219 protein-coding genes and 1 tRNA gene (2 of these 220 only partly in view) are annotated in these 224002 nt (G+C 69.8%); 127 read left to right on the top strand and 93 right to left on the bottom strand.

From position 1 onward, the window contains the following. A protein-coding gene (locus tag OK345_RS07370; protein WP_265127273.1) for a winged helix-turn-helix domain-containing protein crosses the window boundary here: on the bottom strand, window positions 1-1026 show its start. It extends 1107 nt beyond the left edge of the window; only the first 1026 of its 2133 coding nucleotides appear in the window; it begins with the start codon at window positions 1024-1026; its stop codon lies beyond the left edge, outside the window. 150 nt (window positions 1027-1176) lie between these two features. Between OK345_RS07370 and OK345_RS07365 the strand changes: the two genes are divergently transcribed. From OK345_RS07365 to OK345_RS07345, 5 genes are all read left to right on the top strand, one after another. Continuing rightward, a complete protein-coding gene (locus OK345_RS07365; RefSeq protein WP_265127272.1) occupies window positions 1177-1815 on the top strand; it encodes a hypothetical protein in 639 nt (212 codons plus the stop codon). A gap of 41 nt (window positions 1816-1856) precedes the next feature. Further along, complete coding sequence (locus tag OK345_RS07360) at window positions 1857-2237, top strand: hypothetical protein (RefSeq protein WP_265127271.1); 381 nt, start codon at window positions 1857-1859, stop codon at window positions 2235-2237. Between the two features lie 129 nt (window positions 2238-2366). Next, window positions 2367-5945, top strand: coding sequence for a DNA polymerase III subunit alpha (dnaE, locus tag OK345_RS07355; RefSeq protein ID WP_265127270.1), 3579 nt, complete (start codon window positions 2367-2369; stop codon window positions 5943-5945). A 226-nt stretch (window positions 5946-6171) separates the two neighbouring features. Beyond that, window positions 6172-7131: an acetyl-CoA carboxylase carboxyltransferase subunit alpha gene (locus OK345_RS07350; RefSeq protein WP_265127269.1), complete on the top strand. Its 960-nt coding sequence runs from the start codon at window positions 6172-6174 to the stop codon at window positions 7129-7131. A gap of 29 nt (window positions 7132-7160) precedes the next feature. Beyond that, on the top strand, window positions 7161-7346 hold the full coding sequence (locus tag OK345_RS07345; protein WP_265127268.1) for a hypothetical protein: 186 nt from the start codon (window positions 7161-7163) through the stop codon (window positions 7344-7346). 345 nt (window positions 7347-7691) lie between these two features. Here OK345_RS07345 and OK345_RS07340 read toward each other — a convergent pair whose 3' ends face one another. Beyond that, entirely contained in the window at window positions 7692-8144 is a 453-nt protein-coding gene (locus tag OK345_RS07340; protein ID WP_265127267.1) for a CopD family protein, read from the bottom strand. 64 nt (window positions 8145-8208) lie between these two features. On the opposite strand from OK345_RS07340, the gene OK345_RS07335 reads away from it, so the two are divergent. Further along, entirely contained in the window at window positions 8209-8802 is a 594-nt protein-coding gene (locus OK345_RS07335) for a class I SAM-dependent DNA methyltransferase (protein WP_265127266.1), read from the top strand. Between the two features lie 171 nt (window positions 8803-8973). Then, window positions 8974-10290, top strand: a complete 1317-nt coding sequence (locus OK345_RS07330; RefSeq protein ID WP_265127265.1) for a polyhydroxyalkanoate depolymerase — start codon at window positions 8974-8976, stop codon at window positions 10288-10290. Between the two features lie 424 nt (window positions 10291-10714). On the opposite strand, the gene OK345_RS07325 is transcribed toward OK345_RS07330, so the two are convergent. After that, window positions 10715-11704, bottom strand: coding sequence for a sensor domain-containing protein (locus OK345_RS07325; protein ID WP_265127264.1), 990 nt, complete (start codon window positions 11702-11704; stop codon window positions 10715-10717). Further along, window positions 11701-12066 carry a PadR family transcriptional regulator gene (locus tag OK345_RS07320; protein ID WP_265127263.1) on the bottom strand — a complete coding sequence of 122 codons (366 nt, stop codon included), beginning with the start codon at window positions 12064-12066 and terminating at the stop codon, window positions 11701-11703. Before OK345_RS07320 ends, OK345_RS07325 begins: the two co-directional genes overlap by 4 nt. A gap of 176 nt (window positions 12067-12242) precedes the next feature. Here OK345_RS07320 and OK345_RS07315 point away from each other — a divergent pair, with 176 nt between their 5' ends. Further along, window positions 12243-13160 (top strand): peptidylprolyl isomerase, encoded by a 918-nt coding sequence (locus tag OK345_RS07315; RefSeq protein WP_265127262.1) that lies wholly within the window; start codon window positions 12243-12245, stop codon window positions 13158-13160. Between the two features lie 55 nt (window positions 13161-13215). On the opposite strand, the gene OK345_RS07310 is transcribed toward OK345_RS07315, so the two are convergent. Together OK345_RS07310 and OK345_RS07305 are read right to left on the bottom strand one after the other, a co-directional pair. Further along, window positions 13216-14106, bottom strand: coding sequence for a DMT family transporter (locus OK345_RS07310; RefSeq protein ID WP_265127261.1), 891 nt, complete (start codon window positions 14104-14106; stop codon window positions 13216-13218). Then, a complete protein-coding gene (locus tag OK345_RS07305) occupies window positions 14103-14363 on the bottom strand; it encodes a cyclase (protein WP_265127260.1) in 261 nt (86 codons plus the stop codon). The genes OK345_RS07310 and OK345_RS07305 overlap by 4 nt, the downstream gene beginning before the upstream one ends. A gap of 105 nt (window positions 14364-14468) precedes the next feature. On the opposite strand from OK345_RS07305, the gene OK345_RS07300 reads away from it, so the two are divergent. The 4 genes from OK345_RS07300 (at window position 14469) to OK345_RS07285 (ending at window position 17689) form a co-directional block, all read left to right on the top strand. Further along, on the top strand, window positions 14469-15437 hold the full coding sequence (locus OK345_RS07300) for a LysR substrate-binding domain-containing protein (RefSeq protein WP_265127259.1): 969 nt from the start codon (window positions 14469-14471) through the stop codon (window positions 15435-15437). A 140-nt stretch (window positions 15438-15577) separates the two neighbouring features. Continuing rightward, complete coding sequence (locus OK345_RS07295) at window positions 15578-15895, top strand: metalloregulator ArsR/SmtB family transcription factor (RefSeq protein WP_265127258.1); 318 nt, start codon at window positions 15578-15580, stop codon at window positions 15893-15895. 109 nt (window positions 15896-16004) lie between these two features. After that, window positions 16005-17321, top strand: coding sequence for a DUF2867 domain-containing protein (locus OK345_RS07290; RefSeq protein WP_306332091.1), 1317 nt, complete (start codon window positions 16005-16007; stop codon window positions 17319-17321). Between the two features lie 74 nt (window positions 17322-17395). Further along, on the top strand, window positions 17396-17689 hold the full coding sequence (locus OK345_RS07285; RefSeq protein ID WP_265127256.1) for a hypothetical protein: 294 nt from the start codon (window positions 17396-17398) through the stop codon (window positions 17687-17689). A 46-nt stretch (window positions 17690-17735) separates the two neighbouring features. Here OK345_RS07285 and OK345_RS07280 read toward each other — a convergent pair whose 3' ends face one another. Beyond that, entirely contained in the window at window positions 17736-18536 is an 801-nt protein-coding gene (locus OK345_RS07280) for a DUF4349 domain-containing protein (RefSeq protein ID WP_265127255.1), read from the bottom strand. Beyond that, complete coding sequence (locus OK345_RS07275; protein WP_265127254.1) at window positions 18536-18892, bottom strand: GFA family protein; 357 nt, start codon at window positions 18890-18892, stop codon at window positions 18536-18538. The genes OK345_RS07280 and OK345_RS07275 overlap by 1 nt, the downstream gene beginning before the upstream one ends. Window positions 18893-19005: 113 nt before the next feature. On the opposite strand from OK345_RS07275, the gene OK345_RS07270 reads away from it, so the two are divergent. From OK345_RS07270 to OK345_RS07245, 6 genes are all read left to right on the top strand, one after another. Then, a complete protein-coding gene (locus OK345_RS07270; protein ID WP_265127253.1) occupies window positions 19006-20808 on the top strand; it encodes a DUF885 domain-containing protein in 1803 nt (600 codons plus the stop codon). Window positions 20809-21541: 733 nt separating this feature from the next. Further along, window positions 21542-22405, top strand: a complete 864-nt coding sequence (locus tag OK345_RS07265; protein ID WP_265127252.1) for a S1 family peptidase — start codon at window positions 21542-21544, stop codon at window positions 22403-22405. A 158-nt stretch (window positions 22406-22563) separates the two neighbouring features. Continuing rightward, a complete protein-coding gene (locus tag OK345_RS07260) occupies window positions 22564-23589 on the top strand; it encodes a hypothetical protein (protein WP_265127251.1) in 1026 nt (341 codons plus the stop codon). A 122-nt stretch (window positions 23590-23711) separates the two neighbouring features. Beyond that, window positions 23712-24146: a hypothetical protein gene (locus OK345_RS07255; RefSeq protein WP_265127250.1), complete on the top strand. Its 435-nt coding sequence runs from the start codon at window positions 23712-23714 to the stop codon at window positions 24144-24146. A 107-nt stretch (window positions 24147-24253) separates the two neighbouring features. Further along, on the top strand, window positions 24254-24883 hold the full coding sequence (locus OK345_RS07250; RefSeq protein WP_265127249.1) for an SMI1/KNR4 family protein: 630 nt from the start codon (window positions 24254-24256) through the stop codon (window positions 24881-24883). Between the two features lie 43 nt (window positions 24884-24926). After that, a complete protein-coding gene (locus OK345_RS07245; RefSeq protein ID WP_265127248.1) occupies window positions 24927-25316 on the top strand; it encodes a DUF4260 domain-containing protein in 390 nt (129 codons plus the stop codon). 27 nt (window positions 25317-25343) lie between these two features. On the opposite strand, the gene OK345_RS07240 is transcribed toward OK345_RS07245, so the two are convergent. Both OK345_RS07240 and OK345_RS07235 read right to left on the bottom strand, forming a co-directional pair. Continuing rightward, window positions 25344-27176: an ABC transporter ATP-binding protein gene (locus OK345_RS07240; RefSeq protein WP_265127247.1), complete on the bottom strand. Its 1833-nt coding sequence runs from the start codon at window positions 27174-27176 to the stop codon at window positions 25344-25346. Between the two features lie 199 nt (window positions 27177-27375). Next, complete coding sequence (locus OK345_RS07235) at window positions 27376-28947, bottom strand: serine hydrolase (protein ID WP_265127246.1); 1572 nt, start codon at window positions 28945-28947, stop codon at window positions 27376-27378. Between the two features lie 108 nt (window positions 28948-29055). Between OK345_RS07235 and OK345_RS07230 the strand changes: the two genes are divergently transcribed. The 4 genes from OK345_RS07230 (at window position 29056) to OK345_RS07215 (ending at window position 32048) form a co-directional block, all read left to right on the top strand. Continuing rightward, on the top strand, window positions 29056-29484 hold the full coding sequence (locus OK345_RS07230; protein ID WP_265127245.1) for a VOC family protein: 429 nt from the start codon (window positions 29056-29058) through the stop codon (window positions 29482-29484). Window positions 29485-29545: 61 nt separating this feature from the next. Next, a complete protein-coding gene (locus OK345_RS07225; RefSeq protein ID WP_265127244.1) occupies window positions 29546-30379 on the top strand; it encodes a DUF72 domain-containing protein in 834 nt (277 codons plus the stop codon). Between the two features lie 40 nt (window positions 30380-30419). Continuing rightward, window positions 30420-31073, top strand: coding sequence for a DUF2238 domain-containing protein (locus OK345_RS07220; RefSeq protein WP_265127243.1), 654 nt, complete (start codon window positions 30420-30422; stop codon window positions 31071-31073). Between the two features lie 27 nt (window positions 31074-31100). Continuing rightward, window positions 31101-32048, top strand: a complete 948-nt coding sequence (locus OK345_RS07215; RefSeq protein ID WP_265127242.1) for a DMT family transporter — start codon at window positions 31101-31103, stop codon at window positions 32046-32048. Window positions 32049-32177: 129 nt separating this feature from the next. Here OK345_RS07215 and OK345_RS07210 read toward each other — a convergent pair whose 3' ends face one another. The 4 genes from OK345_RS07210 to OK345_RS07195 form a co-directional block, all read right to left on the bottom strand. Then, complete coding sequence (locus OK345_RS07210; RefSeq protein ID WP_265127241.1) at window positions 32178-32900, bottom strand: pseudouridine synthase; 723 nt, start codon at window positions 32898-32900, stop codon at window positions 32178-32180. Window positions 32901-32963: 63 nt separating this feature from the next. Further along, window positions 32964-34595: a sensor domain-containing diguanylate cyclase gene (locus tag OK345_RS07205; protein ID WP_265127240.1), complete on the bottom strand. Its 1632-nt coding sequence runs from the start codon at window positions 34593-34595 to the stop codon at window positions 32964-32966. 143 nt (window positions 34596-34738) lie between these two features. Further along, window positions 34739-37057, bottom strand: coding sequence for a putative bifunctional diguanylate cyclase/phosphodiesterase (locus OK345_RS07200; protein ID WP_265127239.1), 2319 nt, complete (start codon window positions 37055-37057; stop codon window positions 34739-34741). Window positions 37058-37312: 255 nt separating this feature from the next. Beyond that, window positions 37313-39223 carry a DEAD/DEAH box helicase gene (locus OK345_RS07195; protein WP_265127238.1) on the bottom strand — a complete coding sequence of 637 codons (1911 nt, stop codon included), beginning with the start codon at window positions 39221-39223 and terminating at the stop codon, window positions 37313-37315. Between the two features lie 249 nt (window positions 39224-39472). Here OK345_RS07195 and OK345_RS07190 point away from each other — a divergent pair, with 249 nt between their 5' ends. Next, complete coding sequence (locus OK345_RS07190; protein ID WP_265127237.1) at window positions 39473-39694, top strand: RNA-binding S4 domain-containing protein; 222 nt, start codon at window positions 39473-39475, stop codon at window positions 39692-39694. 175 nt (window positions 39695-39869) lie between these two features. Here OK345_RS07190 and ubiM read toward each other — a convergent pair whose 3' ends face one another. The 4 genes from ubiM to OK345_RS07170 all read right to left on the bottom strand — a co-directional run bounded on the left by ubiM (window position 39870) and on the right by OK345_RS07170 (window position 43250). Continuing rightward, window positions 39870-41051, bottom strand: a complete 1182-nt coding sequence (ubiM, locus tag OK345_RS07185; protein WP_265127236.1) for a 5-demethoxyubiquinol-8 5-hydroxylase UbiM — start codon at window positions 41049-41051, stop codon at window positions 39870-39872. A 69-nt stretch (window positions 41052-41120) separates the two neighbouring features. Beyond that, complete coding sequence (locus OK345_RS07180) at window positions 41121-41513, bottom strand: MAPEG family protein (protein ID WP_265127235.1); 393 nt, start codon at window positions 41511-41513, stop codon at window positions 41121-41123. A gap of 54 nt (window positions 41514-41567) precedes the next feature. After that, complete coding sequence (locus OK345_RS07175) at window positions 41568-42086, bottom strand: DUF4019 domain-containing protein (RefSeq protein WP_265154760.1); 519 nt, start codon at window positions 42084-42086, stop codon at window positions 41568-41570. 72 nt (window positions 42087-42158) lie between these two features. Continuing rightward, window positions 42159-43250, bottom strand: a complete 1092-nt coding sequence (locus tag OK345_RS07170) for a COG3904 family protein (RefSeq protein WP_425510956.1) — start codon at window positions 43248-43250, stop codon at window positions 42159-42161. Between the two features lie 168 nt (window positions 43251-43418). On the opposite strand from OK345_RS07170, the gene OK345_RS07165 reads away from it, so the two are divergent. The 3 genes from OK345_RS07165 to OK345_RS07155 are packed head-to-tail and all read left to right on the top strand — an operon-like array spanning window position 43419 to window position 46704. Next, the gene (locus OK345_RS07165) at window positions 43419-44888 is read left to right on the top strand and encodes an AlkA N-terminal domain-containing protein (RefSeq protein ID WP_265154762.1); all 1470 of its coding nucleotides are present in this window, start codon (window positions 43419-43421) and stop codon (window positions 44886-44888) included. Then, window positions 44885-45400: a methylated-DNA--[protein]-cysteine S-methyltransferase gene (locus OK345_RS07160; RefSeq protein ID WP_265127234.1), complete on the top strand. Its 516-nt coding sequence runs from the start codon at window positions 44885-44887 to the stop codon at window positions 45398-45400. The genes OK345_RS07165 and OK345_RS07160 overlap by 4 nt, the downstream gene beginning before the upstream one ends. Before the next feature lie 59 nt (window positions 45401-45459). Further along, window positions 45460-46704 carry an alkaline phosphatase family protein gene (locus tag OK345_RS07155; protein ID WP_265127233.1) on the top strand — a complete coding sequence of 415 codons (1245 nt, stop codon included), beginning with the start codon at window positions 45460-45462 and terminating at the stop codon, window positions 46702-46704. A 21-nt stretch (window positions 46705-46725) separates the two neighbouring features. Here the strand turns inward: OK345_RS07155 and OK345_RS07150 are convergent, their stop codons facing one another. From OK345_RS07150 to OK345_RS07130, 5 genes are all read right to left on the bottom strand, one after another. Beyond that, window positions 46726-47502: a LytR/AlgR family response regulator transcription factor gene (locus OK345_RS07150; RefSeq protein ID WP_265127232.1), complete on the bottom strand. Its 777-nt coding sequence runs from the start codon at window positions 47500-47502 to the stop codon at window positions 46726-46728. Further along, on the bottom strand, window positions 47499-48722 hold the full coding sequence (locus tag OK345_RS07145; protein WP_265127231.1) for a sensor histidine kinase: 1224 nt from the start codon (window positions 48720-48722) through the stop codon (window positions 47499-47501). Before OK345_RS07145 ends, OK345_RS07150 begins: the two co-directional genes overlap by 4 nt. A 34-nt stretch (window positions 48723-48756) precedes the next feature. After that, complete coding sequence (locus OK345_RS07140; protein ID WP_265127230.1) at window positions 48757-50397, bottom strand: serine hydrolase; 1641 nt, start codon at window positions 50395-50397, stop codon at window positions 48757-48759. Between the two features lie 388 nt (window positions 50398-50785). After that, window positions 50786-50968 (bottom strand): 30S ribosomal protein THX, encoded by a 183-nt coding sequence (locus tag OK345_RS07135; RefSeq protein ID WP_265127229.1) that lies wholly within the window; start codon window positions 50966-50968, stop codon window positions 50786-50788. A gap of 106 nt (window positions 50969-51074) precedes the next feature. Continuing rightward, window positions 51075-51488 (bottom strand): MerC domain-containing protein, encoded by a 414-nt coding sequence (locus OK345_RS07130; RefSeq protein ID WP_265127228.1) that lies wholly within the window; start codon window positions 51486-51488, stop codon window positions 51075-51077. Window positions 51489-51626: 138 nt separating this feature from the next. Between OK345_RS07130 and OK345_RS07125 the strand changes: the two genes are divergently transcribed. From OK345_RS07125 to OK345_RS07085, 9 genes are all read left to right on the top strand, one after another. Then, on the top strand, window positions 51627-53858 hold the full coding sequence (locus tag OK345_RS07125; protein ID WP_265127227.1) for a TonB-dependent receptor: 2232 nt from the start codon (window positions 51627-51629) through the stop codon (window positions 53856-53858). A 94-nt stretch (window positions 53859-53952) separates the two neighbouring features. Beyond that, window positions 53953-54384 (top strand): MarR family winged helix-turn-helix transcriptional regulator, encoded by a 432-nt coding sequence (locus tag OK345_RS07120; protein WP_265127226.1) that lies wholly within the window; start codon window positions 53953-53955, stop codon window positions 54382-54384. Continuing rightward, window positions 54381-55589: an MFS transporter gene (locus tag OK345_RS07115; protein WP_265127225.1), complete on the top strand. Its 1209-nt coding sequence runs from the start codon at window positions 54381-54383 to the stop codon at window positions 55587-55589. Before OK345_RS07120 ends, OK345_RS07115 begins: the two co-directional genes overlap by 4 nt. 76 nt (window positions 55590-55665) lie before the next feature. Continuing rightward, on the top strand, window positions 55666-56232 hold the full coding sequence (locus tag OK345_RS07110) for a TetR/AcrR family transcriptional regulator (RefSeq protein WP_265127224.1): 567 nt from the start codon (window positions 55666-55668) through the stop codon (window positions 56230-56232). Further along, window positions 56232-57917 carry an MFS transporter gene (locus tag OK345_RS07105; protein WP_265127223.1) on the top strand — a complete coding sequence of 562 codons (1686 nt, stop codon included), beginning with the start codon at window positions 56232-56234 and terminating at the stop codon, window positions 57915-57917. Before OK345_RS07110 ends, OK345_RS07105 begins: the two co-directional genes overlap by 1 nt. Window positions 57918-57924: 7 nt before the next feature. Next, a complete protein-coding gene (locus OK345_RS07100; RefSeq protein ID WP_265127222.1) occupies window positions 57925-58125 on the top strand; it encodes a hypothetical protein in 201 nt (66 codons plus the stop codon). 3 nt (window positions 58126-58128) lie between these two features. Further along, window positions 58129-59097, top strand: coding sequence for an HlyD family secretion protein (locus OK345_RS07095; protein WP_265127319.1), 969 nt, complete (start codon window positions 58129-58131; stop codon window positions 59095-59097). Window positions 59098-59256: 159 nt separating this feature from the next. Next, a complete protein-coding gene (locus OK345_RS07090) occupies window positions 59257-59787 on the top strand; it encodes a DUF1697 domain-containing protein (RefSeq protein WP_265127221.1) in 531 nt (176 codons plus the stop codon). Window positions 59788-60053: 266 nt separating this feature from the next. Next, window positions 60054-61175, top strand: coding sequence for an alpha/beta fold hydrolase (locus OK345_RS07085; RefSeq protein ID WP_265127220.1), 1122 nt, complete (start codon window positions 60054-60056; stop codon window positions 61173-61175). 45 nt (window positions 61176-61220) lie between these two features. On the opposite strand, the gene OK345_RS07080 is transcribed toward OK345_RS07085, so the two are convergent. The 8 genes from OK345_RS07080 to creB all read right to left on the bottom strand — a co-directional run bounded on the left by OK345_RS07080 (window position 61221) and on the right by creB (window position 70240). Next, a complete protein-coding gene (locus OK345_RS07080) occupies window positions 61221-61706 on the bottom strand; it encodes a Fur family transcriptional regulator (protein ID WP_265127219.1) in 486 nt (161 codons plus the stop codon). Window positions 61707-61748: 42 nt separating this feature from the next. Beyond that, complete coding sequence (locus OK345_RS07075; protein ID WP_265127218.1) at window positions 61749-62417, bottom strand: hypothetical protein; 669 nt, start codon at window positions 62415-62417, stop codon at window positions 61749-61751. Window positions 62418-62434: 17 nt separating this feature from the next. Beyond that, window positions 62435-63838, bottom strand: coding sequence for a glutamate--tRNA ligase (gene gltX, locus OK345_RS07070; RefSeq protein WP_265127217.1), 1404 nt, complete (start codon window positions 63836-63838; stop codon window positions 62435-62437). Window positions 63839-63989: 151 nt separating this feature from the next. Further along, window positions 63990-65585: a M28 family metallopeptidase gene (locus OK345_RS07065; RefSeq protein ID WP_265127216.1), complete on the bottom strand. Its 1596-nt coding sequence runs from the start codon at window positions 65583-65585 to the stop codon at window positions 63990-63992. Window positions 65586-66145: 560 nt separating this feature from the next. Next, on the bottom strand, window positions 66146-66556 hold the full coding sequence (locus OK345_RS07060) for a hypothetical protein (RefSeq protein ID WP_265127215.1): 411 nt from the start codon (window positions 66554-66556) through the stop codon (window positions 66146-66148). A 9-nt stretch (window positions 66557-66565) separates the two neighbouring features. Continuing rightward, the gene (gene creD / locus OK345_RS07055; RefSeq protein WP_265127214.1) at window positions 66566-67894 is read right to left on the bottom strand and encodes a cell envelope integrity protein CreD; all 1329 of its coding nucleotides are present in this window, start codon (window positions 67892-67894) and stop codon (window positions 66566-66568) included. A gap of 94 nt (window positions 67895-67988) precedes the next feature. Further along, the gene (gene creC, locus OK345_RS07050) at window positions 67989-69428 is read right to left on the bottom strand and encodes a two-component system sensor histidine kinase CreC (protein WP_265127213.1); all 1440 of its coding nucleotides are present in this window, start codon (window positions 69426-69428) and stop codon (window positions 67989-67991) included. 128 nt (window positions 69429-69556) lie between these two features. Further along, the gene (gene creB / locus OK345_RS07045; RefSeq protein WP_265127318.1) at window positions 69557-70240 is read right to left on the bottom strand and encodes a two-component system response regulator CreB; all 684 of its coding nucleotides are present in this window, start codon (window positions 70238-70240) and stop codon (window positions 69557-69559) included. 200 nt (window positions 70241-70440) lie between these two features. Between creB and OK345_RS07040 the strand changes: the two genes are divergently transcribed. Together OK345_RS07040 and OK345_RS07035 are read left to right on the top strand one after the other, a co-directional pair. Beyond that, window positions 70441-71298 carry a 23S rRNA (adenine(2030)-N(6))-methyltransferase RlmJ gene (locus OK345_RS07040; protein ID WP_265127212.1) on the top strand — a complete coding sequence of 286 codons (858 nt, stop codon included), beginning with the start codon at window positions 70441-70443 and terminating at the stop codon, window positions 71296-71298. Between the two features lie 96 nt (window positions 71299-71394). After that, entirely contained in the window at window positions 71395-71940 is a 546-nt protein-coding gene (locus tag OK345_RS07035) for a GNAT family N-acetyltransferase (RefSeq protein WP_265127211.1), read from the top strand. Window positions 71941-72056: 116 nt separating this feature from the next. On the opposite strand, the gene OK345_RS07030 is transcribed toward OK345_RS07035, so the two are convergent. After that, window positions 72057-72470 (bottom strand): DUF2798 domain-containing protein, encoded by a 414-nt coding sequence (locus OK345_RS07030; protein WP_265127210.1) that lies wholly within the window; start codon window positions 72468-72470, stop codon window positions 72057-72059. A 202-nt stretch (window positions 72471-72672) separates the two neighbouring features. Here OK345_RS07030 and mfd point away from each other — a divergent pair, with 202 nt between their 5' ends. From mfd to map, 4 genes are all read left to right on the top strand, one after another. Next, window positions 72673-76143, top strand: coding sequence for a transcription-repair coupling factor (gene mfd / locus OK345_RS07025; protein WP_265127209.1), 3471 nt, complete (start codon window positions 72673-72675; stop codon window positions 76141-76143). Window positions 76144-76150: 7 nt separating this feature from the next. Beyond that, window positions 76151-76762, top strand: a complete 612-nt coding sequence (locus OK345_RS07020; RefSeq protein WP_265127208.1) for an HD-GYP domain-containing protein — start codon at window positions 76151-76153, stop codon at window positions 76760-76762. 468 nt (window positions 76763-77230) lie between these two features. Then, entirely contained in the window at window positions 77231-77443 is a 213-nt protein-coding gene (locus tag OK345_RS07015; protein WP_265127207.1) for a ParD-like family protein, read from the top strand. Further along, window positions 77440-78216, top strand: coding sequence for a type I methionyl aminopeptidase (map, locus tag OK345_RS07010; RefSeq protein WP_265127206.1), 777 nt, complete (start codon window positions 77440-77442; stop codon window positions 78214-78216). Before OK345_RS07015 ends, map begins: the two co-directional genes overlap by 4 nt. 192 nt (window positions 78217-78408) lie before the next feature. On the opposite strand, the gene OK345_RS07005 is transcribed toward map, so the two are convergent. Beyond that, window positions 78409-80496, bottom strand: coding sequence for a M13 family metallopeptidase (locus OK345_RS07005; protein ID WP_265127205.1), 2088 nt, complete (start codon window positions 80494-80496; stop codon window positions 78409-78411). 167 nt (window positions 80497-80663) lie between these two features. After that, complete coding sequence (locus tag OK345_RS07000) at window positions 80664-81893, bottom strand: HNH endonuclease (protein ID WP_265127204.1); 1230 nt, start codon at window positions 81891-81893, stop codon at window positions 80664-80666. A 256-nt stretch (window positions 81894-82149) separates the two neighbouring features. Between OK345_RS07000 and OK345_RS06995 the strand changes: the two genes are divergently transcribed. Continuing rightward, window positions 82150-82362 carry a hypothetical protein gene (locus OK345_RS06995; protein WP_265127203.1) on the top strand — a complete coding sequence of 71 codons (213 nt, stop codon included), beginning with the start codon at window positions 82150-82152 and terminating at the stop codon, window positions 82360-82362. Between the two features lie 265 nt (window positions 82363-82627). Here OK345_RS06995 and gpmA read toward each other — a convergent pair whose 3' ends face one another. Beyond that, on the bottom strand, window positions 82628-83377 hold the full coding sequence (gene gpmA, locus OK345_RS06990; protein WP_306332089.1) for a 2,3-diphosphoglycerate-dependent phosphoglycerate mutase: 750 nt from the start codon (window positions 83375-83377) through the stop codon (window positions 82628-82630). A 106-nt stretch (window positions 83378-83483) separates the two neighbouring features. Between gpmA and nfi the strand changes: the two genes are divergently transcribed. From nfi to OK345_RS06965, 5 genes are all read left to right on the top strand, one after another. Then, complete coding sequence (gene nfi / locus OK345_RS06985; protein WP_265127317.1) at window positions 83484-84197, top strand: deoxyribonuclease V; 714 nt, start codon at window positions 83484-83486, stop codon at window positions 84195-84197. Between the two features lie 112 nt (window positions 84198-84309). Then, window positions 84310-85077 carry an Sbal_3080 family lipoprotein gene (locus OK345_RS06980; protein ID WP_265127201.1) on the top strand — a complete coding sequence of 256 codons (768 nt, stop codon included), beginning with the start codon at window positions 84310-84312 and terminating at the stop codon, window positions 85075-85077. A 102-nt stretch (window positions 85078-85179) separates the two neighbouring features. Next, entirely contained in the window at window positions 85180-86040 is an 861-nt protein-coding gene (locus OK345_RS06975) for a pirin family protein (RefSeq protein ID WP_265127200.1), read from the top strand. Between the two features lie 231 nt (window positions 86041-86271). Then, window positions 86272-86994: an aquaporin Z gene (gene aqpZ, locus OK345_RS06970; RefSeq protein ID WP_265127199.1), complete on the top strand. Its 723-nt coding sequence runs from the start codon at window positions 86272-86274 to the stop codon at window positions 86992-86994. Window positions 86995-87260: 266 nt separating this feature from the next. Beyond that, window positions 87261-87722, top strand: coding sequence for a hypothetical protein (locus tag OK345_RS06965; RefSeq protein ID WP_265127198.1), 462 nt, complete (start codon window positions 87261-87263; stop codon window positions 87720-87722). Window positions 87723-87771: 49 nt separating this feature from the next. On the opposite strand, the gene OK345_RS06960 is transcribed toward OK345_RS06965, so the two are convergent. After that, window positions 87772-88623, bottom strand: a complete 852-nt coding sequence (locus OK345_RS06960; RefSeq protein ID WP_265127197.1) for a pirin family protein — start codon at window positions 88621-88623, stop codon at window positions 87772-87774. A gap of 217 nt (window positions 88624-88840) precedes the next feature. Here OK345_RS06960 and OK345_RS06955 point away from each other — a divergent pair, with 217 nt between their 5' ends. From OK345_RS06955 to OK345_RS06940, 4 genes are all read left to right on the top strand, one after another. Continuing rightward, entirely contained in the window at window positions 88841-90910 is a 2070-nt protein-coding gene (locus tag OK345_RS06955; protein ID WP_265127196.1) for a carbon starvation CstA family protein, read from the top strand. Then, entirely contained in the window at window positions 90910-91134 is a 225-nt protein-coding gene (locus OK345_RS06950) for a YbdD/YjiX family protein (RefSeq protein ID WP_265127195.1), read from the top strand. The genes OK345_RS06955 and OK345_RS06950 overlap by 1 nt, the downstream gene beginning before the upstream one ends. A 333-nt stretch (window positions 91135-91467) precedes the next feature. Further along, the gene (locus OK345_RS06945) at window positions 91468-92214 is read left to right on the top strand and encodes an ankyrin repeat domain-containing protein (RefSeq protein WP_265127194.1); all 747 of its coding nucleotides are present in this window, start codon (window positions 91468-91470) and stop codon (window positions 92212-92214) included. A 22-nt stretch (window positions 92215-92236) separates the two neighbouring features. After that, window positions 92237-93439 carry a Tle-like phospholipase domain-containing protein gene (locus tag OK345_RS06940; protein ID WP_265127193.1) on the top strand — a complete coding sequence of 401 codons (1203 nt, stop codon included), beginning with the start codon at window positions 92237-92239 and terminating at the stop codon, window positions 93437-93439. Between the two features lie 217 nt (window positions 93440-93656). On the opposite strand, the gene OK345_RS06935 is transcribed toward OK345_RS06940, so the two are convergent. Further along, complete coding sequence (locus OK345_RS06935; RefSeq protein WP_265127192.1) at window positions 93657-94922, bottom strand: DUF819 family protein; 1266 nt, start codon at window positions 94920-94922, stop codon at window positions 93657-93659. Between the two features lie 74 nt (window positions 94923-94996). Then, window positions 94997-97105 (bottom strand): S9 family peptidase, encoded by a 2109-nt coding sequence (locus OK345_RS06930; protein WP_265127191.1) that lies wholly within the window; start codon window positions 97103-97105, stop codon window positions 94997-94999. Window positions 97106-97237: 132 nt separating this feature from the next. Between OK345_RS06930 and OK345_RS06925 the strand changes: the two genes are divergently transcribed. Further along, entirely contained in the window at window positions 97238-98815 is a 1578-nt protein-coding gene (locus OK345_RS06925) for a peptide MFS transporter (protein ID WP_265127190.1), read from the top strand. 223 nt (window positions 98816-99038) lie between these two features. On the opposite strand, the gene OK345_RS06920 is transcribed toward OK345_RS06925, so the two are convergent. From OK345_RS06920 to OK345_RS06905, 4 genes are all read right to left on the bottom strand, one after another. After that, entirely contained in the window at window positions 99039-100661 is a 1623-nt protein-coding gene (locus tag OK345_RS06920) for an ABC-F family ATP-binding cassette domain-containing protein (protein WP_265127189.1), read from the bottom strand. A 227-nt stretch (window positions 100662-100888) separates the two neighbouring features. Then, window positions 100889-101926, bottom strand: a complete 1038-nt coding sequence (gene arsB, locus OK345_RS06915) for an ACR3 family arsenite efflux transporter (RefSeq protein WP_265127316.1) — start codon at window positions 101924-101926, stop codon at window positions 100889-100891. Between the two features lie 13 nt (window positions 101927-101939). Further along, entirely contained in the window at window positions 101940-102452 is a 513-nt protein-coding gene (locus OK345_RS06910; RefSeq protein ID WP_265127187.1) for an arsenate reductase ArsC, read from the bottom strand. Window positions 102453-102495: 43 nt separating this feature from the next. Continuing rightward, window positions 102496-102828, bottom strand: a complete 333-nt coding sequence (locus OK345_RS06905) for an ArsR/SmtB family transcription factor (protein ID WP_265127186.1) — start codon at window positions 102826-102828, stop codon at window positions 102496-102498. Window positions 102829-102845: 17 nt separating this feature from the next. Here OK345_RS06905 and arsH point away from each other — a divergent pair, with 17 nt between their 5' ends. Next, window positions 102846-103580: an arsenical resistance protein ArsH gene (arsH, locus tag OK345_RS06900; RefSeq protein ID WP_425510955.1), complete on the top strand. Its 735-nt coding sequence runs from the start codon at window positions 102846-102848 to the stop codon at window positions 103578-103580. A 134-nt stretch (window positions 103581-103714) separates the two neighbouring features. Here arsH and OK345_RS06895 read toward each other — a convergent pair whose 3' ends face one another. Then, window positions 103715-104218 carry a single-stranded DNA-binding protein gene (locus OK345_RS06895; RefSeq protein WP_265127184.1) on the bottom strand — a complete coding sequence of 168 codons (504 nt, stop codon included), beginning with the start codon at window positions 104216-104218 and terminating at the stop codon, window positions 103715-103717. Between the two features lie 175 nt (window positions 104219-104393). Between OK345_RS06895 and OK345_RS06890 the strand changes: the two genes are divergently transcribed. Further along, a complete protein-coding gene (locus OK345_RS06890; RefSeq protein WP_265127183.1) occupies window positions 104394-105392 on the top strand; it encodes a polyprenyl synthetase family protein in 999 nt (332 codons plus the stop codon). 443 nt (window positions 105393-105835) lie between these two features. Here OK345_RS06890 and OK345_RS06885 read toward each other — a convergent pair whose 3' ends face one another. Next, entirely contained in the window at window positions 105836-106624 is a 789-nt protein-coding gene (locus OK345_RS06885) for a dienelactone hydrolase family protein (protein ID WP_265127182.1), read from the bottom strand. Between the two features lie 135 nt (window positions 106625-106759). Here OK345_RS06885 and OK345_RS06880 point away from each other — a divergent pair, with 135 nt between their 5' ends. Beyond that, the gene (locus OK345_RS06880; RefSeq protein ID WP_265127181.1) at window positions 106760-107347 is read left to right on the top strand and encodes an SMI1/KNR4 family protein; all 588 of its coding nucleotides are present in this window, start codon (window positions 106760-106762) and stop codon (window positions 107345-107347) included. A 178-nt stretch (window positions 107348-107525) separates the two neighbouring features. Here OK345_RS06880 and murD read toward each other — a convergent pair whose 3' ends face one another. From murD to OK345_RS06860, 4 genes are all read right to left on the bottom strand, one after another. Next, on the bottom strand, window positions 107526-108932 hold the full coding sequence (murD, locus tag OK345_RS06875) for a UDP-N-acetylmuramoyl-L-alanine--D-glutamate ligase (RefSeq protein WP_265127180.1): 1407 nt from the start codon (window positions 108930-108932) through the stop codon (window positions 107526-107528). Next, window positions 108913-110262, bottom strand: coding sequence for a UDP-N-acetyl-alpha-D-muramoyl-L-alanyl-L-glutamate epimerase (gene murL / locus OK345_RS06870; protein WP_265127179.1), 1350 nt, complete (start codon window positions 110260-110262; stop codon window positions 108913-108915). Before murL ends, murD begins: the two co-directional genes overlap by 20 nt. A gap of 69 nt (window positions 110263-110331) precedes the next feature. Further along, the gene (locus OK345_RS06865; RefSeq protein WP_265127178.1) at window positions 110332-110769 is read right to left on the bottom strand and encodes a hypothetical protein; all 438 of its coding nucleotides are present in this window, start codon (window positions 110767-110769) and stop codon (window positions 110332-110334) included. Beyond that, the gene (locus OK345_RS06860) at window positions 110766-113363 is read right to left on the bottom strand and encodes a bifunctional aspartate kinase/diaminopimelate decarboxylase (protein ID WP_265127177.1); all 2598 of its coding nucleotides are present in this window, start codon (window positions 113361-113363) and stop codon (window positions 110766-110768) included. Before OK345_RS06860 ends, OK345_RS06865 begins: the two co-directional genes overlap by 4 nt. A gap of 185 nt (window positions 113364-113548) precedes the next feature. Between OK345_RS06860 and OK345_RS06855 the strand changes: the two genes are divergently transcribed. Continuing rightward, window positions 113549-114409: a PhzF family phenazine biosynthesis protein gene (locus tag OK345_RS06855; protein WP_265127176.1), complete on the top strand. Its 861-nt coding sequence runs from the start codon at window positions 113549-113551 to the stop codon at window positions 114407-114409. Window positions 114410-114443: 34 nt separating this feature from the next. Then, complete coding sequence (locus OK345_RS06850) at window positions 114444-115322, top strand: PhzF family phenazine biosynthesis protein (RefSeq protein WP_265127175.1); 879 nt, start codon at window positions 114444-114446, stop codon at window positions 115320-115322. Between the two features lie 110 nt (window positions 115323-115432). Here the strand turns inward: OK345_RS06850 and OK345_RS06845 are convergent, their stop codons facing one another. Beyond that, window positions 115433-116050 (bottom strand): glutathione S-transferase family protein, encoded by a 618-nt coding sequence (locus OK345_RS06845; RefSeq protein ID WP_265127174.1) that lies wholly within the window; start codon window positions 116048-116050, stop codon window positions 115433-115435. Next, complete coding sequence (locus OK345_RS06840; protein ID WP_265127173.1) at window positions 116047-117513, bottom strand: M20/M25/M40 family metallo-hydrolase; 1467 nt, start codon at window positions 117511-117513, stop codon at window positions 116047-116049. Before OK345_RS06840 ends, OK345_RS06845 begins: the two co-directional genes overlap by 4 nt. 118 nt (window positions 117514-117631) lie before the next feature. Here OK345_RS06840 and OK345_RS06835 point away from each other — a divergent pair, with 118 nt between their 5' ends. The 4 genes from OK345_RS06835 (at window position 117632) to OK345_RS06820 (ending at window position 121245) form a co-directional block, all read left to right on the top strand. After that, window positions 117632-118108 (top strand): Lrp/AsnC family transcriptional regulator, encoded by a 477-nt coding sequence (locus tag OK345_RS06835; protein WP_265127172.1) that lies wholly within the window; start codon window positions 117632-117634, stop codon window positions 118106-118108. An 81-nt stretch (window positions 118109-118189) separates the two neighbouring features. Then, on the top strand, window positions 118190-119224 hold the full coding sequence (locus OK345_RS06830) for a pyridoxal-phosphate dependent enzyme (protein ID WP_265127171.1): 1035 nt from the start codon (window positions 118190-118192) through the stop codon (window positions 119222-119224). Window positions 119225-119445: 221 nt separating this feature from the next. After that, window positions 119446-120522: a pepsin/retropepsin-like aspartic protease family protein gene (locus OK345_RS06825; protein WP_265127170.1), complete on the top strand. Its 1077-nt coding sequence runs from the start codon at window positions 119446-119448 to the stop codon at window positions 120520-120522. A 105-nt stretch (window positions 120523-120627) separates the two neighbouring features. Next, window positions 120628-121245, top strand: a complete 618-nt coding sequence (locus OK345_RS06820) for a hypothetical protein (protein ID WP_265127169.1) — start codon at window positions 120628-120630, stop codon at window positions 121243-121245. A 183-nt stretch (window positions 121246-121428) separates the two neighbouring features. Here the strand turns inward: OK345_RS06820 and OK345_RS06815 are convergent, their stop codons facing one another. Together OK345_RS06815 and OK345_RS06810 are read right to left on the bottom strand one after the other, a co-directional pair. Continuing rightward, a complete protein-coding gene (locus tag OK345_RS06815) occupies window positions 121429-123123 on the bottom strand; it encodes an amidohydrolase (protein WP_265127168.1) in 1695 nt (564 codons plus the stop codon). A 76-nt stretch (window positions 123124-123199) separates the two neighbouring features. Then, window positions 123200-123634, bottom strand: coding sequence for an OsmC family protein (locus OK345_RS06810; protein ID WP_265127167.1), 435 nt, complete (start codon window positions 123632-123634; stop codon window positions 123200-123202). Window positions 123635-123837: 203 nt separating this feature from the next. Here OK345_RS06810 and fusA point away from each other — a divergent pair, with 203 nt between their 5' ends. The 5 genes from fusA (at window position 123838) to OK345_RS06785 (ending at window position 128620) form a co-directional block, all read left to right on the top strand. Next, a complete protein-coding gene (gene fusA, locus OK345_RS06805; RefSeq protein ID WP_265127166.1) occupies window positions 123838-125883 on the top strand; it encodes an elongation factor G in 2046 nt (681 codons plus the stop codon). 167 nt (window positions 125884-126050) lie between these two features. Further along, entirely contained in the window at window positions 126051-126449 is a 399-nt protein-coding gene (locus tag OK345_RS06800; protein WP_265127165.1) for an HU family DNA-binding protein, read from the top strand. A gap of 282 nt (window positions 126450-126731) precedes the next feature. Next, complete coding sequence (locus tag OK345_RS06795; RefSeq protein ID WP_265127315.1) at window positions 126732-127034, top strand: DUF3861 family protein; 303 nt, start codon at window positions 126732-126734, stop codon at window positions 127032-127034. A gap of 70 nt (window positions 127035-127104) precedes the next feature. Then, entirely contained in the window at window positions 127105-127638 is a 534-nt protein-coding gene (locus OK345_RS06790; protein ID WP_265127164.1) for a hypothetical protein, read from the top strand. A gap of 394 nt (window positions 127639-128032) precedes the next feature. After that, a complete protein-coding gene (locus OK345_RS06785; protein ID WP_265127163.1) occupies window positions 128033-128620 on the top strand; it encodes a YceB family lipoprotein in 588 nt (195 codons plus the stop codon). Between the two features lie 12 nt (window positions 128621-128632). On the opposite strand, the gene OK345_RS06780 is transcribed toward OK345_RS06785, so the two are convergent. Then, on the bottom strand, window positions 128633-129175 hold the full coding sequence (locus tag OK345_RS06780; RefSeq protein WP_265127162.1) for a type 1 glutamine amidotransferase domain-containing protein: 543 nt from the start codon (window positions 129173-129175) through the stop codon (window positions 128633-128635). Between the two features lie 144 nt (window positions 129176-129319). Next, complete coding sequence (locus OK345_RS06775; RefSeq protein ID WP_265127161.1) at window positions 129320-129787, bottom strand: SET domain-containing protein; 468 nt, start codon at window positions 129785-129787, stop codon at window positions 129320-129322. A gap of 390 nt (window positions 129788-130177) precedes the next feature. On the opposite strand from OK345_RS06775, the gene OK345_RS06770 reads away from it, so the two are divergent. The 19 genes from OK345_RS06770 to OK345_RS06680 all read left to right on the top strand — a co-directional run bounded on the left by OK345_RS06770 (window position 130178) and on the right by OK345_RS06680 (window position 149776). After that, window positions 130178-130627: an SUF system Fe-S cluster assembly regulator gene (locus tag OK345_RS06770; protein WP_265127160.1), complete on the top strand. Its 450-nt coding sequence runs from the start codon at window positions 130178-130180 to the stop codon at window positions 130625-130627. 17 nt (window positions 130628-130644) lie between these two features. Then, a complete protein-coding gene (sufB, locus tag OK345_RS06765) occupies window positions 130645-132120 on the top strand; it encodes a Fe-S cluster assembly protein SufB (protein WP_265127159.1) in 1476 nt (491 codons plus the stop codon). After that, window positions 132117-132536, top strand: a complete 420-nt coding sequence (locus OK345_RS06760) for a lysozyme inhibitor LprI family protein (RefSeq protein WP_265127158.1) — start codon at window positions 132117-132119, stop codon at window positions 132534-132536. The genes sufB and OK345_RS06760 overlap by 4 nt, the downstream gene beginning before the upstream one ends. Before the next feature lie 41 nt (window positions 132537-132577). Then, window positions 132578-133342, top strand: coding sequence for a Fe-S cluster assembly ATPase SufC (sufC, locus tag OK345_RS06755; RefSeq protein ID WP_265127157.1), 765 nt, complete (start codon window positions 132578-132580; stop codon window positions 133340-133342). Beyond that, window positions 133342-134604 carry a Fe-S cluster assembly protein SufD gene (gene sufD / locus OK345_RS06750; protein WP_265127156.1) on the top strand — a complete coding sequence of 421 codons (1263 nt, stop codon included), beginning with the start codon at window positions 133342-133344 and terminating at the stop codon, window positions 134602-134604. Before sufC ends, sufD begins: the two co-directional genes overlap by 1 nt. Further along, a complete protein-coding gene (locus OK345_RS06745) occupies window positions 134601-135857 on the top strand; it encodes a cysteine desulfurase (RefSeq protein WP_265127155.1) in 1257 nt (418 codons plus the stop codon). The genes sufD and OK345_RS06745 overlap by 4 nt, the downstream gene beginning before the upstream one ends. 143 nt (window positions 135858-136000) lie before the next feature. After that, entirely contained in the window at window positions 136001-136537 is a 537-nt protein-coding gene (locus tag OK345_RS06740; protein WP_265127154.1) for a GNAT family N-acetyltransferase, read from the top strand. Continuing rightward, on the top strand, window positions 136534-136866 hold the full coding sequence (locus OK345_RS06735) for a non-heme iron oxygenase ferredoxin subunit (protein WP_265127153.1): 333 nt from the start codon (window positions 136534-136536) through the stop codon (window positions 136864-136866). The genes OK345_RS06740 and OK345_RS06735 overlap by 4 nt, the downstream gene beginning before the upstream one ends. A 204-nt stretch (window positions 136867-137070) precedes the next feature. Next, complete coding sequence (locus tag OK345_RS06730; protein WP_265127152.1) at window positions 137071-137412, top strand: hypothetical protein; 342 nt, start codon at window positions 137071-137073, stop codon at window positions 137410-137412. Between the two features lie 147 nt (window positions 137413-137559). Next, window positions 137560-139890, top strand: a complete 2331-nt coding sequence (locus OK345_RS06725) for a catecholate siderophore receptor Fiu (protein ID WP_265127151.1) — start codon at window positions 137560-137562, stop codon at window positions 139888-139890. 56 nt (window positions 139891-139946) lie between these two features. Continuing rightward, on the top strand, window positions 139947-140633 hold the full coding sequence (locus OK345_RS06720; protein ID WP_265127150.1) for a Fe2+-dependent dioxygenase: 687 nt from the start codon (window positions 139947-139949) through the stop codon (window positions 140631-140633). A 210-nt stretch (window positions 140634-140843) separates the two neighbouring features. Beyond that, window positions 140844-141260 (top strand): hypothetical protein, encoded by a 417-nt coding sequence (locus OK345_RS06715; RefSeq protein ID WP_265127149.1) that lies wholly within the window; start codon window positions 140844-140846, stop codon window positions 141258-141260. A 158-nt stretch (window positions 141261-141418) separates the two neighbouring features. Further along, on the top strand, window positions 141419-143794 hold the full coding sequence (locus OK345_RS06710) for a TonB-dependent receptor domain-containing protein (protein ID WP_265127148.1): 2376 nt from the start codon (window positions 141419-141421) through the stop codon (window positions 143792-143794). A 136-nt stretch (window positions 143795-143930) separates the two neighbouring features. Then, complete coding sequence (locus tag OK345_RS06705; RefSeq protein ID WP_265127147.1) at window positions 143931-145007, top strand: acyltransferase family protein; 1077 nt, start codon at window positions 143931-143933, stop codon at window positions 145005-145007. 94 nt (window positions 145008-145101) lie between these two features. Beyond that, window positions 145102-145746: a PepSY-associated TM helix domain-containing protein gene (locus OK345_RS06700; RefSeq protein WP_265127146.1), complete on the top strand. Its 645-nt coding sequence runs from the start codon at window positions 145102-145104 to the stop codon at window positions 145744-145746. A 26-nt stretch (window positions 145747-145772) separates the two neighbouring features. Then, window positions 145773-146291: a DUF2271 domain-containing protein gene (locus OK345_RS06695; protein WP_265127145.1), complete on the top strand. Its 519-nt coding sequence runs from the start codon at window positions 145773-145775 to the stop codon at window positions 146289-146291. 34 nt (window positions 146292-146325) lie between these two features. Next, window positions 146326-147135, top strand: coding sequence for a DUF4198 domain-containing protein (locus OK345_RS06690; RefSeq protein WP_265127144.1), 810 nt, complete (start codon window positions 146326-146328; stop codon window positions 147133-147135). A gap of 53 nt (window positions 147136-147188) precedes the next feature. Next, complete coding sequence (locus OK345_RS06685; protein WP_265127143.1) at window positions 147189-148166, top strand: FAD:protein FMN transferase; 978 nt, start codon at window positions 147189-147191, stop codon at window positions 148164-148166. Beyond that, window positions 148163-149776 carry a sulfite reductase subunit alpha gene (locus OK345_RS06680; RefSeq protein ID WP_265127142.1) on the top strand — a complete coding sequence of 538 codons (1614 nt, stop codon included), beginning with the start codon at window positions 148163-148165 and terminating at the stop codon, window positions 149774-149776. The genes OK345_RS06685 and OK345_RS06680 overlap by 4 nt, the downstream gene beginning before the upstream one ends. Before the next feature lie 10 nt (window positions 149777-149786). On the opposite strand, the gene OK345_RS06675 is transcribed toward OK345_RS06680, so the two are convergent. The 3 genes from OK345_RS06675 to OK345_RS06665 all read right to left on the bottom strand — a co-directional run bounded on the left by OK345_RS06675 (window position 149787) and on the right by OK345_RS06665 (window position 153149). After that, entirely contained in the window at window positions 149787-150245 is a 459-nt protein-coding gene (locus OK345_RS06675) for a GNAT family N-acetyltransferase (protein ID WP_265127141.1), read from the bottom strand. Further along, window positions 150245-150862, bottom strand: a complete 618-nt coding sequence (locus tag OK345_RS06670; RefSeq protein WP_265127140.1) for a HutD/Ves family protein — start codon at window positions 150860-150862, stop codon at window positions 150245-150247. Before OK345_RS06670 ends, OK345_RS06675 begins: the two co-directional genes overlap by 1 nt. 550 nt (window positions 150863-151412) lie before the next feature. Continuing rightward, complete coding sequence (locus OK345_RS06665; protein ID WP_265127139.1) at window positions 151413-153149, bottom strand: 3-hydroxybutyrate oligomer hydrolase family protein; 1737 nt, start codon at window positions 153147-153149, stop codon at window positions 151413-151415. Between the two features lie 210 nt (window positions 153150-153359). On the opposite strand from OK345_RS06665, the gene OK345_RS06660 reads away from it, so the two are divergent. After that, the gene (locus OK345_RS06660) at window positions 153360-154157 is read left to right on the top strand and encodes a 3-hydroxybutyrate dehydrogenase (RefSeq protein ID WP_265127138.1); all 798 of its coding nucleotides are present in this window, start codon (window positions 153360-153362) and stop codon (window positions 154155-154157) included. 12 nt (window positions 154158-154169) lie between these two features. Then, on the top strand, window positions 154170-154835 hold the full coding sequence (locus tag OK345_RS06655) for a response regulator (protein WP_265127137.1): 666 nt from the start codon (window positions 154170-154172) through the stop codon (window positions 154833-154835). Between the two features lie 57 nt (window positions 154836-154892). On the opposite strand, the gene OK345_RS06650 is transcribed toward OK345_RS06655, so the two are convergent. From OK345_RS06650 to OK345_RS06635, 4 genes are all read right to left on the bottom strand, one after another. Then, window positions 154893-155327 carry a hypothetical protein gene (locus tag OK345_RS06650; RefSeq protein ID WP_265127136.1) on the bottom strand — a complete coding sequence of 145 codons (435 nt, stop codon included), beginning with the start codon at window positions 155325-155327 and terminating at the stop codon, window positions 154893-154895. A 195-nt stretch (window positions 155328-155522) separates the two neighbouring features. Next, on the bottom strand, window positions 155523-155969 hold the full coding sequence (locus OK345_RS06645; RefSeq protein ID WP_265127135.1) for a hypothetical protein: 447 nt from the start codon (window positions 155967-155969) through the stop codon (window positions 155523-155525). A gap of 227 nt (window positions 155970-156196) precedes the next feature. Further along, window positions 156197-159577: a hybrid sensor histidine kinase/response regulator gene (locus OK345_RS06640; protein WP_265127134.1), complete on the bottom strand. Its 3381-nt coding sequence runs from the start codon at window positions 159575-159577 to the stop codon at window positions 156197-156199. Window positions 159578-159729: 152 nt separating this feature from the next. Next, complete coding sequence (locus OK345_RS06635; protein ID WP_265127133.1) at window positions 159730-161973, bottom strand: TonB-dependent receptor; 2244 nt, start codon at window positions 161971-161973, stop codon at window positions 159730-159732. Window positions 161974-162136: 163 nt separating this feature from the next. Here OK345_RS06635 and OK345_RS06630 point away from each other — a divergent pair, with 163 nt between their 5' ends. Next, a complete protein-coding gene (locus tag OK345_RS06630; RefSeq protein WP_265154782.1) occupies window positions 162137-163540 on the top strand; it encodes a GntP family permease in 1404 nt (467 codons plus the stop codon). A gap of 330 nt (window positions 163541-163870) precedes the next feature. On the opposite strand, the gene OK345_RS06625 is transcribed toward OK345_RS06630, so the two are convergent. The 3 genes from OK345_RS06625 to OK345_RS06615 form a co-directional block, all read right to left on the bottom strand. Beyond that, complete coding sequence (locus tag OK345_RS06625; protein ID WP_265127314.1) at window positions 163871-164593, bottom strand: murein L,D-transpeptidase catalytic domain family protein; 723 nt, start codon at window positions 164591-164593, stop codon at window positions 163871-163873. Window positions 164594-164651: 58 nt separating this feature from the next. Then, window positions 164652-165683 (bottom strand): L,D-transpeptidase, encoded by a 1032-nt coding sequence (locus OK345_RS06620; protein WP_265127131.1) that lies wholly within the window; start codon window positions 165681-165683, stop codon window positions 164652-164654. 428 nt (window positions 165684-166111) lie between these two features. Beyond that, on the bottom strand, window positions 166112-166444 hold the full coding sequence (locus OK345_RS06615) for a ComEA family DNA-binding protein (RefSeq protein ID WP_265127130.1): 333 nt from the start codon (window positions 166442-166444) through the stop codon (window positions 166112-166114). Between the two features lie 202 nt (window positions 166445-166646). Here OK345_RS06615 and OK345_RS06610 point away from each other — a divergent pair, with 202 nt between their 5' ends. From OK345_RS06610 to murU, 5 genes are all read left to right on the top strand, one after another. Next, the gene (locus OK345_RS06610) at window positions 166647-168140 is read left to right on the top strand and encodes a M20 family metallopeptidase (RefSeq protein ID WP_265127129.1); all 1494 of its coding nucleotides are present in this window, start codon (window positions 166647-166649) and stop codon (window positions 168138-168140) included. A gap of 26 nt (window positions 168141-168166) precedes the next feature. Next, window positions 168167-168382, top strand: a complete 216-nt coding sequence (locus OK345_RS06605; RefSeq protein ID WP_265127128.1) for a DUF4287 domain-containing protein — start codon at window positions 168167-168169, stop codon at window positions 168380-168382. A gap of 67 nt (window positions 168383-168449) precedes the next feature. Then, on the top strand, window positions 168450-168722 hold the full coding sequence (locus tag OK345_RS06600; RefSeq protein WP_265127127.1) for a GlsB/YeaQ/YmgE family stress response membrane protein: 273 nt from the start codon (window positions 168450-168452) through the stop codon (window positions 168720-168722). Window positions 168723-168780: 58 nt separating this feature from the next. Next, window positions 168781-169803: an aminoglycoside phosphotransferase family protein gene (locus OK345_RS06595; protein ID WP_265127126.1), complete on the top strand. Its 1023-nt coding sequence runs from the start codon at window positions 168781-168783 to the stop codon at window positions 169801-169803. Continuing rightward, a complete protein-coding gene (gene murU, locus OK345_RS06590; protein WP_265127125.1) occupies window positions 169800-170516 on the top strand; it encodes an N-acetylmuramate alpha-1-phosphate uridylyltransferase MurU in 717 nt (238 codons plus the stop codon). The genes OK345_RS06595 and murU overlap by 4 nt, the downstream gene beginning before the upstream one ends. A 155-nt stretch (window positions 170517-170671) precedes the next feature. Here murU and hda read toward each other — a convergent pair whose 3' ends face one another. The 3 genes from hda to OK345_RS06575 are packed head-to-tail and all read right to left on the bottom strand — an operon-like array spanning window position 170672 to window position 173663. Further along, entirely contained in the window at window positions 170672-171367 is a 696-nt protein-coding gene (hda, locus tag OK345_RS06585; protein WP_265127124.1) for a DnaA regulatory inactivator Hda, read from the bottom strand. Beyond that, a complete protein-coding gene (locus OK345_RS06580; protein WP_265127123.1) occupies window positions 171364-172533 on the bottom strand; it encodes an AI-2E family transporter in 1170 nt (389 codons plus the stop codon). The genes hda and OK345_RS06580 overlap by 4 nt, the downstream gene beginning before the upstream one ends. Next, complete coding sequence (locus OK345_RS06575) at window positions 172530-173663, bottom strand: DUF2066 domain-containing protein (RefSeq protein ID WP_265127122.1); 1134 nt, start codon at window positions 173661-173663, stop codon at window positions 172530-172532. The genes OK345_RS06580 and OK345_RS06575 overlap by 4 nt, the downstream gene beginning before the upstream one ends. Before the next feature lie 97 nt (window positions 173664-173760). On the opposite strand from OK345_RS06575, the gene purM reads away from it, so the two are divergent. The 6 genes from purM to OK345_RS06545 all read left to right on the top strand — a co-directional run bounded on the left by purM (window position 173761) and on the right by OK345_RS06545 (window position 177919). Continuing rightward, entirely contained in the window at window positions 173761-174819 is a 1059-nt protein-coding gene (gene purM, locus OK345_RS06570; RefSeq protein ID WP_265154789.1) for a phosphoribosylformylglycinamidine cyclo-ligase, read from the top strand. Between the two features lie 13 nt (window positions 174820-174832). Continuing rightward, window positions 174833-175279, top strand: a complete 447-nt coding sequence (locus OK345_RS06565; RefSeq protein WP_265127120.1) for a hypothetical protein — start codon at window positions 174833-174835, stop codon at window positions 175277-175279. Between the two features lie 60 nt (window positions 175280-175339). Next, window positions 175340-175726, top strand: a complete 387-nt coding sequence (locus OK345_RS06560; RefSeq protein WP_265127119.1) for a hypothetical protein — start codon at window positions 175340-175342, stop codon at window positions 175724-175726. Further along, complete coding sequence (gene purN, locus OK345_RS06555) at window positions 175723-176376, top strand: phosphoribosylglycinamide formyltransferase (RefSeq protein ID WP_265127118.1); 654 nt, start codon at window positions 175723-175725, stop codon at window positions 176374-176376. Before OK345_RS06560 ends, purN begins: the two co-directional genes overlap by 4 nt. 64 nt (window positions 176377-176440) lie before the next feature. Then, complete coding sequence (locus OK345_RS06550; RefSeq protein ID WP_265127117.1) at window positions 176441-177235, top strand: DUF3108 domain-containing protein; 795 nt, start codon at window positions 176441-176443, stop codon at window positions 177233-177235. Between the two features lie 3 nt (window positions 177236-177238). Next, on the top strand, window positions 177239-177919 hold the full coding sequence (locus OK345_RS06545) for a DUF3108 domain-containing protein (RefSeq protein WP_265127116.1): 681 nt from the start codon (window positions 177239-177241) through the stop codon (window positions 177917-177919). 71 nt (window positions 177920-177990) lie between these two features. Here the strand turns inward: OK345_RS06545 and OK345_RS06540 are convergent, their stop codons facing one another. Genes OK345_RS06540 through OK345_RS06530 form a run of 3 tightly spaced genes read right to left on the bottom strand, consistent with a single transcriptional unit; the run spans window position 177991 to window position 179836 of the window. Beyond that, window positions 177991-178299 (bottom strand): EF-hand domain-containing protein, encoded by a 309-nt coding sequence (locus OK345_RS06540; protein ID WP_265127115.1) that lies wholly within the window; start codon window positions 178297-178299, stop codon window positions 177991-177993. Next, window positions 178296-179567, bottom strand: a complete 1272-nt coding sequence (murA, locus tag OK345_RS06535; RefSeq protein ID WP_265127114.1) for a UDP-N-acetylglucosamine 1-carboxyvinyltransferase — start codon at window positions 179565-179567, stop codon at window positions 178296-178298. The genes OK345_RS06540 and murA overlap by 4 nt, the downstream gene beginning before the upstream one ends. 38 nt (window positions 179568-179605) lie before the next feature. After that, complete coding sequence (locus OK345_RS06530) at window positions 179606-179836, bottom strand: BolA family protein (protein WP_265127113.1); 231 nt, start codon at window positions 179834-179836, stop codon at window positions 179606-179608. A gap of 52 nt (window positions 179837-179888) precedes the next feature. Between OK345_RS06530 and OK345_RS06525 the strand changes: the two genes are divergently transcribed. From OK345_RS06525 to OK345_RS06425, 21 genes are all read left to right on the top strand, one after another. Next, entirely contained in the window at window positions 179889-180890 is a 1002-nt protein-coding gene (locus tag OK345_RS06525; protein WP_265127112.1) for a KpsF/GutQ family sugar-phosphate isomerase, read from the top strand. A 44-nt stretch (window positions 180891-180934) separates the two neighbouring features. Next, complete coding sequence (locus OK345_RS06520; protein ID WP_265127111.1) at window positions 180935-181483, top strand: KdsC family phosphatase; 549 nt, start codon at window positions 180935-180937, stop codon at window positions 181481-181483. After that, window positions 181480-182046 carry an LPS export ABC transporter periplasmic protein LptC gene (gene lptC, locus OK345_RS06515; protein ID WP_265127110.1) on the top strand — a complete coding sequence of 189 codons (567 nt, stop codon included), beginning with the start codon at window positions 181480-181482 and terminating at the stop codon, window positions 182044-182046. Before OK345_RS06520 ends, lptC begins: the two co-directional genes overlap by 4 nt. Further along, window positions 182024-182560: a lipopolysaccharide transport periplasmic protein LptA gene (gene lptA / locus OK345_RS06510; protein ID WP_265127109.1), complete on the top strand. Its 537-nt coding sequence runs from the start codon at window positions 182024-182026 to the stop codon at window positions 182558-182560. Before lptC ends, lptA begins: the two co-directional genes overlap by 23 nt. Continuing rightward, window positions 182560-183279, top strand: a complete 720-nt coding sequence (gene lptB / locus OK345_RS06505) for an LPS export ABC transporter ATP-binding protein (protein WP_265127108.1) — start codon at window positions 182560-182562, stop codon at window positions 183277-183279. Before lptA ends, lptB begins: the two co-directional genes overlap by 1 nt. A gap of 44 nt (window positions 183280-183323) precedes the next feature. Further along, window positions 183324-184748 (top strand): RNA polymerase factor sigma-54, encoded by a 1425-nt coding sequence (locus tag OK345_RS06500; RefSeq protein WP_265127107.1) that lies wholly within the window; start codon window positions 183324-183326, stop codon window positions 184746-184748. A gap of 54 nt (window positions 184749-184802) precedes the next feature. Next, window positions 184803-185120, top strand: a complete 318-nt coding sequence (gene hpf, locus OK345_RS06495) for a ribosome hibernation-promoting factor, HPF/YfiA family (protein ID WP_265127106.1) — start codon at window positions 184803-184805, stop codon at window positions 185118-185120. 21 nt (window positions 185121-185141) lie between these two features. Beyond that, on the top strand, window positions 185142-185594 hold the full coding sequence (locus tag OK345_RS06490; protein WP_265127105.1) for a PTS sugar transporter subunit IIA: 453 nt from the start codon (window positions 185142-185144) through the stop codon (window positions 185592-185594). Beyond that, entirely contained in the window at window positions 185591-186541 is a 951-nt protein-coding gene (gene hprK, locus OK345_RS06485) for an HPr(Ser) kinase/phosphatase (RefSeq protein ID WP_265127104.1), read from the top strand. The genes OK345_RS06490 and hprK overlap by 4 nt, the downstream gene beginning before the upstream one ends. Further along, complete coding sequence (gene rapZ / locus OK345_RS06480) at window positions 186538-187416, top strand: RNase adapter RapZ (protein WP_265127103.1); 879 nt, start codon at window positions 186538-186540, stop codon at window positions 187414-187416. The genes hprK and rapZ overlap by 4 nt, the downstream gene beginning before the upstream one ends. Before the next feature lie 293 nt (window positions 187417-187709). Then, entirely contained in the window at window positions 187710-188102 is a 393-nt protein-coding gene (locus tag OK345_RS06475) for a PTS sugar transporter subunit IIA (RefSeq protein ID WP_265127102.1), read from the top strand. Next, on the top strand, window positions 188095-188364 hold the full coding sequence (locus OK345_RS06470; RefSeq protein WP_265127101.1) for an HPr family phosphocarrier protein: 270 nt from the start codon (window positions 188095-188097) through the stop codon (window positions 188362-188364). Before OK345_RS06475 ends, OK345_RS06470 begins: the two co-directional genes overlap by 8 nt. Before the next feature lie 55 nt (window positions 188365-188419). Next, window positions 188420-190141 (top strand): phosphoenolpyruvate--protein phosphotransferase, encoded by a 1722-nt coding sequence (gene ptsP, locus OK345_RS06465; RefSeq protein WP_265127100.1) that lies wholly within the window; start codon window positions 188420-188422, stop codon window positions 190139-190141. A gap of 139 nt (window positions 190142-190280) precedes the next feature. Continuing rightward, window positions 190281-191642: a magnesium transporter gene (mgtE, locus tag OK345_RS06460; protein WP_265127099.1), complete on the top strand. Its 1362-nt coding sequence runs from the start codon at window positions 190281-190283 to the stop codon at window positions 191640-191642. Between the two features lie 145 nt (window positions 191643-191787). Next, on the top strand, window positions 191788-193104 hold the full coding sequence (locus OK345_RS06455; protein WP_265127098.1) for an oxygen-independent coproporphyrinogen III oxidase: 1317 nt from the start codon (window positions 191788-191790) through the stop codon (window positions 193102-193104). 19 nt (window positions 193105-193123) lie between these two features. Beyond that, on the top strand, window positions 193124-193879 hold the full coding sequence (locus tag OK345_RS06450) for a helix-turn-helix domain-containing protein (RefSeq protein ID WP_265127097.1): 756 nt from the start codon (window positions 193124-193126) through the stop codon (window positions 193877-193879). Window positions 193880-194137: 258 nt separating this feature from the next. Further along, a complete protein-coding gene (locus OK345_RS06445; protein WP_265127096.1) occupies window positions 194138-195370 on the top strand; it encodes an NnrS family protein in 1233 nt (410 codons plus the stop codon). Between the two features lie 87 nt (window positions 195371-195457). After that, the gene (locus OK345_RS06440; RefSeq protein WP_265127095.1) at window positions 195458-195832 is read left to right on the top strand and encodes a DUF2249 domain-containing protein; all 375 of its coding nucleotides are present in this window, start codon (window positions 195458-195460) and stop codon (window positions 195830-195832) included. Then, window positions 195829-197088 carry a hypothetical protein gene (locus OK345_RS06435; protein ID WP_265127094.1) on the top strand — a complete coding sequence of 420 codons (1260 nt, stop codon included), beginning with the start codon at window positions 195829-195831 and terminating at the stop codon, window positions 197086-197088. Before OK345_RS06440 ends, OK345_RS06435 begins: the two co-directional genes overlap by 4 nt. Then, a complete protein-coding gene (locus OK345_RS06430; RefSeq protein WP_265127093.1) occupies window positions 197085-197480 on the top strand; it encodes a putative zinc-binding protein in 396 nt (131 codons plus the stop codon). Before OK345_RS06435 ends, OK345_RS06430 begins: the two co-directional genes overlap by 4 nt. 166 nt (window positions 197481-197646) lie before the next feature. Next, on the top strand, window positions 197647-197913 hold the full coding sequence (locus OK345_RS06425) for a hypothetical protein (RefSeq protein WP_265127092.1): 267 nt from the start codon (window positions 197647-197649) through the stop codon (window positions 197911-197913). Window positions 197914-197960: 47 nt separating this feature from the next. Here the strand turns inward: OK345_RS06425 and OK345_RS06420 are convergent, their stop codons facing one another. Genes OK345_RS06420 through OK345_RS06410 form a run of 3 tightly spaced genes read right to left on the bottom strand, consistent with a single transcriptional unit; the run spans window position 197961 to window position 199950 of the window. Continuing rightward, the gene (locus OK345_RS06420; protein ID WP_265127091.1) at window positions 197961-198908 is read right to left on the bottom strand and encodes an aspartate carbamoyltransferase catalytic subunit; all 948 of its coding nucleotides are present in this window, start codon (window positions 198906-198908) and stop codon (window positions 197961-197963) included. An 18-nt stretch (window positions 198909-198926) separates the two neighbouring features. Continuing rightward, the gene (gene ruvX / locus OK345_RS06415; protein WP_265127090.1) at window positions 198927-199391 is read right to left on the bottom strand and encodes a Holliday junction resolvase RuvX; all 465 of its coding nucleotides are present in this window, start codon (window positions 199389-199391) and stop codon (window positions 198927-198929) included. Continuing rightward, a complete protein-coding gene (locus OK345_RS06410; protein WP_265127088.1) occupies window positions 199384-199950 on the bottom strand; it encodes a YqgE/AlgH family protein in 567 nt (188 codons plus the stop codon). The genes ruvX and OK345_RS06410 overlap by 8 nt, the downstream gene beginning before the upstream one ends. Window positions 199951-200067: 117 nt before the next feature. Between OK345_RS06410 and OK345_RS06405 the strand changes: the two genes are divergently transcribed. Beyond that, the gene (locus tag OK345_RS06405) at window positions 200068-200604 is read left to right on the top strand and encodes a DNA-3-methyladenine glycosylase I (protein WP_265127087.1); all 537 of its coding nucleotides are present in this window, start codon (window positions 200068-200070) and stop codon (window positions 200602-200604) included. 23 nt (window positions 200605-200627) lie between these two features. Beyond that, window positions 200628-201743: a hypothetical protein gene (locus OK345_RS06400; RefSeq protein ID WP_265127086.1), complete on the top strand. Its 1116-nt coding sequence runs from the start codon at window positions 200628-200630 to the stop codon at window positions 201741-201743. A gap of 24 nt (window positions 201744-201767) precedes the next feature. On the opposite strand, the gene OK345_RS06395 is transcribed toward OK345_RS06400, so the two are convergent. The 3 genes from OK345_RS06395 to OK345_RS06385 all read right to left on the bottom strand — a co-directional run bounded on the left by OK345_RS06395 (window position 201768) and on the right by OK345_RS06385 (window position 205162). After that, window positions 201768-202478, bottom strand: a complete 711-nt coding sequence (locus OK345_RS06395) for a YitT family protein (RefSeq protein ID WP_265127085.1) — start codon at window positions 202476-202478, stop codon at window positions 201768-201770. Window positions 202479-202884: 406 nt separating this feature from the next. Beyond that, window positions 202885-204015, bottom strand: coding sequence for a PilT/PilU family type 4a pilus ATPase (locus tag OK345_RS06390; protein ID WP_265127084.1), 1131 nt, complete (start codon window positions 204013-204015; stop codon window positions 202885-202887). Between the two features lie 109 nt (window positions 204016-204124). Continuing rightward, entirely contained in the window at window positions 204125-205162 is a 1038-nt protein-coding gene (locus tag OK345_RS06385) for a type IV pilus twitching motility protein PilT (protein ID WP_265127083.1), read from the bottom strand. Between the two features lie 84 nt (window positions 205163-205246). Here OK345_RS06385 and OK345_RS06380 point away from each other — a divergent pair, with 84 nt between their 5' ends. The 3 genes from OK345_RS06380 to OK345_RS06370 are packed head-to-tail and all read left to right on the top strand — an operon-like array spanning window position 205247 to window position 207281. Next, complete coding sequence (locus OK345_RS06380; RefSeq protein ID WP_265127313.1) at window positions 205247-205924, top strand: YggS family pyridoxal phosphate-dependent enzyme; 678 nt, start codon at window positions 205247-205249, stop codon at window positions 205922-205924. Window positions 205925-205966: 42 nt separating this feature from the next. Beyond that, window positions 205967-206806 (top strand): pyrroline-5-carboxylate reductase, encoded by an 840-nt coding sequence (proC, locus tag OK345_RS06375; RefSeq protein WP_265127082.1) that lies wholly within the window; start codon window positions 205967-205969, stop codon window positions 206804-206806. Window positions 206807-206813: 7 nt separating this feature from the next. Continuing rightward, on the top strand, window positions 206814-207281 hold the full coding sequence (locus OK345_RS06370; RefSeq protein ID WP_265127081.1) for a DUF4426 domain-containing protein: 468 nt from the start codon (window positions 206814-206816) through the stop codon (window positions 207279-207281). Window positions 207282-207615: 334 nt separating this feature from the next. Here OK345_RS06370 and soxR read toward each other — a convergent pair whose 3' ends face one another. Then, complete coding sequence (gene soxR, locus OK345_RS06365) at window positions 207616-208050, bottom strand: redox-sensitive transcriptional activator SoxR (RefSeq protein ID WP_265127080.1); 435 nt, start codon at window positions 208048-208050, stop codon at window positions 207616-207618. Between the two features lie 107 nt (window positions 208051-208157). On the opposite strand from soxR, the gene OK345_RS06360 reads away from it, so the two are divergent. Continuing rightward, window positions 208158-209522, top strand: a complete 1365-nt coding sequence (locus OK345_RS06360; RefSeq protein ID WP_265127079.1) for an MFS transporter — start codon at window positions 208158-208160, stop codon at window positions 209520-209522. A gap of 10 nt (window positions 209523-209532) precedes the next feature. On the opposite strand, the gene OK345_RS06355 is transcribed toward OK345_RS06360, so the two are convergent. The 15 genes from OK345_RS06355 to OK345_RS06285 form a co-directional block, all read right to left on the bottom strand. After that, window positions 209533-211488: an esterase/lipase family protein gene (locus tag OK345_RS06355; protein ID WP_265127078.1), complete on the bottom strand. Its 1956-nt coding sequence runs from the start codon at window positions 211486-211488 to the stop codon at window positions 209533-209535. Then, the gene (locus tag OK345_RS06350) at window positions 211485-212537 is read right to left on the bottom strand and encodes an Lnb N-terminal periplasmic domain-containing protein (RefSeq protein ID WP_265127312.1); all 1053 of its coding nucleotides are present in this window, start codon (window positions 212535-212537) and stop codon (window positions 211485-211487) included. The genes OK345_RS06355 and OK345_RS06350 overlap by 4 nt, the downstream gene beginning before the upstream one ends. A 215-nt stretch (window positions 212538-212752) precedes the next feature. After that, window positions 212753-212827: transfer RNA gene (locus OK345_RS06345), tRNA-Val, on the bottom strand. 64 nt (window positions 212828-212891) lie between these two features. After that, on the bottom strand, window positions 212892-213245 hold the full coding sequence (locus OK345_RS06340; protein WP_265127077.1) for a PilZ domain-containing protein: 354 nt from the start codon (window positions 213243-213245) through the stop codon (window positions 212892-212894). After that, window positions 213242-214204: a DNA polymerase III subunit delta' gene (locus OK345_RS06335; protein ID WP_265127076.1), complete on the bottom strand. Its 963-nt coding sequence runs from the start codon at window positions 214202-214204 to the stop codon at window positions 213242-213244. The genes OK345_RS06340 and OK345_RS06335 overlap by 4 nt, the downstream gene beginning before the upstream one ends. Next, a complete protein-coding gene (mltG, locus tag OK345_RS06330) occupies window positions 214201-215259 on the bottom strand; it encodes an endolytic transglycosylase MltG (protein WP_265127075.1) in 1059 nt (352 codons plus the stop codon). Before mltG ends, OK345_RS06335 begins: the two co-directional genes overlap by 4 nt. 69 nt (window positions 215260-215328) lie before the next feature. Beyond that, entirely contained in the window at window positions 215329-216690 is a 1362-nt protein-coding gene (locus OK345_RS06325; protein ID WP_265127074.1) for an aminodeoxychorismate synthase component I, read from the bottom strand. A gap of 218 nt (window positions 216691-216908) precedes the next feature. Next, window positions 216909-218168, bottom strand: coding sequence for a beta-ketoacyl-ACP synthase II (fabF, locus tag OK345_RS06320; RefSeq protein WP_265127073.1), 1260 nt, complete (start codon window positions 218166-218168; stop codon window positions 216909-216911). Between the two features lie 122 nt (window positions 218169-218290). Then, window positions 218291-218530, bottom strand: a complete 240-nt coding sequence (gene acpP, locus OK345_RS06315; protein ID WP_225764514.1) for an acyl carrier protein — start codon at window positions 218528-218530, stop codon at window positions 218291-218293. Between the two features lie 152 nt (window positions 218531-218682). Further along, window positions 218683-219426: a 3-oxoacyl-ACP reductase FabG gene (gene fabG, locus OK345_RS06310; protein WP_265127072.1), complete on the bottom strand. Its 744-nt coding sequence runs from the start codon at window positions 219424-219426 to the stop codon at window positions 218683-218685. An 81-nt stretch (window positions 219427-219507) separates the two neighbouring features. Continuing rightward, a complete protein-coding gene (fabD, locus tag OK345_RS06305; protein ID WP_265127071.1) occupies window positions 219508-220452 on the bottom strand; it encodes an ACP S-malonyltransferase in 945 nt (314 codons plus the stop codon). A gap of 103 nt (window positions 220453-220555) precedes the next feature. Next, entirely contained in the window at window positions 220556-221338 is a 783-nt protein-coding gene (locus OK345_RS06300; protein ID WP_265127070.1) for a BUD32 family EKC/KEOPS complex subunit, read from the bottom strand. Window positions 221339-221414: 76 nt separating this feature from the next. Then, on the bottom strand, window positions 221415-222392 hold the full coding sequence (locus OK345_RS06295) for a beta-ketoacyl-ACP synthase III (RefSeq protein ID WP_265127069.1): 978 nt from the start codon (window positions 222390-222392) through the stop codon (window positions 221415-221417). 89 nt (window positions 222393-222481) lie between these two features. Further along, the gene (gene rpmF, locus OK345_RS06290) at window positions 222482-222676 is read right to left on the bottom strand and encodes a 50S ribosomal protein L32 (protein WP_265127068.1); all 195 of its coding nucleotides are present in this window, start codon (window positions 222674-222676) and stop codon (window positions 222482-222484) included. Window positions 222677-222784: 108 nt separating this feature from the next. Further along, the gene (locus OK345_RS06285) at window positions 222785-223294 is read right to left on the bottom strand and encodes a YceD family protein (RefSeq protein WP_265127067.1); all 510 of its coding nucleotides are present in this window, start codon (window positions 223292-223294) and stop codon (window positions 222785-222787) included. Window positions 223295-223410: 116 nt separating this feature from the next. Here OK345_RS06285 and OK345_RS06280 point away from each other — a divergent pair, with 116 nt between their 5' ends. Further along, window positions 223411-223983, top strand: a complete 573-nt coding sequence (locus OK345_RS06280) for a Maf family protein (RefSeq protein WP_265127066.1) — start codon at window positions 223411-223413, stop codon at window positions 223981-223983. Between the two features lie 13 nt (window positions 223984-223996). On the opposite strand, the gene OK345_RS06275 is transcribed toward OK345_RS06280, so the two are convergent. Beyond that, window positions 223997-224002, bottom strand: partial view of a hypothetical protein gene (locus OK345_RS06275; RefSeq protein ID WP_265127065.1) — the end only. The gene runs 1851 nt beyond the window's last position; only the last 6 of its 1857 coding nucleotides appear in the window; its start codon lies beyond the right edge, outside the window; it ends in the stop codon at window positions 223997-223999.

Here is a 224002-nt window from a genome sequence, read left to right as displayed (position 1 = left end):
CAGCAGTTCGTCCAGGCCGTGCAGGTAGTTGTCGTAGGCATCCAGGTCCCGGGTCGGCGCCAGCCGCTGCTGCAGCCGCTGGTGGTCGCCCGGCAGGCGGCCCAGCAGTTCCTTCACCACCTCGGCGGCGATCTCGCCCTGCAGCGCGAACAGGTCGGCGATCTGGCGGTCGTAGCTGCCGCTCCACAGGGTCGCGCCCGATTGCGTATCGCTGAGCCGGGCATCGACCCGCAGGTGGCCGTCGATCCGTTGCACGCGCGCCTCCAGCACCGTGGCCACGCCCAGGATCCGGCCGATGCGGCGGGGGTCGCGGCCCTCGCGGTCGGCAAGGCCGCCGTACTGCCGCGCGGCCACCTTCAGGCCGGGCACCCCGGCCAGCGCATCGTGCATTTCCATCGCCAGGCCGACGGCGAAATAGCGCTCGTCGGCGGCATCGCCGGGGCTGGTGAACGGCATCACCGCGATCGAGGCCTCGTCCACCGCAGGTGCCGGCGGCCGCAGCCACCACCCGAGCCCCCCCGCGACCAGCAGCGCCAGCACGGCCAGCAGCGCGATCCGCCACCACCGGCCGCGCAGCCGCCGGGCGAGCCCGGCCGACCAGGCCGCCAGCACCATCCGTGCCGGCGGTACCGGCACCGGCCCGTCCGCGGGTTCCGCAGAAGCCGGGGCCGGGGGCGCCGCTTCGGCCGCGGCCGCTTGCGCCGGCTGCAGGTGGCCGATGAAGCGGTAGCCCAGCGCGTGCTGGGTCTGGATATAGCGCGGCTGCTGCGAATCGTCGTCCAGCGCCGCGCGCAGCTGGGCGATGACCCGGGTCAGTACCCCGGGGGTGACGTGGCGATGGCCCCAGACCGCATCCAGCAGCTGGTCGCGCGGAACCAGCTCGCCGGCATGGCGCAGCAACAGCAGCAGCACCGCGAAGGCCTTCGGCTCGACGGAAAGCAGCTGCCCGTCGCGGTGCAGCGTATGGGCGATGGCATCCACCGCGACACCGTCGAACCGGTACCGCTCGGATGGCTGAACAGGCATGTCCGGATCGTCCATCGGCCGGCCCTCATGAAAACCTCATAAAACAGACCAATCACTGCCTGAAGGCTCCGCCCGCCGTCATGACACATCCTACGCCCACGCCGATGCTGGTGGCGCGCCGGGATTGCCGGCGTCCCCCAGGAGACCGCCATGTACGCCACCGCCGAAAACTTCCCCCTGCCGCCGGTGCTGGACCAGGCCCCCAGCCCGCTGCACCGCCGCCGCCATATCGGCCCGTTCGAACCATCCGCCGGCGACATCGACCGCTTCAACCGGCTGCTGGCCCGGCTGGGCCGCACCCGGGCGCCGCTGCAGTGCGACCAGCTGGTCACTGCCGCCCGCACCCTGGCCGCCCACGACCCCGGCCAGCCCCCGGCCTGCATCCGCCAGCGCCTGCAGCGCGCCGAACTGATCGAACAGCTGCTCGACGACCGCGACTGGCAGCCGGCCGAGAACGTGGTGCCCATCGCCACCGATGTCGTCCGCTACCTGCACGGCCCCTGGCACCTGCTGCCGGTGGAACTGCCGCTGGCCGCGCATCTGGACGATGCCATCGCCATCGATACCGCATGGCCGCGGCTGGTTCCGGAACTGTCCGACTACCGCGACTTCCGGCGCCTGCGGCGGATCGAGGCCGAGCTGCGCGGCTGCCGCAGCGAGGACCTGCCGTTCGACCGTGCGGCCTGGCTGCAGGCACGCCAGGCCGAGGCCGAGCTGCTGGCGCACCGGCGCCGGGTACGCGAGAGCAGCTATGCCCCGGAAGCGCCGGCCCGGTTCCGCGTGCACTGACGCCGGCCCGCGCCGCCCTTTCCATCACCGCGAGGTGCGCGATGTTCTCCAGCCATCGCTCCGATCCGGCCACCCCGTCGCCCCGGGTGGCCGATACCGGCATCCCGTCCCAGGACATCGACCGGGCGTTCCTGCTGCGCAGCATGCTGACCGACCTGGGCTGGTGCGGCGATCCGCGACTGCGCCAGCGGTTGCAACAAGCGCTGTGCATGGAACTGGCCGGGGAATGCGCGCCGGCCTCCGCCGACGCGCGGGTATCCGACCACGAGATCGCCCGCTACGTGGAATACCGGCGCTGGTGCCGGCTGCAGGCACTGCTGAACGACTGGCCGGATACCGCCGGGCATGGCTCGCGCGAGGAGTTCGAAGCCGCCCGGCTGGCCGAAAGCGGCGCGGCCATGGCCCCCGGCCGGCCGCGCTGAGCCGGCGGCGGCGCACGCCCGGCCAGCCCCCTGACCGGTGCCGCCTCGCCGGCCGCTACGCGGGCGCTGTCAAGCCTTGTCCGCTCCCCGTGCCGCCGCTACCCTGCCCGGGCATCATTCTGGTCCGGCATGTCCACTTCCCGTTTCGTCCATCTCCACGTCCACACCGAGTTTTCGCTGGCGGATTCGACCATCCGTGTCCCGGCGAAACCGGATCAGGCCGACCCCAAGAAGGCCAAACAGGCCAACCTGCTCAGCCGCGCGGTCGAACTCGGGCTGCCGGCGCTGGCGGTCACCGACCTCAACAACCTGTTCGCGCTGGTCAAGTTCTACAAGGCGGCCGAGACCGTCGGCATCAAGCCGATCGCCGGCGCCGACCTGGTGATCGCCGAAGAGGGCCAGAGTCCCTGGCGGATGACCCTGCTGTGCCGCGACCGCGAGGGCTACCTGAGCCTGTCGCGGCTGCTCACCCGCGCCTGGATGGAGGGCCACCGCAACGAAGGCGGCGTGGCCGTGCATCCGCAGTGGCTCAAGGACAGCTGCCACAACCTGTTCGCGCTGGCCGGCCGCGACAGCCTGGCCGGGCGCCTGGCCGGCGAAGGCCGCCACGACCTGGCCGAACAGCAGCTGGCCGACTGGCAGCGCGTGTTCGGCGACGGCCTGCACCTGGAGTTGACCCGCACCGGCCGCGACGGCGAGGAGGCCTTCAACCAGTTCGCGCTGATGGCCGCCGGCCAGCGCGGCCTGCCGGTGATCGCCAGCAACGACGTGCGTTTCCTGTCGCCGGACGACTTCCCCGCGCACGAGGCGCGCGTGTGCATCTCCTCCGGCCGCGTGCTGGACGACCCCAAGCGCCCGCGCGACTACAGCGAGCAGCAGTACCTCAAGTCGGCCGAGGAGATGTGCGCGCTGTTCGCCGACATCCCCGACGCCATCGACAACACGCTGGCGCTGGCGCAGCGCTGCAACATCGAGATGCGGCTGGGCACCTACTTCCTGCCCAACTATCCGGTGCCCGACGACGAGACCCTGGACAGCTGGATCCGCAGCGAGGCGCGCAGGGGCCTGGAAGCGCGGCTGGAGAAGAACCCGCTGGCCGAGGGCAAGACCCGCCAGGACTACTTCGACCGGCTCGAGTTCGAGCTGGACACCATCATCAAGATGGGTTTCCCCGGCTACTTCCTGATCGTGGCCGACTTCATCCAGTGGGGAAAGAACCAGGGCATCCCGATCGGCCCGGGCCGCGGTTCCGGCGCCGGCTCGCTGGTGGCCTGGGCGCTGCAGATCACCGACCTGGACCCGCTGCCGTACAACCTGCTGTTCGAGCGCTTCCTCAACCCCGAACGCGTGTCGATGCCCGACTTCGACATCGACTTCTGCATGGACCGCCGCGACGAGGTGATCGACTACGTCGCGCGCAAGTACGGGCGCGAGCGGGTCAGCCAGATCATCACCTACGGCACCATGGCGGCCAAGGCGGTGGTGCGCGACTCCGGGCGCGTGCTCGGCTTCCCGTACGGCCTGGTCGACGGCGTGGCCAAGCTGATCCCGAACATCCTGGGCATCTCGCTCAAGGACGCGATGGGCGAAGGCAAGGATTCGGAGATGGCCTCGCCGGAGCTGATCCAGCGCTACCAGTCCGAAGACGACGTGCGCGACCTGATCGACCTGGCGCGGCAGCTGGAGGACCTGACCCGCAACGCCGGCAAGCACGCCGGCGGCGTGGTGATCGCGCCCGAGCCGCTGAGCGAATTCTGCCCGCTGTTCGCCGAACACGACGAAGGCGGCCGCGGCAAGAACCCGGTCACCCAGTTCGACAAGAACGACGTGGAAGAAGTCGGCCTGGTGAAGTTCGACTTCCTCGGCCTGCGCACGCTGACCATCATCGACTGGGCGGTGAAGGCGATCAACAAGCGCCATGCGCGCGCCGGCATCCCGCCGGTGGACATCGCCGCGATCCCGCTGGACGACGCGCCCACCTACAAGGACATCTTCGCCAACGGCAACACCGGCGCGGTGTTCCAGTTCGAATCCTCGGGCATGCGCCGGCTGCTGAAGGATGCGCGGCCGGACCGTTTCGAGGACCTGATCGCGCTGGTGTCGCTGTACCGCCCCGGGCCGATGGACCTGATCCCGGACTTCAACGCGCGCAAGCACGGCCAGCAGGAGATCGTCTATCCCGATCCGCGCACCGAAGCCATCCTGAAGGACACCTACGGCATCATGGTGTACCAGGAGCAGGTGATGCAGATGGCGCAGATCGTCGGCGGCTACTCGCTGGGCGGCGCCGACCTGCTGCGCCGCGCGATGGGCAAGAAGGTGCCGGCGGAAATGGCCAAGCACCGCGAGATCTTCCGCGAGGGCGCGGCCAAGGGCGGCGTCGACGGCCCCAAGGCCGACGAGATCTTCGACCTGATGGAGAAGTTCGCCGGCTACGGCTTCAACAAGTCGCACGCCGCCGCGTACGCGCTGGTCAGCTACCAGACCGCCTGGCTCAAGCGCCACTACCCGGCCGAGTTCATGGCCGCCACGCTGTCCTCGGACATGGACAACACCGACAAGGTGGTGGGCTTCCTCGACGAAGTGCGCAACCTCGGCCTCAAGGTGCTGCCGCCGCGGGTCAACGACTCGGCCTACATGTTCGAGGCCGCCACCCCGGACACCATCCAGTACGGCCTGGGCGCGATCAAGGGCGTCGGCCAGGGCGCCTGCGAGGCGGTGGTGGAGGAACGGCTGCGCAACGGCGCGTACACCAGCCTGCTGGATTTCTGCACGCGCATCGAGTCGGGCAAGCTCAACCGGCGCACCCTCGAGGCGATGATCAACTGCGGCGCGCTCGACGGCCTGGGCAAGAACCGCGCCTCGCTGATGCTGCAGCTGCCGGAGGTGATCAAGGCCACCGAGCAGATGGCGCGCGAGAAGGCATCGGGCCAGAACTCGCTGTTCGGCGCGCCGGACCCGGCCAACACCGCGCTGCAGCTGGACCTGCCGGAAAGCAAGGAATGGCCGCTGGGCCAGTTGCTGGAGGGCGAGCGCGAAACGCTGGGCTTCTACCTGAGCGGACACCCGTTCGATCCCTACGCCGGCGACGTCAAGGAACTGGTCGGCACCGACCTGGGCATGCTCGAAAAGCTGATCCCGCCGGCCCGCCCCGGCAAGGATGGCGAGAAGCGCGCCTGGCGCCAGGAAACCCCGGTGATCCTGGCCGGCCTGGTCATCGGCGTGCGCCGCAAGGGCGACAGCCAGGTGTTCATGCAACTGGAGGACGGCAAGGGCCGGGTCGAGTGCAGCGCATTCTCCGATGCGATGGCCGAGTTCGGCCACCTGCTCACCCGCGACCGCGTCCTGATCGTCAAGGGCGGCCTGCGCGAGGACGAATTCAACGGCGGCTACGCCCTGCGCATCCGCCAGTGCTGGGATTACGAGCAGGTCTGCGCCGACTACGCGCTGCGCATGTCCATGCGCGTGGACCTGCGCCAGCGCGACGCCTGGAAGCGCATCGATGCGCTGCTGGCCGCGCACCGCCCCGGTCGCACCCCGCTGCGGCTGGACGTGCTGCTGTCCTCGCCGCAGGGCGGCGTGGCCGGCATGCTCGACCTGGGCGGCGGCAATGCGGTGCGCGTCGATCCGCAGCTGCTGGAAACCCTGCGCGCCGACCCGGCGGTACGCACGCTCAAGGTCAAGTACAGTCCGCCCTGGGCCAACTGACCATTGCCCGGAAGCGCCATGGAACGACTCCTCGTGCCCGTCCCGCTCGCCCCCGCTCCCGGCGGCTGCAGCCAGGACCGGTCGCCGGCATTCCCGGTCGACAACCCGGCCGGTGCCGCGCCCGCCCGGCGCGTCGGCGGCAAGGACCGACATTCCAGACCCCGGCGTACGGGACCGGAACACGCGTTCGGCTACACTTTCCCCCTTTACTCTGCGACGGCTGCCGATGAATCCGAATTACCTTGACTTCGAGCAACCCATTGCCGATCTGGAAGCCAAGATCCAGGAACTGCGCAATGCCAGCACAGGCCCTGCAGTCAATGTCGAGGCCGAAGTCAACGCCCTGCGCGACAAGCTGCGCGTGCGCACCGCGCAGATCTTCCGCGACCTGTCCTCGTGGCAGATCTCGCAGCTGGCCCGGCACCCGGCCCGGCCCTACACGCTGGACTACATCAAGGTCTTCTGCGACGAATTCCAGGAACTGGCCGGCGACCGCGCCTATGCCGACGACAAGGCCATCGTCGGCGGCCTGGGCCGCATCGCCGGTCGTCCGGTGATGATCATCGGCCAGCAGAAGGGCCGCGACACCAAGAGCAAGATCGCCCGCAACTTCGGCATGCCGCGCCCGGAGGGCTACCGCAAGGCGCTGCGCCTGATGAAGATGGCCGAGCGCTTCAAGCTGCCGCTGCTGACCTTCATCGACACCCCCGGCGCCTATCCCGGCATCGGCGCCGAGGAACGCGGCCAGTCCGAGGCCATCGCCCGCAACCTGATGGAGATGGCCGAACTGAAGGTGCCGGTGATCTGCACCGTGATCGGCGAAGGCGGTTCCGGCGGCGCGCTGGCCATCGGCGTCGGCGACCGCACGCTGATGCTCGAGTACGGCACCTACTCGGTGATCTCGCCCGAAGGCTGCGCCTCGATCCTGTGGAAGGACGCCGGCAAGGCCAAGGACGCGGCCGAGCAGCTCGGCCTGACCGCCAAGCGCCTGAAGGCGCTGGGGCTGGTGGACAAGGTGGTGCGCGAGCCGATCGGCGGCGCCCACCGCAACCCGACGCAGATGGCCAGGCGCCTGAAGGCGGTGCTGCTCAACGAGCTGGACGCATTGGAACAGCTGCCGATCGAGCAGTTGCTGCAGAAGCGCTACGAGCGCCTGCGCGGCTACGGCGCCTACGAGGCGGCATAATCCTTCCGGTCCCCCAGGAGCGGAACGCCATGAACTTCGAGAGCCACCTGTGGCTGTGGGCGTTGTTGCTGTTCGTGGTGCCGCCGTTGCTGGTGGCCGCGGTCAACCGGCTGGTGCGCAAGCGCCGCGTGTTCGACGTCAACCTGCTGCTGGCCTGGTTCGTGGCGGTGTGCTGGCTGTTCGCGATCGGCGTGATCCTGCTGGCGGTGCTCTGACGCGCCCGCCAGGCACCAGCGGAAAACCGGCCCGAGGGCCGGTTTTTTCGTTCCTGACCCGACGGAGAGGATCGTGGCGCCCCCGTGTCGCGACTCACGTCGCTCCTACAAATAGCGGGAATACCTTGTGGGAGCGACGTGAGTCGCGAGCTTTTCGGGCAACCGACAAGGCAACCGGAGAGTCCCCCCGACTTTCCGGCTCTTGTCCTCCGGAGAAGGCAGCCGATGCTCCTCTGTCGCGACTGACGTCGCTCCTACAAAGAGCGGAGAGACGTTGTAGGAGCGACGTCAGCCGCGAGCTTTTCGAGCGGCTGTTGCCTCGCCGGCCTGCCCGACGCCCCCGCCTCAGAACGGCTTGGCGATCACCAGCCACACCACCGGCACGAACAGCAGCAGCGGCAGTTCGTTGAACCAGCGCAGCGCGCGCGAGGACGGCAGCGCACGGCCCTTGAGCGTGGCCTTGAGCCAGCGGCCGCTGAAGATGAAATAGGCCAGCAGCAACACCACCAGCCCCAGCTTGGCATGCAGCCAGCCGGCGCCCGCCCCCACCATCGTCGGGAACGCGGGGAAAACCTTGTAACCCAGCCACAACACCAACCCGAGGAGGAAGGCCAGGCCGAACATGTGGTGGCCGAAGCGGTACAGGCGCTGGCCCATCAGCTGCAGCCGCTCCACCACCTGCGGCTGCCCGGCCGCCTCGCTCAGGTTCACCAAAATCCGCGGCAGATAGAACACCGAGGCCATCCACGCCACCACGAACACCAGATGGAAGGACTTGATCCAGAAGTAGGCCTGCATGCGCGCGCTCCAGGTGGCTGGCGTAGGATGTGCGGCATTTTCGCCGATACGGCAACGGGCGTACATGGACAAGCACTACGATCAGGCCTATTTCCAGCGCTGGTACCGGCGCGACGACATCGGTGGCGGCGCACGGTTGGCACGCAAGGTGGCACTGGCCGTTTCGCTGGCCGAGTACTACCTGGAGCGCCCGCTCCGCAGCGTGCTCGACATCGGCTGCGGCGAGGGCGCCTGGCGCGCACCGCTGCTCAAGCTGCGCCCGCGCGCGCAGTACATGGGCTTCGACAGCAGCGACTACGCGGTGCGCCGCTACGGCCGCACCCGCAACCTGCACCCGGCGCGTTTCGGCGATTTCGCCTGGCTGCGGCCCTGCGCGCCGGTGGACCTGCTGGTGTGCTCGGACGTGCTGCACTACGTTCCCAGCCGCGAACTGCGCCAGGGCCTGCCCGGACTGGCCGAACTGTGCGGCGGTGTGGCGTTCCTTGAAACCTTCGCCGCCGAGGACGAGTTCGATGGCGACCACGAGGGTTTCCAGTCGCGGCCGGCCAGCTGGTACCGGCGCCAGTTCGCCGGCGTCGGCTTCACCGCGGCGGGCTCCCACTGCTGGCTGGCACCGGCCCTGGAAGGACACTCGGCGGCGCTGGAACGGGGCCGCTGAGCGATCCCGCGTCCTGGCGAAAGGTGGTCCGCTGGCTCGCCCGCATTGCCGGAATGCGCCCCCTTGCCGCGCAGGCTCCCCGGGAGCGACGCCGGTCCCGGCGTTAACGCGGGTCCGGCACGATTGCGCTATGCTGCGCGGCAACATATGAATGTACATATTTGATCCGGCATGCTCTATCAACTCCATGAGTTGACCCGCAACCTGCTCGCCCCCTGGGTGCATCAGGCACAGGCCAACGCCACGTTCTTCGCCAATCCCGGTCACTGGTGGTCGTCGCTGCCCGGCGCCGAGCGCCTGGCCGCGGTCAACGAGCTGTTCCACCGCATCGGCAAGGACTACGAAAAGCCCGAGTGGGGCATCCACGAGATCGAGCTCGACGGCGACATCGTGCCCGTCGCGCAGCTGACCGAGCTGGAAAAGCCCTTCTGCAAGCTGCTGCGCTTCAAGCGCCACAGCAACGAGACGCCGAAGGTGGAAGCGATGCTGCAGCAGCCGGCCGTGCTGGTGGTGGCGCCGCTGTCCGGGCACCACGCCACGCTGCTGCGCGACACCGTGCGCACGCTGCTGCGCGACCACCGCGTCTACGTCACCGACTGGATCGACGCGCGCATGGTGCCGGCCAGCGAAGGCGAGTTCGGCCTGGACGACTACATCGACTACGTGCAGGAATTCATCCGCCACCTCGGCGCCGACAAGCTGCACGTGGTCAGCGTGTGCCAGCCGACGGTGCCGGTGCTGGGCGCGGTGTCGCTGATGGCCAGCCGCGGCGAGCCCACCCCGCGCTCGCTGGTGATGATGGGCGGGCCGATCGACGCCCGCTGCAGCCCCACCGCGGTCAACAACCTGGCCACGCGCAACCCGCTGTCGTGGTTCGAGAACAACGTCATCCACACCGTGCCGGCGCCCTACCCGGGCCAGGGCCGGCGCGTGTACCCGGGCTTCCTGCAGCACGCCGGCTTCATGTCGATGAACCCCAGCCGCCACCTGATGTCGCACTGGGACTTCTACACCGACCTGGTCAAGGGCGACATGGACGACGCCGACGCCCACCGCCGCTTCTACGACGAGTACAACGCGGTGCTGGACATGCCAGCCAAGTACTACCTGGACACCATCCGCGTGGTGTTCCAGGAATTCCTGCTGCCGCGCGGCGAATGGTACGTGCGCGGCGAGCACGTCGACCCGTCGGCGATCCGCGACACCGCGCTGCTGAGCGTCGAGGGCGAGCTGGACGACATCGCCGGCCTCGGCCAGACCGAGGCGGCGCAGGCGCTGTGCACCGGCATCCCGGCCGAGCGCCGCAGCCACTTCATCGTCGAAGGCGCCGGCCACTACGGCATCTTCAGCGGCCGCCGCTGGCGCGAAGTGGTCTACCCGCAGCTGCGCGACTTCTTCGCCGCGCATTCGCAGCCGCCGGCCGCCGCCAAGCCGCGCCGGAAGGCCGTGAGCAACGTCACCCCGCTGCGCCGCCGCGCGCAGGGCTGAGCGGCAAGCGGAAGGTTTTCTCCCCATTCCAGGGGAGAAGCACGCTCCCCGTTGCCGTTCGGAAAGCTCGCGACTGACGTCGCTCCTACAACAGCCTGGGGACCTTGCAGGAGCGACGTCAGTCGCGACAACCAGCAGGACGAGCAGCCGCCGGCCACCAAGCTACGCCGGAAGGCCGTCAGCAACGTCACTCCGCTGCGTCGCCGCGCGCAGGGCTGAGCGGCAGACGGAAGGTTCTTCTCCCCATTCCAGGGGAGAAGCACGTACCCCGTTGCCGCTCGGAAAGCTCGCGACTGACGTCGCTCCTACAACAGCCAGGAGACCTTGTAGGAGCGACGTCAGTCGCGACAGCCGGCAGGACCAAACGAAAAGGGCGGGATGCGCGATGCATCCCGCCCTTCTTCATTTCCGCTCCGGCGATGCCTCAGAGCCGCACCAGCAGGTGCTTGGCCATCATCCCGTGCAGCCGGCCGATGCCGCGGGCCAGGTGCAGGGTGACGAACAGCAGGATCACCCCGAGCACCGCCATCACCGGCGTCAGCCACATCGGCAGCATCTGCTGGCCGTTGATGTAGATGCCCGGATGGACGCCGGTGAACAACGCCGCGATCGGCGACCAGATGAGTCCCAGCGACAGCGACAACAGCGTGGTGGCGATGGTGAAGTAGAGGATGCCCAGCGGCAGCATCAGCACGAAGTACAGCAGGGTCAGCCAGGTACGGCCATCGGTGAACATGGCGCCGATGCGTTGCAGCCAACCCTGGCTGCGGTCGGCATAGGGGGGCCGGCGCGGCATGCGCTCGCCCAGCAGCGCCTCCACCAGCCGCCCCTCCAGCAACGACAGGCCGCGTACCGAGCCGAAGAACAGCACCGCCACCGGAATGCCGATGATCAGGACCATCAGGCCCAGCGACAGCGACAGGCCGGTCACCACCCAGGTGAAGAAGAAGGTGCCGGTGGCCAGCGACAGCAGCATGTAGAACAGCGCGCCGTAGGTACGCGGCTCCAGCGCCACGCCGAAGAAGCGCCCCGGCAACGAGCGCGATCCGGCCGACGGCATCTGCGGCGGAACCGCCCTGGCACCGGCCGCGGCCGCTGTCGCCGCCATGGTGCCAACGGCGGGAGCCGCCCCGGCACTGGGGGTGCGCAGCGCGCGACTGACCGTGATCTCGGTTTCGCGATAGATCTCGGCCACCTCTTCCGGCGCGCCGTAGCTGCCCGCCACCCCGGCGATCACCTCGGCCTCGCTCTTGCCGGCCTGTTCGGCCAGTTCCGAGCGCAGATATTCCTCGGCGTCGTAGAGCGCGTCCTGGATCATCGCCGGGTCGGCCCCGGCCAGGGCCGCGCGCAGCTGCGCCAGGTATTCGGGAATGGTGGTCGGCAACGGCCGGCCGCCTTCGGTCTCTCGGTTCATTCGGTCATCCCTCCCAGCACTGAATCCACGGAATCACGGGTGGCGCACCAGGCCGCGGCCCATTGCCGCAGCGCTGCCCAACCGTCGTCGTTGATGCGGTAGTAGCGCCGCGGCGGTCCGGAGACCGACGGCTCCACATGGCTTTCCAGCAGCCCGGCTCCTTCCAGGTTGCGCAATACCGGATACAGCGCGCTCTGCTTGCCGCTGAGCACTCCGCTGCCGACGCGTTCCAGCTCCTTGGCGATCAGGTAGCCGTACATCGGCTCCTGCGCCTTGGCCAGTACCGCCAGCAGCGCCAGCGATACCGTACCGGCGCTGAGTTCCTTCTGGAATTTCTTCAGATGGGCTTCGGTGTCGCTCATCGCCCGGCTCCTGGCTGGCTAGCTTGAAGCAAACACTACTATTCACTTCGGTATAGCGAATGTGCTGTTAGTAACGCCCCCTTCCGACAGGAGCACCCCGTGACGCCGGCGGCTGGCCGCGGCCGGGGCGGATCGCGCAGAATCGGCGGCACTGCCGACAGCGGATGCCCCGAACCATGACCTGCCGCCCCACCCTGATCGCCTGCGCGCTGGCGCTGGCCGCGTTTGCTTCCACCACCGGCGCCACGGAGAAATACCGCAGCGCCCAGGAGATCCTGGACGCCTCGCCGGCCAGCGACTGGCGCACGCTCGACCCGGCCAACACCCTGTACATGGACGTGGAAGGCGGGCGCGTGGTGATCGAACTGGCGCCGGCCTTCGCCCCGGAACACGTGGCCAACATCCGCACCCTGGCCCGCGGGCACTTCTGGGACGGGCTGAGCATCTACCGCTCGCAGGACAACTTCGTGGTCCAGTTCGGCGATCCCGATGCCGACGAGGCCGGCAAGGCGCGTTCGCTGGGCTCGGCGAAAACCCGGCTGCCGGCCGAGTTCGAGCGCCCCTCGCAGGGCCTGGCCTTCGACGCCCTGCCCGACACCGACGGCTGGGCCGACCGGGTCGGCTTCGTCGACGGCCTTCCCGCGGCGCAGGACGACCAGGACGGCACCACCTGGCTGGCCCACTGCTACGGCGCGCTGGGCGCCGGCCGCAACATGGAGGCCGACAGCAGCGTCGGCGCCGAGCTGTACGTGGTCACCGGGCAGTCGCCGCGCCAGCTCGACCGCAACATCACCCTGGTCGGGCGCGTGGTGAAGGGCATGGAACTGCTCAGCGCCATCCCGCGCGGCCCCGAGCCGATGGGCTTCTACGAGGATGCGGAGCAGCGCGCGCCGATCCGCGCGATCCGCCTGGCCAGCGAACTGCCGCCGGCCGAGCGCCTGCCGCTGCAGCTGCTGCGCACCGACTCGACGACCTTCGCCGAGGCCACCGAAGCGCGCCGCAACCGCCGCGACGATTTCTACAAGCGCCCGGCCGGCCATATCGACCTGTGCAACGTGCCGCTGCCGGTACGGCTGGCGCCGGCGACCGAGTGACGCATGGGACGCCGGGGCCGGACCGGCACTCCGCCGGACCGGCCCTGCCGCATCGTCAGCGCTTGCGCGGGGCGTACTGGCTGACCGCCACGCTGCCCAGGATCAGCAGTCCCGCCGCGAGCATCGCCAGCGTCACCGGCTCGCCCAGGAACAGCCAGGCCAGCAGCACGCCGAACAACGGGACCAGGTAGGTGACGGTGGACGCACGCGCCGCACCCACGCGGTGGATCAGCCGGTAGAAGATCAGGAACGCCAGGCCGGTGCACAGCACGCCCAACGCCAACGCGGCGGCCCAGGCCAATGGCGGGATCGGAGCGCTGGGCCATTGCAATACCGCCGGCACCAGCAGCAGCAGCGCGCTGCAACTCAGGGTGGCCGCGGCCGATGCCGCCGGCGGCAAGCCCGCCATGTAGCGCTTGACCAGGTTCACGCCGACGCCATACAGCAACGCCGCCAGTGCGCCGGCGAACACCGCGGTGGTCACGCTCAGGCCCGACACCTTGGCGGTCGCCAGCACCACCACCCCGGCGAACCCGACCAGCAGCGCCAGCGCCCGGCGCACGCCGATCTTCTCGCCGAAGAACACGAACGCCACCAGCGCCGCGAACAGCACCGTCATCGCGTTGCAGATCGCGCCGATCGCCGCCGGCGCGCGTTGCGCCGCCCAGGCGAACAGCACGAAGGGAATGGCCGAGTTGATCAGCCCGATCAGCGCCAGTCGCGGCCACAGCCGCAACGGGAACTGCGCCCGCGCCTGCCACAGGAACGGCATCAGCACCAGCGCACCGGCCGCCAGCCGCAGTTCCACCAGCGCGGTCGCGCCGAACGGCGTGGCGGCGATGCGCATGAACAGGAACGAGCCGCCCCAGATCGCGCCCAGCAGCAGCAGTTCCAGCGGCGTGCGCCAGTCGCGGCTGGCCGTCGCCTCGGCCGGGAGCGCGCTCATGCCGTCGCCTCCACGCCGCGCTTGTGCGCCTCGGCGATCACCCGCCGGCGCAGGATCCGCACCTGCCCGACCATCAGCAGCCGCAGGTCGCGCACCAGCCGTTCGGCCAGCGCGGCATCGTCGATGTCGTCGCCGGCGATGTCCAGGCGGAAGTCCTGGCCCTGCAGGCCGCCGCCGTTGCTGAAGTCGATCTCGAAATCGAACACCGCGCGGTACTCGCGGCCGCCCGTCGCGGCGGAGGATGGAGTGACGCTCATTGCAGTATCGGCACCGGGGGAAAGGGCGATCAGGATCGGCCGCCGCCGGCGCCCGGACAAGCGCGTAGTATCGCGCCAAGCCACAAATCTGATGCGTGCCTGGACGTGAACCTCCGCCCTTCCCTGCTGCCCGCACTCGGTGTCTTCGCCGTCGCCGCGCGCCACCAGAACTTTGCCCACGCGGCCGAGGAACTGCACCTGACCGCCAGCGCGGTGAGCCACCACGTGCGCAAGCTGGAAGCGCTGCTGGGCACCGTGCTGTTCCAGCGCCACGCCCGCGGCGTCACCCTCACCGCCGAAGGCCGCCAGCTGGCCGATGCCGCCGGCGCGGCCCTGGCCGACATCGCCACCGTCGCCGGCAACCTGCACCCGCAGGCCGGCAGCGTGCCGCTGCGGCTGACCACGCTGCGCTCGCTGTCGTACTGCTGGCTGCTGCCGCGGCTGTCGCGGTTCTGCGCGGCGTATCCGCAGGTGCGGCTGGAGATCCAGACCGGCAGCACCCTGGCCCGGTTCGACGAGGGCGGCCCGGACCTGGGCATCCGCTACGGGCCGGGGCATTGGCCGGGGCTGAGCGCGCACCTGCTGATGGAAGACGAACTGTTCCCGGTGGCCTCGCCGGCCTTGCCGCAACTGGCCGGCGTGCAACAGCCCGGCGACATCGCGCGGCTGCCGCTGCTCACCGACATGTCGCCGCAGGGCTGGCGCGACTGGTTCCGTGCCGCCGGCGTGCATGGCGTGCACCTGCCGCCGATGCACACCTTCAGCGACAGCACCGACGCGATGCGCGCGGCCGTCTACGGCATCGGCGCGGTACTGGCGCGCAAGCACATCGCCCAGCCCTACCTGCAGCGCTACGAACTGGTGCGGCTGCCGGGGCCGCCGTTGAAGCCGCGCTACGCCTACTACGTGGTCCATCCCGGCCACCGGCCGCCGAGCCCGGCGGCGCAGCTGATGATCGACTGGCTCAAGCGCGAGGCGCTGGACGAGCGCACGCCGACCCCGGCGCTGCCGGCCGAGCTGGTCGGCCTGCCGCCAGCCGGCAAGCGCCGTGCGAGGCGGCCGCGCACGGGCTGATTCCGGCCGCGCACGCCTTCGGCGGCGGCAGGCTCTCCGCTCCCTCTCCGCTCCGGGCAGCCTGCCCGCCCGCACGAAGCGCTTGACATTGCCGCCTCTAATTAGTTAATTAGCAAATTAGTTAATTAATGATTCCAACAATGTCCGTCGACCGCATCTTCGAAGCCCTCGCCTCGCGCCCGCGCCGCGAGATCCTGGCCTACCTCTCGGCGCAGGAACTGACCGCCGGCGAGATCGGCCAGCGCTTCGAGATGAGCGCGCCGGCCATCTCCCGCCATTTGTCGGTGCTGGCCGCGGCGGGGCTGGTGACCAGCGAGCGACGTGGCCAGTTCGTCTACTACCGGCTCACCCCGGACAGCCTGGTCAACACCCTGAGCGGCTTCGCCTTCGAAGTCTGCCCCACCGCCGGCCCGCTGCAGCGCGAATCGCGCCGCCTGGCCAGGAACAAGGGCCGCTGAGACGCGGCCATCACCGGGAAGCGCCATGGAACGCAATCGCATCGCCAACGACGACAGCTTCCCCCGCGTCTCGCTGCCCTCCCACGCCGGAGGGCGCCCGGTCGAGGTGCTGCTGATCGCGCAGCTGGACCCCGGCGCCGGCGATGCGCTGGCCGCCCAGGCCGGAGAGCGGCAGCGGCGGCACCCGGCCTACCGCGACGCGCTGGACGAGCCTTCCGCACTGCTGTCGGCGCCCGACTTCGGCCACGGCGATCCGGCCTCGCTGTTCTCGTTCGCGGTCGGCCCGCAGGGACATCCGTTCCATCGCCACGCCGGCAACCGCATGTTCACCGCCATCGCCGGCAGCAGCGGCGCGCGGCTGCGCTTCTCCACCGCATCGCCGGCGCAGGTCGAAGCTGATCCGCAGGCGTTCGTGCAGGCGCTGCATCAGGTCGAAGTCCCGGCCGACAGCCTGTTCTCGGTGCGCTTCGGCGGCGGCACCTGGCACCAGTTCCTGCCGCTGGACGAGCGCCATCCGGCGTTCTTCGCGCTGTCCTGCCATCCCGACGAAGCGGGCGGCCCGCTGCCGGCGGAACTGCACCGCCAGGTGCTGGCCGGCGAGGCGACCCTGGCCGACCTGACCGAACTGCTGCCCGAACCGGTGCAGGCGTTGCTGCGATCCGGCACCGCGGCCGGCGTGCAGGTGCCCACCACCGTGCTGTCCTTCGGACCCGGGCACTGGCGGCAGCGGTTGCGGGCACGCCTGCGGCGTTGCAGCGGCCGCCTGCGCCAGGGTTGCGCGCGATCCTCGACGTCGGCGGCCAACGCCGCCTCGCATCCGCGACTGCGGCCGCAGGCCTCGCGCACGCTGCCACCGGGCTCGCTGCTGCACGACCAGTTGCAGGACCGCCACCACTACCAGGACACGGTACGGCTGCGCCTGGACCCATGGCAGTTCGGCCACCGTGCACCGGCGGCGCTGCTCGCCGAACTGCTGCAGGCCTTCGTCGAGCAGCCGGCGGCCACGGTCACCGGGCTGATGCGGCTGCGCAACCTGCTGGTCGCGCCATTGGGATTGCGTACCTCGCGACTGGGCTGCCCGGTGTCCTCGCTGCTCGCCGAGTCGCCCACGCAGCGCTTCGCCAACCGCTTCCCGGTGATCGACCAGCGGATCGAACCGCAGCGGGCGCAGGTCGTGCTCGGCGCCGACGACCGCCACCTGCGTTTCCGCTCCTGCGTCGAAGTGCGTCAGGACGGGGAATGGCTGGAGATCTCGCTTTCCACCCGCGTGGCCTGCCGCAACGGCTTCGGCCGCTGCTACATGGCGGTGGTCGATCCGCTCCACCACCGCTACATCGCACCGGCGATGCTCGCCACCGCGGCGACGCAGCTGCTCGAGCGGGCCGCGGCAACGATGCCCGCCGGCATCGGCCAGGCCAGCCGCTGAGGCGCGCCGCGCTTCACCTGGCCTTTCCCGAGCCCCGCCTAGGCTGGCCTTCCCGAACCGGAAGGTCCGCCCCCATGCCCATCCTGCGTATCCGCATCACCGGCAGCGAGGACGATGCCCGCGCCATCGGCAACCTGCTGCAGAGCCTGGACGGCATCGAGCACGTCGAGGAAACCGACGACCTGATGATGCACATGGACGACGAGGACTCCAGCTCGGCCGGGCTGTCCGACGACGAAGGCCCCGGCATCCACGAACTGGAAGTGGAGGTCGGCAACGCCGCCACCGCGCAGAAGGTGCGCCAGGCGGTGGAAACGTTGGCACGGGAGCTGGACGTGTTCGTCGAATACGAGCACGACGAAGGCTGAGCCGCGCCATCGCCGGCACGGCGACGACGCGGCTCCCCCGGCAGGCTCAGCCGCCGGCCGCCCTGCGCGCACGCCGTCGGCGCCACAGCTTGAGCGCGCCCCACAGCACCGCGCCACCCACGATCGCGGCCGGCAGCAGGCCGGCGAAGATGCGGATCAGGAACGCCAGGCTGGTGGCGAAGATGCTGCCGAACTCGGAGAACGCGCGGCCGATCTCGCTGCGGTTGCGCTGGCTGCTGGTCGAGTCCAGCCGCATCGTCACCAGTTGCGTATCGATGCGGCGGCGCTGCTGCGCGGCATCGCGGTTGGCCTGCTCCAGCCCGGCCTCGATCTCGGCCAGCCGGGCGGAGATCGTCAGCAGGTCGGCCACCGACAGGTCCTTGCGCTGCTGGTACTGCAGCAGGCGCTCGTGCTCGTTCTTCAAGCGCTCCTGGGTCAGGCGGGTGTCGGCCACCTGCTGGGCCAGGTCCTCGGCCTCGGTGTCGCGCGCGGTGATCTCGCCCTGTTCGCCGGCCAGCGCGATGATCGGCTCCACGCCCTGCGGCGCGATCCGCACCTTGATCGTGCCCGACGGCGTCCCGCCGCCGCTCTGCGACACCTGCAGCACCGCGCAGTCGCCGAACCGGCTGCCCTGGCACGCCTCCGTGATCGCCTTCAGCCGCGGCGCGATCTGCGCCCCGGGCAGTCGCAGCTGCACCGTATGCTCATAGGCCAGGAACGCGCCTTCCGGCGAGGACACCGCCCCGCCCGCATCGGCCGCCGCCGCCCATTCGCGGGACTGCTGCGCGCAACCGGCCAGCAACGCCAAAGCCAGCACCCCCGCCCACCGCACATGGAGCACCCGCATCACAGGCTGGCCCCGTCGATGGCGGTGATCTTCAGCGTGCCCAGGTCCAGGTCCGGCAGGCAGCGGACGTTGACCGCGACCATGCGCTGGCCGTTCGCCGGATGGGTGCCCTCGCTGAACGGCGCGATGCCGCATGTTGGACAGTGATGGTGGTCGATGTGCTGCTTGTTGAAGCGGTAGGTCGCCATGTCGGACTCGGCCGTATCCAGCTTCAGCACCGAATGCGGCGCGAACCACAGCAGCCCGCCGCGGCGGCGGCACATCGAGCAGTTGCAGTCGAACACCTCGCCGATGCCGTCGCCGGCGTCCACGCGGAAGGCGATGCGCCCGCAATGACAGCTTCCCTGATAGTTCATGTCTCCTGCTCCCTCGTGAAAATACCGGTGCAGGGTAAGCCAACCAACGGCAGGTGCGCGCACTCCGGGCGCGACCTATGCTGGGACTTTCCGCCCTCCTCCAGGATCCAACGATGCGCCAGCACCTGCTTGCCGCCGCCCTGCTCGCCGCCCTGGCCGGCTGCCAGAACGGCCAGGCCCCCACCGCCACCACGCCGACCGCCGCCGAGGCCGGCCAGAGCCAGGCCGACGCCCGCTTCGCCGAGCTGTCGCAGAAGGCGCTGGACACCTGGATGCAGCTGTCGCCGGTCAGCGCCACCCAGATCGGCGAACACCGCTACGACAGCGAGATCGACGACGTCTCCGCCGCCGGCCAGCAGAAGAGCCTGGAAGCCGGCAAGGCCCTGCTGGCCGAGCTGGACCGGATCGACGTCGCCCAGCTCTCGCGCGAGAACCAGGTCGATGCCGCGATCCTGCGCAACCAGCTGCAATCGGACATCTGGAACAACGAAACCCTGCAGGCATGGAAGTGGGACCCGCAGGTCTACAACGGCCTGGCCGGCAGCGCCATCTACGGCCTGATGGCGCGCGAGTTCGCGCCGCTGCCCGAGCGCCTGAAATCGGCCACCGCGCGCATCGAGAAGATCCCGGGGATCTTCAAGGCCGCACGCAGCAACCTCGACCCGGACCGGGTGCCGAAGATCCACGCCGAGACCGTGGCCAAGCAGAACAAGGGCATCCTCAGCCTGGTCGACGCCTTCATCGTGCCGCACATCGGCGAACTGCCGCAGGACGAGCAGCAGCGCCTGCAGGCCGCCATCGACGGCCTCAAGACCGCCGTGGCCGAGCAACAGGACTGGCTGGACAAGACCCTGGTGCCCAACGCCAGGGGCGAGTTCCGCATCGGCGCCGAGCGCTACGACCAGAAGCTGACGTTCTCGCTCAACTCCTCGCTGTCGCGGCAGGAGATCGGCGAGCGCGCCCGCGCCGAACTCGAGCGCGTGCGCCAGGACATGTACGGCATCGCCCAGGAGGTGCTGAAGGACCGGCCCGGCGCCCCGGCGCTGCCGGCCAACCCGAGCGACGAGCAACAGCAGAAGGCCATCGAGGCCGCGCTGGAACTGGCCTATGCCGACAAGCCCGCACGCGACAAGGTGGTCGACGACGCCAAGGCCGCGCTCGACCATTCCACCGAGTTCGTGCGCAAGCACGACCTGATGACCCTGCCCGACGCGCCGGTGGACATCATCCTGATGCCCGAGTTCCAGCGCGGCGTGGCCGTGGCCTACTGCGACTCGCCCGGCCCGCTCGACAAGAACCTCAAGACCTTCTACGCGGTCTCGCCGATTCCCGACGACTGGGACGACAAGCAGGTCGATTCGTTCCTGCGCGAATACAACAGCCGCATGATCCACCTGCTGTCCATCCACGAGGGCACCCCGGGCCATTACCTGGAAGGCTGGCACTCGGGCAAGTTCCCCTCCACCCTGCGCGCGGTGCTGCGCTCGGGCCTGTTCGCCGAAGGCTGGGCCGTCTATACCGAACGGATGATGCAGGAGCAGGGCTACCTGGACAGCGACCCGCTGTTCCACCTGGTGCAGCTCAAGTTCTACCTGCGCACCATCGCCAACGCCATCCTCGACCAGGGCGTGCACGTGGACAACTGGACCCGCGAGCAGGCCATGCACCTGATGACCCACGACGCCTTCCAGCAGGAAAGCGAAGCCGCCGGCAAATGGGTACGCGCCCAGCTCACCTCGGCCCAGCTGCCGACCTACTTCGTCGGCGCGCAGGAGCACTTCGACACCCGCAAGGCGGTGCAGGAAAAGCAGGGTGCGGACTTCGACCTCAAGGCCTACCACGACCGGATGCTCTCCTATGGCGCCCCGCCGGTGCGCTTCGCGCGGCAGCTGATGCTGGATCAGCCGATCGAATAACCCGCCGCTTCGATCGTTGGGTATGACAAAGGCCCGGAATTTCCGGGCCTTTGTCGTTGTGGCGCTCAGGCCGCGAATTTGCGGGTACCAACCGTTATGACCGCTTCGTTGCAGTGTTTCACTGGACACCTGCCCTGGCGCTTTTGTGCCCAAGCAATTAATCCGGCGAGCACATTCACGCCTTCACATGCAGCGCGAGAAGCACGATACTCCGGCTCATGTTGCCATTAGGCGATCCAATCAAGAGCAGGGCAACCGTGGAAGCATCCTCTTCCATCGTTTTAATTCAGACGCTAGGTGCGCATGGTCACTATCCCGCAGCATGGCAGCAACGGCGAGCTGTTTGACATACCTGCATTTCTCCCACACATCGACAGTTTCGCCCGACCGGACACTTGGCTTATTAAAATCGAGCAGTGCCTGGGAGACAGAGCTGACGAGATAGAGCAGCTTTCCCTATCCGGCTTTTCGTTGCCCGATAGCACTTTCCGCCTTCTATACCATGGCATTTATCAAACAATCGACGGCCACTTTATAGGCCTGTCCGACGGCGAACCCGTGTTTGAGTTGTTGGCCGTCGACTCCTCATACTGGGAGGTGACTGGCCCTCAACTTTTTGAATCACATATGCTGGCCACTTATGGGACACGACAATACGCCTAACAATTCATTCAAGTCGACGCTGCTTCGCGGCGTGACTTAATTCAGGCGTCAGCCCCTTGAGGAATCACATGTGACCCGATTTTTGCTGCTCATGCTCCTTGCGGCATCACCGACCGCCAGCGCCATCGTCATTCGCGACGACGTCGACGACTCGAAGTACCGGATTCCGGCATCCGAGTTCCCCGCCCTCGTCGACATGCCCGGCGAGGGGCATGGCGTACTGGTTTCTCCGCAGTGGGTGATCACTGCCGCCCATGTGATCCCGTGGCATTCCGAGCTCGAGCAGGTCGTCATCGGCGGAATACCCAGGGACGTCGAGCGCGTCGTCGTGCATCCCGGGTACACGAGGCCGCCACAGGCGCTGATAGATCAGGCCCTGTCCACCGGCGAGTGGATACTGGCGGTGGTGCAGATGGCCTCGTCCGACGACATTGCACTGGTCAGGTTGACGCAGCCGGTGACGGATGTCGTCCCTGCCGCAATCCACAAGGACGGCGACGAGCTCGGCCAGGTCGTCCAGATCATGGGGAAAGGCGCTACGGGAACGGGAGCGAGCGGGCACGACCCCGCGGGCCCCAACCGCACGGAGCTTCGCCGCGCGTTCAACACGATCACCAGCGCGCATGACCGCTGGTTCTGCTACGTGTTCGACGAGCCGGCATCGGCCCTGCCCCTCGAAGGCAAGACGGGGAGCGGAGACAGCGGCGGCCCTGCGCTCATCCGGGTCGATGACCAATGGACACTGGCCGGACTGGCCGCCTGGGGATTCATCCACGGCGACGTCAGGACCGTCCGACCCGGGCTCTACGGCCAACTCACCTGCAATGTCCGCCTGAGCCACTACATCGAATGGATCGAAAGCGCGGTCTCCGGACAGCCGCAGGCAGGAACCGACAAACCATCCAAGCCGATGCCGCCACGCGGCGCGGCTTGACCCGGGCATCAGACAACCCCGGCCCCGGACCGGGTTCAAGGGCGCACATGCATCGCACTTCCGCATCGATGAGATCACGCCTCCTGGCAGCCGGGATGGCCTGCCTTTGCTCGCTGCTGTCTTCCGCCCGAGCGGACAACGCGGAGACCACGGGTCGATTGCAGCCCGCCATCCGGGATCTTCCCGCCGGCAGGGCCGACGTCCTCTCTTTCGCCGAAGGCAGTGGTGTCGACAGGCAACCAACGTTGACGACGCTGCCGGACGGCGGTTTCGTGCTGGTCCATTCCCGATACGAACGGGGCGACATGGATTCGTCCGGCCTGCGGGTGGTGACCTCCACGGACGGGAACGCCATTTCGGGCGCCGACGAGCTGGCCTTCGGGGGCGAGGTCGAGGACGCTCCATCGTTCGTCACCACGCCAGGCAGCACCTGGTTGTATTTCGCCAGCGGCGACGCCGACCTCGGGAACGCCACGCTGTGGCGATCGCGGCTGGCCGGCGACGGCTCTTTCTCTCCTCCGGAAGGGTTGGCCGATGTCCCGGGCCTTCGCCGGCTGACCCAGTGGCCGCGCTGGGTGGACACCGGCCCGGACCTGTTCCTGACATTCAGGGGTGAGCGCTCCAGACCCTATTGGCTTCGTCTGGCGGATGGACAGGCGCAGGGCGCGCCGCTGCCCCTTGCCCCGTTCGGCGTGGCCTATCCGCGCGTCGTGCCGATGGCCGACAACGGGTGCTTCTTCAGCTACCAGAGACCGCCGGACGGCGGATACATGGCGACCTACTTCAGCGTCAGTCCCGATTGCTCCCGGTGGTCGCCGCCTGCCGCCCTGTCCTGGCCCGCTCCGCCCGGCAAGCCGGATGTCCATGATGCCTATGCACTGGCGAGACTGGATGGCGGAGTGGATGTCTATTACGTGTATCCCTCGCGCAAGGGACCTGGGGCCAGGTTCCAGGTCGGGTTCGATCTGTACCGGCGCGCCGTGATGCCGGACGGCAGCCTGGGGGTGGAAGAACGCCTGACCGCAAGGGACGAGTTCAACCCGTTCGCGCCTTCCGCGCACCGCTTCCCGGACGGAACGATCCTCGTGACCTTCTCGGATATCCTCGCGAATGGAGACAACGGCGTTTCGTCCGCCCGCCTGGCATTGTTCAAGTTGGCGCATGATGCCCCCGCGCCGGATTGAGCGCGCGGCATCGGCAGCCACGGCGGGCATCCCCGTCGGACGCCGCCGCTCGACACCCCATTCGGGCCGACAGCGCTTCGCGCTGCGGCTCGATCCGATCACCAGACCTCCCGGAAATACGCATGACATCGCCGATCAGGACCCTGGTGTCCATCCGCTACTGCCGGGATGGGAGACCCTGGGACTCGGAAGTGGTCGCCACCCCATCCTGGAAGCAGGTCGAGGAGGCGATCATGCGCATGGACGACCACTGCTTCCCGATCGTGGTGCAGAGCGCGCTGGAATGCGGATCCGGCGCGGAAGCCTTCGAGGACGACGACAGCTTCCACGTAATCGGCGGCAACGGGCGCTTTGCCCTGTTCCAGAACGCCGGTTCCTGGCAATACCGGAATCCGCAGGGCAGCAACGCCGAGGCCAGGCTCTGGCAAAGCGACCAGGGTTACTTCTGCACGGAAAGCAATCTGGCGAACCTTGATCTTGCGCTACGCATGGCCAGGGCATTCCACGAAACCGCGAGCTTCGATGCCGCGGAGTCGGCTTCCCGACCGGCGGCCTGACGACTCGCTCAGCATGGCACCGCTCCATGACGCGACCGGGCTCGAGCGCCGGCCTGTCGCATCATGGACTCGATCATCAAGACAAAAGGAAACAAGGGTGACGGATCGTGACTAGCGCCTGGGAAAAAATCGTCGACGCCCTGGAACAGGAACGTCTCCTGGCAGCCTGCATGCTTAACCCTGGGGCCACTCCGGCAGAAATCTCGGACCTGGAGCTGCATCTGGGCATCGAATTGCCGCCTGGACTCAAGGCGTTCCTGTCGGAGCACAACGGCCAGTCGGACAAGGCCCGGGTAGGGATCTACCAGGGCAGCCAGCTCCTCTCCACCCATGGAATCCGTGCGAGATGGGACTCATGGCGAGCGATCGACGAGGCCGACATGAATGCCGATTGCGCGGAGTTCATGTCATCGAAACCGGAGGGCGTCATCAAGCCGATGTACACCAATCCCCGCTGGATTCCCCTGACCCACGATTACGGTGGAAATCACATCGGCCTGGACTACGACCCGGATACCAAGGGCACCACGGCGCAAGTCATCGCCTTCGGCAGGGATGAGGACCAGAAGGTCCTTGTTGCCGACTCGTTCGATGAGTTCCTGACCGGCTTCGTTGCGGAACTGCACGACACCGACTGGACGATGTTCCCGGAGGAAGAGCGCGAGCCACGGACGCCTCCCCGAATCCAGGAGAACGCCCCGACGGCGCCACGAAGATCGTGGTGGAAGTCATGGTGATTGCCGGCATGCCCCACCCCATTCCCCGCACAGGGAGAACCCCATGAGCGGAGCGGTATCCGGCGGGGCAAGAACCGTCCTGCGGCTCGAGGGACTCTGCGTCCTTGTCGCCTGCCTGCTGGCGTATCCGGCGGCCGGAAGCGGCTGGCCGCTGTTCGCCCTGCTCTTCCTGGCGCCGGACCTGTCGTTTGCCGGCTACCTGGCCGGCCCGCGCGTGGGCGCGGCGTTCTACAACGCGGCGCACTCCTACATCGGCGCGCTGGCGTTGCTGTGCACCGGCGCCTTGCTGGCGTTGCCGCTCGCGACCGCCGTCGGCCTCGTATGGGCGGCGCACATCGGGTTCGACCGTGCGCTGGGCTACGGTCTCAAGTACCCGCGGGGTTTCGGCTTCACCCACCTGGGCGCCATCGGGCGCGGGCGCGGCGACGGCTGACCTTCCATTCCTCCACCGGCACGCGCCTCAGGCATCGGCCGCCACGAAACCGCCGGTCTGCCGTGCCCACAGGCGCGCGTACAGGCCGCCGGCGGCCACCAGTTCGGCATGGCTGCCGCTCTCGACGATGCGGCCCTGGTCCATCACCACCAGCCGGTCCATGCGCGCGATGGTGGACAGGCGGTGGGCGATGGCGATGACGGTCTTGCCGGCCATCAGCTCGTCCAGGCTTTCCTGGATCGCCGCTTCCACTTCCGAATCCAGCGCCGAAGTGGCCTCGTCCAGCAGCAGGATCGGCGCGTCCTTGAGCAGCACGCGGGCGATGGCGATGCGCTGGCGCTGGCCGCCCGACAGCTTCACCCCGCGCTCGCCCACGTGCGCGTCGTAGCCGCTGCGGCCCTCGCCGTCGCGCAGGTGGTCGATGAAGCCGTCGGCGCGGGCCTTGGCCACGGCGGCGCGCAGCTGTTCCCCGGTGGCATCGGGGCGGCCGTACAGCAGGTTGTCGCGGATCGAGCGGTGCAGCAGCGAGGTGTCCTGGGTGACCACGCCGATCTGCCGGCGCAGGCTTTCCTGGGTCACCGCGGCGATGTCCTGGCCGTCGACCAGGATGCGCCCGCTCTCCAGGTCGTACAGCCGCAGCAGCACGTTGACCAAGGTGGACTTGCCGGCGCCGGAGGGGCCGACCAGGCCGATCTTCTCGCCCGGCCGCACCACCAGGTCCAGCCCGGCCATCACCCCGCCGCGCTTGCCGTAGTGGAAATGGATGTCCTCGAAGCGCACCCCGCCCTCGCTCACCCGCAGCGGCACCGCATCGGGCCGGTCCTGCACGGTCAGCGGCCGGGCGATGGTCTCCATGCCGTCCTGCACGGTGCCGATGTCCTCGAAGATGCCGTTGACCGTCCACATGATCCAGCCGGACATGTTGTGGATGCGGATCACCAGCCCGGTGGCCAGGGTGATCGCGCCGACGCTGATGCTGCCGCGGCTCCACAGCCACAGCGCCAGCCCGCAGGTGCCGACGATCAGGAAGCCGTTGACGATGGCGATGGTCAGGTCCATGCCGGTGGTGATGCGGGTCTGGCGGCGATGCTTGACCGCCAGTTCCCGGATCGCGTCGGCCACGTAGGCCTGCTCGCGGCCGGCGTGGGCGAACAGCTTGAGCGTGGCGATGTTGGTGTAGCCGTCGACGATGCGCCCCATCGCCTTGGAGCGCGCCTCCGATGCGATCCATGCGCGCTGCTTCATGCGCGGCACGAAGAACAGCATGATCGCCAGGTAGGCCAGCAGCCACGCGACCAGCGGCAGCATCAGCCGCGCGTCGGCCTGCGCGAACAGCCACAGCGCGCTGCCGGTGTAGACCACGATGTACCAGAGCGCATCGACCATCTGCACCGCCGACTCGCGCAGCGAGGTGCCGGTCTGCATCACCCGGTTGGCGATGCGGCCGGCGAAGTCGTTCTGGAAGAACGACAGGCTCTGCCGCACCACGTGGTTGTGCATCAGCCAGCGCGAGCGGTTGCTCAGCCCCGGCACGATGGCCTGGTTGACCAGCAGGTTGTGCAGCGCCACCAGCAGCGGCCGCGCGAGCAGGGTGATGCCGGCCATCCACAGCAGCTCGTCGGCATGGCGGCGGAAGAAGCCGGCGTCCGGCTGCCCGGCCACCAGGTCGACGATGCGGCCGAGGAAGCCGAACATCGCCACCTCCACCAGCGCCAGCAGCAGCCCGGCGAACAGCGTGGCCAGCAGCACCGGCCAGACCGGCCACAGATAGTGCAGGTAGAAGCGCACCACGCCGTGCGGCGGCGTGCGCGCGTCGGCGGGCGGGAAGATCGGCACCAGCGATTCGAACCAGCGGAACATCGGGGACCACCACAAGCAGGACAGGCCGCGATTGTCCCATCGCGGCCTGTCGGCCGTATTCACTCGTCGCCTTGGGGAGCGATTCGATGGTGCGGGATACCTGCCCTGTAGGAGCGACGTCAGTCGCGACCGCTCTGCGGTGGGCCAATCTTCGAAAAGCGGTCGCGACTGACGTCGCTCCTACATCAGGGCACTTGGATCATCGGGTATCGGCGACCGGGCGCAGCAACAGGTCCTGGAAATCGAAGCTGAAGTCGGTCAGCGAGGAGATCGCCTGCATGCGCACCTCGCGCACCTTGCCGTCGGGGTCTAGGCTGAAGTTGACGAAGGCGTCGGCGTTGAGCGAGCGGTCGTCCCAGCGGACGATGAAGGTGTCGTGCTGCCAGTGTTCCAGCGTGCCGAGCAGCTGCGCGGTCTGGCCGAAGCGCAGCCGCAGCGTCTTGCCCTGCTGCTCGACGAACACGTCGCCATACCACGCATCGCGGTAGCCGCCGGCATAGCCGGATGGCGGCAACGACGGCTTCGTCCGGGCATTGCGCGCGGCCACGTGCTTCTGCCAGCCCTCGTCGGCGTTCTGCTGCGCCTTGGCCACGGCGGCGGCGTAGGCGGCCACCCAGTCGGTCTGCGGCGCGTCCAGGTAGGCGTCGAGCACGCTCAGGGTGATGGCGTTGAACGCGGCCCCCACTTCCTGATTGGTCAGCACCACCACGCCCAGGTTCTTGCCCGGCACCAGCGTCAGCCGCGACACCTGCCCCGGCCAACCGCCGGTGTGCCAGACCAGTTTCTGCCCGCGGTAGTCGCTCAGGCTCCAGCCCTCGCCGTAGCCGGCGAAGTTGGGCCGGGCCGCTTCCAGCTCGGGCACCGATGGCTTGGGCACCACCTGCGGGGTGATGACCTGCCACATCTGCTGCTGGGTCTTTTCGGCGAACAGCGGCGTGCCGTCGACGAGCTTGCCGCCGGCCAGCTGCACGTTCATCCACCTGGCCATGTCGTGCACGCTGGAATAGAGGCCGCCGGCGCCGGCGTTGTTGGACCAGGTCAGCGGCGCGACGGTGCGCAGCTCGCTGAAGTCGTACCTGGCGTGGCCGACCGCGGCCTTGTCGCCGGGCCTGAGATGGTCGGCGTTGTAGCGGGTGCCGGCCATGCCGACCGTGTCGAAGATGCGCTGCTGCAGGAACTCGGCGAACGACTGCCCGGAAACGTTCTCGATCACCTGCTGGGCCACGGCGTAGAGGATGTTGTCGTAGGCGTAGCGGTCGCGGAAGCCGCCCTTGAGCGGCACCTGCGCCAGCCGTTGCACCACCTCGGCGTTGCTGTAGCCGGTGGCGGGCCAGAACAGCAGGTCGCCGGCGCCCAGGCTCAGGCCGCTGCGGTGCGAGAGCAGGTCGCGGATGCGCATCTCGCCGGTGACGTAGGGGTCGGACATGCGGAACGACGGCAGGTGCTCGATCACCCGGTCGTCCATCTTCAGCTTGCCGTCCTCGGCCAGCAGGTTCAGCGCGGTGGCGGTGAAGGCCTTGGTGTTGGAGGCGATGGCGAACAGCGTATCGGCCTGCACCGGATCGGGCTTGCCGATCTCGCGCACGCCCCAGCCGCGCTCCAGCACCACTTCGCCGTCCTTGACGATGGCGACCGCCACGCCGGGCACGTCGAACTGTTCGCGCACCCGCTCGACGGTGGCATCGAGCTGCTGCAATCCGGCCGGCGCTTCGGCCGCCGCCAACGGTGCGCATGCCAGCAGCAGCGCGCTTCCCAACCACGTCTTGTTCAATCCGTTTCTCCGGTTCGTGCGGGGCGTCGGCCACGTCCCGCCTGCATTCGCACGATGGTAACGCGACGGCGGCCAACCTCGTCCGACCCGTCCGCCCAGGAGCCCGTCATGTCCCGGCCAGCCGACACCACCTGCACCGTCATCCCCTGCCTGCGCTACCGCGACGCCCCGGCCGCCATCGACTGGCTGTGCCGCGCCTTCGGCTTCGAGCGCCATGCCGTCTACCAGGACGGCGACATCGTCCACCATGCGCAACTGAGCTTCGGCAACGGCATGGTCATGCTCGGCTCGGTCGCGACCGACAGCGAATGGAGCGGCCACATCGTGCAGCCCGACGAGATCGGCGGGCGCGAAACCCAGAGCGCCTGCGTGATCGTCGCCGATGCCGATGCGCACTACGCGCAGGCCAAGGCCGCCGGCGCCAAGATCGTGATCGACATCGGCAGCCAGGACTACGGCGGCCGCGGCTATGCCTGCCGCGACCCGGAAGGCCATCTGTGGTGGTTCGGCAGCTACGACCCGTGGCAGCCGGCCTGAGCGGTCGCGCGCGTGCCGCGGCGGCAGGCACAATGCCCGTCCCGCCGCCGCGACCCTCACCATGACCGACCTGTTCGCCACCGCGCCTGCCGCGCCCGCCGCCGCGGGCATCCACATCGGCATCGGCGGCTGGACCTACGCGCCCTGGCGCGGCGGCATGTTCTACCCGGTCGGGCTGGTGCAGCGGCGCGAGCTCGAATACGCCAGCCGCCAGCTGACCGCCATCGAGATCAACGGCACCTACTACGGCACGCAGAAGCCGGCGGTCTACGCGAAATGGCGCGAGCAGACGCCGCCGGGCTTCGTGTTCTCGGCCAAGGCCCCCAAGCGCATCACCGGCGCGCGCCGGCTGGCCGCCACCGGCGCGCAGGTCGACGACTTCGTCGGCGGCATCGCCGAGCTCGGCGACCGCCTCGGCCCGCTGGTCTGGCAGTTCGCCGAAGGCTATGCGATGCAGCGCGACGACTTCGCCGCGTTCCTGCAGCGGCTGCCGCGCCAGGCCGGCGGACGCCGGCTGCGGCACGCGGTGGAGATCCGCGATCCGGGCTTCCTCGACCCGGCATCGCTGGCGCTGCTGCGCCAGCATGGCGTGGCGCTGGTGTTCACCGACTCCACGCACTACCCCTCCTGCGCCGACCTCACCGCCGATTTCGCCTACGCCCGGCTGATGCGCAGCCAGCCGGAGATCGACACCGGCTACCCCGCCGACGCGCTGGCGCAATGGGCCGGGCGGCTGAGCGCCTGGCGCCGCGGCGAAGACCCGGCCGCGCTGCCGCACATCGAGCCGCCCCGCTCCGCCGCCCCGCCGCGCGAGGTGTTCGCCTACTTCATCGGCGCGGCCAAGCACCGCAACCCGGCGGCGGCCATGCAGCTGCAGCGCCTGCTGCAACGCTGAGCCGCTCGCCGCGGCGCCCGTGCGCTGCGATGATGCCGCCATGTCCCCTTCCCGCCCGGTACGCACGCCCGCATCCGGCCGCTTCGCCGCGGTGCTGCTGGCGCTGTTCCTGCTGGCGTGGGCGGCGCTGGCCGTCGCGCCGCTGAACCGCCAGGACTGGGCGCTGGAGAACGTGCTGGTGCTGGTCGCGCTGCCGGTGCTGTACCTGGGCTGGCGGCAGGCGCCGTTCACCCGGCTCAGCTACGCGGCGCTGTTCGCATTCCTGCTGCTGCACGAGATCGGCGCCCACTACACCTACGCCGAAGTCCCGTACGACGCCGCGTGCCGGCGCTGGCTGGGGTTCTCGCCCGACGCGCTGCTGGGCTTCGAGCGCAACCAGTTCGACCGCGCGGTGCACTTCCTCTACGGCGTGCTGGTCCTGCCGGCCAGCGTCGAACTGCTGGACCGGGTGTCGCCGCCGCGCGGGTTCTGGCGCTACCTGCTGCCGGTGACCTTCATCATGTCGCACTCGATGCTGTTCGAGCTGTTCGAATGGATCGCCGCCGAACTGTTCGGCGGCGACCTGGGCCAGGCCTACCTCGGCACCCAGGGCGATGTCTGGGACGCGCACAAGGACATGGCGCTGGCCACGCTCGGCAGCGTGCTCGCCGTGGCCTGGCTGGGCTGGCGCGGTTGGCTCGCGCCACGCCACTGAAGCGCCGCGAACGGCGATAATGCGCCGATGCCGATGACCGACACCCGCAAAGCGCTGCTGCAAATCCATTTCTGCGTCCTGCTGTGGGGCGTCACCGCCATCCTCGGCAAGCTCATCACCCTGCCGGCGCTGCCACTGGTGTGGTGGCGCATGCTGCTGGTGGTGGCGATGCTGGCGCTGATCCCGCGGGTATGGCGCGGGCTGTCCGCGCTCACCCCGAAGCTGGCGCTGGCCTACTGCGGCATCGGCGCGCTGGTCGCGCTGCACTGGCTCACCTTCTACGGCGCGGTGAAGCTGGCCAACGCCTCGGTGGCGGCCACCTGCATCGCGCTGGCGCCGGTGTTCACCGCCATCATCGAGCCGTGGGTGGCCAAGCGGCCGTTCCAGCTGCGCGAACTGGCGTTCGGCCTGGCGGTGCTGCCGGGCGTGGCGCTGGTGGTCGGCGGGGTACCGGACGGGATGCGCCTGGGCGTGGCCATCGGCGCGCTGTCGGCGCTGCTGGTGGCGGTGTTCGGCTCGTTCAACAAGCGGCTGGTCGCGCACGCCGACCCGCTGACCGTGACCGCACTGGAGCTGGGCGCCGGCACCCTCACCCTGACCCTGCTGGCGCCGGCGCTGCCGTTCCTGCTGCCGGCGCTGGCCAGCGACCTGTGGGTATTGCCCGACCTGCACGACGGCGTGCTGCTGGTCGTCCTGGCGGGCCTGTGCACGCTGCTGCCGTTCGCGCTGGCGCTGGTGGCGCTGCGCCACCTCAGCGCCTACACCGTGCAGTTGGTGACCAACCTGGAGCCGGTCTACGCCATCGTGCTGGCGATGCTGCTGCTGAGCGAACAGCGCGAACTGACGCCGCTGTTCTACCTGGGCGTGGCGATCATCATCGGCGCGGTGTTCCTGCACCCGCTGCTCAACCGCCGCAAGCCGCTGCAACACCCGGAGATCCTCGGCACCGCCGAGGCCCGCAACATCGCCGACTGACCGGCGCGGCGGCCGGCGCCAGGCCGGCAGCACCGGGTTCTTCGCAGGTCGGGGCGATGCCGGACTGGCCGGGTCGCACAGCGGCCACCCTGCGGGCAGCCATGCCGCAGGGCGATGTGCGGGCCGGGCTTACCAGTCCTGGTGCTGCGGCAGCAGGCCGCGCAGTTCCTGTTCGGTGAGGTTGCGCCACTGCCCGGGCTTGAGCGCGCCCAGCTTGATGTTGTCGATGCGCACGCGGCGCAGCTGGGTGACGCGGTAGCCGAAGGCGGCGGCCATCAGCCGGATCTGCCGGTTCAGGCCCTGCTGCAGCACGATGCGGAAACCGAACTTGGCGATCTTCGCGGTGCGGCACGGCAGCGTGGTCTGGTCGTGGATGCGCACGCCGCGGGCCATGCCGCGCAGGAATTCGTCGGTGACCGGCTTGTTCACCGCCACCAGGTACTCCTTCTGGTGGCCGTTCTCGGCGCGCAGGATCTGGTTGACGATGTCGCCGTTGCTGGTCATCAGGATCAGCCCTTCGGAATCCTTGTCCAGCCGCCCGATCGGGAAGATGCGCTGCTCGTGGCCGACGAACTCGACGATGTTGCCCTTCACCGAGCTCTCGGTGGTGCAGGTGATGCCCACCGGCTTGTTGAGGGCGATGTAGACATGGCGGCGGCTGCCGCCCTTCTTCGCCGCGCGCGCGCGCAGCGGCTGGCCGTCGACCAGCACCTCGTCGCCCTCGCCCACCACCGCGCCGGTGCCGGCGGCGATGCCGTTGACGGTGACGCGGCGTTCGCCGATCAGGCGGTCGGCCTCGCGCCGGGAACAGAAGCCGGTTTCGGCGATGTGCTTGTTGAGTCGGGTCGTCATCGCGCGATTATCCGCGATCGCCGTGCCGTGCGCGCGTGGCGGACAGGCCGCCGGCGGCGACATTCAGGCAGGCAGGGAGCGGCCGCCGGCGTCGAACACCCGGTTCCTGCCGGAGCGCTTGGCGCTGTACATGGCATTGTCGGCCCGGCGCAGCAGGCTCGAGACGTCGTCGCCGGCGCCGTCCAGTTCGGCCATGCCGATGCTCGCCGTCACCACCAGGCCCGGCTGGTCGAGGCCGGCGGCCGCCTGCGCCACCTGCAGCCGCAGCTGCTCCAGCCGCGCCAGCGCCGCCGCGCCGGCGACGCCCGGCAGCAACAGCAGGAACTCCTCGCCGCCCATGCGGATCACGTCCTCGCGGTTGCGTACCCCGGCAACCAGGACTGCGGCCACCGCCACCAGCACCCGGTCGCCGACTTCGTGGCCATGGCGGTCGTTGATCTGCTTGAACAGGTCGATGTCGAGGAAGCCGATGGTCAACGGCTGGCCGCTGCCGCGGGCGCTGCCGACGCAGGCGCCGAGCCGGTGCAGGCCGGCGCGCCGGTTCGGCAGGCCGGTCAGCGCATCGGTATCGGCCAGCCGCTGCATCTCGTCGCGCTGGCGACGCAGTTGCCCCAGGCGCTGGTTGAGCGCATAGGCGGCCATCATCAGGAACCAGGTCGCCGACAGCTGGATCGCCTCGACCCGGTATTCGCGCAGCAGCGTGCTGCCGCACAGGTCGGTCGCGATCATCAGCAGGAACGGCGCCACCGCTCCCATCCCGGCCAGCGCGGTGTAGTCGCGGCGCAGCAACGACGCGGCGGCGGCCGCCAGCACGGCAAGGCAGCCGATCGCCAGCAGCGTGTCCAACGCCGCCGCCACCGGCACCAGCAGCGCCCACGGCAGCAGCGGCGTGACCAGCCCCAGCAGCATCAGCAGCCAGCCCAGGCGCTGCACCCAGCGCCACGATCCGGGCAGCACCCGGTTGCCGCCGCACAGCCGCCACAGCACCGACAACAACACCGCGATGCTGAAGAAGGACAGCGCCACCAGCCACCAGGCCGCGTACTCGCGCACCGGCAACCACGGCTCGGGATAACCGCTCAGGCCGCTGAGCACCGCCTGCCACACCACGAACAGCCCGCATACCGCCGCATAGAACAGGAACGCGCGGTCGCGGGCGCTGGCGAAGCCCATCAGCGCCGACAGCGCCAGCGCGATGGCGATCGCGATGCAGGCGGTGCGCACCAGCAGGCGCGCGGTATCGGCCTGCTGCAGCGGGCTGGGCGCGCCCAGCCGCACGGTCGGGATCCAGCGCGGCTTCAGCGGCTGCGCCCAGGCGACCTGGATCGGCTCCAGGTCGCCGCGCGCCGGCACCACCACCATGCCCACGCCCGCACGGAACCGGGAGTCGCGGGTGCGCGCATCGTGCATGCGGCCGCAGATCCGGCGCTCGCCGTGGCCGATCATCACCTCGCCGGCGAACACGTTGAACACGTCCACCGCCTGCGGCGCACCGGACCAGCCGCCGGCCGGCGCCGGGATCTCGATCCGTTGCCGCAGTCCGGCCAGCACCTCGGGGCTGCAACCGCGTTGCGGTGCCTGCTGGTCGGTCGCCGCGCCCACCAGCAGGTAGTCGTGGTCCGGCTGCGGCATCCGTGCCGACGCCAACGCCGGCCACCACAGCCACACCAGCAGCAACAGCATCCCCGTGGCCATCGCGGCCCCACCGCCCTTCACCATTGCCCTGCCATCGGCTGCATCACTGTCTCATGGCGCACCTGGCGCCCCCTGTCGCGACAATTATCGCAACAACCCCGCCCGCCTTCGGCGGACCACCCTGACCGGCCCCTGCGCATCCGCTACGGCTCCGGCAACGCTGCCGGCGCTTCCTGCCGCTGCCCGACCAGTTCGGCCAGCGGACATGGCCGGTGGATCGCGTAGCCCTGCAATCCGTCGATCCCGATCGCGTCGAGCTGGCCGATCAACTCGGGCCGTTCCACCCACTCGGCCACCACCCGCATCCGCAGGGCGCGGCCGATCTCCGCGATGGCGCGCACCGCGGCATGGCTGATCGCGTCCACGTCCAGGTCGCACACGAAAGCGCCGTCGATCTTGAGTATGTCCGCCGGCAGCTGCCGCAGGTAGCCCAGCGAGGACAGCCCGCTGCCGAAATCGTCCAGCGCGATCCGGCACCCCAGCGCCCGCACCGCATCGATGAAACGCCGCGCCTGCGCCAGGTTGTCGATGGCCGCGGTTTCGGTGATCTCGAAGCAGATGCGTTGCGCCAGCGCCTGCTCGTGGCGGAGCCGGTCGACGACGAATTCCAGGAATTCCGGCTGCGCGATCGACTGCGCCGACAGGTTGACGTTGCACAGGTGCAGGCGCGCCACGTGCTGCGGCACCGCGCGCAGCTGTCGCAGCAGGCAGTCCAGCACGTGCCGGTCCAGCGCCATGCCCATCCCGTAGCGCTCGACCGCGGGCATGAACTCGGCCGGGGAACTCAGCCGGCCGTCGTTGCCGCGCAGGCGCAGCAGGACTTCGTAGCAGAGCACGTCCGGCTCGCGCAGGCACAGGATCTTCTGCGCGAACAGCACCAGCCGGTCCTCGACGATGGCGCGGCGCACGCCGTCCAGCCACAGCCCCTCGCGGCGGCGCTGCTCCAGGGCCCGGCCGTCCTCGCCGAAATGGTGCACACGGTTGCGTCCGGCCTGCTTGGCGGCATAACAGGCGCTGTCGCCGGCGCGCATCAGCCAGTTCACGTCGGGCACGTCGGCATCTATCGCGACCACGCCGATGCTGCAGCCGACGCCGGGAGCGCTTCCCGCATCGCCGAACTGGCCCTGGCGCAGCGCCCGCCCGATCCGCTCCAGCACCGGCTGCGCCTGTTCCGGCGAGGTGTCGGGCAACAGCAGCAGGAACTCGTCGCCGCCGTGGCGGCCGAGCCAGTCGCCCTCGCGCAGCTGCGCCTGCACCGTGGCCGCGAACCGGCACAGGAAGGTGTCGCCGGCGGCATGGCCGAAGGTGTCGTTGACCAGCTTGAAATGGTCCAGGTCCAGCAGGCACAGCACATGCCGGGTGCCGGTCCGGCGCGCTTGTACCAGCGCCTGCTGCAGGCGCTGTTCGATCTCGCGACGGTTGATCAATCCGGTCAATGCGTCGTGGCTGGCCTGGTGGGCGACTTCCTCGGCCAGCGCCCGCGCCTGCGAGACGTCCTCCACGATCGCCAGTACCCCAAGACGGCTCTCGCCGACCCGTACCGCCGAAGCGCTCCAGCGTCCCCACAGGGTGCTGCCGTCGGCCCGCCGGAAGCGGCGTTCGCCGGCCTGCAGCTGGCGCGGCCAGTCGATGCCCCCGCCATCGTGCGACAGGTCCCCCGGATGCAGCAGGTCGCACAGCGACAGCCGCCGCAGCGCCGGCAGCGGATGGCCCAGGATGGTCGCCAGCGCCTGGTTGGCCTCCAGCACGCGGCCGTCGTGGGACAGTTTCATCATGCCCACCGCCGCCTGATGGAACGCGGCGCGGAAGCGGCTTTCGTTGAGCGCCAGGTGGTTGCGGATGCGCCGCATCAGCAGCACCGCGACCAGCGTCAGCGCCAGCAGCGACAGCGCGCTGAGCGCCAGCGTGGCCATGCGCGCGGCCTCGGCGCCTTCGAGCAGCGATTGCGAGAAGGCCAGCTCCAGCATCCGGAGTTCGCCATCCAGCTGCTGCAGCCGCTGCTGGTAGCCGGCGACCTGCGCCGGCGACAGCCCGGCGCGCGCATGCGCGGCCTCCAGCTCCGCCGCCATGTCCTGCAACTGCAGGATGCCGGCATCGGCCTCGCGCCACAGCCGCACCGAATCGCGGAAGAACGGCCCTTCGCGACCGAAACGGTAGGAAAAGATCAGCCGCGGGATGTTCTCCGGCGCATTGCCTCCCTGCAGGAAGCCGCGCCGGGCCGCCTCCAGGTCGGGCACCGGCTGTTCCAGCGCCAGCCGCGCGGCGCGATCGCCCAGCGGCACCTCCAGCGCACGGCGTGCGGCGGCCAGGTCGGCGGCATGGCCCTGCTGCGCATAGCGGTACAGCGCGTGCACCGCGTGCTGCTGGCCCTTCGACCACGCCCCTTCGCCCGCGATCCAGGCGGTGGAGCCGGCCTGCAGTTCCAGCATCAGCGCCGACAGCACGCCCAGCCCCACTGCCATTGCGATCAGCAGCAGGAAGCGGCGGGTCAGCCAGCCCGACGACGGACCGGTGGCCGGAACCTCCCCCGCATACCGATGTTGCCGTCCTGCATCGCGCCCCCTCGTGCCCATGCGTGCCCGCTCCCCGGCCCGATGCGGGGCCTTCCGGCACATCGGGGATATCGGCTCACGCCCGGCCGGGCTTGAGCCGTGGGCATCCCCGAAACGCGACAGCCCCGGCAGGGGCCGGGGCTGTCGGTGTGCGCGACGCGGGGTTCAGAACCCGCGCGGGCCCTTGGGCTTGAAGCCGTCGCGGCGCGGCGGACGGGCGCCGCCCGGGCCACCGGCACGGCCGCCGGGCTTGCCACCCGGCTTGCCCTGGCCGAACTTGGGCTTGAACGGGCGTGCCGGCGCCTGCGTCTCGCCGGCCTCGACCCGCCGCATCTGCAGTTGCTGGCCGGACACCCACACCTTCTTCAGGTGCTGCAGCAGGTCGCTGGGCATTTCCGCCGGCAGGTCGAGCACGGAATAGTCGTCGTGGATGTCGATGCGGCCGATGTAGCGGCTTTCCAGCCCGGCCTCGTTGGCGATCGCGCCGACGATGTTGGCCGGCTTCACGCCGTGCACGTGGCCGACCTCGATCCGGTAGGTCTCCATGCCGAACTCCGGCTCGCCGCGCGGTGCGATCTCGCGGCGCGGACGGGCCTCGAACTCGGCTTCGCCGCGCGCCGCGCGCGGCGCGCGCTCGCCTTCCTCGCGGCGCGGGCCACGCTCGAAGCGCGGCTCGAACCGGGCCGGGCGCTCGCCGGCGCCGGGACGCTCGCCGCGTGGCGCGCGCTCCTCGCGCGGGCCGCGCACCGGCGGGCTCAGCAGGAACGGGGTGTCGCCCTGCAGCAGCTTGGCCAGCGCCGCGGCAATGTCGATCGCCGGCACGTTGTTCTCGCCTTCGTAGCGCTGCAGCAGATCGCGGTAGAAATCGATCTCGCCGCCTTCCAGGGTCTCGCTGATGCGGTCCATGAACTTGGACACGCGATGGTCGTTGACCGCGTCCACCGTCGGCAGCTGCATCTCCTCGATCGGCTGGCGGGTGGCGCGCTCGATCGCGCGCAGCATGCCCTTCTCGCGCGGGGTGACGAACAGGATCGCCTCGCCGCTGCGGCCGGCGCGGCCGGTACGGCCGATGCGGTGCACGTAGCTTTCGGTGTCGTAGGGGATGTCGTAGTTCAGCACGTGGCTGATGCGTTCCACGTCCAGGCCGCGCGCGGCCACGTCGGTGGCCACCAGGATGTCGAGCTTGGCGTCCTTGAGCTGCTGGATGGTGCGCTCGCGCTGCGCCTGCTGCATGTCGCCGTTGATCGCCGCGGCGGCCAGGCCGCGCGCCTGCAGCTTCTCGGCCAGCTCCTCGGTGGCGGCCTTGGTGCGCGCGAACACGATCATCGCGTCGAACGGCTCCACTTCCAGGATGCGGGTCAGCGCATCGAGCTTGTGCAGCCCGCTCACCCACCAGTAGCGCTGGCGGATGTTGGCCGAGGTGGTGGTCTTGGCGGCGATGGTGACTTCGGCCGGGTCGCGCAGGTAGGTCTGGGCGATGCGCCGGATCGCCGGCGGCATGGTCGCCGAGAACAGCGCCACCTGGCGCTGCTCGGGCAGCTTCTTCAGCACCGCCTCGACGTCGTCGATGAAGCCCATGCGCAGCATCTCGTCGGCCTCGTCCAGCACCAGCGTCTTCAGCTCGGACAGGTCCAGGGTGCCGCGGTCCAGATGGTCGATCACGCGGCCGGGCGTCCCCACCACCACGTGCACGCCACGCTTGAGCGAGGCCAGCTGCTGGCCGTAGGGCTGGCCGCCGTACACCGGCAGCACGCGGAAGCCGGGGGTGGCGACCGAATAGGTCTGGAACGCCTCGGCGACCTGGATCGCCAGCTCGCGGGTCGGCGCCAGCACCAGCGCCTGCGGCTTGGTCGGGGCCAGGTCGATGTTGGACAGGATCGGCAACGCGAACGCGGCGGTCTTGCCGGTGCCGGTCTGGGCGGTGCCCAGCACGTCGCGGCCGGCCAGCAGCGCCGGGATGGTGGCGGCCTGGATCGGCGAAGGGGTCTCGTAGCCGACAGCGGCTACCGCCTTCATCACAGCCTCTGACAGGCCGAGATCTGCGAACAGCAGCGGCGCGGGGGTTTCTTGGGACATGGGGAACTCCGGGGGCACCGCCGCGAACGGGCGGGCGAAAAGGCGCATATTGTGCGCCCTCGGGCCCTGCCCTGTCGCGTGCGGTCGAAGTGGACCGTTCAGCTGCCACCTTACACCCGCAGGCCGGTGCGGCCTTTCACGCCCTCTTCGGCCCTCCCCGGCCCTCCCCGACCCTCGCCACGGTGGCCGGCCCGGTGCCGGCGGGCCGCCGATGACCGACAATGGCAACCGTTTCCCCACGTGACCGCCATGCAGACCATCGATTTCGAGCTGGACCGCGACTATGTCGAACTCAAGCAGCTGCTCAAGCTGACCGACCTCGCCGGCAGCGGCGGCGAGGCCAAGACGATCATCGGCGAGGGCCACGTGCGGGTGGACGGCGTGGTGGAACTGCGCAAGGCCTGCAAGATCCGCGCGGGCCAGCAGGTGGAGCTGGGCGACGTGCGCATCCGGGTACTGGCGGCGGGCTGACGCGCGGGCGTCCAGCACCGGCGATTTCCGTAGGAGCGACGTGAGTCGCGACAGGCGCTTTTCCCATTGAACGACCCGTCCATGGATGCGTGGGCCGTTGCGGTTGCAGAGGTATCTGCATCAAAGCCCCGTCGCGACTCACGTCGCTCCTACAAGAGCGGCGGCACCGCCCGGCTCAGGCCGCGGCGCTCTGGGTCAGGTGGGCGGCGATCAGCTGCCGGAACGGCGCCACGCCATTGGCCACCCGCAGCGCGGCATTGCGCAGCACCCGTGCCGGCAGGCGATCGTCGTTGTACAGCGCGGCGATGGCGTTGGTCGCCTCGTACAGCGGGCGCGTGGCCAGCCGGTGGCGGCGCTCGTAGCCGGCCAGCAGCGCCGGTGCGCCGATGTCCTTGCCTGCGGCGGCAGCCGCGCACACCGCGGTGGCCAGCCGCTGCTGGCTCTGCAGGCCGAAATTGAAACCGTGCGCGGTCACCGGATGCATGCCCACCGCGGCGTCGCCCACCAGCGCATAGCGCTGGCCGACGAAACGCCGGGCATAGACCCCGACCAGCGGATAGGCGTGGCGGGTGGCCACCGGGTGCATCGCGCCCAGGCGATGCTCGAACAGCGCGGACACCTCGGCGCCGAACCCGGCATCGTCCATCTCCATCAGCGCCTGGATCCGGCGCGGCGGCAGGGTGATCACCGCCGAGGCGCAGTCGCCGTTGAGCGGCAGCAACGCCAGGGTGCGGCCGTAGCCGAACCATTCCCAGGCGGCATGCTGGTGCGGCAGCTCGTGGCGCAGCCGGCACACCAGCATCGACTTGCCGAAGTCGCGCATCTGCGCGCCGATGCCCATCATCCGCCGCGTCGCCGAGAAGCGGCTGTCGGCAGCCGCCACCAGCCGCGCCGACAGCTGGCGCCCGCACGACAGGGTCAGCACGTTGCGATCGTCGCCGGCATCGATCGCGGTGACGCTGCTGCCGTCCAGCAGTTCCAGCCCGACCTGCTCCTGCACCGCTTCCCAGGCCGCACGCCGGATCAGGTGGTTGGGCACCAGCCAGCCCAGGTCGCGCGCCTGCCCGCGGCCGGCGACGAAACTGAGTGCGAACGGCGAGGAGCCATTCATCACCTTGGCGCTGCGCAGCGGCGAGATCTGGTCGGCGTCGATCCGCTGCCACAGGCCCAGGTTTTCCATGATCTGCCGCGAGGCATGGGTCAGCGCGATCTCGCGGCCGTCGAACGCGGCCTGCGCCAGCGCCTGGCGCGGCTGCGGCTCCACCAGCGCCACCGACAGCCCACTGCCGGCCAGCGACCGGGCCAGGCACAACCCGGCCGGGCCGGCTCCCACGATGGCGACGTCCACTGCCTGCATGTCCCGCTCCCGATCGTTGAAAACGCGATACAGCCTATCCGCGCACCCGCACCGCCACCTTGATCTGGATCACGCCAGCAGCGTCCACAGCAGCAGCGCGATGCCCGCCACCGACACGCCCCAGACCAGGCTACGCAGGTAGGGAATGCCGGCCGCGTACAGCGGCACGTAGACCAGCCGCGCCCAGAAATACAGCTGCACCGCCAGTTCGCTCTGTCCGCCCTGGCGCTGCGTGGCCACCACCGCCAGCACCGCGGCGGCGAAGAACGGAAACGTCTCCAGGTAGTTGAGCCATGCCCGCTGCAGGCGCGCGGCCACGCCGGTCAGCGGTTTCGGCTCGCCGTCGCGCGCCGAGGCGTTCCACTTCAGGCCGCGCTGGCTGCTGCCGGCGCTCGCGGCAACCAGCAATTGCGCGATGCCCAGCAGCATCGCCCAGCCCAGCATCCAGATCTCGATGTCCATCGACGGCTCCTCCTGGTGCGGGAAAGGCAGGCCGCGCGGCGGCCCGCCGGGAATTCAATGAGTCGCCGCGCGCACGCTGTAGCCGGACACCCGCCATACCCGGTCCTCGTCCAGGCGGAACGAGACCAGCTCGCGCACCGGCTGCGGATCGTTGGCGAAGCGGGTCGGGAAACTGACGTTGATGTACAGCCCTTCGGGTACCGGCGCGCCGGCCGGGTACTGCACCCGGGTGACCGAGGCCTGCCCGCGCGAGACCAGCGCGCCGAGGCGGCCGCGGTCGGCGGCGACATGGCTGGCGAAGGCATCGCGCGCCACCGCCTTGCGCGCCACCGCGGAGGCGCCGTCCCACACTTCCGCGGTGCGATTGCCGTCCACCATCTCGGCGACCTTCAGCGCAGCCTGGCTCATGTCGGCGTCCTGCTTGGCCTGCTGCGCCTGCTGGGCCGGCGTAAGCGCCGGTGCCCTGGCCGCCTCCGCCTGCGGAGTGGCCGGCGCCGGGGCCGGGACTTGCGCCATCAGCGCGCCGGCCGGCAGGGACAGGGACAACAGCAGCAACAGGGGGCTTGACCGCATGGCACTCTCCGTAGCGTTTTGGGGACAAGCCCTGGAGTCTACGGCAGCGCCTGCATCGGTGGCGTCACGGCCTCAACCGCCGCGTGCCGCCACCACCGCCGGCGGTGCCGGCGCGGGCGCCAGCAGCGCGGTATCGATCTCCGACAGCGGGCTTTCCTCGGGGCAGGTTTCGTCGGGAAAGCCGAAACGCTCCTTCAATGCGTGGCCACAGGCGTTCACCGTCTCCAGCTCGGCCCCGGCCAGCTTGCACTCCTGGTCGAAGGCGACCAGGAAGGCATCCTTGCGGCGCACGAAATCGTCGCCGCACTTGCGCATCTGCTTGATCCGTTCCAGGTCGTCCTGCACGGCGTTGGTGCCGTCCAGCCCGAACTGCTTGAGCTCGGCGCCGGTGAGCAGGCGCAGGCTGCGGTTGGGCACGGTCATCATCAGGTCGGCCACGCCCACGGCCACGCCGTTGCGCTGCAGGTAGTCCTTGACGTTGTCGTAGACCTCGTGCAGTTCGCGGTTGAGCTCGGCGCGCGAGGTGGCCTTGGAACTGATGCGCATCATCCGGTGGATGCCGACCTTGCCGGAGATCAGCCGGTTGTCGCCGGCGGCCAGCACGAACACGCAGGCGCTGTGGCAGATCGAGCCTTCGCGCACCCAGATGGTCCAGTTCGATTCGCCGATGCTGTCGCCGGCGAGGATCGCCGCCTCGACCTGGCCGCCGCTGGAATCCAGGTCGAGGATGCGCCGGCGGATCTTCTGCGCATCGGCCACCGCCGCCAGCCGCCACATCAGTTCGGCGAAGGACGGGTTGACCTTGCCGACGTAGCGCACCCGCAGCAGCCCGCGCTCCTGGCACGGCGCCAGCGCCGCTTCCATGGTCGGCTGGTCCAGTCCCTGCAGCGGTTCGCCGTCGCCGGTCTCGCCGAGGTAGTCGGTATCGCAACTGATCCAGGCCTTGCCCGCTTCCAGCTCGGCGGCCGGCCACTCCTTGGTGCGCTTGGCCGGCGGCGGTGCCGGGATGTCGGCGGCGTTGATCGAGACCATGTGGTCGCCATCGGCGTTCTGCGGCGTCGCTTCCGGCGCCTGCGAGGCGGTGGCGACGTGCCCCGCTTTCTCCGGCTGCGAACAGGCCAGCAATCCCAGGCACAGCAACGGCGACCACCACGACTTGGGCAACATAGACAACGATTGGCATCCGGAAAGGGGCGCGCGGCGCCGGTCGGATGCCAGTCTAGTGCCGAATCCGGCGTTCACCGCAACGTGTCCTAAACCGGCGCGCGGCGCCGGCGCATTGGTGTCCGAAAACGGCCAGTCAATCCGCTTGGGCGCGACTAGACTGCGCCCATGCACATCGCCTCGATGCCCACCCACGAACTCTGCGAACAGGCCCGCCTGGCGCGCGATGCGCGCTTCGACGGGGTGTTCTTCACCGCCGTGCGCAGCACCGGCATCTATTGCCGCCCGGTGTGCCCGGCGCCGCCGCCGCGGCGCCACAACGTCGACTACTACCCGACCGCCGCCGCCGCGGCCGCGGCCGGCTTCCGCCCCTGCCTGCGCTGCCGCCCGGAACTGGCGCCGGAAGCGCAGCAGCATCTGCAGGACGAGACCATGCGCCGGGCGCTCGGGCTGATCGCCGAAGGCCTGCTGCAGGAACAACCGGTGACCGCATTGGCGACCCGGCTGGGGTTGAGTTCGCGCCAGCTGCAGCGGTTGTTCGTGGCCCGGCTCGGCGCCACCCCGGCGCAGATCCACGGCACCCGCCGCCTGCTGCTGGCCAAGCAGTTGCTGACCGAGACCGCGCTGCCGGTCACCGACGTAGCGATGGCCGCCGGCTTCAACAGCCTGCGCCGCTTCAACGCGGCGTTCCTGCAGGGCTGCGGCATGGCCCCCACCGCGATCCGCCGCCAGCGCGACACGGTGCCCGGCGGCGAGCTGACGCTGCGCCTGGGCTACCGCCCGCCGCTGGACTTCGCGGCGATGCTCGGTTTCCTGCGCCGCCGCGCGATCCCCGGCATCGAGCGGATCGACGCGGACAGCTACCAGCGCGTGATCGGCCCGGCGCAGCGCCCGAGCCTGATCCGGGTGAGCGCCGACGCGAAGCGGCCGGAACTGCTGCTGCAACTGGGCGACGTCGATCCGCGCGCCATTCCCGGCATCGTCCGCCGCGTGCGCCGCCTGTTCGACCTGGATGCCGACCTGCAGACGGTGCACGCGACCCTGGCCCGCGACCCGCTGCTGGCGCGCGCGATCGCGCAGCGCCCGGGCCTGCGCGTGCCCGGCGGCTGGGACGGCTTCGAGATCGCGGTGCGCGCGGTGCTGGGCCAGCAGGTCAGCGTCGCCGCGGCGGCCACCCTGGCCCGGCGCGTGGTGGAACGTTTCGGCGAACCGCTGGCGAACATGCCCGAAGGACTGGACCGCCAGTTCCCGTCGCCCGCCGCCCTGGCCGAGGCGCCGCTGGAGAGCATCGGCCTGCCGCGCAGCCGTGCCGCCACGGTGCGCGCGGTGGCCTCCGCCTGCGCCGACGGCCGGCTCGATTTCGGCGCCGGCCAGAGCCTGGACGGCTTCGTGCGGCGCTGCGTGGCGTTGCCCGGCATCGGCCCGTGGACCGCGCAGTACATGGCCTTGCGCGCGCTTTCCCTGCCCGACGCCTTCCCCGCCGGCGATCTGGTGCTGCAGCAGGTCCTCGGCGACGGCGGACGCCTGGGCGAACGCCAGACCGAAGCCCGCTCGCAGGCGTGGCGCCCGTGGCGCGCTTATGCGGTCCTGCATCTGTGGCACCTGGCTGCGGCCCCTTCCTCGGGAGACACCCCATGACCCTGCACTACGACCTCTTCGACAGCCCGATCGGCCCGCTCACCGTCGCCGGCGACGACCAGGGCATCCGCCACATCCTGTTCCCGCGCAACCGCCACGACGCCAAGGGCCGCGACGGCTGGCGCCACGACCCGCGCGTGCCCGTGCTGCGCGAGGCGCGCGAGCAGCTGCTGCAGTACCTGCACGGCGAACGCGATACGTTCGAACTGCCGCTGGCGCCCGTCGGCACGCCGTTCCAGCTGCAGGTGTGGCAGGCGCTGGCGGAGATCCCGTTCGGCCGCACCTGGAGCTACGTCGAGCTGGCCCGGCACATCGGCCGCCCCACCGCCAGCCGCGCCGTGGGCGCCGCCAACGGCCGCAACCCGCTGCCGATCGTGCTGCCCTGCCACCGCGTCATCGGCAGCAGCGGCGCGCTGACCGGCTTCGGTGGCGGCCTGGAAACCAAGGCTTTCCTGCTGAAGCTGGAGCACGCGCCGGTCGCCGCCGGCGCCTCGGCCGACCTGTTCGGCTGACGCGCCGGTCCGGCCATGGTTGTATCCGCCATGTCATGCCGGCGGTCTATCATGGCGCAATGATTTCGATCCGCCTTCCGCTGGCGCTCGCCGCCGCCACGCTGCTCGCCTCCTGCGCCTCGACGCCGTCCTCTCCCACCGCCCGCGACGCGACGCCGCCGGCCGTATTGCTGGTATCGATCGACGGCCTGCGCGCCGACATGCTCGACCGCGGCATCAGCCCCAACCTGTCGCGCCTGGCCCGCGAGGGCGTGCGCGCCGAAGGCATGACGCCGTCGTATCCGTCGCTGACCTTCCCCAACCACTACACGCTGGTCACCGGCCTGCGCCCCGACCACCACGGCATCGTCCACAACAGCATGTACGAGGACGACCTGGGCAGCTTCCGCCTCGACGACCGCAGCGCGGTCACCAACCCGGACTGGTGGGGCGGCGAACCGGTCTGGGTGGGCGCCGAGAAGGCCGGCGTGCGCACCGCCACCTGGTCGTGGCCGGGCAGCGAGGCCGCCATCCAGGGCATCCGCCCCAGCCGCTGGCAGGTGTACGACGAAAGCGTGCCGCTGGACGCCCGTGCCGACCAGGTGCTGGGCTGGCTCGGCGACGACGGCCCGCAGCGACCGCGGCTGGTGACGCTGTACATGGAGCACGTCGACAAGGCCGGGCACAACCACGGCCCGGAGTCGCCGGAATACGCCGCGGCGCTGCAGCGCGCCGACGCCGTGGTCGGGCGGCTGCTGGACGGCATGCGCCGGCAGGGCCTGCTGGAACGCACCGACCTGATCGTCGTCTCCGACCACGGCATGGCCACGGTCAAGGACGGCCACGTCGTCGCCACCGAGGACATGGTGCCGGCGGACATCGCCACCGCGGTATCGGTCGGGCAGTCGGTCGGCTTCGCCGCCGCGCCCGGCCGCGAACGGGACGCCGAGCGCCATCTGCTCGGTGCCCACCCGCATTACGACTGCTGGAAGCGCGAGCAGCTGCCGCCGCGCTGGCACTACGGCAGCAACCCGCGGGTGCCGCCGATCGTGTGCCAGATGCACGAAGGCTGGGATGCGCTGACCCGCGCGATGATCGAAAAACGCCGGCCCGGCGACCGCGGCTCGCACGGTTTCGATCCGGCACTGCCATCGATGCAGGCGGTGTTCGTGGCGCGCGGGCCGTCGTTCCGCCAGGGCATGACGCTGCCGGTGTTCGACAACGTCGACGTCTACCCGCTGCTGACGCGGCTGCTCGGCATCGAAGCCGCGCCCAACGACGGCAATCCGCAGACGCTGCTGCCGGCACTGCGCGACACGCCCTGAGCGCGGACCGGCGGCAGCGGCCTACATGCCGCGGAAGCGGTGCGCGAAGGCGGCGCTGACCGGCAGCGCCTCCTGGCGCTGCTTCAGGCGGATCGCCAGCCGCCCCAGTTCGTCCTTGCGCATGCGCTCGATCGCCGACACCCGCACCACCACCCCGCGGTGCACCTGCCAGAACTCGTCCGGGTCCAGCCCCGCCAGCAGCTCCTTGAGCGGGGTCCGGATCAAGGCCTCGGCGCTCGCCGTGACCACCCGCACGTACTTGTCCTGGGCCTGGAAATACAGCACCTCGTCGATGCCGATCATGCTGACGCTGTCGCCGATGCTGGCGCTGATCCAGCGGATCAGGCGCTCGCCCTGCGGCCGCAGGCGCGATTCCAGGTCGTCGATCAACGCCTGCAGGCCGGGCGCGCGCGCCTCGGCCAGGCGTTCGCGCAGGCGCGCCACCGCCTGCTCCAGCCGCGCCGGCTGCACCGGCTTGAGCAGGTAGTCGGCGGCGCCGGCCTCGAACGCGCGCACCGCATAGTCGTCGTAGGCGGTGGTGAACACCACCAGACCTCCCTGCGCGACCACCGCGCGGGCCACGTCCAGGCCGTTGACGCCGGGCATGCGGATATCGAGGAAGGCGACGCCGGGCCGGTGCCGCTCGACCGCTTCCAGCGCCGACACGCCGTCCTCGCATACCGCCACCAGCTCCAGTTCCGGCCAGACCCGCCGCAACTGTTCATGCAGCGCGCGCCGCTGCGGCGCCTCGTCCTCGGCGATCAGCCCGGTGGTCCGCACTGCGGCGCCCTGCTTCATGCTGCGCCCTCCCACGGCACCTCGATCTCGGCGACGACGCCGTGCCCCTCGCGCGGTTGCAGGCGCAGGCCGGCGCGGTCGCCGAAGCGCTGCGCCAGTTGCTCGCGCACGTTGGCCAGGCCCATGCCGCTGCCCAGTCCCGGCTTGAGTCCGGCACCGTCGTCGGCCACCCGGACCCGCAGCCGCCCGTCCTGCACCGTCGCCACGATGTCGACGCGGCCGGCACCGGGCCGGGGCTCGATGCCGTGCTTGATCGCGTTCTCCACCAGCGTGATCAACAGTGCCGGCGGGAACGGATGCGCGCGCTGGCCGGCATCGGCCTGCACGTCGTACCGCAGCCGGCCGCCCATGCGCACCTGCATCAACGCCAGGTAGGTGGCGCAGATGTCCAGTTGCTGGCCCAGGGTGGAATGCAGCGCGGCCTCGCCGTCGCGCAGCCGGGGGATGGTGGCGCGCAGGAAATCGGCCAGCGCGTCCAGCGTGGCTTCGGCCTGCGCCGGGTCATGCCGTACCAGCGCGCGCACCGAGGCCAGGGTGTTGAACAGGAAATGCGGTTCCACCTGCGCCTGCAGCACCCCCAGGCGCAGGTCGGCGTCGCGCGCCTGCTGCCTGGCGCCGTCCAGCTCCCGCCGGTGCCGGTGCGCCTGCCAGCGCGCGCGCTCGCTGAAGTACGCGCGCAGCGCCAGTCCACCGCCGAACAGGCCGTAGATGATCACCAGGCCGACCACGTTGATCGCGAGGATGAGGCCCGTGACCACCGGCCCCATGGCCGGCTGCGTCGTCGCCATGCCCAGTTTGGCCAGGCCGGGGGTGATCAGGCTGGCGACATAGGCCGAGGCGAACCGGTCGACCAGGAAACTCAGCAGCATGCCGATCAGCACCGCCACCACGACCGCCTTGCGTTCGTACGGTTCGGACCAGCGCCGGTAGCGCACCGCGGTAGCCAGCGCCGGCCCCAGCGTGGCCATCAGGCTGAAGGCCGCGAACTGGGTCAGCCCGGCCTTCAGCGCCACCATCGGATCCTGCACCGTCAGGCCGGTGGCCGCGCCGATGAAGGCCGCGCATACCGCGATCACGCTGCAGAACACCAGGCTGCGCCCGCCCAGCCAGCGCAGGCTGAACACCGGGTATTGCCGGTAGCGGCTCCAGATCATGCCGCCGCCGAGCAGTACCTCGGGGGGCAATACCTGGCGCAGGGGATAGTCGGTCTTCATGGTCATGGATGTTCCCCACCATACAACGCGGACGCAGCGCTCATTGCTTCGGCCCGCGCAGCACCTGCCCTCCCTGGTGCAGTTCCAGCGAGGCGACCTCGCCGTCTTCGCCGCGCAGGAAGCGGATCTCGATGCCATAGGCCGGCGCTTCGAAGGCATCGGCCGCGGCGGCATCCAGTGCGAACTCTCCCTGCCCGGTGGCCTGCGCATGCAGCCGCCCGCCGCGCTCGCGCACCTGCAGCGCGAACGACGGCATCAGCGGGTAGCTGCCGGCATACGCCCGCAACGCTTCCGGCGACAGCGCCGGGGGCGGCGTCCGTTCCGTATCGATGCGGGTGGCCGCCACCACGCCGCCCATCTGCGACCAGGTGAAACCGTAGCCGCCGTCGGCCCTGCGCTGCGGATGCAGAATCGCGTCCACCTCCAGCGGGTAGAAGTCGCCGGCGTCGTCGTAGCCCATCGCCCGCTCGTCCTGCCCTTCGGCCTGGACATGCAACCGGCCGTCGCGCAGGCGCAGCGTCATCTTCATCGCTCCCTGCAACCGGTACTCGCCGGCCAGCGCCTCCAGCAGCGCCGGCTCGGGCGCGACGGCCTTGCGCGGCTTGCCCAGCGGGAACGCCTCGTCGACCAGGTGCAGCCCCAGGCTGCCGAGACTGCCGATCGAGTTCCAGCTGGTGTCGGACAGGATCACCACGCCGCGCTGGCGTTGCGGATCCACCGACACGAACGAGGAGAAGCCGCCGGTGCCGCCTTCGTGCATCAGCACGGTGCGGCCGTTCACCGGCACCCGCATCCAGTTCATGCCCATCGCCGGCTGCTCCGACAGCTGTGCGTGCGTCGCCTCCAGCGCAGGACGGATCGGCGCGTCGATCCAGCCCAGGTTGCCCTGCACGTAGCGGACCATGTCGTCCAGGGTGGCGCGCACGCCGCCGACACCGGCCAGGTCGACGGCAAAGCGCCAGGCTGGCGCCGTGCGGGTGTTGGGCGTATGCCCGGCCACGGCGCGCACGCCTTCCGGCTTGTCGTCGACGTAGGCTCCTTCCATGCCCAGCGGCGTGAACAGGCGCTGCCGCAGCAGGCTCTCCAGGTCGGTGCCGGCGCGGCGCGCGACCGCGTACGAAAGCAGCATCGAGGCAAAGTTGGAGTATTCGAAACGGCTGCCCGGTGCGGCCGCCAGTTCCGCATCGCCCAGCGAGGCCAGCAGCGCGGCCTCGTCCAGGTTCGCATAGGGGACGGCCATGTCCGTGGCACCCAGCCGCGACGGCAACGCCGGCAGGCCGGAGGTGTGCGTCACCACGTGCCGCAGCAGGACCGGCTGGCCCTGGTAGTCCGGCACCACGGTGCCTTCGGGCAGCCACGAGGCCAGCGTGTCGTCCAGCGAGCCCTTGCCCTGGCCGATCAGGTCGGCCAGCAGCGTCGCGGTCATGGTCTTGCTGACCGAGCCGATCTCGAACGCGGCATCCGGACCGATGCGGGCGAGATCCTTGTCGTCGGCGCACTGGAAGCTACGCGCGACGCGGTCGCGCTCCACCACCGCCACCGCCATGCAGGCGCCGGTGCGGTCGCCGTGCAGGCGCTGGCCCACCAGGCGGGCCAGCTCGGCGTCTTCGAGTGCGTGGGCCGGGGCCGCCAGCAGCGCGGCCAGCGGAACGGATGCAATCAGGGCAAGGGTGCGGCGCATGTTCGTCTCCTTCGATGGACCGCCGGCATGATGCCCAAGCGGTCCTTCCCGCGGGGAGGATGCGACGAACGCCGGCTCCGCGGCGACGAAGCCGGCCGTCGCAGGAGCGAACTCCCCGGCGGCGGGGAAGTTCCGGCATCGCGCCGGCGGCGGCCAGGAGCGGCCGGAGGCCCGGGAAGCCGGGGTTTCATCGGGGCGATCGGTGCTTCCGGCGGTCGCGACTCACGTCGCTCCTACAAGGGGTTCCTGCCGTTGCAGGAGCGACGTGAGTCGCGATTCCTTCCGGGCGGCAACAAGGCAACCCGGAGATGCGAGCTTCCCTGCGGCTGGGAACATCCAAAAAAAACGCGGCGCAAGCGCCGCGTTCTTCGTTGCACCCGGGCGGCGATCAGCCGGCCTTGGCGACGGTCTTCTTGGCCACGGCCTTCTTCGCCGGCGCCTTGGCGACGGTCTTCTTGGCGACCGGCGCAGCTGCGCCCACGGCCACCTTGCTCACCACGTGCTTGCGCGCATTGCCGTAGCTGGCGTTGTAGCGCTTGCCCTTGGCGGTTTTGCGGTCACCCTTACCCATGTCGTCAACTCCTTAGTCTGAAATCAAGTTACCCCGCACTGACACGGGTTCGGCGAGGCCGCCAGCGGCGCCCTCGCGCAAGATCGGGAAGCCTAACATGCGCGCCCTAGTGCGCGCAGCTGGCGTCGTGTACGTGGCCGTGGTTGAGGCGCAGGTTCAGCAGGTGCGCCATCCCCACCAGTAGGCCGCCAGTGGTCATCACCACCGCGTGCGGCACCGCCGAATGGTGCAGCGGCTCGTACAGCAGTCCGGCCCACAGCGCCGCCAGGCCCGGCACCAGCAGCCCCAGCGCGCGCATCGCACGATGGCGGCGATAGCCCCAGACCAGGCTCAACAGGCCCAGCAGGCTGGCGAAAACCACCAGGGCCTGTTCCAGGCTGTCGCCCAGCCACACCGAGAGCCCCAGCGACGGGGCCGCCGCCAGCAGTACCGGAATCAACGCGCAATGGACGGCGCACAGCAGCGAGCCGGTGGCGCCGAAGCGGTCGAGCAGGTGGCGGAGGGACGGGATCCGGGGCATGACTTCCAGCAGGGTCGGCAAATCGATATGGAATAATATAACATCATTCCCGTACCCCACCCATACCCCCGCTTCCCGGCGGGGTTCGTGCGCTCTTCTGTTGATACACAGTAACAATTCATGCCCAGGACCCTCCCCATGCCTCTTTCCCGCTCCACTCCCCTGCAACGCCACGCCCTGTTCCTCGCCCTGACGGCAGCATGCTCACCGTTGGCCATGGCAGCCGGTGCCGATGGCGAAGCCACCGAGACCGGTTCCCGGCATGAGCGGCACATGACCGAACTGGCCGCCGTGCAGGTGACCGCCACGCCGCTGGCGGGCACCGCCGAATCGCTGGCCCGGCCGGTGGAAGTGCTCAGCGGCGATGCGCTGGACCGGCAGAAGGGCGCCACGCTCGGCGATACCGTCAGCAAGCTGGCCGGGGTGCAGAGCACCTACTTCGGCCCCGGCGTCGGCCGCCCGATCATCCGCGGCCAGGAGGGGCCGCGCGTGCAGGTGCTGTCCAACGGCGTCGGCAACATGGACGCCTCCACCGTCAGCGCCGACCACGCCACCAGCATCGAGCCGTTCCTCGCCGACCAGATCGAGGTGCTGAAGGGGCCGGCCACGCTGCTGTTCGGCAGCGGCGCGATCGGTGGCGCGGTCAACGTGGTCGATGGCCGCATCGCCAGCGACCTGCCCGACGCACCGCTCAGCGGCCGCGCCGAAATCCGCGGCAATACCGTCAACCACGAGCGCAGCGGCATGTTCCGGCTCGATGGCGTCAACGGCAACTGGGTGCTGCACGTGGACGGCCTGGTGCGCAACGGCGACGACTACCGGATTCCCGGCTACGCCATCGCCGAAGCCGGCGACGACCACGATCATGATCATGACGATGACCATGACGACCACGACGACCACGACGAAGAAGCGCAGACCCGCGGCCGCCTGGACAACAGTTCCACCCGTACCCGCGCCGGCGGCATCGGCGCCACCTGGTTGGGCGAAGGCGGCTTCTTCGGCCTGTCGGCGAGCACCTACCGCAGCAACTACGGCATTCCCAACGGCGCCCATGTGCATGGCGACGACGATCACGATCACGACGACCATGACCACGACGAAGAGGAAGGCGATGAGCACGACGTGCGCATCGACATGACCCAGAACCGCTTCGACCTCAAGGCCGGGCTCTACGACCCGCTGTCGTTCCTGAAGAGCATCAACCTGCGCGCGGGCTACACCGACTACGAGCACGTCGAACTGGAAGCGGGCACGCCTTCCACCCGCTTCACCAACCGCGGCATCGAGGGCCGGCTGGAAGCGGTGCAGCAGGAAATCGGCGGCTGGAACGGCGCCTTCGGCCTGCAGTTCGGCAACAGCGATTTCGGCGCGCAGGGCGAAGAAGCATTCGTGCCGGATACCGGCACCGAGTCGCTGGGCCTGTTCGTGCTGCAGGAAAAGCAGTTCGGTCCGCTCAAGCTGGAACTGGGCGGCCGCTACGACCGCGTCAAGCTGAACCCGGAAGGCGACCACCGGCGCCGCGACTTCAACGCCACCAACCTGTCGGCCGCCGGCATCTGGGCGCTCAACGACACCGTGGACCTGCGCTTCGGCGTGGACAGCTCCGAGCGCGCACCGACCAACGAGGAGCTGTATGCCGCCGGCGCGCACATCGCCACCCGTTCGATGGAGATCGGCGACGCCAACCTGAAGACCGAGCGCGGCCAGCGCGTCGAGCTGGGCGTGCATACGCACAGCGACCGCATCGACTTCCAGGCGTCGATCTACCAGACCAGGTTCAAGGATTTCATCTACCTGGCCGACACCGGCGTGGTCGAGCACGACCTGCCGGTGCGCACCTGGACCCAGCAGGACGCCACCTTCAAGGGCGCCGAGGCCGAGGTGCTGCTGCACCTGTCCGAAGGCAGCGCCAGCGGCGACTGGGACCTGCGCGTGTTCGGCGACTACGTCAAGGCCGAACTGGACGGCAGCGGCAGCCGCACGGTCGCCATCGCCGTGCCGCACGGCGACCACGACCACAACTACACGGTGGAACTGGCCAACGGCGGCTACCTGCCGCGCATCGCCCCGGCCCGCGTCGGCGCCGACCTGCGCTGGTCGCGCGACGGCTGGCGCGCCTCCGTCGGCGCCGTGCGCTACGGCGAGCAGAAGGACGTGGCGCAGAACGAGGAACCCAGCCGCGGCTACACCCTGGTCGATGCGCACCTGGCCTACCGCTGGGACCGCAGCCTGGACAACAGCATCGAGGTGTTCCTGGACGGCAGCAACCTGACCAACCGCGAGGTCCGCCCGCACACCTCGCTGCTGCGCGACTACGCGCCGCTGCCCGGCCGCGGCCTGGCCTTCGGCATCCGCGCCTGGTTCTGACCTCGCCGCCCCCGGGGAGCGCCGGCTCCCCGGGGGGATTCCAAATAGGTGCATATACACATAAGCTGCGATCCATCGTTCTCCGGCGACCGCGATGGACACCCCCGCCAGCCCCTGCACCTGTTTCCAGCTGCGCCGTGCCGCCCGCCGGGTGTCGCAGCTCTACGACCGCCACCTGGCCGCAGCCGGCCTCAGCCTCAACGCCTATTCCATCCTGCGCCGGGCCCGCCAGGCCCGTCCGCTGGGCGAGCTGGCCGATGCCCTGGGCATGGACCGCACCACGCTCAGCCGCAACCTCAAGCCGCTGGTCAATGCCGGGTTGCTGGCAATGGAAGCCGGCCGGGATTCGCGCCAGCGCCAGGTGCGCCTCACGGCGCAGGGCGAGCAACGCCTGCAGCAGGCGCAACTGCCGTGGCGCCAGGCCCAGGATGAAATCGAGTCGCTCTTCGGCAGCGCCGCCATCGCCGGGCTGAACCGGCAACTGGAGGCCCTGCACCGGGCATTGGAGCCGGAGGATCCGGCATGAATCCCCCCGCCTCGCGCATTCCCTGGGGGGTACTGCTGGCCGCCTCCACCGTCCTGATGGTGACGATGGGCGTGCGCCAGACCAGCGGCCTGCTGGTCGACCCCATCCATGCCTCGACCGGCTTGGGCATCGCCCAGATCAGCTTCTCGCTGGCCATCGGCCAGTTCGTCTGGGGCGCGGTGCAGCCGCTGTTCGGTGCGATGGCCGACCAGCGCGGCCCGCTGCCGGTGCTGGCCGGCGGCGGCATCCTGCTGGCCGCCGGCCTGCTGCTGGCGACCGCGATGCCCAGCACCTGGGGGCTGAACCTGGGTTTCGGGCTGCTGCTGGCCGCCGGCGCCGGTGCCGGCAGTTTCTCGGTGCTGATCGGCGCCACCAGCTGGCGGATACCGCCGCAGCGACGCTCGATGGCCGCGGGCATCATCAATGCCGGCGGCTCGCTGGGGCAGTTCCTGTTCGCCCCGCTGGTGCAACTGCTGCTCGGCGCCTTCGGCTGGATCCGCACCCTGCATGCGCTGGCCGCCATCGTGCTGTTGTCGCTGCCGCTGGCATGGCCACTGCGCAGGCGCGCGCCGCGCACCACGGGCGATGCCGGCGGCGAAGGCCTGCGCCCGCAACTGCAGCGCGCCCTGCGCGACCGCAGCTACTGGTGCCTGCACCTGGGTTTCTTCACCTGCGGCGTGCACATCGCCTTCCTGGTGACCCACCTGCCCGGCGAGATCGCCCTGTGCGGCCTGTCGCCCCCGGTTTCCTCCGTCTCGATCGCCCTGATCGGCCTGTTCAACGTCGCCGGCAGCCTGGTCGTCGGCGCGCTCGGCGAACGCTTCCGGATGAAGTGGCTGCTGTTCTGGATGTACCTGAGCCGGGCCGCGCTGATCGCCGTGTACCTGGCATCGCCGCCCACGCCCGCCACCTTCTACCTGTTCTCCGCCGCGCTCGGCTTCACCTGGCTGGCCACCGTGCCACCCACCGCCGGGCTGGTGGGCAAGCTGTTCGGCCCGCGCCACATGGGCACGCTGTTCGGGCTGACCCTGCTGTCGCACCAGATCGGCGGGTTCTTCGGCGCCTGGCTGGGCGGCGTGGCGCTGGAGCACGGCGGCGACTACAGCTGGATGTGGTACGCGGACATGGCCCTGGCCGCCGTGGCCGCGCTGGCGAACCTGCCCATCCGCGAAGCGCCGATGCGGCTGGCGCCGGCCGCACCCTGAACGGAACGCAAGCGCGCATCCGCGGATTCCCCCACATCGGTTGAAACCGGACAATTTTGTCCGGATCATGTACGGCATGACCTCGATCCGTTCCGACGCCGCCATCCGCCGCGCCCAGATCCTGGACGCGGCCGATGCCGTGTTCGGCGAACATGGCGTGACCGCGCCGCTGGACCTGGTGGTCGAACGCGCCGCCGTCGGCCGCGCCACCCTGTACCGCAATTTCCCCGACCGCGCCGCGCTGATCGAGGCGCTGCTGCAGCGCACGCTGCAACGCATCCGCGAACACGTGCAGGCATTGGGCGAGCGCGACGATGCGCTGTTCGAGCTGCTCGACGGCATGGCCGGGCGCATCGTGCAATCGCCCGCCCTGTCCGACTACTGGCGCGCGGTCGACCGCAACGATCCCAGCATCCGTGCCGCACGCGGGCAGATACTGGAACTGCTGCGGCTGCCGCTGCAACGCGCCATCGCCGCCGGCCTGTGCCGGCCTGACCTGCAGCTGGAGGACATCTCGCTGGTCTCCGGCATGCTCGGCGCGGCCCTGCGCGGCAAGACCCGCAACGAGCGCGCGGTGTTGGCCGCGCGCGCGATGCAGCTGCTGTACGCCGGCCTGCAGGGCCCCGCCGCCGGACCACGCTGATGTCCCCGCAGTACCTCAAGCCCGTGCCCGACTGGGAGGAGCACGAGAAACCGGCGATCCCCGGCTCCGCCTCGATGCCCTGGCACCCGCCGCACCGGCGCGCCGCCTATGCACTGGTGGCGCTGCTGGCCGGCATCAGCGGCGGCCTGGGCAACGCCATGGTCGGCGCCAACCTGCCCTACCTGCAGGGCCAGCTCGGCCTGACCCCACTGCAGGGCAGCTGGCTGGTGGCGGCCTACGCGATGGTCAACATCACCACCAGCCTGCTGGCCTTCAAGTTCCGCCAGCAGTACGGCATCCGCCTGTTCGCCGAACTCGGGCTCGGCGCCTATGCCGCGCTGACCGTGCTGCACCTGTTCATCGGCGATTTCCAGAGCCTGGTGATCCTGCGCGCGGCCAGCGGCTTCGCCGGCGCCGCCTGCAGCACCATGTGCACGCTGTACATGCTGCAGGCGCTGCCGCGCAGGTACGTCGGCAACCTGCTGGTGGTGGGCATGGGCGTGGCGCAGCTGGCGACGCCGCTGGCCTGGCTGATCTCGCCGGGGCTGATCGACACCGGGCAGTGGCACAACCTCTACCTGTTCGAGGCCGGCCTGGCGCTGTGTGCGTTCGCCGCGGTGGTGGTGCTGAAGCTGCCGCCGGGCGTGCAGTTCAAGGCGTTCGAGAAGCTGGACTTCGTGACCTTCGCGCTGATGGCGCCGGGCATGGGCCTGATCGTGGTGGTGCTGGCGCAGGGCTACCTGCGCTGGTGGACGGACACGCCGGCGCTGGGCTGGATGCTGGCGGCGGCGGTGCTGCTGCTGACCGCCGCCTTCATCGTCGAACACCATCGCCGCAACCCGCTGCTGCAGACCCGCTGGCTGGCCACGCCGGCGATCGTCCAGTTCATCGTCGGCGCGTTCCTGATCCGCTTCCTCACCACCGAGCAGTCCTATGGCGTGATCAACATGATGCGCACGCTGGACATGGGCCCGGAGCAGATGCGGCCGCTGTTCGGGGTGATCCTGTCCGGCACCGTGGTCGGCATCGCCGCCACCGCGATCACCTTCGGCCCCAGGCGCCTGATCGCGCAGTTGCTGCTGGCGATCCTGCTACTGGGCAGCGCCGCCTTCCTCGACCAGGGCCGCACCAGCCTGGACTGTCCCCACGATTTCTACGCCAGCCAGTTCCTGGCCTCGGTCGGGGCCGGCATGTTCATGGGGCCGCTGATCATGCTCGGCTTCTCGCAGGCGCTGCGCGCCGGCATCGACCACGTGGTGACCTTCATCGTGGTGCTGTCGATCACCCAGACGCTCGGCGGCCTGGCCGGTTCGGCGGTGCTGGGCAGCTACCAGCTGCATCGCGAGCACGTGCATTCGGCGGTGCTGACCGCTGCCGTCGATCCCACCGACGCGGCGACCGCGCAGCGCCTGGAACAGCAGCGGCAGCGCTATGCCCCGCTGATCGCCGACCCGATGCTGCGCGCCGCCCAGGGCACCGCGCAACTGGCGCAGAGCGCCCGCCGCGAAGCCAACGTGCGTGCCTTCAACAACGTGTTCTCGCTCAGCGGCTGGCTGGCCACCGGCTTCCTGTCGTGGCTGCTGCTGCAGGCGATACGCACGGCGCTGGCGAAGCAGATCCGCAAGCGCCGTTCCCCGGTTCCAGAACCGCCGTCCTCCGCGCCGCAGCGCGCGACGGCCAAGTGAGTCCCCCATGAGCCAGAATCTTCCGTCCCCCACGGCGCGCACCGCTTCCGCAGCGGAGAGCGTCGCCCCGCCTTCCGCCCCGGCCAGCGACCCGGCCACCGCTCCGGCACCGGCTGCGCCGCCGAAGTACCTCAAGCCCAGCCGCCGCAGCGTGGTGCTGATGGTGTTCGTGGCGCTGGTCGGCATCGCCCTGATCCTGCGCGCCTGACAGCTGTGGCCGTTCGCCGGCACGGTGATGGCCACCGACAACGCCTACGTGCGCGGGCAGGTCACCGTGCTCGCCCCGCAGGTCAGCGGCTACGTCACCGAGGTGCCGGTGCAGGACTTCCAGCAGGTGAAGGCCGGCGATCCGCTGGTGCGCATCGACGACCGCATCTACCGGGAAAAGGTGGCGCAGGCGCAGGCCGACCTGGACGCCGCGCGTGCGGCGCTGGCCAATTCCGACCAGGCCCAGGCGCAGAACCGCGCGCAGATCGCCTCGGCACGCGCCAATCTTTCCGCCGGGCGGGCCGAACTGGCGCGCTCGCGCAACGAACTGGCGCGCTACGAGGAACTGGCCGCGCAGCAGCTCGTCGCCCTGAACGAGCGCGACAAGTTCCGCACCGGCGCGCAGGCCGCCGGCGCCAGCGTCGAGCAGGCCGATGCCGCCATCCGCATCGCCGAGCAGTCGCTGACCTCCACCCAGGTGGCGCGCAAGGGGCTGGAAGCGCGCGTGGCGCAGGCGCAGGCGCAGCTGGAACTGGCCCGGATCGACCTGGCCAACACCGTGGTCCATGCCCCGCGCGACGGCCAGATCGGCGAAGCCTCGGTGCGGCCCGGCCAATACGTCACCGCCGGCTCGCAGCTGCTGTTCCTGGTGCCGGACACGCTGTGGGTGGTGGCCAACTTCAAGGAAGGCCAGACCTGGAAGATGCGCATCGGCCAGCCGGTCGACTTCTCGGTGGATGCCTTCGACGGCGAGATCCTGCACGGGCGGATCGAACAGATCGCCCCGGCCACCGGCTCGGAATTCAGCGTGCTGCGTCCGGACAACGCCAGCGGCAACTTCACCAAGGTGGTGCAGCGGCTGCCCATCCGCATCGCCATCGACCCCGACCAGCCGTTGGCGCAGCGGCTGCGCCCCGGCATGTCGGTGGAGGTGAAGGTGGATACCGCCGCCGGCACCCGGCGCCACGGCTGAGCTCCCGCACCCGCGGCAGGCATCCTGCGCCCGCCCCGCGCGCGTGACGGCGCCGGGACCGAGTGCGTCCGCCTGCGCGCACATGCGCCATGCGGGGGATATCCGCAACGATGCTTCCACGGCAGACTGCACGCCATCGCTGCCCGCCGCCGGATGTCCATGCGTTTCGCCGCGTTCTTCCGCAACCTGAATCTCGGACGCCCGCGCTGTCCCAGCCGCACGCAGTTCGAAGCGGCCTTCATCGCCGCCGGCGCCGGCAGCGCCGCTTCGTTCCTCACCAACGGCACGCTCGTGTTCGAGACCGGCTCGCCCGGGGATGCGCGCAGGATCCTGGCCGCGGCTCGCGCCGACATGGCCGGCGCCTGCGGGCTCCGGGAACCGGCCTTCCTGCGCGAGCTGGAATACCTGCGCACGCGGGTGGCGGCCGATCCCTTCGGCGGTATCGATCGCCGCGAGACGCACGACTACTGCGTCACCTTCCTGCCCGACGCAGTGGCGATCCCCGGCGACCTGCCGCCCGTCTCGCCCCGCGGCGACGTGGAAATCGTGCGGATGACCGGGCGCGAGGCCCTGTGCATCGCGCTTGCCCGGAAGGGCAGCCCCAACCTGTTCCTGGAGCGCCGGCTGGCCGTCCCCACCACCACCCGGGTGTGGAACACCGTTGTCCGCCTGGTGGCGAAACATGCCTGAGCATGCCTGCCGGGATGGCGGGCATGCGCGTCCTGCCGCCACCTGACCACGTCGTCGCTCCGGCGCGATGGCGGCGATCCGCGGCAACAGCGCCATGCCCGGGCGGAAGGCACGCTGACGATCGGCACATCCGGCCGGCCCCGCCCGCCCCTACCTTGGAGCTGCGCCGGGACTCCGCTTCCCGCCACCGCCGCAACCGGCCGTCCCTGGTCGCGGACGCGGCGCCGCCGTTCGATGCACGTACCTGTAGCTGCCGGAGACTGCCGATGAAGAACATCCTGCCTGCCGTGCTGATGCTGGCCGCCACGATCGCTTCCGCCCATGCCGCCGAGTGCCCCGACCGCAGCGCCTATGCGCCGGCCCGCGAGATCGTCGCCGAGCTCAACCGCATCGTCGCGCCATCGGGCGTGCAGGACAGCTACAAGACCCGCATCGGCGGCATCGAGCAATGGCTCAACGTGCGCGGGCAGGACAAGGCCAACCCGCTGGTGCTGTTCGTGCATGGCGGCCCCGCCGCCCCGATCACGCCCAGCATGTGGCAGTTCCAGCGACCGCTGGAGGAATACTTCACCATCGCCAACTGGGACCAGCGCGGCGCCGGCAGGAGCTACGGCGAGGCGAGCGAGGCGCAGGTGGCCGACAGCATCCATATCGAGCAGTACGTCGCCGACGCCATCGAGGTGGCCGAGCACCTGCGCCAGCGCTACGGCAAACAGAAGCTCATCCTGATGGGACACAGCTGGGGCACCGTCGTCGGCATGCATGCCGCACTGCGGCGGCCCGACCTGTTCCATGCCTACGTGGGCATCGGCCAGTTCATCGATTCCCGCGAGAACGAGCGCATCAGCTTCGAGTACGGACTGCAGCAGGCCCGCGCCCACGGCAACGCCAAGGCCATCGCGGAACTCGAATCCATCGCCCCGTATCCCGGGGACCAGCCGATCACCCGCGAGCGCATCATCGTCGCCCGCACCTGGCCGCAGTACTACGGCGGGCTGAGCGCGTTCCGCGACAACTCGGACTACTACTATCGCGCGCCGCGGCTGTCGCCCGACTACACCGATGCCGACCGCTGCGCCATCAACGACGGCAACGTGCTCACGCTGGGCCGGTTGTTGCCGGAGCTGCTGGAAGTGGACTTCAGCGGCGTCACCGCCTTTCCCGTCCCGGTGGTGATGCTGCTGGGGCGGCACGACTACACCACGCCCAGCGCACCGGTCGCCGCGTGGCTGGAACAGGTCGAGGCGCCCTACAAGCAGGCGGTGTGGTTCGAACGCTCGGCGCACATGATGCCGTGGGAGGAACCCGGCAAGACGCTGGTGAGCCTGCTGCAGCACGTGCGCCCGCTGGCGATCGACGGGGAAACCCAGGCTCCCGGCGGCGGATGAGACCGGGCCGCGCCGCCCGGCGGCGACGCGGAAAAGCCTGAAAGCCTAGCCCGCGCAGCGCGCGCACAGGCCATGCACTTCCAGGGTCTGCGCCTGCGGCTGGAAGCCCAGCGCCTTGGCGCGGGCCTCCAGCTGCCGGACGATGTCGCGGTCTTCCAGCTCCACCGCGCTGTGGCAGCGGTTGCAGATCAGGAACGGCACCGAGTGCTGGCTGCTGCTGGGATGGTGGCAGGCCACGAACGAGTTGACCGATTCCAGCTTGTGCACGAAGCCGTTGGCCATCAGGAAGTCCAGCGCCCGGTACACGGTCGGCGGCGCATCGGCGCCGACGCTCTTGCCGGCGCGCACCCATTCCAGCAGCTCGTAGGCCTTGACCGGCTTGCCGGCCTCGGCGATCAGCCGCAGCACGTTGGCGCGGATCGGCGTCAGCCGCAGCCCGCGCTCGCCGCAGACGCGCTCCACCACGCGCACGAACGCCGCGGCGTCGTCGACATGGTGGTGCGGGGCGGTGCAGGTATGTGGTTCGGTCATGGTTGCTCTCCTGGCCCAGTCAGCCCTCGATCCCACCAAAGGCTAGGCGGGTAATGGAAACGACTGGCGCGAGCCCAGTCGCTTCTTGATTGCCTTGATTGCGATTTTCCCGGCGTCTTCATGCGGAGGCTGGAACCGCGGCTGCCTGCCGATGAAGTCGATGGATTGCGCGTCGCCGACGCCCCGCAATGCGTAAACGGCCATCGCCTTGTGTACCTGATCTTCGGCGTGCCCGCAAAAGGACACCAGAAAATCCCGCAGCCGTTGCGCCTGCCCGTCCGTCACCACCGGGCTGTGCCGGAAGGAGAACAGCCTGTTGCACGTGGCCGCCACAGCATGCGCGATCTCCATGTCGCCGGCCGGGTCGGCGATGACGTCCTGGAAGAAGTCCAGCAGCGCATGCACCGCGTCCGCGTTCCCGACCTCCTCGATGAGCGCCAATACGTAACCGGCGTCCTGCCTGTGGCCGGCCAGCGGCGCCAAACCCGCAAAGCCATGCTCTGCGTAGCATCCCGCGAGCTCCGCCCATTTCGCCAGCGGAACGACGTGGACGCCCGGTCGCGGATGACGGGTCGCGGACCACTGCAGCTCCTGCGACAGCTGCTGCAACTCCTGTCGAAGCCCCGGCGTCCGCGCTTTGGCCGCCTTCAGCAAATGCTCGACTTCAAGCGTATTGCGCTTGGCCATGCTCCTGACGGCAGACAGCTTCATGCGCCCTGTCCCGGCCGTCAGCCTCTGGGAACCTTGATGAGTGCTGCATCGATGCGTTTCAAGGCCTCGTCGCGGCCGGCCAGGTACACGGTCTGGGAAATGTCCGGGCTGACCTGGGTGCCGGTGATCGCCACGCGCAGCGGCTGGGCGACCTTGCCCATGCCGATTTCCAGCGCCGCGGCGGTGTCGTGCAGGGCCACGCCCACCGCCTCGGCGGTCCAGGCCGGCAATGCCGCCAGCAGCTCGCGGGCCTTGCCCAGCGCCAGTTCGGCGCCCGGCTTGAGGTGCTTGGCGACGGCGGCCTCGTCGTAGACCTCGAGCGGCCGGTACCAGACCACCGCCTTCTCGGCCATCTCCTTCAGGGTCTGCACGCGCTCGCGCAGCGCGACCACCACGTCGGCCGGGGCCGGGCCGGCGGCCAGGTCCACGCCCAGCTTCTCCAGCTGGTAGACCAGCTGCGGGGCGATGGCGGCCGGGTCGTCGGTCTTGAGGTAGTGCTGGTTGACCCAGCCCAGCTTGGCCATGTCCAGCCGCGCGGCCTTGGAGTTGACGTCCTTCACGTCGAACAGGTCGATCAGCTCCTGGCGGCTGAACAGCTCCTGGTCGCCGTGCGACCAGCCCAGCCGCGCCAGGTAGTTGATCAGCGCGTGCGGCAGGTAGCCGGCGTCCTTGTACTGCATGACGTCGGCCGCGCCGGTGCGCTTGGACAGCTTGGCGCCCTGCTCGTCCAGGATCATCGGCATGTGCGCGAACTTCGGCACCGGCGCACCCAGCGCCTCATAGATGTTGATCTGGCGCGGGGTGTTGTTGATGTGGTCGTCGCCGCGGATCACCTCGGTGATGCCCATGTCCCAGTCGTCCACCACCACCGCGAAGTTGTAGGTGGGGTAGCCGTCGGGGCGGAAGATCACCATGTCGTCCAGCTCGCTGTTGGCGATCTCGATGCGGCCCTTGATCAGGTCGTCGAACACCACGCTGCCGTCGAGCGGATTCTTGAAGCGGATCACCCGGTTCGGGTCGTCGCGGTACGGCAGGTTGGCCTCGCGCGCGGCGCCGTTGTAGCGCGGCTTCTCCTGCCGCGCCATCGCCGCCTCGCGCATGGCGTCGAGCTCCTCGCGGGTCTCGTAGGCGTAGTAGGCCTTGCCGGCGGCGAGCAGCTGCTCGGCCACTTCCCGGTAGCGCTCGATGCGCCGGGTCTGGTAAACCGGGCCTTCGTCGTAGTCCAGCCCCAGCCAGTCCATCGCCTCCAGGATCGCGTCGATCGCCGCCTGGGTGCTGCGCTCGCGGTCGGTGTCCTCGATCCGCAGCACGAATTCGCCGCCGCGGTGGCGCGCCTCCAGCCAGCAGTACAGCGCGGTGCGGGCGCCGCCGATGTGCAGGTAACCGGTGGGACTGGGGGCGAAACGGGTGCGGCAGGTCATGGAACGCTCGGATGGCGGAAATATCCGGCGATTTTACCCCGTTCCCCGCCCCGCGGCCGGCCGGATTCCCTGTAGGAGCGACTCAGTCGCGACCGGGCTTCACCGGGAAAGCCCGGTCGCGACTGACGTCGCTCCTACGGTTCAGGTGCGCCTACGGCGCCAGCAGCGGCTTGCGCGGCATCTTCTCCTCGCGCATCGCGGCGTGGTAGACGAAGCTGGCGACGATGGCCGCGGCCTGCTTGAGGTCTTCCGGTTCGGCGTGGTCCCAGGTGTCCAGGTGGCTGTGGTGGACGTTGCTGAAGTAGTCCAGCCGGTCCTGGATGAACTGGAAGCCCGGCAGGCCGACGCGGTCGAAGCTGATGTGGTCGGTGCTGCCGGTATTGCGGGTGGCCACGGTGGTGGCGCCGACGTCGTGGAACGGCTTGAGCCAGGCCTCGAAGATCGGCATCGCCGCCAGGTTCTCCTGCGCATAGATGCCGCGGAAGCGGCCCGAACCGTTGTCCATGTTGAAGTAGACCGAGAAGCGGTCGTAGTCGCGCAGCTTGCGCAGCGGCCCGGTCGGTTCGCGCAGCGAGGCCGGCAGCGCCTTCTGCGCCGGGTCGGTCGGCTCGGGATAGTGGGCGAAGTGGCTGGCCACGTATGCCTGCGAGCCGATCAGCCCCTGCTCCTCGCCGCTCCACAGCGCCACGCGGATGGTCCGCTTCGGCTTGGCGCCCACCGCCTTGAGGATGCGCATGGCCTCCATCATCACCGCCACCCCGGCGGCGTTGTCGGCCGCGCCGGTGCCGGTGTGCCAGGAATCCAGGTGCGCGCCGAGCATCACGATCTCGCCGGCCTTGCTGCCGCTGCCGGGGATCTCGGCCAGGGTGTTGTAGCCCGGCCGGTCGCTCTCGTCGGTGAAGCGCGCGGCCACGTTCACCCGCAGGCGCACGCTCTGCTTGTTGTCCAGCGCGCGTACCAGCGGGTTGAAGTGCTCGGCGATCATCGCCAGCTCGGGGACGCCGACCGGCTCGCCGGCCTTGCGCGAACCGCCGCCGGCCACGCGGATGATGCCGTTGTCCCAACCGCTGATGCTGATCGCCGCCAGCGCGCCCTCTTCGGCGAAGAAGGTATTGACCGCCTTGGCCAGCTCCTGGCGCTCGGTGTATTCCTTGACGCGCTTGGCGCGCTCGCCGGCGCTGCCCTTGGGCACGGTGAACTCCTGCAGCCCCTCCAGCGAGGTCGCGTCGTGGCGGTGCGAATCCGGCTCGGTGCCGCGCTTGTATTCGCGCGCCTCGCCCAGCAGCAGGATCTTGCCGGCCAGCTTGCCGCGGTACTTGTCGATGTCGGCCGGCTTCTTGATCTCCACCCGCACCAGTTCGCCCTCCACCGGGCCGTCGGTGCCCGGGGTCCAGGCCTTGGGCAGCGCGTGCAGCGGCTGCACCCGCTCGCCCAGCATCTCGACGCTGGCCGAGGTGAACTCCCAGCCGCGGCCGAAATCGTCGAAGGCTTCATCGTGCGCGTTGGCCAGGCCCCATTCGCCGAACTTGCCGCGGGTCCAGGCGTTGGCCTGGGCCATCTGCGGCGAGTTGGTCAGGCGCGGGCCGATGACCTCGGTGAGGTGGCTGAAATGGTCCATCACCTGCGAACGGTGGAACGCCTCCTGGCGGATGCGGCTGACCATGTCCAGATCCACCGGCTCGCTGGCCAGCGCCGGCGCCAGGCCGGACAGGCCCAGGCAGGCCGCCAACACACATTGCTTGATCACGCGTCGTTCTCCCCGGGGCGTTCCCCACATGCCAGCGCCCGAGTCTAGCCAGCGCCCGCGGGGCGCTCGCCCCCCATCGGTCATGGTCGGGCGCAACGCCTGTCGCTTCGGCGGCGGGCCAGCCTGCGAGCGGCCACCACCGCCGCGCCAGCCGCACGTACGGCCACCGGCGGGACGCCCCGGGAGAGCAGCAGCGATGCCACACGCCCAGGGCAATACCGGATCGCATGCATACGGTGTTTCAGTCGTCGCTCCCGCGCAGAGCCCGCCCCCGCGAAGGCGGGGCCGGAGCCCGGCGACTTGCACGGAGATCCAGCCGGAAGCCACCGGGCGAGCAGCGCTTTGCGTGTCGTGAAGCTGCTTGCACCTGCGCAGGAGCCGCGATGGGCGTCGATCCAGGGAAGCAATGCCCTGCTCCCTCGCCCCGTCATGGCCTGTCGTACCGAGGCACGGCGATGCCGCGGACAGGCTGCGGGGCATACGGACCGCCGCGGGATCCCCGCCGCCAGCGCATGGACGCAGAACGCGGCGGCGAACCGTCCGGGGACGAAGCATTCCATTCACACCTCCCCATCGCCGCGCCGATGGTCGTTCCAGGCATAGACCGCCAGCCGCCGCGCCGGGATCACGCACAGCGCGGCGCGGCCGTCGCGGCTGCGGCTGACGAAGCGGCGCGCGCCCGCGGTTCCGTGCGTCTGCCAGGGGCCGTAGGCCAGCCGGCCACGGCGACCGCCCAGCCCTTCCCGGGCCTCGACCGCGCCGCGCAGGTAGGCCAGCGGCGCCGTCGCCAGCGCCGCCAGGCTCTCCGGCGCCAAGCGGAACCTCAGGCTGCCGCGGCGGACATGCCGCAGCGGCAACAGCAGCGAGGCGATCCGCGCCGGCGTGGCCTCGTGCAGGACGAGGCCACAGGTGCGCAGGCATTCGGGCAGTACCCGGCAGGCACGCCGGTGCAGGGCCGGAAGATCCAGCATCGCCATGGCTCAGCGCAGGCTCGAACCGAGCTCGTACCAGTCCACCTTGCGGGTGACCCACATGATCGCGGCGAGGATGCCGAACAGCATCAGCGAGCCCATCAGCAGCGCGTTGTTCTCCGACACCAGCAGCCCGTACAGCACGCCGTACAGCGCGGTGAGCATGGCGGCGAAACCGCCGGCGCGCTTCCAGCTGTGCAGCACCCCGGACAGGTAGAACGCCTGCAGGCCGATGCATGCCAGCGCCGAGACCGCGTACGCCTGCCAGAAGGCGATGTGCTCGGACAGGCTGAGCAGCAGCAGGAAGAAGATCGCCAGCGCCAGGCCGACCAGCAGGTACTGCAGCGGGTGGATCCTCAGCCGCTTGATCAGCTCGAACAGCACGAAGCCGACGAAGGTGAGCAGCACGAACAGGATGCCGTACTTGCTGGCGCGATCGGTCTGGGTGTAGACGTCCACCGGGTCCACCAGCGCCACGTTCAGCGACTCGACCATGGCATCGCCGATCAGGTCATGGCGCAGCTGCGTCTGCGCGGCCGAGGCCAGCGACGATATCGCCCACTCGGCCTTGAAGCCGTTGTCGTCCACCACCCGCTCGTAGGGCAGGAAGCTGCCGCCGAACAGCGGGTGCGGCCACGGCGAATCGATCGTCACCCGGGTGTCGTCGCCCAGCGGCACCACCGACAGCGAACGGGTGCCGTCGAGCACGAACTCCAGTTCCACCTTGCGGCCGTCGTCGATCCTGCCCTGCGTGCTGTCGGCCAGCGGCCGCAACGGTGCGTGCAGGCCCTTGGACGAGGCTTCCAGCGCGCCGGACCCGGCCTGCAGGTTCAACGCGCGCCCGTCCACCCGCAGGTTGGGAGTGCCGACCAGTCCGCGCACGTCGGCGATGCCCAGCGCCAGGTACGGCTGGCCGTAGCTGCGCCCCTCCACCGCCGGATATTCGCTGTCGTCGAACTCGGCCAGCACCTGCGCGTGCCAGCTGTAGACCGGCACCCGGAACAGGCCGATGCGGCGCTCGTCCGGGCGCATCTTCCCGTCCACCTTCAGCCGGCGCGGCATCTGCAGCTCGTAGCCGCGTTCGGTCTGCAGCTCGGTCTTGCGCAGGCCGCGCGCGTCGGTGACCTCCACCTCGCGCTGCTGCGTCCACGGCAGCACCCGCACCGGGCCGATCAGCGACTGCTCCCCGGCCCGGCTCTGCGACACCCGGTGCATGGCCTGGTCGCGATAGCGCTCGCGCTCCTGGATGGTGCCGCGGATCATCGTCAACGGGATCAGCAGCAGCAGGATCAGCCCGCCCACGGTGGCGAAGCGCAACAGCAGTTTCAGCGATTTCATCGGCAATCCTCGAATGGGAGGACGCCAGCCTCGCCGACCACGGTGGGCGGGGTTTGAGGCGAATTTGAAGCGAATGTGAAGTCGTTGCCGCGACTCAACCGGCCGGCAGCGACAGCACCGCCCGCGCGCCGCCTTCGGCACGGTTGCACAGGCGGGCGCTGCCACCGTGCAGGCGCGCCACCTCGCGCACGAACGGCAGGCCCAGCCCGGAACTGCGCTGGCCGCCGTCCGGCCGCGCCAGCGAGTAGAAGCGCTCGAACACCCGCGGCAGCGCATAGTCCGGCACGCCCGGGCCGGCATCGGTCACCGCGATCTCGACCGTGCCGTTCCCGGCCTCCACCGCCAGGCCGATGCCGCCGCCCGGCGGGGAAAAGGCGATGGCGTTGTCCAGCAGGTTGGACAGCGCCTGCCGCAGCAGCCAGGCATCGCCCTGGACGCGGACCGCGGCGGCCGGCAGCGACAGCTGCAGCCGCAATCCCGCCGCCTGCAGCCGCGGCCCCAGCGATTCGGCCAGTTGCCGGCACAGCGCCGCCGGGTCCAGCGGCTCGCGCTTCTGCAGCCAGCCGTGCTGCTCGACCTCGGCCAGCCGCAGCAACTGGTCGATGGTCTCGGTCAGGCGCTGCTCCTGCTGCGCGATGTTGCGCGCGAAGCGCTGCCGCTCGGCCTCCGGCAGCGGCTCCTGCAGCAGTTCGGCGGCGCCGCGGATCGCCGCCAGCGGGCTCTTCATCTCGTGCGTCAGCGACTGCACGTACTGCTCGACGTAGGCCTTGCCCTCGAGCTTGCGGCGCATCGTCTCCAGCGCCTGGCCGAGATCGCCGATCTCGTCGCGCCGCGGTTTCGGCGGCGAGGCCGGCTCGCCGGCGCTGACCGCCTGCGCATAGCGGTTGAGCCTGCCGATGCCGCGCATCAGCCACCAGGTCATCAGCACCCCGATCAGCGCCGACAACCCGATCAGCCAGGCGCCGCGCCGGACGATGGCGCGCTGGCTGGCGGCGATGAACGGGTCGATGGTGTGGTTGGGCTGGGACAGGGTCAGCACCCCGATCAGGGTGCGGCCGTCGGCCGGGTCGAACACCGGCGCGGCCACGTGCATCACCGTGCGGCTGTCGTCGCCGGGAACTTCCGGGCTGGAGCGGGCGCCGTATTCGCCGCGCAGGGTGCGGTAGACGTCGTTCCAGCGCGAGTTGTCGCGGCCCACGTCCTGCCCGCGCGAGTCGTAGACCACGATGCCCCGCGCATCGGTGACGGTCACCCGGTAGTCGATGCTGCGCTTGGGGAAGCGCCACACCATCGCCCGCGGATCGCGCTGCTGCGCCTGCGCCAGCCGGCCGGCGAACTCGCCGCCGGCGATGCGGCCGTCCTTCAGGTCGGTCGCGGCCATCACCGCCAGCACGTTGGCCGCGTCCACCAGCGTGGCCTCCATCGCCTGCCGCACCCCGGGCTTCACTTCGTTGACGAATACCCGCATCACGAAGAACGCGGCGATGCCGACGATCAGGAAGAACCCCAGGAACAGTTTCAGCCCCAGCCGCATGTCAGCGCCGCGCCCGGCCGGAAGCAAGCCGCCGGCCATGCCCGGCCGCGCCGCCGCGCGTCGACGGCATGCCCGCATCGGCGGCGATGCCCTGCAATCGTTCCCGGTTCCCCGTCATGCGCATTCCCTCACGCTTCCAGCGCATAGCCCAGGCCGCGGTGGGTGCGGATCGGGTCGTCCGTCGCCCCGGCCGCGCGCAGCTTGGCGCGCAGGGTCTTGATATGGGTGTCGACGGTGCGGTCGGCGCTGTCGGCGGCGCTGTCCCAGCCGCGGTCCATCAGCTGCGCGCGACTGAGGATGGCGCCGGGCCGCTGCAGCAGCGCCGCCAGCAGGGCGTATTCGTAGCGGGTCAGCTCCAGCGGCACGTCGCGGTAGCGGATGCGCCGCCCCTCGCGATCGAGGGCGAAGGCGCCCTGCCGCTGCCAGCCGGCATCGTCGCCCGCGGCCGCCACCGCCGGGCGCCGCAGCCGCGCCCGCACCCGCGCCACCAGCTCGCGCGGCGAGAACGGCTTGGCCATGTAGTCGTCGGCGCCCAACTCCAGCCCCAGCACCCGGTCGATCTCGTCGTTGCGCGCGGTCAGGAAGATCACCGGCGCATCGCTGAAACCGCGCAGCTCGCGGCAGACGTCGAAGCCGCTGACGTCCGGCAGCCCCACGTCCAGCACCACCAGGTCCACCCCGCCGGCACGCAGCCGCGGCACCACCTCGCGCCCCAGCAGGCAGTGCTCGGCCTGCATGCCCTCGCTGCGCAGCGCATACAGCACCGTGTCGGCAATGGCGGGTTCGTCTTCGGCGATCAGGATGGTCGGCATGGCCGGCAGGATAGCGACAACCGCGCCGGCGCCGGTAGCGACGACCGGCCCGCGCTCGCGCCACCGCGGCAGTCGTCGCATCCGCCGGTTCGTCGGGCAGCTGATCCACTCCGGCTTCGCCCCGCCGCAGCGGGGCGGCCAAGCGGCCGCGACCACGCATCGGACCGCCGGGGCGGGCGGCAACCACGTAAACTGGCGCCATGAACTACCGCCACGCCTTCCATGCCGGCAACCATGCCGACGTGCTCAAGCACATCGCCCTGCTGGCGCTGATGGACTCGCTCAAGCGCAAGGACGCCCCGTTCTTCGTGCTCGACACCCACGCCGGCCGCGGCCGCTACCTGCTCGGCGGCGAGGAGAGCCGCAAGACCAGCGAGGCCGAGGACGGGGTGATGCGGCTGATGTCCGAGCCGAAGCTGCCGGAAGTGGTGGAGCGCTACCTGCGCGCGGTACAGGCCGACAACCCGGTCGGCGCGCTGATCGCCTACCCCGGCTCGCCGCTGCTGGCGGCGCAGGCGCTGCGCGCGCAGGACCGGCTGGCCGCCTGCGAACTGCAGCCGGAGGAAGCGGCCGAGCTCAAGGCGCTGTTCGCGCGCGACAGCCGGGTCACGGTCCATGCCGGCAACGGCTACGAACTGGTCCGCGCCCTGCTGCCGCCCAGGGCCGGCACCACCAAGATCGGCCGTGCGCTGGTGCTGATCGATCCGCCCTACGAGGCCCAGGATGCCGAGTACCCGCAGATCATCGCCGCGCTGCGCGAGACGCTGACGCGGCTGCCGCAGGCGATCTGCGCGGTGTGGTACCCGATCAAGCAGCGGCGCAGCCTGCAGCCGTTCTTCCGCAAGGCAGCGGCGCTGCCGGCCAAGTCGGCGCTGCTGGCCGAACTGCTGGTACGCCCGGACGAATCGCCGCTGCGGCTGAACGGCAGCGGCATGCTGATCCTCAACCCGCCCTGGCAGTTCGACCAGGCGCTGGCTCCGGCGCTGCCGGCGCTCAAGCAGCACCTGGGCGAGGCCGGCGCCTCCACCCGGCTGGAATGGCTCAAGAACGGGGCCTGAGCCCCCGCCGGCGCGCTTGACTGCGGCATAACTGGCGTTCACGGCAAACTCGCGGTTGGATGACAGAATCTGCGGACTTCCGAGGAGTCGTCGGTCATGGCCACCCGCAACCGCATGCCGCCGTGGCATGAAAACTTCAAAGCGCCCAGCGGCCGCGAGCTGCTGATCCGCCCCATCCGTCCCGAGGACGGCGCGCCGCTGCAGGGCGCCTTCAGCCTGTTCGGCCCGGAAGAGGTGCGCGACCGCTTCCTGCAGTCGGTCACCGAGCTGTCCCCCGAGACCACCCAGCGCCTGACCCACCCCAATCCCAAGACCGAGATCTCGCTGGTGGCCGCCGAGCCGCTGCCGCCGGGCGAGGCGGTGGTCGGCGCCGTCGCGCGGGCCTCGATCATCCCCGGCACCCGCGAGGCGGAGTACGCGATCCTGGTCAGCCACTTCCTCGCCGGCCAGGGCTTGGGCCGGCAACTGATGCGCAAGCTGGTGAAATGGGCACGCGGCAAGTACCTGGACCGGCTGTACGGCGACGTCGCCCAGGACAACGAGCCGATGCTGCAGCTGGCCGCCTCGCTCGGCTTCAAGCCGGTCCCGCACCCCGGCGGCGCCCCCGGGCTGGTGCGCATGGTGCTGGAACTGGAAGGCTGATCGTCGCCCGCCGGCGCCAGCCCTGCGCCGCGCCGGCTTCCCGCAGGCGCCTGCGCCCAGGCCACGCCTGAAGCGAGCCGACGCCGCGCAACGCAGCGCCGGCCCGAACGCACCTGTCAGGTTGCCCGCACGAGCACCGCCGTGGTCTTGCGCACGACGGGCAGCACCAGCAGCAACACCGGAAATGCAACGAGCCACGAGATGCCCCACGCTCCCAGCCATTGGGATACGAACTGCGGGGACATGCCGAGGCTCCTGAGCGTGCTGATCAGCGACACGATGCAGGTCATGAGGATGGACAGCAGCAATGGCGTGACCAGCGCGCCATAGCGCGCAGGAAGTTGGGGGATGCCGAAGCGGGTGGTGGATTTGTTTGAAGCGTTCATGATGATCTCCAGGATCCGGTCAAGCGAAGGCGCCTTTCGCCCGGACATCGGGCGAACAGCCCCGGCGATGGCCGGAGGTGATGGCGCGTTGATTGACGTTGAACGCTTACGATCGACCGCGTGAGCCGCGGCGACGGGCGCCATGTTAGTGGTGCCCGCCCCGGCTCGACAAGGGCAGCCCGACGCCTGCCGGGCGGCCAGGTGCCGGACCTGCGCCCCGTGGCCGCGCGATGCCGGACCGCCACCACAGCACCCCGGACACAGCCGCGACCCGCCGCGCTCCGCAAACGCCGTGGGCCCGGCGCATTACCCCTGCCTGCTCCGGGCGCGGTAAAATTCGTGGTTCATGTCGTCTTCCACCTTTCCCTCTCCGCCGCTGCCCCGTTCCGGGCAGCTTCGCGCCTGGTGGCGCGCCCCCGCATCGACGACGGCACTGGCCTGGTATATCGCCCGCGCCGCCGAGGCGCATGCCGGGCCGTTGCTGGTGGTTGCCCGCGACAACCAGAGCGCGCACCAGCTCGACGCCGACCTGCACACGCTGCTGGGCGACGACAACCGGCTGCCGGTGGTGCCGTTCCCGGACTGGGAAACCCTGCCCTACGACCAGTTCAGCCCGCATCCGGACATCGTTTCCCAGCGCCTGGCCGCGCTGCACCGCCTGCCCACGCTCAAGCGCGGGATCGTGGTGGTGCCGGTGCAGACGCTGCTGCAGCGGCTGGCGCCGCTGAAGTACATCGTCGGCGGCAGTTTCGACCTGCGCGTCGGCCAGCGCCTGGACATGGACGCGGAGAAGCGGCGGCTGGAAAGCGCCGGCTACCGCAACGTCCCGCAGGTGATGGACCCGGGCGACTTCGCCGTGCGCGGCGGGCTGCTCGACGTCTACCCGATGGGCGCCGCCGCGCCGCTGCGGATCGAGCTGCTGGACGAGGACATCGACTCGATCCGCGAGTTCGATCCCGAATCGCAGCGCTCGCTGGACCGGGTGGAGGCGGTGAAGATGCTGCCCGGCCGCGAGGTGCCGATGGACGACGCCAGCGTCGAGCGCGTGCTGGCCACGCTGCGCGAGCGCTTCGACGTCGACACCCGCCGCAGCGCGCTGTACCAGGACCTCAAGTCCGGCCTGGCGCCGTCGGGCATCGAATACTTCCTGCCGCTGTTCTTCGCGCAGACCGCCACCCTGTTCGACTATCTCGAACCCGGGTTCCTGACCCTGGTCGCGCCGGGCGTGTCCAACGCCGCCGACGCGTTCTGGACCCAGACCCAGAGCCGCTACGAACAGCGCCGGCACGACGTCGAGCGGCCGCTGCTGCCGCCCGAGGAGCTGTACCAGTCGCCCGATGCGCTGCGCGAGCAGTTCAACCAGGTGCCGCGGATCGAGGTGTGGCCGCCCGAGCACGCCCGCATCCAGGAGGCGCAGGCGCTGGGCGACCAGCCGTTGCCGCCGTTGCCGGTGGCGGCCCGGGATGCCCCGGCCGGCGAGGCGCTGAAGTCCTTCCTCGGCCACTACCCCGGCCGGGTGCTGATCGCCGCCGACTCCCCCGGCCGCCGCGAGGCGTTGCTGGAAGTGCTGCAGGCCGCGGAGCTGAAACCGCCGGTGCTGGCCGGCCTGCCGGCGTTCCTCGCCGACGCCGCGGCGAAGTTCGCCATCACCGTGGCGCCGCTGGACGACGGATTCGCCCTGGATGCGCCGCAGATCGCGGTGCTGACCGAACGCCAGCTGTTCCCCGAACGCGCCGGCCAGCCGCGCCGCGTGCGCCGCGCCGGACGCGAGCCCGAAGCGATCATCCGCGACCTGGGCGAGCTGACCGAAGGCGCGCCCATCGTCCACGAGGACCACGGCGTCGGCCGCTACCGCGGCCTGATCGTGCTCGAGGCCGGCGGCACCCCGGGCGAATACCTGGAGATCGAATACGCCAAGGGCGACCGCCTGTACGTGCCGGTCGCGCAACTGCACCTGATCAGCCGCTATTCCGGCGCCTCGCCGGAGACCGCGCCGCTGCATTCGCTGGGCGGCGAGCAGTGGACCAAGGCCAAGCGCAAGGCCGCCGAGAAGGTGCGCGACGTCGCCGCCGAGCTGCTGGAGATCCAGGCCCGGCGCCGCGCCCGCGCCGGCCTGGCGCTGCACGTGGACCGGGCGATGTACGAGCCGTTCGCCGCCGGCTTCCCGTTCGAGGAAACCCCCGACCAGCTGGCCGCGATCGAGGCCACCCTGCGCGACCTGGCCAGCAGCCAGCCGATGGACCGCGTGGTCTGCGGCGATGTCGGCTTCGGCAAGACCGAGGTCGCGGTGCGCGCCGCGTTCGCCGCCGCCAGCGCCGGCAAGCAGGTCGCGGTGCTGGTGCCGACCACGCTGCTGGCCGAGCAGCACTACCGCAACTTCCGCGACCGCTTCGCCGACTGGCCGCTCAAGGTGGAGGTGTTGTCGCGCTTCAAGAGCAGCAAGGAAATCAAGGCCGAGCTGGAGAAGGTCGCCGAAGGCACCATCGACGTCATCATCGGCACCCACCGGCTGCTGCAGCCGGACGTGAAGTTCAAGGACCTGGGCCTGGTCATCGTCGACGAGGAACAGCGTTTCGGCGTGCGCCAGAAGGAAGCGCTGAAGGCGCTGCGGGCCAACGTGCACCTGCTCACGCTCACCGCCACGCCGATCCCGCGCACGCTCAACATGGCCATGGCCGGGCTGCGCGACCTGTCGATCATCGCCACCCCGCCGCCGAACCGGCTGGCGGTGCAGACCTTCATCACCCCGTGGGACCCGGCGCTGCTGCGCGAGGCGTTCCAGCGCGAACTGGCGCGCGGCGGCCAGCTGTACTTCCTGCACAACGACGTGGAAAGCATGGGCCGGATGCAGCGCGAGCTGTCCGAGCTGGTGCCGGAAGCGCGCATCGGCATCGCCCACGGGCAGATGCCCGAGCGCGAGCTGGAGAAGGTGATGCTGGATTTCCAGAAGCAGCGCTTCAACGTGCTGCTGGCCAGCACCATCATCGAATCGGGCATCGACATCCCCAACGCCAACACCATCGTCATCAACCGCGCCGACAAGTTCGGCCTGGCGCAGCTGCACCAGCTGCGCGGCCGCGTCGGCCGCTCGCACCACCGCGCCTATGCCTACCTGGTGATCCCGCCGGACAAGCGCTCGATCACCGCCGACGCGCACAAGCGGCTGGAGGCGATCGCCTCGATGGACGAGCTGGGCGCCGGCTTCACCCTGGCCACCCACGACCTGGAGATCCGCGGCGCCGGCGAGCTGCTGGGCGAGGACCAGAGCGGGCAGATGGCCGAGGTCGGCTTCAGCCTCTACACCGAACTGCTCGAGCGCGCGGTGCGCAGCATCAAGCAGGGCAAGCTGCCGGACGTGGATGCCGGCGAGGAAGCGCGCGGCGCCGAAGTCGAGCTGCATGTCCCGGCGCTGATCCCCGAGGATTACCTGCCCGACGTGCACACCCGCCTGACCCTGTACAAGCGCATCTCCAGCGCACGCGACAGCGCCGAGCTGCGCGAGCTGCAGGTGGAGATGATCGACCGTTTCGGCCTGCTGCCCGATGCGGTGAAGCACCTGTTCGGCATCGCCGAGCTGAAGCTGCAGGCCAACGCGCTGGGCATCCGCAAGCTGGAGCTGGGCGAGAACGGCGGCCGCATCGTGTTCGCCGCCAAGCCCGACATCGACCCGATGGCGGTGATCCAGCTGATCCAGAAGCAGCCCAAGCTGTACCAGATGGAAGGCCCGGACAAGCTGCGCATCCGGCACCCGCTGCCCGAGGGCGTGGACCGTTTCAATGCCGCCAAGGCGCTGTTGGCCACCCTGTCGCCACGCTGAGTCCACGATGCCCAAGATGCTGCTCGATGCGCCCGACCCACTGCTTGCGCACGACGACACCTCCAGCTCCATCCAGGTACTGTCGGCGGCGCTGGACGAGCGCGATTCCTATACCGACGGCCATTGCGACCGGGTCTCGCGCCTGGCCCAGCGCCTGGGCGACCGTTGCGGCCTCGACGCCCGCCGACAGGCCAACCTGTCGCTGGCGGCGCGCTTCCACGATGTCGGCAAGATCGGCATTCCCGACAACGTGCTGCTGCACCCCGGGCGCCTGGGCGACGAGCAGATGGACGTGATGCGCACCCACCCCGAACGCGGCGAGCGCCTGTTCGCCGCCACCGGCCGCGCCGACGCGGCCGAGGTGGCGCTGCTGATCCGCCATCACCACGAGGCGTTCGATGGCAGCGGCTATCCCGACGGCCTGGCCGGCGAACGGATTCCGCTCGAAGCCTGCATCCTGACCATCGTCGACGGCTACGACGCGCTGACCTCCCAACGCCCCTACCGCGGACCGATGCCGCACCGGCAGGCGCTGCGCCTCCTCGCCGCGGAACAGGGCCGGCTGATCGATCCGCACGTGTTCCGCGCGTTCGTGGAATTGGTCGAACGCGGACGGTAATCGCGACTGACGTCGCTCCTACAACAGCGGAATTCAACTGTAGGAGCGACGCCAGTCGCGAGCCTTTCGAGCAGACCTCCGCCACCGGGCATCCGCGTGCCCCGGCATCGATGGCAGAAGAACCCGGACCAAGGCCGGCGATGCCGGGTCTTCATGTTCCACCGCAAACGCAGGCAGCCTGCCAGATCGCCCTGCCGCCCTCTTCGACGCGCGTATCGCCGGCCCCGCATCCGGAGGCGGCGACGGGCAAGAGCAGGTTCGTCGGCCCATCAATCGACCGGAGCATCCGGACCGACACCTGGTCGCACGCGCAGCTCGCCACCGGCGAGGTTGCGGCACCGCACGGTGGCGAAGCTCCGGCCCCTCTGCCGCCCACCGCCGGGCCGGGCCGGCCGATCCAACCATACCCGCCCGCCCCGGAATATATGATTCGTATATGATTCGCATATCCACAGCATCAGGTGACCCATGGGCATCGTGAACATCGACGACGAACTGCACGACAACATCCGCAGGGCCAGCTCCGTCTCCGGCCGCTCCATCAACGCCCAGGCCGGGTTCTGGATCAGGATCGGCATGCTGTGCGAACTGAACCCGCAGTCGAGCTACCAGGAAATCGTCGCCCGCGAACTGAGCGCCGCAGGCGTACGCCCGCTCACGCTGCTGGCGGCGGAATCGTGATCAAGCAACCGGAAGAACTGGCGCTCATGGCCGAATCCGGCCGGCTGCTTGCCTCCGTGTTCGAGGCGCTGGACCAGCTGCGGCTCGAAGGCATGACCACCCTGCAGGTCAACGACTGGGTCGAGCGCTTCATCGTCCACGACCTGAAGGCGCGCCCGGCCAGCAAGGGCCAGTACGGCTTCGCCTACGTGCTCAACAGCTCCATCGACAACGTGGTCTGCCACGGCGTTCCCTCCGCATCCGACGTCCTGCGCAGCGGCAGCATCGTCAACCTGGACATCACCCTGGAGAAGAACGGCTACATCGCCGATTCCAGCAAGATGTACCTGATCGGCGACGTCGGCCACCCGGCCAGGCGGCTGGTGCGCGCCACCAGCGAAGCGATGTGGAAAGGCATCGCCGCGGTGCGCCCGGGCGCGACGCTGGGCGACATCGGCTTCGCCATCCAGCGCCACGCCAAGGCCGCCGGCTACACGGTGGTCAAGGAATATTGCGGCCACGGCATCGGCCGCGAGATGCACGAGGAACCGCAGGTACTGCACTACGGCAGGCGCGGCACCGGACTGGTGCTGCAGCCGGGCATGACCTTCACCATCGAACCGATGATCAACCAGGGACGGGCCGCCATCGACAGCAGCGACGACGGCTGGACCGTCACCACCCGCGACGGCAAGCTGTCCGCGCAGTGCGAGCACACGGTCGAGGTGACCGAGCGCGGCGTGAAGGTGTTGACGCTGCGCCAGGAGGAACAGGCGATGGCGGCGGCGCTGTAAGCCGGAAAATCGCGCGAAAAGCTCGCGACTCACGTCGCTCCTACAACAGCCCGCCGTTGTAGGAGCGACGTGAGTCGCGACAGAAGGCGCCGACCGCCCCCTCCGACTCTGGATGAAGAACAAAAAAAAGAAGGCCCGGCATCCGCCGGGCCTTCTGCCTTGCTTCACGTCATCAAACCGACGCAGCAGGCATCACCAGATCACCACCCGGTCCTTCTCCGCGCGCACCATCGGATCGCCGGCCTTGCACTCGAACGCGGCGGCGAACGAGGGCATGTTCGACGGCGCGCCGTTGGCGCGGAAGTTGGCCGGGGCGTGCGGGTCGGTGTTCAGCCGCACGCGCAGCTCGCCGTCGGTGAAGTTGCGGCGCCACACCGTGGCCCAGTTCATGAAGAAGCGCTGGTCCTGGGTGTGGCCGTCGACCTCGACGTTGGCGTCGGGGTTCTCCTTGAGCGCCACCTGCAGCGCGTCGTAGGCCACGGTCAGGCCGCCGAGGTCGCCGATGTTCTCGCCCAGGGTCAGCCGGCCCTTGACGTTGACGCCCGGCAGCGCCTCGTAGCCGTCGAACTGCGCCACCAGCTGGTCGGTGCGCTGGTTGAAGGCGCTGCGGTCGGCGTCGGTCCACCAGTTGTCGAAGTTGCCGTTGGCGGCGAACTGGCTGCCCGAGTCGTCGTAGCCGTGCATCATCTCGTGGCCGATCACCGCGCCGATGCCGCCGTAGTTCAGCGCCGGGTCGGCCTTGGCGTCGAAGAACGGCGGCTGCAGGATGGCGGCCGGGAACACGATCTCGTTCTTGGTGGCGTTGTAGTAGGCGTTGACCGTCTGCGGGCTCATGCCCCACTCGGTGCGGTCCACCGGCTTGCCGATCTTGTCGAGCATGTAGCGGTAGTTGAACGCGCGCGCGGCCTGCATGTTGGCCAGATAGCTGTCGCCGTTGGTCTGCAGGCCCGCCCAGTCGCGCCACTTGTCCGGATAGCCGATCTTCGGCGTGAAGCTGGCCCACTTCTCCAGCGCCTTCCTGCGGGTCTCCTCGCCCATCCACTCCAGCTTTTCCAGGCGCGCCTTCAGCGCCACCGACAGGTTGTCGACCAGGTGCTGCATCTGCTCCTTGGACTCGGCCGGGAACACCGCCTCCACGTACAGCTGGCCCAGCGCCTCGCCCATCGAACCGTTGACCGCGTCGAGCACCCGCTTCCAGCGCGGCTGCATTTCCTGCTGGCCGCGCAGGGTCTTGCCGTAGAAATCGAAGCTGGCCTGCTCGAACGCGCTGCTCAGGTACGGCGCGGCGTTGTCGATCATGTGGAAGCGCAGGTAGGCCTGCCAGGTGGCGGCCGGCACCTCGGCCAGCATCTTGTCCACTTCGGCGAAGAAGCCCGGCTGCGCCAGCGAGAACTTGTCCTTGGCCGGCACGTCCAGCGTGTCGAAGAAGCTCGTCCAGCTGAAGTTCGGGGTGAGCTTGTCGGCCTCGGCGGCGCTGACCGGGTTGTAGCGCTTGGCCGGGTCGCGCAGCTCGATGCGCGACAGCGAGGCCTTGGCCAGGCGGGTCTCGAAGTCCATTACCGCCCTGGCCTGCTGCTTCGCCTGCGCGGCGTCCACGCCGGACAAGGTCAGCAGTTGTTCGATGTAGGCCACGTAGGCCTCGCGGATCCCGGCCTGCGCATCGTCGAAGTAGTAGCCCTTCTCCGGCAGCCCCAGGCCTCCCTGGCCGGCATAGGCGATGACCGTGCCCGAATCCTTGTAGTCGGCATTGGCGAACAGCGAGAACAGGAAGCCCTGGCCCTGCGCGTAGCTGTCGCGCAGGTAGCCGGCGATGGCGGCGGTGTCGGCCAGCGCGGCGATCTTGTCCAGCTGCGGCTGCAGTGGCGCGATGCCGGCCGCCTCGATGGCCGCCTCGTCCGAACCGGTCTTCCAGATGTCGCCGATCTTGGCCTCGATCGTGCCCGCCGCGGCGGTGCCCTCGGCGGCCTGCTTCACCAGTGCGTGCTGCACTTCCAGCGAGCGCTCGCGCAGGATCTCGAAACTGCCCCAGGTGGTCTGGTCCGCCGGCACCGGGTTGGCGGCCAGCCACTTGCCGTTGACGTAGCCGTTGAGGTCGGTGCACGCGGAAATGGCCGCGTCCAGGTCGCCGGCGTGCAGCGAGATCAGCGGAGTCTCGATCTGCGACAGGTCGAACGCCGGCTTGGCGTCCGCAGCTGGCGAGGTATCGGACTTGCCGCAGGCGGACAGCGACGCGGCGATGGCCACCGCCAGGGACAACGGGGCGAGTTTGGAAAAGGTCATGCGGGTTCTCCGGCCTTGCAGGAATGCCGCGCGGAAGGTGCGGCGCAACCTGCGAGCGTAGGCGATCCAGCACCCTGACCTATAGGCCAAAGGTCACGTGCCTTGGTAGCTATGCCCGCTTCCGGCCAAAGGCGGACATCGGCCAACGACTGAATTAAGCCACGCCCCTAGCCCAGCTTCTCCTGCGCCACACCCGCATGCTGGGCCAAGTGCGCGGGGTTTGGGTGATGTTCGGCCCGTTCGGGCAAACGCAGTGCTTGACCGTTCAGTGCCTCGTAGTCGGTGCCCTCCAATGACGGGGCAATCGCCACCTGCTGCTCGGGCGTGATCCACAACAACCCCAGGTCGAACAGGGTGTGGAGGTCGGATCGCAACAGCAGACCGTTATCCACGCGGTGCGTGTGTTCACCCCGGTAAGGAAGGATGTGCGCTGCTTCCAACACCGCTACGGCGTTGCAGCCAGAGATAGCGCAGCGCTGTCCGTAGGCTTCCAGGATCTTGGCGCGGAACGTCCCCTGACCCTGCCGCTGCGCGATGGCCGTCATGGCCCATACGCGCGCGTCATGGTCACTGTCCAAGGGCGGCAAGTGGTCGAATGCCTGGTCCTGGGCTTGGGCTTCCGCGCTTCCCAGCACGGTGGAAGGGAGAGGAACCGCCTCCCATTTCCCGTCAGCGTTGGGCTGCAGATCCCAATGACCGTGGATGGTGGGTCGGAACAGCTCGTAGGTCGTTGCCCGCTGGCGTCCTTGGCGGAAGAGTCGATCGCGTGGGTGGCCACCATCGCTACGCCAGTTCTTGCGAGAGCGATCGTAGTGCCGACGGTTGGCGTCGTTCACGGTGAGGAATGCCAGATTGGCCCCTAAGTCCGAATGGTCCTCATGCGAGTAGTGCTGGGCCAGCCAGGCGGCAATCTCACCCGTGCGAACGGGCTTTCCCAAAGCTTCCACCGCCTCAGCTACGTGCCAATACTTCACGCCACTGCGGGTCCTCTCAACAATCACAGCTTCGGGCGATGAACCGATCCGCTCGAACGCCAATTCCAGTTCGTTGTCTTCCAACCTTACAACCCGACCCACCAGTTCGAAGTCTGGCTCGAAATCGTTCTCGGTCTGGGTGGCATTGCCCGCCACAATTTCGTCGGGATCGTCCGTGGACGCCACGATTACGCGCAAGGGCAGGCCTTCATCCATGGCCCGACGAAGATGACGGTGGAAGATCGCCTTGCCCGCGCCCTTCCAGCCGGCCGTCCCGGTCTCGTACCGGGTCATGTCCTCATTGAAACTGTGTTTCCACAGCGACAGGATCACCTGCGGGGGGTTCTCCGACACCGCCGAACTGGTAAATAGTGGGTTGGTCAACTCGACGCCATAGCGTCGGAAGGCTTCTGTCAGGCGCATGACTCCCCCTTGATCCCATTGCCGCTCAGGCAAGGAGCAGGGTACATGTAACGGTCGCGGGAGCGGTGGGCCATAACTTTGGCCACGTCGCCAGGTAGTCGGTCCTAGCGTTCTGTTCCACACGACATTCCGGATATTGAAACAAGATCGATCTTTCCTGGCTCACACGTTCGCGACTTCCTAAATAAAAGGCGTGGACCATCCCTTCGATGGGCGGCAATGGTGCCGAAGTCCACGCACTTCAAACAGGAAAACCATGAATATTGATATCTACAGTCACACCCGCAAGCGCTACATCGCGGTTCCAAAGGGGTACGTCATTCCCGAGTCCTGGGCAGGCGCCAAGTTCTTCAAGACCATCGAACTACGCCCCGGTGAAGTCAGGATTGGACTTGGCAACGCCGATGACATCCGGGCGGCAATCGAGAAGGATGGCTATGCCGACCTGGGAGCATTCGGGGGCGCATAGCCCCCATTGCTACTTGCAACGCCCACGACTTCGATGAGCCAGGATGAAGAGCTAAGGCGCTGCGACACTGAGGAGCTATCGGGCGCGCATGTGCCGAACTCTCTGCGCCTAAGCTTAGGGGGAAGTCCAACACTAGGGGTGTTGGCCAATGTCCGCTTCGGGTCGAAAGCAGCCCTAGAAATTCCCAACCACCTCATTAGCGTTACGCATCTCAAGCAAAACCCGGCATTCGCCGGGTTTTGCTTTCCATCCCACCACAGCAGACTTACTTAGCCCTGCCCTGATTAGCCACCGCCTCGGCCGCCTTCTTCGCCGCCTCCGGGTCGCCCAGGTAGCGGAACGACTGCACCGTCAGGTCGTCGTTCAATTCGAACAGCAGCGGGATGCCGGTGGGGATGTTGAGCTCGAGGATTTCTTCCTTGCTCACGTCGTTGAGGTACTTGTACAGCGCGCGCAGCGAGTTGCCGTGCGCGGTCACCAGCACGGTCTTGCCGTCCTTGAGCTGCGGGGCGATGGCGTCGTGCCAGTACGGCAGCACGCGGTCCAGCGTGGTCGCCAGCGATTCGGTGGCCGGCAGCGCGTTGCGGTCCAGGCCGGCGTAGCGGCGGTCGTGGCTCGGGTGGCCCGGGTCTTCAAGGGCCATCGGCGGCGGCGGGATGTCGTAGGAGCGGCGCCAGATCTTGACCTGCTCCTCGCCGTGCCTGGCCGCGGTCTCGGCCTTGTCCAGGCCCTGCAGACCGCCGTAATGGCGCTCGTTGAGGCGCCAGCTCTTGTGCACCGGCAGCCAGTCCTGGTCCATCTCGGCCAGCGCGCCCTGCAGGGTGTGGATCGCGCGCTTGAGCACCGAGGTGTGGGCGACGTCGAACTGCAGGCCCTCCTCGCGCATCAGCCGGCCCGCGGCGGCGGCCTCGCGGCGGCCCTGCTCGGTCAGGTCCACGTCCACCCAGCCGGTGAAGCGGTTGTCCAGGTTCCACTGGCTCTGGCCGTGGCGCAACAGTACGAGTCTACGGGTCACTGCGGGGTCTCCGGATGGGGGCGAAACGGGTCTCGATTGTAGCCGCATCGCCATGCCGGGCCGTCGCGCACGACGGCCCCACGCCGCTTGCGGCATGCTGCGGATCATGCAGAACGAGACTTCCGCGGTATTCGGCGACTGGGACGGCAGCCCGGCGCAGGCGCGCCTGCTGCAGGCGCAGCTGGCCAAACAGGTGCGGCTGGACGAGGAGGTGCCGGCACAGCCTTCGCTGATCGCCGGTTTCGATGTCGGCTTCGAGGACGGCGGCCTGGTCACCCGCGCCGCGGCGGTGCTGCTCGACGCCCGCACCCTGCAGCCGCTGGAGACGCACGTCGCACGCCTGCCGACGTCGATGCCGTACGTGCCGGGGCTGCTCAGCTTCCGCGAACTGCCGGCGCTGGTGCTGGCGTTGTCGCAGCTGTCGCGCCGGCCCGGGCTGGTATTCGTCGATGGCCACGGCATCGCCCACCCGCGCCGGCTCGGCATCGCCGCGCACTTCGGCGTGGCCACCGGGTTGCCCAGCATCGGCGTGGCCAAGAAACGGCTGGTCGGCGATGGCGACGAACCGGGACCGGACCGCGGCGACCGCACCCGGCTTACCCACCGCGGCGAGACCATCGGCTGGATGCTGCGCAGCAAGCCGCGCTGCAAGCCGCTGTTCGTATCCCCCGGCCACCGGGTCTCGCTGGAGAGCTGCGCCGACTGGGTGATGCGCTACGTCACCCGCTACCGCTTGCCGGAACCGACCCGGCTGGCCGATCGCCTGGCCTCGCGGCGCGGTGACGTGGCGGCTGCCGCGACGGGCGACCTCGCTCTCTGAGGCTGCGTCGGCAACGGCGCCTGCGGGTTTCGGGCCACGCGCCCGCTCGGGCAAAATGGCGGCTTCCGGCGCCGACGATCGCGCGCCGGGTATTTCGACAGGGGACAATCCAATGAATCCGCAACGCGTCCTGGGCGGCAGCGCCCTGCTGGCGGCGCTGGCGCTGGCCGGCTGCACCTCGGTGAACGTCAAACCGGCCACTGCCGCCGATGCTTTCCAGCACCTGTGCATCCACGAGAACCCGCAGGTGATCGTGCCCGATTTCGTGGCGATCCTGCAGCGCGGGCTGGATCGCCATGGCGTTTCCTCGGAACTGTTCAGCGGCGCCAGACCGGCGCACTGCGACTACGTGCTGACCTACACCGCGCGTCGCAGCTGGGACTTCGCCACCTACCTGACCCATGCCGAGCTGCGCATCGACCGCCAGGGCCGCCATGTCGCCTCGGCGCAGTACCACCTGCGCGGCAAGGGCGGGCTGTCGCTGACCAAGTGGAAGAGCACCGAGGCGAAGATGACCCCGGTCATCGACCAGTTGCTGGCCAACCACGCCCCCGGTGCCGCCGTGCGCCCGGCGGCACCGGCAGCGGCCACCCTGCCCGCGGCCGCAGCGACGACAGCGACAGCAGCGACCGGCACGGAGACGCCGCCAGCCGCGGCCCCGGAACGGCCGGCCGCGGCAACCGGCACCGCGTCGGTACGCATGGATGCCTACAGCCGCCCCGAACAGGCGGCGCAGGCGCTGGCACAGATGCGCAACTGCAACGGCCCGCTGCGCACGGTCAGCGTCGAGGACGGCCGGCAGGTGTACTCGGCCGGCTGCTGGGGCGGCAGGAAACTGCTGGTGGACTGCAGCCAGGACGCGTGCCGCGAACTGCAGTGATCCCGCACCGCCACGGCGGCAACGATCCGTTGCCGCCGTGGACATTCCGTTATCGCCGGGCCATGCGATGCTGGGCTCCCCTTCCATCGGGCAGCCGCCGCCATGACCCTGATCATCCCTCCGCGCGTCCACGACATCGGTGGACTGGAAGTTCGCCGCGCCGTTCCTTCGCTGCAGGCCCGCAGCGTCGGCCCGTTCGTGTTCGTCGACCACATGGGCCCGGCGATCTTCGAGCCCGGCCGCGGCATCGACGTGCGCCCGCACCCGCACATCGGCCTGGCCACGGTGACCTTCCTGTGGTCCGGCGCCATCGGCCACCGCGATACGCTCGGCTCGGACCAGGTGATCCGCCCCGGCGACGTCAACTGGATGACCGCCGGCCGCGGCATCGCCCACTCCGAGCGCACGCCCCCGGCCGAGCGCGAGCACGACCATCCGCTGCACGGCATGCAGACCTGGGTGGCCTTGCCGAAGGCGCACGAGGAGACCGAGCCGGCCTTCTACCATCACACCGCCGACAGCCTGCCGCAGCAGCGCCGCGGCGGCGCCTGGCTGCGGGTGATCGCCGGCCGCGCCTACGGCGAGGAATCGCCGGTGAAGGTGTTCGCCGACACCCTCAACGTCGCCATCGACCTGGACGCCGACGCCGAGATCGACCTGGATGCCGGCCACGTCCAGCGTGCGCTCTACATCCTGGAGGGACAGGCGCAACTGGACGGCGTCGACATTCCGGTGCAGCACCTGGTGCTGCCCGAAGCCGGCGCGCGTGGCCGGCTGCGCGCCAAGACGCCGCTGAAGGCGATGCTGATGGGCGGCGAGCCGCTGGATGGGCCGCGCCACCTGTGGTGGAACTTCGTCTCCAGCTCCAAGGAGCGCATCGAACAGGCCAAGCAGGACTGGCAGCAGGGCCGCTTCGGCACCATTCCCGGCGACGACAAGGAGTTCATCCCGCTGCCGCAGTAGGCGCGCCCGGCATAGCCCGCCGCGCCTTGTCTTTCCCGGACGGAAGCTGCCGGGCGACCGGCCTGGCGGCCGTCGCAGGGCGCCTCCCGCCTGCACGGGGACGACGGCTACGGTTGCGTCTGTTGGCCGCGGCAAGGGACCGGCGGGCCGCATTAACGATTTGAAAACGCGGCCGGTGCCGCCTTTCGCTATGTTTCCCGCACCCGTTCCGGGTCATCCAGGGGAAACATCATGAACATGGGCAAGCGTCTGGCGGCCGAGTTCCTTGGTACTTTCTGGCTGGTGTTCGGGGGCTGCGGCAGCGCGGTACTGGCCGCCAAGTTCGGCGGCGACGGCAATCCACTGGGCATCGGCTTCATGGGCGTGGCGCTGGCCTTCGGCCTGACCGTGCTCACTGGCGCGTACGCGTTCGGCCACATTTCCGGCGCGCATTTCAATCCGGCGGTCAGCTTCGGGCTGTGGGCCGGCGGCCGCTTCGACGGCAAGGACCTGCTGCCGTACATCGTCGCGCAGGTGCTGGGCGGCATCGCCGCCGGCTTCATCCTGCTGCAGATCGCCAAGGGCGGCGGCGGGTTCCAGATCGACGGCAGCCAGGCCGGGGCGTTCGCCAGCAACGGCTACGACGCGCTGTCGCCGGGCGGCTACACGGTGGCGGCGGCGTTCCTGTGCGAAGTCGTGCTGACCGCGTTCTTCCTGATCGTGATCATGGGCGCCACCCACGGCCGTGCCCCGGCCGGCTTCGCGCCGCTGGCGATCGGCCTGGCGCTGACCCTGATCCACCTGATCAGCATCCCGGTGACCAATACCTCGGTGAACCCGGCCCGCTCCACCGCGGTGGCGGTGTTCGCCGGCAGCGGCGCGGTCTCGCAGCTGTGGCTGTTCTGGGTGGCGCCGATCCTGGGCGGCCTGATCGGCGGCATCGCCTACAAGTGGATCGGCAGCGACGAGCGTTGAGCAACCGGCAGTGCACGATGCCCCGCAAGGGACATCGTGCACTGCAATATAAAATTTGCAACGAGCGTCACAGTTCCAAAACCAACAACGCCTGTAATAAGGTCTAGACGCCTGTCACACATTTCGTGGGGCGGACACCGCGGCAAGCGCATGGGGATGCGCGGAACACGGCCAGGGGATATGGATGGCCACCGCCGGTGGTGCGGTCACCTTCAGACACACTCAGCCAGCCGGCCGATGGCCGACGCTTACGGGGGATGTAGCGCGTGAAGACTGCCAGTATCGTTTCCAGCCTTTTTCTGTTGTGCGCCAGCGCACCTGCCCTGGCGCAGGCCACGGCCGACTGCCCGTCGCTGCCCGGCAGTGCCGGCCTGCAATGGGAACGCCAGGTCCAGAACGATTTCATCCTGTGCAAGGCCAGCACCGAGGACGGGCGCCATGTCCTCAACATGATGCTGACCTCGCGCGACCCGGCGCTGCCGCTCAACCGTTCGCTGCGCCAGGAAAAGGGCAGCTTTGCCGGCGAATCGCTGTACTGGTACACCCCGGACATGGGCGGACGCGACCTGCCGGGGCTGGAAGCGCGGCGCATCACCGTGGTCAAGCTGGCCAAGAACCGCTACGCGCAGATCTGGATCGACGCCGGCGATACCCGGGAACTGTCCTCGCTGCAGTCGCTGACCCAGGGCATGAACCTCAATCCGACCGCCCTGGCCGGCGGCAACTGAGCGAACACCCCGGACGGCGGGCAACGCCCGTCCGGGATCCGCACCGGATTCAGAACCGGCCTTCCTGGTAGTCGACGAACGCCTGCATCAACTGCTCGCGGGTGTTCATCACGAACGGGCCATGGCGCGCCACCGGCTCGCGCAGCGGCCGGCCGGCGACCAGGATCAGCCGCGCCCCGCTGGCGCCGGCTTCCAGCTGCAGCGATTCGCCGCCGCCCAGCACCGCCAATTCGTGCTGCGCCACCGTCCGCGCATCCGCACCTTCGCCGAGGTTGGCCTCGCCTTCGAACACGTAGGCGAACGCGTTGTGCCCGTCGGGCAGCGGATACTGCCAGCGGCTGCCCGGCTGCAGCGTCACATCCAGGTACAGCGGATCGGTGGCCGGCTGCACGATGGGACCGAGCACCTCGTCCACCCGGCCGGCGATCACCTTGATGCTGACGCCCTCGGCCGGCGTCGCCACCGGGATGCGCTCCGGCGCGAACTCCTGGTACTTCGGCTCCACCATCTTGTCGCGCGCAGGCAGGTTCACCCACAGCTGGAAGCCGCGCATGCGCCCGGACTCCTGCTCGGGCATCTCCGAGTGCACCAGGCCGCGACCGGCGGTCATCCACTGCACGCTGCCCGGCGTCAACAGGCCCTCGTTGCCGTGGTTGTCCTTGTGCCGCATGCGCCCGTCGAGCATGTAGGTGACGGTCTCGAAGCCGCGATGGGGATGGCTGGGAAAGCCGGCGATGTAGTCCTCGGCGCGGTCGGTGCCGAACTCGTCCAGCATCAGGAACGGGTCCAGGTCCGGCAGCGACGGGGTACCGATCACCCGGGTCAGGCGCACGCCGGCGCCGTCGGAGGTCGGCATGCCACGGATCGTGCGCAGCACGCGGGTCGGGCTTGAATGGCTCATGGCGTAACTCCGTTGGAATCCACCCTAGATGGACGTCGCCGGCCGAAACCCCAACCGGCACCGGCGCAACCCATTGTTCCAGCGCGGCCGCGAAAACGCCCCGGCGGCGTTGCGCGTTGCAGCATACGACCAAAGTCGCATCCGCTTCATGCGGGATACACATTGACCCTCCCCCTGCATGGGAGGACCCTAGGCCGGTCTTAGGGCGAGGTGTCTCATGAAAGGTTTCTCCAAGCTGGGCTGGGCGGCGTTGTCGCTCCTCGGTGCGTTCTGTCTGGGCGTGGTGGCACTGCGCCGTGGCGAGCACATCAACGCGCTGTGGATCGTCATAGCCGCGGTCTCGATCTACCTGGTGGCCTTCCGCTACTACGGTCTGTTCATTGCCAACAAGGTGCTGGGCGTGGACCGTACCCGCGCCACCCCGGCCTACGTCAACAACGACGGCCTGGACTACGTACCAACGAACAAGCATGTCCTGTTCGGCCACCACTTCGCCGCCATCGCCGGCGCCGGCCCGCTGGTCGGCCCGGTGCTGGCCGCGCAGATGGGCTACCTGCCCGGCACGCTGTGGCTGATCGCCGGCGTGGTGCTGGCCGGCGCGGTGCAGGATTTCATGATCCTGTTCATCTCCAGCCGCCGCAACGGCCGCTCGCTCGGCGACCTGGTGCGCGAGGAGATGGGGCCGATACCCGGCACCATCGCCCTGTTCGGCGTGTTCATGATCATGATCATCATCCTCGCGGTGCTGGCGATGATCGTGGTCAAGGCGCTGGCCGACAGCCCGTGGGGCATGTTCACCGTCATCGCGACGATGCCCATCGCCATCTTCATGGGCCTGTACATGCGCTACATCCGCCCCGGCAAGATCGGCGAGATCTCGGTCGTGGGCCTGGTGCTGCTGCTGGCGGCGATCTGGTTCGGCGGCAAGGTCGCGGCCGACCCGGTCTGGGGCCCGGCGTTCACCTTCACCGGCGTGCAGATCACCTGGATGCTGATCGGCTACGGCTTCGTTGCCGCGGTGCTGCCGGTGTGGCTGCTGCTGGCGCCGCGCGACTACCTGTCCACCTTCCTCAAGATCGGCACCATCGTCGGCCTGGCGATCGGCATCCTGATCGTGATGCCGGAACTGAAGATGCCGGCGCTGACCCAGTTCACCGACGGCACCGGCCCGGTGTGGAAGGGCAGCATGTTCCCGTTCCTGTTCATCACCATCGCCTGCGGCGCGGTGTCCGGCTTCCACGCGCTGATCAGCTCGGGCACCACGCCCAAGCTGCTGGCCAACGAAGGCCACGCCGCCTACATCGGCTACGGCGGCATGCTGATGGAATCGTTCGTGGCGATCATGGCGATGGTGGCGGCCTCGATCATCGAGCCGGGCATCTACTTCGCGATGAACAGCCCGGCCGCGGTGATCGGCACCGACGTGGTGACCGCCGCGGCGCACATCACCAACGAATGGGGCTTTGCCATCAGCCCCGAGGTGCTGACGGCCACGGCCGCCGAGATCGGCGAATCCACCATCCTGTCGCGTGCCGGCGGCGCGCCGACGCTGGCGGTGGGCATCGCCCAGATCCTGCACGCGGTACTGCCGGGCGAAGGGATGATGGCGTTCTGGTACCACTTCGCGATCCTGTTCGAAGCGCTGTTCATCCTGACCGCGGTCGATGCCGGCACCCGTTCGGGCCGCTTCATGCTGCAGGACCTGCTGGGCAACTTCATCCCGGCGCTGCGCAAGACCGACGCCTGGGGCCCGAACATCATCGCCACCGCCGGCTGCGTGGCGCTGTGGGGCTACTTCCTGTATCAGGGCGTGACCGACCCGCTGGGCGGCATCAACATGCTGTGGCCGCTGTTCGGCATCGCCAACCAGATGCTGGCCGGCGTGGCGCTGCTGCTGTGCACCGTGGTGCTGTTCAAGCTGAAGAAGGACCGCTACGCCTGGGTCCCGGCGCTTCCGGCCGTGTGGCTGCTGATCTGCACCACCTCCGCCGGCTTCATCAAGATCTTCTCCAACGACCCGGCCGTGGGTTTCCTGGCACAGGCGCACAAGTACCGCGACGCCATCGCTGCCGGCAACCTGCTGCCGCCGTCCAAGGACTTCGGGCAGATGCAGCAGGTGATGATCAACAACTACATCAACACCGGGCTGACCGTGCTGTTCCTGTTCGTGGTGTTCGCGGTGCTGGTGTATTCGATCAAGACCATCATCGCGGCCCGCCGCTCGTCGGTGCGCACCGACCATGAAACGCCGTACATCGCGTTGAAGCCGCACGAGATGGACGTGTGATGAGCACTTCGCTCGTTCCCGTCGGCCAGCACCAGGCGTTCCGCCGCACATGGCGGCGCCTGGTGCAGACCGCACGGCTGTGCTGCGGCGTGCCGGACTACGACAACTATGTCCGGCACATGCGCGAGAAGCACCCCGACCGCGAGGTGATGGACTACCCCACCTTCTTCCGCGAACGCCAGGAAGCGCGGTTCGGCGGCAAGGGCGGATTCCGCTGCTGCTGACCCGGACCGGCCGCTGGCCGGCCATCGGCAACACCGCGAAGGGCGGAGCTCAGGCTCCGCCCTTCGCTTTTCGGCCCCCAAACCGCGATCGTCCCGCGCAGGCTCCGCCCATGCCGATGCGCCCCCGCCCCCACCGCCGGCATGCGGCGCCACACCGGGGCAATACCGGCGAATCCGCCGCGAACGGCGAAGATGAACCGCGATTTCGCGAAGTTAGTCACGGAACCCGGCCTGCAGCATGCATGCCCAGCTGCTAGGATCGGCCTGACCGCGTCGGCAATGGACGCGGTCATCGCAGGAAATCGCAGGAACACGACCAGGAAGGAGTCCACGATGCGCGAGCAGCTCCCTGCCGCGGTCCTAGCGACCTCGCTGTTGATGGTTTCATGCGCCGCCGCCCCGGTCGGCGCCAAGGAGCGGCCCGCCATGTCAGAAGCAGCAAAGCAACAGATTGTCTTTCCCGATCCGGCCGTCGCCCCGCTGGCCGATGCGGTGGCCGCCGGCGACGAATCGCGCATCCGCCAGCTGGCCGCGCAGACCGACCTCTCCGCCCGCGGCGACCAGGGTGTCACCCTGCTGGAATGGGCCATCTGGAACCAGCAGCCGCGCGCACTGGCCGCCCTGCTCGACGCCGGCGCCGATCCGTCCCAGGCCGGCATGGACGGGGAAACCGTGGTGCACATGGCCGCCATGGTCGACGACCCCAGCTACCTGAAAGTGCTGCTCGAGCACCAGGCCCCGGCCGACGTGGCCAGCGAGCGCAACGGCTGGACGCCGCTGTTCCGGGCGGTGCTGCACAAGCGCGCCACCCAGCGCGACATGCTCATCGCCGCCGGTGCCGACATCCACCATCGCGACAGTTCCGGCCACAGCCTGCTGCACATCCCGGTCAACGACCCGGGTACGGTGCTGAAGCTGCTCGAGCTGGGCGTGGACCCCACCGTCCGCGACAACACCGGCGCCACCTTCCAGAAAGGATTCTTCATGACCTCGGAAAGGATCCTCAACAAGGAATCCCGGGCCGGACGCGAACAGGTGCGTACCTGGCTGAAGACCCACGGCATCAGCCCCGAAGGCTGAGCCCCCGAGCAGGGAAGCGACGATGGAACAGACGACCACCACCGGCAACGGTACCGCCCCGGCAATGTCGGGAACGACTCCCCAGCCCGCGGACCTTGAATTTCCCGCCGTCCTGAAGGATCTCTACCAGCTCTCGGCCGCCCGCCGCGATGGCCAGGAACACACCGCGACCGCACTGCCGGGCGGCTGGACACGGCTGGAGGATGCCGAGCTGCGCGCCGCGGGCATCGACCCTTCCGCATTGCGCGATGCGCGCTCCGGCTTCGACGCCGCCTTCTACCGCGCGCCCGACGGCAAGGTGGCGCTGGCGCTGTGCGGCACCGACCAGCTGCGCGACTGGCCGCAGAACATCGGCCAGGGCCTGGGCCTGGAAACGGCGCAGTTCGAGAACGCCATCCACCTGGCGCGCAGCGCCCGCAATGCCTTCGGCAACGACCTGGTGCTGACCGGGCATTCGCTCGGCGGCGGCCTGGCCTCGGCCGCGGCGCTGGTCACCGACACCCCGGCCATCACCTACAACGCCTCGGGCGTGCACAACAACACGCTGGAGCGGGAAGGACTGGACCCGGCGGCGGCCAAGGAATACGCCGCCGAAGGCCTGATCCGCAGCTACCACGTCAAGAACGAGCTGCTCACCCACCTGCAGGAAAAGAGCCTGCCGCTGCGCTGGGTGATGCCCGACGCCATCGGCCACCGCATCGAACTGCCCGACCCGGAGCCGCTGTCCTTCGGCAAGCGGCTGATCCCGGGCGCGATGCTCAAGCACCGGCTGGACCTGCACGGCATCGACGCGGTGATGGACGCCCAGGACCTGCAGCAACTGCGCGCGCGCGAGACCGCACAGCAGAACGGCATCGTGCTCCCGGCAACCACGCTGAGTACCGGCGGCCAGCTGTTCAACGATGCCGTGGACAAGCTGGAACCACAGCGGCAGCGGCTGGGCCTGGAGGGCGACAGCGCCTTCTTCAATACCGCCGGCAGCATCGCCGCGCAGTCCGGCGGCGACGGCCTGACCCGGATCGACCACCTGCTGCCCGGCGAGGGCCGGGTATTCGCGGTACAGGGCGAGCTGGCCGACCCGGCCCACCGCCGCAGCCACATCGATCTCGCCCCGGCGATGGAAACGCCGTTGCAGCAGAACCTGGCGCTGCTGCAGCAACAGGACGCGCATCAGCAGACGGTGGTCCAGCAGGAGACCCAGCGGCGCCAGCTGGCCATGGGGTGAGTCGGGTCGGAAACGGGTTCCAGGGCCGGCGGCAGGCCGGGGCAATCGTCGCCCCGGCGGTCGCGACTGACGTCGCTCCTACAACGCCTCTCCGCACTGCGGGAGCGACGTCAGTCGCGACCTTCTCGAACGACGACAAGGCACCCTCGGGAGGCACCGCTCTCTCCGGATTGGATGAGGAAACGGGCCGCGTCAGCGGCCCGTTCGCCCTTCCCGCTCAGCCTTCGACGCCGGCCATCATCCGCAGGATCTGGCCGACGCCATAGGCGATGACCGTACCGGTGGCGTAGCCGACCGTACCCAGCAGCACCCCGACCGGCGCCAGGGTCGGATGGAACGCGGCGGCCACCACCGGTGCCGATGCCGCCGCGCCGATGTTGCCCTGCGAACCGATGGCGAAATAGAACAGCGGCGCGCGCACCAGCTTGGCCGCCAGCCACAGCACCAGGATGTGGGTCAGCATCCAGATCACGCCGATGGCGACCAGTTCCGGGCGGTTGGCCAGCTTCATGAAGTCCATCTGCATGCCGATGCAGGCGATCAGGAAATACAGGAACACCGTACCGAGCTTGGATGCGCCGGCATTCTCCAGGCGCCGCACCCGGGTGAAGCTCAGCCCCAGGCCGCCCAGCGTGGACAGCACCACGATCCAGACGAACGGCGCGTCCAGGCTGAACTGCCCGGCCCAGGCCACATTGGCCTTGAACCAGCCGGCCGCCGGGTCGGAGACCGCATGCGCCAGGCCGACGATGCCGAAGGCGATGGCGACGATCACCATCAGGTCGGCCAGGGTCGGGATGCGCGCATTGGCCGCCTCGTAGGCGGAGATGCGCTCCTTCATCTCGTCGATGGCGCGGGTGTCGGCCCCGGTGCGCGCGTCGATCTGCGTCGCGCGGTTGGCCAGGAACAGCAGCGTGGCCATCCACAGGCTGGCGATGGCCACGTCGACCACCGCGAACTGGCCGAACAGGGTGGCATCGACGCCGTAGATCTCGCGGATCGCCACCATGTTGGCGCCGCCGCCGATCCAGCTGCCGGCCAGCGCCGCCATGCCCATCCAGGTGTCGCCGGCCACCGCCGGCGGGTACACCCATGCCATCACCTGGAACGACACGATCGCGCCCAGCACGATGCCCAGGGTGCCGGCACAGAATACGAACAGCAGTTTCGGCCCCAGCTTGAGGATGCCCTTCAGGTCGATCGACAGGGTCAGCAGCACCAGCGCGGCCGGCAACAGCACGCGGCTGGCGACCGGGTTGTACAGGTTGCTGCCCTCGCCGTCGATCAGGCCGACGGTGTTGTAGAACGCCGGGACGAAGTAGCACAGCAACAACGCCGGCACCCAGGCGAAGAATGTCTTCCAGAACGGCGTCGGCCCGCTGGCCAGCCAGAAGATCAGGCCCAGCGTGGCGGCGATCAGGCCGAACTGGACGATGTCGTTGGTAATCAATGCGGTGGACGCTTCGGTCGATTCGATCGCCATCTGCGGTGTTCTCCCCTCTACTGCGGACGAAAAAGAAACGGCCGGCACGGTGCCGGCCGTTCTCCGGATTCCCGTTACTGGCCGATGTGCTGCTTCAGCCAGCCGTTGACGGTGTCGTGCCACAGGATGCTGTTGTCGGGCTTGAGCACCCAGTGGTTCTCGTCGGGGAAGTACAGCAGCTTGGACTCGATGCCCTTGCGCTGCAACGCGGTGAACGAGGACAGGCTCTGGTCGAGCGGCACCCGGAAGTCGTTCTGGCCGGCGACCACCAGGGTGGGCACGCGCCACTTGTCGATGTGCCGGGCCGGGTTGAACTTCTCGTAGCCGGCCGGGTTGTCGGCCACCGTGCCGCCGAACTCCCATTCGGTGAACCACAGCTCCTCGGTCACCACGCCCATCGAGCGGGTGTCGAACACGCCGTTGTGGTTGACCAGGCACTTCCACGGCTCGTTCCAGTTGCCGGCGATCCAGTTGACCATGTAGCCGCCGTAGCTGGCGCCCAGCGCGCAGGCCTTGTCGCCGTCGAGGAACGGATACTGTTCCTGCGCCGCGGCCCAGCCCTTCTGCAGGTCTTCCAGCGGGCGGTCGCCCCAGTGCTGGCTGATCGCGTCGGTGAATTCCTGGCCATAGCCGGTGGAACCGTGGAAGTCGATCATCACCACGGCATAGCCCTGGCCGGCATAGGTCTGCGGGTTCCAGCGGTAGCTCCAGCCGTTGCCGAAGCTGCCCTGCGGACCGCCGTGGATCAGGAACGCGACCGGATACTTCCTGCCTTCCTCGTAGTTCCACGGCTTGACCACGTAACCGTGCACGGTGGCGTCGTTCCAGCCCTTGAAGCTGAACTGCTCGAACTCGCCCATGCGCACGTCCTTGAGCTGCTCGGTCGCCGCCGGGGTGATCACGCGATACGGACCGGCCACGTGCTGGCCATCGGCGCGCTGGCGCTGGAACTCGTCGATCTGCGACAACGAGGCGACCACCAATTGGTCGTTGGTCTGCAGCGTGTTCTGGGTGAAGGCCAGCGTATCGCCCGCCACTTCGAATGCGGAGATGCTGCCGATGCCGGCCACCTTCTTCACCTGGCCGTCGGCGATGTCGACCGCGAACAGCGGATGCTCGCCCATGTCCTGCGCGGTGGTGTACAGGGTCTTGCCATCGGCGGACAGCGCCACGCCATCGGCCGAGCGGTCCCACTGCGGCGCGATCTCGCGCGTCTTGCCGCTGGCCAGGTCCAGTGCCATCAGCCCGAAACGGTCGGCCTCGAAACCCGGGCGCTTCATCGCGCGGTAGTACAGGGTCTTGCCATCGGCGCTGAACACCGGGCCGGCATCCCAGGCCGGGTTGCCGGCGGTCAGGTTGACCGGCGCCCGCCGGCCGTCGGCATCGAGCTTGTACAGGTCGAAATTGGTCGACCACGGTTCCTGCTTGCCGGCCACGCGGATGCTGGCCACCACGCTGCGTCCGTCCGGCGACCAGGCGTAGTCGTCGTTGCCGCCGAACGGCTTGGACGGGGCGTCGCCGTCCAGGGTCGCGCTGATGGCCGAGGCGCCCTTCACCGGCGCGCCGTCGGCGGCCGGCAGCGGCGCCACGAACAGGGTGTTGCGGCGGCCGTCGCTCCAGGTATCCCAATGGCGCACGAACAGGCCGTCGAACACCTTGCCGCTGTGCTTGGCCGACTTGGCCTCCTCCAGCCGCTTGGCGGTGCAGCCCAGGTCCGAGCCGCAGTCCTGGAATGCCGCGGTGCTGAAGGCCACGCGGTCGCCCTTCGGCGAGACGCGGAAACTTTCGACGTCCAGCGCCAGGTCGGTCAGCTGCTGCGGCGTGCCGCCGGCCAGCGGGATCGAATACAGCTGCTGGCTGCCGTTCTTGGCGCTGAGGAAGTACACGCTGCGGCCGTCGGCCGACATCGCCGCGGAATTGACGTTCCAGCCTTCCGGCGTCAGCGCTTTCGGCGGCGCCAGGTCGCGCGTGAGCAGGTTGCGCACCCACAGCCCGGTACTGGCCTTGCCATCCTCGCCCACCACCCGCTTGGCGAACACCACGGTGCCGCCGTTGGCGTCGAGCAGCGGCGCCGAGACCCGGTCCAGCGCCAGCATGTCGCGGACATCGAGACCGCGCGGGGCGGCCAGCGACGGCATCGCGGTCAGCAGGCACAGCGGCAACAGGGCGTAACGAAGCTTCATCGGGCATCTCCCAGGCACGAAAGGAGCCGATGGTAGGCGCCCCGCCGGGGCGGCGCAAAGGTCCGAAGTCATGCCGCGCCCGGCGCGGGGGCGGCCGCTATACTGCCCCGTCTTTTCACGAGGGGGCATCCGGTGTCCGCATCCCATCCGGCCGCGGTCGCGGCCAGTGGCCAGTTCCTGGGCCATCCCAAGGGCCTGTACGTCTGTTTCCTTACCGAGATGTGGGAGCGCTTCGCCTTCTACGGCATGAAGGCGCTGCTGCTGCTGTACCTCACCAAGCACCACCTGTTCAGCGACACCGACGGCTACCTGCTGCTGGGCACCTACGCCGGCCTGGCCTACGCGTTGCCGCTGCTGGGCGGGTTGCTGGCCGACCGCTACCTGGGCATGCGCAAGGCGGTGGTGTTCGGCGGCATCCTGCTGGTGCTCGGCCAGTTGGGCATGGCTTATACCGGGCACGCCGCCGCCGGCGTGCAGGGCGCCGGCCAGCAGGACGCCTTCGCCGTGCAGGTGATGTACTTCTCGCTGGCGCTGATCGGCGTGGGCGTGGGTTTCCTCAAGCCCAACATCTCCACCATCGTCGGCCGCCTGTATCCGGACAACGACCCGCGCCGCGATTCGGGCTTCACCATCTTCTACATGGGCATCAACGTCGGTGCGTTCCTGTCGTCGCTGATCGTGGCCTACATCGGCGAGAAGATCGGCTGGGGCTACGGTTTCGCACTGGCCGGGGTGATGATGGCGCTGGGCCTGGTGCAGTTCCTGCTGGGTCGCCGCCACCTGCTCGGCCAGGCCGAACCCGCCGATCCGGTGCTGCTGCGCACGCCCGCGTTCGCCGGCCTGTCGCGCGAGATGCTGATCTACCTGGGCGGCCTGCTGCTGACCGTGGTGGTGTGGCAGGTGCTGCAGACCCGCATCAACTTCGGCCCGCTGTCGGCGCTGTTCGGCGGCCACGAGGTCACCCTGACCGAGGTGGTGGCGGTGGTGCTGGGCCTGGGCCTGTATGCCTGGTTCGTCCGCCTGCTGTTCTCCGGCATCAGCCGCGCCGAGAAGGGACGGATGATCATGCTGATGGTGCTGATCACGGTCAGCGCGCTGTTCTGGGGCCTGTACGAGCAGACCTACGGACCGTGGGTGGCGATGGCCGACCGCGCCATGGACCGCACCACCTTCGGCATCCAGTGGACCGCCGGCCAGACCACCGCCATCGGCGCGCTGGCGGTGATCGCGCTCAGCCCGGTATTCGCCTGGATCTGGCCGCGGCTGGACCGGCTGGGGCTGAATCCCAGCTACCCGGCCAAGTTCGCCTGGGGCCTGGTGTTCTGCGGCCTGGCCTTCGGCGTGCTGGCGTTCGCCGCCGCCAATCCCGGCGACGACATGCTGGTCAGCCTGTGGTGGATGATCCTGGCCTACTTCGTGCTGGTGCTGGGCGAGATGGTGCTCTCGCCGGTGGGCCTGGCCGCGGTGACCTCGCTGTCGATCCCGCGTGCGGTGGGCATGATGATGGGCGCCTGGTTCCTGTTCTCGGCCTTCGGCGAGATCATCGCCGGCCGCCTCGGCACCTGGGCGGCGATCCCGCACGACGCCAGCCGCGAGCTGGCGCTGTCCGTCTATGCCGGCGTCTTCACCAAGATGATGTGGATCGGGCTGGTGGCCGGCGCACTGCTGTTCCTGGCGACCCCGCTGCTCAAGCGCCTGACCCGCGACTGACATCGCCGACACCCGGCACGACAACGGCGCCTCGCGGCGCCGTTGTCGTTTCCCGCTGCGTTGCCACCCTGCTCAGGGTTGCGCGGTGCCCTGCGCCGGCGCGCCGCCCAGATGCTGCGACAGGAAGCCCAGCAACCTGGTGTAGTACTCGCGCTGGTGCGGCTCGGTGTAGAAGCCGTGGCCCTCGGTGCCGCGCTAGCTGGCAAAGCAACCACAGCCGATGTCAGCCGACCTGGCGCATTCCGTCGGCGGTCAGTTCCAGCCGGCGGGTCACGCCGATCGCGTCGAGGAACGCCGCATCGTGGCTGACCACCACCAGTGCTCCCTGGTAGGCACGCAGGGCCTGCTCCAGTTGCGCGACCGTGGCCAGGTCGAGGTTGTTGCTCGGCTCGTCCAGCAGCAGCAACTGCGGCGCCGGTTCGGCATGCAGCACACAGGCCAGCACCGCGCGCAGGCGTTCGCCGCCGGACAGCGCCGCGACCGGCAGATCCATCCGCGCGCCCCGGAACTGCAGGCGTGCGAGCAGATTGGCGCGCTCGGGCGCCGGCATGCCCGGCGCGAAATCGGCGAAGTTTTCCGCCACGCTGCGCGCCGGGTCGAGCAGGTCCAGCCGCTGCGACAGATGGGCGATCCGCCCCGCTCCCCGGCGGACGCTGCCTTCGTCCGGCGCCAGTTCCCCGGCCAGCACCTGCAGCAGCGTGGACTTGCCGACACCGTTCGCGCCCAGCAGCGCGATCCGTTCCGGTCCACGGATCGTCAGCGAAATGCCATGCCCGCCGAACAGCCAGTGCCCATCCCGCTGCACGCGCAGGTTCTCTGCGGCGAACAGCACGCGTTCGGCCGGCACCCGCGTGGCCGGCAGCGCGAGATCGAGGGACGCGCTTTCCTGCAGCGAACGCGCCGCTTCCTGCAAGCGCGCCCGTACCTGGGTCAGGCGGTCGGCGTGGACCTCGTCCGCCTTGCCCGCGGACACCTGCGCCGCGCGCTTGAGTTTCCCGGCCACGATCCGCGGCAGGCCGGCGTCGGCGAGGTTGCGCGAGGCGTTGCCGGCCCGCCGTTGCGCGCGTTCGCGCGACTGCTGCATCTCGCGCTTCTCGCGCCGGACCTCGCCGCGCAGGTTGCGCACCTGCTGTTCGACGGCCTGCTGTTCGGCCTCCACCGCCTGGTGATAGAAGCCGAAACCACCTCCATACAGTTTCAGCCTGGAAGGCTCGAGCTCGGCGATCTGTTGCATGCCCTCGAGCAGCTCACGGTCATGGCTGGCAACCAGCAGGCAGCCCGGCCATTCCGCCAGCACCCGGTGCAGGTGCCGGCGCGCGGCACGATCGAGATGGTTGCTGGGTTCGTCCAGCAGCAGTACGTCGGGGCGCCGCAGCAGCCGTGCGGCCAGCCCCAGCGACATCGCTTCGCCGCCACTGAAGGTCGACAGTTTTCGCTGCAGCGGCACCTCGCCCAGGCCGAGCCGCGCCAGGGTCGCGGCTGCGCGCTCGCGCAGGTCCCAGTCGCCGTCCAGGATGTCGAAACTGGCCGGATCCGCATCGCCGGCCAGGATGGCCTCCAGCGCGGCGAGCCGGTCCGCGATGCCCAGCACCTCGGCCACGGTCGCTTCCGCATCCAGCGGCAGATGCTGCGGCAGGTAGGCAAGCGTGCCCTGCATCTCGACCTGCCCGGCCAGTGGCCGCAGTTCGCCGGCGAGCAGCCGCAGCAGGGTGCTCTTGCCAGCCCCGTTCGGCGCCACCAGGCCGGTGCGCACGGGACCGAGGGCGAACGAGAGGTCGTCCAGTACGGGGGTACCGTCCGGCCAGGAAAAACCGAGGTGGGAAACGCGGATGCGCGCGTCGGACATGTGGATTCTCCGTTGTCGGCCGCGCAGGCAGCCGCGCGGCGGTGGACCAGTCGGACTGCCGGCCGCCCACCTCGTCGGTGGTGGTGCCCTGCGGCCCGTGATGGGTCTACGAAGGAATCGCCTTGCTCACATGTCCGTTGGTTCTCCGCTCAAGCCGCGCATTCTACGATGCTGCACCGCGGACCACGTGGATGGCACCTGAGCGGCGCGGCAATGGCGGCTTCCGGTCATGGATCGCTCGCGCCGTGCCGCTCGTACCAGCCTTTGGAGCGATTGACGATGCGGACCACCGACAGCATCACCGGCACTTCGATCAGCACGCCTACGACCGTTGCCAGTGCCGCGCCGGAGTGGACCCCGAACATGCTCACTGCCGTCGCCACCGCCAGTTCGAAGAAGTTGCTGGCGCCAATCAGCGCGGAAGGCCCGGCCACGCGGTGGGCCACCCCCAGCCTGCGGTTCAGCAGATAGGCCAGGCCCGAGTTGAAATAGACCTGGATGAGGATGGGCACCGCCAGCATGGCAATGACCAGCGGCTGCGCCAGGATCTGTCCACCCTGGAAACCGAACAGCAGCACCAGCATCAGCAGCAGGGCCGCCAATGACAGCGGCCCCAGCATGGCCAACCAGGCGTCGAGCCGGGCCTGCCCGCCGTTGCGCATCACCCAGGCACGCAGCCCTGTGGCGATGACCACCGGCACCACGATGTAGAGCCCCACCGAGATGGCCAGCGTGGCCCACGGCACCGCGATCGACGAAATGCCGAGCAACAGCGCGACCAGCGGCGCGAACGCCACCACCATGATGGCGTCGTTCAAGGCCACCTGGCTCAGGGTGAAGGCGGCATCGCCGCGGCACAGGTTGCTCCACACGAACACCATCGCGGTGCAGGGCGCGGCCGCCAGCAGGATGAGGCCGGCGATGTAGGAGTCCACCTGGTCGGCAGGCAGCCACGGCCCGAAGACGTGGCGCAGGAAGAACCAGCCGAGCAAGGCCATCGAGAAGGGCTTCACCGCCCAGTTGATGAACAACGTGGTGCCGATGCCGCGCCAATGCTGGCCGACCTGACGCAACGCGCCGAAATCGACCTTCAACAGCATGGGCACGATCATCACCCAGATGAGCAGGGCCACGGGCAGGTTCACCTGCGCCCATTCGATGCTTCCCAGACGGACGAAGACGGACGGCCACTGGTGGCCCAACAGCGTGCCCGCCACGATGCAGAGCGCCACCCACAGGGTCAGGTAGCGCTCGAACACCCCCATGCGTGGCGGCGTATCACTCATCGCCGGCGTCCGCCGGTTCGACAAAGCCGATCCTGTCCAGGGCCACCTTGAGTTCTGCGCGGTCTTCCCAAACCGCAGCCGGGAGCGCCAGGAAGGCCATCAGCCGGGCCTGGATGACGCGGTGGGCGTGCTTGAACGCTGCGCGCTTGTCGTCATCGCTGCCGTCGGCTGCGGCCGGGTCAGGCAAGCCCCAATGGGTCCGAAGGAAATCCCCGAACACCACCGGGCAGGTTTCCGCCGCCGCGGCATCGCATACGGTCACCACCAGGTCCATGCGCGGCGCCTCCGGCGTGGTGAATTCGTCCCAGGACTTGCTCCGCAGCCCGGCCGTGGACACGCCCTCGGCCGCCAGTTGCGCCAAGGCAAAGGGGTTCACCGTGCCAGTGGGCTGGCTGCCGGCGCTGAAGACCTTGAAGCGATGGCCGGCCCATGCGCGCAGCGTGGCCTCGGCCAGGACGCTGCGGGCGCTGTTGCCGGTGCACAGGAAAAGAACGTTGTGGGTCATGCCGATGCCGTCGTGGGAGGAAAGAGGTGTTTTTGCCGGTCGCTCAGCAGCCGCACGCCGCGTCGCTTGCCGGCGCGCATGCCGCGCTGGAAGAGCCTGCGCAGCAGTTGTGGGTGAGATATTCGACCAGGCCGTTCATCGCCTGGAAGTTGGCGCGGTAGCAGACATGGCGCCCCTGGCTCTCGCTCTCCACCAGCCCGGCGTGCAGCAGCTCCTTGAGGTGGAAGGAGAGCGTGGCTCCGGGCACGCCGAGGGCTTCTCCGATGTCGCCCGCCACGCGGCCGGCGGGGCCTGCTTCGACCAGCAGACGGAAAGCGGCCAATCGGGTCGCATGACCCAGGGCGGTGAGCGCGGCGATTGCATGTTTTGTTTCCATGTTTCTAGAATAATCGAATGAACATGACCGAACAATCCCCCTCCCTCCTTCCCCTCCACCTGGATACGGACCTGCTGCCGCGACCCGAGCACGAGACGCTGGGCGCCGACAGCGCGGGCCACCGCCCCCGCATCCTCATCCTCTACGGCTCCCTGCGGCCCCAGTCCTTCAGCCGGAAACTGGCGCTGGAAGCCGAGCGCATCCTGCGCCACCTGGGCGCCGAAACCCGCGTGTTCGACCCGCACGACCTGCCCATGCTCGACAGCGTGGACAAGAGCCATCCGAAGGTGCAGCAGCTGCGGGCGTGGTCGCAGTGGTCGGAGGGCCAGGTGTGGGTGTCGCCCGAACGCCACGGCACCCTCACCGGCGTGTTCAAGAACCAGATCGACTGGTTGCCGCTGGAAGACGGCAGCGTGCGGCCCACGCAGGGCAGGACCCTGGCGGTGATGCAGGTCTGTGGCGGTTCGCAATCCTTCAACGTGGTCAACACGCTGCGGGTCCTGGGGCGCTGGATGCGGATGGTCACCATCCCCAACCAATCGTCCGTTGCCAAGGCGTGGCAGGAGTTCGACGACAACGGCCGCATGAAGCCGTCGTCCTACTACGACCGCGTGGTGGACGTCATGGAAGAACTGATGAAATTCACCTTGCTGGTGCGCGGCCGCAGCGACTATCTGGTGGACCGCTACAGCGAGCGCAAAGGCGCCGAAGAGGCGGTGCGCGTATCGACGGCGGCCAAAGTGGTGGGGTGATATCCGTTCACGCCTTCCACGGGTGGAAGGCCGGCCGGAGAACAGCGCAGGCCGCGGCAGCGACTGCCAACAAAAAACCCCAGAAGGCACAGGGCCTTGCCGGGGTTTTGCTGGCGAACCAGTTCCGTTCCGGATCAGAACGGAATGTCGTCGTCGGCGAAATCGTCCATCGGCGGCGCGGCCGGCTGCTGTGCCGGGGCCTGGCGCTGCGGGCGCTGTCCCTGGTCCTGGCCGCCGTAGTTCTGGCGCGGTGCCGCCTGCCGCTGCGGACGCTCGCCGCCGCCCATGCCGCCACCGCCCTCGCCGCGGCCGCCGAGCATCTGCATCTCGTCGGCGACGATGTCGGTGGAGTACTTCTCCACGCCGTCCTGGCCGGTGTACTTGTCGTAGCGCAGCGAGCCTTCCACGTAGACCTGGCTGCCCTTGCGCAGGTACTCGCCGGCGATCTCGCCGAGCTTGCCGAAGAACACCACGCGGTGCCATTCGGTGCGCTCCTGCTGGTTGCCGTCGCGGTCCTTGCGCACGCTGGTGGTGGCCAGGCTGATGCGGGTCACGGCCATGCCGCTCTGGGTGTACTTGGTGTCCGGATCGTTGCCGAGGTTGCCGACCAGGATGACTTTGTTGATGCCGCGGGCCATAGGTTCCTTCTTCCGTTGGGATGTACCCGCCGGATGCGGGCATAGCGAGTGAATTATAGCGGTCCTGCCGCGGGTATCGGAGAACGCCGCGAACCGCGGTGGGACTAGCCCTCCCGGGCGGGCCGTCCCCGGCCGCAACCCCTATAATTCCCGGCACGCCCCCAGTCCCGACCGCATGACCATCATCGAAGACACCCGCCCCGCGCTGGCCCTGCCCCAGATCCAGTCGCTCGCCGCGCCCGACATGGCGGCGGTGGATGCGCTGATCCGACGCCGCCTTTCCTCGGACGTGGTGCTGATCAACCAGATCGCCGACCACATCATCTCCGCCGGCGGCAAGCGCCTGCGGCCGATGCTGGTGATGCTGGCCGGGCACGCGGTGGGCGCCGCCGGCGCCGACCACCACCAGCTGGCGGCGATCATCGAGTTCATCCACACCTCGACCCTGCTGCACGACGACGTGGTGGACGAATCGGACCTGCGCCGCGGCCGCAGCACCGCCAACGCGCTGTGGGGCAACGCCCCGAGCGTGCTGGTCGGCGACTTCCTGTATTCGCGCAGCTTCCAGCTGATGGTGGAACTGGACCGGATGGAGGTGATGCAGATCCTGGCCGACACCACCAACCGCATCGCCGAGGGCGAAGTGCTGCAGTTGCTGCACGTGCACAATCCGGACACCGACGAGGCCGCCTACCTGCGGGTGATCGAGCGCAAGACCGCGGTGCTGTTCGCCGCCGGCACCCGTCTCGGCGCGCTGGCGGCCGGTGCCGATGCCGGGCTGCAGCAGCGGCTGTACGACTACGGCATGCACCTGGGCTATGCCTTCCAGATCGCCGACGACGTGCTCGACTACTCGGCCAACGCCGAGGAGCTGGGCAAGAACCTGGGCGACGACCTGGCCGAGGGCAAAGCCACGCTGCCGCTGATCCATGCGATGGCGCATTCGGACGCGGCCATCCGGCAGCGCCTGCGCCAGATCGTGCAGGAAGGCGACGCCGGCGCGATGCCGGAAGTGCTGGCCGCCATCCAGGCCACCGGCGGCCTGGACTACAGCCGCGCCCGCGCCGCCGAATACGCCGAAGCCGCCGAACGCGCGCTCGACGGGATCGGCGAGAACGACGCCGTGGCCGCCCTGCGCGGCCTGGCCCGCTATGCGGTCGAGCGCACCCACTGACGCCGATCCGCGGCGCGGTTTCGACGAGCGCGCCGCATTGCTGCAGGTGAAGGGCGTCGGTGCGACCGTGGTCGCGCGACTGGAGCAGTTGGGCTTCGAATCGCGGCGGCAGCTGGCCGCGGCCGATCCAACACGGATACTGGCCCGGGCCTCGACGAGGCTGGACAGCCCCTGCTGGCGCAACAGCCCGCAGGCCCGGGCGGCGATTGCCGGGGCTGTCGCCGCCGCGAAGGCCTGCGGCGATGGAGTGCCGTCTCCGCTCCAGGGCGGCTGGTACGGAACCTTCCGTCGTCCACGCGCAGGCGGAGAACGCTCTTCAACAGCCGGCAGGCCGGTCAACCAGTACCGATGCGTTTCCGGGACGAAAGCCGCTGGGCGACCAGCGCATCGGTGATCCAGGAACTTCCCGCCCGCACGGAACGACGGGGGCGGCCGGGCGGCGCTCAATCGCCGAACCGCTCCTCGAAGAAGTCGTCCATCATCCGGAATGCACGCCTGGCCGAACGCTCGTGGTAGACGCAGCCCGGCGGATTGGCGGCGTCGGCCTCGGCGAAGCAGTGCACCGCCCCGCTGAAGTTGACGAACTGCCAGTCGGCCCCGGCCGCATTCATTTCCTGCTCGAAGCCGGCGATGTCCTCCCGGGTGACGCCCTGGTCGTCGGCACCGTTGAGGACCAGCAGCGGCACACCGAGTTCGCCCTTCGCCGGCAATGGCGTGGCGAGACCGCCATGCAGGCTCACCACGCCGGCCAGCGGCGCACCCGCACGCGCCATCTCCAGCACGGTGGTGCCGCCGAAACAGAAACCGACCGCGCCGATGCGCGCGCTGTCCAGCGGCGCCTTGCCGGCCTGCGCCTTGAGCACCTCGAGCGCCTTGAGCGCGCGCGCGCGCAGCAGCGGGCGGTCGTCGCGCAATGCCTTGGCCACCGGGCCGGCTTCGGCATCGTTCTTCGGGCGCACGTCCTTGCCGTAGACGTCGGCCACCAGCACCACGTAGTCGTCGCCGGCGATCGCCTTGGCCTTCTCCACCGCCGAGTCGTTGACGCCCTTCCAGTTGGGCACCATCACCAGTCCGGGGCGCTTGTCGCTGTCGCCATCGTCATAGACCAGCACCCCGCTGAAGGGGGTGCCGTCGTGTTCCCATTCCACCGGCTCGACCTGCATCGCCGCCAGCGCCGGAAAGCCCGCCAGCCCCATCAGTCCCGCCATGCCCCATGTCCAAAGCCTGCCCATCGCGCTCGCTCCACCGGGAAAGGACGGCCAGTGTAGGCGCGACGGCGTGGAGGGATGTCGATGCCGCGGGCTTCCTGCATGCTCCCGGGCCTGTCACCATTCCAGAGCGACCTCACCACGAAAGGAATCCGGGCCATGACCCTGGTGGACACCTACCTGGCCGGCCTGCGGGCCGCCCTGAACGAAGACGACCTCGCCGAACTGGCGCTCGCCCGCGGCGCCGCGGCGGACACGCTGCAGCGGCTGCTGGAACGCTACCCGCTGTGCCCGGCCAGCCTGCTCGAGCTGCTGGGAAAGATCGGCGGCACCCACTTCCAGGACTATCCGGACGGCACGGTGACGGTGCTGGTGCTGGGCTCGGACGTGTTCGAATATCCGTACTACCTGCGTTCGGTCGAGCAGATCCTGGAGGACGCGCGGGAGTACCGCGACAGCATCCGCGGCATCTACGGGAAGTACCTGGACGAGGATGCGGAGCTGCTCGGAGCCGGCATCGACCCGGACCTGGAGATGGGCGAACGGCTGTGCTTCTCGCACTGCATGAACAACGGCGGCACCTCGCAGCTGTACATCGACTTCCATCCGACCGCCGCCGGCAAGGTCGGCCAGGTGGTGCGCTACCTGCACGACCCGGACAGCTACCGGGTGATCGCCGACAGTTTCGACGACTACCTGCGGATGTTGATCGACGGGGAGTTCGCCTTCGTCGACGCGTACGAATGAGAAGCACCGCCACCGATCGCTCGCGCGGCTGCGCCAGTGCGCTCCGGCTCGTCCCGCATCGATTCCCGCGCCGCGGCCACGGGCGGGCATCGCAACCGCCACGCAATCCAGTGGATCCGCCTCCGTCCATGCATGCCACCGGCCCGGCCCGACGCCGGGCCGCATGGCCAGGCGCGCGTCAGGCGATGCCGATCCCGGGAATGGCGCTGATCGCATCCGGGTCGAAGCCGGCCAGCTCGGCGAAGTGGCGGCCGCGCGCGACATAGTCGCGGTAGGCGCCGTAACTCGGGGCGCCGGGCGACAGCAGCACCACCCCGCCCTGCACGCCCAGCGCGGCACGGGCCATCCGCACCGCCTCGGCCAGGTCGGTGGCGGCATGCAGGCCGAAGCGCCCCTCCTCGGCCAGCGGTTGCAGCAGCGCGTGGATGCGCGGCCCGTTGGCGCCCAGGGTGACGATTTCCACCGGTACCCGCTCGCGCATGTGCGCGGCGAAGTCGTGCCAGTCCAGGCCGCGGTCGTGGCCGCCGAGCAGCAGCGCGATGCGGCGGCCGGCGAAGCACTCCAGCGCGGCCAGGCTGGCATGGGGCGTGGTGCTGATCGAATCGTTGACGAACGTGATGCCGTCGCGCGTGCCGAGGGTCTGCAGCCGGTTGGGCAATGGGCGGAAATCCTGCACCGCCGGCGCCAGCGCCACCGCGTCCAGCCCCAGCGCCTCGATCGCGGCCAGCACCGCGCACAGGTTGCCGCGGTTGTGGCGGCCCGGCAGCGGCGTGTTGGCGGTGTCGAACACGGCCTGACCGGCGCGGTAGACCACCTCGCCGCGCATGTGCCAGCCGTCGGCGCGATTGAACCAGCGCACCTCGCTGTGCGGCAGCGACAACGCGGCAAGGTGCGGGTCGTCGGCGTTGAGCACGGCGATGCGCGGGGCCGCGGCGGTGACCAGCGCCAGCTTGTCCTCGATGTAGCGCGCCTCGCCGCCGTGCCAGTCCAGGTGTTCCGGGAACAGGTTCAGTACCAGTGCCACCTGCGGGTGCGCACCGCTGCGCGCGACCTCGCCGGTCTGGTAGCTGGACAGTTCCACCGCCCAGTAGTCGGGTGCCGGCTGCGGGTCCAGCACCTCCAGCAGCGGCAGCCCGATGTTGCCGGCCAGGCCGGCCCGCGCACCGGAGGCGCGCAGCAGGTGCGCCAGCAGCGCGGTGGTGGTGCTCTTGCCCTTGGTGCCGGTCACGCACACGGTGTCGCGCACCACGCCGTCGCTGTCGGCGTGTTCGCTGAACCACAGCGAGGTGCCGCCGACGAACTGCGTGCCCTGCGCGGCGGCGTGGCGCGCGGCCTCGCCATAGGGACTGATGCCGGGCGACTTGATGACGATCTCGAACGCCGCCAACGCTTGTCCGTCGACGTCCGAGCGGACCGTCAGCGCGCCGGCGGTTTCCGCGCGCGCCGCATCGGCTTCGCCTTCCGGGCAGAACAGCGTCAGCGGCAGCGAGGGCAGCCGCTGGCGCAGGACGCGGAACGCCGCGCGTCCCTCGCGTCCCCAGCCCCACAGCGCGACGCGCTTGCCGTCAAGCTGCGAAATTCGCACGCAGGCGCTCCCAGACCGCCGGCGGGATGCGGTGCTCGCCCTCTTCCGGCACCAGCAGCGGCTCGATCCGCAGTTCGGAGGCCTCCAGCTGCGGCTGGATCTCGTCGATGAAGCGTTTCACCAGCACGTCTTCCTTCCACTCCGGGCGCGCGCCCAGGGCCGCCATCGCCGCGCGCGATTCGCGGCCTTCGCCGACGCATTCGAACGGCTTGTGGTCCTGGAATTCCAGCAGCGCGTCGAAGCCGCCGGCCTGTTCGGCGTCGTCCAGCAGGTTGCGGCCGAAGATCCGCACCAGCCGCGTCTTGGGCATGAACGGCGCCAGCGCCAGGAACACGAAATGGCACTTCGGGCACACGCCGCACCAGCGGTTGACCGGGCGCTCGCCGAGGATGTGGAAGTTGCGGTTGCAGCTGGAGAAATGCGCGTCGTAGAAATCGCTCCGGGCGAACTGGCGCGCCACCGCCAGTTCCGACAGCGGCCGCAGCAACGAGTAGTAGTGCAGGTCCGCGGCCACGTGCCGCTGCACGTGCCCGCCGAACGCCTGCTCGAACGCCCAGCCCTTGGACCACTGGTGGTTGACCTCGCCGGTGCCGGGGATCTGGCTGCCGTAGCTGGCCGAGCGTTCGTTGGAGAACACCACCTGGCCGGCGCCGGTCACCAGCGCCGCGAACACCATGATCGCCGAGTTCACCGCGGTGACCGGGATGTGGCCGTTCCAGGCGCCCTGGCGGTTGAGCTCGAACAGCTCCGGCGCCAGCGCGCGGCCGATGTTGAGCATCGGCAGGCCGGTGCGCTCGGCGCAGGCGCGGATCAGCTGCGAGCCACCGATCCAGGTGACGGTCTGCTCGATGCCCAGCGCGCGCAGCGCCTCGATGCTGACCAGCGAATCCTTGCCGCCGCCGATCGCCACCAGCGCGTGTTCGCGCAGGCCCAGCGACGGCGCTTGCGCCGCCTGCGCGGCCACCGGCAGGCGGAAACGCCCGTGCAGGTCCAGGCCGTTGCGGTAGGCGAATTCGCCCAGGCCGTGCAGGTAGATGCTCTCCACCAGCGCCGCGGTACCGGCATCGATGGCGTAGCCGTCGATCGCCACCTGCGCCGGCACCGCCGCCTTGTAGTAGCTGACGCCGGCGATCAGGTGCAGCAGCTGCAGGGCGCGCTGCGCCGCGGCGGCGCGTTCGCCTTCCAGCACGAACGGCGCGCCGGGGATGGTCACCGTCTCGACCAGCTCGGGGCCGTCGTCGAAGGCGTAGACCAGACGCGCCACACCGGTGTCGGCGGCGAACTCGCAGCGGACGAAGCGGAACACGGCGATGGAATCACGATCAAACATGCTGCTCAGGTCTCCACCCGGGTCGGAACGCGCCGCGCACGATAGCGGCAGCGAAAAAAATTGCCAGTCTCATGCCACCGCCCGGCGCTCGCGGCGGCGCAGGAAACGCCAGGCCAGCGGCGTGGTGAACAGCATCGCCGGCAGCGTGCCGAGGTAGGCGGCGAACACGACGAACACCGCGGCCATCTCGGCCTGCTGCAGCAAGGCGAATCCCGTGGAATCGAGGATGGCCAGCAGCCCCATGCACAACGGGAAGAACAGCGCCATCGCCACCAGCACGGTGAAGAACACCATGCCCAGCAGCCGCCAGCCCCTGCGCCGGGCATCGACCAGCCAGCGCCAACCGCCGACCCAGGCCGCCGACAAGAGCGCGGCGACACCGGCCATCGCGCCCAACTGCCAGAGGAAGTCGTTCTTCATCCGGAAATCGAGCAGGAGTCCGGCCGCCACGGCCAGCGTAAACGCCAGCGCACCGGCCAACAGCGCGTATTCCAGCCGGGGGTTCATTCGATCACGTCCTCGCGCGGCAGCTCGCGCTGGTTGTAGGTATTGGCCATCACATAGCCGTAGGCCCCGGCGTCGGCGACCAGCACCACGTCGTCGGGCGCGGTGGACAGCGGCAGGCGCCGGCGCTTGCCGAACACGTCGGACGACTCGCAGATCGGGCCGACCACGTCGAACATGCCGTCGGCGACCGCATCGAGGCGGCTGAGGTTCTCGATGTCGTGCCAGGCGTCGTACAGCGCCGGGCGCATCAGCGCGTTCATGCCCGCGTCCAGGCCGACCCGGTGGATGCCCTCCTTCTCGATCACCTGGGTGACGTGGCTCAGCAGCACGCCGGACTCGGCCACCAGGTAGCGGCCCGGCTCGATCGCCAGCCGGAAGGCCGGATGCACCGCCTTCACCTCGGCCAGGCCGGCCGCCCACGACGCCAGGTCGAACGGCTCGTCCTCGGCGCTGTAGGGAATCGGCAGGCCGCCGCCGATGTCGATGGTCTCCACGCTGCCGATGCGGCGCGCGAAGCCGGCCAGTTCGTCGCACATCAGCCGCCAGTGCTGCGCCGTCTCCACGCCGCTGCCCAGGTGCGCGTGCAGGCCGACCACGCGGCTGCCCAGCTCGGTGGCGGCATCGACGAACTCGTCCACGCGCGCGACCGGCAGCCCGAACTTGGAGTCCTTGCCGCCGGTGCGGACCTTGGCGTGGTGGCCCTCGCCGCGGCCCAGGTCCACCCGCAGCCACAGCTCGCGGTTGCGGAACAGCGCCGGCCAGCGCCGCAGTGCTTCCACGTTGTCGACGGTGACGGTCACGCCCAGCGCGAACGCGGCCTCGTACTCGGCCTTCGGCGCGAAGCTGGGGGTGAACAGCACCCGTCGCGGCGACAGTTCCGGCAACACGTTGAAGACGTGCTTCAGCTCGCCGTGCGACACGCATTCCAGGCCGAAGCCTTCCTGCACCAGCGCCTCGAGGATGGCCGGATGCGAGTTGGCCTTGATCGCGTAGTAGCGCTGGTCGATGGCCGGGATCGCCGCCAGCGCGCGGGCGCGGGCGCGCACCGTCGGCAGGTGGTAGACGTAGCGCGGCGTGCCGGCGGCGGCCAGCCGCAGCAGGTGCTCGCGCTGGCCGCGCCACCACGGGGTCTCGCGCGGGCGCACGCTGCCGATGATCTCGCGCCAGCGCGGGCCGAACACCTCGCCCTCCTCGACCGGCATCGCGCCGCTGTCGATCAGTTCGGCGTGCAGGATCGGCAGCAGGCCATCGGCGTCGGCCTCGTCGATCACGAAGGTCAGGTTCAGGTCGTTGGACGACTGCGAGATCATGTGCACGCGCTCGCGCCCGAACGTGGCCCACACGTCGGACAGCTTGTGCAGCAGCGAGCGCATGCCGCGGCCGACCAGGGTGATGGCCGCGCACGGCACGATCACCTTGACCTTGCAGATCCGCGAAAGGTCCGCCGACAGCGCCGCCAGCACGTCGGTGTTGACCAGGTTCTCGGACGGGTCCAGCGACACGGTGACGTTGGTCTCGGCCGAACCGATCAGGTCCACCGACAGCCCGTGCTTCTTGAACAGGTTGAACACGTCGGCCAGGAAGCCGACCTGCTGCCACATGCCGATGCCTTCCATCGACACCAGCACGATGCCGTTGCGGCGGCTGATCGCCTTGACCCCCGGCACCGGCGCCGCGGTGCCGTCGATGCTGGTGCCCGGCATGTGCGGGCGCTCGGTGTCCAGGATCGCCATCGGCACGCCGGCGTCGCGGCACGGCTTGATCGAGCGCGGATGCAGCACCTTGGCGCCGGTGGTGGCGATTTCCTGCGCCTCGTAGTAGTCCAGCCGGGTCAGCAGGCGCGCATCGGGCACGTCGCGCGGATTGGCGCTGAACATGCCCGGCACGTCGGTCCAGATCTCCACCCGGCTGGCGCCGAGCAGCGCGCCGAAGTACGCCGCCGAGGTGTCCGAGCCACCGCGGCCGAGGATGGCGGTGCCGCCGTCGGCATGGCGGGCGATGAAGCCCTGGGTGATCAGCATGCGCGTGGGCTGCGCGCCGAAGCGGCCGCGCAGGTCGTCCCCGGCCTGCCATTGGCAGTTCACCGACAGCCGCTGCGACCATTCGCTCTGGTTGGGCTGCGGCGGCAGCGCGTCGAGCCACTCGCGCGCGTCCATCCAGCCGAAATCCAGGCCGCTGGCGTGCAGGTAGGCCGCGCCCAGGGTGGAGGACAGCAGTTCGCCCTGCCCCAGCACCTCGGCCTGCCAGTCCAGCGGACGCGAGGCCGCGCGCGGGTCGTCCAGCAGCGCCTGCAGCGCGGCCAGGCGTTCGCCCAGCACCGCTTCCGCATCCAGTTCCAGTTCGGCCAGAAACTCGTGGTGGCGCGCGACCAGCGCCGCCACCCGCTCGCGGCTGTCGGCGGCGCCATCGGCGATGGCGGTCAGCTCGTTGGTCACGCCGGACAGCGCCGATACCACCACCAGCACGCGGCCCCCGGTCTCTTCCGCGCGTTTTTTTGCCAGCTTGCCGATCGTGTCCCAGCGATGACGACGCGACACCGAGGTGCCGCCGAACTTGAGTACGACCCAACGGTCGCCGATTGGGGAAGCAGGCATTGGTCTAGGGGGTTCGAGGGTGGGGAAAGACCCGGCGCACCGGGCGGAACCCCCGATTCTATGCCAACCCCGGCGTTCCATGACCGCCAGGGTCGGCACCGGGAAGGTTGCCGCCGGAACCATCCCCGTCCGCCGCGGCGGTTGTTAAGCTGCGCGCCCCTCTTCCACGACGCACACGGACCGCCATGGCTTCCCGCCGCTTCCTGCAACTGGATGTCTTCGCCCCCCGCCCCGGCACCGGCAACCCGCTGGCCGTGGTGGTCGACGCCGACGGCCTGGACGACGCTGCGATGCAGGCCATCGCGGCGTGGCTGAACCTGTCCGAGACGGTGTTCTTCCTGCCGCCGGACGCGGGCGCCGACTACCGCATCCGCATCTTCACCCCCAAGTCGGAACTGCCGTTCGCCGGCCATCCCAGCGTGGGCGCGGCCTGGGCCGCGGTCGAACTGGGACTGGCCACGCCGGACGAAGAAGGCCGGCTCACCCAGCAATGCGCCGCGGGCCTGCTGCCGGTGCGCGTGCAGGGCGGCCGCTGGTTCCGGCAGCTGCACGTGCGCAGCCCGCAGGCGACCCGGCGCGAGTGCGCGCTCGGCGAGCTCCCGCCCGGCCTGGCCGCACTGGCCCATCCCGGGCAGGCGCCCGCGCTGTGGAACAACGGCCCGGACTGGTGCCTGCTCGAAGCCCGCAGCGAAGCCGAGCTGCGCCGCTACCGGCCCGAACCGGCCGCCATCGCCGCGTTACCCGGCAGCGGCAAGCTCGCCGTGTTCGCCCCGGCCGACCGTCCCGACGTCGGCTACCAGTACGTGGTGCGCGCCTTCGCCCCGGGCGTGGGCATCGACGAGGATCCGGTGACCGGCAGTGCCAACGCCCTGGTCGCAGCGCACCTCCTGCAACAGGGGCGGCTGAAGCGCGGCCAGCAGTACCTCGCCAGCCAGGGCCGCGAACGCGGCCGCAACGGCGAGGTGCACGTGCAGGTCGACGACGATGGCCAGGTGTGGATCGGCGGCAGCGTGCAGCCGGTCATCGACGGCCGGATCGAGTGGTGAGCCCCCGCCCCTGTTTTCCCTACGGACCGCATCGATGACCGCCCGCCGCTTCCTGCAACTGGATGTATTCGCTCCCCGCCCCGGCACCGGCAACCCGCTGGCCGTGGTGCTCGACGCCGACGGCCTGGACGATGCCGCGATGCAGGCCATCGCCCGCTGGACCCGGCTGCCGGAAACCACGTTCCTGTTCGCCCCGACCACCCCGGAAGCCAGCTACCGCATCCGCATGTTCAGCCCGCAGAAGGAAGTGCCGTTCGCCGGCCACCCCAGCGTCGGCAGCGCCCACGCCGTGCTGGAGGCCGGGCTGGCGCTGCCGCGCGACGGCGTGCTGGTGCAGGAAGGCGTGGCTGGCCTGCTGCCGCTGCGCGTGGACGAGCGCGAGGGCGTGCGCAGCATCGCCATCCGCACCCCGCGCGCCTCCGTGGCCGAAGTGGTCGCCGCCGATGACGCCCGCCTGCAACCGGCCATCGCCGGCTGGCCGCTCGGCACGCTGCCGCCGGCGCTGATGGACGGCGGCCGCCGCTGGTGGGTGCTGGAACTGGCCGACGAAGCCGCGCTGCGCGGCCTCTCTCCCGACTGGGACGCCATCGCCGCGCTGGCCGAAGGCACCGGCAGCATGGGCGTGTTCGCCCATGCCCGCGCCGCGGCCGGGCAACCGCACGACCTGGCGGTGCGCGCCTTCGTCGGCAACGGCCGCCGCTTCGAGGATGCGGCCTCCGGCGCCGCCAACGCGGTGCTGGCGGCCTGGCTGGACAGCCGCGACGCCCTGCCCGGCCGCGACCGCCGCTACGTCGTCAGCCAGGGCCGCGAAGTCGGCCACGACGCGCAGCTGGCACTGCGCATCGACGGGAACGGCGACGTCTGGTCCGGAGGCCAGGTGCAGACGGTGATCCGCGGGACGATCGACTGGTAGGCGTCACCGGGCCGCCCGGATCGGGCGACCACCCCGCCGCGACTGCGCCTGCCCGGCGTGTCGCACGGACGTGTACGCCCCCACGGGCGGACCCGATCCGCGAACGCCGGTCAGTCGTGGGTATCCCCTGCCAGCCCGGTTGCGCGCATGGACGGCCGCTCCCCGAACGCATCGAACCAGCGGGCCAGCCGCGGGTGCTCGTGGCGAAAATCCGGAAGCGCCCGGAATTCGATCCAGCTCAACGCTGTCGCAACCGCGATGTGGCCGACATCCATCGCGCCATCCACGTCCATTTCGCGCTCGAGCCAGTCGTAGCTTGCGGCCAGCTTGTCGATGTAGCCATCGCGCAGCGCCGGATAACGGAGCGCCTCCGGCCGCCGCACCGTCTCCCAGCGCACGGCGATCCCGGCATCGGCAATGCCCTGCGCCACGGCCTGCACCTGCAGCGTCTTCCACCTCGCCTCCCCGGCCGGCGGGATGAGCGGCCGGCCGCCATGCAACGTGTCCAGACAGGCGCAGATGACGTCGGACTCGAAGATCGGCGGCAACCCGTCACGCAACAGGACCGGAACCTTGCCGAGCGGATTCCGGGAGAAGACATCCTCGTTGCGCAGCGTCGGGCTGGTTTCGTGATGAATGACTTCGATCCGGTCCGCCAGCCCGGTTTCGTGGGCGAAGACCAGCACCTTGCGGGCGTAGGGCGAATGCGTCTGGTAGAGCAGTCTCATGGAACCATTCCATCGGGGTGGGAAGTCGGGGCAACCGGATCGAGACCGCCGTCGGGCGTCCGTTCCAGGTCGTGCAACAGCAACGCCAGCGCCACCGTCAGTCGCCGCGCGGTGGGCAGATGCAGGAATTCATCGGGCCCATGCGCGTTCGACAGCGGGCCGAGCACGCCGGTCACGACGAACTGCGCATCGGGGATCTGCCGGCCCAGCATCGACAGGAACGGGATGCCGCCGCCGCCACCGATGGCCGCACCGGGCCGGCCGAAGGCCTGTTGCGATGCGTTGTCCAGGCTGCGCTGCAACCACGCCGGCGTGGCGGGCGCATTCCAGCCGGGCGATACCATGTCCAGCGAAAAACCGACGCGGCAGGCATAGGGCGGCGCATCCTCCAGGATCGCCTTGAGGCGTTGCGAAGCCGCTTCCGCATCAAGGGTCGGTGGCAGCCGCAGGCTGACTTTCAGTCGCGTGGCCGGCTGCATCACCGCCGCGGCGTGCGCGGTGCCGGGCAGGCCGTCGAGCCCGGTCACGGCCAGTTGCGGGCGCCAACTGCGGTTGAGCACGACTTCGGGAGGCTCGGGGTGGACCGGGCGCAAGCCGGCGATGATGGGCAATGCGGTGTCGAGCCTGCCGCCCAGCGAACCGGCGGCGGCGCATGCTTCCCGCCGCCTCGCTTCCGGGATCCCGACATGGAAGGCCGGCACCACCTCGCCGGTCTGCGGATCCTCGATCCGGGAGAGAAGATGCCGCGCGATCCGGAAACTGGACGCCACCACGCCGGAGGCATCGCCGGAGTGCACGCCCGACTCCAGCGTCCGTACTTCCAGCGTCCCGGCCACCTGGCCGCGCAGCGACGTCGTGGTCCAGAGCTGATCGTAGTTGCCGCAGCTGCCGTCCAGCGCGACGACCAGCGAAACGGCCGCCAATCGCGGGGCGAGCAAATCCAGATAGGCCGGCAGATCGGGACTGCCCGATTCTTCGCTGGCCTCGATCAGGATCAGGCAGCGGGGCCGCTCCCCGCCATGTTCGTGCAGCGCCTTGATCGCCGCCACGGCCGAGAAGAGCGCGTAGCCGTCGTCGGCTCCGCCGCGGCCATAGAGGCGGTCGCCCTCCAGCCGGGGACTCCAGGCGCTGCGGCCGTTCGTCCAGCCATCCATGGCCGGCTGCTTGTCCAGGTGGCCATAGATCAGCGCCGTGGAATCGCCGCTGCCCGGAATATCGACCAGCAGCACCGGCGTCCTGCCGGGCAGGCGCAGCGCTTCGATCGAGACACCGGGCATGTCGGCCAACTGCCCGCGTGCCCAACCCGCCAGCAGCTCCAGGGCGCGCTGCATGTGGCCCGCGCTGGCCCACTGGGCGTCGAACGCCGGCGACAGGCAGGGAATGGCGATGTAGTCGAGCAGGGTCGGCAGGATGCTCCTGTCCCAGGCGGTGTCGATGTTCTTCTGTAGGTCCGGCAGCTTCATCAGTAGGTCGTGCAGGTTCGGCGGGGAGCACATCTTGGCTGCACCTTGCTGCCGCCACGCCGCAATCTGCGGCCCTTTGTTGCCGTTTCCGCGCACGCGCCTGGCGTAAAGTGGCCGCATGGAACTGGACCGCTACGACCGACAGCTGCTGCGCCTTGTGCAGGACGATATCGGTGCCTCCGCCGAGCAGCTCGCCGCGCAGGTTCCCTTGTCGCCCTCGTCGATCCAGCGTCGCCTTCGACGGATGCGCGAGGCCGGCGTCATCGAACGCGAGGTCGCCGTGGTCGATCCCGCCGCGCTGGGGCGCCCCACCTTCTTCATCGTGTCGCTGCAGGTCGAGCGCGAACGGCCCGAGCTGCTGAACCAGCTCCGCCGCTGGCTGGCCGCGCAGGAGCACATACAGCAGGCGTTCTATGTCACCGGCGAGAGCGATTTCGTGCTGGTGGTCGCCGCGCCGGACACCGAGTCCTACGACACGCTGATGGGACGGCTGGTGAGCGAGAACCCCAATGTGTCCCGCTTCACGACCAACGTCGCCCTGAGCGTGGTCAAGCGCGGACTGTCCATTCCCATTCCGGCGCTGCCGGCGGATTGAGCCTGCAAGACGCCGCCAAACCGCACGGAACCGGTGTAATCCGCGGCCTGGCGGCATGAGGGTGCGTGCAGAGTAGGCGGCATGGACACTCGACTCTCTACCCTGGACTTCCACCCGCAGGCCCTGTGGCCGGCATACCGCCCGACCGACCTGATCGAATTGCCGGCGTTGGCCGATCGTGCCGGCGTCGGCCGCGTGCTGGTCAAGCTGGAGAACCAACGGCCCTTGGGCAACTTCAAATCGCTCGGTGGCTTCTGTGCGGGCCTTCGCGCCCTGGCCCGCCACGCCGGCCTGCGGTCGCTGGACCAGGTGCGTTGCCAACAGGACCTGCCGCCGCTGTTGTGCGCCAGCGAAGGCAATCATGGGCTCGCGGTCGCCGCGGCCGCGCACCACGCCGGAACCCGGGCCTGCGTATACCTGCCCATCCAGGTGTCGGACCGACGCGCCGCACGCATCGAGGGCCTGGGTTCCCGGGTCATCCGGGTCGATGGCACCTACGACGATGCGGTGCAGATGGCCAGGCGCGCCGAAGCCGCCGGCATGGGGCTGCTGATACCGGATACGTCCGGCGATCCGTCCGATATCGTCGTGGCCGATGTCATGGACGGCTACGCGGTGATCGCCCGCGAACTGGCGGCGCAGTTCCGGGAAGACATCGGCGGCAAGCCCTCGCATTGCTTCGTGCAGGCCGGCGTGGGCGGCCTGGCCGCGGCGGTGGCGCGCGGCCTGGCCAAGCATTGGCGCTGGCGGGGGCGACTGCTGACGGTGGAACCCGAGCGTGCGTCGTGCGTGGCCGCCGCGCTCGAGTACGGGCATCCCCGGCTTGTCGGTGGCGACCTGCGGACCACGGCCACCATGCTGGCCTGCGGCCTGGCATCGGCTCCGGCCGTGCAGACACTGCGCCGTCATGGGGTGCGCGGGATGAGCGTATCCGATGCCGAACTGGAGGCCGCTGTCCATGTGCTCGCCCGGGATGGCGGCCCGGCAACGACAACTTCCGGGGCCGCGGGCGTTGCCGGCCTGCTGCGGATGGCGGGCAATCCCGGCATGCGGTTGGTGCACATGCTGGACGACGAGAGTTGCGTACTGCTGCTCGTCACCGAGGCGGCGCCATAGGCGGGCCGGCGCGTCCCGGGCGTCGACGTCCACGCCTGGCCGCCGGCAGGCACCGTTCCGTCCCCTGTCCATGCGCCCGGCGGCGGTAATCGATTCCGGCCGGACCGGGCGGAACCACCCCCATTCGGCCGCACCGTTGCGGACAAGCGCCCTGCGCCCCTTGCCACGGAGGCCCGCCACCGCTGCATCGCCATGACCATCGACACAATGACTTGGAGCCGATGACGCTCGCCGGCGCACGCATCAACATCGGACCAAGCCACCAGGAGACGGACATGCCATTGCATTTCCCCCGCGCCCTCTTCGCCATCGTCGCTGCCTGCACGTTTGCGACTGCCGCCGCTGCCGAGCTGCCGGCCCGCTTCGAATCCGGTCTCGTCTACCTGCAGGTGCCGGGCGAAGCCGGCGACCTCCTGCTCTACACCGATACCGGAGGCGGCATGTTCCTGCGGCAAGCCGCCGTCGAGCGGTTGCGGTTGCACACCGACGACGCACCGGCCGGGCTCGTCGAGGAGCTCGGGCCGGATACGCGGACAACGCCGTGGCCGGAACTGCTCACGGCCGCCGGCATCCCGGCGCCGTTGCAGGCGGACACGTCGTTGCTGGTGATGCCGACCGGCGCGGCCGGTGAGCTGCCGGGTACCCGCGACGACGACGGCATGCTGGGACAGGCCTGGTTCGGGAGCCGGGTGTGGACCTGGGACTATCCCGGGAAGCGGTTGCGGCTCGAACCGGCCGGCTGGCAGGCGCCCGCGGACGCGGTCCGGGTGCCGCTGCAGTTCAGGACCGACGCCAGGGGTGCGCGGGAAAACAGCTTTCCCCGCATCACCGCGACGATCGACGGCCATCCCGTGCCGCTGCTGCTGGATACCGGCGCGATGACCGTGCTGGCGCCGGCGGCGCTGGCAGCGCTGGATGACGGGCTGCCGGCGCAACGCGCCACCAGCATGATCTCCGACGCGCTGTTCCGCGCCTGGCGCCAGGCGCATCCGGAGTGGCGGGTGATCGAGAAGGCGCAGGCGGGAACCGGCTCGGCGATGATCGAAGTGCCGTCGCTCGAACTGGCGGGCCAGCGCATCGGGCCGGTGTGGTTCACCCATCGCCCCGACGCCAACTTCCACCGGTTCATGTCGGGGATGATGGCCGCGCGGGTGGAAGGCGCGCTCGGCGGCAATGCCCTGGGGCACTTCGTGATGACGGTCGACTACCCGGCGGCGGCGGCCTGGTTCCGCTGCGTGGCGCAATGCGTGGACGCGCCGGCTTCGGCCGACGCGAGCCGGTCCGGGCGGGATCGATAGCCGCGGCTGGCCGGCTTGCCGCCGCGCCTCCCGGCCATCGGGACTGGCCGGCCAGGGCATTGCCATCGGACAATCGCCAGCACAGGAACGACACGGGGATCGGGCATGAAGTTGACGGAACTGGAACTCGCCATCGCTGCCCATTCCGGCGAATTCCTGTGCGAGGAAATCTCCGATCCGGCATCCAGGAAGTCCATCGCGTTCCGCCACCGGATCGAACCGCCGCAGGCGGGCCGCACCGTGCCTCCCCTGCCCGGCCTGCAGGATTTCTACGACACATTCGGCAGCGTGCTGTTCTACGCCGACGCCCACAGCGGCGAGGCCGCCATTCTTGTCGCCGCGCCCGGGCAATGGGACACGCTGCATGCGCACTTCAGCGCATGGACCGGGCACCTGGACGACCGCGAGCGGGAAGAGTACCTGCCGGACTGGGTGGACGAAGCGCTGGTGGTGGGCGAAGAGCCCCATACCGGCAACTACCTGTTGATACCCACCGCCGGGGAGAACGCCGGGCACGTGGTCCTGTTCGACCACGACGGGTTCGATTTCCTGGACCTGGCGCCCGACCTCCCCACCTACGCCAAGCGACTGCTGGCGCCCGACGATGCCGCATTGACCATGATGGCGACGCACATGCGGTTCATCGAGGACGGCTCATCGGCGCAATGGTGGATCCGCGAGATGCACGACAACCTCGGCAATTCGGCCCGCACATCGGAATAAGCCGCGGCCCCACCCGACGCGATGCGCGGAAGCAGGCAGCCGCGCCGGCTGGAACGTCTGCCATGGCCGCTCCACGGCTGGCGTCGTGGCAGGCGGAGCCGGTCCGCTCAAGAACAAGCCGGGCATCCCGGCAACGGAACCGCCGGAGGGCGGTCCGTGGTGGCCGATCCGCCGGTTGCGGCCTCAATCTTCCGGGAGGGCCGGCGAGGCCGTGTATACCGGCTCGCCGTCGATCCAGGTGGACAGCACCTTCATGTCATCCAGCTGCGCGGCCGGCACCGCCAGCGGGTCGCGGTCCAGGATCACGAAATCCGCGCGCAGGCCCGGCGCCAGCCGTCCCACCTGCTGCTCGTCATGACCGGCCCAGGCGGCATCGGCGGTGAAGCCGCGCAGCGCCTCGGCGGCGCTCAGCCGCTGCTCCGGTTGCCAGCCGCCCGGTGGCCGGCCGTCGCGGTCCTGCCGGGTCACCGCGGCGTACAGGCCCAGCCGCGGGTCCACCGATTCGACCGGGAAATCCGAACCCAGCGCCAGCCGTGCGCCGGACTGCAGCAGGCGCTGCCAGGCATAGGCGCCCTGCACCCGCTCGGCGCCGACGCGCTGCTGCGCCCAGCCCATGTCCGAGGTGGCATGCGTGGGCTGCATCGAGGCGATCACCCCCAGCGGCGCGAAACGGGGAATGTCGTCCAGCGACACCACCTGCGCATGCTCGACGCGCCAGCGGTGGTCGCTGTCCCTGCGCTCGCCCAGCACCTTTTCGTAGGTATCGAGCACGATGCGGTTGCCGCGGTCGCCGATGGCATGGGTGGCCACCTGCGCGCCGCAGCCGTCGGCCTTGCGCACGGCGGTCTCGAAGTCCTCCGGCGAGGTCACCAGCAGGCCGTGGTTGCGCGGGTCGTCGCTGTAGGCCTCCAGCAGCGCGGCGCCGCGGCTGCCCAGCGCGCCGTCCATGAACAGCTTCACGCCCTGCATTTCCAGCCGGCCGCCGGCATGGCGATAGAGTCCGTCGCGACACAGGTCGTCCAGCGCGTCGCCGTTGCCGTCGGCATAGGCGTCGATGCGCAGCGGCAGCCGGCCTTCGTCGGCGAAGCGCTTCATCAGCGCCAGGTCCGCGCGCGATACGCCCATGTCGTGCACGCCGGTCAGGCCGTTGCTTACCGCCTTGTACAGCGCCCGCTCCAGCGCGCGTTCGCGGCTGGCTTCGTCCAGTGGCGGAATCGCGTCGGCCACCAGCGCCATCGCCGCGTCCACGAACACGCCGCTGGGCTGGCCATTGCCGTCGCGCTCGATGCGGCCGCCGTCCGGTTGCCAGTCGCCGGCCAGCGCACGCGCGCCCTGCTTCGCCGCCACCGCGCGCAGTGCCGCGCTGTTGGCCCAGCCGGCGTGGCCATCGACGCGGTCCAGCCATACCGGCCGCTCGGGAAACGCCGCGTCGAGGTCGGCCGCGGTGGGAAAGGTCTTGTCCGGCCACAGGTTCTGGTCCCAGCCGTTGCCGCGCAGCCACTCGCCCTCGGGCAGGGTGTCGGCGAACGCGCGCAGGCGGGCGACCACCTCGTCCTTGCTGCGCGCTCCGACCAGGTCGGCCTGCATCAGGGCGTATCCCAGGTACATCAGGTGCGCATGCGCGTCGATCAGCCCGGGTACCAGCACCGCCTGGCCGACGTCGGTATGCCTCGCCTGCGGGTACAGCTCCAGCAGCGCGCGGCGCTCGCCCACCGCCAGCACGCGACCGTCGTCGCTGTCCCATGCCAGCGCGGTGGCCGGCGGCTGCGCCGGATCGCCGGTATGGATCGCCGCGGCGGTGACCACCTGCACCTCGGCAGCGGCGGTCGACGACAGCAGGCAGGGCGCGAGCAGGGCAAGACAGGCGAGGCGGCGCATGCGATGGCTCCAGGGAAACAGGCCACGACTATGCCGCCACCGGTCCGCCATCACAATGCGCGCTTCCCCGCCCGGCTCAGCCGGACAGCTCGGCCTCCAGGCTGATCGGCACCGCGCTCAACGCCTTGGACACCGGACAGTTCTGCTTGGCGTCGTCGGCCACGGCGCGGAACTTGGCCGCGTCGATGCCCGGCACCACCGCCTTCACCTTGAGCCGGATCTGCGAAAGCTGCGGCCCGCCCTCCATCGACAGGTCGACGTCGGCACGGCTGTCCAGCGAGGTCGGCGGGAACCCGGCTTCGGTCAGCTTGGCCGACAGCGCCATGGTGAAGCAGCCGGCATGCGCGGCGGCGATCAGTTCCTCGGGATTGGTGCCCTTCTCGTCGCCGAAGCGGCTGCTGAAGGCATAGCGGGTGTTTTCCAGCAGTCCGCTCTGCGGAGTGCTGAGCTGGCCCTTGCCGCTCTTGAGGTCGCCTTCCCAATGCGCGGTGGCATAACGCGAAATGCCCATGCGGTGTCTCCTCGGTGTGAATGACCGGGCCACCATAGCGTGGCGCGCGTTACGGCCTTGTGCGTCGCAACGTGCGATGGACGCCGCCCGCGCTACATTGCCGTTTCCGCCATGACCGCCCTGCGAGCCGCATGCTCCAGGCCGCTCCGCATGGACAGCCATGACGCCCTTTCGACCCAGCATCGCTACTGGAGGAACGGCTCATGTCCTACAGCACACGGCAAATCCGCAACGTGGCCCTGGCAGGCCACCCAGGCGCCGGCAAAACCACCCTGTTCGAAGCCCTGCTGCATGCCGGCGGCACCCTGCAGACGGCGGGCAGCATCGAACGCGGCACCACCGTGTCCGACCACGATCCCCTGGAGAAACAGCGCGGGCATTCGATCGACAGCGCCATCGCCGGCATCGACCGGCCCGACCTGCACCTGAACCTGATCGACACCCCCGGCTATCCGGAATTCCGCGGCGCCGCGCTGTCGGCGCTGGCGGTGGTGGAGACGGCGCTGATCGTGGTCGATGCCGGCCGCGGCATCGAGTACGGCACCCGGCGGCTGATGCAGCGCGCGCGCGAACGCCAGCTGTGCCGCGTCATCGTGGTCAACAAGATCGACCAGGAAGGCACCGACTGCGCCGCGCTGCTGGAGGCGCTGCGCGCCGAGTTCGGCCCGCAGGTGCTGCCGCTGAACCTGCCCACCGGCGGCGGCAGCGATGTGGTCGACTGCTTCGGCCAGGACAGCGGCGACAGCGATGCCGGCCCGGTGTCGGCCTGGCACCAGCGCATCCTGGACCAGGTGGTGGAGATCAACGAAACGGTGATGGAGCACTACCTGGACGCCGGCGAGGACGGCCTGTCCGGAATGGAACTGCACGATGCCTTCGAGCAGTGCCTGCGCGAAGGCCACCTGGTGCCGGTGTGCTTCGTCTCGGCCCGCAGCGGCGCCGGCATCGAGGCATTGCTGCAGATCGCGCACGACCTGCTGCCCGACCCCGGCGAGGGCAACCCGCCGCTGTTCGTCGCCAGCGACGGCGACGGCAGCGAGCCGGTGGAGGTGCGCGCCGATCCGCAGGCGCCGGTGGTCGCCGACGTGTTCCGCATCATCAACGATCCCTTCGTCGGCAAGATCGGCGTATTCCGCCTGTACCAGGGCACGATGCACCGCGACATGACCCTGCTGGTGGACGACAACCGCAAGCCGGTGAAGGCCGCGCACCTGTTCCGGCTGATGGGCAAGGAACACCTGCCGGTGGACATGGTGGTGGCCGGCGACATCGCCGCGCTGGCCAAGGTGGACGAGATCCACTACGACGCGGTGCTGCACGACCGCCACGAGCAGGACCACCTGCACCTGGCGCCGATCGCCTTCCCCAAACCGATGTTCGGCCTGGCCATCGCCCCGGCCAGCCGCGGCCAGGAGCAGAAGCTGGCCGCCGCGCTGGAACGCCTGGCCCAGGAGGACCCGGCGCTGAACATCGAGCAGCAGGACGATACCCACGAGACCGTGATCCGCGGCCTGTCCGACCTGCACCTGCGGATCGTGCTCGAACGCCTGACCGGCCGCCATGGCGTGGAGGTGGTGACGCACACGCCGCGCATCGCCTACCGCGAGACCATCGCCGCCGCGGCCGAAGGCCACCACCGCCACAAGAAGCAGACTGGCGGCGCCGGCCAGTTCGGCGAGGTGTTCCTGCGGGTGGCGCCGCTGCCGCGCGGCGCCGGCTTCGAGTTCGTCGACGAGGTCAAGGGCGGCACCATTCCCGGCCAGTTCATGCCGGCGGTGGAGAAAGGCGTGCGCCAGGTGCTCGAATCCGGCGCGGTGGCCGGGTTCCCGCTGCAGGACATCCGCGTCACCGTGCACGACGGCCGCCACCACCCGGTCGACAGCAAGGAGGTGGCCTTCGTCACCGCCGCGCGCAAGGCCTTCCTCGACGCCATCGCCAAGGCCACCCCGCAGGTGCTGGAGCCGGTGGTCTCGCTGCAGGTGACCGCGCCGGAAACCCAGGCCGGCGACATCACCGGCGGGCTGGCGGCCAAGCGCGCGCGCATCAACGGCACCGATTCGATGCCCGGCGAGATCGTCATCCACGCCCAGGTGCCGCTGTCCGAACTGGACGGCTATGCCGCCGAACTGAAGTCCGTCACCGCCGGACGCGGCCGCTATTCGCTGGATTTCAGCCACTACGAACCGGTGCCGGTACCGGTGCAGCAGCGGCTGGTGGCCGCCCACCAGCCGCATCCGGACGAGGACTGAAACGGCACCACGGGGGCATCACCACGTCGGGAAATCGCGTCCGCCACGATTTTTATGCGGTTTTTCGTCGATTCCCTATTGGCGCCGCAGGATTCATGCCCTACATTTCGCATGCCGACGGGGTTCGGCGCGATCAAAACAACCAACCGTTCACGGAACAGGAAATCATGGCAAAGACCGCTAAGAAGGCTGCCCCGAAGAAGGCAGTGAAGAAAGTCGCTACGAAGGCAGCCGCCAAGCCGGCCGCTCCCAAGCCGATCAAGGAAGCCCTGACCAAGTCGGGTCTGGTTGCCCACATCGCCGAAGCTACCAGCGTCGCCGCCAAGGACGTGCGCGCCGTGCTCGCCTCGCTGGAAAGCGCGGTCGCCGCCTCGGTGCACAAGAAGGGCGCGGGCAGCTTCACCCTGCCGGGCCTGCTGAAGATCACCACCGTCAGCGTGCCGGCCAAGCCGAAGCGCAAGGGCATCAACCCGTTCACCAAGGAAGAGCAGTGGTTCGCCGCCAAGCCGGCCACCACCAAGCTCAAGGTGCGTCCGCTCAAGAAGCTCAAGGACGCCGCGCTCTGATCAGCGCGCGTCATGCGGTCAACGGACGGGACGGCGCAATGCCGTCCCGTCCGCTTTTGCAGGCAGCGCAACCGCGCACGCTCGCCTGCCGCCCCCTCGCCGGCTGCCCGACCACGGGTCCGCAACGCTGAATTCCGGAAACCGCCGACCGGGCGCAGCGCCCGCCGGCAGCGCGACGACCGCCGCCTCCGGCATGGGTTGGAACACAGCGTCATGGCCCGGCTCCTCGTCGCTGCCGCCGCACCGGCCTATGGTGGCCACACCGCCCCACCGGTCGTCCCCATGTCCAGCCAGACCCATCGCTACCGCATCACCGTCACGCCGATCGAGAAGGACGGCCTGCAATGCAGCGGGCGTTGCACGATCGAATTCGAACAGCGCAGCCCGCAGGACTGGATGCGCCTGCTCGAGGCCGCACAGCGGCAACGCAGCCTGTCCGCCGACGAACACGCCGCCCTGCTCGTCGCCAGCCAGTTGCTGGACGGCCTGGCGCGCTCGCACGCGCAGCAGCCGGACCACCCGCTGGCGGTGCTGAAGCCGCAGATCGACCGCGTGACCGGGCAACTGCAACCGTCCGGCGGCTGACGCCGGCCAGCGCACCGGTTCCGGCGCGGCGATGCGCTTACACTGCGCGCATCTTCCGCGGAGACCTGCAATGCGTGCCTGGCCGATGCTGATTGCGATGCTGCTGTGCGCCGGCTGTTCCTGCCAGCGGTCTTCCACCGCAACCGAAGGCAGCGACAGCGATCGCGATACCACGGCAGCAGCGGACGCCATCGCCGCCGTTCCCGCATCCGACCCGGATGGCGCCGCCGAGGCGGATGCCACCCCTTCCGCATCGAACCCACGCACCGTCGCGGCCAGCACCGTGCACGGCTATTTGCATGCACTGCTGGAGAGCGACCGCAGCCGTTCCGACGCGTTCTGGGCCGGCGGCAAGCCGCCGCCGCAACCGGACGACGCCGTGCTGCGTTCGCTCGAAGGCATCCGCAGCCTGCGCGTGAACAACGACGCCGGCATCGCCCTGGACCAGGAGCGACCGACACGCGCGCTGGAGATCCCGGTGCGCCTGCGCGTGAGCACCGACGACGGCGTGCGCCAGTTGCGCGGCTGGTACCGGGTGCGCCAGCGCGTGGACGGCAGCGGCTGGGAAATCACCTCGGCCTCGCTGCAACCGGTGCTGGACTGAAGCCGGCGCGCGCCGGAGGTTCGTCGCCTCCCCCTTGTTCCCTGCAATGCCGCGGGTGATGCGGGAACGTAATGTCCCGTTCGGTTTCCGCCGCCGTCGTCCAGGCGGCCTCCCCGCCGATGTCCGGCACCCGCCCGAACAGCGGCCACGGCAGGTGGCGGACCAGGATGCCGCGGCGAGCTCCGTCGACGGCGACCACGTTCGACCCGCGAATCCGGCACCCGCGCCGGCGGCCGTTGGAGAGGCCGCGGCGCAACGGGCCGGCAACGCCCCGCACCAACCTGCGCGGATGCGCAGCGGCGGGACCGGACGGCAGCGGCGACGGCACCCGCACCGCTAACCGCCGGCTCACCCGCCCCGCTTATCGTGGACGCCTCTGTCCGGTGGACCACCCATGAACGTACGCGCCCTGCTCATCGCCGCCCTGCTCGCCGCCTTCACCGTCCTCCCGGCCCAGGCCGCGCCCCGCATCGATGGGCAGCGCCTCGCGATCGCGGCCGACGACGTGCAGCAGTATCTCGACGGCAGCTTTCCGCGCACCCAGGACGCGCTGGGCGGATTGCTGGAATTGACCGTCAGCCATCCGCAGCTGGCGCTGCCGGCCGGCAGCCGTCTCGACCTCGGATTCGACCTGGCCATGGCCACCGCCGGCGGCAGCGCGGTGCCGGTGGGCAACATCAAGCTCAGCAGCGGCCTGCGCTACGACGCGCAGACCCAGGGCTTCCATCTGGAGCAGCCGACCATCGACGGATTCCGCCCGGCCAGCGCCGGCGGCGAACTGGATTCGCGCACCCGTGGCCTGCTCAACCTGTGGCTGGCCGACTATGCGCGGCGCGAGCCGATCTATCGGCTCGACCCGGCCATCGCCAACCTGCTCGGCACGCTGCAGGTGCGCTCGGCCAGCATCGAGAACGGCCGGATCATGGTCGACTTCAACCAGAACCTGGAGCAGCTGATACCGGCCGGCCTGCTCGGCAGGTAACCGGCACGCCACTCAGGCCGCCAGCGCCCTGGCCACGGCCTCGGTGAAGGCGGGGATGTCGTCCGGCTTGCGGCTGGTGATGAGCGCGCCGTCGACCACCACCTCGGCATCGGTCCAGTGCGCGCCGGCATTGCCCAGGTCGGATTTCAGCGACGGCCACGAGGTCACCTTGCGCCCCTTGGCCAGGCCCGACTCGATCAGCAGCCATGGTCCATGGCAGATCGCCGCCACCGGCTTGCCGGCCCGGGCCACGTCGCGGATGAAGGACACCGCCTGGTCGTCGATGCGCAGCGCATCGGGATTGATGACCCCACCCGGCAGCACCAGCGCGTCGTACTTGCCGGGATCGGCGCCGTCCAGCGGCTGGTCGACCGCCACCGTTCCGCCCCAGTCCTTGCCTTTCCAGCCGCGGATGCTGTCGCCCTGCCCCGGCGCGATCACGCTGACGGTGGCTCCCCAGGATTCGAGCAGGCGCTTGGGCTCCTGCAGCTCGGATTGCTCGAAGCCGTCGGTGGCGAGGATGGCGACGTGTTTGCCGTTCAGTGCGTGTGCCATGGAGACTCCTGCATCGAAGTGAGGAGTCAGCATGGCCGCGACGGCATTGGCCGGCGGTGACCGGCATGTGCACGGCGCGTGGGTTCGGCGGATCGGCACCGCACCGGGGCGTGGATGCCAGCGGGCCTTCCGCGGCGGGACGGCTCAGCGCTTGGGCTGCAGCATGGTGCCGGTGCAGTTCTTCGCGCCGCAACGGCATTCCCAGATCTTCTTCAGGCGCGGGGTGTGGCGCTCGGCCAGGGTGATGCCGTAGTTGTAGGTCAGCTCCTCGCCCGGCTTGATGTTGCGGATCGCCTCGATGAACACCTTGTCGGCGGTACGGTCGTCGCCCTCGGCCTCCTCGATCAGCGCCTCGCAGTTCGGATCGCAGCTGTGGTTGATCCAGCGCGCGTCGTTGCCCTGGTGGTTGGCGTCGATGACGTAGTCGTCGTTGAGCGTGAACAGGAAGGTGTGGCCGCTTTCCACGTCGCCGGTGTCGTCCGCATCCACTTCGGCGTGGGTGCGGCGCTTGCCCTTGTACTCGATCACCCGCTCGCCCTTCTTGATCGCCGCCAGCGCGAACACGCCGTTGCCGTGGATGGAGGACTTGCGGGCTTGGATCTTCTTGGGCATGTGCATGGCCGTGTCGATGGAAGCGGGGATTCTCGCTCATGCCGGCCGATCGCCCAACTGCCATCGCGACATGGAAGGACGGCAGCGGCGTCACGGTGGCGTCATCGCGCGGTGGCCGGCCGGCTCGTGGATGCGCCGCCGGGGTCCGGGCCGGTGCCGGGCGGAGAGGCGGAAACCACAGCGACCGTGCTCGAGCTGCGGCAACGGCAGCCCTTGTGCGTTGCAGCCGACGGTTGCCGCAGGAATCCGCCGCTGCGCATACCCGTCCCCACCCGGGCATCGCCGACATGCCCGGGCACCACGCCGGAGAACCGAAGCTGAACAGAGGGACTTGGAGCCCGATCACACAAAGCGTACAATTTTGGTCCGCTTTGAGGTCCACCACACCCCATGCTCCGCGTCACCAAGCTCACCGACTACGCCACCGTTGTCCTGACCGTGCTCGCGTCACGGCCGGGCGAGGTGCTGAGCGCGACCGAGCTGGCTGAATACGCCAGCCTGGAGCCGCCCACCGTCAGCAAGCTGCTCAAGCCGCTGGCCCAGGCCGGGCTGGTGGAAGGCCTGCGCGGCGTGCGCGGCGGCTACCGCCTGACCCGCGACGCCGGCGACATCACCCTGATCGAGATCGTCGAGGCGATGGAAGGCCCGCTGGCGATCACCGAATGCAGCCACGACCACAGCCAGTGCGGCATCGCCGAACAGTGCGGCGTGCGTGCGAACTGGCGCCTGATCAACGACGTGGTCGCCGAGGCGCTGCGCGGGGTCACCCTGGCGCAGATGCTGCACCCCCTTCCCCTTGCCGACCGACGACGCTCCATCGCCGTCGCCGTCGTCTCCTGAAACCGTAGGCAGCCCCCATGGCCACCGAAACCATCGAAACCGTCGCCCCCGCCGACACTCCGAACCGCGAGATCCACGAACAGCTCGGCCGCAAGTACGCGGCCGGCTTCGTCACCGACATCGAGTCCGACTCGCTGCCGCCGGGCCTGAGCGAGGACATCATCCGCGCGCTTTCGGCCAAGAAGGAAGAACCGGAGTGGATGACGCAGTGGCGCCTGGACGCCTACCGCCACTTCCTGACCATGCCGATGCCCGAGTGGGCCAAGCTGCAGATCGCGCCGATCGACCTGCAGGCGCTGAGCTACTACTCCGCGCCCAAGGGCCCGAAGTACAAGTCGCTGGACGAAGTGCCGCAGGAGCTGCTCGACACCTACGACAAGCTCGGCGTGCCGCTGCACGAGCGCGCCAAGCTGGCCGGCGTGGCGGTCGACGCGGTGTTCGACTCGGTCTCGGTCGGCACCACCTTCCGCAAGGAACTGGCCGAGAAGGGCGTGATCTTCTGCTCGATGTCCGAGGCCATCAAGGAACACCCGGAACTGGTGAAGCAGTACCTGGGCACCGTGGTGCCGGTGGGCGACAACTACTTCGCCGCGCTGAACTCGGCGGTGTTCTCCGACGGCAGCTTCGTGTTCATTCCCAGGGGCGTGCGTTGCCCGATGGAGCTGAGCACCTACTTCCGCATCAACGCCGGCCACACCGGCCAGTTCGAGCGCACCCTGATCGTGTGCGAGGACAAGGCCTACGTGTCCTACCTGGAAGGCTGCACCGCGCCGATGCGCGACGAGAACCAGCTGCACGCCGCGGTGGTCGAGCTGGTGGCGCTGGAAGACGCCGAGATCAAGTATTCCACCGTGCAGAACTGGTACCCGGGCGACGAGAACGGCGTCGGCGGCATCTACAACTTCGTCACCAAGCGCGCCGAATGCCGCGGTGCGCGCAGCAAGGTCACCTGGACCCAGGTCGAGACCGGCTCGGCGATCACCTGGAAGTACCCGTCCTGCGTGCTGCTGGGCGACGACTCGGTGGGCGAGTTCCACTCGGTGGCGCTCACCCACCACCGCCAGCAGGCCGACACCGGCACCAAGATGATCCACGTCGGCAAGCGCACCAAGAGCAAGATCGTCAGCAAGGGCATCAGCGCCGGCCGCGGCCAGAACACCTACCGCGGGCTGGTCAAGGTGGCGCCCGGCGCCGAGGGCGCGCGCAACTACACCCAGTGCGACTCGCTGCTGATAGGCAAGAAGTGCGGCGCCCACACCTTCCCCTACATCGAGGTGCGCAACCCCAGCGCCACCGTCGAGCACGAGGCCACCACCTCCAAGATCTCCGACGACCAGCTGTTCTATTGCCGCGCCCGCGGCATCGACCAGGAGAACGCGGTGTCGATGATCGTCGACGGCTTCTGCAAGCAGGTGTTCCGCGAGCTGCCGATGGAGTTCGCGGTCGAGGCCAAGAAGCTGTTGGAAGTGAGCCTGGAAGGATCGGTCGGATGATCCGCCCCTTCCTTCTCGCGCTGCTGCTCGCCGCCGGCGTGCCGGCCCTGGCCGGCGCACGCGACGGCGCCGGCCAGCTGCCCTGCAACCCGGAAGGCTCGCAGGTCGAGCTCAACGCCTGCGCGGCCAATGAACTGGCCGCCGCCGATGCCGAGTTGAACGCCACCTGGCGCGAGGTGCTCAAGCGCCTGGGTGACGATGCCGTTGCCGTGGACCGGCTGAAGACCGCGCAGCGGCTGTGGATCCAGCTGCGCGATGCCGACCTGGAAGCGCAGTTCCCGCTGGCCGAGGGCCAGGACCCGCGCATGCAGTACGGCTCGATGTACCCGATGAGCTTCGCCTCCGCCAAGGCCGAGCTGACCCGCCAGCGCACCGGCTACCTGCGCGCGCAGTTCCTCGCGGACGTTCCCTACTGAACCGCGTGCCCGCCCCCATACGAAACAAGACGATTACCCATATGTTGAAGATCGAAAACCTCCACGCCAGCATCGCCGGCAAGGAAATCCTCAAGGGCCTGTCGCTGGAAGTGAAGCCCGGGCAGGTGCACGCCATCATGGGCCCCAACGGCGCCGGCAAGTCCACCCTGGGCAACGTGCTGGCCGGCCGCGAGGGCTACGAAGTCGGCCAGGGCAGCGTGCGTTTCGAAGACGCCGACCTGCTGCAGCTGGAACCGGAAGAGCGCGCCGCCGCCGGCCTGTTCCTGGCGTTCCAGTACCCGGTGGAAATCCCCGGCGTCAACAACACCTATTTCCTGCGCACCGCGCTCAACGCCCAGCGCAAGGCGCGCGGCGAGGAGGAACTGGACTCGATGCAGTTCCTCAAGCTGGTACGGCAGAAGCTGGCGGTGCTGCACCTGAAGGACGAGCTGCTGCACCGCGGCGTCAACGAGGGTTTCTCCGGCGGCGAGAAGAAGCGCAACGAGATCTTCCAGCTGGCGGTACTGGAACCGAAGCTGGCGATCCTGGACGAGACCGACTCCGGCCTGGACATCGACGCGCTCAAGAGCGTGGCCGACGGCGTCAACGCGCTGCGCTCGCCGGAGCGCTCGTTCATCGTCATCACCCACTACCAGCGCCTGCTCGACTACATCAAGCCGGACGTGGTGCACGTGCTGGCCGAGGGCCGCATCGTCAAGAGCGGCGGCCCGGAACTGGCGCTGGAGCTGGAAGCCCACGGCTACGATTTCCTGAAGAGCCGCGTGGTGCCGGAGGCCGCCGTCTGATGAGCGCCCTGCTCGACTCCCTGGCCAGCGCCTTCTGCGGCAGCGACGAGCGCCGCGCACAGCTGGACGCCGCCCTGCGCGACGGCCTGCCCGCCGCCCGCAACGAAGCCTGGAAGTACACCTCGCTGCGCGCGCTGGAGCGGCGCAGCTTCGCGCCCGCGCCGCTGCAACCGGCGGCCATCGACCCGGCGCTGCTGGCGCACGTTCCCGCGCCGCGGCTGGTGTTCGTCAACGGCCGCCCGGCGCCGGCGCTCAGCGACCTGGCCGGACTGCCGCAGGGCGTGCAGCTGCAGCCGCTGTCCGCCGCATTGGCCGCGGGCGAGGAAGCGGCCCGCTTCCTGGAGCGGCGCTTCGAGCGCAGCGAGGAAGTGTTCGCCCGGCTCAACGCCGCGCTCGCCGACGAAGGCGTGCTGCTGCGCGTGGACGAGGGCGTGCAGGTCGACGCGCCGCTGCAGCTGGTGTTCGTCGGCGCCGCCGCCGATGCCGACCTGGCCTGGCACCACCGCCACCTGATCGAACTGCGCGCCGGCGCCTCGCTGCACCTGGTCGAGCATCACCTGCACGCCGGCGACGCGGCGCACTTCGGCAATACCCTGGTGCACGTCCACCTGGCCCGCCAGGCGCAGCTGTCGCACGCGCGGGTGCAGGCCGAGGGCGGACGCGCCACCTCGCTGCTGCGCACCGACGCGGTGCTGGCGCGCGACGCGCAGTACCGCCGCGTCGACCTGGAGCTGGGCGCGGCGCTGACCCGCCACGAACTCAACGTGCGGCTGGAAGGCGACAACGCCCGGTTGACCGCCAACGGCGTGCTGCTGGGCAACGGCCGCCGCCATGTCGACACCCGCCTGGGAATCGAGCACATCGCCCGCGATACCGCCGCCGAGATGCTGTGGCGCGGCGTGGCCGCCAACCGCAGCCGGGTGGTGTTCCACGGCGGCATCCACATCCGCGAAGGCGCCGACGGCACCGACGCCAACCTGTCCAACAAGAACCTGCTGCTGTCGGCCGACGCCGAGATCGACACCCAGCCGACGCTGGTGATCGACGCCGACGAGGTCAAGGCCGCGCACGGCGCCACCGTGGGCCAGCTCGACGCCAATGCGCTGTTCTACCTGCGCACGCGCGGGCTGCCGCAACAGCAGGCGCAGCAGCTGCTCAGCGCCGCGTTCTGCCACGAGCCGCTGCGCGCGCTCGACGGCGCCCTCGCCGCCGCGCTCGCGCAGCAGCTGGACCGGGCGCTGGCGCAGGCGGGCGTGGCATGAACCTGTCCACCCCGCGCCCGACGACCGATACCGCCCTGATCCCGGACTGGGACCGGGTACGTCTGGATTTCCCGCTGCTGATGCGGCAGGTGCACGGCAAGCCGCTGGTGTACTTCGACAACGCCAACACCGGGCAGAAGCCGCTGCAGGTGATCGCCGCGCTGGACGAGTTCTACCGCCGCTACAACGCCAACGTCAGCCGTGCGGTGCATGCGCTCGGCACCGAGGCCACCGATGCCTACGAAGGCGCGCGCGGCAAGCTGGCGCGCTTCCTCAACGTGCGCGCCGACGAGCTGGTGTTGTGCAGCGGCACCACCTTCGCCATCAACCTGGTGGCGTATTCGTGGGCGCTGCCGCGGCTGAAGGCCGGCGACGTGATCCTGGTCTCGCGCATGGAGCACCATGCCAACATCGTGCCGTGGCAGCTGGTGGCGCAGCGCACCGGGGCGACGATCAAGGTCGCCGAGATCCTGCCCGACGGCAGCCTCGACCTGGACGCGCTGTACCGGGCGATGACCCCGGAGGTGAAGCTGCTGGCGGTGGCGCACGTATCCAACGTGCTGGGCACGGTCAACCCGGTGCGCGAGATCTGCCGCGAGGCGCGCAAGCGCGGCATCGTCACCGTGGTCGACGGCTCGCAGGCGGCGCCGCACCGGCGGATCGACGTGCCGGCGATCGGCTGCGACTTCTACGCCATCACCGGCCACAAGATGTGCGGCCCCACCGGCACCGGCGCGCTGTGGGCGCGGCGCGAGCACCTGCAGGCGATGCCGCCGTTCCTCGGCGGCGGCGAGATGATCAAGGAAGTCAGCTTCGACGGCACCGTGTTCAACGATCCGCCGCACCGCTTCGAGGCCGGCACCCCGAACATCGCCGGCTTCGTCGGCCTCGGCGTGGCGGTCGACTACCTGGAGGCGCTGGGGCTGGAGCACATCGAGGCGCACGAGGCCGAACTGCTGGCACACCTGACCGAGGAGCTGCAGCGCATCGACGGCCTGCGCATCTTCGGCACCGCGCCCGGCAAGGCGGCGGTGGTCTCGTTCCTGGTCGAGGGCGCGCACGCCCACGACCTGGCCACCCTGCTCGACCTGGAAGGCGTCGCGGTGCGCTCGGGCCAGCACTGCGCGCACCCGCTGCTGCAGTACTACGGCGTGGCCGCCACCTGCCGCGCCTCGCTGGCGTTCTACAACACCCACGAGGAGATCGAGCGCTTCATCGCCGCCCTCAACAAGGTGCGCAAGCTGCTGGGCTGAGCGGAAAGCTCGCGACTGACGTCGCTCCTACAACAGCGGGGGATGTTGTAGGAGCGACGTCAGTCGCGACACCCCTCCGGGCGCGACCGGCTGGCAGCGCCATCCCTCCCCCGGATCCGCGCGAAGCACCTAGAATGCGCGGCATGAACGACCCGACCTTCCGCGCCGCCACCCCGGCCGACATCCCCGCCCTCATCGAACTGGTCACGTCCGCCTACCGCGGCGATGCCAGCCGCGCCGGCTGGACCACCGAAGCCGACCTGCTCGACGGCCAGCGCATCGACGCCGAAGGCCTGGCCGCCGACCTGGGCCGCGCGCGCAGCGAAATCCTGGTCGCCGAGCGCGATGGCCGCCTGCTGGCCTGCGCCCACATCGCCGACGAGGACGGCGCCGGCTACTTCGGCATGTTCGCCGTCGCCCCCGGCGAACAGGGTTCCGGGCTGGGCAAGCGGATGATGGCCGAGGCCGAACGCCTGGCCGCCGAGCGGTGGCAGCTGCCGTGGATGCGCATGACCGTGATCGACGTGCGCGATGAGCTGATCGCCTTCTACGAACGCCGCGGCTACCGCCGCACCGGCATCAAGAAGCCGTTCCCCTACGGCGACGAGCGCTTCGGCATCCCCAAGCGCGACGACCTGCGCTTCGAAGTGCTGGAGAAGCCGCTGGCGGTGCCGGCATGAGCGGGACCTGGACCTTCGTCTGCGCCAGCGAAGAGCTGCTGCCCGGCGAAATGAAGACCGCCTGGGACGAGGTCACCGGCGTGCCGATCGTGGTGTTCAACCTCGACGGCGAGCTGTATGCGCTGGAAGACCAGTGCACGCACGAGGAATTCGAGCTGTCCTCGGGCACCTTCGACCCGGCCGCGGGCACCATCGAGTGCGTGCTGCACGGGGCCAGGTTCGACGTCCGCGACGGCCGTGCCCTGTGCGCGCCGGCCTATACCCCCGCGCCCCGGTTCCCGGTCAAGCGCGAACACGGCGGCATCTGGGCCCGCGACGACCGCGACTGAGTCCGGTCGCGACGCCACCACCGTCCATCGCCTGCCCTCGGCTTGCCCCTGGTGCGCCGACGACTGTTCATGCGAATCATTATCGTTTACATTATCTAAATGTATCCGTGTGTATCGCCGACCTGAATGCGTCTCCGGCCTGCCGCCGACCGACCGCCCTGCGCCTCGTCGCGGAGCGTGCTGTCCGCCTGGCTGGTGGGTCTGTTGCTGCTGGTCGGCAGCCTGGTTGCGCTGCTTGCCGCCAGCACCACGGCGCCTGACATCCGCCTGCCCGGCCTGCAGCCCGTCGCCGCCCTGGCGGCGATGCACGGCCTGCCGTCGCATCCGGGCGAGCGGCCGCTGCATGCGGTCGCCACGACCGGTTCCGATGGCGAAGCCGGCCGTATCTTGCGGCTGCCTCCGCCGCTGCCGCCGGGCAGCTGGCCGGCGCGCCACCAGCGCCGCGCCGTCGCCGCGGCGCTGCCGCTGACCGTCGTCGCGCGGCCCGCCGCCAAGGCGCAACGATCGCCTCCCGCACAGGCCCCACCCGGCCGCTTCCGCTGCTGAGTTCCCGCTGCTGATCCTCCACCACCGGCTGCCTGCGCAGTCGCCGGCGGCTTCCACCGCTTCCCTTCCGAACCCGCAGGTGCCAGGGCCACGTCCCGGTGCCCGGGTGTCGTTTCCGTGTCCCTTCCTTTTCCGGACCTTCACTCCATGAGCCATATCAAGAGCCGCAAGCACGCTTCCCCGACACGCACCGCCGGTACCCTGGCCACCGCCAGCCTGGTCACCGGGCTGGGCCTGGTCGTCCTGCCCTCCCTCGTCCAGGCGCAGTCGAGCGGCACCGACCCGCAGACGCTGGACGAAGTCCAGGTCCATGCGGTCCGCGGCTACAAGGCCGACAAATCCGCCTCGCCCAAGTTCACCCAGTCGCTGCAGGACACCCCGCAGACCATCCAGGTCATCACCAGCGACCTGTTCAACCAGCAGGGCGCCACCACCCTGACCGAAGCGCTGCGCAACAGTCCCGGCGTGGGCACGTTCTTCGCCGGCGAGAACGGCAACACCAACACCGGCGACACCGTCTACATGCGCGGCTTCGACACCTCCAGCAACATCTTCGTCGACGGCGTGCGCGACCTCGGCTCGATCTCGCGCGACGTGTTCAACACCGAGCAGGTGGAAGTGGTGAAGGGCCCGGCCGGCACCGACAACGGCCGCAGCGCGCCGACCGGCGCGATCAACATGGTCAGCAAGCAGGCCACGCTGCAGGACGCCACCTCCGCCACCGTCTCGGCCGGCAGCGACGGCCAGAAGCGCGCCACCGCCGACTGGAACCAGACCCTGGGCGGCAGCGCCGCGTTGCGCCTCAACGCGCTGTGGCAGGACAGCGACGTCGCCGGCCGCGACCACGTCAACAACAAGCGCTGGGGCATCGCCCCCTCGCTCGGCTTCGGCCTGGGTACCGACACCCGCTACCACCTCAACCTGCTGTACGTGAAGCAGGACAACATCCCCGATGGCTTCGTGCCGACCATCGGCCTGCCGGGCTGGACGCCGCAGCCGGGCCTGCAGCAACTGGCCGGGCATCCGATCGATCCGGAGAACTTCTACGGCACCCGCGACGACCACGACGACGTCACCGCGAAGATGGCCACGTTCCGCTTCGAGCACGACTTCTCCGACAGCCTGAAGCTGACCAACGTCGCACGCTGGGGACAGACCGAGCAGGACTACCTGCTGACCGCCTTCATGTCCACCGGCGGCACCGCCGACGATCCGCAGGCCGGCAACATCAAGTGGACCGACATCGACGACCTGTCCAGCTACACGCTCGCCCGCAGCAACACCACCTTCAAGGTCCAGGAGAACAGGATCCTGACCGACCAGCTCAACCTGCGCGCCGACTTCGCCACCGGCAGCGTGCAGCACAACCTGAGCACCGGCCTGGAACTGACCCGCGAGGAACAGCAGACCCGCGGCATCGCCAGCACCGGCGCGCGCCCCCCGGCCAGCCTGTATGCCCCGGACTGGAACGATACCGGCGACCTGGCCTGGGCCCGCAGCGGCGCCGGCAGCCATGGCCGGACCGACACCGCTTCGCTGTATGCATTCGACACGTTGACCTTCGGCGACAGCTTCCTGCTGACGGCGGGCCTTCGCGTCGACCGCTACAAGACCGAGTACCGCAGCACCGCCGTATGCGGCGGCACCGGCCGCGGCGCCGTGGACTGCGCCGGGCAACCGACCGGCAGCATCGTCGAGACCGCCAACACCGAGGCCAGGGACACCCTGCTCAACTGGAAACTGGGCGCGGTCTACAAGGCCAACGACGCGGTCAGCCTGTATGCCAACTACGCCCTGTCGCAGCAGCCGCCGGGCGGCGCCAACTTCCAGCTCAGCGACGCCGCCGGCGGCGCCAACAGCGTCAACGCCGATCCGCAGAAGGCCCGCACCGTCGAGGTCGGCAGCAAGTGGAGCTTCCTGGACGACGCCCTGGCGCTGAACCTGGCCCTGTTCCGTACCGACGTGACCAACGAGATCAACAGCCAGGTGCTCGACGACAACGGCAACCCGACCCAGACCGGCGAGAAGAAGGTCCAGGGCGTGGAGCTGTCGGCCGTTGGCCGGATCACCGAGAACTGGTCCGTCTCCGCCGGCTATACCCACATGGACACCGAGGTCGTGGAGGGTCCGAACGTGGCCAGCGACGGTACGCCCAACCTGACCTACACCCCCGACGAAGCCTTCACCGGCTGGACCAGCTACACCCTGCCGTTCGGCCTCACCGTCGGCGGCGGCGTGCGCTATTCCGGCAGGATGCACCGCGGCACCGACGGCGCGGTGGGCACGCCGGCCTTCACCAAGTCCTATACCGTCTACGACGCCGTGGCCTCGTACGCGGTCAACGAGCACCTGGTGCTGCGCCTGAACGCCTACAACCTGTTCGACAAGCAGTACGTGGCCGCCATCAACAAGAGCGGCTACCGCTACACGCCGGGCGTTCCGCGCACCTTCCTGTTCAGTGCGGACTTCCGCTTCTGAACCTGCAACGGGCACGGGGAGGTCAGCCTCCCCGTGCCACCAACGGACCCATCGCCATGCTGCTGCATATCCCCGACGTGCTGACCGCCCAGGAACTGGCCGCACTGCGCCAGGCCCTGGACAACGCCGACTGGACCGACGGCCGCGAGACCGTCGGCCCGCAGGGCGCGCAGGTGAAGCGCAACGAACAACTCCCGGACAGTTCGCCGCTGAAGGCGGAACTGGGCCGGATCGTGCTGGCGGCGCTGGAGCGCCACCCGCTGTTCTTCTCCGCCGCATTGCCGCTGCGCATCCTGCCGCCGCGCTTCAACCGCTACCAGGGCGGCGGCGAATACGGTTTCCATGTCGATGGCTCGGTGATGGCCATCGGCCACGGCGAGCAGCGCAGCCACATCCGGTCGGACGTGTCGTGCACGCTGTTCCTGTGCGGGCCGGACGAGTACGACGGCGGCGAACTGGTGATCACCGACACCTACGGCGAGCACGAAGTGAAGCTGCCGGCCGGCGACATGGTCGTCTATCCCTCCAGCAGCCTGCACAAGGTACAGGCGGTCACCCGCGGCGCCCGGCTGGCATCGTTCTTCTGGGTACAGAGCATGGTGCGCGACGAAGCCTCGCGGCGGTTGCTGCTGGAGATGGACACCGCCATCGGCAAGCTGCGTGGCGACCAGGCCGACCCCGGCGCGGTGCTGCAGCTGACCGGCGTGTACCACAACCTGCTGCGGCAGTGGGCCGACGTCTGATTCCACCGGATGCGCGGCCGTCCCCGCATCCGGCCTGACGGCGCGCCACGCCGGCCATGCTCCCGCGCCCTTCCGCCGGGCAGGGCCGCACGCCCGCAGGCGCGCCCTTGTTATCAAGATTGATTCCTATTTACAAAGGCAAGGGAATCTCATTACAATTCCGCCGCCCGCCGCCTGCAATCCCGCCAGGCCGGGCCTCGGGGAATCCTTTTGCATCAGCCGTCGCACATCCATACGACGTTGCAGGTCCGGCGCACGCGCCGGGGCGGCAGCCTGTCGTGGATCGTGCTGGCCCTGCTCGCGCTGCTGCTGTGCGTGCAGGGTACGGTCCCCGGCTTCGGCGGCGATGCCGCCTACCAGGCCACCCCGGCCGCCGGGGAACTGCCCGGCGGCGGTGATTCCACGCTGCAGGAAGAATCCCCCGCCAAGCTGCGCCGCACCGCGCCACTGAGCGCATCGGCCATCCGCCGCGATCCGGCCGACACCCTGCCGCCGGTCATGGCCTGGTTGCAGGCCGCCATCGACACGCCCATCCGCGCGCCGGCTCCCGCATCCGCTCCGGACACCACCATCCCGATCCCGCCCGGGCTGCAGCAGCAGCGCGGACAGGCGCCCCCGCGCGCCTGATCCGGGCTGCACGCGCCGGCCCCGGCGCGCGCCTGTTCCCGCACGCGATCCTCCGCCGGGCCGCCCGTGCGGAGAGGCTTTCGTCCCCGTCATCCGCCATCCCCGCGCCCTTGCGGCGGCATGGCTTCCGTTCTGTACTTCCATCCAAGAGGTCCATCATGGCCGCGCGCCATTCCCGTACGTCGCTGTCCCGTCGCTCGCTCAGCGTTGCCCTGCTCGCCGCACTGTCCTCCCCGGCCTTCGCCTCCGGCGCGCCGGCCGGCCAGCCGTCCACGCTCGACACGGTGGTGGTCACCGCCTCGGGCTTCGAGCAGAAGATCACCGACGCCCCGGCCAGCATCTCGGTCATCACCAAGGAAGACCTGGCCAAGCGCCCGTACATGACCCTGCTCGACGCCGTGCGCGACCTGGAAGGCGTGGACGTGGGCGAGACCCGCGACAAGACCGGCCAGGGCACCATCTCCATGCGCGGCATGGGCTCGGACTACACCCTGATCCTGGTCAACGGCCGCCGCCAGAACAACCACGGCGACATCTATCCGAACAACTTCGGCGGCAACCAGTTCAACCACATCCCGCCGCTGGATGCGATCGAGCGCATCGAAGTCATCCGCGGTCCCGCGTCGACGCTGTACGGCGCCGACGCCATGGGCGGCGTGATCAACATCATCACCAAGCGCACGCTGGACAGCTGGCACGGCTCGGCCAGCGTGGCCCGTACCTTCGAGACCAACGACGAGTTCGGCGACGACACCACGGTGGACTTCTTCGTCACCGGTCCGCTGGTGCCGGGCATGCTCAACCTCGGCGCGCGCGCCAGCTGGTACGACCGCAAGGCTTCCAACCCGACGTATTCGCCGGTCACCGATCCGGCCGGAGCGGAGCACACCCGCCCGCTGGGCTTCGGCGGCGGCGGCAAGACCGTGGACAACACCAACAAGGCCGGCGGCATCACCCTGACCTGGACGCCAACCGAGAACCAGACCCTGACCCTCGACTACGACGTCTCGAGGCAGGAATACGACAATGCGATCAAGACCAACGATGCCGGCAATCTGGAATATCCGGTCGGCACCGTGGACAACATCAATTCCGTCTGGCGCGCGGCCAACGTCAACGGTGTGCTCCGGGTCGCTCCTCAGGTCGGTTACAGCCCGACCCAGGAATTCAGCCGCGACAGCTGGGCACTGACCCACGAAGGCAACTGGGGCTTCGGCAACAGCTTCGTCTCGCTGTCGCACGTGGCCACCAACAACGACGGCCGCACCATGCCCTTCACCGTGGCCGAGCGCAACCAGTTGCAGGAGATGTGGGACGGTACCGGCGACTATGCCGGCCTCACGGTCGACGAGCGCCGGGCAATCGCCGAATCGACCTTCCTGCCGCGCCCCAAGCGCACGCTGGAAAGCGCCCAGTACACCCTGGACGCCAAGCTGGACATTCCGTTCCAGGCCGCCGGCGAGCACACCGCGGTGGTCGGCGCGCAGGTGATCCGTGGCGAACTGACCGACGGCGTGTTCGGCACGGAGAGCGGCACCCCGGGACGGAAGCAGGAACACAACATGTACTCGCTGTTCGCCGAGGACACCTGGAAGGTGGTCGAGCCGCTGGCCATCACCTACGGCCTGCGCTACGACGACCACGAGGTGTTCGGCGACCACCTCAGCCCGCGCCTGTACGGCGTCTACACCATCAGCGAGCAGTGGACGGTCAAGGGCGGCATCAGCACCGGTTTCAAGACGCCCAAGACCACCCAGCTGTACGACGGCGTCACCGGCTTCGGCGGCCAGGGCGTGCTGCCGCTGTTCGGCAATCCGAACCTGAAGCCCGAGACCAGCACCAGCACCGAGTTGGCGGTGTACTGGCAGCACCCGGCCGGCCACAACTTCAACGCCACCATCTTCCGCAACGAATTCGACGACAAGCTCTCCACCGAGAACTGCGGCATCGGCCTGGCCCTGGCCTGCCCCACCGGCGAGTACGCCGAGCTGGGCTACGTCAGCGGCAGCGTGCCCGTCAACATCGATGAGGTGGTGATCCAGGGCGCCGAGGTGGCCGGGCGCTGGAAGATCAACGACAGCTTCGGTTTCCGCGCCAACTACACCTACACCGACAGCGAGCAGAAGAGCGGCGCGCAGAAGGGTCGTCCGCTGGGCAACAGCGCCAAGCACATGGCCAACGCCACCTTCGACTGGCAGGCCAGCGACCGCTTCAGCCTGTTCCTGACCGGCGAGGCCCGCTCCAAGCGCTACCGTGGCGTGAGCTCCACCACCGGCGACGAGCTGTACTACAAGGACTACACGGTGCTGCACCTGGGGGCCTCCTTCGATGCCACCCAGTGGTTGACCATCAACGCCCGCATCAACAATCTGCTGGACCGCGACTTCACCACCTACCGGTCGGTGTTCACCGACATCGACGGCGACGGCCAGTACAACAACGGCATCACCGCCGGCGAAGTGGTCTTCGAAGACGACTACAACAACAAGGACAAGGCCCGCAGCTTCTGGCTGAGCCTCAACGTCCGCTTCTGATCGCCCCCGCGGCGGTCCGGAAAACCCGCCCCTCCGGGCGGGTTTTCCTTTTCCGGGCCACGCGCGGGAATGGCCGGCCGCACCGGCCGGCAACACCGGTGATAGAGTCCGCCTCCGGCCCGCCCGCGCAACGCCCATGACCCGCCCCTCGTTCCAGTCCATCCAGGCCCTGCGCGGCATCGCCGCGTTGATGGTGGTGCTGTTCCACCTGCAGATCGTGGAAGGCAAATACGGTGGCGGCACGTTGCTGCTGCCGGCGCTGGTCGGCCATGCCGACAGCGGCGTGGACCTGTTCTTCGTGCTGTCCGGCTTCGTCATGACCACCATCGCCGCCGGCAGCTACGGCTCGCCGCGCGCAGCCGGCCGCTTCCTGCTGCGCCGCGGCTGGCGCATCCTGCCGCTGTACTGGTTCTACACCACCCTCGTGGTGGTGCTGATGGCGGTGGCCCCGGGCATGGCCAACAGCTCCTACCAGGACCAGGGCATCCTGGCCTCGTACCTGCTGTGGCCGCAGGCGCAGCTGCCGCTGCTGACGGTGGGTTGGACGCTGATCCACGAGGCCTTCTTCTACCTGGTGATGGCCGTGGCCATCGCCTTCGCCCGCGACAGGCAGCTGCCGTGGCTGCTGGCCGGCTGGGCCGTGGCCACGCTGGCCGCGCACGCATGGCCGCCCAGCACCGGCGCGCCATGGGCGACGCTGGTCTCCAGCCCGCTGTCGCTGGAATTCATCGCCGGCGCCCTGGTCGGCCTGTACTGGCGCCGGCTGCCGGCCGCACTCGCACTGCCGGCGATGCTTCTCGGCGCGCTGGCTTTCGCCGGTTCGCTGCTGTGGCTGGCCGGCACCCCGCCGCAGGAGCTGCCGGTGCTGCACCGGGCGGCGTACTTCGGCCTGCCCGGCGCCCTGCTGGTACTCGGTGCGGTGCGCTGGGAACAGGCGCGGCAGCCCGGCTTCCCGCGCCTGCTGCTGCGCATCGGCGACAGCTCCTATTCGCTGTACCTGAGCCACGTGTTCGTGATCTCCGCGCTCGGGCGGCTGTGGCAACGCAGCGGTTTCACTGCCGCGCACTGGCAGCACGCAGTGTTCCTGGCGGTGGCGGTCGCCGCCTGCGCGGTGGTCGGCTGGCTGTCGTGGCGGCTGCTGGAGCAGCCGCTGCAGCGGCTGGCGCGTGCCGGCTTCCGGCGGTCATCGGCAACGGCCGCACAGCAGGCATGAGGCGACCGCGGGACGACGATACATATCGACACAAATTGCGAATCATTCTCACCGATGCTCTAATCCCGGGTCCCTGAGCCCCCTCCGCCTCCGCTTGGCTCCCGCACGCTCCACCGCCGCCACCGTCCAACAGCAGCCCAGCCGCGGCTTCTGGCTGCGTACGCTGCACCAATGGCACTGGATCAGTTCGGCGGTGTGCCTGGTCGGCATGCTGCTGTTCTCCATCACCGGCATCACCCTCAACCACGCATCCAGGATCGAGGCCAAGCCGCAGGTGGTGAACCGCCAGCTGGAACTGCCGGGCGAACTGCTGCAGGCGCTGGGCGAGCGCGAGGACGGCAACGCACCGCTGCCGCGCGCCGCCGCGCAGTGGCTGGGCGAACAGCTGTCGGTATCGATCGGACGGCGGCCGGCGGAATGGTCGACCGGGGAAATCTACCTGTCGCTGCCCGGCCCCGGCAGCGACGCGTGGCTGAGCATCGACCGCGAGACCGGCGCGGTGGAATACGAAAGCACCCGCCGTGGCTGGGTGTCGTACTTCAACGACCTGCACAAGGGCCGCAATGCCGGCCCGGCCTGGGGCTGGTTCCTGGATATCTTCGCCGTCGCCTGCCTGGTGTTCTGCGTCACCGGCCTGTTCCTGCTGCACCTGCATGCGCGCCAGCGGCGCATGACCTGGCCGCTGGTCGGCCTGGGCCTGGTGGTGCCGCTGCTGATCGCCCTGCTCCTCATCCACTGATCCGTTTCCCGTTCCGGAGTCGCACCATGCGCGTCACCCTGACCATCGCCCTGAGCGGCCTGCTGGCCACCACGCCGGCCTATGCCGCCACGCTCGACGTCAACGTCGAGATCCCCAAGCTCAACGTGGCCGAATACCACCGGCCGTACGTGGCGATCTGGCTGGAAGGCGCCGACGGCAAGGCCGCGGCCAACCTGTCGGTGTGGTACCAGCAGACCTCCAACGCCGAAGGCCATGGCACCAAGTGGCTGCCGGACCTGCGCCAGTGGTGGCGCAAGAGCGGCCGCACCCTAGAGGTGCCGGTGGACGGCGTCACCGGCCCGACCCGCCCGGCCGGCAGGCATGCGCTCTCGTTCGACGACCAGCAGCCGCAGCTCAAGGGCCTGCCGGCCGGCGAGTACACCCTGGTGGTGGAAGCCGCGCGCGAGGTCGGCGGCCGCGAACTGCTCAGGATTCCCTTCACCTGGCCGGCGAAGGCGCCGCAGTCCGGCAAGGCCCAGGGCAGCAGCGAGCTGGGTGCCGTGACCCTGGCCATCAAGCCCTGATTTCCCCCTTCCCTTTTCGCAGGAGCCCCCTGAGATGAAGCGTTCGCTTGTCCTGGCAGCCGCCATCGCCGCCACCGTCCTTCCCTTCTCCGCCGCCGCGCACAAGGCGTGGCTGCAGCCGTCGCAGACGGTGATCGCCGGCACCAATCCGTGGATCACGGTCGATGCCGCCGTCTCCAACGACCTGTTCTACTTCAACCACGTGCCGCTGCGCACCGAGGGCCTGGTGATCACCGCGCCGGACGGCGGCAAGGCCGAGGCGCAGAACGTGGCCACCGGCAAGTACCGCACCGTGTTCGACGTCGAACTGACGCAGCAGGGCACCTACCGCATCGCCACCGTCAACAGCGGCCTGTTCGCCAACTGGGAAGAAGACGGCAAGCCCAAGCGCTGGCGCGGCACCGTGGCCGGCTTCGCCAGCGAAGTGCCGAAGAACGCCAGGAACCTGCAGGTATCGCAGACGCTGGGCCGCGTGGAGACCTTCGTCACCAACGGCAAGCCGAACGACACCGCGCTCAAGCCGGTGGGCGAAGGCATCGAGCTGGTCGCCCTCGCCCATCCCAACGACCTGTTCGCCGGCGAAGAAGCGCGCTTCCGCGTGCTGGTCGACGGCAAGCCTGCGGCCGGGCTGGAGTTCGAGATCACCCGTGGCGGCACCCGCTACCGCAACGCGCAGGAAGAGATCAAGGTGAGCACCGACGCGGCCGGCGAATTCGCCGTCACCTGGCCGCAGGCCGGCATGTACTGGCTGGAGACCGGCACCGAGGACGGCAAGACCTCGCTCAAGGAAGCCGGCAAGCGCCGCCTGAGCTACGTCGCCACGCTGGAAGTGCTGCCGCAGTAACGCGGCCCGTGCGCAGGACCGCCGCGCGCGGTCCTGCGCCGCCGTCATCGCCCATGCAAGACGCCTCCCTCGACATCGCCACGCTCGGCGGCCACACCATGGGCACCCGCTGGAGCGTGAAGCTGGCCACCCGTCGCGCACGCGACCTGCACCCGCTGCATGCCGGCATCCAGGCACAGCTGGACCGCGTCGTCGCGCAGATGAGCAACTGGGAGCCGGACTCGGACATCAGCCGCTACAACCGCGGCGATGCCGGCAGCTGGCATGCGTTGCCGGAGGAATTCTTCCGGGTGCTGGAAACCGCGCTGGACATCGCCCGCCGCAGCGGCGGCGCGTTCGACCCCAGCATCGGCCCGCTGGTCGCGCTGTGGGGCTTCGGCGCCGGCGCGCAGGCACCGCGCGTACCCGATGCCGCGACCCTGGCCGCCACCGCCCGGCATTGCGGCTGGCAGCGCCTGCAGCTGCGCGCTTCCGGCCGCGAGGCGCTGCAGCCCGGTGCGCTGCGACTGGACCTGTCGGCCATCGCCAAGGGCTTCGGCGTGGACCAGGTCGGCCGCTGGCTGCGCGGCATCGGCATCGCCGCCGCGCTGGTCGAGGTCGGCGGCGAACTGCACGGCTATGGCCGCAAGCCCGACGGCCAGCCGTGGCGGGTGCTGGTCGAATCCGGTCCCGACGAGGACGCCGCCGGCGACTGGCCACCGCGCGTGCTGGCGCTGGACGACCTGGCCGTGGCCACCTCCGGCGACCGCTGGCACCGCCACGAGATCGACGGCCGGCGCTACAGCCACACCCTGGATCCGCGCACCGCCGCACCCGTTCCCCACGCCGCGGCCGCGGTCACCGTGGTCGCGCGCGCGGCGATGGACGCCGACGCCTGGGCCACCGCGCTGACGGTGATGGGCGCCGACGAGGGCATGGCCTTCGCCCGCGCCCACGGCATCGCCGCGCGTTTCGTCTCGCGCGGCGCCGAGGGCGTCGAAGAGGCGATCAGCCCGGCCTTCCAGCAGCACCTCGACGCCAGCGCCGCATGAACCGCTTCCTCCCCTCGCGCGCCGTGCTCGGCAACATCGCCGCGATGTTGCTGCTGGCGATCGGCGCCTGGCTGCTGCTGCGCCTGCACCTGCGGGAGAGCTGGTGGCTGGCGCCGCCGCTGCGCTCGCACTGGCAATGGGCCGGCGCCAGCCTGCTGGCCTACGCCCTGCTGTGCGGTGCGCTGTGGTGGCGTGCGCGGCCGCGCGACGATGCCGCGGCCGACACCGGCGAAAAGCCGCTGCTGGTGGTCTGGGCCAGCCAGACCGGCTTCGCCCGCGAACTGGCCGAACGCAGCGCCGAGGCACTGCGCGCCAGCGGCACCCCGGTACGCCTGCGTGCGCTGGACCAGCTGGACGCCGCGCTGCTGGCGGGCAGCGAGCGCGCCCTGTTCGTCGCCAGCACCACCGGCGAAGGCGACGCCCCCGACCATGCCCTGCCGTTCCTGCGCCGGCTGATGCCGCAGGCGCCCGCGCTGTCCCACCTGCACTACGCGGTGCTGGCGCTGGGCGACCGCAGCTACGCGCGGTTCTGCGCCTTCGGCCACCAGCTCGACGGCTGGCTGCGCCAGCAGGGCGCGCATCCGCTGTTCGATACCGTGGAAGTGGACAACGCCGACCCGGCCGCGCTGCGCCACTGGCAGCAGTTGCTCGGCCAGCTCGGCGGCCAGGCCGGCGAACTGCCGGACTGGACGCCGCCGCAGTACCAGCGCTGGCGCCTGCAGCAACGGCAGTGGCTCAATCCCGGCAGTGCCGGCGGCAGCGTGTTCCATCTCGCGCTGGTGCCGCAGGAGCCGCCGCTGCCGGCCTGGCAGGCCGGCGATATCGCCGAGATCGGCCCGCGCCATCCGCCGCACGCGGTCGAACGCTGGCTCGCCGACCACGGCCTCGACGGCGATACGCAGGTCGGCGACGAACCGCTGCGCGAACGGCTGGCGCGCTCGCAGCTGCTGGCCGCCGACGCATCCGCCGCCCATGACGTGCAGGCGCTGGCCGCCGACCTGAAGCCGTTGCCGCACCGCGAATACTCCATCGCCTCCATCCCCGTCGAAGGCAGCGTGCAGCTGCTGCTGCGGCGCCAGCTGCAGCCCGACGGCACGCCTGGCCTGGGCAGCGGCTGGTTGTGCGACCACGTCCCGGTCGGCGGCGGGATCGCGCTGCGCCTGCGCGGCAATCCCAACTTCCACCCGCCCGCTTCCGCCAGCCCGCTGGTCCTGGTCGGCAACGGCACCGGCATCGCCGGCCTGCGCGCGCACCTGCGCGCCCGCATCGAGGCCGGCGCGCGCCGCAACTGGCTGCTGTTCGGCGAACGCAACGCCGCGCACGACTTCTTCTTCGGCGAGGAACTGCGCCAGTGGCAGGCGCAGGGCTGGATCGAACGCCTCGATGCGGTGTTCAGCCGCGACGGCGGCGAACGCCGCTACGTGCAGCACGCGCTGGCCGACGCCGCCGATGCGTTGCGGCAGTGGATCGACGACGGCGCCACGCTGCTGGTCTGCGGCAGCCTGCAGGGCATGGCCCCGGGCGTGGATGCGGTGATCGAACGGGTGCTGGGCGCCGATGGCAAGGAACGGTTGATCCTGGAAGGTCGCTACCGCCGCGACGTGTATTGAGGTCGCCTTCTCACTCCAGGTCCAGCTGCCAGAAACAGCTGTACGGATCAGCCACGTAGTCGCCGAACGGCCCGCAGGGCCGGAAGCCATGCCGCGCGTACAGGCGGTGGGCCGGCACGAAGGCCGGCGCCGTTCCGGTTTCCAGCCACAGTCGCCGGTAGCCGCGGCGGCGGGCCTGTTCGACGATGTGCCCGAGCAGCGTCGCCGCCACGCCCTTGCGCAGGTGCGCCGGCGCGGTCCGCATCGACTTGATTTCGCCACTGCCGCCGTCGAGCGCCTTCAGCGCGCCGCATCCCAGCAGTTCGCCGGCGTCCCAGGCCGTCCAGAAGGTGATGCCCGGGTGCCGCAGCGCATCCAGGTCCAGCGCATGGATGCTCTCCGGCGGCGAATGCCGCGCCATGTCGTCCAGGTGCCCGGCCAGCAGCGCGGCGATCTCCGCACCGCGCAGGTCATCGATGCGGATGTCCATCAACGTTCTCCGCGCGGCTCCGCGCCCGCCGTCCTCACCCTTGCCGCCAGCAGTTCGCCGCCGCCGCGCAGGGCGTAGCGGCGGCGCTCGCCGGCACCCAGCCAGGCGCTGTCGCCGGCTTCCAGCGGCTGCAGCGCGGGCTCGCCCTCGAACTCGGCCTGCCCGGACAGCAGGTGGATCGCCCAGGCGGTATCCGGCTCGGCGAAGAAGAACATCGAGCCGACCAGCGGCCGGTGCAGCAGTTCGGCTTCGAGCGCGTCGCGCCGCCACATCAGGTTGAAGTCGTGGGTCACCCCGTCCACCAACTCGCCGCCCACCTCGTCCTCGCCGGCGAAGCGCAGGCGGTCGTGCGGCGGCATCAGCACGTGGCAGCGGCCATCGGCGAAGCGCAGGCGCAGCCCCTCGCCGCGCAGCAGCACCAGCTCGCGCTCGACGCCCGGGAACGCGGAGAACGCCGCGTCCTGCTCGATCTCGGCGATGGACAGGCGCAGCAGCCAGTCGTCGCCGGTCGCCGGCACGCGCAGGATCTCGCGGGTCCAGCCGAGGCCGTTGCGCCAGCGCTCGCGGCGATAGTCGTAGGCGGGAATCACCCGCGTGGGCAGGGTCAATGCGTTCATTGCCGCATTCTGCCCGAACGGGACGTGCACTGTGGACAGGGCTGCCGCGGCGAACGAGCCGATGCCCACGAGCCATGCCGTGCCTCCGGAGGCACCTTCATCGCGGCTGCATCCGTACGGATGGTCACGACGAATGGAACCGGTCACCCCCACGCAGGCGGGGATCCAGCGTCTCTTGCTCGAGAAAGGCAAAGGCACTGGGTCCCCGCCTGCGCGGGGACGACGCCGACACGTTCGTCATGGTGGAGTCGGCCCGCATTGGATCCCCGCCTGACCGGCCATGACCAGCCATGACCAGCCATGACCAGCCATTCGGCTGTTGAAAAGCACTTCGGCTGTTGAAAGGCACTTCGGCTGTTGAAAAGCACCTCGGCCGTTGAAAAGCATCGCGCGGGGATGACAACCAAGGGTTCTGCCGGCGTCTGCACGCATATCGGGAATCCGCCGCAGCCCCTCCACTCCAGCACGCGAATGCGGATCCCGTTCCGCTCTCCATCGCCATGCGCAAGGCGGGCCGTGCGGCCCGCCTTGCCATCCATGACGAACCCGGTCAGCGCGGAATCGCGAGGCCGGCTTCCGTCAGCGGCTTGCCCGCACCGCGCGGGGTCGTGGCGATCACCGCATCGGCCGGCAGCGCAGCGCCGTCGTCCAGATGCGCCTGCACCCGGTCCAGCGCGGCGTATACGTAGGGCAGCAGCGGCACGTAGCGCGCGGCGTAGTCCGGCAGGCCGAGGAAACCGTCGAAGTGCTGCGCGTGGCGCACCTGCCAGTAGCGCACGTCGCGGCCGGCGGCCTGCGCCGCGACCACGTAGGGCGCGCTGCTGAAGGCCGGCGGGATCAGGCCGTCGTCCAGCCCGTGCACCACCACCACCGGCAGCCCCTTGCGCGGCAGTCCGGCGCGGGTCTGCTCGATGCCGGCACGCACGCGCGTGGCCGCCTCGCCCTCGCCCTCCCACAGTGCGCGCAGGCATTGCAGGCCGGCCAGGGTCAGGTCCGGCATCGCCAGCTTGCCGTCGATGATGCCGACCCCGGCGCCCGGCGGGATGCCGCTGCCGTCGCTGAACCAGGCCGCGCGCTCGGCCGCGGTCGCGGCGCGTGCGCTGAAGTCCGTATTCTGCGCGGCGAATCCGTAGCCGCACGGATGTTCGTCCACGCCGTAGCGGCCGTAGGCCGAAGCATAGGTCGCCGCCACCGCACGCCACAGGTCGAAACCGACCGACAGCGCACCGGCGCGCAGCGCCTCGTCGCTCCAGCCGCTGCCGCGCAGTCGCTCGTAGGCCGCACGCGCCTGTTCGGCGGTGGTCGCGCCCGGCAGTTGCCCGGCCGTCGCCAGCGAGGCGCAGCGCACCGCGGCACCGGCCTGCACTGCGGCGGTAAGCGGCGGCTGCGGCAGGTCGTCCATGTGCAGCAGCGCGCACGGCATCAGCAATGCCGCCTCGGTGGTGTAGTCGTACAGCGCCCGCGCGCCCGGACCGTCGGACAGCACGCTGGGTTCGCCGGCCACCACCGCGTCGAGCCAGCCGCCCTCCAGTTCGGCCGCGCGCAGCACTGCGCCGCCGCCGTTGGAGATGCCCACCGCGATCACGCGGGTGTTGTCGAAGGTGAACGGCGCCGCCTGCGGATGGGCCTGGTCCAGCGCGTGCAGCGCGAACTGCGCCGCCTGCTTCACGTGGCGGCCCCAGTCGGCCTCCGGGTTGTCCTGCGAATGCGCGTGCCTGAACGCCACGCCGCTGGCGTTCATCGGCGCCTCGGGCACGAAGGCCAGGTCGTCCGCCGCTCCCAGTTCGCCCACCGTGCCGTCGGCGCGCACGCCCTGCTGTGCGTCCAGGTCGAAGTAGTCGCTGCCGGCGCCCTTGTCGGTGTAGACCACCGCGCAGCCCCTGGGCAGCCCCCAGGCCGCGGCCACCGCCACTGCGCCATAGATGCCGCGCGAACCGGAAGCCGGCGCCACCAGCACGCAGCGCTTGCCGGTGTCGAAGCTGTCCGGCACCTGCGCCAGTACCCGATGCGGCTGCCTGGCCCCGGGCAGCGTGGCGTAGGCGGAGAATTCGCGGCCCGGCACCGCCGACAGGTCGCCGAACAGTTCGCCATAGCCGCCGCCGGGCGCCAGGTCGGCGATGCCGCGCCAGCTGCTCCACAGCGCGCGCCGGCGCAGTTCCCCGGCAGTGGGCGCCAGCGGATCGGCGAACGACGGCGGCGCCAGGGTCCGCAGCCCGGCCAGTCCCAGGCCGGCGGTCAGCAGGTCGTCGCTGCCGCGGTGTTCGCTGCTGCGTTCGTGGCTGAACATGGAAGGCTCCGAAGACCCGGTGACAGGCCGGCTGGCGCAGGAGGCCAGCGTGAGTCCGACGAAAAGGCCGCAGGCGGCGCGCAGGAGTGGATTGTTCATGCCGCGACACTAGCAGAGCGTACCGGCGCGCTCATCGTACTTTCGTACCACCCACCGTTGCCGCCGCGCCTGCTACGTTTCCGGGTCTCCCACACCCGAATTGGAGTTCCCATGGACCGCTTCCTGCAAAGCCGCACCGCGCTGGTGACCGGCAGCACCTCCGGCATCGGCCTGGCCATCGCCCAGACGCTGGCGCAGGCCGGCGCGCGGGTCGCGATCAACGGCCTGGGCAGCGAGGAGCAGATCGCACAGGCGCTGGACAGCGTGCGCGAGGCCGGCGGCGAGGCCCGCCATTTCGCCGCCGACCTGCGCGACCCGGCGCAGATCGCGGCGATGCTCGCCGACGTGGAGGCCTGGGCGCCGGTCGACGTGCTGGTCAACAACGCCGGCATCCAGCATGCCGCGCCGCTGGCCGAGCAACCGGTGCAGAAATGGGACGACATCATCGCCATCAACCTCAGCGCCGCCTTCCACACCATGCAGCGGGCGCTGCCGGGCATGGCCGAACGCGGCTACGGCCGCGTGGTCAACATCGCCTCGGTGCACGGGCTGGTGGCCTCGAAGAACAAGGCGCCCTACGTGGCCAGCAAGTTCGGCATCGTCGGCCTGAGCAAGGTCGCCGCGCTGGAATACGCCGCCGCCGGCAGCCGCGACAGCGGCGGCGTCACCGTCAACTGCGTCTGCCCGGGCTGGGTGGAGACGCCGCTGATCGAGCCGCAGATCCAGGCCCACCGCAACGGCGGCAGCCGCGACGACGGCGTGCGCGCGCTGCTGGAGGAAAAGCAGCCGAGCCTGCGCATGTCGCTGCCGTCGGACATCGCCGCGATGGTGGCTTGGCTTTGCCGGCACGAAGCGCACAATGTCACCGGCGCCAGCTTCCCGATGGATGGGGGCTGGACCTCCCAGTAACCCGGATTGCCGATGCCCACCCTGCTGATCGCCGACGACCACCCCCTGTTCCGCGCCGCGCTGCGGCAGGCCGCGGGCGAAGCCATGGCGGCGATGACGGTGCGCGAGGCCGAATCGCTGGACGGCGTGCTGGCCGCGCTGGACGCCGAGCCGGACATCGACCTGATCCTGCTCGACCTGCACATGCCCGGCAACCACGGCCTGGCCGGGCTGGCCGCCATCCGCGCCCAGCATCCGGGCGTGGCGGTGATCGTGGTCTCGGCCAACGACGACCCGCGCGTGGTGCGCCGCGCACTGGACCACGGCGCCGCCGGCTACCTGCCCAAGAGCGCCGGCCTGGACGACCTGCGCGAAGCCATCCGCAGCGTGATGGCCTGCGAACAATGGCTGCCGTCGTCGCTGCGCGCGGCGGTATCGCGCGCGCAGTCCTCCAGCCACGACAGCGAACTGGCCGCGCGCCTGGCCAGCCTGTCACCGCAGCAGTTCCGGGTACTGGTGCTGGTCGCGCAGGGCCTGCTCAACAAGCAGATCGCCGACCGCCTGGACGTGCAGGAACGCACGGTGAAGGCGCACCTGTCGGCCATCTTCGAGCGCCTGGGCGTGCGCAACCGCACCCAGGCCAGCGTGGTGTTGCGGGAACTGGAACTGAGCGACCCGGCGCGGCAGATCGAGGCCTGAGGGCCTGCCGGCTGGCAGTGCCGGACAGTCGCTGCATGCACCACGAAGAATGGATTTTCAGGCGATGCCCGCGGTCGCTGCAGACCGCGGGCGCGCCAACCGGTAACCGGCCCAGCCGAACGGGAAGTAGGCCATCGCAATATCCAGGACGACGAACCAGGTCGGGGCAGGAATCATCCGCGCAGCCATGATGCCGCCCGCGAAGAAGAACGCGGCAACGACCATGGCCGCAGCCAGCCTGTGCCCTGAGGCGATCTTCGCCGCGACATATGCACCGGCCAGCGTACCCAGTGCGTGCGCCAGGAACGGAAACAGGAAGTGCCGGGGGGCAAGTTCGGGCAGGGCGGCGCGTATGCCCTCGGCCGTGGTCATGTCGGCGCCCGGCGGAGGCGGGATCACATGGCCGCTCGCCATGATGAGCGCCATGTTCACGATGCCGCCGACGACAAGGCCGGCAACGATGCCCAGCACCAGCTTGAGTATGGACTTCATGGATCTCTCCCTTGCGCCGCCTGGCGCCCAGTCGAACAGCGTCGCGGAACAGTATCCGCTCGAACGGATTGCCGGGCGACGGCTTGAAGCGGCGGACAGGACCATGGCCGTCGAGGGACTTCACAACAGCGCGAAACGATGGTCAGCCAGCGACGTTGGGAGAGGGCTTGGACGAATGGTCGGGCGACTCTCCGCTCACCACCAGAACCAGAGCCGGGAACCGCTCCTGTCGGCAGGGCCGATGGAATGGTCGCCGCGCCCAAGGGCAATGCCGGAGATACCCTCACGCAGCGGGGCCAGCCAGTCCGAGCCTACGGCAAGAACCGCCGGATCCAGGCCGGGCGGAAACGACCACTCCGATGGGTTGCTGGAGAAAACCATTCGAAGCTTGCCGGGTGCCCGCCAGGCAGCCAAACCAGACTTGTTGTTCGGCACAGCCAGCCGGGCCCTGGAAGGGGGCTTGAGCTCAATGGTGCGGGATGCGGCGATACCGTCGGCGGCCATGGCGTCCAGCAGGACCATGAGCGACTCGCAGCCGGCCGCATCGGCGGTGAGCTGCCAACCCGGATAGTCGCGCTGGTTCTCGGTGTAGTACCAGAGCGAGACGTTGCCGGATTGCTTCCATGAGTGGGCACGATTCATCAAAGTTGCCTGATGCCTGGTGGTGGATCCCGGAACCGGGATATCGCATGGAGTCTTTCGCCATGCGGGCACGCCCATCGATCGTGATCGACCGAATCCATCGAGATGTATTCCCCGCCATCCTTCGGGGTCAAGACCTTCTTCCCTGCAGTGGCCTTCGCCACGCCGGCCGAACGACAGAGCGGACGATGCGCCGCCGATGGAATTGCCGGACCGCAGCCAGCCGGCTATGGATCTTCCTCCGCCGGCGCCCCGCTCCCGGAACCGGCCGCGACGCCACTCGACGCCAGCAGCCGGTCCAGGATCGATTTCAGCGCCAGCGGCCGCACCGGTTTCTGCAGCAGGGTCAGGCCCTGCTCCAGCACTTCGCGGCGGGTGGACAGGCTGTCGTCGGCGCTGAGGATCAGCGTCGGCCGCGCGCCGAACCGCGCCCCCAGCCGCGCGTGCAGCGCAGTGCCGGTGTCGCCATCGTCCAGGTTGTAGTCCAGCAGCCACAGCGCCGCCGGTGTCGCCTGCAGCGCGGCGACGGCCTCGGCATCGCCATTGGCCTCGGCCACGCTGCACCCCCAGCCGCGCAGCAGCATGGCCAGCGCCTGCAGCGACGGCGGGTCGTTGTCCACCACCAGCACCGGCACGCCCTGCAGGCTGCCGCCGCGCGCCGGCGGCGCGGCGGCGACCGCTACCGGCCGGGCCACCGTCGCCAGCGTCAACGCGAACACGGTGCCGCGGCCGGAGCGGCTGCGCAGCGACAACGGCGCCTGCAGCAGGCCGGCGATGCGGTCGGCGATGGCCAGGCCGAGTCCCAGCCCCTGCCCGGCGGCGCCGTCGCCGCGGCGGAATTCCTCGAAGATCGCCGCGCGCTCGGATTCGGCGATGCCCGGGCCGGTGTCGTGCACTTCGATGCGCACGTTCGCGCCTTCGCGGCGCACGCCGAGCAGCACGCCGCCGCGCTCGGTGTAGCGCACCGCGTTGGCCAGGAAGTTCTGCAATACCCGTCGCAGCAGTTGCGGGTCGCTGCGTACCCACGCCGATGTCGCGACATGGTGGAAGCCCAATCCGCGCGCACTGGCCAGGGCGCGGAACTCCGAGGCCAGCGGCTCCAGCACCTCGGCCAGCGGGAAATCGCGCGGCTGCGGCACCAGTCCGCCGGCTTCCAGCCGCGACATGTCGAACAGCCCGGTCAGCAGGTCGGTGGTGGAATCGAGCGCGCCGCGGATCTGCGCCACCGCCTGCTTCTGCTGCGGCGCCTCCACCTGCCGCGCCAGGGTGTCGGTGAACAGATGCGCGGCATGCAGCGGCTGCAGCAGGTCGTGGCCCACTGCGGCGAGGAAGCGGCTCTTGGCGTCGTTGGCGCGCTCGGCCTCGCGCTTGGCCGATTCGAGCAGGGCCGTGCGTTCGCCCACGCGCTGCTCCAGGGTCTCGTTGCTGAGCTTGAGTTCGCGCTCGTTGCGGCGGAACTCGGTGACGTCGGTAAAGGTGGCGACGAAGCCGCCGCCAGGCATCGGGTTGCCGCGGATCTCGACGATGCTGCCGTCGGGGAACACGCGCTCGGTCAGGTGCGCGGTGCCGGCGCGCATGAAGGCCAGCCGGCGGTCGATGGCGCGCTCGTCGTTGCCGCGCGCCGGCATCGCCTGCAGCGCCCAGCGGGTCAGGTCGACGATCGGCCGGCCCACCTGCAGCAGTTCGTCGGGAAAGCCGAACATGCGCGCATAGCGCCGGTTCCACGCCACCAGCCGCTGCTCGCGGTCGATCACGCTGATGCCCTGGCTCATGTTCTGCAACGCCGCCTGCAGCACCTGCTGGTTGAAGCGCAGGTCCTGCGAGGCCTCGCTGACGATGGCCGCCACCGTCGCCAGCTCGCCGCCCTCGCGGCGTGCGGCGTCGAGCAGCAGGCGCGCCGAGGCCGCGCCCAGCACCGCCGACAGTTCGCGCTCCAGTTGCGCCTCTGTCAGCGCCGGCACCGGGCCATGCCGCGGCGCCTCGGCCAGCAGCTGCTCCACCCGCTCGAACGGCAGGAAACGGCGGCCGGCGTCGCGCAGCGCATCGGCATCGAGATTGCGATGGGTGCGGTCGGGCGTATCGCGCCGCCAGGCCATGGCCAGCAGCGTGGCCAGGGTGCCGACGAACAGGCTGGCGCCGACCGCACGCCCCAGCGGACTCCAGCCGGTCAGGCCGAACAGGCCTTCCGGCGCCAGCCAGCGCCAACCGAACGGCCCACCCGCCAGCCAATGCGGCGCATGCCCGGCATCGGCCAGCAACGACGGCACCAGCAGCACCCAGGCCCAGGTGAGGAAGCCGGCGGCGACACCGACGATGGCCGCGCGCGGCGGCGTCTGCGGCCGCCAGATCGCGAACCCCAGCACCGGCAGCAGCGTGGCCAGCGCCGAGAACGACACCGCGCCGACATCGGCCAGCACGTTGCCGCCGCCGATCAGACGGCTGTAGGCCCAGGCCAGCAGCATGATCACGCAGATGCCGGCGCGCCGCAGCCACAGCAGTTCGTGGCGGCGGTCACCGCTGCCCACGCGCGACCACGCGCCCCGCAGCAGCCCCGGCGCGAACCAGTGGTTGCCGATCATCAGGCTCAGCGTCAGCGTGCTCACCACCACCATGCCGGTAGCCGCACTCAGGCCGCCGAGGAACGCGAACAGGGCCACGCCGGCATGGCCCTGCGAGAACGGCAGCGCCAGCGTGTACATGTCGGTCGGCACGGTATCGCCCAGCCAGGCGGCGCCGGCGTGGGCCAGCGGCAGGATCGGCAGCGCGATCAGCAGCAGGTACAGCGGGAACAGCCAGCGCGCGGTACGCACGTCGCGCACGTCGCGGCACTCGACCACGCCGACGTGGAACTGGTGCGGCAGCATGAACATCGCCATCGCCCCCAGCAGCACCAGCGGCACCACGCCGCCGCCCGGCGCCACCGGTGCGGCAGGCAGCGCCGGCGCCTCCGGCAGGCTGCCCAGCCCGAACCAGACGAACGCGCCCAGCGCCAGCATCGCCGCCAGCTTGAACAGCGATTCCACCGCCATCGCCAGCACCAGGCCACGGTTGTGCTCGGACACATTGGCCCGGCGCGCACCGAACAGCATCGCGAACAGCGCCATCGCCAGCGCCACGTACAGCGCGCTGTCATGCCACGGCGTACCGGATTGCCCGCGCCCGGTCGAGCCGGCGGTGAGCATGTCGAAGCTCATCGTCACCGCCTTGAGCTGCAGCGCGATGTAGGGAATCAGCCCCAGCGCGGCCACCAGGGTCACGGTGGCGGCCAGCCAGGCGTCGCGGCCCAGCCGCGCGGCGATCAGGTCGGCCAGCGAGGTGGCGTTGGTCTCGCGCGCCAGCCGCACCAGCCGCATCATGAAACCCACCGCCAACGCGTAGAACAGCACCGCGCCGACGAAGGTGGGCGGCAGCGGCCAGCCGTAGCGCGCGGCCTGGGTGACGGTGCCGTAGAACGTCCACGAGGTGCAGTGCACCGCCAGCGACAGCGCATACACGTAGCGCCAGTGCCGGGCGAAGGCCGCCGGCCGGCGCTCGCCGTACAACGCCGCACCGAACATCAGCGCCAGCCACGCCATGCCGGCCAGCACCACGGTGATCAAACTCAGCATGCCTGCCGCTTCCCCCGGTTGCCCGCCCGCATCGCCGCGGGACCGGGCTCAGGATAAGGGAACGGCGGCATGTCGGGACATGCCGCCGTTCCTGTCGTCGTACCGGCGCCCGCCCGCGGTTTCCCGCACATCGCCGGTCACCCGCGGGTGCCTCAGAAGTTGTAGCGCAGCGACACGTACCAGTTGCGCGGCAGGCCGTAATAGGCAGTCTGGATGTTGCCGACGCTGGCGAACTCCTGGCCCTCGGTCTTGTACTGCTTGTCGGTCAGGTTGCGCACGCCGGCACGCACCTGCCAGGCCAGCTGCGGCGAATCCCACACGCCGTAGGCGCCGACCAGGGTGTAGGCGTCCTGGCTCAGCACCTCGCGGTTGTCCACCGACAACCAGGTGTCGCCGCGGTAGGAGACGTCGCCGCCCAGGGTCAGGCTGCCGCTGTGGCCCAGCGAGAACACGTGCTGCAGGGCCACGCGGGCGGTCCAGTCCGGCGAGAACGGCACGTGGTCGTGGTTCACGTTCGGATCGAAGCCTGGATAGGACGGATCCAGACGGAAGTCCTCGAAGCGGTCGTACTTGGCGTCCATCCAGCCGATCTGGCCGCTCAGCGTGGTGGCATCGCCCAGCATGGCCACGCCGTCCAGCTCGATGCCCTTGATCACCATCTCGGCGGCATTGAGCACCGGGAAGGTGCCCACGTCCTGCGACACGCGCGCCTGGAAATCGCTGTACTTGCTGTAGAACGCCGCCGCGCTGCCGCGGAAGCGCCGGTCGGACGAACTTCCCTTCAGGCCCAGCTCATAGGTCCAGACGTATTCCGGATCGAACTTGGCATGCTCGGTGTCGTACACGGTGTTGGCGCGGCCGTTGAAGCCGCCGGACTTGAAGCCGCGGTTGGCCGACACGTAGCCCATCAGGTTGTCGCCGAAAGCCTTCTGCAGGCTGACCGACGGCGTCACCGCGGTCCAGTCTGCCTTGGCGCTGAAGGCAACGGTTTCATTCAGCGCTGCCAGCGCCGGCCCCCAGAAGGTGCTGGTGCTGCGGTCGTACTCCTTCTTGTCCTTGGTCCAGCGCACACCGGCGGCCAGCGTCCAGGTCGGCACGAACTCCCAGTTCATGTGGGCGAAGGCGGCGGTGCTGGTGGTGCTCAGGTCGTCGTCGATGGTGCGCAGGAAATCGATCGGCGTACCGGCCAGCGCGAACAGGTCGTCGGCATAGGCTTCCTGGTAGGACGGCACGTTCTCCTTCATGTAGTACGCGCCGAAGGTCAGGTGCAGGTTGCTGCCGTTGTCGTAGTGCAGTTGCAGTTCCTGGCTGCGCTGGTCCTGGTCCAGCGCCACCAGCACGTCGCCCAGCTCGTATTCGGAAGCGTCGATGTCGATGTACGACTCGGTCTTGAGCTTGCGGTAGGAGGTGATGCTCTTGAGCTGCCACTGCTCGTCGATGTCCCATTCCATCGCCAGCGAGGCGCCGGAATGCTTCAGGTACTGGCCTTCGCCGTTCTCGAACGAGGTCCGTGCGCGGCGGTTCCATTCGCCGGTCTCGCCCGGCTTGAGCACCACCGAGCCCAGCACCAGGTCGGTCTGGCGCAGATCGGCCACCGGCCGGCCCAGGGTCGGCGCCGCATCCTGTTTGGTGGTGTCCGCGCTCAGGGTGGCGCGGAAGTTGTCGGTCGGACTGAACGCCATCTTGAAGCGCAGCGCTTCGGTGTCGTCATCGTTGTAGTGCTTGCCGGTATCGGCATCGCGCACGTAGCCGTCGTTGGTGATCTTGGCGCCGGCGATGCTGGCGGCGATGGTATCGCTCAGCTTGCCGCTGACGTAGAAGCGCCCCTCCAGCCGGCCATAGTCGCCGGCGGTCACTTCCACCGCACCGCCTTCGTTGTCGAACGGATTCTTGGTGGTCAGCTTGATCGCGCCGCCGGTGGAGTTCTTGCCGTACAGCGTGCCCTGCGGGCCGCGCAGCACTTCCAGCTGCTGGATGTCGAACAGCGAGAACAGCGCGCCGTTGATGCGCGAGTAGTAGACGTCGTCGACGTACATGCCCACGCCGGGGTCGAAGGTCTGCAGCGCGTCGGGCTGGCCGATGCCGCGGATGAACACGTTGACGCTGTTGGCCGAACCGCGGCCCTGGGCGATGTTCATGTTCGGCACCGCGCCCTGCAACCCCTCCACGTTGCTGGCCTGCAGGTCCTTGATCTGCTCCTCGCCGAAGGCGCTCACCGCCACCGGCACGTCCTGGATCGATTCGCTGCGGCGCCGCGCGGTGACCGTGACCTGGTCCAGCGTGGTGGCCTGGTTGCCGGCGGCGGGTGCGGCCTGCGGCGGTTGCTGCGACCACGCCAGCGATGCCGGCGCCAGCAGTACGCAACCGATGGCCATGCTCAGGTACTTGCGCTTCATTGGTCTCCCCTCCTCCCGGGTATGACGGGGCAGCAAACGGATGCCGCCCATGCTGCGCAAGGTAGCCGGCGCGCCGACCGGCTCGTATCGTCCATTCGTACAGTGGGCCGGGGCCGCGGCCCTGCAGATACTCGACGGCAACTTGTATGGCGGGGAGCCGTGGATGTCGTTCCTGATCGTGTTGGCGGCCCTGTGCTTCCTGATGTTCGTGGCCTACCGCGGCTACAGCGTGATCCTGTTCGCCCCGGTCGCGGCGCTGGGCGCGGTGCTGCTGACCGACCCGTCGCTGGTGCAGCCGATGTTCACCGGCCTGTTCATGGACAAGATGGTCGGCTTCCTCAAGCTGTACTTCCCGGTGTTCCTGCTGGGCGCGGTGTTCGGCAAGGTCATCGAGATCTCCGGCTTCTCCAAGTCGATAGTGACCGCCACCATCAGGCTGGTCGGTGCGCAGCGCGCGATGCTGTCGATCGTGCTGGTCTGCGCGCTGCTCACCTACGGCGGCGTGTCGCTGTTCGTGGTGGTGTTCGCGGTGTATCCGTTCGCCGCCGAGCTGTTCCGCCAGAGCGAGATTCCCAAGCGGCTGATCCCCGGCACCATCGCGCTGGGCGCCTTCACCTTCACCATGGACGCGCTGCCGGGCACGCCGCAGATCCAGAACATCATCCCCACCTCGTTCTTCGGCACCACCAGCTGGGCGGCGCCGTGGCTGGGCGTGATCGGCACGGTAGTGATCCTGGTGCTGGGCATGAGCTACCTGGAATGGCGCCGCCGCGCCGCCGCGCGCGCCGGCGAAGGCTATGCCGGCAACGCCGAGCTGCGCAACGAGCCGGAAGCGTTCCGCGGCGACCGGCTCACCCATCCGCTGATCGCAGTGCTGCCGCTGGTGCTGGTGGGCGTGTCCAACTACCTGTTCACCCGCTGGATTCCCGGCTTCTACGGCGAGACCCAATCGTTCGTGCCGGCGGTGATCGGCAACCCGGCACCGGTGGTGCAGGAAGTATCGAAGATGGCCGCGATCTGGGCGGTGCAGGGCGCGCTGCTGGTCGGCATCCTGACCGTGCTGGCGTTCGCCTGGAAACCGGTCTACACCAGCTTCGCCGAAGGCACCCGGACCGCCATCGGCGGCGCCATGCTGGCCTCGATGAACACCGCCTCCGAATACGGCTTCGGCGCCGTGATCGCCGCCCTGCCCGGCTTCCTGGTGGTGGCCAACGCGCTGGGCTCGATTCCCAACCCGCTGATCAACGAGGCGGTATCGGTCACCGCCATGGCCGGCATCACCGGTTCGGCCTCCGGCGGCATGAGCATCGCGCTGGCGGCGATGGCCGACAGCTTCATCGCCAACGCCAACGCCGCCGGCATCCCGATGGACGTGCTGCATCGGGTGGCATCGATGGCCTCCGGCGGCATGGACACCCTGCCGCACAACGGCGCGGTCATCACCGTGCTGGCGGTCACCGGGCTGACCCATCGCCAGTCCTACAAGGACATCTTCGCCATCACCATCATCAAGACCCTGGCGGTGTTCGCGATCATCGGCGTGTACTACGCCACCGGGCTGGTCTGAGGGGCATCGCCGGCAATCGCCGCGTCGTGGGCATGACCGCGGCGCGGCGTTTCCCGAGACGGGTGGCCGGTCTTCGGCCGATCTCGTCCCCCGCTCCGGGGTTGCCCGTACACGCAGGCCCGGCGGCACCGGCGCGCGACAGGCCGCACGATCCTGCCGGTCGCAGGATCGGTGCTCCCATGGACGGCAGGCATTGAAGGATTCGCCGGACAGCAGGAAATCCGCACGGAAACCAGGCACGGCACGATCCCGCCCGGCGCATCCATCGCATCACCGCGTGAAACCGGCTGGCGTCATCGCCGTAACAGGCGCGCCCACGCCGCCGGCAACTCAGGGACGCGAACGGACGCTCGCCGTCGCCACCCCGGGCTGCCCGCAGTCCAGCAGTTGCGAGCGCTGCAGCCAGTCCGGGTCCGGGTAGTAGGCGAATACCAGCGTGCCCTCGCGCAGGCTGTCGATCAGCGGCCGCGCGACCGCCGGCCGTACCGCCGGGCAGCCCAGGCTGCGGCCCAGCCGCCCCTGCAGGCGCGCTGCGGCCGGGTTCACGTACGGGGCGCCGTGGATCACGATGGCGCGCTCGCGGGCGCGGTCGTTGAAGCCCGGCTCCAGCCCGCGCAGGCGCAACGAATAGCCGTTGCCGCCGGCATAGGTCTCCTGCGCGACGAAGGCGCCCAGGCTGGACATGTAGCTGCCTTCGCGGTTCGAGAAGCGGTTGGTCATGTTCTCGCCGCTGTTGCGGCCATGCGCCACCCATTCCTCGAACAGCAGCCGCTGCCGGTCCAGGTCGAACACCCACAGCCGCGGTTCGGTCGAGGGGCGCGAATAGTCGATCACGCCCAGGCGCTGCGGATCGAGTCCCGGCTCGCGGCGCTGCAGCGCGCAGGACATCGCCCGGGCGGCCAGCGCCAGCACCTGCCGGTCGGCCGCCGGCGCTGCGCGGGCCAGCCGCTCGGCCAGGCCCTCGCCCGGCGCGGATGGCACAGGCGCAAGCCCGGCCGCGGGCGTCGACGCCCCCTGCGCGGCGACGGCCGGCACCAGCAGCAGGCCGAGCATCAGCAGGCGGGGGCGGGACAACAGCGGCTTCATGGCAACGGCATGTTCGGGACGAGGATCATTGAATGGGGGCAGGTGCTTCCGATTCCAACAATGGCTGCAGCCCCTGATCCCCGGTCGAAGGCCGCACCGCCGGCAGGCTGGTGACCAGCAGGGTCGTGCCCGGCACCAGCACGTCGTACATCCGGCGGGCGAAGTCGACCGGCAACTCCACCGGCAGCGACGGCTGCGCCAGCAGGTCGGGGATCACGCTCGAGGTGGCGTCGCCCAGCATCGGATAGGCGGTCCAGCGATGCCGCCGGCGCTGCGGATCCAGCAGGCTGGGCGCCTCGTCCAGCCCCTCGCCCATCACGAACAGCGTGGTGCCGTCGAATGCAGGCAGGTTCCTGACGTTCATCCGCGACTCGCCGATCGGCACGCCGTCGCGCAGCACGTAGATGCGCTGGTCGTGGATGCTGACCAGCACGCTCACCTGCCCCTGCGGGGCCAGGCTGTCGTCCCAGTAATGGTCCGGCGCGTCGGGAACGGCGACCAGCGGCTGCCCACTCGCGGTGACCGGCGCCAGCACCGCCGGATACACCAGCGTGGTCGGCGAACTCTTGGCATCGGCCACCACCACCGTATCGCCGCGCCGGGTCTCGGCGAACAGCTTCTGCGCGAACGCCTGCGGCAGGCGCACGCAGCCGTGCGAGGCCGGATACCCCGGCAGCGACCCGCCATGCAGCGCGATCCCGTCCCAGGTCAGCCGCTGCATGTAGGGCATCGGCGCGTTGTTGTAGAGGTTGGAGCGGTGATCCTTGTTCTTCTGCAGGATCGTGAACACGCCGGTCGGGGTCTCGTGCCCGGCCTTGCCGGAGCTGATCGTCGACATGCCGATGGCGATGCCGTTGCGATAGACGTAGGCGCGCTGCTCGTCCAGGCTGACCACCAGCACGATGGGACCGGCCGGCGAGATTTCCGGGTGCCAGAGGAATTCACCCGGCGCCAGATCCAGCGGACCACGCGGCACCGGCGCTTCCTGTGCCGCCGACGGAGCCAGCACCGCACAGGCGACCACCAGCAGCAGCCCCCGCCATCCCCATCCCGCCATGCGCTTCACCCTGTTCGATTCCGGCCCTGGTCCCGCCCAGCCTAGCGCACTGCCTGCACGGCCATCATCACCGCAGACTCCCGCCGGCGCCGCCACCCGCAGCGCAACCGACGCCACGCAGGATCGGCCTTGCAGCCGCCGGGCCCGGGCGGATGGAATGCCGGCCGGATACGCATTCGCCAACCTGTGCCTGCCCGGCACCCAAGCCGGGATGGTTGCTGCCGTCCCGACGGCCCGCACCAGCGGGGCAACGGCTTCACCGCCGCAGATCCGGAACCCCCAAAAAACGATCGCCCGGCTGCACCTCCTGTGCAACACCGGGCGATCGTTACATCCCTGTCAGCATCCTGCTTTTCTTCGGCGTCCTGCCCTACGGATTCCGGCCCGTGCGTCCTGCAACCGGCCGTATACCTTCGCGTCCGTTCCGCTCAGCGTCTTTCCACCGGTTTCGGGGCCGCCGCCGTGGCAGCCTTCTTGGCAGGGGCCGTCCCGGCACCCACCTCGATCAGGTCACGATTCCGTTCGACCGTTTTCAAACCGATCCCCTTCACCAGTGCCAGTTCCTCGGCACTCCTGAAAGGTCCGTTGGCCTGTCGGTAATCGACGATCGCCTGGGCCTTGGAAGACCCCACGTTCACCAACACCCGGTCCAGCTCCACCGCATCGGCGGTATTGATGTCGACCTTGTCCGCGGCAAGCGCGGAACCGGTCAGCAAAAGAGCCAGGACCAGCGACTTCAGCGTCACGGTGAAAAACTTCATGGCTACACTCCTTGTGGCTTGGGAAGAGACTTCGCCGACATCCTCGTCGACCGGGTCAGTGTCCCGCGCCACATGCAGACAAGCCTATCGTCCACACGCTCCTCACACAGCCGGTAAACAGCCCGACCCGTTGTAGGAAAAACCCTACCCCCTGCCCGGGCGTAGAATGGGCGGTCTAGACCCTGCAACCGGAGTTTTTCAGATGGACAGCGCGAAAATCGGCCAATTCCTCAGCGACAAGTGGGACAACGACATCGTCCCGCAGCTGGTCGACTACATCCGCATCCCCAACAAGTCGCCGATGTTCGACGCCGACTGGGTCGCCAACGGCTACATGGACCAGGCGGTGGCGCTGATGGAGAACTGGGCCCGCGCCCAGAAGATCCCCGGGCTGCAGGTGGAAGTGGTGCGACTGGAAGGCCGTACCCCGCTGATCTTCCTGGAAATTCCGGCCAGCGGCGCGGAAACCGGCGACGACACCGTGCTGCTGTACGGCCACCTGGACAAGCAGCCGGAAATGACCGGTTGGGACGAGGACCTGGGCCCGTGGGTCCCGGTGCTGCGCGGCGACAAGCTGTACGGCCGCGGCGGCGCCGACGACGGCTACGCCATCTTCGGTTCGCTGGCCGCCATCCAGGCGCTGCAGGAGCAGGGCCTGCCGCATGCGCGCTGCGTGATCCTGATCGAGGCCTGCGAGGAATCCGGCAGCTACGACCTGCCGGCCTACGTCGACCATCTGGCCGAGCGCATCGGCAAGCCGTCGCTGGTGGTGTGCCTGGATTCGGGCTGCGCCAACTACGACCAGCTGTGGTGCACCACCTCGCTGCGCGGCCTGGCCGGCGGCAACTTCACCGTCAAGGTGCTGGAGGAAGGCGTGCATTCGGGCGACGCCTCCGGCGTGGTGCCGTCCAGCTTCCGCCTGCTGCGCCAGCTGCTGTCGCGGATCGAGGACGAGAACACCGGCCGCATCCTGCTCGACGGGCTGCACGTGGAAATCCCGGAAGAGCGCCTGCAGCAGGCCAAACGCGCCGCCGAGGTGGTCGATACCGCGATCTTCGACAAGTTCCCGCTGGTCGACGGGCTCAAGCCGATGAACGAGGACCTGACCGAGCTGGTGCTCAACCGCACCTGGCGCCCGGCGCTGTCGGTGACCGGCATCGGCGGCATGCCGTCGCTGGAATCGGCCGGCAACGTGCTGCGCCCGGAGACCGCGGTGAAGCTGTCGCTGCGACTGCCGCCGCTGGCCGACGGCAAGCGGTGCGGCGAACTGCTGAAGGAAGCATTGCTGCGCGATCCGCCGAACGGCGCGCAGGTGACGCTGGAGCTGGAGAAGGCCTCCACCGGCTGGAACGCACCGGCGATGGCGCCGTGGCTGGAGAAGGCCATCGACGACGCCAGCCAGGCGTTCTTCGGCAAGCCGGCGATGTACATGGGCGAAGGCGGCTCGATCCCGTTCATGGGCATGCTGGGCGAGAAGTTCCCCGGCGCGCAGTTCATGATCACCGGCGTGCTCGGCCCGCACTCCAACGCGCACGGCCCCAACGAGTTCCTGCACATCCCGATGGGCAAGCGCGTCACCGCCTGCGTGTCCAAGGTGGTCAGCGAGCATTACGCCGCCAGCCTGCGCGGCGAGACCAGCGGCTCGCCGGTGGCCGCCGACAGCGGCACCCGCCACGGCGGCCACGGCTGCTGCTGACAGACCTGCAAGCCGGGAACGCGCACATGACAACCGACGACAAGGCCAAGGGGCCGGCTTCCTACTTTCCTTCCATCGAGAAGGCCTACGGCAAGCCGGTCGCCCACTGGTTCGCGGTTCTCGATGCCATCGGGGACGGCAGGCACATGGAGCAGGTGGCCATCCTCAAGGAGCGGCACGGGATCGGCCACGGCCACGCCAACGCGCTGGTGGCCTACCACCGGGCGCAACGGCAGGCCTGAACCTGAGCGATGACGGACGCGGCCTGGCCTTGCTAGGCTGCGTCCTTTCCTTGCCGTGGAGGAACGAATGAGCGGACTGTTCGGCAGCGACAGCTGGCTGTACATCATCCTGGTCGGCTTCGTGGTCGGCCTGCTCGGGCGCTTCTTCATGCCCGGCAACAACCGCATGGGCTGCCTGCTGACCATCGTGCTGGGCATCGTCGGCGCCCTGGTCGCCGGCTGGTTCGGCCAGTACATGGGCTGGTACGCACGGGGACAGCCGGCCGGCTTCATCGGCGCCGTCCTCGGTGCGGTGGCAGTCCTGGCCGTGCTGCGGCTGGTCAGCGGCGGCAAGCGCTGAACCCTTCCCTTCCGCTTTCCGCCGTGCCGCCCGCGCGGCCCTTCGAAGTGCGCTGTCGATGACCCTCGAAACCGATCCCGACCGCCCCCGCGCGCAGCAGCGGCTGCAGTGGGCGCGCGATGCCCTCGGCGATGCCGGCGCCACCCTGGAGCGCGCCTCGGTCGATGCCGGCTTCCGCAGCTACTGGCGCACGCGCGGCACGGGCGACAGCGCGATCGTCATGGATTCGCCGCCGGACAAGGAAGACGTGCGGCCCTGGCTGCGCATCCGCGACCTGCTCGAACAGGCCGGGGTGCGGGTGCCGCGGGTGCTGGCCCGCGACGTCGATGCCGGCCTGCTGCTACTCGAGGACCTGGGCGGCCCGACGCTGGCGCAGGTCATCGACGACGGCAACGCCGACGAGTGGTTCGACGCGGCCATCGGCCAGTTGCTCAGGCTGCAGCGAACGCCGCTTCCGGCCGGCAGCGGCGAGTTCGGCGAGGCGCTGCTGCAGCGCGATGCCGGGCTGTTCGAGGAATGGTTCCTGCGCCGCCATCTCGGCCTGCAGCTGGACTGCGGCGAACGGGAACAACTGGAGCTGGCGCAGCGGCGGCTGATGGACAACGCCCTGGCGCAGGCCCGGGTGCCGGTGCACCGCGACTTCATGCCGCGCAACCTGATGCCGGTAGCCGATGGCCCGGCGGTGCTGGACTTCCAGGACACGGTGAGCGGCCCGGTGGCCTACGACGCGGTCAGCCTGTTCAAGGATGCGTTCCTGAGCTGGCCGCTGGCGCGCGTCGACGGCTGGCTGGCGCGCTACCACGCCCGCGCGCGCGATGCCGGCATTCCGGTACCGGCGCTGCAGGTCTTCCTGCGCGATGCCGACTGGATGGGCATCCAGCGCCACCTGAAGATCCTGGGCATCTTCGCGCGGCTGCACTACCGCGACGGCAAGACCCGTTACCTGCCCGATGCCCCGCGCTTCATCGCCTTCCTCGACGAAGTGCTGCCGCGCCATCCGCAGCTGCAGGGACTGCAATCGCTGTTGCAGCAGCGCATCAAGCCGGCCATGGCGCGCCTGGCGGCGGAGCGGAACGCATGAAGGCACTGATCTTCGCCGCCGGGCTGGGCGAGCGCATGCGCCCGCTCACCGACCACACCCCCAAGCCCTTGCTCGCCGTCGGCGGCAAACCGCTGATCGTCTGGCATCTGGAAAGGTTGGCCGCGATCGGCGTGCGCGACGTGGTCGTCAACACCTCGTGGCTGGCGGAAAGCTTCCCACAGGCGCTGGGCGACGGTTCGCGCTGGGGCCTACGCCTGCATTATTCGTACGAAGGCGGCACGCCGCTGGAAACCGGCGGCGGCATGCTGCATGCCCTGCCCCTGCTCGGCGAGCAGCCATTCATCGCGGTCAATGGCGACATCTGGTGCGACTTCGATTTCGCCGCCCTGCCCGCCGAGCCCGAGGGCGACGCCCATCTGGTGCTGGTGGACAACCCCGAACACCACCCGGCCGGCGATTTCGCGCTGGGCCAGGACGGCCGCGTCGCCGACCGCGATGGCCGTACGCGGACGCTGACCTTTTCCGGCATCGGCGTCTATCGCCCCGCCCTGCTGGCACGCTGGCGCCAGGTCATCGGCGATGCGGCCGGCACGGACCAGGACCCACCGCGCTTCAAGCTGGCGCCGCTGCTGCGCGATGCGATGGCGCGCGGACAGGTCCGCGGCGAGCACCATCGCGGCGCATGGACCGACGTCGGCACGCCGGAACGGCTGCGCCAGCTCGACGCGCAACTGCACGCTCCGCCGTTGTAGGAGCGACGCTGGGTGGCCTCGGGCCATCAGTCGCGAGGGCTTTCCTGGGATTCCCTGAGAGAGGAGCCTTTCCTGGTGAAGCTCCATCGCGACTGATGGCCCGAGGCCACCCAGCGTCGCTCCTGCAGACTTCGCTCCTGCGAAGAGCGGGCGGCTCAGCCCTCGCCCAGCACCCGGCGCAGGAACGGCACGGTGATGCGCCGCTGCGCGGCCAGCGACTCGCGGTCCAGCCGGTCCAGCAGCGCCACCAGGTTGCCCAGCTCGCGCCCGGTGCGGGTCAGCAACCATTCGATCGCGGCTTCGTCCAGCGCCAGCCCGCGCCGCTGCGCGCGCTCGCGCAGCACCGCGCCGCGCCCGGCGTCGTCGAGCGGGTCCAGCATCACCCGCCCGCATTGCGACAGCCGCGACTTCAGGTCCGGCAGCACCAGCCCCAGCGCCTCCGGCACCGCCCGCGCGGTGTAGAGCAGCGTCACCCCGGCGGCACGGGCGCGGTTGTGGAAGTCGAACAGCGCCACCTCGTCCTCGCGCCGCCCGGCGATGGCTTCCAGCCCGTCCAGCGTGATGACGTCGCGCCCTTCCAGCGCTTCCAGCGCATCGCGCAGGCGGCCGGCGGCCGCGGCCAGCGGCAGGTATGCCGCGGCCCGCCCGGCGTGCTCGGCGGCCGCGCACAAGGCCAAGGCCAGGTGGGTCTTGCCGGTACCGGCCGGTCCGCTCAGGTACACCCATTCGGTCGCCTCGCCGCTGGCCAGGGCCTGCAGCTGCGCCAGCACGCCCGCGGGGGCACCGATGAAACTCTCCAATCGCTGGTCCGGCGGATAGCGCAGGGCCAGCGGCAACTGCGGCACGCTCACTTCGGTTCGACGTCCTTCGGCGGTACGGCAAGATCGACGGAGCGGTCGATGTACGGGTCGAGCACGATCGCCGGGCTGGCGCCGGCATACAGCTCGCTCTGGCGGTAGCGCTCGTGCGCATAGCGCAACAGCACGTTGATCACCGCCGCGGCCGGCAGCGCCAGCAGCATGCCGAGGAAACCGAACAGCTGACCACCGGCCATCACCGCGAAGATCACCGCCACCGGATGCAGGCCGATCTTGTCGCCGACGATACGCGGGGTCAGCACGTAGCTTTCCAGCAGCTGGCCGACGGTGAACACCACGCCCACCAGCGCCAGCAGCTTGAGGTCGAAGCCCTGCGACTGCACCAGCGCTGCCAGCACCGCCATCACCACGCCGGTGGTGGCGCCCAGGTAGGGAATGAAGCTGATGATGCCGGCGATCAGGCCGATCAGCAGGCCCAGGTTGAGCCCCACCAGCGACAGGCCGGCGGCATACACCACGCCCAGCGCGATCATCACCGCGATCTGGCCGCGGATGAAGGCGCCCAGCACGGCGTTGGACTCCTGCGCCAGCCGCGACACCGTGGCGACATGGTTGCGCGGGATCAGCGAGGCTACCCGCTCGACCAGCTTGTCCCAGTCGCGCAGGAAGTAGAAGGTCAGGATCGGCAGCAGCACGATGTTGACCACCCACGCCACCATCGCGAACCCGGAACGCGACAGGTAGCCGAAGAAGGTGGTGGCCACGCCGCCGGCCTGCTGCCAGTGGCTGCGGATCCACTCGACCAGCCGCGCCGGATCCAGCCAGCTCATCAGCTCCAGCCCGGTCTTCTGCTCCACCCACGGGATCGCCGTGCTTATCAGCCACTGCTGCCCCTGCGGCAGCGCCGCCACCAGGGTGACGATCTGGCGCTCGATCATCGGCACCAGGATCAGCAGCGCCAGCGCCAGCAGCAGCACCATCAGCACGAACACCAGGATGACCGCGGTATTGCGCGAGCGGCCGGCCGCCTCCAGCCGGTCCACCAGCGGGTCGCCCAGCCAGGCCAGCATCAGCGCCAGCACGAACGGGGTCAGGATCGGCGCCAGCAGCCACACCACCCACAACCCGGCCACGGCCAGCGCCGCCCACTTCAGGCGACGCAGGAACAGCGCGATTTCCATCTCGGGGGAACTGATCATCGGATCCGGTACTCGGCACGGGTGGTTTCGGGAACGGCCACTGGCTCGCCTTCCAGCAGCGGCGCGGCGGGTGCGACCACCGGCATCAGCGCCGCGTCCTGGCCGAGCATGCGGTTGAAACCGGGCAGGCCGGTCATCAGTTCCAGATCCAGCTCCAGCGTGTCGCCGGCCGCGCGCACCGGCACGATCGAGCGGACCACCGCGATGCCCTGCAGCGTGGATGCCAGCCGCAGGTAGTCGTCGGCGTTGTAGAGGCCGCTGACCACGATCCGGTAGACGCCGTGGGCGCCGACCGCCCCGGCCTTGGCATAGCGCTTGACCAGCGCGTCGGCGGCACCGTCGGCGCCGCCGGCCATGGTCCGGCGCGCATCGGTCTCGCGGGTGCTCCAGCGCGACAGTTCGCGGCCGCCGTCGACGAACACCCAGTCGGCGACCCAGCCACCGCCTGGTGCCCGGTACAGCTTGCCGACCAGTTGCATCGGCGGCGAATAGCGCGCCGAGGCGCGGGCCACCGCCGCGATGTCCTGGCGCCAGATCGCGCCGACCAGCGCCTGCTCGGCGGCGCCGCCCGTGGGCAGGCCCAGCCGGAAGCCGCGCTCGACCGCGCGGTCCAGCAATGGCCGCGCCGCGTTGGATTGCTGCACGCTGACCAGCCGCGGGCCGCTGCCGTCGTCGATGGCCAGCCACACCACCGGCTTGGGCCGCGGCTGCGGCCATACCGGCAGCCCCAGCGCCGCCGCCAGGCCGTCCACGTCCTCGGCGCGGAAACGCGCCACCAGCATGGTCCGGAAGCTCGGCGCGCCGGTGGCCGAGGTGCCCTGGTCCTGGCGGTAGTCGTAGCTTTCCACGTAGTCCCTGGCGTTGCGCAGCGCCTGCGGCACGCCCGGGCGGGTCAGCGCGCTGCGGTCGCCCGACAGCTTGCCCAGCACGCTGCCCAGCGCCCGCGCCAGCGCACCGTTGCGGTCGGCCTCGCTCTGGCTGTTGACCGGCACCTCCGCCTCGTAGGTACCGCTGGCGCTGGCGACATCGCCCTCGGTGCGCAATCCGGACTGGGCCAGCACCGCCGTGGCCGGCAGGCACAGCGCGAGAAACAGGAGTAAGGCCAGGCTGCGACGCATTGAAGATTCCATTGCTCGACGGTTCCAGGGGGAATTGTTGCCCGAATGCGACCTGGGCGCCAACGTGGCCTGTTAAAATCGCCAGTTCACTCCGCCAGTGCAGCCGCCCGTGACCAGCCCCCCGTCCTCCGCCAACACTCCCCTGACCTACCGCGACGCCGGTGTCGACATCGACGCGGGCAACGAACTGGTCGAGCGCATCAAGCCACTGGTCAAGCGCAGCTTCCGCCCCGAGGTGATGGGCGGGCTGGGAGGTTTCGGCGCGTTGTTCGACCTGTCCGGCAAGTACCGCGAGCCGGTGCTGGTCTCGGGCACCGATGGCGTCGGCACCAAGCTCAAGCTGGCCCAGCAGCTGGGCCGCCACGACACCATCGGCATCGACCTGGTGGCCATGTGCGTCAACGATGTGCTGGTGCAGGGCGCCGAGCCGCTGTTCTTCCTGGATTACTTCGCCACCGGCAAGCTCGACGTGGATACCGCCGCGGCGGTGGTCGGCGGGATCGCCAACGGCTGCACCGAGGCCGGTTGCGCGCTGATCGGCGGCGAAACCGCGGAAATGCCGGACATGTACGCCCCCGGCGAATACGACCTGGCCGGCTTCACCGTGGCCGCGGTGGAAAAGAGCGAGCTGCTGGACGGCTCGGCGGTGCGCGAGGGCGACGTGCTGGTCGGCATCGCCTCCTCCGGCCCGCATTCCAACGGCTATTCGCTGATCCGCCGCATCTACGACCGTGCCGGCCGCCCGGCCGAGCTGGAACTGGAAGACGGCGTGAAGCTGGTCGACGCGCTGATGGCGCCGACCCGGCTGTACGTCAAGCCGATCCTGTCGCTGCTGAAGTCGCACGGCGCGGCGATCCATGGCATGGCGCACATCACCGGCGGCGGCCTGACCGAGAACATCATCCGCGTGGTGCCCGACGGCCTGGGCCTGGACATCCGCGCCGGCAGCTGGCCGCTGCCGCCGGTGTTCCAGTGGCTGCAGCGCGAAGGCGCGGTGGCCGATGCCGAGATGTGGCGCACCTTCAACTGCGGCATCGGTTTCGTGCTGGCGCTGCAACCCGACCAGGTCGATGCGGTCGGCGCGGCCCTCGACACGCTGGGGCTGCCGCACTGGCGGATCGGCGAGGTCGTCGCCGCGGGCGACGGCGAACGCGTCCGCATCGGCTGATCCGGGCCCGCTCATGGAAGACACCCACCCTGCCGTACCCGCACCGCCGGCGCCCACGGCGGAAGACCTGCAGCAGCTGCGGCTGCTGTCGGTATTCCACTACGTGCTGGCCGGCGTCACCGCGGTGTTCTCGCTGTTCCCGCTGCTGCACCTGTTCATGGGGCTGGCCATCGTCACCGGCCACATACCGATGGAAAGCGACGCGCCCGGCGCCCCGGATCCGGCGCTGTTCGGCTGGTTCTTCGTGGCGTTCGCCGCCTTCTTCATCCTCTGCGGGCTGATCCTGGCCGGCTTCATGGCCTATGCCGGGCGCTGCATCGCCCAGCGCCGCCGGCACCTGCTGTGCCTGGTGGTGGCCGGTATTTCCTGCATGTTCATGCCGTTCGGCACCGTGCTGGGCGTGTTCACGCTGGTCGTGCTGCTGCGCCCCTCGGTCAAAGTCGCCTTCACCTCTCCCTGACCGCCCCTGCCGATGAGCTCCCTGCCCCCGCCGCTACCGTCGCCGTCGCCCGCTTCGGCCTTGCCCCTCGCGCAATCGCGGCTGGGCACCCTGTCCACGCTGTTCTGGATCTGGGGCGGCCTGCAGCTGCTGGTGATCGGCTTCATCGGCCTGGTCGCGCTGGTGGGCTACCAGGCCGAGGCCGCCAACGATTTTTCCGATCCCAACGCCAGATTCGCGTTCGCGCTGCTCGGCTTGGCCGGCGGCTTTTCACTGCTGCTGATGACGCTCAACGTCCTGGCCGCGATCAGCCTGCGGCAGGCGCGCAGGCCGCTGCTGTGCCAGGTGGCTGCGGGCCTGGCCTGCCTGAGCATCCCGTTCGGCACCGCGCTGGGGATCTTCACCCTGATCACCCTGCAGCGGCCGGAGGTACGGGCCCTGTTCCAGGGGGACGGTGTCCGGGCATGAGCGCACGCATCGCGGTGCTGGCCTCGGGCCGCGGCAGCAACCTGCAGGCACTGCTGGAAGCCATCGACGATGGTCGGCTGGAGGCGCGGATCGTCGGCGTGCTGTCGGACCGGCCGCAGGCCGAAGCGCTGCTGAAGGTGCCGCCGGCAGCGCGCTGGGCGGCCTCGCCGCGCGATCACGCCGATCGCGACGCCTTCGATGCCGCGCTGGGCGATGCCCTGGCGGCCTTGCAACCGGACTGGATCGTCTGCGCCGGCTACATGCGCATCCTCGGCGCCGCGTTCGTGCAGCGCTTCGCCGGGCGCCTGGTCAACATCCACCCGTCGCTGCTGCCCAAATACCGGGGCCTGAATACCCACGCCCGCGCGATCGAAGCCGGCGATGCCGAACACGGCGCCAGCGTGCACTTCGTGGTGCCGGAGCTGGACGCCGGCACGGTGATCGCGCAGGCACGGGTCCCGGTACTGGCCGGCGACACCCCCGAATCGCTGGCACGACGGGTGCTGGCCGCCGAGCATCCGCTGCTGGTCGCCAGTGTCCGGTTGCTGCTGTCCGGACGGGTAACTGAATGCGCCGGTCAGGTTCGGCTGGATGGTCAGCCCCTGTTTGGCCCACTGCACCTAGATTGCGCCGGAACGCTGGCCCACTGAACCGACACATGCCACTGATGCCCGGGCTGGCATGCTTCCCCCATTCCTCCTGACGCCATCGCGCATGAATCCCACGCCGTTCACGACATTGCTGATCGCCGCGGCGCTGCTCGCCGCCCCCGGTCATGCGCAGGAGCGCACGCCGCCGGCAGCGGCCGATGCGCCGGCGGCGACCGGCATCGAACTCGCGACAGCGGAGTGGAATCCACCGCCGCTGGAGCCGTTCGTCGCCACCTACCAGGCCTTCTACAAGGGCAAGGAAGCCGGCGACGCCACCATGCGCGTCGTCCACGGCCAGGGCCCGCAATGGCGCGTGGACATGTCGGTGCACGCCCGCCGCGGCTTCGTCGGCGTGCTGGGGCTGAACCTCGAACAGAGCACGGTATTCAACAAGGAAGGCGACACCTACGTGCCGCTGAGCCAGAGCACGGTGCGCAAGGGCCTGTTCCTGGGCAAGAAGGTCACCGGCACCTACGACTGGGCATCCGGCAACGCGCAATGGAGCGGCGACCTGAAGAAGGAACGGCGCCAGCCCATCGCCCTGCAGCCCGGCGACCAGAGCGCGCTGCTGATCAACCTGGCGCTGATGCGCGACGCGCGCCCGGGGCGGGCGCTGCAATACCGCTACGTCGACGTCGGCCGCCTGCGCCAGCACGAGTACCGCGCCGCCGATGCCACCGAGATCGTCCAGGTGGGCGACCTCAGCTACGACGCGCTGCGCGTCTACCGCACCAACGGCGGCAACGACGAAACCATCCTGTGGATCGCCAACGGCGTGCCGACCCCGGTCCGCATCCTGCAACGCGAGGACGGCGAGGACACCATCGACCTGCGCCTGATCGAATACCAAGGAGCCTGAACCATGAAGACCCTCACCCGCACGCTTTCGCTCGCCGCTGCCGCCGCGCTGGCCCTCGCCAGCCTGCCCGCCCTGGCGCTGGAACCGTTCAAGGCCGACTACCGGGCCAGCTACATGGGCATGCAGGCCAACGGCGTGATGACGCTGGCGCCCGAAGGCGACAAGTGGCGCTACAGCCTGCAGGTCAAGAACCAGCTGGCCGACCTGAGCCAGAGCACCGTGTTCGAGGAGCACGACGGCAGGCTGCGCCCGCTGACCAGCCACGACAGTTCGGTGCTGCTGGTGAAGAAGCGCAAGGTCGACGCGCGCTACGACTGGAAAAGCAAGCAGGCCACCTGGACCGGCGACATCAAGCCCGACCGCAGCGGCCCGGTGGCGCTCAAGAGCGGCGACATGGACGCGCTGCTGATCAACCTGGCCATCGCCCGCGACCTGGCCGCCGGCAAGCCGCTGAACTACCGCATGGTCGACGAGGGCCGGATCAAGCCGATGTCCTACAAGGTGGTGGGCCAGGACACCATCACCATCGACGGCCAGTCGCGGCAGGCCACCAAGGTCTCGCGCACCGACGGCCGCAAGGAACTGATCGCCTGGATCGTGCCGGACATGCCGGTGCCGGTGCGCCTGCTGCAGCGCGAGGACGGCAAGGATGCGCTGGACCTGACGATCAAGTCGCTGCACTGATCGACCCCGCCCATGCCGGAAACAGGAATGCCCGCTTGCGCGGGCATTTCCATGTCTTGCGTGGCGGGCGCTCAGGGCTGCCCGGCTTCCTTGAACACCGTGCGGCAGTCCACCCGGATCTGTTCGCCGCTGCGACGCCAGCTGAAGGTACGGCAGTGGCGGTTGCCTTCCTGGGCGTCCTCCACCACCACCGCATGGAACGCCTGCAGCACTTCGCTGCGGCTGACGGTACCGTCGCCGTCCCAGTCCATGTCGCGGCTCTCCAGGCCACGGGTGATGGCGATGCCGCTGAACCAGGCATAGCCCAGCCAGGCCAGCACCACCAGCACGATGATCAGCAGCGCCTTGCGCCGGCGGGTGAAACCGCCACGCAGGATCATGCGATCCTCCGGATGCTGGCACCCAGCGAACCGAGCTTCTCCTCGATGTTCTCGTAGCCGCGATCGAGGTGGTAGATGCGGTCGATGATGGTATCGCCCTGCGCCACCAGCCCGGCCAGGATCAGCGAGGCCGAAGCGCGCAGGTCGGTGGCCATCACCGGCGCGCCGCTCAGGCGCTCGGCGCCGCGCACGATCGCGGTGTGGCCTTCGACCTGGATGTCCGCGCCCAGCCGCAGCAGTTCGTTGACGTGCATGAAACGGTTCTCGAAGATCGTCTCGTTGATCACGCCCACACCCTCGGCCACGCAGTTGAGCGCCATGAACTGCGCCTGCATGTCGGTCGGGAACGCCGGGTACGGCGCGGTCACCAGGTTCACCGCACGCGGCCGCTTGCCGTGCATGTCCACGGTGATGCTGTCCTCGCCGGTCTCGATGCTGGCGCCGGCCTCGCCCAGCTTGGCCAGTACCGCATCCATGGTGTCCGGGCGCGCATTGCGCACGGTCACGCGGCCGCCGGTCATCGCCGCGGCGACCAGGAAGGTGCCGGTTTCGATACGGTCCGGCAGCACCGCATGGCGGCCACCGGACAGGCGCTCGACGCCTTCGATCACCAGCCGCGCGGTGCCCAGGCCCTCGATCTTCGCGCCCAGCGCGATCAGGCAGTGCGCCAGGTCGGTGACCTCCGGCTCCATCGCCGCGTTCTCCAGCACCGTGGTGCCTTCGGCCAGCACCGCGGCCATCAGCACGTTCTCGGTGCCGGTCACGCTGACCATGTCGAAGGTGAAGCGGCCGCCCTTCAGGCGTTCGGCGCGGGCCTTGATGAAACCGTTCTCGACGCTGATCTCCGCACCCAGCGCCTGCAGGCCCTTGATGTGCTGGTCCACCGGCCGCGAGCCGATGGCGCAACCGCCGGGCAGCGACACCTCGGCCGCGCCGTAGCGGGCCAGCAGCGGTCCCAGCACCAGGATCGAGGCGCGCATGGTCTTGACCAGCTCGTAGGGCGCCACATGCTGGTCCACGGTACGCGGGTCGACCTCGATCGCGCTGCCGCGCGACAGCGTGCCCTGGTCGATGGTCACCTTCGCCCCCAGCTCGCCGAGCAGCTTCACGGTGGTGATCACGTCGTGCAGGTGCGGCACGTTGGTGATCTCCACCGGTGCGTCGGCCAGCAGGGTGGCGCACAGGATCGGCAGCACCGCGTTCTTGGCGCCGGAAATGTTCACTTCGCCGTGCAGCGCATTGCCGCCGGTCACTACGATTTTGGCCATACAGTCGGGTTTCGCGGATTCGGGGGAGGAGGTGGCGTTCAGCCGGCTTCGGCCGGGGTGACGGTCTTCAGCGCCAGCGCGTGGATGGCGCCGCCCATCAGCTCGCCCAGGGTGGCATACACCATGCGGTGCCGGGCCAGCGGCAGCTTGCCGGCGAACGCCTCGCAAACCACGGTGGCCTCGAAATGCACGCCATCGTCGCCCTGCACCTGGGCGCGGGCCCCCGGCAGGCCGGTTTCGATCAGATTGCGGATGGTCTCGGCGTCCAACGGGCTTTCCTAATAAAATGAACTCCCATTCTACTATCCGACCGGCGCCCACATGACCGTTTCGCCCCTTCCTTCCGGTACCCTAGGCAGCACCGGCCTGATCGCCAGCGGCCGCCGGGTCTTCGAGATCGAGCGCGACGCGCTGGTCGCGGTCGGCGACCGCATCGGCGATGCCTTCGAGCGGGCCTGCCGGCTGGTCCTGGATTCGCGCGGGCGGGTGGTCGCCACCGGCATGGGCAAGTCCGGGCATATCGCCCGCAAGATCGCCGCCACCCTGGCCTCGACCGGCACCCCGGCGTTCTTTGTCCATCCCGGCGAGGCCGGCCATGGCGACCTGGGCATGATCACCGAAGCCGACGTGGTGCTGGCGCTGTCCTACTCCGGCGAGTCGGACGAAGTGCTGATGCTGCTGCCGGTGCTCAAGCGCCAGGGCAACCCGCTGATCGCGATGACCGGCCGCCCGCAGTCCAGCCTGGCCGTCGCCGCCGACGTGCACCTGGACGTCAGCGTGCCGACCGAGGCCTGCCCGCTGGCGCTGGCGCCGACCTCCAGCACCACCGCCTCGCTGGCGATGGGCGACGCGCTGGCGGTGGCGCTGCTGGACGCGCGCGGCTTCACCGCCGACGACTTCGCCCGCTCGCACCCGGCCGGCAGCCTCGGCCGCCGCCTGCTGCTGCACATCACCGACGTCATGCACAGCGGCGATGAGCTGCCGCGCGTGTACGACGATGCCAGCCTCAGCCAGGCGCTGATGGAAATGAGCCGCAAGCGGCTGGGCATGACCGCCGTGGTCGACCGCGACGGCCACCTGGTCGGGCTGTTCACCGACGGCGACCTGCGCCGCGCCCTGGACAGCGACCTGGACGTGCGCAGCGCGCGGATCGCCGAGGTGATGACCCGCCAGCCGCGTACCATCGGTGCCGACCAGCTGGCGGTGGAAGCGGCAAGGCTGATGGAAACCCACAAGATCAACGGCCTGATCGTGGTCGACGACCAGAACCATGCCGTCGGCGCCCTCAACATTCATGACCTGTTGCGGGCGAAAGTGGTTTAACACCCGCACCCCGCGCGCCTACCCCCAACGGACCTTCCCGCCCGATGCCCCACTCCCCGCTCGCCGATTTCCCGTCCGACCTGCTCGCCACCGCCGGCAACATCCGGATGGCGTGCTTCGACGTCGACGGCACCCTCACCGACGGGCGCCTTTACTACGACCATGACGGCAACGAGAGCAAGGCGTACTACGTGCAGGACGGACTGGGCCTGAAACTGCTGCAGCAGCACGGCATCCACCCGGTGCTGATCACCGCGCGCAACAGCCAGTCGGCGCTCAGGCGTGGCGCCGACCTCGGCATCGACACCCAGATCGCCGTCGGCGACAAGCTGGCCAGCGTCCGGGCGCTGTGCGCCGCGCGCGGCATCGGCCTGGAGCAGGTCGCCTTCATGGGCGACGACCTGCCCGACCTGGCGCCGCTGTGCGTGGTCGGCCTGGCGGTGGCCCCGGCCAACGCCCACCCCTGGATCGCCGAGCGCGTGCACTGGCACACCCGCGCCCGCGGCGGCCAGGGCGCTGCCCGCGAGTTGTGCGACGTGCTGCTGGCCGCACAGGGCAAGCTCGACGCGGTGCTGGCGGGGTATTCGCCGTGAGCTGGCGCAGCGTCCTCGGCATCGCCTTGCTGCTGGCGGCCATCGTCAGCGGCTGGTCGGCGTGGCAGCAACGCGACGCGATCACCGTGGCCGCCACCGACGAAGGCAGCTCGGACTACGTGCTGCGCGATTTCGAGATCATCGCGCTGGACGAACAGGGCAAGGAATCGACCACCCTGCGGGCACCGACGATGGAACGCAGCCGCAGCGACGAAACCATGACCATCGACCAGCCGCTGTTCCTGCTGCCCGACCGCGACGGCCGCCACTGGCAGCTGCGCGCCAGGACCGGCTGGGTCAGCGCCAAGGGCGAGGAAATGCGCCTGCGCGGCGACGTCAGCGGCGACAGCCCCAGGGACGGCGACATCCCGGTGACCACGTTCCGCACCCAGAGCCTGGACGTGTTCCCCGAACGCAACCTGGCGCGCACCGACGACAAGGTCACCATGACCCGCCCGGGTATCATGCAGACCGGCGTCGGCTTCGAGGCCGACCTCAAGTCCAGCCAGTACAGACTCCTTTCCCAGGTCAAGACCCGCTATGAACCGAATGCCGCCCGCTAGGCTCGCGCCGATCGCACTGCTCGCCGCCCTGCTGCTGCTGCCGGGCATGGCGCTGGCCAAGAGCTCCGACCGCAACCAGCCGATGACCATCGATTCCACCAACAGCGACTGCAACATGGTGGGCGACAACGGCCGCTGCCAGTTCAGCGGCAACGTGATCATCGTCCAGGGCACCCTGGAAATCCACGCCGATACCGCCGACGTGCAGCAGAAGGACGGGGAAGCGGACCGGGTGATCCTGCGCGGCAAGCAGGCCACACTGAAGCAGCAGATGGACGACGGCACCACGATGAATGCCCGTGCCGACAACATGGACTACAACATCGGCACCGAGGTCATCGTGCTGACCGGCAACTATCACGTCGAATCCCAGCGCGGCTCGAATTCCGGCCAGCGCATGGTCTACAACACCCGTACCGGCAGCATGCAGAGCGGCGGCGACGGCACCCGCGTGCGCACCGTGATCCAGCCGAAGAACAAGGCGGCAGCCCCCGCCGGCAAGGAAACCAAGTAATGCTGGTCGCCGAAGGCCTGCGCAAGCGCTACAAGAAGCGCGAGGTGGTGCGCGAATTCGGGCTCACGCTCGATGCCGGCGAAGTGGTCGGCCTGCTCGGCCCCAACGGTGCCGGCAAGACCACCTGCTTCTACATGATCGTCGGCCTGGTCGAGGCCGATGCCGGCCGCATCGTGCTGGACGGGCGCGACATCACCGCCGACCCGATGTACAGCCGCGCCCGGCTCGGCGTGGGCTACCTGCCGCAGGAGCCGTCGGTGTTCCGCAAGCTCACCGTGGCCGACAACATCCGCCTGGTGCTGGAACTGCGCGACGACCTGGACGAGGCCGGCCGCGAACGCGAGCTGTCATCGCTGCTGGACGAACTGCAGATCGGCCACGTCGCCGACCAGCTCGGCGCCAGCCTGTCCGGCGGCGAGCGCCGCCGCTGCGAGATCGCCCGTGCGCTGGCCGCCAAGCCGCGCCTGATCCTGCTCGACGAGCCCTTCGCCGGCGTCGATCCGATCTCGGTCGGCGAGATCCAGCGCATCGTCACCCACCTCAAGCAGCGCGGCATCGGCGTGCTGATCACCGACCACAACGTCCGCGAAACCTTGGGAATCTGCGACCGCGCGTATATCCTCAACGAGGGCAGCGTACTGGCGCAGGGGGCACCGGAGGAACTGCTGGCCAATACCGACGTCCGCCGCGTCTATCTCGGGGATACCTTCCGACTCTAGATTCCTGCGGCCGCCCCGTCACGCCCCTCCTTACCGGCACAGGCATGAAAGCACGGCTGCAGACATCGATGGGACAGCACCTGGTCATGACGCCGCAGCTGCGTCAGGCCATCAAGCTGTTGCAGATGTCCAGCGCCGAACTGGACGTCGAGATCGCCGAAGCGGTGGAGACCAACCCGCTGCTGGAATGGGCCGAGAACGCCGAATCGCCCCCCGGCGAGACGGAAAGCCGCACCGCCGAGGAAGCCGCGCCCGGCCAGGAGCAGGAACCGTCCGGCGACGACTGGACGCCGGACGATTCCGAGTGGAGCCACGCCGGCGGCGGCGGCGGTTCCTTCGACGATGACGACAACGGCAGCGCCGCCGAACGCGTGGCTGAGCAGGAAACCCTTGCCGACCACCTGCTGTGGCAGCTGCACCTATCGCACCTGTCGCCGCGCGACCGCAGCATCGGCGCCGCCCTGATCGACGCGCTGGACGAGGACGGCTACCTGCGCGAGCCGTTGTCGGCGATCGCCGAGACCCTGCTGCCGGACATCGTCGCCGGCGAGGACGAGATCCTCACCGTCCTGCACCAGATCCAGCGTTTCGACCCGGTCGGCATCGGCGCGCGCACGCTGGGCGAATGCCTGCAACTGCAGCTGGACGTGCTGCCGGCCGACACCCCCGGACGGGCGCTGGCCGGCGTGATCGCCGCAGGCCCGCTGGAACGGCTGCCACGCAGCGGCGCCGCCGGGATCGCCCACGACCTCAAGCAGCCGCTGGAACAGGTGGAAGAAGCCATCCAGCTGCTGCGCTCGCTGGACCCGCGCCCGGGCAAGCAGCTGGGCGAGCTGTCCTCCGATACCTACGTGGTGCCCGATTGCGTGGTCTGGCGCCAGCGCGGGGTCTGGCGCGCGGCCCTGGCCGGCCATGCCGGGCCGCGCGTGGTCATCCACCGCGGCTATGAGCAGATGATCCGCAGCTGCGGCGAGAGCGACGCCAGCTACCTGCGCAGCCAGCTGCAGGAGGCGCGCTGGCTGCTGAAGAGCCTGGAGGCCCGCGGCGAGACCCTGCTGCGGGTGGTGCGCTGCCTGCTGCAGCAGCAGGCCGGCTTCCTCGAGTTCGGTGAACAGGCGCTGCGCCCGTTGACCCTGCGCGAGGTGGCCGGCGAACTGGGGCTGCACGAATCGACCATTTCCCGCGCCATCGCCCGCAAGTACGTGCGCACCCCGCGCGGCACGCTGCCGCTGAAGGCCTTCTTCGCCTCCGGGATCGATACCGACGGCGGCGGCGAGGCTTCCAGCACCGCCATCCAGGCCATGATCCGGCGCCTGATCGAGGCCGAGAACCCGCGCAAGCCGCTTTCTGACGCCAAGCTGGCCGAGATGCTCAAGTCCTCCGGAATACCGGTGGCGCGCCGCACCGTGGCGAAGTATCGTGAGGCCATGAACATTTCCGCATCCCACGAGCGTGTACGCATCGCCTGAGCGCGCAAGGCTGCGGGAAGGTTCATGGCAACCCCGACCCAAAGGAGGTACCCGATGCGCATCGAAACGTACGGCCAGCAGATCGAAGTCACTCCCGCCCTGAAGGAATACGTGGAGACCAAGCTGCAACGCCTGGAGCGGCACTTCGACCAGCATTGCGAAATCCGCACCCAGCTGTCGGTGCGCAAGCCGGACCACCACGTCGTCGCCACCGTCAACCTCCCCGGCCGCACCCTGCATGCCGATGCCAGCGGCCAGACCATGTATGCGGCGATCGACCTGCTGGCCGACAAGCTGGACCGCCTTGTGATCAAGCACAAGGAAAAGAATCTGCCCCACGCCCCCCATGCCCTGCGCGACAATGGCGAGTAGACGCCACCGCCAGACCCCGACATGCCCCTGACTGACCTTCTGGTGGCCGTGCGCACGCAAGTGCTCGCGGCCGCCGACCGCGACAGCACGCTGCTGGCCGCCGCGCAACTGCTGGCCTGCCGCCAGGCCGGTACCGAAGACATCTACCAGAGCCTGCGCCAGCGCGAGACGCTGGGCAGCACCGCCATCGGCCACGGCATCGCCATTCCGCATGGCCGCGCACCCTCGCTGGACCGCCCCCGCGGCGCCCTGCTGCGGCTGCTGCAGCCGGTCGATTTCGGCGGCGACGAACCGGTCGACCTGGTGTTCGCCCTCGCCGTTCCCGCCCACTACACCCACCAGCACCTGATGCTGCTGTCCGAACTGGCCGAACTGTTCTCCGATGCCGGCGTGCGCGCGGCGCTGCGCGCCACCAGCGACAGCCGCGCGCTCAGGCAGATCCTCGAATTCCCGCCCCGGACCAGCGCCGCATGAACACCAGCATCACCGCCCGCGAACTGTTCGACCAGCAGAAAGACAAGCTCGCCCTGCGCTGGGTCGCCGGCCAGGAAGGCGCGCAGCGCGAGCTGGAAGCCGGCAACACCGTCTCGCGGCGGCCGTCGCTGGCCGGCTATCTCAATGCGATCTACCCGAACAAGGTGCAGATCCTCGGCACCGAGGAACTGTCCTGGCTGGACTCGCTGGATTCGCGCCAGCGCTGGGAGACCATCGAGCGGATCATGCAGTCGCACCCGCTGGCGCTGGTCATCACCAAGAACCAGTCGTGCCCGGAGGACCTGCGCGCGGCGGCGGACGAATCGAACACCCCGCTGTGGATCTCGCCCAAGCGCGGCCACGAGCTGCTCAACCACCTCTCCTACCACCTGGCGCGCACGCTGGCGCCGCGGGTGACCCTGCACGGCGTGTTCATGGAGATCTACTCGATCGGCGTGCTGATCACCGGCGAGGCCGGCTCGGGCAAGAGCGAACTGGCGCTGGAACTGCTCAGCCGCGGTCATCGTCTTGTCGCCGACGATGCGCCAGAATTCACCCAGATCGCCCCGGACGTGCTCGACGGCACCTGCCCCGAGCTGCTGCAGGACCTGCTGGAGGTACGCGGCCTGGGCGTGCTCAACGTCCGCCAGATGTTCGGCGACACCGCCGTCAAGAAGAACAAGTACCTGCGCCTGATCGTGCACCTGACCAAGCCGATGACCGAACCCACCCCGCACGGCTACGAGCGCCTGACCGGCGACTCGGGTACCCGCCACGTGCTGGACCTGGACGTGCCGCTGATCACCCTGCCGGTGATGCCCGGCCGCAACCTGGCGGTGCTGACCGAAGCGGCCACCCGCCTGCACATCCTGCGCACCAAGGGCATCGACCCGGCGGCGATGTTCATCGCCCGCCACAGCAACCTGCTGGAACGGCGCACGCCATGAACCGGAGCGCCGCACCGATCCTGGTCATCGTCAGCGGCCTGTCCGGCTCGGGCAAGTCGGTGGCGCTGAAGACCTTCGAGGACCTGGACTACTACTGCTCGGACAACCTGCCGGTGAACCTGCTGCCGGACTTCGTGCGCAGCGTGCTGGGCGAGCGCGACGCCGACACCCCGCGGCGGCTGGCGGTCGGCATCGACGTGCGCGGGCGCAGCGACCTGAGCCAGCTGGCGCGCTGGCGCCAGGCCGCGCAGGAATACGGGATCGAGGCGCAGCTGCTGTTCTTCGAAGCCGACGACGAGGCCCTGCTCAAGCGCTACGCCGACACCCGCCGCCGGCACCCGCTCAGCCACCTGGGCCTGTCGCTGCCCGAAGCGATCGTGCGCGAGCGCGAGCTGACCGCGCCGCTGCGGCGCGAGGCCAACCAGGTCATCGATACCAGCGGGCTCAACGTCCACCAGCTGCGGCGGCGGATCGTCACCGAATTCGCCCTCAGCCAGGGCAACAACCTGTCGTTGCTGTTCGAATCGTTCGCCTACAAGCGCGGGGTGCCGGCCGAGGCCGACTTCGTGTTCGACGCCCGGGTACTGCCCAATCCGCACTGGGACCCGGACCTGCGGCCACTGTCGGGGCGCGATCACGGCGTGCGCGAGTACCTGGAAATCCAGCCGGAGGTGATCCTCTACACCGAGCAGCTGACCGGTTTCCTCGACACCTGGCTGCCGCGGCTGCGCAACGACACCCGCAGCTACGTCACCGTCGCCTTCGGCTGCACCGGCGGCAAGCATCGTTCCGTCTACCTGGCCGAACGCATGGCCCGGCACGCACGCGAGCAGGGCTGGCCCGAGGTGGCCACGTTCCACCGCGAACTGGACTGAGCGGCGGCGGCCGCGCATCCGCGCCGCGATTGGTGGCCGCGGGCCGCGGACTGAGGCGGCAGCTGCAGGCGCGGGCCGACGCGCCTGTCATCGAGGTGCCCGACGGCGGTTGCGGCGCGTATCCCGGTCCCCGCCGAAGGCGGCTGTTGCCGCCACCAGATTCCCGGCAAATGACGGCCGCCGGCTGGCACAAGGCAGCAGGCACGCGGAGTATCCACTGCTGCTGAATACGGAACACATCAGGGTCGTCACCCTGCTATCGCAGGTTCATCGCGACCTGTTAACGTTTCACGATGACCTGTGGCATTCTCCTCGTAACCCATCCCGGAATCGGCGCGGCCCTGCTGGACGTGGCGACCCGGTTGCTGCGGCAACTGCCGCTGAAGACAGAAGCTTTCGAAGTACCGTTCGACGCGGACCTGGATTCGCTGCTGCCCCAAGCCTCGGCCGCCTTGCGCCGGGTGGATGGCGGCGACGGCGTCCTGATCCTGACCGACCTGTACGGCGCCAGCCCGAGCAATCTGGCCGACCGGTTGGCCCGGCTCGGGACCCCGGTGAGACGGGTGGCGGCACTGAGCCTGCCGATGCTGCTGCGGGTGATGAATTATCCGGAACAGGGACTGGATCAACTGCCTGCGACTGCTGCCGCAGGCACCCGCAATGGAGCGATTGTCGACGATGCTTGAACGCGAACTCACCGTATCGAACCGCCTCGGGCTGCACGCCCGCGCCACCGCCAAGCTGGTGCAGCTGCTGTCCGGTTTCCGCTGCAACGCCACGCTGGTGGCCAAGGGCCGCGAGGTCAACGCCAAGAGCATCATGGGCGTGATGCTGCTGGCCGCCGGCCAGGGCACGCCGGTGACGGTGCGGGTGGAAGGCGAGGACGAGGCCGCGGCCATGGAAGCGCTGGCGGCGCTGTTCGAACGCCGCTTCGACGAGGACAGCTGATGCCAAGGGCACGGCCATCGCTCCGCCTGCGCGCCCCGTCGCCGGGGAGGGGCTGATGTCCGTGCGCCTGTCCGGGCATGGCGCCTCGCGCGGCAGCGCGCTGGGCCGTGCCCGGGTACGCCTGCCGCATGCGCTGGAGGTGGCCGAGCAGCGCATCCCTGCCGCCAAGGTGCAGGACGAGCTGCGCCGCCTGCACCAGGCCGTGGATGCCGCCCGTGCCGAGATGCACCAGCTGCGCCACCGGCTGCAGGGCGCCCTGCCCCGCGACGTCGGCGAGTTCCTCGACCTGCACGCGCTGCTGCTGGACGATCCCGAACTGCTGTACGGCCTGGACGAACTGATCCGCAGCGGCCGCTACAGCGCCGGCTACGCGCTGCGCCTGCAACGCGACCGCCTGGCCAAGGTCTTCGACGGGATGGAGGACGCCTACCTGAAGAGCCGGATGGACGACCTGGACCACGTCATCGGCCGCATCCACGCCTTCCTGCAGAAGCGCCCGCCGGACGTGAAGGGCCTGGCCGGCGAGATCCTGGTCTGCGACAACATCGCCCCGTCGGAACTGGCGCAGCTGCAGGCGCAGGGCGTGGTCGGCATCGTCACCAGCGCCGGCAGCACGCTGTCGCACAGCGCCATCCTCGCGCGCAGCCTGCACCTGCCGCTGGTGGTGGGCGCGGCCAGCGCGCTGCAGAAGGTCAGCGACGGCGACGTGCTGATCGTCGACGGCGGCAGCGGCGACGTCACCATCGATCCCGCCCCGGCGGACCTGCGCAACTACCGCCTGCGCCTGCGCGAGCTGGCCCGCGAACAGCGCGACCTGGGCCGCCTGCGCTCCAAGCCCACCCGCACCCGCGACGGGGTGGACATCACCCTGCTGGCCAACGCCGAATCGCATGACGACGTGTCGCAGGCCCACGCGATGGGCGCGCACGGCCTGGGGCTGTACCGCACCGAGTTCCTGTTCCTGCAACGCAACGAGCTGCCGGACGAGGAAGAACAGTTCCGCATCTACCGCGACACCGCGCTGGGCATGAGCGGACGCCCGGTCACCATCCGTACCCTGGACCTGGGCGCGGACAAGGCCGACCGTACCGGCCTGACCCTCAGCAGCGAGGAGAACCCGGCGCTGGGGCTGCGCGGCGTGCGCCTGTCGCTGGCCCGGCCGAAGGTGGCCGACACCCAGCTGCGCGCGATCCTGCGCGCCTCCGGCTACGGTCCGGTACGCCTGCTGATCCCGATGGTCAGCGCGCGCGAGGAGATCCTCGCCGTGCGGCGGCGGCTGGCCAGGGTGGCCGCCGCGCTGCGCGCCGAAGGCCACGAGATCGCCGAGCACCTGCCGATCGGCGCGATGATCGAGGTGCCGGCCGCGGCCATCGCGCTGGAGAGCTTCATCGACCTGGTCGACTTCCTGTCCATCGGCACCAACGACCTGGTGCAGTACCTGCTGGCGGCCGACCGCAACAACGAGGCCGTCGGCGAGCTGTATTCGCCGCTGCATCCGGCCGTGCTGCGGCTGCTGGCGCAGGTGATCGCCACCGGCCAGGCCCATGGCAAGCCGGTGGCGGTATGCGGCGAGATCGCCGGCGACCCGCAGCTGACGCCGCTGCTGCTGGCGCTGGGCCTCACCGAGTTCAGCCTGCACCCGGCCACGCTGCTGGAAGTGCGGCGCACGATCCGCGACAGCGACCTGTCGCAGCTGCGCGCGCGCGGCCGCAAGCTGCTGCAGGCCCGCGACCGGCGCGGCATCGAACGCTGGATCGCCAGCATCGACGCGGCATAGCGCCCGCCGCCGGAGACGCGTCGCGGTGACACAAAAGCGGTGCATCATCGGACCGCGCACGCGATAATGACGCGCTGACCACCTCTGCTGCCGCATCCTCGCCGGATAGCGGCCTTTTATTTTCCCCGGGGAGCTGCGCATGGCCGAAGCCGTACGCCACGACAAGACTGCACGCCAGCTGCGACTGCTCTCGGATGCGCTTGATAGTGGTCGGCTCGGGCCGGTACGCCGTCTGGTCAACACGCTGGCGCCGGCGGAAATCGGCAACCTGCTCGAGTCGCTGCCGCCGGGCAAGCGCGAGGTGGTGTGGGGCCTGGTCGATCCGGAAGACGACGGCGAGGTGCTGGTCCACGTCGGCGACGAGGTGCGCGAGAGCCTGCTCGCGGACATGGACCCGGACGAGATCATCGCCGCGGTCGAAGACCTGGACATCGACGACCTGGCCGACCTGGTCGAGGACCTGCCCGACACCGTCATCGACGAAGTGCTCAAGTCGATGGACCGCGAGAACCGCGAGCGGCTGGAGCAGGTGCTGTCCTACCCGGAGGACACCGCCGGCCGCCTGATGAACCCGGACGTGGTGACCGTGCGCGCCGACGTCAACGTCGACGTGGTGCTGCGCTACCTGCGCCTGCGCGGCGAACTGCCCGACCACACCGACCACCTGTTCGTGGTCAGCCGCCGCCACCAGTACCTGGGCCGGGTGTCGCTGGCATCGCTGGTCACCCACGAGGACTCCACCCCGATCAACCGGCTGATCGACGACGAGCAGCCGGCCATCGACGTGGGCGAGAGCGCGCAGGAAGTGGCGCGGCAGTTCTCCGACCACGACTGGATCTCGGCGCCGGTGGTGGACGACAACAACATCCTGCTCGGCCGCATCACCATCGACGACGTGGTCGACATCATCCGCGAACAGGCCGAGCACCAGGCGCTGGGCGCGGCCGGCCTGGACGAGGAAGAGGATCTGTTCTCGCCGATCAAGCGCGCCGTGCGCGGCCGCGTGGTGTGGCTGGGCATCAACCTGTGCACCGCGTTCCTGGCGGCCACGGTGATCGGCCAGTTCGAGGTCACGCTGGAGAAGATCGTCGCGCTGGCGGTGCTGATGCCGATCGTCGCCGGCATCGGCGGCAACGCCGCGGTGCAGGTGCTGACGCTGATGGTGCGCGGCCTGGCGCTGGGACAGGTGGGCCCCAGCAACGCCCGCATCCTGTTGTGGAAGGAAACCCGGGTGGCGCTGATCAACGGCGTGCTGATCGGCGGCATCGTCGGCCTGATCGCCTTCGTCTGGTTCGGCAGCTGGCTGCTGTCGCTGGTGATCGCGCTGGCGCTGGTCATCAACTTCTGCGCCGCGGCGCTGTCCGGCGTGCTGCTGCCGCTGATGCTCAAGCGCATGAACGTGGACCCGGCGGTGGCCGGCACCGTGGTGGTCACCGCGGTCACCGACGTGATGGGCTTCTTCAGCTTCCTCGGCCTGGCCACCGTGATCCTGCTGCACTGAACGGCCAGCCGGGATGCGCCGGCGCACGACGTCCTGCGGAACCGCGCGGCGGCCCCGGGAGACGCCATGGCTGCCGGAACGGCATCCACCGGCGAATTGACCAATATCAAAGAGCCGCTCCCGGGCCGGGGCTAGGCTGGGGGCGATGATCACTCCCTTCGCCAGCGACGATGCGTCATCTCCGCACGCTCAATCCCGCGCCGGCGGCGATGCGCACTACCCCGGCCTGGCAAGGCTGTCCGGCGATTTCGACGAGGCCGCATTGCGGCAAACCATCGCGCGCAGCAACGACGACCTGATCCCGCAGCCGCTGTCGCTGCACCTGCACACGCCGGCCTGCGGATCGGCCTGCAGCTGCCAGCGCGACGCATCGCCCGGCGGCGGCCCGGCCACGCACAGCAACGCCTACCTGCTGCGGCTGTATCGCGAGATCGCGCTGAAGGCGGCCCTGTTCGACCGCGACCGCGACGTGCTGCGGATATACCTGGGCAGCGGCACGCCCGCGTTCCTCGATCCGGCCCAGGCGGCGGAACTGCTGGACGTCATCCGCCACCACTTCTCGCTGGCCGGACCGCGCAGGCTGGAGTGCGCGATCGGGCTGGACCCGCACACGCTGGACCCGCAGATGATCGAACCGCTGGCCGATGCCGGTTTCAACCACGCACGCCTGCTGCTGAGGCGCTCGCCGGCCGCGCCGGCGCTGCCGGCCCTGGTCCGGCACTGCCACGACAGCGGTTTCGGGACCGTCGCGGTGGAACTGCCCGCGACCGCCCCGGCACGCTTCGGCGATGTCTCCCTGCCGATGCTGGAGCTGGTCCTGCAGGCGCGGCCGGACCACGTGCTGCTGCATGCACCGCGGCTGCCATTGCGCGGCGCGCCCCCCGCCACTCCTTCGCCCGGCGAGCGACGACTGCTCGACGCCGGCTACGTGCACCTGGGCCTGGAGCATTTCGTCCTGCCCGGCAGCGCCCTGCTGCTGGCGCAGGCCGCTGCCGGCCTGCAGCACGATGCCATCGGCTACACCACGCACACGGAAACCGACCTGGTCGGGCTGGGTGCAGGCGCCCTGAGCCGCATCGGCGCCAGCGTCAGCCTCAACGCAGGACGGCTCGGCGAATGGGAGGACGCCGTCGACCACGGCCGGCTGCCGGTCGAGCGCGGGGTGCTGCTGGACGAGGACGACCGCATCCGCGCCGACGCGCTGGATGCGCTGGTCTGCGAAGGCAGGCTCGACCTGGCCCGGCTCAGCCACCGTTTTGCGCTGGATGCGGCACAACGCCTGCAGGATGCGCTGCAGCGCCTGCAGGCGCCGCGCTATGCCGGCCTGGTCGAATTCGACGGCCAGGTGATACGTGCGACCTCGCACGGTCGCCGGTGGTTGCGTATCATCGCGCAGTGCTTCGAACGAACCCCATCCCGCGCTGCCGACCTGTCGCCAGCGGGTCCCTGCAGGCCCCGCTGATCGTCCCAGGAATGTCCAGGTGAAGTCCGGAGTCGTATTCCCGCGCATCGATGCCACCGTGCTGTCCGACGACGGCGACGGGCTGACCTTCTGCTCGACCTGCGCGTTCTCGCAAGCCTGCCTTTCCGAAGGCATGGACAAGCGCGCGTTGAAGGACCTGCACATGCTGGTCGAGCATGTCGGGCCGCTGCAGCCGGGCGATCACGTGTTCCGCGAGGGCGATCCTTTCGGCGCCATCGCCGCGGTGCGCGCCGGCATGGTCAAGACCTTCACCATGGACCGCGACGGCCGCGAGCAGGTGCTGGGCTTCCACCTGCCCGGCGAGGTGATCGGCCTGAACGCGATCCATGCCGAGCGCTATCCCTGCAATGCGGTGGCGTTGGACACGGTGATGCTGTGCCGTTTCTCGTTCAGCCAGATCGCCACCCTGGCCACCCAACTGCCCAACCTGCAGCAGCACCTGTTCCGGCTGATGAGCCACGACATCGGCGTGGCTTCGCTGTTCGCCGGCGACCACTCGGCCTACGAACGCATGGCCGCGTTCCTGATCGGGCTGTCGCGGCGGCTGGCAGCGCGCGGATTCTCGCCGCGGCGTTTCCAGCTGACGATGTCGCGTACCGACATCGCCAACTACCTGCGGCAGGCGCCGGAAACCGTCAGCCGCGTGCTCAAGCGCTTCGAGCAGGACGGGCTGCTGCACGTCAAGCACCGCGACGTCGAGATACTCGACCTGCCGAAGCTGGAAGACATCGCCATGACCGTGCTGCGCCACTGAGGGCGCCGCCAGCGGCATCGTCCGCACCCGGCGACCGCTCCGTCCGCCAGTTCCGCCCATGACACCCTCCCAACGCCCGGCAGACCGGCACCTGGGCGATCACGCGCTGCCCCCGGCCACGCACGGGGCATGCCATGCCCGCCTGCGGTTTCCGCCCGGAGCCGGGCCTGCCCCGCCCCCGCAGCGCCGCGGATGAATGCGCCGCGCGGCTGACGCAGGTCAAGGCGGTGCCGGCAACGCCGGCGCAGACTGCCCGGCATGGAAACACATCCGCGTCCTTCCCGTGGCGGCGCGTCGCTGGGCAACCTGGGACGTGCGCCGCACCGGCTGATGTTCTTCATCGGCGCCAGCAACCTGCTGCTGGCGATGGCCTGGTGGGCGCTGTGGCTGCTGGCCGCGCGCTGGCCGCTGCCGACGATGCCGGTACCGGCGGTGTTCGCCGGCTGGCTGCATGCCTTCGTCATGCAGTACCTGGTGCTGCCCAGCTTCATCTTCGGTTTCCTGCTCACCGTGTTCCCGCGCTGGATGGGCCTGCCCGAACTGGGGCGCCGCCACTACCTGCCGGTGGGCATCGGCCTGATCGGCGGCCAGCTGGCCATCCTGCTCGGCGCGGCGGGCTGGCAGCGGGCCTTCCACGTCGGCCTGGCGCTGTCGCTGCTGGGCTGGAGCATCGGCCTGTGGTGGCTGGGCCGGCTGCTGCTGGCCGAGGCCGGCCGCACCTGGCACGCCCGCTCGTGCATGGCCGCGTTGCTGCTGGGCTACGCCGGGCTGTGGGCATTCGCCGCCTTCGTGCAGGGCGCCAGCCCGGCCTGGGCGCTGGCCAGCCTCAAGCTCGGTGGCTTCGGCCTGCTGCTGCCGGTCTACGTCACCGTCGCCCACCGCATGTTCCCGTTCTTCGCCGGCAATGTCGTTCCCGGCTACCGTTCCTGGCGGCCGCTGTGGTGGCTGGCGGCGTTCTGGGCATTCGCGCTGCTGCACCTCGGGCTGGAAATGGCGCCGGCCCCGGGCTGGCTGTGGCTGGCCGACCTGCCGCTGTTGCTGCTCGCCTGCGTCGCACTGTGGCGCTGGTGGCCGCGCGGACCGATGCCCGGACTGCTGCGGGTGCTGTTCGTCGGCCTGGCATGGTTGCCGGTGACGCTGGCGCTGTACGTGGTGCAGAGCCTGGCCTGGCTGCTGGGCGGACAGGCGATCCTCGGCCGCGGTCCGGCGCATGCGCTGTTCATCGGGTTCTTCGGCAGCCTGCTGGTGGCGATGGTGACCCGCGTGACCCAGGGCCACTCCGGGCGGCCGCTGCGGATGACGCCGGTGGCCTGGTTCGCCTTCGTCGCCATCCAGGTGGTCGCGGTCATGCGGGTGGTGGCCGAAATCGTTGCCGACGCCGGCGCATGGCAGGCGCTGAGCGCTGTCGGCTGGCTGCTGGCGTTCTCGCCGTGGGTGGCCCGGATCGGCCACATCTACCTGATTCCGCGCCACGATGGACGCGAGGGCTGAGCGCATGTGCCGCGGCTCCTGCCCGTGCCCGGGGTTCGAAGCCGGCCACGCCCGCGGTCGGCAGGCAGGCTGCCCGGAGGTCCGGCGATGAGACCATGCGTTTCCGTTCCCGAACCCGGCAGCGAAGGTTGCCGGCTGCTGCTGGAAGCCTTCGATGCCGCCGGCATCGCGGTCGATACCGGCCCCCTGCCCGGCCCGCTTGCCGCCGCCATGTCCGCCGCGCTCGACCTGCGCCTGCTGCCGGCCCCCGAGCCCCTGCAGCGGATCCTCGCCGAACTGGAGCAACTGCCGCGCCACGCGCAGCTGGTGGCGCTGACCCCGCATTGGCCGGCGCCGCTGCTCGACCTCCTCGACGCCCACGGCTACGCCTACCACCTGTGGGCGCTGCCCGACCATGGCACCGGCATCGCCATCTGCCACGCCGCCGATGCGTGGCGGCTGAAGGCGCCGCCGTATCGATGAGCGGGCTGGCCATCACCCGCGCACCTCCGGCCATGCGGCCGCTGCGGTTCCTGCTCACGGCCCCGTTGTGGGGCGCGGTGGCCGGTGGCTGGCTGTTGCTGCAGGGGCCGTCGCTGCTGGTCTCGCGCTGGGCGCTGCCGACGGTAGCGCTGGTGCACCTGTTCACCCTCGGCGTGTTGGGCAACGCCATGCTCGGCAGCCTGCTGCAGTTCCTGCCGGTCGCCGCCGGTGCGCCGCTGCCGTGGCCGGGACTGGCGCCCTGGCTGCATGCCGGCCTCAACCTGGGACTGGCATTGTTCGCCGCATTACTGGCCGGCAGCCGCCCTGCCTGGCTGTGGCTGCCGGGCGGGTTGATGGCTGCGGTGCTGCTGCTGTTCGCGGCCCTGGCCCTGGCCGGCCTGCTGCGCGGACATGGCGTGCGCCTGTTGCGCGCCGGCATCGGCCTGTCGCTGGCGTGCCTGGCGGCGACCGCAGGGCTGGGCCTGCTGGCGGCCGCGATCCTGTCCGGCCGCGTGGCGTTGCCGCTGCCATCGGTCGCGGACCTGCATGCCGGCATCGGCCTGTGGGGCTGGGTGCTGGCGTTGATGGCCGCGGTGGGCAGCGTGACCCTGCCGATGTTCCAGGGCACCCGCCCGCTCCCGCCAGCGGCGCTGCGGGCCTGGTTGTGGACCACATTGCTGGGCCTGCTGGCCGGCGCCGGCATGATCGGCCATGGCGCGCAGGTGCTGCGCATCGCCGGCGCCAGCCTGGCGCTGGCGTTCGCCGCCGCCTCGCTGTGGCTGCAACTGCGCGCCCACCATCGCCGCAATCTGGCGCTGGCGCTGTCCTGGGGCTGCGGCAGCCTGGCCGTGGCGGCCGCCGCCTCGGTCGCCTTGCTCGCGCCACGCGCCGACATCGCGCCGGTGCTGGCCGGCACCCTGGCCATCGCCATCGGCCTGCCGCTGATGCTGCACGGCATGCAGCTGGAAATCACCGGCTTCATCGCCTGGGTGGAATTGCGCCGGCGCTGCCCGCGCGGCCTTCGCATCCCCGGGGTGGACGGCCTGTTCCCCGAGCGGCGCAAGCGCCTGCTGTTCGTCGCCCACGCCGGCGCCGCCGCACTGCTGGCGGCGGCCACCGCGATGCCGGGGCTGACCCGTACCGCCGGTGCCGCGCTGCTGCTCGCCTACGCCTGCAGCTTCGTCGCGCAATGCGCGTGCCTGCAGCGTGCGCGGCGCTTTTCCTTTATCCGCAACCAACGGAGGACAAGCGGATGAGCCAGAAACTTCCCTTGGTGTACTCGTGCTCGGGATGCTCCAGTGCCGCGCAGATGGCCAACCAGCTGGCGCTGTGGCTGGACCGCGCCGGCGCGGCGGAGATGTCGTGCATCGCCGGCGTCGGCGGCGGCGTTGCCGGCCTGGTGCGCACCGCGCAGTCGCAGCGTCCGGTCATCGCCCTGGATGGCTGCGTCCTGCATTGCGTGAAGGCCTGCCTGGACAAGGCCGGGGTGGCCGCGGACGTGTACCTGACCCTGTCCGACTACGGGGTCAAGAAGCGCCGCCATGCCGACTTCGATGCGGTCCAGGCACGCGGTGTGTACCTGGACGAAGTACTGCCGCAGGCACGCCGGCTGCAACCGGCGGCGGACGCGGACAGCGACGCAGCCTGAAAGCCGGCTTCCGCCGCGGCGGCGACAACTCCGCTGCGATGGCGCCCCGCAACCGCCGGCATGGGCGAAGCCGTGGCGGACGCTTACACTTGCCGCCCCGCAAGCAGACGGCCGCCGCGCCGCTCCGCGTGCCGGCCACTTGTCGACTGCCGTCCCCGGAAACTCCATGACCACCACCGTCAACGACTACTACCAGCCCGGCTGGCGCGAGCAGCGCCATGCCTGCCCCGCCTGCGAATGGCAGGGCAGCTCGCGCGACATGGAAATGGAACTGCACGACGAGCAGAGCGAATACCACTGCCCGGAGTGCGAGATGCCGCTGCTGATCGTGCTGCATCCCACGCTGGAGCAGCTGCGCGCGGCGGCCGCCGCGGGCCATCCCGAGGCGCAGGAACAACTGGCCATCCTCGCCTCGGCGCCACGCCCGGATTGAGGGCGGCACCCGCGGGCGGAAGCCGCACGGCCTTCCGCCCTCCGGCGTCAGCCCAGCAGCGTCTCCAGCACCGCCATGCGCACCGCCACGCCGTTGGCGACCTGGCGCAGCACCCACGACTGCGGACCGTCGGCCACTTCGTCGGTGACCTCCACGCCGCGGTTGATCGGGCCCGGATGCAGCACCGCGGCATCGGTGGCGGCGCGGGCCAGGCGCGCATTCGTCAGGCCATAGTCGGCATGGTACTGCTCCAGCGACGGCACCAACCCTTCCTCCATGCGCTCGCGCTGCAGGCGCAACATCATCAGCGCGTCGGCGCCTTCCAGCATCGCGTCGAAATCCTGTCCGACCACGCAGCCCTTCAGGGTGTCCTCGTCGGGCAGCAGCGACTGCGGCCCGCAGACGCGGATCTCGCCGACGCCTAGCGTGCGCAGCGCATGCAGGTCGGTGCGGGCCACCCGCGAGTGCTTCACGTCGCCGACGATCAGCACCTTCAACCGGGAGAAGTCCGGCCCCTTGGCCTGGCGCAGGGTCAGCATGTCCAGCAACCCCTGGGTGGGGTGCGCGCTGCGGCCGTCGCCGGCATTGATCAGCGCCGTGCCCTCGCCCGCCGCCGCGGCCAGCTCGGCCACCGCACCGTCGTCGGGATGGCGCACCACGAAGCCGCGTACGCCCATCGCCTCCAGGTTGCGCAGGGTGTCGCAGGCGGTCTCGCCCTTGCGGGTGGACGAGGTGGAGGCGTCGAAGTTCAGCACGTCCGCGCCCAGCCGCTGCGCGGCCAGCTGGAACGAGCTGCGGGTGCGGGTGGAGGGCTCGAAGAACAGCGTGCACACCGCCGTGCCGGCCAGCACGCTGCGCTTGCCGACGCGGCCGACCGCGGCATCGCGGATCTGGCCGGCGCGGTCGAGCAGTTGCAGCAGGGTCTGTCGGGGCAACCCTTCCAGGGTCAGCAGGTGGCGCAGGCGTCCGTCGGAGTCGAGTTGCGATGCGGTCATGGCGGGGTTCGGTACAGGTCAGGAAATGGGGGTGGCGTCGTCCGGCGCCGACAGCCAGCGTTCGACGATCACCGCGGCGGCCACGGCGTCGAGGTTGGCCGCGTCGCGGCGGCGCTTGCGGCCTTCGGCGCGCTCGACCGCGAAGCGGCGGGCGGCCTCGACCGAGCTGGAGCGCTCGTCCACCAGCACCACCGGCAGCTGGTAGCGCTGCCGCAGCTGGCGGGCGAAGGCATGGGCGCGCTTGCGGTTGGGCTGGTCCTCGCCCTCCAGGGTCAACGGGTCGCCGACCACCAGGCCGCCCGGACGCCATTCCTTGTGCAGGCGGTCCAGCGCGGCCCAGTCCGGGCCGTTGCCATGCACGTCGACCACCGCCACCGCCCGCGCACTGACGCCGAACGCGCTGCCGATGGCCACGCCGATGCGGCGCGAGCCGACGTCGAAGCCGAGCACCGTGGCATCGCGGCGAAGCACGGCCTCAGGCATGCCCGCTGTAGTCCGTGAGCCGGAACAGGTCCACGCCGATGCGTGCGGCCGCGCTCTGCCAGCGGCTTTCCAGCGGCAGCTCGAACAGCAGTCCGCCGTCGGCCGGCACCGTCAGCCAGCTGTTCTCGGCCAGTTCGTGCTCCAGCTGCCCGGCGCCCCAGCCGGCGCAGCCCAGCGCCACCAGCGCGTTGCGCGGGCCGTCGCCATGCGCCATCGCTTCGAGGATGTCGCGCGAGGTGGTCAGGTACAGGCCGCCGCCGACTTCCAGGCTGGAATCCCAGGCGCGCGCATCGTCGTGGATCACGAAGCCGCGCTCCGGATGCACCGGCCCGCCATTGAGCACCGGGCGGCCGCGCAGCGTGGCGTCGTCGGTATGGATGTCCATCTGCGACAGCACCTCGCCCAGCGTGTAGTCCGAGGGCTGGTTGACCACCACGCCCATCGCGCCATCGCCATCGTGCTGGCAGATCAGCGCCACGCTGCGCGCGAAGTTCGGGTCGGCCAGCGACGGCAGCGCGACCAGCAGGTGGTTGGCGAGTTGGGTGGAAAGCGCGGACATGCCGCCATTCTATCGTCTGCGCGGTGATGAAGCCGCCACGCTGCGATAATCGGGGACGGCATCCGTACCGGCCGCACGCGCGCCGGCAATGCCCATCCCTCCACCTCGGCAACCCGCATGAGCAACTACTGCGACTTCGCCCCCGGCCATCCGGTCCATGGCAGCTACCACGACACCGAATACGGCTTTCCGCAGCGCGAGGAAGCCGAACTGTTCGAGCGGCTGGTGCTGGAAATCAACCAGGCCGGACTGAGCTGGGAAACCATCCTGCGCAAGCGCGACAACTTCCGCCGCGCCTACAGCGGCTTCGACGTCGACGCGGTGGCCGGCTACGGCGAGGCGGACGTGGCGCGCCTGCTGGACGATGCCGGCATCATCCGCAACCGGCTCAAGGTGCAGGCCGCCATCCACAATGCCCAGGTCATCCAGCAGCTGCGGCACAGCCACGGCAGTTTCGCCGCCTGGCTCGATGCGCACCACCCGCTGGACAAGCCGGGCTGGGTGAAGCTGTTCAAGAAGACCTTCCGCTTCACCGGCGGCGAGATCACCGGCGAGTTCCTGATGAGCCTGGGCTACCTGCCCGGCGCGCACCACGAGCGCTGCCCGGTCTACCACGTCATCTGCCGGCTCGACCCGCACTGGATGCGGCGTTGATTCCGCGCCGGCAAGCACCCGCCATGCTCCCGCGCCTGCTGTTTTTCCTTGCGCTGTCCGTCCCCGTCGCCGGCGCCCATGCCGCCACGCTCGACGACGTCCTCGAACGCCTGCGCGGCGAGATCGCGGCGCAGCCGATCGACGAGCCCATGCCCATCGACAAGGTGCTGGCGCGCTATCAGGACGAAACGCTGCACTGGTTCGAACTGCCGGTGGAGCCAGATGCCGATGCTGCCCCAACACCGCCGGCGCGGCCGCAGCATGTCGCCCCGGCCGACTGGGAAGCGGTGCTGCATTTCCTGCAGGCGGACGACCCGCAACGCGAGCGGCCGGTGGAACTGGGCGGCCTGTCGCTGGCGCTGGCCGACCTGGACGACGACGGCCACAACGACCTGCTGCTGTCCTACTACAGCGGCGGCACCGGGCTGTTTTCCACCATCGAGGTCGGCCGCCGCCACGGCGACACCTTCGTGTTCGCCGGCAGCGACGGGACGGAGGGCCCGCGCAGCTACTCGATCAACGGCCGCGGCGGCGACCAGGCGGTGTATTTCCTGCGCATCGACGGCCGGCGCCATGTCGGCTACCGCGACGGCGACTACCACGGCGACCTGCTCACCCTCGACCGCCCACTGTCCGCCGATCCGGCCGAACGCACGCCCTCCCATGCGCTGCGCATCGACTACCGCCACCGGCACCGCCTGGCCGCGCCGGCCGGCGAAAGTCCGCCCGCGGACGAAGCACAGCGCGCGATCCTGCAGGACCGGCAACTGCTCGCCGCGATCGAGCGCCAGCTGGCACTGCTGCAGTTCGACGACGATGGCAGGCAGATCGCCCCCGATCCCGGGCAGCGCTGTCCCGTTCCCGCCGACTCCGCAATCGACGGGGACACCCGCTGGCAATGGCCGTGGCGCTTCGCCGGGCACTACACCTTCGATTTCGTGGCCGACATGCGGGTCGAAAGCGGCGGACGCTGCCTCGGCGCCAGCCTGGTGGCCTTCCGCAGCAGCTACATGGCGTCCTACGAGAACTGCTGCCAGCTGTGGCTGTTCGACGCGCCCGGCGAACAGGCCACCAGCCTGGAGCTGCGCAGCGAACGCCGCCTGCACCGGGTGGAAATCGTTCCCGCCGGCGCCGGCTGAGCCTCCGGCGCCGCCACGCCCGGCTCAGACGCCCATGTAGCGGCCGGGCCGGTGGTTGAACATCAACACCAGGCTCAGCACCACCGCGCCCAGCGCCGAATACAGCACGTTGAGCGGCGACAGCACGAAACAGGCGGCGACCATCAACACGGTATCGAACGCCATCTGCACCTTGCCGGCGCTCCAGCCGCGGCTGCGCTGCAGATAGACCGCCAGCACGCCGATCCCGCCCAGGCTGGCGCGGTGGCGGATGAAGAACAGCATCCCCAATCCGGCCAGCGCGCCGCCGACGATGGCCGAATACAGCGGCGCCATCGTCGAGTAGGCCACCCAGCGCGGCAACAGGTCGGTCAGCACGCCGCAGGCGGTCACCGCGGCCAGGGTCTTGAGGGTGAACTCCCAGCCCATGCGCCGCACCGCCAGCCAGTAGAACGGCACGTTGACCAGCACGAACACCAGGCCGAAGTTCCACTCCAGCGCGTAGTGCACCAGGAACGCCACCCCGGCCATGCCGCCGATCATCAGCCCGCCCTGGGCGAACACCGACAGCCCCAGCGAGGCCACCAGCGTGGCCAGCACCATGCCCTGCACGTCCTCGGCGACGGAATGGCGCAGGGCCTTCTGGTCGGCGACGGTGCCGGCACTGTCGGGCGGCGGGGTCAACGGACCGGCAGTGACGAGGTGACCGTCGGCCACGGGCGAACCGCCGACAGGATCGGAGACAGGAGCAGTCATGGGGGACTGGGGAAGATTGTGGGGGACGGCAATTAGATACAAATGCAACTATTTTTGCCACCTTGCCGACGCGGCATCGCCCGTCGAAGTCGCCGGGAGGGCGTGGAATCCGGGATCGCCCGCGTGCGCCAGCCCAGCCCCAGCGCGCCACGGGCCGAACCTGCGGGCTTCCCGCCCAAGCGAAAACGCGCGGGAAAAGGTTCTTCCCGCATCCGAGGAAGGAGCGCATTCCAGGGCCGCCGTGTTGCTGCGCGGAAAGCTCGCGACCGACGCCGCTCCTACGGGGCAGGAGCGACGTCGGTCGCGACAGGGGGACATCGGCTGCCCTCTCCGTGCCTGGATGAATGACCAAGAAAAAGGCCCGGTCGTCGACCGGGCCTGCATCTTCCGCCAACAGGGTGGGACGTCACCGGACCTCGGCGATCTCCACCCCGTCCAGGCCCTGCGCCAGGGTCTTGGCGTCGCCGCCCTGCGAGAGCTTGATGCGCAGGCGCACCTCGTTCTGCGAGTCGGCGTAGCGCAGCGCGTCCTCGTAGCTGATCTCGCCGGCCTGGTACAGCTCGAACAGGCTCTGGTCGAAGGTCTTCATGCCCAGCTGCACGGATTCCTTCATCACTTCCTTGAGCTTGTGGATCTCGCCGTCGCGGATGTAGTCCTGCACCAGCGGCGTGCCGAGCATGATCTCCATCGCCACGCGGCGGCCCTTGCCGTCCGGGGTCGGGATCAGCTGCTGCGCCACCACGCCCTTGAGGTTGAGCGACAGGTCCATCAGCAGCTGGTTGCGGCGGTCTTCCGGGAAGAAGTTGATGATGCGGTCCATCGCCTGGTTGGCGTTGTTGGCATGCAGCGTGCACAGCACCAGGTGGCCGGTTTCGGCGAAGGCGATGGCGTGGTCCATGCCCTCGCGGGTGCGCACCTCGCCGATCATGATCACGTCCGGGGCCTGGCGCAGGGTGTTCTTCAGCGCGTTCTCCCAGCTGTCGGTGTCGATGCCGACCTCGCGCTGGGTGATGATGCAGCCCTCGTGCTTGTGCACGAATTCGATCGGGTCCTCGATGGTGATGATGTGCCCGGTCGAGTTCTGGTTGCGGTAGCCGATCATCGCCGCCAGCGAGGTCGACTTGCCGGTGCCGGTGGCGCCGACGAAGATGATGATGCCGCGCTTGGTCATCGCCAGGGTCTTGATCACCGGCGGCAGGTTCAGCTCCTCCACCGTCGGGATCCGGGTCTCGATCCGGCGCAGCACCATGCCCACCTGGTTGCGCTGGTAGAAGCAGGAGACGCGGAAGCGGCCGACGCCGGCCACGCCGATGGCGAAGTTGCACTCGTGGGTCTTCTCGAACTCCTCGCGCTGGGCCGGGGTCATCACGTTGAGGACCATGTCGCGGCTCTGCTGCGGGGTCAGCGGCGTCTGCGTGATCGGCGTGATCTTGCCGTGCACCTTCATCGACGGCGGCATGCCCGAGGTGATGAACAGGTCCGACGCCTTCTGGTGCGCCATCAGCTTGAGGAACGAGGTGAAGTCGATGGTGCTCATGGCTTTGCTCCGGATAATGCGGTGCTGGAATGGAGGGCCTGTGGCGACGCCGTCGTGCGCGGCCCCCTGCCGCGCATGACGGCCGCCGGCAGCGGCATGCCCGTGCCGGTCATTCGAACAGGCGCTTGTCCTTGGCGTACTCGCGGGCCTGGTTGCGGGTGATCAGGCTGCGCTTGACCAGGTCCTGCAGGTGCTGGTCGAGCGTCATCATGCCCATCTGCTGGCCGGTCTGGATCGCCGAGTACATCTGCGCCACCTTGTCCTCGCGGATCAGGTTGCGGATGGCCGGGGTGCCGACCATGATTTCCCAGGCCGCGGTGCGGCCGCCGCCGACCTTCTTCAGCAGCGCCTGCGAGATCACCGCGCGCAGCGACTCGGACAGCATCGAGCGCACCATCGGCTTCTCGCCGGCCGGGAACACGTCGATGATGCGGTCGATGGTCTTGGCCGCCGAGCTGGTATGCAGGGTGCCGAACACCAGGTGCCCGGTTTCCGCGGCGGTCAGCGCCAGGCGGATGGTCTCCAGGTCGCGCAACTCGCCGACCAGGATGATGTCCGGGTCCTCGCGCAGCGCCGAGCGCAGCGCCTCGTTGAAGCCGTGGGTGTCGCGGTGCACCTCGCGCTGGTTGATCAGGCACTTCTGCGAGGTATGCACGAACTCGATCGGGTCCTCGACGGTGAGGATGTGCCCGTACTCGTTCTTGTTGATGTGGTCGATCATCGCCGCCAGCGTGGTCGACTTGCCCGAGCCGGTCGGACCGGTCACCAGGATCAGGCCCTGCGGCTGCTGGATCAGTTCGCGGAAGATCGGCGGGCAGGCCAGGTCCTCCAGCGTCAGCACCTCGGACGGAATGGTACGGAACACCGCACCGGCGCCGCGGTTCTGGTTGAACGCGTTGACGCGGAAGCGCGCCAGCGACGGGATCTCGAACGAGAAGTCGACCTCGAGGAACTCCTCGTAGTCGCGGCGCTGTTTGTCCGACATGATGTCGTACACGAGCGCGTGCACCTGCTTGTGGTCGAGCGCCGGGATGTTGATGCGACGGACATCGCCGTCGACACGGATCATCGGCGGCAGGCCTGCAGACAGGTGCAGGTCCGATGCCTTGTTCTTGACCGAAAACGCCAATAGTTCAGCGATATCCATACGCTGCTGCTCCCCTTGCTGCGACTGGAAGGATTTTTCCCCAGGCCGCAGTATAGCCTCCTTCCCACGACTGGAATGCTCCTTTTGCCGGCCGCATCCCTCCACCAGATTCTTACGGACATGGACAACGCCGCCCGTGCCGCCGGGCGGCCACCGGCACGCCTGCTGGCGGTGTCCAAGACCCAGCCGGCGGCGGCGGTGGCCGCGCTCGCGGCGCAGGGGCAGCGCGCGTTCGGCGAGAACTACGTGCAGGAAGCGGCGGCCAAGATCGCCGAACTGTCCGGCCTGGGCCTGGAGTGGCATCTGATCGGCCACCTGCAATCCAACAAGGCCGAGCAGGCCGCGCAGCTGTTCGACTGGGTGCAGAGCGTGGACCGGCCCAAGCTGGTGGCGGCACTGGCGCGTCACCGCCCCGCCGGGCGCGCGCCGCTGAACGTGCTGGTCCAGGTCGACATCGACGACGAGGACAGCAAGCACGGCTGCCGTCCTGAAGAGGTGGCGGCGCTGGCGGCCGCCATCGCCGCCGAACCGCGCCTGCGCCTGCGCGGGCTGATGGCCATCCCGGCGCCGTATCCGGACCCGGCACGCCGGCGCGCCGCATTCAGCCGCATGCATGCGCTGTTCGAAACGCTGGCCGTCGCGCACCCCCATGTCGATACGCTGTCGATGGGGATGAGCGGGGATTTCGCCCTGGCCATCGCCGAAGGCGCGACCATGGTCCGCGTGGGCACCGCGCTGTTCGGCGAGCGCCCTTCCCCCTGATTCCGCCGCGCCTGCCGCAGGCGCGCCACGACGAGGCAAACGATGAACAATCCGGCTTCCGCCCCGACCCCGACGATCGCCTTCATCGGCGGCGGCAACATGGCCCGCAGCCTGATCGCCGGGCTGGTCCGCCAGGGCACGCCCGGCAGCGCGATCCGCGTGGCCGAACCGGTGGCCGCACTGCGCGACGCGCTGCAACGGGACTTCGGCGTGGGTACCTTCGCCGATGCCGGCGACGCCGTGCGGGACGCGGCGTTGTGGGTGCTGGCGGTGAAACCGCAGGTGATGCGCGAGGTCTGCGCCGCGCTGGCCGCCACCGCGCAGGGGCGGCATCCGCTGGTGCTGTCGATCGCCGCCGGCATCACCGCCGGCCAGCTCGACCGCTGGCTCGGCGGCGGCCAGTCCGTGGTGCGCGCCATGCCCAACACCCCGGCCCTGCTCGGCGCCGGCGTCACCGGCCTGTTCGCCAATCCGCGGGTCGCGCCGGCCCAACGCACGCAGGCCGGACAGGTACTGGCCAGCGCCGGGCGCACGGTGTGGATCGAGGACGAGGCGAGCATGGACGCGGTCACCGCCGTCTCCGGCAGCGGCCCGGCCTACGTGTTCCTGCTGGCCGAGGCGATGGAAGCCGCGGCACTGGAGCAGGGGCTGCCGGCCGAAGCCGCGCGCACCCTGGTGCTGGAGACCGTGCTCGGTGCGGCGCGCATGCTGACCGAGGCCGGCGAGGCGCCGGCCGAACTGCGCCGCCGCGTCACCTCGCCCGGCGGCACCACCCAGGCCGCCATCGAGACCTTCCAGGCCGGCGGCCTGGAAGCGCTGACCGCCCGTGCCATCGCCGCGGCCGCGCAACGCGGGCGCGAGCTGTCGGCCGCCAACGACTGAGCCGGCGATGCGCCTGCCCTCCGCCCTGCCGCCGGCCTGCATGTTGGCGATGGCGCTGCTCGGCGGCTGTTCCGGCAGCGAGACCCCGCGCCCGGCAACGGTGCTGGCGGCGGAACCCAGCCATTCCGACTTCGGCGCACTGCGCGTGCACTACAACGTGCTGCCGACCCTGGCGATGAACCCGGCGGTCGCCCGCAGTTACGGCGTGCCGCGCGATGCCGGCCAGGCGCTGCTGGTGGTGGCGCTGCGCGAACTGCGCCAGGGCGCCGAACTGCCCGCCGACGGCGCCGTGACCGCCACCGCGGTGGACCTGTCCGGGCGCCGCCAGCAGATCGTGCTGCGCACGGTGCGCACCGGCAGCTATGCCGACCATGTCGGCCTGGTACGGATCAGCCGGCACGACACCCTGCGTTTCGACCTGCAGGTGCAATCGGCCAACGGCGGCGGCAGCGTGAAGTTCCAGCGCAATTTCTGAGGCGTTGCCCGCGATCTCGCCGGGACGAATGCGGGCGGTCTTCGCACCGCATGCATCGGGGAAGAGGCCCTGGCTGCGATGACGGTCGTTCCCGCAAGACGAGTCCGTCCACGGAGCCGGCCCAGGGGCCGGATGCGGACGGTGGATGTCGCCCGCCGGGAACCCGGCACGGCCGGCGCATGCTCCGCACACGCTCCATCGTCGGCGACCAGGCGGGCGCCCCGGATCGTCCGCTTCCACCCTCGTGCAGGCACGCCCGCAAGATCACCAACGGACCGCTGGCGCACAGGTCCGCGCTTGCGGCGCCCGCGTCCGGCAGGCCGTGCCGCGGCGCCTACTTGCGCCAGCGTTGCGGGCCGTCGCCGAGCTCGCCCAGTGCATCGCCCGGGTTGCTGAGCCGGCAGCGCTGCAGCGACAGGCAGCCGCAGCCGATGCAGTCGGTGAGCTGGTCGCGCAGCAACTGCAGCTGGACGATGCGCTCGTCCAGCTCGCGGCGCCAGGCGGCCGACAGCCGCGCCCAGTCGGCGCGGGTCGGCGTGCGCTGCTCGGGCAAGGTGCCGAACGCGCGCAGCACCGCCTCCAGCGGAACGCCCACCCGCTGCGCCACCCGGATAACGGCCAGCCGCCGCAGCACGTCGCGCCCATAGCGGCGCTGGTTGCCGGCGGTGCGCAGGCTGCGGATCAGCCCTTTCTTCTCGTAGAAATGCAACGCGGACACCGCCACCCCGCTACGCCGCGCCACCTCGCCCACGCTCATTTCCTGCATCATCCACGCTTGACCTCGACATAGGTTGAGGAAACATGCTGCGCGCCTGCCACGACCGGCACAAGTGTCGCGCCGCCGTCGTCCGCGTTCCGTCCTCCGCTGGAAGCTCCATGACATCGCACGCCGCCTCTTCCCCCGCCGCCGTTCCTCCGGTCGGCTCGGTGCTTTCGCCGTCCTTCCGCGCCGCCACCCTGGGCATGGTGGCGCTGGTCTCGCTGATCGCGTTCGAAGCGCTGGCGGTGGCCACCGCCATGCCCACCGTGGCGCGCGAACTCGACGGCCTGCGGCTGTATGCCTTCGCCTTCGGCGGCACCCTGGCCACCAGCGTGATCGGCATGACCCTGGCCGGCCGCTGGAGCGATGCCCGCGGCCCGGCCCAGCCACTGTGGACCGGGCTGGCCTGCTTCGTCGCCGGGCTGTTGCTGGCCGGGCTGGCGCCGGACATGCCGACCCTGATCGGCGGGCGCCTGCTGCAGGGGCTGGGCGCCGGCACCCTCTTCGTGACCCTGTACGTGGTGGTGGCGCGGCTGTATCCCGAAGCGTTGCGGCCACGCATCTTCGCCGCGTTCTCGGCCGCCTGGGTGCTGCCCTCGCTGCTCGGGCCGACGCTGGCCGGGCTGATCGTGCAGCACGTGGGCTGGCGCTGGGTGTTCCTGGCGGTGCCGATGCTGGCGATCCCCGCCGCACTGCTGCTGCGCCCCACCGTGCGCAGGCTGGCGGCCGAGGACCCGCGCGGTGCGGTGCTGGACCGCACCGTACTCTGGGCCATCGGCGCCTCGATCGGCATCCTGCTGCTGTACGCAGGCGGCCAGATGCATGGCGCCATCGCAGTGCCGCTGCTGCTGCCGGCGGCGGCCCTGCTGGGCCTGTGCAGCTGGAAACTGCTGCCGGCCGGCACCCTGCGGCTGCGCCGCGGCCTGCCCAGCGTGATCGCGCTGCGCGGCCTCGCCGGGGCCGCCTTCTTCGGCTGCGAGGCGTTCCTGCCGCTGCTGCTGTCGCGCGAACGCGGGCTGTCGCCCTGGCTGGCCGGGGTGGCGCTGAGCGTCGGTGCGCTGGGCTGGGCCGCCGGCTCCTGGTACCAGGGACACACCCGCCGCGGCTGGTCGCGCCGGCAACTGCTGCAGACCGGCGCCCTGGCCATGGCCGCGGGCATCGGCCTGACCGGGCTGGCGATGATCGCCGCGGTGCCGGTGGCCGTCGCCATCGCCGGCTGGGTCCTGACCGGGCTGGGCATGGGCCTGGTCTACCCGAGCCTGTCGGTGCTGACGCTGTCGCTGTCGCCGCCCGCGCAGCAGGGCCGCAACAGCTCGGCGCTGCAGTTGAGCGAGGCGATCGCGGTGGCCACCACCCTGGCGGTCAGCGGCTCGCTGTTCGCCTGGCTGCTGGCGCATGCGGTCTGGCTGGGCTACCTGCTGAACTTCGCCATCGCCGGCGCCCTGGCGCTGATGGCGCTGTGGGTGGCGCGGCGCGTCTGAGGCGCCGCGCTCAGCGCGCGCCTTCCCGTTCGGCCAGGTCCAGGTGCAGGATGCGGCGGATCTCCAGGATCGCCTGCGGCGTTTCCTGCACGCTGTGCCCGGAGACGATCACCTTCTCCGACAGCGCGCCATCCAGGTGCGCGCTCCAGTAGGGCACCAGCCCGTCGTCGGAATCGGCCAACGGTACTTCCGGCTTCCGCTGCGCGATGATCGAGTGGTACTTCAGCCCGGGCATGATCGGCAGCTGCGACGACGCCCGGACGAACGGGTCGCTCGATTTCAGGTTGTCGATGCTGTTGGGAATGCGCGGCTTCTCCGCCTTTTCCTCCTGCGCCCCGGCAGGGTCCACCAGCATCTCGAACACGTCCCCGAACTTGCCCAGGATGGTCACCGGCAACCGCACCAGCTTGCCGATCATCCGCCCCAGCCGGTTGCCGGCGGCATCGGTGCCGCGATGCGGGGCAGCGATGAAGATCGCCCGCTCCACCGTCGGCCGCGCCTCGAAGTGCAGCAGCGGGCCGAGCTTGGCCCGCACCCGCTGCAGGCGCTCGCCGCTGAGCTGGTAGCGCTGCAGCAGGCCGTCCCACAGCTGCTCGCCGGAGGAGGTCACCAGCAGCCGCGCCAGCACCCCGCCCATGCTGTGGCCGATCAGCACCATGTCGCGCGAGGCCGGCGCCCGGCCGCCCGGGTCGAAGTGCCTGAGCGTGGCGTCGAGCGCGTTGTCGATCTCGTAGCGGTTCAGCGCGACCGGCGCATTGGTCGGGTAGTACACCTGCCACACCTGGAAATGCTCGCGCAGCACCGGGTCGCCCATCACCTCGTTGGCGACGTTGACCCAGGCCTCCGGACTGCTGGCCAGGCCGTGCAGCATGAAGATGATGCGGCGGTCCGGGTCGTAGGGCTGCATCAGGTAGATGTGCGGCTCGCGGATGCCTTCGCCGCGGCCGAACAGGGTGCGCAGCGATTGCGTGGCGAAGCCCGACTGCGCCAGCCACAGGCCGTAGGCGGCGGTGAAGTTGGCCGCCAGCGGCACGCGCTGGCCGTGCAGGTCCACGCTGGCGGTGCGCTCGGGCTCGTAGGCCTCGATCACCACCTCGCGGGTATCGAGCACTTCCTGCAGCGTGTCGCCGCTGAAACGCAGCAGCGCGGTGGCGGCGATGGACGGCATCTCGCTGAACACCGGTGCCTTGTCCGCCCCGCCTTCGGCGTCGACCGGCACCGCCAGCGACGGCGGCTCCATCTCCACCACCAGTTCGGCGCCGAAACCGTCGCGCCGGTAGGTGCTGCGCATGCCCGCGAAACCGATCGCCGAGGCCGAGACCAGCCGCCGCGGGATGCTGTTCAGGCGCAGCTGGCCGAAATCGACGGCGAGGGTCCAGTTGCCGTTGCGCACCGGCTGCTCCAGGTCCTCGCCCTGGAGCGCCCGCTGGCGGCTGCGCTGGAACACCGCCGCGGCGGCCTGGTCGGCGGCGTAGTTGTAGTAGTCGCGCACCTGCGTCTGCCGTTCCTCGAACGCGCGCTCGGCCGGCGTGCGCCCGCTGAAGAACAGGTAGGCATAGGCGTACCGGGCCGCCTCCAGCCAGGCGTCCAGCGCCGCCTCGGACAACGGCAGCCGCTCGCGGTCCTTGTCCTTGGGCGTCAGCGCCAGCGCGGTCTGCGTCCACAGTTCGGCCAGTGTCGCCAGCTGCTGCTCCTGGCCCAGTCCGTCGGTATCGGACAGCGCCTGCAGGCAGTGCGGCAGGTCCTTGCGGCACTGCCCGGCATCCAGCCCGATGACGCTCAGCGCTTCCTGCGCGGCATTGCTGAGCCGCTGGGTGGTGAGCACGTCGCCGCGCTTCACCGCCATGTAGTCGGCGGAAGCCACCGGCTTCACCGTCACCATCGCGCAGCCGCCGAGCAGCAGCGTCGACAACAGCAGCAGCCAGGGCGGCGCGATGCGCGCCATGCGCGGGAATCGTTCGATCATCGCGGGCTTCCTTGCTCGATACCGGGAACGCCGCGCCGGATGGCGCGGCTGAAATCGTCCGCATCGCCCGCGGCGCGGGCGCGGTCGGTGATGCGGCCGCGCGCCTTGAGCGTGGCGAAATCGTAGCCGGGCACCAGTCCCTTGGCGTCGTGCGCGTACTCGGCCAGGTAACCCGACAGCAGCAACCGGTAGTCCAGCGGCAACCCCGGCGCGATCCGCCGCACCAGCTCGAACACGACCGTGGTGCAGTTGCTGGTCAGGGTGTTGTAGAAACGCGGCTCGCGCCGCAGCTCGTCGGCCTGCTGCAGGTAGGACAGCAGCAGCTCCTGCAGCTCGGGCTGCGACAGCCCCTGCAGCCGGTAGAGATAGACGTCCTCGCCGCGGACGTTGCTGCGCACCCGCACGATGTCGCGTTCGTCGGCCGCCACCAGCACCGCCTCGAACTGGCGGAAGAAGCCGCCGATGGCCGAGAACGATTCGCCGCGCTCCTTGCGGATCTCCAGCGAGAACACCAGCTGGCGGCCGTCGTCGAAACCGAACGACACCAGCGTGTGGGCGATGGCCGGGCCCATCCAGTAGGACAGGATCAGGTCGGCCGACACCAGCCGGTCGAGATCGTACTCGCGGCGCTCCCAGCGGATGTCGTAGTCGCTGTTGCTGCGCCAGTGGAAGTCGCGCACGTTGTCGATCACCACCTGCCGGCCCTGCACCTGCGCGCGCAGCGGCTGCGCCACGTCGTCGGCCCATTGCCGGTCCTGCGAAGGAAGGATCGTCGTCCACCAGCCGAGCATCGCCACCAGCAGCCCGGCATATACCAGCAGCGCCGGCCAGCGCCGGCACGGCCGCAGGCAGGCGCGCAACGCCAGCGCCGCGGCCACGCTCCACGGCACGATGGCCAGGCCGCGCAGCAGCGGCCCGCCCGGCAACTGGAACCACAGCGCGCCGGCGCCCCACACCGCGACCAGCACGCAGCACAGTGCCAGCGCGCCGCAGCCGATGCCGCGCAGGATCCGACGCAGGCCACCGGCCCGCCTCCCCTGCGCCACCATCAATGCCACCCGCGCACGGTTCCGCCGTCGAAGGCCGGCGGGAGCCGGCGGGCGGAACCGAACGCAACGGGAAGCAGCAGGATCGTCATCGGGAGGTGTCCTCGGGATTCCGGCCAATGGCGCCGGCCTGGCGGAAAGATACCTTGCGGCCGTATCGCGGCGCGCCTGCACGGAAACGAAAAAACCGGCGCTGGGCCGGTTTCTTCTGGATTCGCTGGTGGGCGGTGCAGGGATCGAACCTGCGACCCTTGCCGTGTGAAGGCAATGCTCTACCGCTGAGCTAACCGCCCGTGTTGCGAGCCGCTCATTATAGGGCGGCTAGCGCTGGCGTCAACGGATCCACGCAAAAAATCTTCACATCGTCTGGGTCGGCTTGTCGGCGGTCAGGGTACCGGCCAGCAGCGTCTCGATCTTGTTGCGGATCGCCTCGCCCTCGTTGCCGTCGGCCAGCTGCACGCCGATGCCCGCAGTGCGGTTGCCCTGCGCGCCGGCCGGGGTCACCCAGATCACCTTGCCGGCCACCGGCTGGCGCTCGCTGGAATCGGGCAGGGTCAACAGCAGGAAGACCTCGTCGCCGAGGAAGTAGCGCTTGGGCGTCGGCACGAAGATGCCGCCGTTCTTCACGAACGGCATGTAGGCCGCATACAGGGCGGCCTTGTCCTTGACCGCCAGGGACAGGATGCCCTGGCGGGCGTTCGTCGCACTCATCGGATGTTCCCCTTGGATTGCCGCTCGCTCGCCACGGTCGTCCAGGCCAGCAGCAGTTCCACCACCGCCAGGTCGGCGCGGATCGTGGTACGCAGCAGGTCACGGGTACGGTTGGCGGCATCGAACCAGGCGGCCAGCTTGTGCAATCGCGCCGGATCGGTCAAGCCATCGGCCGCCGCCTGCGCCAGCGCCAGGTCGGCCGCATGGCGCAGGCGCAGGTCGGCGTGCTCGTCGCCGGTCCAGCGCTGCGCCAGTTCGACCACGCCGACGCGGCCGCTGCCGACCTGCTCCAGGTCGCTGGCCACCTGTCGCCGCAGCGCCAGGCCGTCCTCGCGCAGCCACTGGTCGGCCAGGCCGGGATGGCCGCGCGCCGCATCCAGCGCCTCGCCCGCCGCGGCCTGCGCATGGCCGTTGCCCAGCAGCCAGGCCATCGCCTCGTCGCGTGGCGGCAGCTTGAATTCCAGGCGCTGGCAGCGGCTGCGGATGGTGGCCGGCAATCGCGCCGGATCGGAGCTGATCAGCCACAGGTAGCGGCCGGGCGCCGGCTCCTCCAGCGTCTTGAGCAGCGCGTTGCAGGCCGAGCGGTTGATCGCGTCGGCCGGGTCCACCACCACCACCTGGGCCACGCCGTACTGCGGGGTGAGGGCCAGCTTCTGCGAAATCTCGCGCACCTGTTCGATCACGATCTCGGTACGCAGCTTGTCGCCGGATTTGTTGGGGATGAACGACACCAGCTGCAGGTCAGGATGGGTGCCGGCGGCGATCAGCTGCTGGCTGCGGCGGGCGGCGGCCTCGTCGCCGCGACCGAGCACGTGTTCGGCCAGCTTCAGCGCCACCGCGCGCTTGCCCAGCCCGGCCGGGCCGCAGATCAGCAGCCCGTGCCCCAGCCGGCCGGCGTCCAGCGCCGCCACCGTCTGGTCGTAGGCGCGCTGCTGCCAGGGGGCGAACGTCGCGCTCATGGCCGCTCCGCCCGGGCGCGGTTCTGCCGCAACCGCTGCAGGTAGCGCGCGACCGCGGCGTTGTGCTCGGCATAGGTGGCCGAGAACGCGTGCGCGCCGCTGCCGTCGCCGACGGCGACGAAGTACAGGCTGTCGCCGGGCGCCGGGTTGGCCGCCGCCTGCAGCGCCGCGCGCCCGGGCATGGCGATCGGGGTCGGCGTCAGCCCGGCGCGGGTATAGGTGTTGTAGGGCGTGTCGGTGGTGAGGTGGATCTTGCGGATGTTGCCGTCGTAGGCGCTGCCGATGCCGTAGATCACGGTCGGGTCGGTCTGCAGGCGCATGCCCAGCCTGAGCCGGCGCGCGAACACCCCGGCGATCAGCGGCCGTTCGGAGGCCAGCCCGGTTTCCTTCTCGATGATCGAGGCCAGCGTCAGCAACTGGTAGGGCGAATCCAGCGGCAGGTCGTCGGCGCGCGACTCCCAGGCCGCGGCCAGTTCCTTCTCCATCGCCGCGTGCGCACGCCTGAGCACGTCCAGGTCGCTGTCGCCGCGCTGGTAGACGTAGGTTTCCGGCAGGAAACGGCCTTCCGGGTGCTGCTCGGGGAAACCCAGCGCCGCCATCAGCGCGGCATCGTCCAGGTCGCCGGTCTCGTGCACCAGTGGCGTGGCGTTGCGCAGCGCGGCGCGCAGCTGGCGGATGTTCCAGCCTTCGACGATGGTGACGCGGTACTGCACCACCCTGCCCTGGCGCATGCGCAGCAGCAGTTCGTGCGGCGTGGGCGCCGGCTGCAGTGCGTACTCGCCCACCTTGAGCTTGCCCGCGGCATCGAGCTGGCGGGCCAGCAGTTGCCATTGCAGGTCGTGGCCTTCGTCCACGCCGGCCGCGCGCAGCTTGCCCAGCACCGTATTGAACGAATCGCCCGCGGCGATCACCACGCTCGGGGCCTCGGGCGTCAACGCCGTCGCGGCGAAGCTGCGCTGCTGCTGCCACAGCCAGGCACCGACGGCCGCCGCCAGCAACGCCAGCACCAGCAACATCGCCAGCACGGCCAGACAGCCCCGTTTAGCACCCGCCATGGTCACCTCGAATGATTTCGCCGCCGCGCAGGATACCCCGCGCCTCGCACCGCCTGCCAAGCGCGCCATTCATGCCGATGGCTCCATCGCCCGCAGCAGCCCGCGCGCCTTGGCGCGGGTCTCGTCCAGCTCGCGCTCGGGCAGCGAGTCCACCACGATGCCGGCGCCGGTGCGGAAGCGCGCGGTGTCGCCCGCCACTTCGGCGGTGCGGATCAGGATGTTCAGGTCCATGTCGCCGTCGCGGTTGAGCCAGCCGAACGCACCGGTATAGGCGCCGCGCGCCTGCTGCTCCAGCTCGGCGATGATCTGCATGCAGCGCACCTTGGGGCAGCCGGTGATGGTGCCGCCGGGGAAGGTGGCGGCGATCACCTGTCCCGGCGTGGTGCCTTCGCGCAGGATGCCGCGCACGTTGCTGACGATGTGGTGCACGTGCGCGTAGCTCTCCACCGTCATCAGCTCGTCGACCTCGACCGTTCCCGGCGCGCAGATCCGCCCCAGGTCGTTGCGCTCCAGGTCGATCAGCATCACGTGCTCGGCGCGTTCCTTGGGATGGCCGACCAGTTCGCGGATGCGCGCGGCATCGTCGTCGCCGGCGAAGCGCGGACGGGTACCGGCGATCGGCCGGGTCTGCACCAGCTCGCCATGCACCGACACCAGCCGCTCCGGCGAGGAACTGACCACGGCCCTGCCCTGCGCCACGAACAGTCCGGCGAACGGCGCCGGGTTGGCCACGCGCAGCCGCGCGTACAGGGCGAACGGCGACAGCGGCTGCGCGAAGCGCGCGTCCCAGCGCCGCGACAGGTTCACCTGGAACACGTCGCCGGCGCGCAGGTAGTCGATCACCTGCGCCACGCCGGCGGTGAAGCGCTGCGGCGCGTCCTCCTCCAGCCGCAGCGGCGCCTGCCAGCCCGGCAACGCCGGGGCCGCGTTGGCCGCGTCGATGTCGTCCAGCAAGGTCTGCAGCAACGGCGCCTGCGCGCTTTCGCACACGGCCAGGCATTGCCCGCCGACGCGATCGCGCAGGATCGCCGCCGGGCAGCGCAGCGCCAGCGCCGCCGGCAAGCCGTCGTCGCGCCGCGGCAGTTGCAGCACCGGTTCGATCTGCGCGGCCAGTTCGTAGTCCAGCAGCAGCGCCCAGCCGCCGCGGAACGGCAATCCGGCGGCGTCGCGGGGCAAGCGCTCCGCCTGCCAGTGTGCGTCCAGCGCGGCGAGGAAATCGCCTTCCTGCACCTGCCCGCCCGCATCGCGGACGCGGCCATCGGCCTCCAGCGCCAGCGATTCGCCGTTGCCCATCAGCAACAGGTCCCAGCGCCCCTGCGCGGTGCCCGAGGCGGTGGATTCCATCAGCAGCGGATACCGCTGCGGCGCATGACGCTGCACTGCCAGCAGATCGACGGTGGCTGGCAGGGAAAGAGTGTGCAGGTCGGTCATGTCGGGATTGCTCGGTACGGCCGGCGGCCGCGCCGCCTGCGAATGGTATACGGCATCGCTCCGGCCCTCATGCCGGCGGCGCGATGGCGGCATGCCGGGCCGGCGACGGCCCCGGAACGCATCGCTGCGGCGAGGCGGCCGCCTCGGGGCCGGGTTTCCCTGCCCCGGATAGACCAAGGCCGCCATGACGGCGGCCCTGGTCGGCATCGCGGAACGCGTCAGATCCGCTTGAACACCAGCGTGCCGTTGGTGCCTCCGAAGCCGAAGCCGTTGGACATGACCACGTCCACCGCCTTCTCGCGCGCCACGTTCGGCACGTAGTCCAGGTCGCAGCCTTCGCCCGGCTCTTCCAGGTTGATGGTCGGCGGGACGATGCCGTCGCGCAGCGCCAGCACCGAGAAGATCGCTTCCACGCCGCCGGCCGCGCCGAGCAGGTGGCCGGTCATCGACTTGGTCGAGCTGACCAGGGTCTTGTACGCGTGTTCGCCCAGCGCGGTCTTCATCGCCATGGTCTCGCCCAGGTCGCCCAGCGGGGTCGAGGTGCCGTGTGCGTTGAGGTAGCCGATCTGCTCGGCGACGACGCCGGCGTCCTTCATCGCCGCGACCATGCAGCGCGCGGCGCCTTCGCCGTTCTCGCTCGGCGCGGTCATGTGGTAAGCGTCGGAGCTGGCGCCGAAACCGGCCAGTTCCGCGTAGATGCGGGCGCCGCGCGCCTTGGCATGCTCGTACTCCTCCAGCACCAGGATGCCGGCACCGTCGCCGAGCACGAAGCCGTCGCGCTCCTTGTCCCACGGACGCGAGGCGCGGGTCGGGTCGTCGTTGCGGGTGGACATGGCCTTCATCGCGCAGAAGCCGCCCACGGCGGTCGGCGAGGAACCGCGCTCGGCGCCGCCGGCGATCATCACGTCGGCATCGCCGTACTGGATCATGCGCATCGCGGTGCCGATGGAATGGTTGGAGGTGGCGCAGGCCGATACCGCCGAGAACGACGGCCCCTTCAACCCGGTGATGATGCTCAGCTGGCCCGGCAGCATGTTGATGATGGTGCTGGGCACGTAGAACGGCGAGATCTTGCGGGCGCCGCCCTCGTGGAATTTGATGGTCTGCTCCTCGATCCCGAGCAGGCCGCCGATGCCGGCGCCGATGATGGCGCCCACGCGTTCGGCATTGGCCTCGGTGATCTCCAGCCCGGAATCGTGCAGCGCCATGAAGGCGGCACCCAGGCCGTAATGGATGAACGGATCCATTTTCTTGGCGTCCTTGGCGGACACCTGGTATTTGCCGTACAGCGGGTTCTCGGCGGTGATGTCGAAGCCTTTGACCTCGCCCGCGATCTTGGTGGTGAACTGCGATGCATCGATTTGCGTGATCGGGCCGATGCCCGAACGTCCATTGACGATGCCTTCCCAACTGCTGGCCAGATCATTGCCCAGCGGCGACACCATGCCCATGCCGGTAACGACGACGCGACGACTCATTGCAGATTCTCCTGACCCCGGAACGGGCGGGTTTGACGCTTAAAAGCACAGGGCCGCAACTGCGGCCCCATGGATTTGCAACGCGGACGGAGCGATGGCGCCGGCCGCGTCCAAGGCTGGCATCAGGCCTTGACGTGGGCCTTGACGTAATCGATGGCCTGCTGGACCGAGGTGATCTTCTCGGCTTCTTCGTCCGGGATCTCGCACTCGAACTCTTCTTCCAGCGCCATCACCAGCTCGACGGTGTCCAGCGAGTCGGCACCCAGGTCATCGACGAACGATGCGTTGGTGGTGACTTCCTCTTCCTTGACGCCAAGCTGTTCGACGACGATTTTCTTGACGCGTTCTTCGATGGTGCTCATTGGATATCGCTCCAGATGGAGTAGTGGTGGTTCATAAACGCCATCGGTCTGCGATGGCCGCTCGGATAGTGTAGTGGAAAGCGCCCGGGCCTTGCATCGCTGCAAAAACACCGGCCGATCAGCCACTTGGGCGCAGTCCCTGCGCCGCATGCTTACGGCATGTACATGCCGCCGTTCACATGCAGGGTTTCGCCGGTGATGTAGCTGGCCGAAGGACCGGCCAGGAACGCCACCGCACGTGCGATGTCGGCGGGTTCGCCCAGGCGGCCCAGGGCGATCTGCTGCAGCAGCGCCTCCCTGGACTCGGCGGGCAGCGCCTTGGTCATGTCGGTGTCGATGAAGCCCGGCGCCACCACGTTGACGGTGACCCCGCGCGAGCCGATTTCCTTGGCCAGCGACTTGGAGAAAGCGATGATGCCGGCCTTGGCGGCGGCGTAGTTGGCCTGCCCGGCGTTGCCGGTGACGCCGATCACCGAGGCGATGTTGATGATGCGGCCCTTGCGCGCCTTCATCATGCCGCGCATCACCGCCTTGGAGCTGCGGTAGACGCTGGTCAGGTTGGTGTCCAGGATCGCCTGCCATTCCTCGTCCTTCATCCGCATCAGCAGGTTGTCGCGGGTGATGCCGGCGTTGTTGACCAGGATCGAGACCGCGCCGAATTCCTTGCCGATGGCATCGATCAGCGCTTCGATCGCACCGGGCTCGGTGACGTTCAACGCGCGGCCGTGGCCACCGACGGCGGCCAGGCGTTCGCCGATGGCGGCGGCACCGGACTCGGTGGTGGCGGTGCCGATGACGGTCGCGCCCTGCGCGGCCAGTTCGTCGGCGATGGCGGCGCCGATGCCGCGGCTGGCACCGGTGACGAGGGCGATTTCACCCTGCAGTGGCTTGCTCATGCGTGTTTCCTCAATGGCGGGCGGCAGGCCGCAAGGCCGCCGGGCGCAATGCGGCACGGCCTGCGCCGTGCCGCCGCTCGTTCAATGTACCCACTCGTCCTGCGCGGCGCCGAACTCGGCCGGCGTGGCCAGCGAGCGGGCTTCCAGCGACTTGTCGATGCGCTTGACCAGCCCGGTCAGCACCTTGCCCGGGCCGCACTCGGCCACGCGGACGACGCCGCGCGCGGCCAGCGCCTGCACGCACTCGGTCCAGCGCACCGGCAGGTACAGCTGGCGCACCAGCGCGTCGCGGATCGCATCGACGCTGGCATGCACCTGCGCATCGACGTTCTGCACCACCGGCAGGCCCGGCACGCGCCAGTCCAGGCCGGCCATGGCCTCGGCCAGGCGGTTGGCCGCCTCGCGCATCAGCGGCGTGTGCGACGGCACGCTGACCGCCAGCTTGACCGCCTTGCGCACGCCGCGCTCGGCCAGCAGCGCCAATGCGCGATCCACCGCCGCGGCGTCGCCGCCGATCACGATCTGGCCGGGCGAGTTGTAGTTGGCCGGGACCACCACCTGGCTGCCCGACGCCTGCTCGCAGACTTCCTGCACCACCGCGTCCTCGGCGCCCAGCACCGCGGCCATCGCGCCGACGCCGGCCGGCGCGGCCTCCTGCATCAGCTGCCCGCGCAGGCGCACCAGGTGCGCGCCCTCGCGCAGCGACAGCGCGCCGGCCGCGACCAGCGCGGTGTATTCGCCCAGGCTGTGCCCGGCCAGCACCGACGGGCGCAGGACGCGTTCGCCGATCCACAGCCGCCACACCGCGATGCCCGCGGCCAGCAATGCCGGCTGCGTGTATTCGGTGCGGTTGAGCATTTCCTCCGGGCCGCCCTGCGACAGCGCCCACAGGTCCACGCCAGCGCCTTCGGAGGCTTCGTCGAAGGTCGCACGGACCTGCGGGTGCAGCTCGGCCAGTTCGGCCAGCATGCCCAGCGACTGGGAACCCTGGCCGGGGAAGACAAAGGCAAGTGTGGATTCGGTCACGCGTCGTTCGCCTGCAAAATCGAGCGGGGCATCATAAAGGCGAAACCCCTCCTGCGTCTGTACTGCCGCGTATGCAGCGACGGCTCCCGCCATCGACTGCCGCTCAGGCCAGGAAGCCGAGCAGGTCCAGGGTGCCGTCGGCGAACCAGTCCACGCAGACCGTGATCACCAGCGCCAGGCCGAGGGTGGTGGCGCCATGCACGATCAGGATCGAATGCGCCAGCGCGCGGGCCGAGCGACCCAGCCGCAGGCTGAGCCGCGCCAGCCGCTGCAGGCGCCCGGTCACTTCGTGCGCGTGCGCGACCACCGGCGTCTGCGCGCCTTCCAGCGCCTGCGCCAGCATCCGCTGCAGCACCTCGGGCCGACGGTCGTAGTACTTGGCCACGCCATAGCCGAACAGCAGCCAGTCGCGGGCCTGTGCCTGCACCAGGTCCATCACCTCGAGCGGATCCTCCTCGAAGTCGATGAAGCCGATGCTGCGGCCATCCCAGGTCATGTTGCGCGGCACCGGCTGGCCGAAGTAGGCGCCCTGGCGATGGGCGGTCGCGATCGCCGCGATCGCCCGCGCGACCAGCGCATCGCAGCCGGCCTCGTCGGCCTCGCGCAGGCAGCTGGCCAGCGAACGGCCGGTATCGCTCAACACCAGCGAGGCGCGGCCGCGGCCGATCACCTGCGGTACGTTCACGTCCTGGGAATGCAGTTCCGCCAGCCGGCGCGATTCGACATCGCGGGCGGCACCGCCACCATGGTGCGGCGGCGGTCGCAGCGCGCCCAGCCGCAGGCGGCTGGCGAACAGGTCGAGCATTGCCAACAGCAGCGCACGGCTGCTGTCGCCGTACTGCTTGAGCCAGGCGCGCTGGCCCTCGATGACGATGGGTTCAGCCATGACGGGTACTCCTTGGCGGCAGGGACCATGGCGCCTGCCATGGCAGGCGGGAGCCCCGCCCCCGCCGAAGGCCGCATCAATAGCGCAGCAGCGCCGAACCCCAGGTGAAGCCGCCGCCGAAGGCTTCCAGCAGCACCAGTTGGCCGCGCTCCACCCGGCCCGAACGCACGGCGGCGTCCAGCGCCAGCGGCACCGAGCCGGAAGAGGTGTTGCCGTGCTTGTCCACGGTGACCACCACCTGGTCCATCGACATCTCCAGCCGCCTGGCGGTGGCTTCGATGATGCGCAGGTTGGCCTGGTGCGGGATCAGCCAGTCCAGGTCGGACTTGTCCAGCCCGTTGGCCTCGAGGGTTTCGTCGACGACCGAGTCCAGCGCCTTGACGGCGTACTTGAACACGTCGTTGCCCTTCATGTTGATGGTGCCGCCGCCGTTCTTGCCGTCCTTGAAGCCGGTCGAGACGCCGACCGGGTTCCACAGCAGTTCCTTCTTGCTGCCATCGGCATGCAGGTGGGTGCTGAGGATGCCGGTTTCCTCGTCGGCCTTGAGCACGACGGCGCCGGCGCCGTCGCCGAACAGCACGCAGGTGGTGCGGTCGTTCCAGTCCACCATGCGGGTCAGGGTCTCGGCGCCGATCACCAGCACGTGGCGGGCATCGCCGGAGCGGATGAACTTGTCGGCCACGCCGAGCGCGAACAGGAAGCCGGAACAGGCCGCGTTGACGTCGAACGCCGGGCAGCCGGCCACGCCCAGCCGCGCCTGCACCAGGCAGGCGGTGGACGGGAAAATCAGGTCTGGCGTGGTGGTGCCCACCACGATCATGTCCAGCTGGGACGCTTCGATCCCGGCCGCTTCCAGCGCGCGCACGGCGGCGTTGTAGGCCAGGTCGCCGGTGGTCTCGCTGTCGGCGGCGATGTGCCGCTCGCGGATGCCAGTGCGCGTCTGGATCCACTCGTCGCTGGTGTCGACCATCTTCGCCAGATCGTCGTTGCTCAACACCTTTTCGGGCAAATAGCTTCCGGTGCCCGCGATCCTCGAGTAGATCCGCTTGCTCATGCTGGTTCCTGTTGCGGGGGATGCCGGTATCGGCAGCCCCGAAGAATGGAGCGAAGGCCGCCGCCCGTCCGGGCGGCGGCCTTCACGGATCAATCTTCTTCGACGGCCGAGGTCTTGGTCGCGATCACCTTCTTGCCGCGGTAGAAACCGTCGGCGGTGATGTGGTGACGCAGATGCACTTCGCCGGTGGTCGGGTCGGTGGACAGCTGCTTGGCGCTCAGGGCGTCATGCGAGCGGCGCTGGCCGCGGCGGGACGGGGTAACACGGGATTTCTGCACAGCCATGGGATTGCTCCAAACTCGGTTCGTTTACTTCGTCGTTTCGTCGCACAGGACGCCAGCGCCCGGCACTACCTTTTCGCTTTCGCCGCAGCCGCCGACGATACCCGGCCGCTATTGTTTCTTCAGCGCCGCCAATGCCGCGAACGGATTGGCCTTGCCCAGTTCTTCCTCGGTCGCCGGCCAGTCGCTCTCGACCGCCTCGCTCCCGGGTGCCAGCGGTACCACCGGCACCATCAACACCAGTTCGTCCTCGACCAGGTCCAGCGGCCGCAGGTTGCCGTCTTCCGGCACCAGCAGCGCCTCGTAATCGGCGGGAAGCGCGGATTCCTCCGCCTCGTCCCGGATCAGGCCCAGCCGCTGCACCAGCGACACCGGCAGCAGGAAGCGCTGCAGGCTGCGCTGGCAGACCAGCGGCAGCGCGGTATCGATGGACAGTTCGACATAGGATACCCGCAAGACCTCGTCCCGGCCGAATTCCAGTGCGTAACGGCACTCGCCTTCGGTATCGGCGACAAGCCCCTGCAGGCGGGTCATCTCGGCCAGGGGAACCTGGCCGTCGAAGCGCCTTCGCGCTGCGACCATCCGCCAGGCATCCAGCAATTCGGGCACGTTCGCGGACATAAGCCGCTGAATGTTAAGGATCGCCCGTCGCGCTGTCAAATCCCTGCCATGCCGCGCTTGCCCCGCCGCCGCCGGCCGCCGCAGACTTCCGGCCCACGCCGCCAAAGAGTTCCCGCATGACGCCGCTGATCCTGGCCTCCACCTCGCGCTACCGGCGCGAACTGCTGCAGCGCCTGCGCCTGCCCTTCGACTGCGCCCGCCCGGAGGTGGACGAGCGGCCCCTGCCCGGCGAGGCGCCGGCGGTACTGGCGCGGCGCCTGGCGCAGGCCAAGGCGGCGGCGGTGGCGGCGCGCGCACCGGGCGCCTGGGTGATCGGCTCGGACCAGGTGGCGGAACTGGACGGCCGGCCGCTCGGCAAGCCCGGCGACATCGCCGGCGCCCACGCCCAGCTGGCGGCGATGTCCGGGCGGGCGGTGCGCTTCCATACCGCACTGAGCCTGGTCCGCGGCGACGAGCAGCTGCAGGCGGCGGATGTGACCGAAGTCCGCTTCCGCCCACTGCAGGCCGATGAAATCAAGCGCTACGTCGCCGCCGAATTGCCGCTGGACTGCGCCGGCAGCTTCAAGTGCGAAGGCCTGGGCATCGCCCTGTTCGACGCCATCCATACGCAGGACCCGACCGCCCTGGTCGGCCTGCCGCTGATCGCGCTGTCGCGGCTGCTGCGCCAGGCCGGCTTCGCGCTGCCCTGACACCGCCGCCGGCCTATCG

Source organism: Xanthomonas chitinilytica, from assembly GCF_026107455.2.
GTDB lineage: Bacteria > Pseudomonadota > Gammaproteobacteria > Xanthomonadales > Xanthomonadaceae > Stenotrophomonas > Stenotrophomonas chitinilytica.
Note: the sequence above shows the minus strand (reverse complement) of the source record. Positions and strands in the feature narration are given on the sequence as shown.

Bases quoted from the DNA above. Each gene is read 5' to 3' on its own strand.
- OK345_RS07075 (WP_265127218.1), bottom strand. From the start codon at position 62,417: ATGAAGCTGTCTGCCGTCAGGAGCATGGCCAAGCGCAATACGCTTGAA.
- sufC (WP_265127157.1), top strand. From the start codon at position 132,578: ATGTTGAAGATCGAAAACCTCCACGCCAGCATCGCCGGCAAGGAAATC.
- OK345_RS07130 (WP_265127228.1), bottom strand. From the start codon at position 51,488: ATGCCCCGGATCCCGTCCCTCCGCCACCTGCTCGACCGCTTCGGCGCC.
- OK345_RS07215 (WP_265127242.1), top strand. From the start codon at position 31,101: ATGCCGATGACCGACACCCGCAAAGCGCTGCTGCAAATCCATTTCTGC.
- OK345_RS07160 (WP_265127234.1), top strand. From the start codon at position 44,885: ATGACCCTGCACTACGACCTCTTCGACAGCCCGATCGGCCCGCTCACC.
- OK345_RS07255 (WP_265127250.1), top strand. From the start codon at position 23,712: ATGACATCGCCGATCAGGACCCTGGTGTCCATCCGCTACTGCCGGGAT.
- OK345_RS07340 (WP_265127267.1), bottom strand. From the start codon at position 8,144: ATGCAGGCCTACTTCTGGATCAAGTCCTTCCATCTGGTGTTCGTGGTG.
- OK345_RS07295 (WP_265127258.1), top strand. From the start codon at position 15,578: ATGTCCGTCGACCGCATCTTCGAAGCCCTCGCCTCGCGCCCGCGCCGC.
- OK345_RS06525 (WP_265127112.1), top strand. From the start codon at position 179,889: ATGACCGTTTCGCCCCTTCCTTCCGGTACCCTAGGCAGCACCGGCCTG.
- OK345_RS06665 (WP_265127139.1), bottom strand. From the start codon at position 153,149: ATGTTCAGCCACGAACGCAGCAGCGAACACCGCGGCAGCGACGACCTG.
- sufB (WP_265127159.1), top strand. From the start codon at position 130,645: ATGGCCACCGAAACCATCGAAACCGTCGCCCCCGCCGACACTCCGAAC.
- OK345_RS06895 (WP_265127184.1), bottom strand. From the start codon at position 104,218: ATGGCCCGCGGCATCAACAAAGTCATCCTGGTCGGCAACCTCGGCAAC.
- OK345_RS07155 (WP_265127233.1), top strand. From the start codon at position 45,460: ATGATTTCGATCCGCCTTCCGCTGGCGCTCGCCGCCGCCACGCTGCTC.
- OK345_RS06810 (WP_265127167.1), bottom strand. From the start codon at position 123,634: ATGGGCATTTCGCGTTATGCCACCGCGCATTGGGAAGGCGACCTCAAG.
- OK345_RS06340 (WP_265127077.1), bottom strand. From the start codon at position 213,245: ATGAGTGCGACGAACGCCCGCCAGGGCATCCTGTCCCTGGCGGTCAAG.
- OK345_RS06655 (WP_265127137.1), top strand. From the start codon at position 154,170: ATGCCCACCCTGCTGATCGCCGACGACCACCCCCTGTTCCGCGCCGCG.
- OK345_RS07200 (WP_265127239.1), bottom strand. From the start codon at position 37,057: ATGGCAGTGGGGCTGGGCGTGCTGTCGGCGCTGATGCTGGAACTGCAG.
- OK345_RS06550 (WP_265127117.1), top strand. From the start codon at position 176,441: ATGAATCCCACGCCGTTCACGACATTGCTGATCGCCGCGGCGCTGCTC.
- OK345_RS06400 (WP_265127086.1), top strand. From the start codon at position 200,628: ATGCTCCCGCGCCTGCTGTTTTTCCTTGCGCTGTCCGTCCCCGTCGCC.
- nfi (WP_265127317.1), top strand. From the start codon at position 83,484: ATGCAGAACGAGACTTCCGCGGTATTCGGCGACTGGGACGGCAGCCCG.
- OK345_RS06455 (WP_265127098.1), top strand. From the start codon at position 191,788: ATGATCACTCCCTTCGCCAGCGACGATGCGTCATCTCCGCACGCTCAA.
- OK345_RS06605 (WP_265127128.1), top strand. From the start codon at position 168,167: ATGACAACCGACGACAAGGCCAAGGGGCCGGCTTCCTACTTTCCTTCC.
- OK345_RS07085 (WP_265127220.1), top strand. From the start codon at position 60,054: ATGAAGAACATCCTGCCTGCCGTGCTGATGCTGGCCGCCACGATCGCT.
- soxR (WP_265127080.1), bottom strand. From the start codon at position 208,050: ATGATGCAGGAAATGAGCGTGGGCGAGGTGGCGCGGCGTAGCGGGGTG.
- OK345_RS06280 (WP_265127066.1), top strand. From the start codon at position 223,411: ATGACGCCGCTGATCCTGGCCTCCACCTCGCGCTACCGGCGCGAACTG.
- OK345_RS07230 (WP_265127245.1), top strand. From the start codon at position 29,056: ATGTCCCGGCCAGCCGACACCACCTGCACCGTCATCCCCTGCCTGCGC.
- acpP (WP_225764514.1), bottom strand. From the start codon at position 218,530: ATGAGCACCATCGAAGAACGCGTCAAGAAAATCGTCGTCGAACAGCTT.
- OK345_RS07030 (WP_265127210.1), bottom strand. From the start codon at position 72,470: ATGGCGCCCGTCGCCGCGGCTCACGCGGTCGATCGTAAGCGTTCAACG.
- OK345_RS06830 (WP_265127171.1), top strand. From the start codon at position 118,190: ATGGACACTCGACTCTCTACCCTGGACTTCCACCCGCAGGCCCTGTGG.
- OK345_RS07190 (WP_265127237.1), top strand. From the start codon at position 39,473: ATGCAGACCATCGATTTCGAGCTGGACCGCGACTATGTCGAACTCAAG.
- OK345_RS06690 (WP_265127144.1), top strand. From the start codon at position 146,326: ATGAAGCGTTCGCTTGTCCTGGCAGCCGCCATCGCCGCCACCGTCCTT.
- OK345_RS06790 (WP_265127164.1), top strand. From the start codon at position 127,105: ATGCGTGCCTGGCCGATGCTGATTGCGATGCTGCTGTGCGCCGGCTGT.
- OK345_RS06905 (WP_265127186.1), bottom strand. From the start codon at position 102,828: ATGGAAACAAAACATGCAATCGCCGCGCTCACCGCCCTGGGTCATGCG.
- OK345_RS06850 (WP_265127175.1), top strand. From the start codon at position 114,444: ATGACCGCCCGCCGCTTCCTGCAACTGGATGTATTCGCTCCCCGCCCC.
- OK345_RS06825 (WP_265127170.1), top strand. From the start codon at position 119,446: ATGACGCTCGCCGGCGCACGCATCAACATCGGACCAAGCCACCAGGAG.
- fabG (WP_265127072.1), bottom strand. From the start codon at position 219,426: ATGAGCAAGCCACTGCAGGGTGAAATCGCCCTCGTCACCGGTGCCAGC.
- OK345_RS07320 (WP_265127263.1), bottom strand. From the start codon at position 12,066: ATGAGCGACACCGAAGCCCATCTGAAGAAATTCCAGAAGGAACTCAGC.
- OK345_RS06725 (WP_265127151.1), top strand. From the start codon at position 137,560: ATGAGCCATATCAAGAGCCGCAAGCACGCTTCCCCGACACGCACCGCC.
- OK345_RS07365 (WP_265127272.1), top strand. From the start codon at position 1,177: ATGTACGCCACCGCCGAAAACTTCCCCCTGCCGCCGGTGCTGGACCAG.
- OK345_RS07175 (WP_265154760.1), bottom strand. From the start codon at position 42,086: ATGCGGTCAAGCCCCCTGTTGCTGCTGTTGTCCCTGTCCCTGCCGGCC.
- OK345_RS06670 (WP_265127140.1), bottom strand. From the start codon at position 150,862: ATGAACGCATTGACCCTGCCCACGCGGGTGATTCCCGCCTACGACTAT.
- OK345_RS06935 (WP_265127192.1), bottom strand. From the start codon at position 94,922: ATGGCGATCGAATCGACCGAAGCGTCCACCGCATTGATTACCAACGAC.
- OK345_RS06960 (WP_265127197.1), bottom strand. From the start codon at position 88,623: ATGAGCCATTCAAGCCCGACCCGCGTGCTGCGCACGATCCGTGGCATG.
- OK345_RS07165 (WP_265154762.1), top strand. From the start codon at position 43,419: ATGCACATCGCCTCGATGCCCACCCACGAACTCTGCGAACAGGCCCGC.
- OK345_RS06885 (WP_265127182.1), bottom strand. From the start codon at position 106,624: ATGGGCAGGCTTTGGACATGGGGCATGGCGGGACTGATGGGGCTGGCG.
- OK345_RS07245 (WP_265127248.1), top strand. From the start codon at position 24,927: ATGAGCGGAGCGGTATCCGGCGGGGCAAGAACCGTCCTGCGGCTCGAG.
- OK345_RS07220 (WP_265127243.1), top strand. From the start codon at position 30,420: ATGTCCCCTTCCCGCCCGGTACGCACGCCCGCATCCGGCCGCTTCGCC.
- hpf (WP_265127106.1), top strand. From the start codon at position 184,803: ATGCGCATCGAAACGTACGGCCAGCAGATCGAAGTCACTCCCGCCCTG.
- OK345_RS06740 (WP_265127154.1), top strand. From the start codon at position 136,001: ATGAACGACCCGACCTTCCGCGCCGCCACCCCGGCCGACATCCCCGCC.
- OK345_RS07000 (WP_265127204.1), bottom strand. From the start codon at position 81,893: ATGCGCCTGACAGAAGCCTTCCGACGCTATGGCGTCGAGTTGACCAAC.
- OK345_RS07080 (WP_265127219.1), bottom strand. From the start codon at position 61,706: ATGACCGAACCACATACCTGCACCGCCCCGCACCACCATGTCGACGAC.
- ruvX (WP_265127090.1), bottom strand. From the start codon at position 199,391: ATGCCTGAGGCCGTGCTTCGCCGCGATGCCACGGTGCTCGGCTTCGAC.
- OK345_RS06785 (WP_265127163.1), top strand. From the start codon at position 128,033: ATGAACGTACGCGCCCTGCTCATCGCCGCCCTGCTCGCCGCCTTCACC.
- OK345_RS07035 (WP_265127211.1), top strand. From the start codon at position 71,395: ATGGCCACCCGCAACCGCATGCCGCCGTGGCATGAAAACTTCAAAGCG.
- OK345_RS06300 (WP_265127070.1), bottom strand. From the start codon at position 221,338: ATGGCTGAACCCATCGTCATCGAGGGCCAGCGCGCCTGGCTCAAGCAG.
- OK345_RS06675 (WP_265127141.1), bottom strand. From the start codon at position 150,245: ATGGACATCCGCATCGATGACCTGCGCGGTGCGGAGATCGCCGCGCTG.
- OK345_RS06295 (WP_265127069.1), bottom strand. From the start codon at position 222,392: ATGAGCAAGCGGATCTACTCGAGGATCGCGGGCACCGGAAGCTATTTG.
- mltG (WP_265127075.1), bottom strand. From the start codon at position 215,259: ATGGCGGGTGCTAAACGGGGCTGTCTGGCCGTGCTGGCGATGTTGCTG.
- OK345_RS06775 (WP_265127161.1), bottom strand. From the start codon at position 129,787: ATGCCCAAGAAGATCCAAGCCCGCAAGTCCTCCATCCACGGCAACGGC.
- OK345_RS06940 (WP_265127193.1), top strand. From the start codon at position 92,237: ATGGAACAGACGACCACCACCGGCAACGGTACCGCCCCGGCAATGTCG.
- OK345_RS06600 (WP_265127127.1), top strand. From the start codon at position 168,450: ATGAGCGGACTGTTCGGCAGCGACAGCTGGCTGTACATCATCCTGGTC.
- OK345_RS06835 (WP_265127172.1), top strand. From the start codon at position 117,632: ATGGAACTGGACCGCTACGACCGACAGCTGCTGCGCCTTGTGCAGGAC.
- creB (WP_265127318.1), bottom strand. From the start codon at position 70,240: ATGCCGACCATCCTGATCGCCGAAGACGAACCCGCCATTGCCGACACG.
- OK345_RS06575 (WP_265127122.1), bottom strand. From the start codon at position 173,663: ATGGAATCTTCAATGCGTCGCAGCCTGGCCTTACTCCTGTTTCTCGCG.
- murA (WP_265127114.1), bottom strand. From the start codon at position 179,567: ATGGCCAAAATCGTAGTGACCGGCGGCAATGCGCTGCACGGCGAAGTG.
- OK345_RS06640 (WP_265127134.1), bottom strand. From the start codon at position 159,577: ATGCTGAGTTTGATCACCGTGGTGCTGGCCGGCATGGCGTGGCTGGCG.
- fabF (WP_265127073.1), bottom strand. From the start codon at position 218,168: ATGAGTCGTCGCGTCGTCGTTACCGGCATGGGCATGGTGTCGCCGCTG.
- OK345_RS07105 (WP_265127223.1), top strand. From the start codon at position 56,232: ATGTCCCCGCAGTACCTCAAGCCCGTGCCCGACTGGGAGGAGCACGAG.
- OK345_RS06285 (WP_265127067.1), bottom strand. From the start codon at position 223,294: ATGTCCGCGAACGTGCCCGAATTGCTGGATGCCTGGCGGATGGTCGCA.
- OK345_RS06520 (WP_265127111.1), top strand. From the start codon at position 180,935: ATGCCCCACTCCCCGCTCGCCGATTTCCCGTCCGACCTGCTCGCCACC.
- OK345_RS07060 (WP_265127215.1), bottom strand. From the start codon at position 66,556: ATGCTGGATCTTCCGGCCCTGCACCGGCGTGCCTGCCGGGTACTGCCC.
- OK345_RS06820 (WP_265127169.1), top strand. From the start codon at position 120,628: ATGAAGTTGACGGAACTGGAACTCGCCATCGCTGCCCATTCCGGCGAA.
- OK345_RS06735 (WP_265127153.1), top strand. From the start codon at position 136,534: ATGAGCGGGACCTGGACCTTCGTCTGCGCCAGCGAAGAGCTGCTGCCC.
- OK345_RS06370 (WP_265127081.1), top strand. From the start codon at position 206,814: ATGCGCCTGCCCTCCGCCCTGCCGCCGGCCTGCATGTTGGCGATGGCG.
- OK345_RS06955 (WP_265127196.1), top strand. From the start codon at position 88,841: ATGAAAGGTTTCTCCAAGCTGGGCTGGGCGGCGTTGTCGCTCCTCGGT.
- OK345_RS06880 (WP_265127181.1), top strand. From the start codon at position 106,760: ATGACCCTGGTGGACACCTACCTGGCCGGCCTGCGGGCCGCCCTGAAC.
- OK345_RS06435 (WP_265127094.1), top strand. From the start codon at position 195,829: ATGAGCGGGCTGGCCATCACCCGCGCACCTCCGGCCATGCGGCCGCTG.
- OK345_RS06325 (WP_265127074.1), bottom strand. From the start codon at position 216,690: ATGACCGACCTGCACACTCTTTCCCTGCCAGCCACCGTCGATCTGCTG.
- creC (WP_265127213.1), bottom strand. From the start codon at position 69,428: ATGCGGCTGGGGCTGAAACTGTTCCTGGGGTTCTTCCTGATCGTCGGC.
- creD (WP_265127214.1), bottom strand. From the start codon at position 67,894: ATGAAATCGCTGAAACTGCTGTTGCGCTTCGCCACCGTGGGCGGGCTG.
- OK345_RS07140 (WP_265127230.1), bottom strand. From the start codon at position 50,397: ATGCGCCGCACCCTTGCCCTGATTGCATCCGTTCCGCTGGCCGCGCTG.
- rapZ (WP_265127103.1), top strand. From the start codon at position 186,538: ATGAACCGGAGCGCCGCACCGATCCTGGTCATCGTCAGCGGCCTGTCC.
- OK345_RS06795 (WP_265127315.1), top strand. From the start codon at position 126,732: ATGTCCAGCCAGACCCATCGCTACCGCATCACCGTCACGCCGATCGAG.
- OK345_RS07150 (WP_265127232.1), bottom strand. From the start codon at position 47,502: ATGAAGCAGGGCGCCGCAGTGCGGACCACCGGGCTGATCGCCGAGGAC.
- OK345_RS07330 (WP_265127265.1), top strand. From the start codon at position 8,974: ATGCTCTATCAACTCCATGAGTTGACCCGCAACCTGCTCGCCCCCTGG.
- OK345_RS06995 (WP_265127203.1), top strand. From the start codon at position 82,150: ATGAATATTGATATCTACAGTCACACCCGCAAGCGCTACATCGCGGTT.
- OK345_RS07285 (WP_265127256.1), top strand. From the start codon at position 17,396: ATGCCCATCCTGCGTATCCGCATCACCGGCAGCGAGGACGATGCCCGC.
- OK345_RS07280 (WP_265127255.1), bottom strand. From the start codon at position 18,536: ATGCGGGTGCTCCATGTGCGGTGGGCGGGGGTGCTGGCTTTGGCGTTG.
- OK345_RS06425 (WP_265127092.1), top strand. From the start codon at position 197,647: ATGACCACCACCGTCAACGACTACTACCAGCCCGGCTGGCGCGAGCAG.
- OK345_RS06625 (WP_265127314.1), bottom strand. From the start codon at position 164,593: ATGCTCGGCCTGCTGCTGGTGCCGGCCGTCGCCGCGCAGGGGGCGTCG.
- OK345_RS06390 (WP_265127084.1), bottom strand. From the start codon at position 204,015: ATGAGCACCATCGACTTCACCTCGTTCCTCAAGCTGATGGCGCACCAG.
- OK345_RS07305 (WP_265127260.1), bottom strand. From the start codon at position 14,363: ATGAGCGTCACTCCATCCTCCGCCGCGACGGGCGGCCGCGAGTACCGC.
- fusA (WP_265127166.1), top strand. From the start codon at position 123,838: ATGTCCTACAGCACACGGCAAATCCGCAACGTGGCCCTGGCAGGCCAC.
- OK345_RS06360 (WP_265127079.1), top strand. From the start codon at position 208,158: ATGACATCGCACGCCGCCTCTTCCCCCGCCGCCGTTCCTCCGGTCGGC.
- OK345_RS06355 (WP_265127078.1), bottom strand. From the start codon at position 211,488: ATGATCGAACGATTCCCGCGCATGGCGCGCATCGCGCCGCCCTGGCTG.
- OK345_RS06440 (WP_265127095.1), top strand. From the start codon at position 195,458: ATGAGACCATGCGTTTCCGTTCCCGAACCCGGCAGCGAAGGTTGCCGG.
- OK345_RS07195 (WP_265127238.1), bottom strand. From the start codon at position 39,223: ATGTCCCAAGAAACCCCCGCGCCGCTGCTGTTCGCAGATCTCGGCCTG.
- OK345_RS06490 (WP_265127105.1), top strand. From the start codon at position 185,142: ATGCCCCTGACTGACCTTCTGGTGGCCGTGCGCACGCAAGTGCTCGCG.
- OK345_RS07100 (WP_265127222.1), top strand. From the start codon at position 57,925: ATGAGCCAGAATCTTCCGTCCCCCACGGCGCGCACCGCTTCCGCAGCG.
- OK345_RS06445 (WP_265127096.1), top strand. From the start codon at position 194,138: ATGGAAACACATCCGCGTCCTTCCCGTGGCGGCGCGTCGCTGGGCAAC.
- OK345_RS06845 (WP_265127174.1), bottom strand. From the start codon at position 116,050: ATGAGACTGCTCTACCAGACGCATTCGCCCTACGCCCGCAAGGTGCTG.
- OK345_RS06760 (WP_265127158.1), top strand. From the start codon at position 132,117: ATGATCCGCCCCTTCCTTCTCGCGCTGCTGCTCGCCGCCGGCGTGCCG.
- OK345_RS06800 (WP_265127165.1), top strand. From the start codon at position 126,051: ATGGCAAAGACCGCTAAGAAGGCTGCCCCGAAGAAGGCAGTGAAGAAA.
- OK345_RS07225 (WP_265127244.1), top strand. From the start codon at position 29,546: ATGACCGACCTGTTCGCCACCGCGCCTGCCGCGCCCGCCGCCGCGGGC.
- arsH (WP_425510955.1), top strand. From the start codon at position 102,846: ATGAACATGACCGAACAATCCCCCTCCCTCCTTCCCCTCCACCTGGAT.
- OK345_RS06705 (WP_265127147.1), top strand. From the start codon at position 143,931: ATGACCCGCCCCTCGTTCCAGTCCATCCAGGCCCTGCGCGGCATCGCC.
- OK345_RS06545 (WP_265127116.1), top strand. From the start codon at position 177,239: ATGAAGACCCTCACCCGCACGCTTTCGCTCGCCGCTGCCGCCGCGCTG.
- OK345_RS07310 (WP_265127261.1), bottom strand. From the start codon at position 14,106: ATGAGCGCGCTCCCGGCCGAGGCGACGGCCAGCCGCGACTGGCGCACG.
- OK345_RS06860 (WP_265127177.1), bottom strand. From the start codon at position 113,363: ATGCCTGCTTCCCCAATCGGCGACCGTTGGGTCGTACTCAAGTTCGGC.
- ubiM (WP_265127236.1), bottom strand. From the start codon at position 41,051: ATGCAGGCAGTGGACGTCGCCATCGTGGGAGCCGGCCCGGCCGGGTTG.
- OK345_RS07205 (WP_265127240.1), bottom strand. From the start codon at position 34,595: ATGGCCACGGGGATGCTGTTGCTGCTGGTGTGGCTGTGGTGGCCGGCG.
- OK345_RS06975 (WP_265127200.1), top strand. From the start codon at position 85,180: ATGACCCTGATCATCCCTCCGCGCGTCCACGACATCGGTGGACTGGAA.
- OK345_RS07325 (WP_265127264.1), bottom strand. From the start codon at position 11,704: ATGAACCGAGAGACCGAAGGCGGCCGGCCGTTGCCGACCACCATTCCC.
- OK345_RS06500 (WP_265127107.1), top strand. From the start codon at position 183,324: ATGAAAGCACGGCTGCAGACATCGATGGGACAGCACCTGGTCATGACG.
- OK345_RS07315 (WP_265127262.1), top strand. From the start codon at position 12,243: ATGACCTGCCGCCCCACCCTGATCGCCTGCGCGCTGGCGCTGGCCGCG.
- OK345_RS07270 (WP_265127253.1), top strand. From the start codon at position 19,006: ATGCGCCAGCACCTGCTTGCCGCCGCCCTGCTCGCCGCCCTGGCCGGC.
- OK345_RS07120 (WP_265127226.1), top strand. From the start codon at position 53,953: ATGGACACCCCCGCCAGCCCCTGCACCTGTTTCCAGCTGCGCCGTGCC.
- OK345_RS06615 (WP_265127130.1), bottom strand. From the start codon at position 166,444: ATGAAGTTTTTCACCGTGACGCTGAAGTCGCTGGTCCTGGCTCTTTTG.
- OK345_RS06645 (WP_265127135.1), bottom strand. From the start codon at position 155,969: ATGAATCGTGCCCACTCATGGAAGCAATCCGGCAACGTCTCGCTCTGG.
- OK345_RS06620 (WP_265127131.1), bottom strand. From the start codon at position 165,683: ATGGCGGGATGGGGATGGCGGGGGCTGCTGCTGGTGGTCGCCTGTGCG.
- OK345_RS06855 (WP_265127176.1), top strand. From the start codon at position 113,549: ATGGCTTCCCGCCGCTTCCTGCAACTGGATGTCTTCGCCCCCCGCCCC.
- proC (WP_265127082.1), top strand. From the start codon at position 205,967: ATGAACAATCCGGCTTCCGCCCCGACCCCGACGATCGCCTTCATCGGC.
- OK345_RS06710 (WP_265127148.1), top strand. From the start codon at position 141,419: ATGGCCGCGCGCCATTCCCGTACGTCGCTGTCCCGTCGCTCGCTCAGC.
- OK345_RS06430 (WP_265127093.1), top strand. From the start codon at position 197,085: ATGAGCCAGAAACTTCCCTTGGTGTACTCGTGCTCGGGATGCTCCAGT.
- OK345_RS06685 (WP_265127143.1), top strand. From the start codon at position 147,189: ATGCAAGACGCCTCCCTCGACATCGCCACGCTCGGCGGCCACACCATG.
- OK345_RS07240 (WP_265127247.1), bottom strand. From the start codon at position 27,176: ATGTTCCGCTGGTTCGAATCGCTGGTGCCGATCTTCCCGCCCGCCGAC.
- OK345_RS07350 (WP_265127269.1), top strand. From the start codon at position 6,172: ATGAATCCGAATTACCTTGACTTCGAGCAACCCATTGCCGATCTGGAA.
- OK345_RS06780 (WP_265127162.1), bottom strand. From the start codon at position 129,175: ATGGCACACGCACTGAACGGCAAACACGTCGCCATCCTCGCCACCGAC.
- OK345_RS06720 (WP_265127150.1), top strand. From the start codon at position 139,947: ATGCTGCTGCATATCCCCGACGTGCTGACCGCCCAGGAACTGGCCGCA.
- rpmF (WP_265127068.1), bottom strand. From the start codon at position 222,676: ATGGCTGTGCAGAAATCCCGTGTTACCCCGTCCCGCCGCGGCCAGCGC.
- OK345_RS06565 (WP_265127120.1), top strand. From the start codon at position 174,833: ATGGAAGACACCCACCCTGCCGTACCCGCACCGCCGGCGCCCACGGCG.
- OK345_RS06410 (WP_265127088.1), bottom strand. From the start codon at position 199,950: ATGTCCGCGCTTTCCACCCAACTCGCCAACCACCTGCTGGTCGCGCTG.
- OK345_RS06335 (WP_265127076.1), bottom strand. From the start codon at position 214,204: ATGAGCGCGACGTTCGCCCCCTGGCAGCAGCGCGCCTACGACCAGACG.
- OK345_RS07145 (WP_265127231.1), bottom strand. From the start codon at position 48,722: ATGACCATGAAGACCGACTATCCCCTGCGCCAGGTATTGCCCCCCGAG.
- OK345_RS06475 (WP_265127102.1), top strand. From the start codon at position 187,710: ATGACCTGTGGCATTCTCCTCGTAACCCATCCCGGAATCGGCGCGGCC.
- OK345_RS06950 (WP_265127195.1), top strand. From the start codon at position 90,910: ATGAGCACTTCGCTCGTTCCCGTCGGCCAGCACCAGGCGTTCCGCCGC.
- OK345_RS07335 (WP_265127266.1), top strand. From the start codon at position 8,209: ATGGACAAGCACTACGATCAGGCCTATTTCCAGCGCTGGTACCGGCGC.
- lptA (WP_265127109.1), top strand. From the start codon at position 182,024: ATGAACCGAATGCCGCCCGCTAGGCTCGCGCCGATCGCACTGCTCGCC.
- OK345_RS06890 (WP_265127183.1), top strand. From the start codon at position 104,394: ATGACCATCATCGAAGACACCCGCCCCGCGCTGGCCCTGCCCCAGATC.
- OK345_RS06920 (WP_265127189.1), bottom strand. From the start codon at position 100,661: ATGTCCGACGCGCGCATCCGCGTTTCCCACCTCGGTTTTTCCTGGCCG.
- OK345_RS06840 (WP_265127173.1), bottom strand. From the start codon at position 117,513: ATGAAGCTGCCGGACCTACAGAAGAACATCGACACCGCCTGGGACAGG.
- OK345_RS06595 (WP_265127126.1), top strand. From the start codon at position 168,781: ATGACCCTCGAAACCGATCCCGACCGCCCCCGCGCGCAGCAGCGGCTG.
- OK345_RS06745 (WP_265127155.1), top strand. From the start codon at position 134,601: ATGAACCTGTCCACCCCGCGCCCGACGACCGATACCGCCCTGATCCCG.
- OK345_RS06610 (WP_265127129.1), top strand. From the start codon at position 166,647: ATGGACAGCGCGAAAATCGGCCAATTCCTCAGCGACAAGTGGGACAAC.
- OK345_RS07360 (WP_265127271.1), top strand. From the start codon at position 1,857: ATGTTCTCCAGCCATCGCTCCGATCCGGCCACCCCGTCGCCCCGGGTG.
- hprK (WP_265127104.1), top strand. From the start codon at position 185,591: ATGAACACCAGCATCACCGCCCGCGAACTGTTCGACCAGCAGAAAGAC.
- lptB (WP_265127108.1), top strand. From the start codon at position 182,560: ATGCTGGTCGCCGAAGGCCTGCGCAAGCGCTACAAGAAGCGCGAGGTG.
- OK345_RS06470 (WP_265127101.1), top strand. From the start codon at position 188,095: ATGCTTGAACGCGAACTCACCGTATCGAACCGCCTCGGGCTGCACGCC.
- OK345_RS06980 (WP_265127201.1), top strand. From the start codon at position 84,310: ATGAATCCGCAACGCGTCCTGGGCGGCAGCGCCCTGCTGGCGGCGCTG.
- OK345_RS06770 (WP_265127160.1), top strand. From the start codon at position 130,178: ATGCTCCGCGTCACCAAGCTCACCGACTACGCCACCGTTGTCCTGACC.
- mfd (WP_265127209.1), top strand. From the start codon at position 72,673: ATGTCGTCTTCCACCTTTCCCTCTCCGCCGCTGCCCCGTTCCGGGCAG.
- gltX (WP_265127217.1), bottom strand. From the start codon at position 63,838: ATGACCTGCCGCACCCGTTTCGCCCCCAGTCCCACCGGTTACCTGCAC.
- OK345_RS07090 (WP_265127221.1), top strand. From the start codon at position 59,257: ATGCGTTTCGCCGCGTTCTTCCGCAACCTGAATCTCGGACGCCCGCGC.
- OK345_RS06930 (WP_265127191.1), bottom strand. From the start codon at position 97,105: ATGAAGCTTCGTTACGCCCTGTTGCCGCTGTGCCTGCTGACCGCGATG.
- OK345_RS07345 (WP_265127268.1), top strand. From the start codon at position 7,161: ATGAACTTCGAGAGCCACCTGTGGCTGTGGGCGTTGTTGCTGTTCGTG.
- OK345_RS06350 (WP_265127312.1), bottom strand. From the start codon at position 212,537: ATGGTGGCGCAGGGGAGGCGGGCCGGTGGCCTGCGTCGGATCCTGCGC.
- OK345_RS07275 (WP_265127254.1), bottom strand. From the start codon at position 18,892: ATGAACTATCAGGGAAGCTGTCATTGCGGGCGCATCGCCTTCCGCGTG.
- OK345_RS07005 (WP_265127205.1), bottom strand. From the start codon at position 80,496: ATGACCTTTTCCAAACTCGCCCCGTTGTCCCTGGCGGTGGCCATCGCC.
- OK345_RS06395 (WP_265127085.1), bottom strand. From the start codon at position 202,478: ATGACTGCTCCTGTCTCCGATCCTGTCGGCGGTTCGCCCGTGGCCGAC.
- OK345_RS06385 (WP_265127083.1), bottom strand. From the start codon at position 205,162: ATGGATATCGCTGAACTATTGGCGTTTTCGGTCAAGAACAAGGCATCG.
- OK345_RS07180 (WP_265127235.1), bottom strand. From the start codon at position 41,513: ATGGACATCGAGATCTGGATGCTGGGCTGGGCGATGCTGCTGGGCATC.
- OK345_RS06865 (WP_265127178.1), bottom strand. From the start codon at position 110,769: ATGAACCCCCGGCTGGAATACGCGCTGTTGGCCGGTGCGCTGGCGTTT.
- OK345_RS07135 (WP_265127229.1), bottom strand. From the start codon at position 50,968: ATGGGTAAGGGTGACCGCAAAACCGCCAAGGGCAAGCGCTACAACGCC.
- OK345_RS06695 (WP_265127145.1), top strand. From the start codon at position 145,773: ATGCGCGTCACCCTGACCATCGCCCTGAGCGGCCTGCTGGCCACCACG.
- arsB (WP_265127316.1), bottom strand. From the start codon at position 101,926: ATGGGGGTGTTCGAGCGCTACCTGACCCTGTGGGTGGCGCTCTGCATC.
- OK345_RS07040 (WP_265127212.1), top strand. From the start codon at position 70,441: ATGAACTACCGCCACGCCTTCCATGCCGGCAACCATGCCGACGTGCTC.
- OK345_RS06680 (WP_265127142.1), top strand. From the start codon at position 148,163: ATGAACCGCTTCCTCCCCTCGCGCGCCGTGCTCGGCAACATCGCCGCG.
- sufD (WP_265127156.1), top strand. From the start codon at position 133,342: ATGAGCGCCCTGCTCGACTCCCTGGCCAGCGCCTTCTGCGGCAGCGAC.
- OK345_RS07020 (WP_265127208.1), top strand. From the start codon at position 76,151: ATGCCCAAGATGCTGCTCGATGCGCCCGACCCACTGCTTGCGCACGAC.
- OK345_RS06650 (WP_265127136.1), bottom strand. From the start codon at position 155,327: ATGAAGTCCATACTCAAGCTGGTGCTGGGCATCGTTGCCGGCCTTGTC.
- ptsP (WP_265127100.1), top strand. From the start codon at position 188,420: ATGTCCGTGCGCCTGTCCGGGCATGGCGCCTCGCGCGGCAGCGCGCTG.
- OK345_RS06635 (WP_265127133.1), bottom strand. From the start codon at position 161,973: ATGAAGCGCAAGTACCTGAGCATGGCCATCGGTTGCGTACTGCTGGCG.
- OK345_RS06945 (WP_265127194.1), top strand. From the start codon at position 91,468: ATGCGCGAGCAGCTCCCTGCCGCGGTCCTAGCGACCTCGCTGTTGATG.
- OK345_RS06540 (WP_265127115.1), bottom strand. From the start codon at position 178,299: ATGATCCTGCGTGGCGGTTTCACCCGCCGGCGCAAGGCGCTGCTGATC.
- OK345_RS06660 (WP_265127138.1), top strand. From the start codon at position 153,360: ATGGACCGCTTCCTGCAAAGCCGCACCGCGCTGGTGACCGGCAGCACC.
- mgtE (WP_265127099.1), top strand. From the start codon at position 190,281: ATGGCCGAAGCCGTACGCCACGACAAGACTGCACGCCAGCTGCGACTG.
- aqpZ (WP_265127199.1), top strand. From the start codon at position 86,272: ATGAACATGGGCAAGCGTCTGGCGGCCGAGTTCCTTGGTACTTTCTGG.
- OK345_RS06580 (WP_265127123.1), bottom strand. From the start codon at position 172,533: ATGATCAGTTCCCCCGAGATGGAAATCGCGCTGTTCCTGCGTCGCCTG.
- OK345_RS06630 (WP_265154782.1), top strand. From the start codon at position 162,137: ATGTCGTTCCTGATCGTGTTGGCGGCCCTGTGCTTCCTGATGTTCGTG.
- OK345_RS07110 (WP_265127224.1), top strand. From the start codon at position 55,666: ATGACCTCGATCCGTTCCGACGCCGCCATCCGCCGCGCCCAGATCCTG.
- OK345_RS07115 (WP_265127225.1), top strand. From the start codon at position 54,381: ATGAATCCCCCCGCCTCGCGCATTCCCTGGGGGGTACTGCTGGCCGCC.
- OK345_RS07125 (WP_265127227.1), top strand. From the start codon at position 51,627: ATGCCTCTTTCCCGCTCCACTCCCCTGCAACGCCACGCCCTGTTCCTC.
- OK345_RS06420 (WP_265127091.1), bottom strand. From the start codon at position 198,908: ATGACCGCATCGCAACTCGACTCCGACGGACGCCTGCGCCACCTGCTG.
- OK345_RS06910 (WP_265127187.1), bottom strand. From the start codon at position 102,452: ATGACCCACAACGTTCTTTTCCTGTGCACCGGCAACAGCGCCCGCAGC.
- murU (WP_265127125.1), top strand. From the start codon at position 169,800: ATGAAGGCACTGATCTTCGCCGCCGGGCTGGGCGAGCGCATGCGCCCG.
- dnaE (WP_265127270.1), top strand. From the start codon at position 2,367: ATGTCCACTTCCCGTTTCGTCCATCTCCACGTCCACACCGAGTTTTCG.
- murL (WP_265127179.1), bottom strand. From the start codon at position 110,262: ATGTTTGATCGTGATTCCATCGCCGTGTTCCGCTTCGTCCGCTGCGAG.
- OK345_RS07210 (WP_265127241.1), bottom strand. From the start codon at position 32,900: ATGACGACCCGACTCAACAAGCACATCGCCGAAACCGGCTTCTGTTCC.
- OK345_RS06815 (WP_265127168.1), bottom strand. From the start codon at position 123,123: ATGCGCCGCCTCGCCTGTCTTGCCCTGCTCGCGCCCTGCCTGCTGTCG.
- OK345_RS07015 (WP_265127207.1), top strand. From the start codon at position 77,231: ATGGGCATCGTGAACATCGACGACGAACTGCACGACAACATCCGCAGG.
- OK345_RS06405 (WP_265127087.1), top strand. From the start codon at position 200,068: ATGAGCAACTACTGCGACTTCGCCCCCGGCCATCCGGTCCATGGCAGC.
- purN (WP_265127118.1), top strand. From the start codon at position 175,723: ATGAGCGCACGCATCGCGGTGCTGGCCTCGGGCCGCGGCAGCAACCTG.